At 68.1% G+C, this 230686-nt stretch carries 197 protein-coding genes, 1 tRNA gene, 3 pseudogenes and 2 riboswitches (2 of these 203 running past the window's edge); of the genes and pseudogenes, 68 read left to right on the top strand and 133 right to left on the bottom strand.

Features of this window, described 5'->3' with window-relative positions:
* Both JI752_RS11630 and JI752_RS11625 read left to right on the top strand, forming a co-directional pair.
* A protein-coding gene (locus JI752_RS11630; RefSeq protein ID WP_254200564.1) for a nitrate reductase cytochrome c-type subunit crosses the window boundary here: on the top strand, window positions 1-192 show its final stretch. It extends 420 nt beyond the left edge of the window; the window shows 192 of its 612 coding nt (coding positions 421-612); the start codon falls outside the window, past its left edge; its stop codon occupies window positions 190-192.
* Window positions 192-788, top strand: coding sequence for a NapC/NirT family cytochrome c (locus JI752_RS11625; RefSeq protein ID WP_216964010.1), 597 nt, complete (start codon window positions 192-194; stop codon window positions 786-788). Before JI752_RS11630 ends, JI752_RS11625 begins: the two co-directional genes overlap by 1 nt.
* Before the next feature lie 289 nt (window positions 789-1077).
* Here JI752_RS11625 and JI752_RS11620 read toward each other — a convergent pair whose 3' ends face one another.
* Window positions 1078-1590 carry an O-acetyl-ADP-ribose deacetylase gene (locus JI752_RS11620; protein ID WP_216964008.1) on the bottom strand — a complete coding sequence of 171 codons (513 nt, stop codon included), beginning with the start codon at window positions 1588-1590 and terminating at the stop codon, window positions 1078-1080.
* Window positions 1591-1737: 147 nt separating this feature from the next.
* Entirely contained in the window at window positions 1738-2694 is a 957-nt protein-coding gene (gene cysK, locus JI752_RS11615; protein ID WP_216964006.1) for a cysteine synthase A, read from the bottom strand.
* A 361-nt stretch (window positions 2695-3055) separates the two neighbouring features.
* Between cysK and JI752_RS11610 the strand changes: the two genes are divergently transcribed.
* The 4 genes from JI752_RS11610 (at window position 3056) to JI752_RS11595 (ending at window position 9044) form a co-directional block, all read left to right on the top strand.
* Complete coding sequence (locus JI752_RS11610) at window positions 3056-4105, top strand: efflux RND transporter periplasmic adaptor subunit (RefSeq protein ID WP_254200707.1); 1050 nt, start codon at window positions 3056-3058, stop codon at window positions 4103-4105.
* Window positions 4106-4121: 16 nt separating this feature from the next.
* On the top strand, window positions 4122-7262 hold the full coding sequence (locus JI752_RS11605; protein ID WP_216964002.1) for an efflux RND transporter permease subunit: 3141 nt from the start codon (window positions 4122-4124) through the stop codon (window positions 7260-7262).
* A gap of 251 nt (window positions 7263-7513) precedes the next feature.
* Complete coding sequence (locus JI752_RS11600) at window positions 7514-8083, top strand: GNAT family protein (RefSeq protein ID WP_216964000.1); 570 nt, start codon at window positions 7514-7516, stop codon at window positions 8081-8083.
* Window positions 8073-9044 (top strand): TrmH family RNA methyltransferase, encoded by a 972-nt coding sequence (locus JI752_RS11595; protein ID WP_216963998.1) that lies wholly within the window; start codon window positions 8073-8075, stop codon window positions 9042-9044. The genes JI752_RS11600 and JI752_RS11595 overlap by 11 nt, the downstream gene beginning before the upstream one ends.
* 173 nt (window positions 9045-9217) lie before the next feature.
* On the opposite strand, the gene JI752_RS11590 is transcribed toward JI752_RS11595, so the two are convergent.
* The 6 genes from JI752_RS11590 to JI752_RS19450 form a co-directional block, all read right to left on the bottom strand.
* Complete coding sequence (locus JI752_RS11590; protein WP_254200561.1) at window positions 9218-10108, bottom strand: sensor histidine kinase; 891 nt, start codon at window positions 10106-10108, stop codon at window positions 9218-9220.
* Window positions 10109-10202: 94 nt separating this feature from the next.
* Window positions 10203-11375: a methyl-accepting chemotaxis protein gene (locus JI752_RS11585; protein ID WP_216963994.1), complete on the bottom strand. Its 1173-nt coding sequence runs from the start codon at window positions 11373-11375 to the stop codon at window positions 10203-10205.
* A gap of 317 nt (window positions 11376-11692) precedes the next feature.
* The gene (locus tag JI752_RS11580) at window positions 11693-12754 is read right to left on the bottom strand and encodes a chemotaxis response regulator protein-glutamate methylesterase (RefSeq protein WP_216963992.1); all 1062 of its coding nucleotides are present in this window, start codon (window positions 12752-12754) and stop codon (window positions 11693-11695) included.
* Entirely contained in the window at window positions 12754-13356 is a 603-nt protein-coding gene (gene cheD, locus JI752_RS11575; RefSeq protein WP_216963990.1) for a chemoreceptor glutamine deamidase CheD, read from the bottom strand. Before cheD ends, JI752_RS11580 begins: the two co-directional genes overlap by 1 nt.
* Complete coding sequence (locus JI752_RS11570) at window positions 13356-14201, bottom strand: CheR family methyltransferase (protein WP_216963989.1); 846 nt, start codon at window positions 14199-14201, stop codon at window positions 13356-13358. The genes cheD and JI752_RS11570 overlap by 1 nt, the downstream gene beginning before the upstream one ends.
* A gap of 168 nt (window positions 14202-14369) precedes the next feature.
* Complete coding sequence (locus JI752_RS19450) at window positions 14370-17054, bottom strand: methyl-accepting chemotaxis protein (protein WP_305799301.1); 2685 nt, start codon at window positions 17052-17054, stop codon at window positions 14370-14372.
* Window positions 17055-17213: 159 nt separating this feature from the next.
* Between JI752_RS19450 and JI752_RS11560 the strand changes: the two genes are divergently transcribed.
* Window positions 17214-17525 (top strand): energy transducer TonB, encoded by a 312-nt coding sequence (locus JI752_RS11560; protein WP_216963986.1) that lies wholly within the window; start codon window positions 17214-17216, stop codon window positions 17523-17525.
* A 577-nt stretch (window positions 17526-18102) separates the two neighbouring features.
* Window positions 18103-19215 carry an NAD(P)-dependent alcohol dehydrogenase gene (locus JI752_RS11555; protein WP_216963984.1) on the top strand — a complete coding sequence of 371 codons (1113 nt, stop codon included), beginning with the start codon at window positions 18103-18105 and terminating at the stop codon, window positions 19213-19215.
* 13 nt (window positions 19216-19228) lie between these two features.
* Here JI752_RS11555 and JI752_RS11550 read toward each other — a convergent pair whose 3' ends face one another.
* The 56 genes and pseudogenes from JI752_RS11550 to JI752_RS11275 all read right to left on the bottom strand — a co-directional run bounded on the left by JI752_RS11550 (window position 19229) and on the right by JI752_RS11275 (window position 78270).
* Complete coding sequence (locus JI752_RS11550; RefSeq protein ID WP_216963981.1) at window positions 19229-19669, bottom strand: hypothetical protein; 441 nt, start codon at window positions 19667-19669, stop codon at window positions 19229-19231.
* 142 nt (window positions 19670-19811) lie between these two features.
* Window positions 19812-22064 (bottom strand): methyl-accepting chemotaxis protein, encoded by a 2253-nt coding sequence (locus JI752_RS11545; protein WP_216963978.1) that lies wholly within the window; start codon window positions 22062-22064, stop codon window positions 19812-19814.
* 253 nt (window positions 22065-22317) lie between these two features.
* Complete coding sequence (locus JI752_RS11540) at window positions 22318-24213, bottom strand: methyl-accepting chemotaxis protein (RefSeq protein ID WP_216963975.1); 1896 nt, start codon at window positions 24211-24213, stop codon at window positions 22318-22320.
* Window positions 24214-24439: 226 nt separating this feature from the next.
* A complete protein-coding gene (locus tag JI752_RS11535; protein WP_216963972.1) occupies window positions 24440-24925 on the bottom strand; it encodes a chemotaxis protein CheW in 486 nt (161 codons plus the stop codon).
* Window positions 24926-25097: 172 nt separating this feature from the next.
* The gene (locus JI752_RS11530; RefSeq protein WP_216963968.1) at window positions 25098-27071 is read right to left on the bottom strand and encodes a chemotaxis protein CheW; all 1974 of its coding nucleotides are present in this window, start codon (window positions 27069-27071) and stop codon (window positions 25098-25100) included.
* A 48-nt stretch (window positions 27072-27119) separates the two neighbouring features.
* The gene (locus JI752_RS11525; RefSeq protein WP_137834142.1) at window positions 27120-27485 is read right to left on the bottom strand and encodes a response regulator; all 366 of its coding nucleotides are present in this window, start codon (window positions 27483-27485) and stop codon (window positions 27120-27122) included.
* A 52-nt stretch (window positions 27486-27537) separates the two neighbouring features.
* Window positions 27538-27822, bottom strand: coding sequence for an STAS domain-containing protein (locus tag JI752_RS11520; RefSeq protein ID WP_216963966.1), 285 nt, complete (start codon window positions 27820-27822; stop codon window positions 27538-27540).
* A 407-nt stretch (window positions 27823-28229) separates the two neighbouring features.
* Window positions 28230-29237: a chemotaxis protein CheW gene (locus JI752_RS11515; protein WP_216963963.1), complete on the bottom strand. Its 1008-nt coding sequence runs from the start codon at window positions 29235-29237 to the stop codon at window positions 28230-28232.
* Between the two features lie 132 nt (window positions 29238-29369).
* Window positions 29370-30149: a ParA family protein gene (locus tag JI752_RS11510; RefSeq protein ID WP_216963960.1), complete on the bottom strand. Its 780-nt coding sequence runs from the start codon at window positions 30147-30149 to the stop codon at window positions 29370-29372.
* Window positions 30149-31255, bottom strand: a complete 1107-nt coding sequence (motD, locus tag JI752_RS11505; protein WP_216963957.1) for a flagellar motor protein MotD — start codon at window positions 31253-31255, stop codon at window positions 30149-30151. Before motD ends, JI752_RS11510 begins: the two co-directional genes overlap by 1 nt.
* Window positions 31256-31271: 16 nt before the next feature.
* The gene (locus JI752_RS11500; protein ID WP_216963954.1) at window positions 31272-32012 is read right to left on the bottom strand and encodes a flagellar motor protein; all 741 of its coding nucleotides are present in this window, start codon (window positions 32010-32012) and stop codon (window positions 31272-31274) included.
* A gap of 161 nt (window positions 32013-32173) precedes the next feature.
* Window positions 32174-34000 carry a chemotaxis protein CheA gene (locus JI752_RS11495; RefSeq protein WP_216963951.1) on the bottom strand — a complete coding sequence of 609 codons (1827 nt, stop codon included), beginning with the start codon at window positions 33998-34000 and terminating at the stop codon, window positions 32174-32176.
* 151 nt (window positions 34001-34151) lie between these two features.
* Window positions 34152-34787, bottom strand: a complete 636-nt coding sequence (locus JI752_RS19540) for a protein phosphatase CheZ (RefSeq protein WP_216963948.1) — start codon at window positions 34785-34787, stop codon at window positions 34152-34154.
* Entirely contained in the window at window positions 34784-35176 is a 393-nt protein-coding gene (gene cheY / locus JI752_RS11485; RefSeq protein WP_216963945.1) for a chemotaxis response regulator CheY, read from the bottom strand. The genes JI752_RS19540 and cheY overlap by 4 nt, the downstream gene beginning before the upstream one ends.
* A 225-nt stretch (window positions 35177-35401) precedes the next feature.
* Window positions 35402-36175 carry an RNA polymerase sigma factor FliA gene (locus JI752_RS11480; protein WP_216963943.1) on the bottom strand — a complete coding sequence of 258 codons (774 nt, stop codon included), beginning with the start codon at window positions 36173-36175 and terminating at the stop codon, window positions 35402-35404.
* Window positions 36172-37086, bottom strand: coding sequence for a MinD/ParA family protein (locus tag JI752_RS11475; protein ID WP_216963940.1), 915 nt, complete (start codon window positions 37084-37086; stop codon window positions 36172-36174). Before JI752_RS11475 ends, JI752_RS11480 begins: the two co-directional genes overlap by 4 nt.
* Window positions 37070-39424, bottom strand: coding sequence for a flagellar biosynthesis protein FlhF (gene flhF, locus JI752_RS11470; RefSeq protein ID WP_216963937.1), 2355 nt, complete (start codon window positions 39422-39424; stop codon window positions 37070-37072). The genes JI752_RS11475 and flhF overlap by 17 nt, the downstream gene beginning before the upstream one ends.
* 204 nt (window positions 39425-39628) lie before the next feature.
* Window positions 39629-41695 carry a flagellar biosynthesis protein FlhA gene (gene flhA / locus JI752_RS11465; protein ID WP_254200557.1) on the bottom strand — a complete coding sequence of 689 codons (2067 nt, stop codon included), beginning with the start codon at window positions 41693-41695 and terminating at the stop codon, window positions 39629-39631.
* Window positions 41692-42843, bottom strand: a complete 1152-nt coding sequence (gene flhB / locus JI752_RS11460) for a flagellar biosynthesis protein FlhB (protein ID WP_216963934.1) — start codon at window positions 42841-42843, stop codon at window positions 41692-41694. Before flhB ends, flhA begins: the two co-directional genes overlap by 4 nt.
* A gap of 178 nt (window positions 42844-43021) precedes the next feature.
* Complete coding sequence (fliR, locus tag JI752_RS11455) at window positions 43022-43810, bottom strand: flagellar biosynthetic protein FliR (RefSeq protein WP_216963931.1); 789 nt, start codon at window positions 43808-43810, stop codon at window positions 43022-43024.
* A 323-nt stretch (window positions 43811-44133) separates the two neighbouring features.
* Window positions 44134-44403 (bottom strand): flagellar biosynthetic protein FliQ, encoded by a 270-nt coding sequence (locus JI752_RS11450; RefSeq protein ID WP_216963928.1) that lies wholly within the window; start codon window positions 44401-44403, stop codon window positions 44134-44136.
* 4 nt (window positions 44404-44407) lie between these two features.
* Window positions 44408-45253 carry a flagellar type III secretion system pore protein FliP gene (gene fliP / locus JI752_RS11445; protein WP_216963925.1) on the bottom strand — a complete coding sequence of 282 codons (846 nt, stop codon included), beginning with the start codon at window positions 45251-45253 and terminating at the stop codon, window positions 44408-44410.
* A gap of 191 nt (window positions 45254-45444) precedes the next feature.
* On the bottom strand, window positions 45445-45930 hold the full coding sequence (gene fliO / locus JI752_RS11440; RefSeq protein WP_216963923.1) for a flagellar biosynthetic protein FliO: 486 nt from the start codon (window positions 45928-45930) through the stop codon (window positions 45445-45447).
* Between the two features lie 272 nt (window positions 45931-46202).
* Window positions 46203-46532 carry a flagellar motor switch protein FliN gene (gene fliN / locus JI752_RS11435; RefSeq protein WP_216963921.1) on the bottom strand — a complete coding sequence of 110 codons (330 nt, stop codon included), beginning with the start codon at window positions 46530-46532 and terminating at the stop codon, window positions 46203-46205.
* A gap of 5 nt (window positions 46533-46537) precedes the next feature.
* The gene (gene fliM / locus JI752_RS11430; protein ID WP_216963919.1) at window positions 46538-47569 is read right to left on the bottom strand and encodes a flagellar motor switch protein FliM; all 1032 of its coding nucleotides are present in this window, start codon (window positions 47567-47569) and stop codon (window positions 46538-46540) included.
* Between the two features lie 27 nt (window positions 47570-47596).
* Window positions 47597-48094, bottom strand: a complete 498-nt coding sequence (locus JI752_RS11425) for a flagellar basal body-associated FliL family protein (protein ID WP_216963917.1) — start codon at window positions 48092-48094, stop codon at window positions 47597-47599.
* Between the two features lie 418 nt (window positions 48095-48512).
* A complete protein-coding gene (locus JI752_RS11420) occupies window positions 48513-49802 on the bottom strand; it encodes a flagellar hook-length control protein FliK (protein ID WP_216963915.1) in 1290 nt (429 codons plus the stop codon).
* The gene (fliJ, locus tag JI752_RS11415; RefSeq protein WP_216963913.1) at window positions 49802-50266 is read right to left on the bottom strand and encodes a flagellar export protein FliJ; all 465 of its coding nucleotides are present in this window, start codon (window positions 50264-50266) and stop codon (window positions 49802-49804) included. Before fliJ ends, JI752_RS11420 begins: the two co-directional genes overlap by 1 nt.
* The gene (fliI, locus tag JI752_RS11410) at window positions 50263-51663 is read right to left on the bottom strand and encodes a flagellar protein export ATPase FliI (RefSeq protein ID WP_216963911.1); all 1401 of its coding nucleotides are present in this window, start codon (window positions 51661-51663) and stop codon (window positions 50263-50265) included. Before fliI ends, fliJ begins: the two co-directional genes overlap by 4 nt.
* 169 nt (window positions 51664-51832) lie before the next feature.
* Entirely contained in the window at window positions 51833-52435 is a 603-nt protein-coding gene (locus JI752_RS11405; RefSeq protein ID WP_216964324.1) for a FliH/SctL family protein, read from the bottom strand.
* A 26-nt stretch (window positions 52436-52461) separates the two neighbouring features.
* Window positions 52462-53448, bottom strand: a complete 987-nt coding sequence (fliG, locus tag JI752_RS11400; RefSeq protein WP_216964322.1) for a flagellar motor switch protein FliG — start codon at window positions 53446-53448, stop codon at window positions 52462-52464.
* Window positions 53449-53458: 10 nt separating this feature from the next.
* Entirely contained in the window at window positions 53459-55147 is a 1689-nt protein-coding gene (fliF, locus tag JI752_RS11395; protein WP_216963909.1) for a flagellar basal-body MS-ring/collar protein FliF, read from the bottom strand.
* A gap of 151 nt (window positions 55148-55298) precedes the next feature.
* The gene (fliE, locus tag JI752_RS11390) at window positions 55299-55658 is read right to left on the bottom strand and encodes a flagellar hook-basal body complex protein FliE (protein ID WP_216963907.1); all 360 of its coding nucleotides are present in this window, start codon (window positions 55656-55658) and stop codon (window positions 55299-55301) included.
* Between the two features lie 605 nt (window positions 55659-56263).
* Window positions 56264-56410: a hypothetical protein gene (locus JI752_RS11385; protein WP_216963905.1), complete on the bottom strand. Its 147-nt coding sequence runs from the start codon at window positions 56408-56410 to the stop codon at window positions 56264-56266.
* A 272-nt stretch (window positions 56411-56682) separates the two neighbouring features.
* Complete coding sequence (locus JI752_RS11380; RefSeq protein ID WP_216963903.1) at window positions 56683-58155, bottom strand: sigma-54 dependent transcriptional regulator; 1473 nt, start codon at window positions 58153-58155, stop codon at window positions 56683-56685.
* Window positions 58152-58535, bottom strand: a complete 384-nt coding sequence (locus tag JI752_RS11375) for a response regulator transcription factor (protein ID WP_216963901.1) — start codon at window positions 58533-58535, stop codon at window positions 58152-58154. The genes JI752_RS11380 and JI752_RS11375 overlap by 4 nt, the downstream gene beginning before the upstream one ends.
* A gap of 2 nt (window positions 58536-58537) precedes the next feature.
* The gene (rpoN, locus tag JI752_RS11370; protein WP_216963898.1) at window positions 58538-59926 is read right to left on the bottom strand and encodes an RNA polymerase factor sigma-54; all 1389 of its coding nucleotides are present in this window, start codon (window positions 59924-59926) and stop codon (window positions 58538-58540) included.
* A gap of 332 nt (window positions 59927-60258) precedes the next feature.
* Complete coding sequence (locus JI752_RS11365) at window positions 60259-60462, bottom strand: hypothetical protein (protein WP_216963895.1); 204 nt, start codon at window positions 60460-60462, stop codon at window positions 60259-60261.
* Between the two features lie 541 nt (window positions 60463-61003).
* Window positions 61004-61633 carry a response regulator transcription factor gene (locus tag JI752_RS11360; protein WP_216964320.1) on the bottom strand — a complete coding sequence of 210 codons (630 nt, stop codon included), beginning with the start codon at window positions 61631-61633 and terminating at the stop codon, window positions 61004-61006.
* Window positions 61634-61867: 234 nt separating this feature from the next.
* Complete coding sequence (locus tag JI752_RS11355) at window positions 61868-62428, bottom strand: PilZ domain-containing protein (protein WP_216963892.1); 561 nt, start codon at window positions 62426-62428, stop codon at window positions 61868-61870.
* Window positions 62425-62715, bottom strand: a complete 291-nt coding sequence (locus JI752_RS11350) for a hypothetical protein (protein WP_216963889.1) — start codon at window positions 62713-62715, stop codon at window positions 62425-62427. Before JI752_RS11350 ends, JI752_RS11355 begins: the two co-directional genes overlap by 4 nt.
* Window positions 62712-63107 carry a flagellar export chaperone FliS gene (gene fliS / locus JI752_RS11345; RefSeq protein WP_216963886.1) on the bottom strand — a complete coding sequence of 132 codons (396 nt, stop codon included), beginning with the start codon at window positions 63105-63107 and terminating at the stop codon, window positions 62712-62714. The genes JI752_RS11350 and fliS overlap by 4 nt, the downstream gene beginning before the upstream one ends.
* Before the next feature lie 29 nt (window positions 63108-63136).
* Entirely contained in the window at window positions 63137-64465 is a 1329-nt protein-coding gene (gene fliD / locus JI752_RS11340; RefSeq protein ID WP_216963883.1) for a flagellar filament capping protein FliD, read from the bottom strand.
* Between the two features lie 169 nt (window positions 64466-64634).
* Entirely contained in the window at window positions 64635-65825 is a 1191-nt protein-coding gene (locus JI752_RS11335; protein ID WP_216963881.1) for a flagellin, read from the bottom strand.
* 375 nt (window positions 65826-66200) lie between these two features.
* Entirely contained in the window at window positions 66201-67403 is a 1203-nt protein-coding gene (gene flgL, locus JI752_RS11330; protein ID WP_216963878.1) for a flagellar hook-associated protein FlgL, read from the bottom strand.
* Entirely contained in the window at window positions 67400-69280 is a 1881-nt protein-coding gene (gene flgK, locus JI752_RS11325) for a flagellar hook-associated protein FlgK (RefSeq protein ID WP_216963874.1), read from the bottom strand. Before flgK ends, flgL begins: the two co-directional genes overlap by 4 nt.
* A gap of 17 nt (window positions 69281-69297) precedes the next feature.
* A pseudogene (gene flgJ / locus JI752_RS11320) lies at window positions 69298-70176 on the bottom strand (flagellar assembly peptidoglycan hydrolase FlgJ); the annotation flags it as partial.
* Window positions 70177-70473: 297 nt separating this feature from the next.
* On the bottom strand, window positions 70474-71580 hold the full coding sequence (locus JI752_RS11315) for a flagellar basal body P-ring protein FlgI (RefSeq protein ID WP_305799320.1): 1107 nt from the start codon (window positions 71578-71580) through the stop codon (window positions 70474-70476).
* 243 nt (window positions 71581-71823) lie between these two features.
* On the bottom strand, window positions 71824-72522 hold the full coding sequence (gene flgH / locus JI752_RS11310; protein ID WP_216963868.1) for a flagellar basal body L-ring protein FlgH: 699 nt from the start codon (window positions 72520-72522) through the stop codon (window positions 71824-71826).
* An 8-nt stretch (window positions 72523-72530) separates the two neighbouring features.
* Complete coding sequence (gene flgG / locus JI752_RS11305; protein ID WP_216963865.1) at window positions 72531-73316, bottom strand: flagellar basal-body rod protein FlgG; 786 nt, start codon at window positions 73314-73316, stop codon at window positions 72531-72533.
* 112 nt (window positions 73317-73428) lie between these two features.
* On the bottom strand, window positions 73429-74172 hold the full coding sequence (locus JI752_RS11300; protein ID WP_216963862.1) for a flagellar basal body rod protein FlgF: 744 nt from the start codon (window positions 74170-74172) through the stop codon (window positions 73429-73431).
* Between the two features lie 32 nt (window positions 74173-74204).
* Entirely contained in the window at window positions 74205-75428 is a 1224-nt protein-coding gene (gene flgE, locus JI752_RS11295) for a flagellar hook protein FlgE (protein ID WP_216963859.1), read from the bottom strand.
* 67 nt (window positions 75429-75495) lie between these two features.
* Window positions 75496-76158 carry a flagellar hook capping FlgD N-terminal domain-containing protein gene (locus JI752_RS11290; protein ID WP_216963856.1) on the bottom strand — a complete coding sequence of 221 codons (663 nt, stop codon included), beginning with the start codon at window positions 76156-76158 and terminating at the stop codon, window positions 75496-75498.
* Between the two features lie 268 nt (window positions 76159-76426).
* Complete coding sequence (gene flgC, locus JI752_RS11285) at window positions 76427-76834, bottom strand: flagellar basal body rod protein FlgC (protein WP_137834186.1); 408 nt, start codon at window positions 76832-76834, stop codon at window positions 76427-76429.
* 26 nt (window positions 76835-76860) lie between these two features.
* Window positions 76861-77220, bottom strand: coding sequence for a flagellar basal body rod protein FlgB (gene flgB / locus JI752_RS11280; protein WP_216963853.1), 360 nt, complete (start codon window positions 77218-77220; stop codon window positions 76861-76863).
* A gap of 123 nt (window positions 77221-77343) precedes the next feature.
* Window positions 77344-78270 (bottom strand): chemotaxis protein CheV, encoded by a 927-nt coding sequence (locus JI752_RS11275; protein ID WP_216963850.1) that lies wholly within the window; start codon window positions 78268-78270, stop codon window positions 77344-77346.
* A 277-nt stretch (window positions 78271-78547) separates the two neighbouring features.
* Here JI752_RS11275 and flgA point away from each other — a divergent pair, with 277 nt between their 5' ends.
* The 9 genes from flgA to JI752_RS11230 all read left to right on the top strand — a co-directional run bounded on the left by flgA (window position 78548) and on the right by JI752_RS11230 (window position 91535).
* On the top strand, window positions 78548-79201 hold the full coding sequence (flgA, locus tag JI752_RS11270; protein WP_216963847.1) for a flagellar basal body P-ring formation chaperone FlgA: 654 nt from the start codon (window positions 78548-78550) through the stop codon (window positions 79199-79201).
* Between the two features lie 88 nt (window positions 79202-79289).
* Window positions 79290-79607, top strand: coding sequence for a flagellar biosynthesis anti-sigma factor FlgM (gene flgM, locus JI752_RS11265; protein WP_216963844.1), 318 nt, complete (start codon window positions 79290-79292; stop codon window positions 79605-79607).
* A 13-nt stretch (window positions 79608-79620) separates the two neighbouring features.
* Window positions 79621-79983, top strand: coding sequence for a flagellar protein FlgN (locus tag JI752_RS11260; RefSeq protein ID WP_216963842.1), 363 nt, complete (start codon window positions 79621-79623; stop codon window positions 79981-79983).
* 163 nt (window positions 79984-80146) lie between these two features.
* Window positions 80147-81403: an ATP-binding protein gene (locus JI752_RS11255; protein WP_345777343.1), complete on the top strand. Its 1257-nt coding sequence runs from the start codon at window positions 80147-80149 to the stop codon at window positions 81401-81403.
* Between the two features lie 810 nt (window positions 81404-82213).
* Entirely contained in the window at window positions 82214-85375 is a 3162-nt protein-coding gene (locus JI752_RS11250) for a TonB-dependent receptor (protein WP_216963839.1), read from the top strand.
* Window positions 85376-85558: 183 nt separating this feature from the next.
* Entirely contained in the window at window positions 85559-86299 is a 741-nt protein-coding gene (locus JI752_RS11245) for a SapC family protein (RefSeq protein ID WP_216963836.1), read from the top strand.
* A complete protein-coding gene (locus JI752_RS11240) occupies window positions 86299-87345 on the top strand; it encodes a cupin-like domain-containing protein (RefSeq protein ID WP_216963833.1) in 1047 nt (348 codons plus the stop codon). Before JI752_RS11245 ends, JI752_RS11240 begins: the two co-directional genes overlap by 1 nt.
* A 46-nt stretch (window positions 87346-87391) precedes the next feature.
* Window positions 87392-88909, top strand: a complete 1518-nt coding sequence (locus JI752_RS11235) for a tryptophan halogenase family protein (RefSeq protein WP_216963830.1) — start codon at window positions 87392-87394, stop codon at window positions 88907-88909.
* A 106-nt stretch (window positions 88910-89015) separates the two neighbouring features.
* The gene (locus JI752_RS11230; RefSeq protein WP_216964314.1) at window positions 89016-91535 is read left to right on the top strand and encodes an exo 1,3/1,4-beta-D-glucan glucohydrolase; all 2520 of its coding nucleotides are present in this window, start codon (window positions 89016-89018) and stop codon (window positions 91533-91535) included.
* A 63-nt stretch (window positions 91536-91598) separates the two neighbouring features.
* On the opposite strand, the gene JI752_RS11225 is transcribed toward JI752_RS11230, so the two are convergent.
* From JI752_RS11225 to JI752_RS11190, 8 genes are all read right to left on the bottom strand, one after another.
* Window positions 91599-92273: a DUF2306 domain-containing protein gene (locus JI752_RS11225; RefSeq protein WP_216963827.1), complete on the bottom strand. Its 675-nt coding sequence runs from the start codon at window positions 92271-92273 to the stop codon at window positions 91599-91601.
* Window positions 92274-92305: 32 nt separating this feature from the next.
* Window positions 92306-92524, bottom strand: a complete 219-nt coding sequence (locus JI752_RS11220; protein WP_216963824.1) for a helix-turn-helix transcriptional regulator — start codon at window positions 92522-92524, stop codon at window positions 92306-92308.
* A gap of 1 nt (window position 92525) precedes the next feature.
* Entirely contained in the window at window positions 92526-93047 is a 522-nt protein-coding gene (locus JI752_RS19445; protein ID WP_216963822.1) for a DUF2975 domain-containing protein, read from the bottom strand.
* 378 nt (window positions 93048-93425) lie between these two features.
* Complete coding sequence (locus JI752_RS11210) at window positions 93426-95159, bottom strand: EAL domain-containing protein (protein WP_216963819.1); 1734 nt, start codon at window positions 95157-95159, stop codon at window positions 93426-93428.
* Between the two features lie 5 nt (window positions 95160-95164).
* Entirely contained in the window at window positions 95165-96577 is a 1413-nt protein-coding gene (locus tag JI752_RS11205) for a M28 family peptidase (protein ID WP_216964312.1), read from the bottom strand.
* 265 nt (window positions 96578-96842) lie between these two features.
* Window positions 96843-97244 carry a large-conductance mechanosensitive channel protein MscL gene (gene mscL / locus JI752_RS11200; RefSeq protein ID WP_216963817.1) on the bottom strand — a complete coding sequence of 134 codons (402 nt, stop codon included), beginning with the start codon at window positions 97242-97244 and terminating at the stop codon, window positions 96843-96845.
* A 66-nt stretch (window positions 97245-97310) separates the two neighbouring features.
* Window positions 97311-98021 (bottom strand): fumarylacetoacetate hydrolase family protein, encoded by a 711-nt coding sequence (locus JI752_RS11195; protein ID WP_216963814.1) that lies wholly within the window; start codon window positions 98019-98021, stop codon window positions 97311-97313.
* Window positions 98022-98025: 4 nt separating this feature from the next.
* On the bottom strand, window positions 98026-98346 hold the full coding sequence (locus JI752_RS11190) for a hypothetical protein (RefSeq protein ID WP_216963811.1): 321 nt from the start codon (window positions 98344-98346) through the stop codon (window positions 98026-98028).
* 60 nt (window positions 98347-98406) lie between these two features.
* Here JI752_RS11190 and JI752_RS11185 point away from each other — a divergent pair, with 60 nt between their 5' ends.
* Window positions 98407-98799 carry a Rieske (2Fe-2S) protein gene (locus JI752_RS11185; protein ID WP_216963808.1) on the top strand — a complete coding sequence of 131 codons (393 nt, stop codon included), beginning with the start codon at window positions 98407-98409 and terminating at the stop codon, window positions 98797-98799.
* Between the two features lie 91 nt (window positions 98800-98890).
* Window positions 98891-99277 (top strand): MAPEG family protein, encoded by a 387-nt coding sequence (locus tag JI752_RS11180; RefSeq protein ID WP_216963805.1) that lies wholly within the window; start codon window positions 98891-98893, stop codon window positions 99275-99277.
* A gap of 388 nt (window positions 99278-99665) precedes the next feature.
* Here JI752_RS11180 and JI752_RS11175 read toward each other — a convergent pair whose 3' ends face one another.
* The 4 genes from JI752_RS11175 to thiS form a co-directional block, all read right to left on the bottom strand.
* Complete coding sequence (locus JI752_RS11175) at window positions 99666-101510, bottom strand: SLC13 family permease (protein WP_216963802.1); 1845 nt, start codon at window positions 101508-101510, stop codon at window positions 99666-99668.
* A 118-nt stretch (window positions 101511-101628) separates the two neighbouring features.
* Window positions 101629-102366 (bottom strand): tRNA (guanosine(46)-N7)-methyltransferase TrmB, encoded by a 738-nt coding sequence (gene trmB / locus JI752_RS11170; RefSeq protein WP_216963799.1) that lies wholly within the window; start codon window positions 102364-102366, stop codon window positions 101629-101631.
* Complete coding sequence (locus tag JI752_RS11165) at window positions 102366-103172, bottom strand: thiazole synthase (RefSeq protein WP_216963796.1); 807 nt, start codon at window positions 103170-103172, stop codon at window positions 102366-102368. The genes trmB and JI752_RS11165 overlap by 1 nt, the downstream gene beginning before the upstream one ends.
* A 226-nt stretch (window positions 103173-103398) precedes the next feature.
* A complete protein-coding gene (gene thiS / locus JI752_RS11160) occupies window positions 103399-103599 on the bottom strand; it encodes a sulfur carrier protein ThiS (RefSeq protein ID WP_216963781.1) in 201 nt (66 codons plus the stop codon).
* A 150-nt stretch (window positions 103600-103749) separates the two neighbouring features.
* On the opposite strand from thiS, the gene JI752_RS11155 reads away from it, so the two are divergent.
* The 6 genes from JI752_RS11155 to JI752_RS11130 all read left to right on the top strand — a co-directional run bounded on the left by JI752_RS11155 (window position 103750) and on the right by JI752_RS11130 (window position 109711).
* Complete coding sequence (locus JI752_RS11155; protein WP_216963778.1) at window positions 103750-105576, top strand: autotransporter domain-containing protein; 1827 nt, start codon at window positions 103750-103752, stop codon at window positions 105574-105576.
* A 97-nt stretch (window positions 105577-105673) separates the two neighbouring features.
* Window positions 105674-105747: transfer RNA gene (locus JI752_RS11150), tRNA-Gly, on the top strand.
* Window positions 105720-106349, top strand: a complete 630-nt coding sequence (locus JI752_RS19535; RefSeq protein WP_342315998.1) for a RimK/LysX family protein — start codon at window positions 105720-105722, stop codon at window positions 106347-106349. Before JI752_RS11150 ends, JI752_RS19535 begins: the two co-directional genes overlap by 28 nt.
* Window positions 106346-107251, top strand: a complete 906-nt coding sequence (rimK, locus tag JI752_RS11140; RefSeq protein WP_216963775.1) for a 30S ribosomal protein S6--L-glutamate ligase — start codon at window positions 106346-106348, stop codon at window positions 107249-107251. The genes JI752_RS19535 and rimK overlap by 4 nt, the downstream gene beginning before the upstream one ends.
* Before the next feature lie 428 nt (window positions 107252-107679).
* Window positions 107680-108360: a response regulator transcription factor gene (locus tag JI752_RS11135; RefSeq protein ID WP_137834210.1), complete on the top strand. Its 681-nt coding sequence runs from the start codon at window positions 107680-107682 to the stop codon at window positions 108358-108360.
* A gap of 4 nt (window positions 108361-108364) precedes the next feature.
* Window positions 108365-109711 (top strand): HAMP domain-containing sensor histidine kinase, encoded by a 1347-nt coding sequence (locus tag JI752_RS11130; RefSeq protein ID WP_216963772.1) that lies wholly within the window; start codon window positions 108365-108367, stop codon window positions 109709-109711.
* Window positions 109712-109783: 72 nt separating this feature from the next.
* Here JI752_RS11130 and JI752_RS11125 read toward each other — a convergent pair whose 3' ends face one another.
* The 6 genes from JI752_RS11125 to metK form a co-directional block, all read right to left on the bottom strand.
* The gene (locus tag JI752_RS11125; RefSeq protein ID WP_216963769.1) at window positions 109784-110695 is read right to left on the bottom strand and encodes a branched-chain amino acid transaminase; all 912 of its coding nucleotides are present in this window, start codon (window positions 110693-110695) and stop codon (window positions 109784-109786) included.
* Between the two features lie 85 nt (window positions 110696-110780).
* The gene (locus JI752_RS11120) at window positions 110781-111374 is read right to left on the bottom strand and encodes a hypothetical protein (protein ID WP_216963766.1); all 594 of its coding nucleotides are present in this window, start codon (window positions 111372-111374) and stop codon (window positions 110781-110783) included.
* Window positions 111375-111451: 77 nt separating this feature from the next.
* Complete coding sequence (locus tag JI752_RS11115) at window positions 111452-112027, bottom strand: hypothetical protein (RefSeq protein ID WP_216963763.1); 576 nt, start codon at window positions 112025-112027, stop codon at window positions 111452-111454.
* A 75-nt stretch (window positions 112028-112102) separates the two neighbouring features.
* Entirely contained in the window at window positions 112103-112933 is an 831-nt protein-coding gene (gene metF, locus JI752_RS11110; RefSeq protein ID WP_216963760.1) for a methylenetetrahydrofolate reductase [NAD(P)H], read from the bottom strand.
* Between the two features lie 140 nt (window positions 112934-113073).
* Window positions 113074-114519, bottom strand: coding sequence for an adenosylhomocysteinase (ahcY, locus tag JI752_RS11105; protein ID WP_216963757.1), 1446 nt, complete (start codon window positions 114517-114519; stop codon window positions 113074-113076).
* A gap of 74 nt (window positions 114520-114593) precedes the next feature.
* Window positions 114594-114670, bottom strand: a riboswitch (S-adenosyl-L-homocysteine riboswitch).
* 145 nt (window positions 114671-114815) lie between these two features.
* Window positions 114816-116036 (bottom strand): methionine adenosyltransferase, encoded by a 1221-nt coding sequence (metK, locus tag JI752_RS11100; RefSeq protein ID WP_216963754.1) that lies wholly within the window; start codon window positions 116034-116036, stop codon window positions 114816-114818.
* A 277-nt stretch (window positions 116037-116313) separates the two neighbouring features.
* On the opposite strand from metK, the gene JI752_RS11095 reads away from it, so the two are divergent.
* From JI752_RS11095 to JI752_RS11085, 3 genes are read left to right on the top strand one after another with little or no spacing between them, the layout of a single operon-like run.
* Complete coding sequence (locus tag JI752_RS11095; RefSeq protein WP_216963751.1) at window positions 116314-118065, top strand: GNAT family N-acyltransferase; 1752 nt, start codon at window positions 116314-116316, stop codon at window positions 118063-118065.
* Window positions 118062-118889: a UDP-2,3-diacylglucosamine diphosphatase gene (locus JI752_RS11090; RefSeq protein WP_216963749.1), complete on the top strand. Its 828-nt coding sequence runs from the start codon at window positions 118062-118064 to the stop codon at window positions 118887-118889. The genes JI752_RS11095 and JI752_RS11090 overlap by 4 nt, the downstream gene beginning before the upstream one ends.
* A 47-nt stretch (window positions 118890-118936) precedes the next feature.
* Window positions 118937-120001, top strand: coding sequence for a metal-dependent hydrolase (locus tag JI752_RS11085; RefSeq protein WP_216963746.1), 1065 nt, complete (start codon window positions 118937-118939; stop codon window positions 119999-120001).
* Between the two features lie 184 nt (window positions 120002-120185).
* On the opposite strand, the gene JI752_RS11080 is transcribed toward JI752_RS11085, so the two are convergent.
* From JI752_RS11080 to JI752_RS11040, 9 genes are all read right to left on the bottom strand, one after another.
* On the bottom strand, window positions 120186-120506 hold the full coding sequence (locus tag JI752_RS11080; RefSeq protein WP_216963742.1) for a hypothetical protein: 321 nt from the start codon (window positions 120504-120506) through the stop codon (window positions 120186-120188).
* 230 nt (window positions 120507-120736) lie between these two features.
* Window positions 120737-121573 carry a class I SAM-dependent methyltransferase gene (locus JI752_RS11075; RefSeq protein ID WP_216963739.1) on the bottom strand — a complete coding sequence of 279 codons (837 nt, stop codon included), beginning with the start codon at window positions 121571-121573 and terminating at the stop codon, window positions 120737-120739.
* A gap of 211 nt (window positions 121574-121784) precedes the next feature.
* The gene (gene dusB / locus JI752_RS11070; RefSeq protein WP_216963735.1) at window positions 121785-122795 is read right to left on the bottom strand and encodes a tRNA dihydrouridine synthase DusB; all 1011 of its coding nucleotides are present in this window, start codon (window positions 122793-122795) and stop codon (window positions 121785-121787) included.
* Window positions 122796-122833: 38 nt separating this feature from the next.
* Entirely contained in the window at window positions 122834-123922 is a 1089-nt protein-coding gene (locus tag JI752_RS11065; protein ID WP_216963731.1) for a PepSY-associated TM helix domain-containing protein, read from the bottom strand.
* 9 nt (window positions 123923-123931) lie between these two features.
* Window positions 123932-126115 carry a TonB-dependent receptor gene (locus JI752_RS11060; RefSeq protein ID WP_216963728.1) on the bottom strand — a complete coding sequence of 728 codons (2184 nt, stop codon included), beginning with the start codon at window positions 126113-126115 and terminating at the stop codon, window positions 123932-123934.
* A 118-nt stretch (window positions 126116-126233) separates the two neighbouring features.
* Window positions 126234-127241 (bottom strand): ribokinase, encoded by a 1008-nt coding sequence (locus tag JI752_RS11055; protein ID WP_216963725.1) that lies wholly within the window; start codon window positions 127239-127241, stop codon window positions 126234-126236.
* 78 nt (window positions 127242-127319) lie between these two features.
* Window positions 127320-128618 (bottom strand): nucleoside transporter C-terminal domain-containing protein, encoded by a 1299-nt coding sequence (locus tag JI752_RS11050; protein ID WP_216963721.1) that lies wholly within the window; start codon window positions 128616-128618, stop codon window positions 127320-127322.
* Between the two features lie 193 nt (window positions 128619-128811).
* Window positions 128812-129882 carry a GGDEF domain-containing protein gene (locus tag JI752_RS11045; protein ID WP_216963718.1) on the bottom strand — a complete coding sequence of 357 codons (1071 nt, stop codon included), beginning with the start codon at window positions 129880-129882 and terminating at the stop codon, window positions 128812-128814.
* Window positions 129883-130025: 143 nt separating this feature from the next.
* Complete coding sequence (locus JI752_RS11040) at window positions 130026-130604, bottom strand: TMEM165/GDT1 family protein (protein WP_254200552.1); 579 nt, start codon at window positions 130602-130604, stop codon at window positions 130026-130028.
* Between the two features lie 317 nt (window positions 130605-130921).
* On the opposite strand from JI752_RS11040, the gene JI752_RS11035 reads away from it, so the two are divergent.
* The 4 genes from JI752_RS11035 (at window position 130922) to JI752_RS11020 (ending at window position 135671) form a co-directional block, all read left to right on the top strand.
* Window positions 130922-131890, top strand: coding sequence for an aldo/keto reductase (locus tag JI752_RS11035; RefSeq protein WP_216963716.1), 969 nt, complete (start codon window positions 130922-130924; stop codon window positions 131888-131890).
* 79 nt (window positions 131891-131969) lie between these two features.
* On the top strand, window positions 131970-132194 hold the full coding sequence (locus JI752_RS11030) for a hemin uptake protein HemP (RefSeq protein ID WP_216963713.1): 225 nt from the start codon (window positions 131970-131972) through the stop codon (window positions 132192-132194).
* Between the two features lie 184 nt (window positions 132195-132378).
* A complete protein-coding gene (locus JI752_RS11025; protein WP_216963710.1) occupies window positions 132379-134673 on the top strand; it encodes a TonB-dependent hemoglobin/transferrin/lactoferrin family receptor in 2295 nt (764 codons plus the stop codon).
* Between the two features lie 50 nt (window positions 134674-134723).
* Window positions 134724-135671, top strand: coding sequence for a DUF6607 family protein (locus JI752_RS11020; RefSeq protein WP_216963707.1), 948 nt, complete (start codon window positions 134724-134726; stop codon window positions 135669-135671).
* A 158-nt stretch (window positions 135672-135829) separates the two neighbouring features.
* Here JI752_RS11020 and JI752_RS11015 read toward each other — a convergent pair whose 3' ends face one another.
* From JI752_RS11015 to JI752_RS11005, 3 genes are read right to left on the bottom strand one after another with little or no spacing between them, the layout of a single operon-like run.
* The gene (locus JI752_RS11015) at window positions 135830-136957 is read right to left on the bottom strand and encodes a PDZ domain-containing protein (RefSeq protein ID WP_216963704.1); all 1128 of its coding nucleotides are present in this window, start codon (window positions 136955-136957) and stop codon (window positions 135830-135832) included.
* Between the two features lie 29 nt (window positions 136958-136986).
* Complete coding sequence (locus JI752_RS11010) at window positions 136987-137748, bottom strand: hypothetical protein (protein WP_216963702.1); 762 nt, start codon at window positions 137746-137748, stop codon at window positions 136987-136989.
* Complete coding sequence (locus tag JI752_RS11005) at window positions 137741-138352, bottom strand: sigma-70 family RNA polymerase sigma factor (protein WP_342315985.1); 612 nt, start codon at window positions 138350-138352, stop codon at window positions 137741-137743. The genes JI752_RS11010 and JI752_RS11005 overlap by 8 nt, the downstream gene beginning before the upstream one ends.
* A gap of 131 nt (window positions 138353-138483) precedes the next feature.
* Here JI752_RS11005 and JI752_RS11000 point away from each other — a divergent pair, with 131 nt between their 5' ends.
* The 7 genes from JI752_RS11000 (at window position 138484) to JI752_RS10970 (ending at window position 144187) form a co-directional block, all read left to right on the top strand.
* The gene (locus JI752_RS11000; protein ID WP_216963696.1) at window positions 138484-139443 is read left to right on the top strand and encodes an SPFH domain-containing protein; all 960 of its coding nucleotides are present in this window, start codon (window positions 138484-138486) and stop codon (window positions 139441-139443) included.
* Between the two features lie 3 nt (window positions 139444-139446).
* Window positions 139447-139887, top strand: a complete 441-nt coding sequence (locus tag JI752_RS10995) for an NfeD family protein (RefSeq protein WP_216963693.1) — start codon at window positions 139447-139449, stop codon at window positions 139885-139887.
* Window positions 139887-140402 carry a hypothetical protein gene (locus tag JI752_RS10990; RefSeq protein ID WP_216963690.1) on the top strand — a complete coding sequence of 172 codons (516 nt, stop codon included), beginning with the start codon at window positions 139887-139889 and terminating at the stop codon, window positions 140400-140402. The genes JI752_RS10995 and JI752_RS10990 overlap by 1 nt, the downstream gene beginning before the upstream one ends.
* Before the next feature lie 100 nt (window positions 140403-140502).
* The gene (gcvT, locus tag JI752_RS10985) at window positions 140503-141624 is read left to right on the top strand and encodes a glycine cleavage system aminomethyltransferase GcvT (RefSeq protein WP_216963687.1); all 1122 of its coding nucleotides are present in this window, start codon (window positions 140503-140505) and stop codon (window positions 141622-141624) included.
* Between the two features lie 5 nt (window positions 141625-141629).
* On the top strand, window positions 141630-142265 hold the full coding sequence (locus JI752_RS10980) for a 2-hydroxychromene-2-carboxylate isomerase (protein ID WP_216963684.1): 636 nt from the start codon (window positions 141630-141632) through the stop codon (window positions 142263-142265).
* A 100-nt stretch (window positions 142266-142365) separates the two neighbouring features.
* The gene (gene gcvH, locus JI752_RS10975; RefSeq protein WP_216963682.1) at window positions 142366-142761 is read left to right on the top strand and encodes a glycine cleavage system protein GcvH; all 396 of its coding nucleotides are present in this window, start codon (window positions 142366-142368) and stop codon (window positions 142759-142761) included.
* A gap of 976 nt (window positions 142762-143737) precedes the next feature.
* Window positions 143738-144187 (top strand): hypothetical protein, encoded by a 450-nt coding sequence (locus tag JI752_RS10970; protein WP_216963679.1) that lies wholly within the window; start codon window positions 143738-143740, stop codon window positions 144185-144187.
* A 518-nt stretch (window positions 144188-144705) separates the two neighbouring features.
* Here JI752_RS10970 and JI752_RS10965 read toward each other — a convergent pair.
* Window positions 144706-145986 (bottom strand): annotated as a pseudogene (locus JI752_RS10965) (serine hydrolase domain-containing protein); the annotation flags it as partial.
* A gap of 188 nt (window positions 145987-146174) precedes the next feature.
* On the bottom strand, window positions 146175-147755 hold the full coding sequence (locus tag JI752_RS10960) for a choline dehydrogenase (RefSeq protein ID WP_216963673.1): 1581 nt from the start codon (window positions 147753-147755) through the stop codon (window positions 146175-146177).
* A gap of 163 nt (window positions 147756-147918) precedes the next feature.
* Between JI752_RS10960 and JI752_RS10955 the strand changes: the two genes are divergently transcribed.
* From JI752_RS10955 to JI752_RS10945, 3 genes are all read left to right on the top strand, one after another.
* The gene (locus tag JI752_RS10955) at window positions 147919-149253 is read left to right on the top strand and encodes an MFS transporter (RefSeq protein ID WP_216963670.1); all 1335 of its coding nucleotides are present in this window, start codon (window positions 147919-147921) and stop codon (window positions 149251-149253) included.
* A 67-nt stretch (window positions 149254-149320) separates the two neighbouring features.
* Window positions 149321-150451, top strand: a complete 1131-nt coding sequence (locus tag JI752_RS10950) for an NAD-dependent epimerase/dehydratase family protein (protein WP_254200549.1) — start codon at window positions 149321-149323, stop codon at window positions 150449-150451.
* A 325-nt stretch (window positions 150452-150776) separates the two neighbouring features.
* The gene (locus tag JI752_RS10945) at window positions 150777-151130 is read left to right on the top strand and encodes a DUF1304 domain-containing protein (RefSeq protein WP_216963667.1); all 354 of its coding nucleotides are present in this window, start codon (window positions 150777-150779) and stop codon (window positions 151128-151130) included.
* 12 nt (window positions 151131-151142) lie between these two features.
* Here the strand turns inward: JI752_RS10945 and JI752_RS10940 are convergent, their stop codons facing one another.
* A complete protein-coding gene (locus JI752_RS10940; protein WP_216963663.1) occupies window positions 151143-151607 on the bottom strand; it encodes a hotdog fold domain-containing protein in 465 nt (154 codons plus the stop codon).
* 65 nt (window positions 151608-151672) lie between these two features.
* Window positions 151673-154141, bottom strand: a complete 2469-nt coding sequence (locus JI752_RS10935; RefSeq protein WP_216963660.1) for an acyl-CoA dehydrogenase — start codon at window positions 154139-154141, stop codon at window positions 151673-151675.
* A 244-nt stretch (window positions 154142-154385) separates the two neighbouring features.
* Between JI752_RS10935 and JI752_RS10930 the strand changes: the two genes are divergently transcribed.
* The 8 genes from JI752_RS10930 to JI752_RS10895 all read left to right on the top strand — a co-directional run bounded on the left by JI752_RS10930 (window position 154386) and on the right by JI752_RS10895 (window position 162294).
* Window positions 154386-155051, top strand: a complete 666-nt coding sequence (locus JI752_RS10930) for a TetR/AcrR family transcriptional regulator (protein ID WP_216963657.1) — start codon at window positions 154386-154388, stop codon at window positions 155049-155051.
* Between the two features lie 60 nt (window positions 155052-155111).
* Window positions 155112-156908 (top strand): phosphoenolpyruvate carboxykinase (GTP), encoded by a 1797-nt coding sequence (locus JI752_RS10925; protein ID WP_345777349.1) that lies wholly within the window; start codon window positions 155112-155114, stop codon window positions 156906-156908.
* A 7-nt stretch (window positions 156909-156915) separates the two neighbouring features.
* Complete coding sequence (locus JI752_RS10920; protein ID WP_216963652.1) at window positions 156916-157500, top strand: 2OG-Fe(II) oxygenase; 585 nt, start codon at window positions 156916-156918, stop codon at window positions 157498-157500.
* A 19-nt stretch (window positions 157501-157519) separates the two neighbouring features.
* A complete protein-coding gene (locus tag JI752_RS10915; protein WP_216963649.1) occupies window positions 157520-158551 on the top strand; it encodes a hypothetical protein in 1032 nt (343 codons plus the stop codon).
* Window positions 158548-160143, top strand: a complete 1596-nt coding sequence (locus JI752_RS10910) for a sulfotransferase (RefSeq protein ID WP_216963646.1) — start codon at window positions 158548-158550, stop codon at window positions 160141-160143. The genes JI752_RS10915 and JI752_RS10910 overlap by 4 nt, the downstream gene beginning before the upstream one ends.
* A gap of 32 nt (window positions 160144-160175) precedes the next feature.
* Window positions 160176-160772, top strand: coding sequence for a sigma-70 family RNA polymerase sigma factor (locus JI752_RS10905; protein WP_216963643.1), 597 nt, complete (start codon window positions 160176-160178; stop codon window positions 160770-160772).
* Window positions 160769-161305: a hypothetical protein gene (locus JI752_RS10900; protein ID WP_216963640.1), complete on the top strand. Its 537-nt coding sequence runs from the start codon at window positions 160769-160771 to the stop codon at window positions 161303-161305. Before JI752_RS10905 ends, JI752_RS10900 begins: the two co-directional genes overlap by 4 nt.
* Window positions 161306-161379: 74 nt before the next feature.
* On the top strand, window positions 161380-162294 hold the full coding sequence (locus JI752_RS10895) for a DUF4097 family beta strand repeat-containing protein (RefSeq protein ID WP_216963637.1): 915 nt from the start codon (window positions 161380-161382) through the stop codon (window positions 162292-162294).
* A gap of 525 nt (window positions 162295-162819) precedes the next feature.
* On the opposite strand, the gene JI752_RS10890 is transcribed toward JI752_RS10895, so the two are convergent.
* The 6 genes from JI752_RS10890 to JI752_RS10865 form a co-directional block, all read right to left on the bottom strand.
* Window positions 162820-163479 carry a TIGR02466 family protein gene (locus tag JI752_RS10890; protein WP_216963634.1) on the bottom strand — a complete coding sequence of 220 codons (660 nt, stop codon included), beginning with the start codon at window positions 163477-163479 and terminating at the stop codon, window positions 162820-162822.
* 96 nt (window positions 163480-163575) lie between these two features.
* Window positions 163576-166620: a TonB-dependent receptor gene (locus JI752_RS10885; protein WP_216963631.1), complete on the bottom strand. Its 3045-nt coding sequence runs from the start codon at window positions 166618-166620 to the stop codon at window positions 163576-163578.
* Between the two features lie 243 nt (window positions 166621-166863).
* Complete coding sequence (locus tag JI752_RS10880; RefSeq protein ID WP_216963628.1) at window positions 166864-169884, bottom strand: TonB-dependent receptor; 3021 nt, start codon at window positions 169882-169884, stop codon at window positions 166864-166866.
* A 280-nt stretch (window positions 169885-170164) separates the two neighbouring features.
* Window positions 170165-173176, bottom strand: coding sequence for a TonB-dependent receptor (locus JI752_RS10875; RefSeq protein WP_216963625.1), 3012 nt, complete (start codon window positions 173174-173176; stop codon window positions 170165-170167).
* Between the two features lie 287 nt (window positions 173177-173463).
* Complete coding sequence (locus JI752_RS10870) at window positions 173464-174285, bottom strand: hypothetical protein (RefSeq protein ID WP_216964305.1); 822 nt, start codon at window positions 174283-174285, stop codon at window positions 173464-173466.
* 141 nt (window positions 174286-174426) lie between these two features.
* A complete protein-coding gene (locus JI752_RS10865; protein WP_216963622.1) occupies window positions 174427-175347 on the bottom strand; it encodes an Hsp33 family molecular chaperone HslO in 921 nt (306 codons plus the stop codon).
* A gap of 105 nt (window positions 175348-175452) precedes the next feature.
* Between JI752_RS10865 and mtgA the strand changes: the two genes are divergently transcribed.
* The 3 genes from mtgA to JI752_RS10850 all read left to right on the top strand — a co-directional run bounded on the left by mtgA (window position 175453) and on the right by JI752_RS10850 (window position 177758).
* Complete coding sequence (gene mtgA, locus JI752_RS10860; RefSeq protein WP_216964303.1) at window positions 175453-176205, top strand: monofunctional biosynthetic peptidoglycan transglycosylase; 753 nt, start codon at window positions 175453-175455, stop codon at window positions 176203-176205.
* A gap of 29 nt (window positions 176206-176234) precedes the next feature.
* Window positions 176235-177251 carry a glycosyltransferase family 2 protein gene (locus JI752_RS10855; RefSeq protein WP_216963619.1) on the top strand — a complete coding sequence of 339 codons (1017 nt, stop codon included), beginning with the start codon at window positions 176235-176237 and terminating at the stop codon, window positions 177249-177251.
* A 78-nt stretch (window positions 177252-177329) separates the two neighbouring features.
* The gene (locus JI752_RS10850; RefSeq protein ID WP_216963616.1) at window positions 177330-177758 is read left to right on the top strand and encodes a CBS domain-containing protein; all 429 of its coding nucleotides are present in this window, start codon (window positions 177330-177332) and stop codon (window positions 177756-177758) included.
* Between the two features lie 9 nt (window positions 177759-177767).
* Here the strand turns inward: JI752_RS10850 and JI752_RS10845 are convergent, their stop codons facing one another.
* On the bottom strand, window positions 177768-179657 hold the full coding sequence (locus tag JI752_RS10845) for an AsmA family protein (RefSeq protein ID WP_216963614.1): 1890 nt from the start codon (window positions 179655-179657) through the stop codon (window positions 177768-177770).
* 218 nt (window positions 179658-179875) lie between these two features.
* Complete coding sequence (locus JI752_RS10840) at window positions 179876-180577, bottom strand: hemolysin III family protein (RefSeq protein WP_216963610.1); 702 nt, start codon at window positions 180575-180577, stop codon at window positions 179876-179878.
* 152 nt (window positions 180578-180729) lie between these two features.
* Between JI752_RS10840 and JI752_RS10835 the strand changes: the two genes are divergently transcribed.
* Together JI752_RS10835 and JI752_RS10830 are read left to right on the top strand one after the other, a co-directional pair.
* Window positions 180730-181353: a sulfotransferase family 2 domain-containing protein gene (locus JI752_RS10835; RefSeq protein WP_216963607.1), complete on the top strand. Its 624-nt coding sequence runs from the start codon at window positions 180730-180732 to the stop codon at window positions 181351-181353.
* 2 nt (window positions 181354-181355) lie between these two features.
* Complete coding sequence (locus JI752_RS10830; protein ID WP_216963602.1) at window positions 181356-181988, top strand: aspartyl/asparaginyl beta-hydroxylase domain-containing protein; 633 nt, start codon at window positions 181356-181358, stop codon at window positions 181986-181988.
* Between the two features lie 345 nt (window positions 181989-182333).
* On the opposite strand, the gene JI752_RS10825 is transcribed toward JI752_RS10830, so the two are convergent.
* Both JI752_RS10825 and JI752_RS10820 read right to left on the bottom strand, forming a co-directional pair.
* Entirely contained in the window at window positions 182334-182603 is a 270-nt protein-coding gene (locus tag JI752_RS10825) for a DUF1294 domain-containing protein (protein WP_216963599.1), read from the bottom strand.
* Entirely contained in the window at window positions 182603-184207 is a 1605-nt protein-coding gene (locus JI752_RS10820) for a peptide chain release factor 3 (RefSeq protein WP_216963596.1), read from the bottom strand. Before JI752_RS10820 ends, JI752_RS10825 begins: the two co-directional genes overlap by 1 nt.
* A gap of 316 nt (window positions 184208-184523) precedes the next feature.
* Here JI752_RS10820 and JI752_RS10815 point away from each other — a divergent pair, with 316 nt between their 5' ends.
* On the top strand, window positions 184524-185606 hold the full coding sequence (locus tag JI752_RS10815; RefSeq protein ID WP_342315965.1) for an HDOD domain-containing protein: 1083 nt from the start codon (window positions 184524-184526) through the stop codon (window positions 185604-185606).
* 394 nt (window positions 185607-186000) lie between these two features.
* Here JI752_RS10815 and JI752_RS10810 read toward each other — a convergent pair whose 3' ends face one another.
* Window positions 186001-186918, bottom strand: coding sequence for a M23 family metallopeptidase (locus tag JI752_RS10810; protein ID WP_254200545.1), 918 nt, complete (start codon window positions 186916-186918; stop codon window positions 186001-186003).
* Between the two features lie 4 nt (window positions 186919-186922).
* Window positions 186923-188029 carry a phytase gene (locus JI752_RS10805; RefSeq protein ID WP_216963590.1) on the bottom strand — a complete coding sequence of 369 codons (1107 nt, stop codon included), beginning with the start codon at window positions 188027-188029 and terminating at the stop codon, window positions 186923-186925.
* Window positions 188030-188148: 119 nt separating this feature from the next.
* A riboswitch (SAM riboswitch) is annotated at window positions 188149-188275 on the top strand.
* 68 nt (window positions 188276-188343) lie between these two features.
* Here JI752_RS10805 and JI752_RS10800 point away from each other — a divergent pair.
* The 4 genes from JI752_RS10800 to JI752_RS10785 all read left to right on the top strand — a co-directional run bounded on the left by JI752_RS10800 (window position 188344) and on the right by JI752_RS10785 (window position 192452).
* Window positions 188344-189408 (top strand): homoserine O-succinyltransferase, encoded by a 1065-nt coding sequence (locus JI752_RS10800; RefSeq protein WP_216963587.1) that lies wholly within the window; start codon window positions 188344-188346, stop codon window positions 189406-189408.
* The gene (locus tag JI752_RS10795) at window positions 189405-190598 is read left to right on the top strand and encodes an O-succinylhomoserine (thiol)-lyase (RefSeq protein WP_216963584.1); all 1194 of its coding nucleotides are present in this window, start codon (window positions 189405-189407) and stop codon (window positions 190596-190598) included. Before JI752_RS10800 ends, JI752_RS10795 begins: the two co-directional genes overlap by 4 nt.
* The gene (locus JI752_RS10790) at window positions 190595-191683 is read left to right on the top strand and encodes a homoserine dehydrogenase (protein WP_216963580.1); all 1089 of its coding nucleotides are present in this window, start codon (window positions 190595-190597) and stop codon (window positions 191681-191683) included. The genes JI752_RS10795 and JI752_RS10790 overlap by 4 nt, the downstream gene beginning before the upstream one ends.
* Before the next feature lie 451 nt (window positions 191684-192134).
* Window positions 192135-192452 (top strand): helix-turn-helix domain-containing protein, encoded by a 318-nt coding sequence (locus tag JI752_RS10785; protein WP_216963578.1) that lies wholly within the window; start codon window positions 192135-192137, stop codon window positions 192450-192452.
* A gap of 115 nt (window positions 192453-192567) precedes the next feature.
* Here the strand turns inward: JI752_RS10785 and JI752_RS19530 are convergent, their stop codons facing one another.
* From JI752_RS19530 to JI752_RS10745, 8 genes are all read right to left on the bottom strand, one after another.
* Window positions 192568-194580, bottom strand: a complete 2013-nt coding sequence (locus JI752_RS19530; RefSeq protein WP_216964299.1) for a glycosyl hydrolase family 18 protein — start codon at window positions 194578-194580, stop codon at window positions 192568-192570.
* A 127-nt stretch (window positions 194581-194707) separates the two neighbouring features.
* Entirely contained in the window at window positions 194708-194914 is a 207-nt protein-coding gene (locus tag JI752_RS10775; RefSeq protein WP_216963576.1) for a hypothetical protein, read from the bottom strand.
* A gap of 166 nt (window positions 194915-195080) precedes the next feature.
* The gene (locus JI752_RS10770; protein ID WP_216963574.1) at window positions 195081-196355 is read right to left on the bottom strand and encodes a cytochrome c; all 1275 of its coding nucleotides are present in this window, start codon (window positions 196353-196355) and stop codon (window positions 195081-195083) included.
* Entirely contained in the window at window positions 196352-196912 is a 561-nt protein-coding gene (locus JI752_RS10765) for a (2Fe-2S)-binding protein (RefSeq protein ID WP_216963572.1), read from the bottom strand. The genes JI752_RS10770 and JI752_RS10765 overlap by 4 nt, the downstream gene beginning before the upstream one ends.
* Window positions 196909-199740 carry a molybdopterin cofactor-binding domain-containing protein gene (locus tag JI752_RS10760; protein ID WP_216963570.1) on the bottom strand — a complete coding sequence of 944 codons (2832 nt, stop codon included), beginning with the start codon at window positions 199738-199740 and terminating at the stop codon, window positions 196909-196911. Before JI752_RS10760 ends, JI752_RS10765 begins: the two co-directional genes overlap by 4 nt.
* 94 nt (window positions 199741-199834) lie before the next feature.
* Window positions 199835-202231, bottom strand: coding sequence for an EAL domain-containing protein (locus tag JI752_RS10755; RefSeq protein WP_216963568.1), 2397 nt, complete (start codon window positions 202229-202231; stop codon window positions 199835-199837).
* Between the two features lie 427 nt (window positions 202232-202658).
* Window positions 202659-202928 carry a hypothetical protein gene (locus JI752_RS10750; RefSeq protein WP_216963566.1) on the bottom strand — a complete coding sequence of 90 codons (270 nt, stop codon included), beginning with the start codon at window positions 202926-202928 and terminating at the stop codon, window positions 202659-202661.
* Between the two features lie 584 nt (window positions 202929-203512).
* Entirely contained in the window at window positions 203513-204910 is a 1398-nt protein-coding gene (locus tag JI752_RS10745; RefSeq protein ID WP_216964297.1) for an L-serine ammonia-lyase, read from the bottom strand.
* Window positions 204911-205025: 115 nt separating this feature from the next.
* Between JI752_RS10745 and JI752_RS10740 the strand changes: the two genes are divergently transcribed.
* On the top strand, window positions 205026-205271 hold the full coding sequence (locus JI752_RS10740; RefSeq protein WP_342315958.1) for a glutaredoxin family protein: 246 nt from the start codon (window positions 205026-205028) through the stop codon (window positions 205269-205271).
* A 151-nt stretch (window positions 205272-205422) separates the two neighbouring features.
* Here JI752_RS10740 and JI752_RS10735 read toward each other — a convergent pair whose 3' ends face one another.
* Genes JI752_RS10735 through JI752_RS10725 form a run of 3 tightly spaced genes read right to left on the bottom strand, consistent with a single transcriptional unit; the run spans window position 205423 to window position 207301 of the window.
* Window positions 205423-205977: a YceI family protein gene (locus JI752_RS10735; protein ID WP_216963562.1), complete on the bottom strand. Its 555-nt coding sequence runs from the start codon at window positions 205975-205977 to the stop codon at window positions 205423-205425.
* A complete protein-coding gene (locus JI752_RS10730; protein ID WP_216963560.1) occupies window positions 205977-206570 on the bottom strand; it encodes a cytochrome b in 594 nt (197 codons plus the stop codon). The genes JI752_RS10735 and JI752_RS10730 overlap by 1 nt, the downstream gene beginning before the upstream one ends.
* Window positions 206567-207301: a YceI family protein gene (locus tag JI752_RS10725; RefSeq protein WP_216963558.1), complete on the bottom strand. Its 735-nt coding sequence runs from the start codon at window positions 207299-207301 to the stop codon at window positions 206567-206569. Before JI752_RS10725 ends, JI752_RS10730 begins: the two co-directional genes overlap by 4 nt.
* Window positions 207302-207526: 225 nt before the next feature.
* Between JI752_RS10725 and JI752_RS10720 the strand changes: the two genes are divergently transcribed.
* The 3 genes from JI752_RS10720 to JI752_RS10710 all read left to right on the top strand — a co-directional run bounded on the left by JI752_RS10720 (window position 207527) and on the right by JI752_RS10710 (window position 215443).
* The gene (locus JI752_RS10720) at window positions 207527-211009 is read left to right on the top strand and encodes a hybrid sensor histidine kinase/response regulator (RefSeq protein WP_254200543.1); all 3483 of its coding nucleotides are present in this window, start codon (window positions 207527-207529) and stop codon (window positions 211007-211009) included.
* Window positions 211010-211153: 144 nt separating this feature from the next.
* On the top strand, window positions 211154-214684 hold the full coding sequence (locus tag JI752_RS10715; RefSeq protein WP_216963554.1) for a hybrid sensor histidine kinase/response regulator: 3531 nt from the start codon (window positions 211154-211156) through the stop codon (window positions 214682-214684).
* Between the two features lie 612 nt (window positions 214685-215296).
* Entirely contained in the window at window positions 215297-215443 is a 147-nt protein-coding gene (locus tag JI752_RS10710; RefSeq protein ID WP_216963552.1) for a hypothetical protein, read from the top strand.
* Between the two features lie 79 nt (window positions 215444-215522).
* Here JI752_RS10710 and hemE read toward each other — a convergent pair whose 3' ends face one another.
* The 5 genes and pseudogenes from hemE to JI752_RS10685 form a co-directional block, all read right to left on the bottom strand.
* Complete coding sequence (gene hemE / locus JI752_RS10705; protein WP_216963550.1) at window positions 215523-216593, bottom strand: uroporphyrinogen decarboxylase; 1071 nt, start codon at window positions 216591-216593, stop codon at window positions 215523-215525.
* Between the two features lie 124 nt (window positions 216594-216717).
* On the bottom strand, window positions 216718-216972 hold the full coding sequence (locus tag JI752_RS10700; protein ID WP_216963547.1) for a WGR domain-containing protein: 255 nt from the start codon (window positions 216970-216972) through the stop codon (window positions 216718-216720).
* A gap of 95 nt (window positions 216973-217067) precedes the next feature.
* The gene (gene aroB, locus JI752_RS10695) at window positions 217068-218174 is read right to left on the bottom strand and encodes a 3-dehydroquinate synthase (protein WP_216963545.1); all 1107 of its coding nucleotides are present in this window, start codon (window positions 218172-218174) and stop codon (window positions 217068-217070) included.
* Between the two features lie 131 nt (window positions 218175-218305).
* Window positions 218306-218788 (bottom strand): annotated as a pseudogene (locus tag JI752_RS10690) (shikimate kinase); the annotation flags it as partial.
* Between the two features lie 59 nt (window positions 218789-218847).
* Window positions 218848-219654 carry a kinase gene (locus JI752_RS10685; protein ID WP_216963540.1) on the bottom strand — a complete coding sequence of 269 codons (807 nt, stop codon included), beginning with the start codon at window positions 219652-219654 and terminating at the stop codon, window positions 218848-218850.
* 17 nt (window positions 219655-219671) lie between these two features.
* Between JI752_RS10685 and pdxH the strand changes: the two genes are divergently transcribed.
* Window positions 219672-220274 (top strand): pyridoxamine 5'-phosphate oxidase, encoded by a 603-nt coding sequence (gene pdxH / locus JI752_RS10680; RefSeq protein ID WP_216963537.1) that lies wholly within the window; start codon window positions 219672-219674, stop codon window positions 220272-220274.
* 103 nt (window positions 220275-220377) lie between these two features.
* A complete protein-coding gene (locus JI752_RS10675; RefSeq protein WP_345777342.1) occupies window positions 220378-221178 on the top strand; it encodes a cobalamin-binding protein in 801 nt (266 codons plus the stop codon).
* Window positions 221179-221419: 241 nt separating this feature from the next.
* Here JI752_RS10675 and JI752_RS10670 read toward each other — a convergent pair whose 3' ends face one another.
* The 3 genes from JI752_RS10670 to JI752_RS10660 are packed head-to-tail and all read right to left on the bottom strand — an operon-like array spanning window position 221420 to window position 223477.
* A complete protein-coding gene (locus tag JI752_RS10670) occupies window positions 221420-221896 on the bottom strand; it encodes a DUF4426 domain-containing protein (RefSeq protein ID WP_216963535.1) in 477 nt (158 codons plus the stop codon).
* A gap of 13 nt (window positions 221897-221909) precedes the next feature.
* Window positions 221910-222761 carry a pyrroline-5-carboxylate reductase gene (gene proC, locus JI752_RS10665; RefSeq protein WP_216964293.1) on the bottom strand — a complete coding sequence of 284 codons (852 nt, stop codon included), beginning with the start codon at window positions 222759-222761 and terminating at the stop codon, window positions 221910-221912.
* Window positions 222762-222817: 56 nt separating this feature from the next.
* Window positions 222818-223477 carry a YggS family pyridoxal phosphate-dependent enzyme gene (locus JI752_RS10660; protein WP_216964291.1) on the bottom strand — a complete coding sequence of 220 codons (660 nt, stop codon included), beginning with the start codon at window positions 223475-223477 and terminating at the stop codon, window positions 222818-222820.
* 147 nt (window positions 223478-223624) lie between these two features.
* On the opposite strand from JI752_RS10660, the gene JI752_RS10655 reads away from it, so the two are divergent.
* Entirely contained in the window at window positions 223625-224662 is a 1038-nt protein-coding gene (locus JI752_RS10655) for a type IV pilus twitching motility protein PilT (protein WP_216963531.1), read from the top strand.
* A 130-nt stretch (window positions 224663-224792) separates the two neighbouring features.
* Complete coding sequence (locus JI752_RS10650) at window positions 224793-225962, top strand: PilT/PilU family type 4a pilus ATPase (RefSeq protein WP_216963529.1); 1170 nt, start codon at window positions 224793-224795, stop codon at window positions 225960-225962.
* Between the two features lie 61 nt (window positions 225963-226023).
* Here JI752_RS10650 and JI752_RS10645 read toward each other — a convergent pair whose 3' ends face one another.
* From JI752_RS10645 to JI752_RS10630, 4 genes are all read right to left on the bottom strand, one after another.
* Window positions 226024-227475, bottom strand: a complete 1452-nt coding sequence (locus JI752_RS10645) for a DUF1254 domain-containing protein (RefSeq protein ID WP_216963526.1) — start codon at window positions 227473-227475, stop codon at window positions 226024-226026.
* 40 nt (window positions 227476-227515) lie between these two features.
* Entirely contained in the window at window positions 227516-228628 is a 1113-nt protein-coding gene (locus JI752_RS10640; protein WP_216963523.1) for a DUF1254 domain-containing protein, read from the bottom strand.
* Between the two features lie 68 nt (window positions 228629-228696).
* Entirely contained in the window at window positions 228697-229266 is a 570-nt protein-coding gene (locus JI752_RS10635) for a DNA-3-methyladenine glycosylase I (protein ID WP_216963509.1), read from the bottom strand.
* 162 nt (window positions 229267-229428) lie between these two features.
* Window positions 229429-230686: the 3' portion of a Zn-dependent hydrolase gene (locus JI752_RS10630; RefSeq protein ID WP_216963506.1), read on the bottom strand. 443 nt of this gene lie beyond the right edge of the window; the window shows 1258 of its 1701 coding nt (coding positions 444-1701); its start codon lies beyond the right edge, outside the window; the stop codon is at window positions 229429-229431.

Below are 230686 nucleotides of genomic sequence, written 5' to 3'. Positions count from 1 at the left end.
ACGCACTACATGGACCGCGACGACCAGTTCCTCGCGTCGATTTCTCCGCGCCGCTACTTCTGCAACCAGTGCCACGTGGTGCAGACCGATGCACCGTTGCTGGTCGGCAACAAGTTCCAGGACATCGACGCGGTGCTGGCGGCCGCCGAGGCGGGCACGTCGACCGCCGAAGCGGCGGAGAGGACGCAGTGATGCGTCGCCTGTGGGAGTGGCTCCAACCGTACTGGCTCACGCTGCGACGGCCCAGCGTGCACTACAGCCTGGGCTTCCTGGTCGCGGCGGGATTCCTGGCGGGCATCTTCTTCTGGGGCGGGTTCAACACCGCGCTGGAGGCGACGAATACGGAGAAGTTCTGCACCAGCTGCCATGAGATGCACGACAACGTGTTCCAGGAGCTGAAGACGACCATCCACTACAGCAATCGCTCCGGCGTGCGCGCGACATGCCCGGACTGCCACGTCCCGCACCAGTGGACGGACAAGATCGCTCGCAAGATGCAGGCGTCGAAGGAGGTCTGGGGAAAGATCTTCGGCACGATCAACACGCGCGAGAAGTTCGTCGATCACCGCCTCGAACTGGCGATGCACGAATGGTCGCGCCTGAAGGCGAACGATTCGCTGGAGTGCCGCAACTGCCACGACTACGAGTCGATGGACCTCACGCGACAGGGATCGCGCGCGGCGCAGATCCACAAGCGCTGGCTGTTCACGCGCGAGAAGACGTGCATCGATTGCCACAAGGGCGTGGCGCATCAGTTGCCCGACATGGCGGGGGTGCCGCAGGGGTGAGGCGGCGCGCTTGCGAAGCGAAGCTTCGCGCACCGGCTCACGACCGGCCATGGATTGATCGGGCAGGGCGATCCGAAGCCGGCGGCGTGACGCCACGGACGGCAGCCATAACCTCATCGAAGTCATCGCCTCGGCGGCACAGCCGCGAAGGCGCGACGCCATGGATTGCAGCGACGACCCCGTCGAAGCCCGTACCTTCGTGACGCGGCGAGCTCGCCGCTTCGCGGCATCGCAACCCCTCCCCAACCCTCCCCTGCAAGCAGGGAGGGAGGCAAGTTGGGAGGCAAGATCAAGCCAACGCGCGACGATAAAGATCCGCCATCGCCGCACCGAAGCAGGCGAAGGTCACCCGCCGGTCGCCGACATCCACCCACGCCCGCGCCGCGGCGACGGCGATCGGCACCGCCCGTTCCGGCGGATAGCCGTAGACACCGCAGCTGATCGCCGGAAACGCGATGGACGCGAGGCCATGCTCGTCGGCCAATCGAAATGAAGCCCGGTAGCAGGCCGCAAGCCGCTCAGGTTCGCCCGAATCGCCACCGCGCCATACCGGCCCGACCGTGTGGATCACGAACCGCGCGGGCAACCGATGCCCGCCCGTGATACGCGCCTCGCCGGTCGGACAGCGCACACCGGGTCGCACTTCCGGCAACGCCCGGCATTCGCCGAGCAGCCCGGGCCCCGCCGCGCGATGGATCGCACCGTCCACACCGCCACCGCCGAGCAAGGTCTCGTTGGCGGCGTTGACGATGGCGTCAACGTCGAGCGTGGTGATGTCGGCCTGGATGACGTCGATGGGCATGGGCGCAGTCGGGGCTCGGGAGGTGTCATTCGCAATGGCCGTCATCCCGGCGAATGACGGGACCCAGGCTGCCACGCGCCCGGCCATGACGAGCAGACGGGCAACGGCTCCGGGTCGCGGAACCCGGAGCACCCTGCGAACCGACCGCTACTTCAACGACGCCAGCCACTCGTCGTCGGAGCCCTCGTTGACGCCCTCGAAGAGGAACGTCGACAGATAACGCTCGCCGGTGTCGGGCAGCATCGCCAGGATCACCGCGCCTTCGTCCGCGTTACGCGCCACTTCCAGCGCCGCGGCGGCCGTGGCGCCGGCCGAAATGCCGACGAAGATGCCTTCCTCCACGGCGAGGCGACGCGCGGTGTCGCGCGCGGTGACGTCGTCGATCGGCAGGATCGCGTCGGCGACATCGCGATTGAGCACCTCCGGCACGAAGTCCGGCGTCCAGCCCTGGATCTTGTGCGGCTGCCATTCCTTGCCGGCCAGCAGCGATGCGCCCGCCGGTTCGCAGGTGGTCACGCGCACTTCGGGCCTGGCGACGCGCAGCACTTCGCCCACACCGGTCAGCGTGCCGCCCGTGCCCCAGCCGGTGACGAAATGATCGAGCCGGCGACCGGCGAAATCGCGCAGGATTTCCGCCGCCGTGGTCTGCCGGTGATAGGCGGGATTGGCCGGGTTGGTGAACTGCCGCGCGAGGAACCAACCGTGCTTGTCGGCCAGTTCCTGCGCACGCCGCACCATGCCGCTGCCGCGTTCGGCGGCGGGGGTGAGGATCAGCTTGGCGCCGTAGGCGCGCATCAGCTTGCGGCGCTCCATCGAGAACGAATCGCTCATCACCGCGACGAACTTGTAGCCGCGCGCCGCGCAGACCATCGCCAGCGCGACGCCGGTATTGCCCGAGGTGGCTTCGATCACCGTATCGCCCGGCTTGAGCTGGCCGCGCGCTTCGGCGTCCAGAATGATCGCCAACGCAAGGCGGTCCTTGACCGAGCCACCGGGATTGAAGGCTTCGACCTTGACGTAAAGCGTCACGTTCGACGGTGCGAGGCGGTGCAGTCGGACCACCGGGGTGCGGCCGATGGTGTCGAGGATGCTGTCATGGATCATGGGACGACTCCTGGGCGCTGAAGGGCGTGGGCGGGGAAGTCGGGCGGCGGCAGGGCCCTCAGGGCCGGGTCGCGGCGCAGGTCGCGGGCATGCACGAGACCGTCACCGGAGAGTGCCACAGTCGGGCTTCAAATCCAGTTCGGACGGCACCCGCGGGGCGAACCGGCCATCCGGGACGGTATTCACCTTCTGACCCCTGGCCCCGCTGTGCGTAATGTGTTGTCAACCAATGGGCCACGCAGGCGTTGATACTCGACCGCTAGAATCCACCGGTTTAGGCAAACGCCGTCCCACTGTAGAGAGCCGCATGCGACCTGGTTTCAGATTCTGCTCCCGCGCCATTCGCGCCAGTATCGTGCTGATGCTCGCCGGTGCGGTCACCGCCTGCGGCAGCAACGGAGCCGAGGCGCGCAGGGACGGCGGCGATCGCCCGATCCCGGTGACGACGCAGCAGGTCCGCATGCAGCCCTTCAGCGACACGGTGCTGGCGCTGGGCAACGTGAAAGCGCGCGAATCCATCACCGTCACCGCCAAGGTCAGCGAGACGGTGGAGAAGGTGCATTTCGAAAGCGGCGACGTGGTGGCCGCGGGCGCGCCGCTGGTCACGCTCACCGGTCGCCAGCAGCAGGCTGCGTTCGAGCAGGCGCAAGCCACCGCGAACGAAGCCGACAAGCTCTACCAGCGCCAGACCGAACTGGCCGGCCAGCAGCTCATCGCGCGCTCGCAGCTCGATACCCAGCGCGCCATCCGCGACGCCGCCCGCGCACGCATGGCGCAGATGCGCGCCGACATCGGCGACCGCGTGATCCGCGCGCCGTTCGGCGGCGTGCTCGGCATCCGCCAGGTCAGCCCGGGCGCGCTGGTCACGCCGGGCACGGCCATCGCCACGCTCGACGACACGGCCCGCGTCTACGTCGACTTCCCGGTGCCGGAGGCCCTGCTCGCCGTGCTCGCCGTCGGCCAGAAGGTCAGCGGCACCAGCGCGGCCTATCCGGGCCGGGCGTTCGAAGGCCAGGTCAGCACGATCGATGCCCGCATCGACGAGTCCACCCGCTCGGTGGTGGTGCGCGGCGACTTCGCCAATCCCGACCGCGCGCTGCGCCCGGGCATGCTGGTGCAGATCACGCTCTCGCGCCCGGAACGCCAGGCGCTGCTGGTGCCGGAAATCTCCATCGTGCAGGTCGGCAGCGATTCGTTCGTCTACCGCGTCAAGCCCGATTCGTCGGTCGAACGCGTGGACGTGAAGGTCGGCAGCCGCCGCGAGGGGCTGGCCGAAGTCACCCAGGGACTCAATGTCGGCGACCGCATCGTGGTCGACGGCACGGGCAAGCTGCGCGCGGGCGCACGCATCGTCGACGCCAAGGGCGACCAGCCGCCGGCAGGCGAGGTCGGCTCGGCGAAGGCCGGCTGACGCCGGAGGTCATGCCATGAACCTGTCCGATCTCTCGATCCGCCGTCCCGTGTTCGCCACGGTGATGAGCCTGCTCATCATCGTGCTGGGCGTGATGGCCTTCTCGCGCCTGACCCTGCGCGAACTGCCCGCGATCGACCCGCCCATCGTCTCGGTGGACGTGAACTACCCCGGCGCCTCGGCGGCGGTGGTGGAAACGCGCATCACCCAGATCCTGGAAGACGCGCTGGCCGGCATCGAGGGCATCGAGACGATCGAATCGCGCAGCGTCAACGGCCGCGCGTCGATCAGCATCGAGTTCACGCTCTCGCGCGAGATCGAGGCCGCCGCCAACGACGTGCGCGACGCGGTGAGCCGCGTCACCAACCGCCTGCCGGAAGAGGCCGATCCGCCGCAGGTCGAAAAGGTCGAGGCCGACGCCGATCCGATCCTGTGGCTCAACATGAGCTCCACGCGCATGGACACGCTGCAGCTGTCCGACTACGCGGAGCGCTACGTGGTCGACCGCCTGTCCTCGGTGGACGGCGTGGCGCAGGTGCGCATCGGCGGCCAGCAGCGCTATGCGATGCGCATCTGGCTGGACCGCGACGCGTTGGCTGCGCGCGGCATCACCGTCAACGACGTGGAAAGCGCACTGGAAGCGGAGAACGTCGAACTTCCCGCCGGCCGCATCGAATCCAATGCGCGCGATTTCACCCTGCGCGTGGCGCGCAGCTACCAGAAGCCGGAAGACTTCGCGCAGATCCCGCTGGGCAAGGGCACCGACGGTTACATCGTGCGGCTGGGCGATGTGTCGCGCATCGAACTGGCCTCCGCCGAGCGCCGCGCGTACTACCGCAGCAACGGCGAGCCCAACGTCGGACTGGGCATCGTCAAGACCTCCACGGCGAACTCGCTCGACGTCGCGCGCGCGGCCCGCGCCGCGGCCGAGCAGATCCAGAAGACGCTGCCCGAAGGCACCAAGATCTTCGTCGCCTTCGACACCACGGTGTTCATCGAATCGGCCGTGGAGCGCGTGTACCACACGCTGGTCGAAGCGATCGTGCTGGTGCTGCTCGTGATCTGGCTGTTCCTGGGCAGCTTCCGCGCCGCGATCATTCCGGCGGTGACAGTGCCGGTGTGTTTGATCGCAGCGTTCATTCCGCTGTACCTGTTCGGTTTCTCGATCAACCTGCTCACGCTGCTGGCGCTGGTGTTGTGCATCGGCCTGGTGGTGGACGATGCGATCGTCGTGCTGGAGAACATCCAGCGCCGTGTTGACCTGGGCGAACCGCGCCTGGTCGCGGCCAAGCGCGGCACGCAGCAGGTGGCGTTCGCGGTGATCGCCACCACGGCGGTGCTGGTGGCGGTGTTCCTGCCGGTGGGCTTCATGCAGGGCAACACCGGGCGCCTGTTCCGCGAGTTGTCGGTGGCACTGGCCGGCGCGGTCGCGATTTCCGCCTTCGTCGCGCTGACGCTGACGCCGATGATGTCCTCCAAGCTGGTGCGTCCGCACAGCCAGGAGAAGTCGAACTTCGTCAACCGCTGGGTCAACGCGCGGCTGGCCGGCATCGGCAAGCGCTATGGCAGCCTGCTGTCGCGCACGACCAATCGCACGCCGTTGCAGTTGCTCCTGATCGTCGGCGGCGTGATGGTCGGCACGATCATCGTCAGCGCGCTGCTGCTCAAGCTGGTGCCGTCGGAACTCGCGCCGGCCGAAGACCGCGGTTCGTTCCAGATCACCATCCAGGGCCCTGAAGGCGCCGGCTTCGACTACACCGTCGGCCAGGTGCAGCAGGTCGAAAAGATCGTCGCCGCGCACACCGGCAAGGGCCAGGTGATCCAGCGCTACAACCCGCGCGTTCCGGGCGGTTTCGGCGCCAGCGAGGAAATGCACACCGGCCGCATCGCGGTATTCCTGCAGGACTGGAAGGACCGCGACGTCGCCACCGCGCAGGTCGCCGATTCGCTGCGCGGCGAACTGGGCAAGCTGCCCGGCGTGCGCGCGATGCCGCAGGTCTCCGGCGGCCTGGTGCGCACGCGCGGCCAGCCGATCAACATCGTGCTGGGCGGGCCGGAGTACGCGGAACTCGCGCAGTGGCGCGACAAGCTGATCGCGAAGATGGAATCCAACCCGGGCTTCTTCTCGGTCGATTCGGACTACAAGGAAACGCGCCCGCAGATGCGCGTGGAGATCGACCGCCAGCGCGCCGCCGACCTGGGCGTGCCGGTGACCGACATCGGCCACGCGCTGGAAACCATGATGGGCAGCCGCCGCGTCACCACCTTCGTGCAGAACGGCGAGGAGTACGACGTGATCGTGCAGTCCGACCGCGAACTGCGCGCCTCGCCGGCGGACCTCGCCGCGATCCAGGTGCGTGCGCGCGACGGTGCGCTGATTCCGCTGTCGAACCTGGTGACGCTGCGCGAGCTGGCCGAGCCGGGCAGCCTCAACCGCTTCAACCGCCTGCGTGCGATCACCATCAGCGCCGGTCTCACGCCGGGCTATCCGCTGGGCGAGGCGATCAAGTGGCTGGAGGACAGCGTCCGCACCGAGCTGCCCGAACACGCGCAGATCGACTGGAAGGGCGAATCGCGCGAGTACATCCAGGCCGGCGGCGCGGTGCTGCTGACCTTCACCCTGGCGTTGCTCGTCGTGTACCTCGTGCTCGCCGCGCAGTTCGAGAGCTTCATCCATCCGTTCGTGATCATGCTGACGGTGCCGCTGGGCGTGCTCGGCGCACTCATTGGCCTGGCGGTCACCGGCGGAACGCTCAATCTGTTCAGTCAGATCGGCATCGTGATGCTGGTGGGCCTGGCGGCGAAGAACGGCATCCTGATCGTGGAATTCGCCAATCAGTTGCGCGATGAAGGACGCAGCATCCGCGAGGCGATCGTCGAAGCCTCGACGGTGCGCCTGCGCCCGATCCTGATGACCTCCATCGCGACGGTGGTCGGCGCGATTCCGCTGGTGCTGGCCGGCGGTCCGGGCTCGGCCAGCCGCGCGACGATCGGCATCGTGGTGATCTTCGGCGTGTCGTTCTCCACGCTGCTGTCGCTGTTCGTGGTGCCGGCGTTCTACGTGCTGCTGGCCCGCTACACGCGTTCGCCCGAGGCGGTGGCGCAGGAGCTGGAGAAGCTGGAAGCGAGCACGCCGTCGGTGGGTGGGCACGCGTAAAGGGCCTGGAGCGCCGGCCGCAAGGATTGGAAGAGGCCGGCGCGTTTCACCGTTCGTCCTGAGCGTAGCGGCGTAGCCGCGAAGTCGAAGGGCGGGCGGGCCGGATGCGTCCCCACCCGTCCATCCTTCGACTCCGGCGCTTCGCGCCTACGCTCAGGACGAACGGTGGGCCGTGGGCGCCACGTATTGGCGAATGCCACCCTGAACACCCCATTTCGGTTTCCCGCGCCCCGCCCGGTTACCCTGTGCGCATGCCCCCCGCCCTGCCGCGCTTCCACGCCGAATCCCTGCGCCTGTCCGGCGACGGCTTCGTCCTGCGCGCGTGGCACCGGGATGACCTGGACGCCCTGCTGCGCCACGCCGACGACGCACGCGTCGTGCGCGGACTCAGCAGCCGTTTCCCGCACCCGTACACGCGCCAGGACGGCGAGCGTTTCCTCGCCGGCGACGTGGTCGACCTGAGCGATCCCGTCTTCGCCATCGAAGTCGATGGCGAAGCTTGCGGCGGCATCGGTGCGCGTCCCGGCGATGCCGAGCGTGGTCATGCGGCGGAGCTGGGTTACTGGCTCGGCCACGCGCGCTGGGGCAGGGGGTTGATGACGCGCGTCGTCGCGCTCTACGTGCCGTGGCTGATGCGGACGCTGTCGCTGTACCGCGTGCAGGCGACGGTGCTGCCGTCCAACGAAGCATCCGCCCGCGTGCTGCTGAAGAACGGCTTCGCCGAAGAAGGCCTGGCCCGCTGCGCCCTGTTGAAGAACGGCGAACCGCACGACATGCGCGTGTTCGCGAAAGTACGAAGGAGTCTGTCCGATGCGCCATGATCCGCCCAACCGTCCGCCGCGCGGCCCGCGCACACCGGGCGACGCACCGTGGGGGCGTGCGAACGTGCGCAGCCGCGACGAACGCTTCGCCGATCGCACCGCGCAGACACAGCACGAGCGAGGCGCCGCCACGCACCGCGCCGCGCACGCCAAATCCCACGTCGAACACCACGACCACGATCACGGCGATGAACACGCCGCGCATCCCGGGCGCGAACGTCGCACCGCCGAGCTTCGTCTCTACGGATTGAACGCCATCCACGCGGTGTTCTCGCGCCGCCCGCAGGCAATCCGCAAGCTGTACCTGGCCGAAGCGCGCATTCCCGCGTTGCAGCCGCTGCTGAAATGGTGCGTCGCCAACCGCGTGGGTTATCGCGTGGTGGACGAACTGGACCTGCACAAGCTGGCCGCCAGCAGCCACCACGAAGGCGTCGTCGCCGACGTGCTGCGCGAAGAACCCCTGTCGCTGTCGACCTGGCTGCGCGATCTGCCGGCCGGTCCGCAGTGCGCGATCTGGCTGGACGGCGTCGGCAATCCGCACAACTTCGGCGCGATCCTGCGCTCGGCCGCGCACTTCGGCGTGTCGGCGATCCTGCTGCCGAAGCATTCGAACCTGTCGCTCTCCGGCGCCGCCGCGCGCGTGGCCGAGGGCGGCGCCGAAGCGGTCCCGCTGGTGCGCCTGGGCCGCGAGGACAACGCCATCGCCCAGCTGCGCAGTGCCGGCTTCACGCTGGCCGCGACGGTGGTGAAGGGCGGCAACGACGTGTTCGCCGCACCGTTGCAGGCGCGCACGGTGTACGTGCTCGGCGCGGAAGGCGAGGGCATGGACCGCGAACTCGCGGCGGCGTGCGACCTGCGCCTGTCGATTCCCGGCACGGGGCTGGTGGAAAGCCTCAACGTGGCGGCGGCGGCGGCGGTGTTGCTGGCGGCGTGGAAAGCGAAAGCGCCGAATCGCCAGTAACGGCGAGATTGCGTTGATCGACGTCATCCCCGCGAAGGCGGGGATCCAACGTTGCATGCATCACGTTCGACGGATGGCGTGATGCGCCTGGCAGATGGATTCCCGCTTTCGCGGGAATGACGGCTTATTGCGGCACGGCGCACGGCGCTGCGTGGCTACACGTAGCCCGAGCGCTACCCGGCTACCCGCATCGGCAACGTCGCCCGAATGCACGTCCCCGCACCCGGCACCGTTTCGATATCGAACGTGCCGCCCAGGTGTGTCGCCCGTTCGCGCATGGCGATCAGGCCGAGCCCGTGCACGCTGTCCGGATCGAAGCCGCGGCCGTCGTCGATGATCGACAGCAGGATCTCCTCGCCGCGCGGCGCCAGGATCACCGTCACCTGGCTCGCACCGGAATGACGCAGCACGTTCGTCAGCGCTTCCTGCGCGATGCGGAAGCAGGCCAGTTCGACGGCGGGATCGGGGCGTTCGGGCAGCGGCGTGAGGTCCAGTTCCAGCATCGGCGAACCGCTGCGGAACAGCCGCTCGCACTGCCAGCGCAGCGCGGCCACCAGACCCAGTGCGTCCAGCTGCGGTGGGCGCAGCAGGATGGAGATGTCGCGCAGCTTGGCGATGGTCGAATCGGCGATGACGACGATTTCCTCGACGATCTCGCGACGGCCCGCCTCGTCCTCGCCCTCGATCGAGGTCGCCGACATCTTCATCGCCGAGATCGCCTGGCCGATGTCGTCGTGCAGCTCGCGCGAGAGCGTGCGGCGCTCCTTTTCCTGTACGTCGATCAGGCGCCCGGTCAGGGCATGCAGCTCCTGTTGCTGGCGATGCAGATGCGTGGCGAGCTCCTCTTCGCGCGCATCCGAACAGGTACGCCGCAGCATCAGGAACAGCAGCACGGCGACCAGCGGCAACGACAGGGCATTGGCGATCCAGTGCGCGGCGTCACCGAACCAGCGACGCAACTCCACGGCCAGCGCAGGGGCCACCAGCGCCATCCACGCCACCGCCAGCGCAGCCATCGCCACGCAGAGCAGGAAGCCGCCGCGCCCACGCAAACGGGCGCGCAAGCCTGCGCGCCCGTTGGGCGGATCCTGCGCGAGGGGGCCGTCGGGCCCCGCCGGAGGCGATGGAGGGATCGCGTTCATCCCGTCATGCAGTGGTTCAGAAGAGTTCGACGCTACCAGCATCCATGGACTGCTGCATCACCGCCTTGTGGGGCGGGCGCTCCCACTCGGTGCGCATCTGGGCGATGCGCTGGCCCAGCTGGCCCAGGGCCTGGCGCACTTCGGCATCGGCGCGGTCGGCGCGATGCAGGAGCTGGTGCAGGGCGGTGGCCTCGCGGTTGATCGCGCTCAGGCGATCCAGGTGCGTGGTGGCCGCACCCAGGGCCTGCGTGGCGATGTCTTCGAACTGCAGCGAACGCACGGCCTCGGCGACGGAGCCGTCGATCGAGCGGCCGCAGTCGGCGATCTCGCGCATGCCGTTGCCCAGGCCGCGGTTGATGCCGTCCACGCGTTCCAGCATCGCGGCGGCTTCGGCGCGGGCGCCGCGCGAGCGGTCCATGTCGCGCGAGGCCATCGTGCTGACGGTGTCGCGGACGCGGGCGATGGAATCCTTGGAGCTGTGCGCGAGCTTGCGGATCTGTTCGTTGAACGCGGTGGAGCGCTCGGACAGGTTGCGCACTTCGTCGGCGACGACCGCGAAGCCGCGACCCGCCTCGCCGGCGCGCGCCGCTTCAATGGCCGCGTTGAGCGCGAGCAGGTTGGTCTGGTCGGCGATCGACTTCACGTCCTCCAGCAGCGCGAAGATGCCGTCCAGGTGCTCGGCCATCGCGTCGATGTGGGTGACGGTGGTGGTGCTCTGGCCGCTCACGGCTTCCAGTGCTTCCACCAGTTGCTCCATCTGCTGGCTGGCCTGCAGGGCGAAGCGCGAAACGTCCACGCCGCCGTGCTCGCCGTCGGTGCGGTCGATGATGCGCGAGACCACTTCGCCCTGTTCGCGCGACTTGCGGTTGACCGCTTCGAAGCTCATGCCCAGCTTGGCGACCGATTCGCGGATCAGCGTGCGCGTGCGGTCGATCTCGCCGCGCGAGCCCTGCACTTCGGAATTCACGAAGTTGCGCAGGTCGTCGAGCAGGCGCGTCTGTTCGCGCAGCATCGCCGTGTCGTTGTGGCTGGGCCGCTGCATGGTCCAGGCGAAGCCCAGCCACGCCAGCGTCATGGCGACCAGCGCGCCCCACTGCACGCCGGGCGGCCATTCCAGCGCTTGCGCGGCGATCAGCAGGGAAGTGAGCACCAGCGGTGCTGCAAGGCGAATCAGTACACGGGAATCCATCTTCGATCTCACCGAATGGGGCAAGTTAGATAACGGCTGTGGCGGCTGGTGCTTTAGTAGGGAAACGCCTTACCTTGCGGCGCGACGATGGTGTGACGCAGTGCGTGTTTCTGGCTTGCGGTGAAGGCATCCCACGATTTGCCGGAACCCCGGATTCCGTTCGTCCTGAGCGTAGCGGCGTAGCCGCGAAGTCGAAGGATGAGCGGACCGGTGCAGGGGGCGCTTAGGCTTCGTTGCATTGGCCCATTCATCCTTCGACTTCGGCGCGTCGCGCCTGCGCTCAGGACGAACGGGGGTGAAGGTCCGGGTTCCGCCGCTCAATCGTGCGCCGTCCCCGCCAACAACCGCTCCGCCACGCGCGACAGCGGCACCGTCTCCTCCGCCGCGCCCAGCGCAACCGCCGCGCCGGGCATGCCCCAGACCACGCTGGTCGCCTCGTCCTGCGCCAGCGTCGCCGCACCGGCCTTGCGCAGCGCAAGCAGGCCGCGCGCGCCGTCATCGCCCATGCCCGTGAGCAGCGCCGCGCTGGCATTGCTGCCGACGTGCTCGGCCACCGATTCGAACAACGCATCCACGCTGGGACGGTGGCGACGCACCGGATCGTCGTCGCCGAGCCGGCAATGCCAGCGCGCACCGCTGCGGTAGACACGCAGGTGGCGTCCACCCGGCGCGACATAAGCGTGGCCCGGCAGCAGTTCCTGGTCGCGCTCCACGTGCACCACCGTCATGCGACTGTGCCGATCCAGGCGGTCGGCGAAGGGCGCGCTGAATGCGCCCGGGATGTGCTGCGCGATCACCGTCGCCGGTGCGTCGGCCGGCATCTGCGCCATCACTTCGCGGATGGCCTCGGTGCCGCCGGTGGACGCGCCGATGGCGATCAACCGATGCGTGGTCCGATAGGCCACGGCCGGCGTAGCGGGGTCGTTGGCCGCGCGCGGCAACGGCGCGATCACGCGCGCCTTCGCGGCCTGCTTGACCTTATCGATCAGCAGACCGGCGTACTCGGTCAGGCCGCGCGCGATGTCGAGCTTGGGCTTGGCGATGAAATCCACCGCGCCCAGCGACAGTGCATCCAGCGTCACCTGCGCGCCGCGCTCGGTCAGCGTGGAGACCATCACCACCGGCATCGGCCGCAGGCGCATGAGGTTGCGCAGGAACGTGAGCCCGTCCATGCGCGGCATCTCGACATCGAGCGTGAGCACGTCCGGGTTGAGCTGCTTGATCTTGTCGCGCGCGATGTACGGATCGGCCGCGGCGCCGACGACCTGGATGGCGGGGTCTTCCTCCAGCAGTTGGGTCATCAGCTGGCGCACCAGCGCCGAGTCGTCGACGACGAGCACCTTGATGGGCGCCTTGCCCGGGTTGCGGCGCGCATCCATCAGAACAGCTCCACGCTGCCGCTGGCGACCGGCTCGCGGGCGAGGCGGCCGTAGTACGCGCGCTCGGCATCGACGATGACGTCGTTGCGCGCCGACGGCAGTCGCTTGACCAGCGTGCGCCCGGTCTGCGCGAAGAAGCAGACCTTGCGCGGATGGATGTCGCCCAGGTCCTGCGCGATGACGGGGATGTGCTCGGCCGCAAGGTATTCCAGCACGAAGCAGGCGTTGCGCGTGCCGATGGGATCGCTGTAGAAGCCGCTGAGCACGTTGCCGCCGCCGAACACCTTGGCCTGCAATCGCGAGCGCCGCGCGCCGCGCTTGAGCAGGTCGTTGATGAGCAGTTCCATCGCGTGCGCGCCGTAGCGCGAGGACACGGACTCCGCTTCGCCGCCGGGCAGCATGAAGTGGTTCATGCCGCCGACCTGCAGCATCGGGTCGTACAGACACGCGGCCACGCACGATCCCAGCAGCGTGACCAGCGCGATCGGCCGGTCGGTGACGCGGTAGTCGGACGGCAGCAGCTTGATCGCTTCGGTCTGCAGCACCGGGTCGAAGTAGCTGCCCGGTTCGATCGCGGCGCGGGTGGTCAAGGCGGCGCTCATCATTTGAGTCCTGCGACGGGTCGGTAGGTCGTGCGGCCGCAGGAGGTGATCAGGTCGTGGGCATGGCCGAAGCTTTCCGAATGCCCGGCGAACAGCAGGCCGCCCGGCGCGATCAGCGGTGCCATGCGTTGCAGCACCTGGTACTGCGTGGCCTTGTCGAAATAGATCATGACGTTGCGGCAGAACACGGCGTCGAAGCCGCCCTTCAGGCCGTAGTCGTCGTCGAGCAGGTTGAGCGGGCGGAACTCGATCAGCGCCTGCAGTTCGGGCTTCACGCGGCACATGCCGGCGTTGGCGCCGTTGCCGCGCTGGAAGAACTGGCGCCGGCGCTGCAGCGACAGGGCGTTGATGCGTTCCACCGGGTACACGCCGCGCGCCGCGGTCTGCAGCACGTGGGTGTCGATGTCGGTGGCCAGGATGCGCACCGGCGGCGTCATCGTGCCGAAGGCTTCGCAGGCGGTGATCGCCAGCGTGTACGGCTCCTCGCCGGTGGAGGCGGCATTGCACCAGATCCGCTGGCCGCCGGTGCCGCGCGAGCGCAGCAGGTCGGCGAGCATGTCGAAGTGGTGCGCCTCGCGGAAAAACGAGGTGAGGTTGGTGGTGAGGGCGTTGATGAAGCCCTGCAGTTCCGCGTCCGGGTCGGCTTCGACGAAATCGAGGTAGTCGCCGAAGCGGTCCATGTCCAGCGCCCGCACGCGACGCGCCAGTCGGCTGTAGACCATGTCGCGCTTGTGCGGATGCAGGTGGATGCCGGCGTACTCGCGGATCATCCGGCAGACGCGGCGGAAGTCGCGGTCGTCGAAGGTGAATTCGCGGTCGTCGGAGGTGCGCGGCGAAGGACGCATGGGGGGCTCGGGGGTTGCTGCATTCGTAGCCCGGGTAAGCGAAGCGCACCCGGGGCTCTTTGCCTGGATCGATGCACCGGGCGGTGAGGCACCCCGGGTGCGGCCTTCGGCCTTACCCGGGCTACGTCACTGCACGCAGGGGAGGAGCGAGAGCGCTACGGCGCTACGTCAGAACTCCTGCCAATCACCATCCGCGCTGTTCGCCGCCGCGCTCGCGCGCACCTTGCGGGCGGCGGGCTTGGCGGGTGCGACGGCCGGCTTGGCGCGGCTGGACTTGGCGGCCGGCATGTCGACCACGGTCGCCTGCGCGACGCGTGCGGCCTGCGCCGAGTGCGCGACGCGGAACACCGCCACCGTCTGCACCAGCTGCTCGGACTGCTGCTCCAGGCTGCGCGCGGCGGCAGAGGCCTGCTCGACCAGCGCCGCGTTCTGCTGCGTGCCTTCGTCCATCTGCGTGATGGCGTTGTTGACCTGCTCGATGCCCGAGCTCTGCTCCTGCGACGCGGCGGAGATGTCGGCGATGATGTCGGTGACCTTCTTCACGCTGGTCACGATCTCGCCCATCGTGCGGCCGGCCTGGTCGACCAGCTGGCTGCCTTCCTCGACCTTCGTCACCGAGTCGTTGATGAGCTGCTTGATCTCCTTGGCCGCGTTCGCCGAACGCTGCGCGAGCGAGCGCACTTCGCTGGCGACCACCGCGAAACCGCGGCCCTGTTCGCCGGCACGCGCGGCTTCCACCGCAGCGTTGAGCGCCAGGATGTTGGTCTGGAACGCGATGCCGTCGATCACGCCGATGATGTCGGAGATCTTCTTCGACGACTGGTTGATGGCGTTCATCGTGTTGACGACTTCGCCCACCACCGTGCCGCCCTGGCCGGCGACTTCCGCCGCGCTCTGCGCCAGCTGGTTGGCCTGGCGCGCGTTGTCGGCGTTCTGGCGGACCGTGCTGGTCAGCTCTTCCATCGACGATGCGGTTTCTTCCAGCGACGCGGCCTGCTGCTCCGTGCGCTGCGACAGGTCGTTGTTGCCGGCGGCGATTTCCGCCGCGGCGCTGCTGATCGCGTCCGAACCCTGGCGGATCTGGCCGACGATCTGCGCGAGCTGGTCGACGGTGCGGTTGGCGTCGTTGGCCAGGCGGCCGAACTGGCCCGGCAGTTCCACTTCGACGCGGCGGTTGAGGTCGCCATCGGCGACGGCCGACAGCAGCGTGCCCACTTCGTGCAGGCCTTCCTCGGCGGTGCCCATCAGCTCGTTGAGGCTCTGCACCACGTCGTGGTAGACGAACTCGAAGCGCGAGGCGTCGCCGCGGCGGCTGAAGTCACCGGCGACGGCGGCGTCGACCAGCGTCTTGATCTCGGCGTTGATCGCGTTCATGCCGCTCTTGACCGAATCCACGGCGTCGGTGATGCGCGCCTTCTGGCCCGGCAGGCGGTCCATGTCGTGCGACAGGTCGCCGCGTGCGTAGGAGGCGACGATCTCGATGGCGCGCGTGTTCACCTGGATGTGCGAGTCCACCAGCGTGTTCACTTCACCGGCCATCTGGCCGTAGGCTCCCGGGAAGTCGTCGCTGCGCAGGCGGCGGTCGATCTCGCCGGCCTGATGCGATTCGAACAGGTCGCGCTGCGCGCCGGCGAAGTTGCGCAGGGTGTTGATCGCGCGGTCCAGGCTGCGCGCGATGTCGCGCACTTCGTCGCGGCTGTCCACGCGCACGGCGTCCGGGAATTCACCGCGGGCGAGCAGCTCGGAGGCGTCCTGCACTTCCTTCAGCGCGTTGCGCGTGCTGCGGCTGAAGCCCAGGAACAGGTACGCCGCGATCGCCAGGATCAGGATGCAGGCGCCCAGCGTCAGCGCGGTGCGGCGCTCCAGGCGGGCGATCTCGGACGAGGCGGCGTGGTCGAGCGAGGTGTTCGATGCCGACAGCGCGGCGGCGAGCGCCAGGCGCGTGGCTTCGGTGCGCGCGGCCATGATCTTGACCGCGAGCGACGGCGTCTCGGCGTCGAGGATGTGCTTCTGGATGTCGGCGTTCTGCTTGGCCACCGCGTCCAGCGCCTTGCGGAACGGCGTGCCCATGGAGGCGGCGAGCGAGGGCATTTCCTCTTCGGCGTCCTTCAGTTCGATTTCCGAACGCGTGCGCACGTAGTCCTGCATGTTGCGCGAGACGGCCAGGCCGGTGCGGTCGTCGACCCAGATCGCGCCGTCGCCCAGCACGCGCAGCGCGGTGGCGCTCTGCTGCTGGGTGTATTCGGCGAGCGTGGGCACCCACACGGTGGCGGCGCGGCCCATGTAGAGGACGGCGGCGTTCTGCGCCTGCGCCAGGCCGGTTTCGTCGGCGATCAGGCCGTGCACTTCACCGAGCTTGCGCACGGCGGCGGCGTGTTCGGCGGCGGCGGCGGCGGCATCGGCGTGGGTTTCGGCTTTCGCCTTGTCCCAGGCGGCCTGCGCGTCCTTCAGCGCGGCCGGCACGGCCGACGCGGTCAGGGTGTTGCCCTGCCAGGCGTTGAGCGCGTCGAGTTCGCGGCCGATGTGGGCGGCGGACTCCTGCAGCATCTGGTCGCTGACGGCGTCCTTGGCGAACTTGCGCACGATCAGCTGCTCGTGCTGCTGGATGCCCAGCATCGCGCGGTGCAGGTGGCCCAGGCCGACGACGGCGTCGCGCTGCTGCGTGGCGGCGTGCACTTCGGCGTTGGAACGCACGACGATGATGCCGGCCAGCACGCCGCAGGTGAGCATGAAGGCGGCGCCGATCACCATGGCCTTCTGGTTGAAGCGCAGGCTCGACATCAGGCGGGTGGCCGGAGCCAGGAAGCGGTCCAGCGCGGTGGCGGACGGCCGGTTGGAAGCAAGGGTGGACATGGTGCCTCTCGTGCGGAACGGACCTTCTGGTCGACACCTGTGGCATCGGCCCCGCACGGCGAAACTTTAATGAACGAGCGTTCAGAACCGGGACCTAAAGAAACCGCGCGGGCGGCCGATGTCCGGGGTGTCGCCCGACACATTCCCAAGGAGCCTCCCATGCGCCGTCACCTCATTACTGCCGCCGGTCTTGCCGTGCTGGCCCTGTCCTTCGCTGCCCCGGCCTCGGCCGATCTCAAGCCGATCAAGCGCGTCGAGCCGCAGTACCCGGCCGAAGCCGCGCGCGCCGGCACGCAGGGCTTCGTCGAAGTCGAATTCACCGTCGACGAAGGCGGCAAGGTCGCCAGCGTCTCCGTCGTCAACGCCAAGCCGGCCCGCGTGTTCGAGCAGTCGGCCGTGCGCGCCGTGAAGCAGTGGGAGTTCGCTCCGGGCGGCGGCAAGGGCAAGGTCCGCCTGGACTTCTCGCTGTAAGCCAGTGCGGTAAACGCATCCGACATTGCTGGTTGGAGGGAAGGCGCGCCGGAGACGGCGCGTTTTCTTTGTGCCGGCAATCAGGTCCGCCCCGCTTCGAGCGGAAGGATTGCCCGTCACCGTCGTCCTGAGCGTAGGCCGAAGGCCGAAGTCGAAGGACGAGCGGGCCGGGGCGCGTGACATCCCGCTCACCCTTCGACTTCGCTTCGCTACGCTCAGGGCGAACGGTGGTGGGTACGTCCGCACGGTGGGTCTCGGATGGGACCTCAGTCAGGTCCGCCCCGCTTCGAGCGGAAGGATTGCCCCTCACCGTTCGTCCTGAGCTTAGGCCGAAGGCCGAAGTCGAAGGACGAGCGGGGCGGGGCGCGTGACATCCCGCTCACCCTTCGACTTCGCTTCGCTACGCTCAGGGCGAACGGTGAGGGGTACGACCGCACGGAGGGGCGGGGCGTAGGGGCAGCTGAAACCACGGTTCCCCGGAAAGCACGCAGGCCGTGCCACAAGGCCGCCGGATCCGCCGCGCGCCGTTATGGACTATGGCCGCTGTCCGCGACCGCAGCTCCGGGGAGGGCACGCCATGAAGCTCAAACGCCTGTTCGCATGGACGCTTGGCGTTCTCGTCGTCGGCGCAGGCGCCGCCTTCGCGGTCGGCTGGTTCACCTCGACCAACAGCTGCTACACCGATCCGCCCGTCTCGCCGCGCGACCCGATGAAGGCCGTCATCCGTTGCGACTACGGCACCGCCGAACGGCTGGAAATCGTCAACATCGAAAAGCCCGTGCCCGCCGACGACGAAGTGCTGGTCAAGGTGCGCACGGCCGCGGTGAATCCGCTGGACTGGCACTACCTGCGCGGCACTCCGTACCTGATGCGCCTGGGCACCGGCCTGCGCCGGCCGAAGGAGATCCGCATGGGCGTGGACTTCGCCGGCACGGTGATGACGGTCGGGCGCAACGTCACGCGCTTCAAGCCGGGAGACGCTGTCTTCGGCGGGCGCACCGGCGCCTTCGCCGAGTACGTCACGGTGAAGCAGGATCGCGCGATCGCGCTCAAGCCGGCCAATCTCTCCTTCGACCAGGCCGGCGGCGTCGCCATCGCGGCGACCACGGCGCTGCAGGGGCTGCGCGACGGCGGCAGGCTCAAGGCCGGCGATCGCGTGCTGATCAACGGCGCCTCCGGCGGCGTGGGCACCTTCGCCGTGCAGATCGCGCGCACCATGGACGCGCAGGTCACCGGCGTGTGCAGCACGCGCAACGTGGCGATGGTGCGCGGCCTCGGCGCGCAGGAAGTGGTGGACTACAAGCGCGCCGACTACACGCAGGGTCCGGCGCGCTTCGACGTGATCCTCGACAACGTCGGCAACCGCACGCTGGCGGAAAACCGGCGCGTGCTCGTTCCCGACGGGCGCTACGTGCTCATCGGCGGCGGTGGTCCGGACGACGGCCGCTGGATCGGGCCGATGCTCAAGCCGCTGGGCGCGATGGTGACGTCCTGGTTCGTCGATCAGCACCTGGGCATGGTGCTGGCCGAGCTCTCGCAGCAGGACATGAACGTGCTGCGCGGGCTGATGGAAAGCGGGGCCGTCACGCCGGTCGTCGACCGGCGTTATCCGTTGCGCGAGATCGCCGACGCGGTCCGCTACGTGGAGAGCGGACGCGCGCGCGGCAAGGTGGTGATCGTGATGGAGTGAGCGCGCGCGCCGCTCAGAAGCGGTGCGCGGCCGCGCATGCGGCGACGTGGTTGTAGTCGCTGGACATGCAGCGGTAGAACGCCTGCTTCTCGCCGCTCGCGCCTGCGCAGTCCTGCGGCGTGACTTCCGCGAGCGCGGCGCGCAGCTTGGTCGACATGGCGTCGAAGTCGGCGCGTTTCATGTAGCCGGCATCGGCGTTCTTCTGCCCGACCTCGAGCATCGTTTCCAGGCCGTAGCGCGCGTTGCCGACGGCCTTGTCGCAGGACAGCTCGACGCCGTCCTCCTGCACCTGCATCAACCCCTTGGCGATGCCTTCGACGGCCTGCTGCGTTTCCGGCGGAAGCGTCTTGACCTCTTCGCCATGCGCGATGCCGGTGAAGGCCAGCGCGATGAGCGAGGTCGCCAACGATGCGCGGACCGCGTTCGCGGTGGTGTGCTTGCGGGTGTTCCCCATTCCTTCGCCCCTGTGGTGTGGCATTGCGCCGAGGGGGGAGCTTAGCGGGGTGGAAGGCCGTTGTGAGCGCTGTTGCTCCCTCCCCTGCTTGCAGGGGAGGGGCCAAGATCCGCAGGGGAGGAGTGAAGTGGAGCAGGGTTCCTCAGAACTCCTGCCAATCCGTCCCGCCATTAGCCGCCTTCGCACGAGGCGCCCGCGATGCCGCAGCCGAACGCACCGCACGCACCGGCTTGGCTGCACGCACCGGCGCCACATCGATCACCTGCGCCCGCACCGCTGCCGCCGCTTGCGCCAGGCGGAACACCGCCACTGTTTCCACCAACTGCTCGGACTGCTGCTCCAGGCTGCGCGCGGCGGCCGAGGCCTGCTCCACCATCGCCGGATTCTGTTGCGTGCCTTCGTCCATCTGCGTGATGGCGTGGTTGACCTGCTCGATGCCCGCGCTCTGCTCCTGCGAGGCCGCGGAGATGTCGGCGATGATGTCGGTGACCTTCTTCACGCTGGTGACGATGTCCTCCATCGTCCGGCCCGCCTGGTCCACCAGCTGCGTGCCCTGCTGCACTTCCACCACCGAATCGATGATGAGCTGCTTGATCTCCTTGGCCGCGTTGGCCGAGCGCTGCGCAAGCGAGCGCACCTCGCCGGCGACCACGGCGAAGCCGCGGCCTTGTTCGCCCGCGCGCGCCGCTTCCACCGCGGCGTTGAGCGCGAGGATGTTGGTCTGGAAGGCGATGCCGTCGATCACGCCGATGATGTCGCCGATGCGGCGCGAGGATTCGTTGATGGCGCTCATCGTGAGCACCACCTTCTCGACGATCGCGCCGCCTTCGCCCGCGACGTTGGCTGCGGTGCGCGCCAGCTGGTCCGCCTGGCGTGCGTTGTCGGCGTTCTGGCGCACGGTGGAGGTGAGCTCCTCCATCGACGAAGCGGTTTCCTCCAGCGACGCCGCCTGCTGCTCGGTGCGGTGCGAAAGATCGTTGTTGCCGGCGGCGATTTCGGCCGCGGCGCTGCTGATGGCATCGGAGCCTTCGCGGATCTGGCCGACGATCTCGGCCAGGCGGTCGACCGTTTCGTTGGCATCGTCCGCCATGCGTGCGAACACGCCGCGATATTCGCCGCGCATCTTCTGGTCCAGGTCGCCGCGTGCCATGCCCTGGAGCAGCGTGGACAACGCGGAGAGGTTGCCGTCGGCGGTGGACATCAGGCGATTGAGGGTGTCCACCATCGCGCGGAAATCGTGCTCGAAGCGTTCCGCATCCCCGCGCGCGGCGAAATCGCCGTCGGCGGCGGCCAGGGCCAGGCGCTGGATCTCGCCGTTGATCGCCTGCAGGTTCGCTTTCACCGAGTCCATGGTGCGCGTGAGCACGGCCTTCTCGCCGGGCAGGCGGTCCATGTCCTGCGTCAGGTCGCCCACGGCGTAACGCTCCATGATCCGCAGCGCGCGCTCGATCGCGTCGATGTGCGATGCGACCAGGCCGTTGGTCTCGCGCACCATGCGGCCGTAGGCACCGGGGAAGGCGCTGTCGTCGATGCGGAATCCGATCTGGCCTTCGTCATGGCGACGCGCCATCTCGCCCTGCGCGGCAGAGTAGTCCTCCAGGCGCTGGCGCATGCGCTGCAGTGCGCCAAGGAGCTGGCCGACTTCGTCGCGCTGGTCGGTGCGGATGTCCACGTCGAAGCGGCCTTCGGCCATCGCCTGCGCGGCCTGCGTGGCGCGTCGCACCGAGGCGGCGATGCTGCGCGAGATCAGCAGGCACAACGCGACCGCCGCCGCCAGTGCAAGCAGCGCGGCCAGCAGCAGCGTGCCGGCGAAGCGCCACGCGCGCGCGGCGATGTCGTCGGTGTACTCGCCGCTGCCGATCACCCAGCCCCAGCGCGGCAGCAGTGCGACGTAGGAGATTTTCATCACCGGGCCTTCGACGCCGGGCTTGGGCCACATGTAGTCGACGTAGCCGCCGCCTGCGCGCGCCACCTTCACCATCTCAACGAAGATGCGCTTGTCGTCGGCGCTGATGAAATCGGTGAGGTCCTTGCCGTCGAGCTTGGTCTGGTGCGGATGCATCAGCATGCGCGGATGCTCGTCGTTGACCCACAGGTAATCGGTGCCGTCCTTGCTGCGCAGGCTGGAGACGACCTTCAGCGCTTCGCGACGCGCGACGTCCTCTGGCAGCTTGCCGGCCTGCGCCAGATCGGCGTACCGCTGCACGACGGCGAGTGCGGCACCGACGCGCGTCTGCAGTCGCGCGCGCTCGTCGGCGATCTGGCCGTGGTAGTTGCGTTCAACGGCGATGCCGGTGATCGCGATCAGGCCGAGCACGAGCACGGCGATCATCCACGCGAAACGCGCGCGCAGGGACAGGGAGGAGAAACGGAACAGCGAGGAGTCGTTCGACATGCGGGCACCGCGGCAGGGGAATCGACGCGGGAGCGCGTCTTGCCCGTGTTATCGGCGGCGCGCGGTGTTGGTGCAGGTCGGAAACGCCGTTGAAGTCAGGTTTTTTAGCTGAACAGGCAAAGTGGGGTGTGTCGGTTAAGAAGCACGCGCTTTGCGCGACCCCTCTTCCGCCCTTCGGGTACCTTCTCAGCTCTGCACTCCCTTCGGTCGCCGCAAGGGGAGAAGGAAACCCACGCAGCGGAAGGCAATGCGATCAATCGTTCGCCGGCACCCGCTCCGACGTGAGTTCCCGCAGCGAACACGCAGCCGAAGCACCCCGCCGCACCATCGCAGCCCCTTCATTGGGCGCCGTCATCCGCCGCGCGTCGCCCGTCGACAACCGGAACGCCGACACCGTTTCCATCAGCTGCCCAACCTGCTCATCCATGCTGCGCGCCGCGGCCGAAGCTTCCTCCACCAGCGCCGCGTTCTGCTGCGTGCTCTCGTCCATCTGCGCGATGGCCTGGTTGATCTGCTCGATCCCCGCGCTCTGCTCCAGCGTGGCCGCGCTGATCTGCGAGAGCATCGCGCCGACGCGCTGCACGCTGCCGACGATTTCATCCATCGTGCGTCCTGCGCCCTGCACCAGCCGCGTGCCGGCGCCGACGCGTTCCACCGAATCGCCGATCAGGTGCTTGATCTCCTTGGCCGCACTGGCCGAGCGCTGCGCGAGCGAACGCACTTCGCTGGCGACCACGGCGAAGCCGCGGCCCTGTTCGCCCGCACGCGCGGCTTCCACCGCGGCGTTCAGCGCCAGGATGTTGGTCTGGAAGGCGATGCCGTCGATCACGCCAATGATGTCGGCGATCTTCTTCGACGATTCGCTGATGCGCGCCATCGTGTCCACGACCTCGTGCACCGCATCGCCACCGCGCACGGCGATGGCGCTGGCGTCGATCGCCAGCTGGTTCGCCTGGCGCGCGTTCTCGGCGGTGTGGCGCACGGTGCTGGTGAGTTCGTCCATCGACGAGGCGGTTTCCTCCAGCGAGGCCGCCTGCGATTCGGTGCGCTGCGACAGGTCGTTGTTGCCGGCGGCGATCTCGCGCGCACCCACGCCGATGGTGTCGGCGGCGACCTGGATCTGGCCGATGATGCCCGCCATCGCATCCACCAGCGCATTGATGCCGTGGCACAGATCGGCCACCGATCCGGTCTTGCCCGCCGTATCGATGCGCCGGGTCAGATCGCCCGACTGTGCGGCGCCCACCACGTCCCGGGTCTGCGCCACGGCGTGCTGCAAGGCCTGCGTGTCGCGCACCTGCGCGGTGATGTCGGTGGCGTACTTGACCACTTTGAACGGCTTGCCGTTCATGTCGAAGATCGGGTTGTACGAGGCCTGGATCCACACCTCGCGCCCGCCTTTGCCCAGGCGACGGTACACGCCCGCGTCGTACTCGCCGCGGCCGAGCTTGGCCCAGAAATCGCGGTACTGCGCGCTGTTGCGGTAGGTGTCCTCGGCGAACATCGAATGGTGCCGGCCGACGACCTCGTCCAGCGTGTAGCCCATGGTCGCCAGGAAGTTGTCGTTCGCCGACAGAATGCGTCCGGTGAGATCGAACTCGATCACCGCCTGCGCCTTGCTGATCGCCGCCAGTTGTCCGGCGAAGTCCGCCGCCTGCATCTTCTGCGCGGTGATGTCGGTGGCGAACTTCACCACTTTGCGCGGTCGGCCGAGGCTGTCGAACACGGGGTTGTAGGACGCCTGGATCCAGACCTCGCGCCCGCCCTTGCCGATGCGGCGGTACTGGCCGGCGTCGAACTCGCCGCGCCCGAGCTTGGCCCAGAACTCCCGGTACTCCGCGCCCTGCGCGTAGTCGGATTCGACGAACATGCGGTGGTGGCGGCCCTGGATCTCGTCGAGGCGATAGCCCAGCGTGTGCAGGAAGTTCTCGTTGGCGTGCACGATGGTGCCGTCGAGGTCGAACTCGATCACCGCCTGCACGCGGTCGATGGCCTTGATGCGGCCTTCCAGTTCGGCGATGCGCGCGCCGTCGGCGGGCGAGGGCGCGTGCGGGGGCGCGAAGAGCGAAACGAGACGGCGCCAGAGCGAAGGCGCGACGGACGTGGAGCGGTCGGCCGTGACAGGCCGGATCCCTGCAACAGTGATCATGTGATCCTCGATGTCCTTGCTAAACAAATCGAACGCGCCATGGATCCCACACGGCGCTGGGTACTGCGTTGATTTGTGGACTCACGAAAGATCGCCCGTGGGAGACGGCGGCCTTGGGTGCGACTACAACGCGGCTGGCTTGGCGGATTCGCTCCGCCTGGCGTGCGTGGGGGCGTTGTTTTTGTTGTATGGAACGAGGTGCAGGGGGAGCGGGTGGAACGGAAACTCAGGCGGCGTCGGCGTGGGCCACCAGGCCCATCTCGGTGCTGGTCATCAGGCGCTCGATCTCCAGCAGGATCAGCATGCGTTCGCCGTGCGTGCCGATGCCGGTGATGAACTGGCGGTCGATGGTGGCGCCGATTTCCGGCACCGGGCGAATCTGCTCGGCTTCCAGGCGCACCACGTCGGAGACGCTGTCCACCACCATGCCCACCACGCGGTCGGCGACGTTGAGCACGATCATCACCGTGAGCGCGTTGTATTCGGCCTTGGCGAGGCGGAATTTGAGGCGCATGTCGATGACCGGCACGATGGTGCCGCGCAGGTTGATCACGCCCTTGATGTAGTCCGGCGCGTCGGGCAGGCGGGTGACGGTGTCGTAGCCGCGGATTTCCTGCACTTTCAGGATCTCCACGCCGTATTCCTCTTCGCCCAGGGCGAAGGTGAGGTATTCGTCGGCGGATTCGGTGGGGGTGTTGCGGTCCTGGCTCATGTCGGTGTCTCTCTGGTTTCGTAGCCCGGGTAAGCGGAGCGCACCGCGCCCCCAGGCAACTCGTTCGTGGCTGCGATGAACGCGCCGCAGCGCGTTACACCAGTGAATTGCGTCTTGCCTTTGGATCGGTCACGGCGCCCCGGGTGCGGCCTTCGGCCTTACCCGGGCTACTTCAAGCCGCGTGGGCCAAGCGCTGGGATTGCGACAGCCCGCCCACATCGACGATCAGTGCGACGCGACCGTCGCCCAGGATCGTCGCGCCGGAGATGCCCTGCACGCGGCGGTAGTTGGCTTCGATGTTCTTCACCACCACCTGCTGCTGGCCGAGCAGTTCGTCGACTTCCAGCGCCAGGCGCTTGCCGTCGGCTTCCACCACCACCGCGATCGGCGCGCCCACGCGCGAATCGCCGGACAGGCCGTACTGCGAAGCCAGGTCGAGCAGCGGCAGGTAGTCCTCGCGAACCCGCAGCACGCGCGCCTCGCCGGCGATGGTGCGCACGTCGCCGTCGGCGGGCTGCAGCGATTCGATGACCGCGTTCAGCGGCAGGATGAAGACTTCGCCGCCGACCGCGACGGTCATGCCGTCCAGGATCGCCAGCGTCAGCGGCAGGCGGATCGACACGGTGGTGCCGACGCCCTTCTTCGAACGGATCTCGACCTGGCCGCCGAGTGCGGCGATGTTCTTCTTCACCACGTCCATGCCGACGCCGCGACCGGACAGGTCGGTGAGCTGTTCGGCCGTGGAGAAACCGGGGTGGAACACCAGGTCCCACACTTGCGCGTCGGTCGGGTTGTCGGCGATGGGCAGGTTGCGTTCGGCGGCCTTGCGCAGGATGCGTTCGCGATCCAGGCCGCGGCCGTCGTCGCTGATCTCGATGACGATGTGGCCGCCCTGGTGCTGCGCGTTGAGACTGATCGTGCCGGTTTCGTCCTTGCCCGCGGCGCGACGGTCGGCCGGCGATTCCAGGCCGTGGTCGATCGAGTTGCGCACCAGGTGCACGAGCGGATCGACGATCTTCTCGATCACGCCCTTGTCCAGTTCGGTGGCTTCACCGCTGGTGCGCAGGCGCACCTTCTTGTCCAGGCGCGCGGCGAGGTCGCGGACCATGCGCGGGAAGCGGCTGAAGGCGAACTCCACCGGCAGCATGCGCACGCCCATCACCGCTTCCTGCAGGTCGCGGGTGTTGCGGTCGAGTTGTTCCAGGCCGGACAGCAGCAGCTCGTTGGCGACCGGGTCCAGCTGTGCGGAGCGCTGGCGCAGCATCGCCTGGGTGATGACGAGTTCACCGACGAGGTTGATCAGCGCGTCGACCTTGTTCACCGCGACGCGGATCGAGGTGTCGCCTTCGTTCGCGCTGCCCTTGCGCGCATCGCTGCGCGTGTCGATCGCGACGACGTTGTCGGGCGCGTCCGGCAGCGGCGCCGGTGCGGGCGCGACGGCGGACGTCATGGGAATGGCTTCGATCGCCAGCTCGCACTGGTCTTCGACCCAGGCGAAGGCATCGTCGATGGCGCTGCGCGGCACGCTGCCGGGCAGCATCAGGTCCCACGCCAGGTAGGCTTCGAACGGATCGAGATCGGAGAACTTCGGCAGCGCGTTGTCGAGCGCGGTGACGCCCAGCTTGCCGTGGCCGGCCAGCTCGCGCAGGATGCGCAGCGGGTCGTTGCCGCTGAGGAACATCGACGGCGCCGGCTTGAAGCCAATGCGCCATTCGGCGATTTCCGGCTCCTTCGTTTCGGCCTTCGCGTTCGATGCGGCGACTTCGCGGCCCATCATCTTCGCCAGGCCATCGTGCGCGCGCTTGAGGCCCACCGCGTCGATCGGATCGCCGTGTTCGGCCGCACCCAGCAGGCCGCGCAGCGAATCGCCGGCGACCAGCAGCGCGCCGATCGCGCCGGCGTCGAGCTGTCGGCGTCCGCTGCGCGCTTCGTCCAGCAGCGTCTCCAACTGGTGCGTCAGTTCACTGATGGCGGTGAAGCCGAAGGTCGCCGCGCCGCCCTTGATCGAATGCGCGGCGCGGAAGACGACATTGATGGTTTCGCCATCCGCGGATCCGGATTCCATCGCGAGCAGGCCCGCTTCCATGGCATCCAGGTTTTCGCGGCTTTCCTCGAAGAACGCGGCGTGGAAGCGGGTGATGTCCATCGTGGCGGTTCTGCCTTCAGTGCGCTGACTGGAACGTGTGGAAGGCGATTAGCCCAGGACCTTGCGGACGGTGGCGAGCAGCTGTTCGGGGTCGAACGGCTTGACCAGCCAGCCGGTCGCGCCGGCGGCCTTGCCTTCGGCCTTCTTGTCGCCGCCGGATTCGGTGGTGAGCATCAGCAGCGGCGTGAAGCGGTAGTCGGGCAGCTGGCGCAGCTGGCGGATGAGTTCGATGCCGTCCATGCGCGGCATGTTCACGTCGGTCACCACGGCGTCGAAGCGCTGGGTGCGGGCGACGTCGAGCGCGGCCTGGCCGTCTTCGGCCTCGCGCACGTTGAAGCCGCCGCCGGTCAGCGCGAAGGCGACCATCTGCCGCATGGAGGTGGAGTCGTCGACGATCAGCAGGTTCTTGGACATCGTGGCCGGCTTCTGGTTGTTGTTCGGATGGATGGGAAATGCGGGGATGGCGTCAGGCGGCCGACGCGGCGTCGACGCCCAGGCTCTTGGCGAGCGCAAGCTGGCGCGCGGCGTCGGCCAGCACCTGGGAGGCGCCGGTGACGACGGTGGCGTGGCCCAGCGCGGCGCGTTCGCGCACGAAGGCATGCAGCATCTGCAGGCCGGCCGTGTGCACGCGTTCGACGGCGTCGCCGGCGAGCGACAGCGGTTCGGCGTCCTCCAGGTGCGGGCGCAGCGTGGCCTGCAGGTCGGCGACGTGTTCGATACCGAGGTCGGAGGGAAGCGGCAATGCGTTCATGGCGATCGGGTGGCCGTGGTCATTCGAGATGGATAACGGCGCGGGGCGGGAGGACTTGAGGGGCTTTGCCCGTCAGAGCTCCGGGCCCGTCCATCCTTCGACTTCGCTTCGCTACGCTCAGGACGAACGGGGGGAGGAAGCAGGTTGCTTCCGGGGTGGGGCATACCTTTGGCACCGTTCGTCCTGAGCGTAGGGCCGCAGGCCCGAAGTCGAAGGACGCACGGACCGAAAGCATCCGTAGCCCGGGTAAGCGCAGCGCACCCGGGTTGCCGTCTCCGGAACCGTTGCCCCGGGTGCGGCCTTCGGCCTTACCCGGGCTACGGGGACTTCGATTGGATTCACCGCAGCCATCCATGGCGCTACGCTTTCGGCGCCGGGTCGCCCGGCCCAGCCATCCATGGCCTGCCTCACCCGAACAACGCATTCGCATCCAGCAACACCGTAGGCTTCGCCACCACCCGCGCCACGCCCACGATCGCCTTGGACGGCGAAGCCATCAGCGGCGGTTCGATGCGGTCCGGACCCAGCGTCACCACGTCGTCGACGGCCGAGACCAGCGCGCCGATGAGTTCGTTGTCGCGCTCCACCACGACGATGCGTGCGCGCTCGTCGGGGGTCACACGTTCCGTGCCCAGCCACAGCCCCAGGTCGAAGACCGGGACGATGCGGCCGCGCAGGTTCATCGCGCCCAGCACGGACGGCGCCGCGCCGCGCATGGCGACGATGGGCACGGTGCGGCCGACTTCCTGCACGCGCAGCAGTTCGACCGCGTAACTGTCCTCGCCCACGGCCACGCGCAGCCAGCGATGCGTGGTGGTCACCGTCGGCGGCAGGGAGGGCGGCGTGAGCTCGACCGGACGCAGGCCGGTGTGCGCCTGCGCGGCGGCGGGCGCACGCGGGGGCGGTGCCGGTGAGCGGGCCGGCGCGGGCGCCGGTTGCGGGCGCGGTGCCTCGGCGACCACCGGCGGCGGTGCGTCGAAGAGCGGGTCGGCGTCGAGTTCGGCCAGCAGGCCGGGCGGAATCCCGGCCGCTTGCGTTGGCGATGCGTCGGCGAACAGGGGGTCGGAATCGAGTTCGTCCAGCAATCCGGCGGGAATCGCGAACGTCGGTGCGGTTTCCGGCGCAGGCGCCTGGCCGGCGAAGAGCGGATCGGCGTCGAGTTCGTCGAGCAGGCCGGCGGGAATGACAGCCGACGTCGTCGTCGTGTCGTGCGTGCCAGCAGCGAGCGGGCCGGTGAGGAGCGGATCGGCGTCCAGCTCCGCCAGCAGGCCCGCCGGGATCTCCACGTGCGCCATCACCGCTTCGACGGCGTGCGCCATCACCGGCGCATTCGCCGCAGCGGGCACGGGCGCCACCGCGTCGACGGTGAGGTCGAGCAGTTCGTCGAGGTAGGCGTCGATGGCAGTGTGGGTCATGTCGGTCTTCCCGGCCCCGTCATTCCCGCGGAAGCGGGAATCCAGCGCCTTGCTGTTGCGGTACGGATGAAAGTCGCTGCATCCCCGTGTTCGCGGGAATGACGAGCAGTAGTGCAGGTGCCGATGCAAGTCTCACGCCGCTTCCTTGCGCGCATCGCCCGAGGCTTCGGTTTCCAGCAACCACTTCAGCGCACGGCGGTACATGTCGACGCCGCGGCCGTCGGGCGGATCGGCCTTCACCAGCGATGCCGCGTCGCGCAGGCGCGTGTCCATCGGCACGGCGTGCGGCCAGACGCGTTCGCCGTAGCGATCCTGCAATTCGTACAGGCTCTGCACGCCGGTGCGCGTGCGCCGGTCGAACAATGTCGGCAGCACGTGGCGCGGCAGCGGGCGACGGCGCGAGCGTTCGACCATCTCCGCCGTGCGCAGCATGTCGGCCAGGCCATGCAGGGCGAGCGGGTCGGTCTGCGTCGGCACGATCAGGCGATCGGCCGCCGCCAGCGCATTGACCATCAGCAGGCCGAGCGTGGGCGGGCAGTCCATCAGCACGTAGTCGTAGACATCGCGCACCGTGTGCAACGCACGACCGAGCGCCAGGCCCAGTCCGGGCTGCGTCGCGCCGCGCCGTTCCAGCGTGGCCAGCGCCGGTTGCGCGGCGACCAGCTGCAGGTCGGGGATGTGCGTGTAGCGGGCCAGTTCGAGCAGGCCCGAGGCGCTGCCGTTGAACAGGTCGTGGGTGCCGGACGGCGGCGGGTCGGCGGGGACTTCGAATGCGCGCGTCAGCGACGCGTGCGGATCGAGGTCGAGCAGCAGCACGCGGTTTCCCTGCGTGGCTAACCCGCGTGCGAGGCACAGCGACGTCGTCGTCTTGCCGACGCCACCTTTCTGGTTGGCGATTGCCCAGGCGCGCATCAGCCCGCTCCCGGTGAGGTGGAGGAATGTTTGGCCGCCGCGGCGGCACGTGCGGTGTCGGCGGCGATGCCGTCGTTGCCGGCGGCGTGCGCGCGTGCGGCGGCGGTGGCCGCGCCCGGTGCGCTGGGCGCCGTCGTCGAGCGCGAAGGCGTCGAAGACGCGGCGGGAAACAAATCGGCGTCGACGGCCGGCGCGGTGGTTTCGTCCTGCATCGCGATCGTCGCCGGCGTGCGGTCTTCCAGTGCGTCCGGGCCCTGCGGATTGGCCAGGATCACCAGCAGCACGCGGCGGTTCGCGTTGCGGCCCTGCGGCGTGGCGTTGTCGGCGACCGGCTGGAATTCACCGTAGCCGACCACCGCCAGACGGCTGGGCGAAATGCCGTCCTGCGCCATCACGTGGACGATGCTGGCCGCGCGCGCGGACGACAGTTCCCAGTTGGACGGGAACTGCGACGTCGCGATCGGCACGTTGTCGGTGTAACCCTCCACGCGCATCGCGTTGGGTTCCTCGCGCAGCACGGCGGAAATGCGCCGCACGGTGTCCACGGCCTGCGGATTGGGCACGGCCACGCCGCTGGCGAAGAGGATGTCGCTCTGGATCTCGACTTCCAGGAAGTTGTAGCTGCGCCGCACGGTGACCAGCTTCTGCTTCACCAGTTCCGACAGCGCGTCCTGGATGCGGCGGCCGATCGAATGCAGCTGCTGTTCGCCCTGTTCGCGCGATTCTTCCAGCGCGACCTGCTGCGCCGCGCCGGCCTTGCCGCCGAAGGTCGGCATGTCCAGCACCTGGCGCATGCGCGGCGCGGCGATGGGCGTGGACGAGGACGGGCCGGACTTGGAACCGGGCGTCACCAGCGACGGCCGGTCGAAGGCCGAACCGCGCAGCTGGTGCATGCCCAGCTGGATCGGCGTGACGGTGCGCGGCGGTCCGCCGAACGCGGAGGAGAGCGCATCGGCGAGCACGCGGTACTTGCCCTCGTTGATCGAGGAGATCGCGTACATCACCACGAAGAACGCCAGCAGCAGCGTGATCAGATCGCCGTACGGGATCGCCCACGCTTCGTGGTTCATGTGTTCTTCGTGATGCTGCTTGCGGCGGCCGGCCATGGGTGCGAAGGCTCCGTCAGACCACGAAGCCGTTGAGCCGCGCTTCGATGTTGCGCGGGTTCTCGCCCTGGGCGATGGCGATGAGGCCTTCGATGATCATCTCGCGCTCGTCGGCCTGCTGGTTGATCAGCCCCTTCAGCTTGGCCGCCATCGGCAGCAGCATCAGGTTCGCCAGGCCGATGCCGTAGATCGTCGCGGTGAACGCGGCGGCGATGCCGTGGCCGAGCTTGCTCGGGTCGGCGAGGTTCTTCATCACCGCCATCAGGCCCAGCACCGCGCCGATGATGCCCAGCGTCGGCGAGTAGATGCCGGCGCCCTCGAACACCTTGGCCGCGGCGAGGTCGCGCTGCGACTGGCCGTGCAGTTCGATCTCCAGCATCTGCCGGATCGATTCGGGCTCCACGCCGTCCACCACCATCTGCAGGCCCTTGCGCACGAACGGGTCTTCCTGCGCCTGCACTTCGGCTTCCAGGCCCAGCAGGCCCTGGCGGCGCGCGACGGTGCTCCATTCCACGATGCGCGCGATCATCGCCGGCCGATCCTGTGCGGGCGGATTGAATACCCAGCGCACGATCGCCAGTGCACGCTTGAACGTCGCCATCGGCGTCTGCACGAGGATGGCCGCGATGGTGCCCAGGATCACGATGACGAACGCCGCCGGCGACCACAGGCCCGAGAGGCCCGCGCCCTTGAGGATGCTGCCGCCGATGAGGGCGACCAGCGCAAGTACGACACCGATGAGGCTGAGTCTGTCCATCGTGGGGAAACGTCCGTGGAGGTTGAGCTGTCATTCCCGCGAAGGCGGGAATCCATGGTTCCGACGCGGCAACCTCGACGGGAGGCGTGCAACGTTTGCGAGTTGGATCCCCGCCTTCGCGGGGATGACGGCATGGGGTTTTGCTCGGAGCTTCGTTGTTCTTAACGGTCCCTCGCCGCGCTACTTGAGCCGCGCAGCCCGGTTCTGAGCAGTGCGTCCACATCCAGGATCAGCGCCATGCGGCCGTCGCCGACCAGGCTGGCGCCGGCGTAACCGGCCAGGCCGCGCAGCGTGCGGGGCAGGGCCTTGATGACCACTTCCTCGCGGCCGCGCACGCGGTCCACGGTCAGGCAGAAGCGTTGCTCGCCGGACTGCAGCACCACGCAGGTCGTGGCCGCGGCCGGGTCGGGCGCCAGGCCCAGCCAGGCGCGCAGGTCGATCAGCGGCAGCGGCTGGTCGCGCAGGTCGAGCATGCTCTGGCCGTCCACCCAGATCGCCTCCACGCGCTCGTGCGCCAGCACTTCGACCACGCGCACCAGCGGCAGCGCGTAGACGTCGCCTTCCAGTTCCACCAGCAGCGTGGGCAGGATCGCCAGCGTCAGCGGTACGCGGATCACGAAGCGCGTGCCGCGGCCGACTTCGGAATGGATCTGCACCTGACCGGACAGTTCGCGGATCTTGGACTGCACCACGTCCATGCCGACGCCGCGCCCGGACAGGTCGCTGACTTCGCTGCGCGTGGAGAAGCCGGCCATGAAGATCAGGTTGAGGCATTCGTCCGACGACAGCCGCGCGGCGGCGTCGGGGTCGATCAGGCCTTTCTTGACGGCGCTGCGGCGGATCTTTTCCGGGTCGATGCCGGCGCCGTCGTCGCTGACTTCGATGGAGACGTGGTCGCCTTCCTGCTGCGCGGACAGGCGCACGCGGCCCTGTTCGTTCTTGCCCGATGCGCGGCGCGTGTCCGGCGCTTCGATGCCGTGGTCGATCGCGTTGCGCACCAGGTGCACCAGCGGATCGGCGAGGGCTTCGACGAGGTTGCGGTCCAGTTCGGTCTCGGCGCCGACGATGTCCAGCTCCACCGACTTGGACACCTGTCGCGCGACGTCGCGTGCGAGCTTGGGAAAGCGTGCGAACACGCGGCCCACCGGCTGCATGCGCACCATCATCACCGAGGACTGCAGGCGCGAGGTGGCGACGTCCAGCGCGGTCACGGCGCGATCGAGGTCCTCGTCGCGCAGGCGCGGGCGGATGGTCTTGAGGCGGTTGCGCGCGAGCACGAGTTCGCCGACCAGGTCGACCATCGCGTCGAGGCGACGCACGTCGACGCGGACGGTGGGGTCTTCGGCGGCTTTGGGTTGTGCGTTGGATTTCGCGGCGCCTTTGGCCCCTCCCCCTGCTTGCAGAGGGAGGTTGGGAGGCGGGAGTGAGGGCGCGTCAGCGCCCGAGCTCGCCGCGCTGCGGCTTTGCGACCCCTCCCCAACCCTTCCCTGCGAGCCGGGGAGGGAGTTCGCGCTGGAGCCGTGCAGCGAATCCAGCAGCGCTTCGAACTCGTCCTCGTCGATGTCGCCGTTCGCCGATGCCGGCTTCGCGGTGCTCATGGCGATGCCCTTGGCGCCGTCGCGCAGCGACTTCAGCAGCGCCGGCGGTGCGTGTTCGGGTTCCTCGCCGGCCGACACGGCCGCGAGCATGTCCACCAGCAGGTCCAGCGACTGCTGCGTGTCGTCGAACGCCGCCGCGTCCATCGGCACCGTGCCGTCACGCGCGACGTTGAGGCGATCCTCCACCGCGTGGCAGATGTGCACCATCGGCACGAAGTCGAGGAAGCCCGCGCCGCCCTTGATGGTGTGGAAACCGCGGAAGACGGTGTTGAGGCAGTTGCGGTCGGTCGGCGCGTGTTCCAGCGCGACCATCTGCTCGCCCAGCTGGTCGAGGATCTCGCGCGCTTCGATCAGGAAGTCGGCCGCGATGTCGTCGGCGATGGCGTTCATCGGCGAATCCTCGAAAGCAGTTCGTCATTCCCGCGCAGGCGGGTAGCCCGGGTAAGCGAAGCGCACCCGGGATCGAGCGTGACGGCACCCCGGGTGCGGCCTGCGGCCTTACCCGGGCTACGGCTCGGCATGAACGTCGGGCGAACCATCGTTACAACCCCAGCGAAGACAGCAGTTCGTTCGCGTCGTCCTGCGTCGCCGGTGCGGGATCCACGCCCGCCACCGACGGGCCGAAGCCGCGCGAGTTGTGATTGAGGTGCAACGGCGTGTCGCCGGTGTCGACGACTTCGCCCAGGCCCGCGTGCACCGCGCGCACCAGCACCACGACGCGGCGGATGATCTGCCCGGTCAGGTCCTGGTACCCCTGCGCAGCGGTCATTTCCGACATGCGCGAGCGGATCGCGGCGATGGTCGCGGCCTGTTCCTCGGCGGCGGCATCCGGCAGCGTGCCCAGCAGCACGCCGCATTCCTGGATCAGGTCGAGCGTGCGATGGCTGGCGTCCTCGCTCACGTGCACCACGTGTTCCAGGCGCGCGCAGGCTTCCGGCAGGGAACCGCTCGTCGACGACGCGCCGCTGCTTTCGCCCAGCGCGCTTTCCAGTTCGCGCGCGAGCTTGGCCAGGCCCTGCACCAGCGGCTGGCTGCGCCACTGGATCAGCGCGTCGACATTGCTGCGCCAGCCGGCGAGGTCGTCGTGCTCCAGCGCCCACAGCGCCGCGTGCAGGCGCGCGATGACGGCCTGGCGGTCCTGCGTGATGACCACCTCGGAGCCGGGCGCCTCGATCACGCGGCCGCTCCCAGGCGCTCGAACACCTTGGCGAGCTTGTCTTCCAGCGTCGCGGCGGTGAAGGGCTTGATGACGTAACCGTTCACGCCGGCCTGTGCGGCTTCGATGATCTGCTCGCGCTTGGCTTCGGCGGTGACCATCAGCACCGGGATCTTCGCCAGCGCGGCGTCGGCGCGGATCGCCTTGAGCAGGTCGATGCCCGGCATGCCCGGCATGTTCCAGTCGGTGACGACCAGGTCGTACGACGCTTTCTTCAGTTCGATCAGCGCGGTGCTGCCGTCGTCGGCCTCGGCGGTGTTGTGGAAGCCCAGGTCGTTGAGCAGGTTCTTGACGATGCGGCGCATGGTCGAGAAGTCGTCGACGATGAGGATGCGGATGTTCTTGTCCATGTGGGCTTGGCTCTGGTGCAGAAGGAAAGTCGGGAACAGCGTCAATGCGTGATGGTGATCAGCCCGTTGCTCCTTCGACTTCGGCGCTGCGCGCCTACGCTCAGGACGAACGGTGAAACGATCCCGTTCGTCCTGAGCGTAGGGCCGAAGGCCCGAAGTCGAAGGATGAACGGGCCGGTCGCGCCGGAGTCATTCGGCACAGGTGCGCAACTGTCGAAGGCGAACTCAATACCCATGCTCGTCCTCATCGTCCTCATGCGTGCCGCGCCACTCGCCCAGACGCGCGCGCAGGCGCAACATCGCCTGGCCGTGGATCTGGCAGACGCGCGATTCGCTCACGCTCAGCACCGCGCCGATCTCGCGCAGGTTCAGCTCCTGCTCGTAGTACAGCGACAGCACCAGCTGTTCGCGTTCGGGCAGGTTGGCGATCGCGCCGCCGAGGGCTTCGCGGAACGCGCCGTGTTCGAACTCGCGCGCCGGCGTCGCGCCGCCGTGCGTGGCCAGGTGCGGCTCGCCCTCGTGTTCGTCCAGGTGCGCTTCCAGGCTGATGAGCTGGCCGCGCGCGGCGTCCTCGAGCATGCGGTGGTATTCGTCCAGCGAAACCTCGAGCGCGCTGGCCACTTCCTGCGAGGTCGCGGCGCGGCCGGTGCGCTGTTCGACTTCGCGCGTGGCGGCGACGACATCGCGGTAACGGCGATGCACCGAGCGCGGCACCCAGTCGCCACGGCGGATCTCGTCGATCATCGCGCCGCGGATGCGGATGGAGGCATACGTTTCGAACGCCGCGCCTTGATCCGCCTGGAAATTGCGGGCCGCGTCGATCAGGCCGAGCATGCCGGCCTGGATGAGGTCGTCGATCTCCACGCTCGCCGGCAATCGCGCGGCCAGGTGGTGGGCGATGCGGCGCACGAGTTCGCCGTGCTTCTCGACGACCTCGGTCGCGTTGGCGTTGTCGGTGGCGCGCTGGGTGGCCTTGTACTGTGCGGCGGCGGCGTTCATGCGACGGCGCTCCGTAATGGATCGTTGTGGCTGGCCGCACTGGCGCCCGCGCTGTGCGCGACGAGGCGTTCCATGAAGAATTCGACGCCGCCGCGCGGACCGGCCGGCGACTGCCAGCTGTTCGCGCGCCGTGCGATGTCGCGGAAGGCCAGCGCCGAAGGACAACCCGGGAAGGCTTCCACGACGGCTTCCTGGCGCTGGATCGCGCGGCGCAGCCATTCGTCGCGCGGAATCGCGCCGAGGTAGTGCAGCGTCACGTCGAGGAAGCGCGCGCTGACGCGCTCGAGCTTCTCGAACAGCTGCTTGCCTTCGATGGCGTTGTTGACCTGGTTGGCCAGCACCTGCACGCGGGTCACGCCGCGCTCGCGGCTGAGCACCTTGATCAGCGCGTAGGCGTCGGTGACCGAGGCCGGTTCGTCGCAGACCACCACCACCACGTCCTGCGCGGCCTGGCAGAAGGTGAGCACGCTGTCGGAGATGCCGGCGGCGTTGTCCACCACCATCGCGTCCAGCGGCAGGTCGAGCTGGCAGAAGGCGTTCACCAGGCCGATGTGCTGCTGCGGCAGCAGTTCGGTCATGTGGCGCTTGCCCGACGCCGCCGGAACCACCCACAAACCGCGCGGGCCTTCCAGCAGGGTGTCCTGCAATTCGCAGCGACCGGCGAAGACGTCGGCCAGCGTGAACTGCGGCGACAGGCCGAGCATCACGTCGACGTTGGCAAGGCCCAGGTCGGTGTCCAGCAGCAGCGTGCGCTGGCCGGCGTGGACCAGGGCCATGGCGAGGTTCACCGAGACGGAGGTCTTGCCGACACCGCCCTTGCCGCTGGCCACGGCGATGACGCGCACCGGGGCGCGCGCGCCGGACACGGGCGCACTGGACGCGGGTGCATTGAGATCAGCTGGCGATGGCATGGCGGTCCTCGGTGGGGAGGGTCACAGGACGGGCGTCGAGAGACCCGAGGGGGTTATCGGCAGCACGTCGCACTTTCTCGAGGGTCAAAACGAGACGGCGTGCGTCCGCGGCGGCAATGTCGGTCGGGACCTGCTGGCCGTCGGTGGTGTAGGCCAGGCTCAGGCCGTGCTGGACCAGCACCGACAGGGGCGAACCCAGGCGGCCGGTCTCGTCCAGCTTGGTCAGCACCACGCCTTCCGGTGAGGCCGGGCGGTAGCGGCGCACCACTTCGCCCAGGTCATGGGCATTCGTGTTGGCCGGCAGCACGAGCAGGCTGCGCACGCGCTTGGCCGCGCGCAGCCACAGGATCTGGCCGAGCAGGGCGCGGTCGCGCAGGCCGTGGCCGGCGGTGTCGACCAGCACCAGCGGGTAGTCGGCGAGCTGGTCGAGGGCGTCGTTCAGCGCTTCCGGGCCGTTGGCCTCGCACACCGTCACGCCCAGTCGGCGGCCGAGGATGTGCAGCTGCTCCGTCGCGCCGGGGCGCTCGGTGTCGGTGGTGACCAGGGCGACGTCGCGGGCCCGGTGGCGCTGGGCGAAACGCGCGGCGAGCTTGGCGGCGGTGGTCGTCTTGCCGGCGCCGGTCGGGCCGACCAGGGCGATCACGCCGCCGTCGTCGATGGGTTCGTGGCGGGCGACGGAGATCGCGCGCGCCAGTTCTTCCAGCATCGGCTCGCGCACCTGCGCCGGGTCGAGGCGGGCGTCGATGCGGCCGGCGATCGTCTGCGCCAGATTCTCGTCGCAGCCGTAGCTCATCAGCAGGTCGAACGCCGCCGCGCGCGCCGGCGAACCGCGCAGGCGTTCGACGGTGAGCTGGCCGAACTCGCGCTCGATCATCGCGCGCATCGTCGCCAGTTCGTCGCGCATGGCGAGCATGGACGGGTCGCGTGCGTCGGCGACGGCGTGGAGGTGGGGCGCAGCGGCGGGCGTTTGAGGCGCGAGCGCTTGAGCCCCTCTCCTCTCGGAGTGAGAGGGCGCTGCTTGCGAACCACTGGTTCGCGCGCCATCGAACGCCCAAACGCTGTGCGTTTGGGCTTGGGGGTCGGGGTGAGGGGCAACGGAGTGATTCGTCAACAGATCGACGTAGGAGGCAGAACCCTTGAAGGCAGTGCCATCGGCGAGGTGGTCCTGATTGCGCCCCTCACCCTCGATCCCTCTCCCGTCGGGAGAGGGAAGCAAAGCGTCATCGCTCCACAGATCCGCAAGGCTGCGGTATTCGTGCGAGATCGGCTCGCTGGGCTGCGTCGCCCGCGCCCCTTCAAGCGCGGCGACATCGGCCGATAGAGAGGGAGCAGCGTCACCGATTCCGACCGCAGCCGTGGGCGCGACGTGTGTCGGGTCGGTGACGCTGTCCCTTGTTGCTTCCTGCACCGGCGCATCGTGCGATGTGCTGGTGCCGGCGGGTGCGGCCTGCGCGAACGCCGCCGCTGCCGCCTCGAACTTCTCCCCCTGCGGGATCAGCGCGGCCATCATCGCGTCGAAGCGCGAGGTGTCGGGCTTGGGGCGCGCGTCGGCCACCTGCGTCTCGACCTTCGGCGCGCGCGGCGCGGTTTCCACGCGCGTGCCGTCGCCGATGGCGAACACGGCGCGGCCGCGGATCGGGGATTCGGCGATCTTCGCGCGTGCCTTGTCGGAGAGCGCGACGACGGCGGGTTCTTCGTCTTCGATTTCGATGCGCTGCATTTCCACGCGCTCCATTTCGACGGTGGACTCGGCCGACGGCGCGGTCCAGGCGGGCTTGCCCTTCACCGGCTTGGTGAGCAGTGCGGCGAGCGAGGACATGCGCGAGCTTTTTTGCTCCTCCCCCTCCTTGGCGGGGGAGGTTGGGAGGGAGTAGTGAGGCGCGTCAGCGCCGAGCTCGCCGCGATGCGTCGCGACTCCAAGCTCGCCGCTGCGCGGCTTCGCGACCCCTCCCCAACTGTCCCGGCCTTCGGGCATAACCCGAAGGCGTTCGTCGGGACGCGCGCCAGTGGCGCGCAGACGTCCCTCCTCACCCCCTGCACGCAGGGGAGGTGGAGCTTCGTTCGAGGCATTCGACATCGACTTCGTCATCGGCACCACCGCCGCCACCGTCGCCGGCGTGCTCGGCGAGGCCACCGGCGCGGGCGCGGCGGGCAGCGACGGCAACGCGGCGCGCAGGGCCTGCTGCGCCAGGGATTCGTCGTAGTCGGTGGCCGAGACGATCTCGATGCCGTCCTCGACCGGACGGTTCGACAGGATCACCGCATCGGGCCCCTGTTCGTCGCGCACCATGCGCAGCGCGGTGCGCATGTCGGGGGCGATGAAACGTTTGATTCGCATGGTTTAACAGCCGGGATTCGGGATTCGGGATTCGGGATTGGGTGAAGCGGGGATTCGTGATTCGAGATTCGGTAAAGCCGGGATTCGTGATTCGAGATTCGGGATTCGCAAAAGCGGAGGGGCGACCGGCGAATCATTGAAGTGGGCGTGAGTCATGCTTTTGCTCCTACGAATCCCCAATCCCGAACTCCCAATCCCGGCTTTTCACCCCACCGACCCCACCAACCGCAACCGCTTGTCCTCCGGCACTTCGCCGTAGGCCAGCACGGTCAGCGCGGGGACGCTGTGCCGCACGAGCCGGGCGATCGCGGAACGGATCCCACCGGGAACCAGCAGCACCGCGGGTTCGCCGCGGCCTTCCTGGCGGGTGACGCACTCGCTGAGGTTCTGATGCAGACGCTCGGCGAGTCCGGGTTCCAGCGCGGCGCCCTGGCCGCTGACGGAGTCCTGCAATACCCGTTCCAAAGCCGGCGCCAAGGTATAGACGGGCAGTTCGGCGCCCAGTCCGTTGAGTTCCTGGACGATGAATCGGCCCAGCGCGGTGCGCACGGCGGCCGTCAGCAGCGCCGGGTCCTGCGTGTGCGCGCCGTGTTCCAGCAACGCTTCGACGATCTGCCGCAGCTGCCGCACCGGCACGCGTTCGGCCAATAGCGACTGCAGCACGCGCACCACGGTCGACAGCGGCAGCAGCTTCGGCGTCAGGTCTTCGACCAGGCGCGGCGAGGCGCGGCCCAGCGTGGCCAGCAGCTGCTGCACTTCCTCGTGGCCGAGCAGTTCGGCGGCGCGTTCGCGCACCAGGTGCGAGAGGTGCGTGGCGACCACGGTGGCCGCATCGACCACCGTGTAGCCCAGCGATTCGGCCTGCGCGCGCTGGCCCGGCTGGATCCACACCGCGTCCAGTCCGAACGCCGGGTCCTTGCCGGGAATGCCTTCGAGCTTGCCGAACACGTGGCCCGGGTCGAGCGCGAGGTGGCGGTCGGGGTGGATCTCGCCGCTGGCGATCGGCACGCCATGCACGAGCACGCGGTACAGGCCCGGCGCCAGTTCGAGGTTGTCGCGCACGTGCACGGCGGGAATCAGGAAACCCAGGTCCTGCGTCAATTTGCGGCGCACGCCCTTCAGGCGCGCCAGCAGTTCGCCGCCCTGGTTCTTGTCGACCAGCGCGATCAGGCGATAACCCACTTCCAGGCCCAGCGGCTCGACCGGACGCAGTTCGTCCCAGCTCAGTTCCGGCTGCGCGGCGGCGGCCGCGGTGGCCAGCTCGCCTTCGATCACGTCCGTCGGCGGCGCCAGCGAGCGCTTGTGCAGCCGCCATGCCGCGTATCCCAGCATCGCCGCCAGGATCAGGAACGGCACGTTCGGCATGCCCGGCACGATGCCGACCAGCGCCATCAGCGCCGCCGCCACGGCCAGCGCACGCGGGTGCAGCACCTGCGTGGTGACCGCCGCGCCCATTTCCTGTTCGCGCGTGGCGCGCGTGACCAGCATGGCGACCGCGGTGGAGATCAGCAGCGCCGGCAGCTGCGCGACCAGGCCGTCGCCGATCGCCAGCAACACGTACGTGGTGCCTGCGTCCTTGAACGTCATCTCGTGCTGGAGCACGCCGATCAGCACGCCGCCGATGATGTTGATCGCCAGGATCAGCAGGCCGGCGATGGCGTCGCCGCGCACGAACTTGCTGGCGCCGTCCATCGAACCGTAGAAGTCGGCTTCCGCGCGCACTTCCTCGCGGCGCATCTTCGCGTCTTCGCGGGTGAGCAGGCCGGCGTTGAGGTCGGCGTCGATCGCCATCTGCTTGCCGGGCAGGGCGTCGAGGATGAAGCGCGCCGACACTTCCGAGATGCGCCCGGCGCCCTTGGTGACGACGACGAAGTTGACGATGGTCAGGATCGCGAACACCACGATGCCGACCGCGAAGCTGCCGCCGATGACGAACTGGCCGAAGGATTCGATCACGTGGCCCGCCGCCGCCGGGCCCTGGTGGCCGTGCAGCAGCACCACGCGGGTGGAGGCGACGTTCAGCGCCAGGCGCAGCAGCGTGACCAGCAGCAGCACGCTGGGGAAGATCGAGAACTCCAGCGGCCGCTTGACGTACACCACCGCCAGCAGCACCACCAGCGACATGGCGATGTTGACGGTGAACAGCGCGTCCAGCACCAGCGGCGAGAGCGGCACGATGACCATGGCGAGCATCGCCAGCACGATCACCGGCGTCGCCAGGCCGCTCTTCACGGCGTGGCCCATGTTGGCGACAGAGAACTGACTGCTCATGCCGTCGGCTTTCCGTCATCGGCTGCGCCATCGGCCAGCACGGAGTCCACGGAGACATCGCCCAGGCTCGGCATCGGCCCGTGCGCGGGGTGCCAGCGCTTGAGCTGGTAGACGTAGGACAACACCTGCGCGACGGCCGCGTAGAGCTTCACCGGGATCTCCTGGTCGATCTGCGCATGCCGATACAAGGCGCGTGCCAGAGGCGGTGCCTCGACGATGCTGACCCGGTGCTTGCCGGCCACGTCGCGGATGGCCAGCGCCATCTCGTCCACGCCCTTGGCGACGACCTTGGGCGCGCGCATCTTGCCGGCCTCGTACTTGAGCGCGACGGCGAAGTGGGTCGGGTTGGTGACGATCACGTCGGCGGTCGGCACCGCTTCCATCATCTGGCGGCGCGACAGCTGCGCGGCGATCTGGCGCACACGCGCCTTCACTTCCGGATTGCCTTCGCTTTCCTTGTATTCGTCGCGCAGTTCCTGCTTGCTCATCTTGAGCTTGTTGCGGTACTGGAAGTGCTGCCAGGGCACGTCGATCAGCGCCAGTACGCCGAGTGCGCCGACCATCGCCAGCACCGCCTTGGTGATCAACGACAGGCCCACGCCGACGGCTTCATTCAGCGGCATCTTCGCCATGTCGATCAGGTGGGTGAACGCGCCGTACACCACCATGCCGCCGAGGCCGCCGATGAGCAGCACGCGCAGGACCGAGCGCACCAGCTCGGCGAGACTTTCCTTTCCGTACATGCGCTTGAGGCCTGCCATCGGGCTCATGCGCGCGAAATCCGGGGCGAGCGACTTCGACGCGAAGCGCAATCCGCCCATCACCGCCGGCGCGATGAAGCATGCGGCCAGCGCGGCCAGCAGGATGGGCAGCATCGGCTTGACCAGGCCGAGCAGCAGCAGCGCGGCGTGCGTGAGGAGGCGGTCGTGCTGGCCGAGCATCGCCGGATCGAGGGTGAGCGCTTCGCGCAGCCAGTCCTGCGACGCGGTGCCGATGCTGGAGCCGGTCGCGACCAGCGCCATCGCCGCGCAGCCGAGCACCGCCACGTTGCCCAATTCGCGCGATCGCGGAACGTCGCCGCGTTCGCGCGCTTCGCGCAATCGTTTTTCTGATGGCTGTTCGGTTTTGTCTTCCTGGTCTTCGGACATCGGCGTTCATTCCCTCGGCCAGCCGATCCCTGCAGCGAGCGTGCCAAACGCCTTCTTCGCCTGCGTAGCCCGGGTAAGCGAAGCGCACTCGGGGTGGCGTCCGGCAACTGGCACGCGGCCAGTCCCCGGGTGCGCTGCGCTTACCCGGGCTCCAGGGGCTGCAAGCAGGGGAGGGGGTTCAAGCCGTCAGCGCCCGCGCCGCGTTGAACGCTTCATCGAACAAGCGCTCCACCGGTCCCTGCAGCTCCCGTGCCAGAAGCATCAGCAGCACCAGCCCGACCAGCAGCGCCACCGGCAGGCCCAGCTGCACGGGGTTGAGCTGCGGCGCCGCGCGCGCCAGCACGCCGAAGGCGAGGTTCACCGCCAGCAGCGCGACGATCACCGGCAGCGCCAGCAGCAGCCCGGCCTGTAACGCGGTGGAGAAGAACGTCGGCACCACCGACAGGAACTGCTGCACGTCCACCAGCGGCGTGCCCAGCGGCAGTGCGTGGTAGCTGTCCAGCAGCAGCTTCACCAGCGCCAGGTGGCCGTCGAAGGTGAAGAACAGCAGGCCGAACACGAGGTAGAACCACTGCGCCAGCACCGGCGAGGACGCACCGCTGAGCGGGTCGGCCATCGTCGCGAACGACAGGCCCATGCCCTGCGACACCAGTTCGCCGGCGAACTGCCCGGCCTCGAAGGCCAGGCGCAGGATCGTGCCGATGGCGATGCCGACGGCGAATTCGCGCAGCACGGTGAGGACTGTCATCGCATCCACGCCGGCCGCGGGCGGCGTCGGCAGCAGCGCCGACAACGCGCCGGAAATCGCCAGCGTCACCATGAGTCGCGCGCGCATCGGCATGCTGCGACCGCCCAGCATCGGCATCGCCTGCATCGCCGCACCGATGCGGATGGCATGCCACAGCACGGTGCCGAGCATGCCGAACAGGTTGAGGCCGTCGATGACGGTGGCGGTGGTGGGTTCCATCAGGCCGCCTGCATTCGACGACGGAAGGGCGCCAAGGTATTCCCCGTTCGTCCTGAGCGTAGGGCCGCAGGCCCGAAGTCGAAGGACGAGCGGGCATCACGCGCCAGTGGAGCCGCCTGCATCCCGTCCATCCTTCGACTTCGGCGCTTCGCGCCTACGCTCAGGACGAACGGTGAAAGGTGGGCGATGTCTGCTTGCACGATGCTTCCTTCTCTCTCACTGCCATCCATGGCGGGACGCGATTGGCTTCGGATCGCCCGGCCCGGCCATCCATGGCCGGTCGTTCGGCAGGCCACGCGGCAGTGCGGCGTAAACGGCCGGCCTCACCCCACCAAGTGCGGAATCCGATGAAACAGATCCGCCGTGAACGCCACCATCTTCCCGAGCAGGAAGTGCCCGGTGAGCGCCAGCGTCGCCACCAGCGCGATGGCCTTCACGACGAAGCCGATCGTGGGTTCGTTGATCTGCGTGGCGGCCTGCACGATGCCGACGACCACGCCGACGACGAGCACGGCGATGAGCGGCGGCGCGCCCAGCACCAGCGCCATCTGCAGGCCGCGGCCGATTTCGGTGAGGGCGGTTTCCGGCGTCATGACGTCACGCCACGTTGAAGCTGGCGGCGAGCGAACCGACCACCAGCACCCAGCCGTCCACCAGCACGAACAGCAGGATCTTGAACGGCGCCGAGATCAGCATCGGCGAGAGCATCATCATGCCCATCGACATCAGCACGCTCGCCACGACCAGGTCGATGATCACGAACGGGATGTAGATCAGGAACGCGATCTCGAACGCGGTCTTCAACTCGCTGGTGAGGAACGACGCGGCCAGCACGCTGAAGGGCACGTCCTGCGGCGTCGCGTACGGGCCGCTGTTGGACAACCCGGCGAACGTCATGAGGTCGGTCTCGCGGATCTGCGCGAGCATGAAACCGCGGAACGGCTCGGACGCGGCGGTCCATGCGCTGCGGAAATCCATCTGGTCGTTGAGGTAGGGCGCGATGCCGGCGGCCCAGGCCTGGTCGAACACCGGCGTCATCACCATCGCGGTGAGGAACAACGCCAGCGCCATCAGCACCTGGTTGCTCGGCGTCTGCCCGGTGCCCAGTGCCTGTCGAAGCAGGCCCAGCACGATGATGATGCGCGTGAACGCGGTCAGTCCCAGCAACGCCGCCGGCAGCAGCGTGATGCCGGTCATCAGCAGCAGCACCTGCATCGGCATGCTGACCGGTTCGCCGCCGATCTTGCCGACCGTGACCGAGGGCAACGGCTTGTTCAACGCGGCCAGCGCGGGCGACGCCGGCGCCGGCGCGGACTGGGCCTGCGTGGAAACCGGCGTGGGCAGCGCCTGTGCGTGGACGGGCAGGAAGGCCGGCGCGATGAAGAGCAGCGCCAGGGCGAGGGACAGGGCGATGGCGATGCGGCGGACGAGTTCCGACGTCATCCCGGTGGAGTGGTGCCTCTCCGTCACCCCAACGCAACGGGCATATCCCGTCATCCCAGCGAAAGCTGGGATCCATTTTGCTTTTGCTCTTGGGTTCGATTTCACGGCAGGAAGATCAACATGGGTTCCAGCTTTCGCTGGAACGACGGTGGAGGGCTGCCGGCTTCCGTGAACGCGTGGCGCCACGGCGCTCACGGCTTCTTCCCGAAATGCTGCGCCAGCAACTGCGCGAACGGACTGACGGCATTCCCCTGCGAAGGCTGTGCCAGAGGCAGCGGTTCGGCCAGTGTGTGCAGCGTCGTCATGCCGTTCTGGCCGACGCCCAGCAGCAGCTGCGTGTTTCCGACTTCCACCACGACCACGCGATCGCGCGGCCCCAGCGCCAGCGAACCGACGACGCGCAGCGCGTTGGTGTTGGATGCACGGCCCACGCCCGGCATGCGACGCGCGAGCCAGCCCAGGCCGAGGATCAGCGACACCACCAGGATCAATGCGAACACCGCGCCGCCGATGCCGGGGCCGTCGGCGGGCTTGGCGAAGGCTTGCGGTTTGGCGGGGTGCGCGACGGTGGCGGTGTGCTGCGCGTTGGCCGCTCCCCCTGCTTTTGCTCCCCCTGCTTGCAGGGGGTGAGGAGGGACGGCTTGCGCGCCATTGGCGCGCGTCCCGACGAACGCCATCGGGCCATCGCCCGATGGCTGCGGGCTGGGAGGGGGTAGCGAGGCGCCTTGCGCCGAGCCTTCCTGTGACACGTTCGCCGCAAGCGGCTCACACCCCTCCCCAACCCTCCCCTGCAAGCAGGGGAGGGAGTTCACGGGCGCACCCGACGAAACGACAGCCGCATCATTTCCGATCGCAACCATCGCGCGGTCGCCGAGCCCCTCTCCCGCTCGCGGGAGAGGGGTTCGGGTGAGGGCAGACGCAGCGGCTGCGTCGACAGTACCCGCAGCGATCATCGCAGCCTCTTGATCCGCTCGGCCGGGCTGACCACGTCGGTCAGACGCACGCCGAAACGATCGTTGACGACGACCACTTCGCCCTGCGCGATCAGCGTGCCGTTGACGTACAGATCCAGCGGTTCGCCGGCGGCGCGCTCCAGTTCGACCACCGAACCCTGATTGAGCTGCAGCAGGTTGCGGATCGGAATGCGCGCGCGGCCGACCTCGAGCGACAGCGTGACCGGCACGTCGAGGATCACGTCCAGGTTGAGGTCGCTGGCGATGCCGCCATCAGCGGTGAGCGGATCGAAAGCGGCGCGTGCGGCGGAGTCGTTGCTGGTCATCGGCGTCAGGCCTGGGTGAGCGCGGCGTGGACCGCGATGGAGTCGGGATTGGTGGGGTCGAACACCGGCTTCTCGCGTACGGCGTGCACGGTGTTGACCTTGATGGCGTTGCGGCCGTTGTGCGTGCCGAACTCGCCGGAGAACAACGGCATCTGCTCGACCTTCAGCGTCGCCGTGCGCGGGATTTCCAGCGGAATCACGTCGCCCACGCGCAGCCGGCACAGCTCGCGCAGGCTGATCGAGCGCTGCGCCAGCACGCTGGACAGTTCGATCTCGGCGTCGTGCAGCTGCGAGCGCAGCGCGACCGTCCAGCTTTCGTCGCGTTCGATGCGGTCGCTCTGCACGCCGGCGTCCAGCGCCTCTCGGATCGGTTCGAGCATCGCGTACGGCAGCGACACATGGAATTCGCCGCCGCCGCCGTCCAGCTCGACGTGGAAGCGGCACACCACGATGTATTCGCGCGGGCTGATGATGTTGGCGAAGTGCGGATTGACCTCGGAATTGAGGTATTCGAACTCCACCGGCATCACCGGCGCCCACGCGTCCACCAGGTCGGCGAAGGTCTGCTTGAGCAGCAGCTGGATCACGCGCATCTCGGTGGGCGTGAACTCGCGGCCTTCGATGCGCGTGTGGTACTTGCCCGAGCCGCCGAAGAAGTTGTCCACCACGGTGAACACCAGGCGCGGTTCGAACATCACCAGCGCGGTGCCGCGCAGCGGCTTCATCTTCACCAGGTTGAGGTTGGTCGGCACCTGCAGCGAATGCATGTACTCGCCGAAGCGGATCAGGTCGATGCCGCGCACCGACAGGTCGGCCGAGCGGCGCAGCAGGTTGAACAGGCCGATGCGCCACGTGCGCGCGAAGCGCTCGTTGATCATCTCCAGCGTCGGCAGCTTGCCGCGGACGATGCGGTCCTGGCTGGCGAAGTCGTAACTGCGCGCTTCGCCCGGAACCGGCGGCGGCTCGGTCTCGACCGCGCCGGAATCCACGCCGTGCAGGAGGGCGTCGATTTCGTCCTGTGACAGCAGGTCGCTCATCATCGGATCAGGCTCTCGTGAAGGCCGTTACTGCGTGACCAGGCTGGTGAAGAACACCGCCTCGACCTTGTCGGGCGCGCGTTCGGCGCGGAGCACGCCGCGAACTTCGGCCAGGGCCTGTTCCTGCAGGCGCTCCTTGGCCGAGCGCTGCGCGAGCTGCGCGGCGGTGTGCTGGCCGAACAGCAACAGCAGGCGGTTGCGGATGGCGGGGGTGTGCAGTTCCAGCGCGGCGCCGGTGGCTTCATCGCGCGTCATGACCTGGACGTCGGCCTGCAGGTAGCGCACCGCGCCGGTGTCGGCGAGGTTGACCACGAAGGCCGGTTCGAGGGCGTAGTAGCGGGCCGGCGCACGCGTCGCGGCGGCGGCCGGTTCGGCGGCGTGGGCCTGCGCGCCGCGTCCTTGCAGGAACCACCACGCGCCGGCGCCGGCGATGCCGATCACCAGCAGCACGATCAGAATCCACAGCGCGAGGTTGTTGCTGCGCGGCGGGATCGGAGGAGCGGCGTGGGCGGAGGGCTTGGACATGCGCGGAACTCGGCGATGGGGAATGCCGGTGCCGTGCAAGGGGTGTGCCGTGGGTTGGAAGTGGGAGCGGTGGCGGCTGCTCGATTCCTCCCGTCATCCCGGCGAAGGCCGGGACCCAGGCCCGGAGCGTTCAGGGCCCTCTCATTGCCGACGCCCCGCCTCACCGTCATTCCAGCGAAAGCTGGAATCCATTTGCGCTGTTCCAGGCCTCGCCGGCAAAGCTGAAGATCAAGATGGATTCCAGCTTCCGCTGGAATGACGAGACGGAGCGGACGACGTGACAGCCTGGGTCCCGGCCTTCGCCGGGATGACGGTGGAGGTGGGACGGTAGCGATGAAAACCGCCCGCCCCGGCGCGTCGGTCTTTTGACGGACGTCCCGCGCCAGACTCCCGTCAGTGCCCGAGGGCGCTCAATCGGTCACGCGTACTCATCCAGCAACCCGCGCGAGGCGCGCACCGCCGGGCCGGGCGTCGAGCCGGCATGGGCCGCGCTGTCGGCACCGTCGCCGCCGAGGGGGCCGGGTTGGCCGTTCGCGGGCGCCTGCTGCCCCGGCTGCCGCTGGCCGACATCCGCATGCCCCAGCTGCAAGCCCTGCTGCCCGAGCATGTCGCGCAGGCGCGGCAGGCTCGACTCCAGCGCGTGCCGGACCTCGGCCTGGGCGCTGTTGAATTCCGCGTTGACGCGATTGCCGTCCAGCTGCAGGCGCACGTCGATCGTGCCCAGATGATCCGGCGTGACGCGGATTTCCGCGTGGCCGATCTTCTGGTCGGCCAGCCACGCGATGCGCGAACCGAAGCCGTCCTCGAAGCCCTTGTCGACGCCCAGCGGCTGGTTCGCCATGACCGCGGCGACCGTGGCGCGCGACAGCGGATGCGTCGTGGCGTTCGAAACCGACAGCGGCGGCGTCGCGGCCGTGTCGCCGACCTCGCCGATCGCGCCCGTGTCGAAGGTCGCGTCGGGCGCGTTCGCGTCGCCGTCGGCGGAGACCGCGGCGCCCATCGCCACGGCGAAGGCGGCCGTGGCGTCGCCTTCGGCCGGCGTCGCGGGCGTCGTCGCCGGCAATGCGGTGGGAAGCGTCGGCAGCGTCGGCTTCGCGGCGGTCGCGCCCTGCGCGCCGGTGGCGGCGTTATCCGGGGCGGTCGGCGCCAGCGCGGCCGGCAATGCATCCGTCGTCGCCGTGGGCGCGGCGGCGGTCGCGCCGGCGAGGCCGTTCAGCAGCGCCAGCAGTTGCTCGGGCAGCGCGGGTGCGGCGGCATCGTTCGCCGCAGGCGTCGGCGACGCTTCGGCCGTTGCGGTGGCAGTGGCGTCGTCGTGGGCGGGCGCGCTCGCTTCGCCGCCCTGCGTGTCGGACGTTTCGGCGCTGCGTGGTTCGCGCGGCGCGTCGTCCCTCGCTTCAGCGCGCACGTTGTCGCGCGGCTTGGCTTCGGTCGCTTTCGAATCGTTCTGCGACGCGTCCTGCGACGGACGCGAAGGGCCGGAGTCGCGCGGCCGTTGGGCGCCGTCCGCGCGACTGGACTCCGGCGTTCGGGACGCAGGCGAAGGCGACGACGATCGGGAATCCGATCGCGCGCCCTGCGCCTGCAACATCTGGTCGAACCCGCTGGACGCACCGGCGTCGTCCTGCGTCGTGGACGAAGCGCCGCCATTGCGCGTGCCGTTGGCGCCGGCCGCGCGCTGGCCGGCGAGCAGGGCGGAGAACGTCTGCATCACTCGGTCGCTCCGTCGCTGGCGTTGCCACTTGCGTTGGCATGCACGCTGCGGCGCGCGCCGAGATCGTCCAGCTCGCGCTGCACGCGCTGCTCGGCCACGCGCGATTCCTGCGCGCGGTAGCTTCCCGCCAACTGCTCCATCACCTTGGCGTCGCGGCTGGCGAGCATCAAGCGCGCGCGTTCGACGTCGCGGTTCTGGCGGCTGCTGTCGACGATGCGGCTTTGCTGATCCACCGCCGTTTCGAGCTTGGCGCGGAAGGCGATGCGGTTGGCCAGCAACGCCGGTGCGATGGTCGCGTCGTTCGGCGTGACGGCGTATTCCTCGGCGTAGCGGCGCAGCGCGTCCAGGCGCTGTTCCTGCTCGGCCAACTGGCGGTCGCGGTCGGCGACTTCGCGGGCGGCGGCGTCCTGGCGCTGCTGCATCAGGTTCAGCAGGGGATCGAGGCGTTGCGAACGGGTCATGCGGTCTCCGTCGTCGCGGTGGCGACTGTGGGTTCACGAACATCGTCAAGAAGGCGGGCGAGGGCATCGCGGCTGGCCTGCACGTCGGCGGCCTCGCTCACGTCCTGTCCCAGGAAATTCAGGATCGCCGGCCAGCGCGCCAGCGCTTCGTCGACGACCGGATCGTTGCCGCGCTGGTAGGCGCCGATGGCGATCAGGTCGCGCTGTGCGTTGTAGGCGGCCATCAGCCGCTTGAGCTTGCGGATGCGCTCGCGCCACGGGGCGTCGGTGATGTCCTGCATCACGCGGCTCACCGAGACTTCCACGTCGATGGCCGGGTATTGGCCCGCGTCGGCGATGCGGCGCGTGAGCACGATGTGGCCGTCGAGGATTGCGCGCGCGGCATCGGCGATCGGTTCCTGCTGATCGTCGCCTTCGGTGAGCACGGTGTAGAACGCGGTGATCGAGCCGCGCCCGTCGGCGCCGTTGCCCGCGCGTTCCACCAGCGCCGGAAGTTTCGCGAACACGCTGGGCGGGTAGCCGCGCGTGGTCGGCGGTTCGCCCACCGACAAGCCGATCTCGCGCTGCGCGTGCGCGTAGCGGGTGAGCGAGTCCATCAGCAGCAAGACGTGCAGGCCCTGATCGCGGTACCACTCGGCGATGGCCGTCGCGCGCAACGCGCCGTGCAGACGCGCCAGCGGCGGGCGGTCGGCGGGTGCGGCAACGACGACGGCGCGACGCAGGCCTTCCTCGCCCAGCGTGGCTTCGACGAAATCGCGCACTTCGCGGCCGCGTTCGCCGATCAGGCCCACGACGATGACGTCGGCGGCGGTGAAGCGGGTCATCATGCCCAGCAGCGTGGACTTGCCGACGCCGGAACCGGCGAACAGGCCCACGCGCTGGCCGCGGCCGATGGGCAGCAATGAATTGATGGCGCGCACGCCGACGTCGAGCGAACGCGTGATCGGTTCGCGCATCAGCGGATTGACGGATTTGCCGGCCAGGCCGACCCAGTGTTCGGCGCGTATCGGGCCGCGGCCGTCGAGCGGCACGCCGTCGCTGTCGATCACGCGGCCGAGCAGGCCTTCGCCGACGGCGACTTCGCCGCGCTGACGGCTGGGCACCACGCGTGCGTTCGGCAGCAGGCCTTCCAGGTGCGCGCTGGGCATGAGGAAGGTGCGGTCGCCGGAGAAGCCGACGACTTCCGCATCGACCCACACGCCGCCGTGCGTTTCCACGCGGCAGCGCGAGCCGAGCGGTGCGCTGCAGCCCGACGCTTCGAGCGTGAGGCCGACGGCGCGGCGCAGCACGCCTTCGCGCGCCAGGCCCATCGATTGCGGTTTGGGCGCGGCGGCGTCCAGGCGCGAGGCCAGGCGCAGGTTGCGGGCGTCGAGCCAGTGGGAGGCGGGGGTGGTCATGCGGAAGCTCCCTGCGCTGTGTCTCCCTCCCCTGCGTGCAGGGGAGGGTGGGGGAGGGGTTGCGAAGCCGCAACGCGGCGAGCTCGGCGCTGGCGCGCCTCGAACCCCCTCCCAACCTCCCCCTGCAAGCAGGGGGAGGGGCAGAAGCTTGATGGGAGGGACGTTGCCATCATCGCGCCACCCCATGCACCGCAATCGTGCTCTCCAGCACCGCCTGCAAGCGCGCCGCCATCGTGCCGTCGATGCGCACGCCGTCGCTGTGCACGCGCAGTTCGCCGCGCGCCAGCGTGCTGTCGTTGGTCAGGCGCACGCCGTCCAGGCCGGCCAGGTGCGGATACAGCACGCCCATGTCGTCCGGGTGCAGGCGCAGTTCGACTTCGCGCTGGCTGCTGCCGACGGCGTCGAGCGCTTCGCGCACCAGGTCGGCCAGCAGCGAAGGATCGGCGGTGTACGCCGGGCCCAGCAGCGAACCGGCGACGCGCACGGCCAGTTCGGCCAGCGCTTCGGAAACTTCATCGTCCAGTCGCGAGAGCGGGCGCGTGAAGCCGTCGAGGATGCCTTCGATCTGCGCGACGAGCCGACGCACTTCGGCCTGCCCCGTCGCGAAGCCTTCCGCGTGTCCGCGCGCCAGGCCGTCGGCGTAGCCCTGGTCGTGCGCTGCCTGCTCGATGGCCTGCAACTGCTCCACGCTGGGCGGCGGCGGCAGTTCGACCACCGGCTCGACGGGTGGCGCGTCCAGGCCGGGCGCGGTCCAGCGCACGGCGCCGGCCATTTCGGTGTTCCAGGCCGCCGTCAGGCTCATACGAACGCCTCGGCCTTGGCCGCCAGCTGGATCGTGCCGGCGTCGGCCATCTTGCGGACCATCGCGAGGATTTCCTTCTGCGCCGCTTCGACTTCCGCCAGCCGCACCGGGCCGCGCGCTTCCATGTCTTCCACGAGGATTTCCGCCGCGCGCTGCGACATGTTGGAGGTGATCTTCTCGCGCACCTTTGCTTCGGCGCCGCGAAGGGCGACGGCGAGCTTGTCGTTGGGCACTTCGCGCAACAGCGCCTGCATGGCGCGGTCGTCGATCTCGGCCAGGTTGTCGAACACGAACATCAGGTCGCGGATGCGCACGCCCAGTTCGTTGTCGATCTCGCCGATGGTGCCCAGGATCATCTCGTCCTGGCCGGAGTCCATGAAGTTGAGGATGTTGGCCGCCACCTTCACGCCGCCGACGGACGAGGACTTCAGGTTCTGCGCGCCGGCGAACTGGCGGGCCATCACGTCGTTGAGTTCATTGAGTGCGTTGGGCGGAATGCCGTCGAGCGTGGCGATGCGCAGCAGCACGTCGGCGCGCACGCGGTCGGGCAGACACTTGAGCGCGTCGGCGGCCTGGTCGCTTTCCAGGTGCGCCATCACGATCGCGATGATCTGCGGGTGTTCGTTGCGCACCAGGTCGGCGATCGCGCGCGGCTCCATCCACTTGAGCGTGTCCAGGCCGGAGGTGTTGCGGCCCAGCAGGATGCGGTCGATCAGGCTGCTCGCGCGTTCCTCGCCCAGCGCCTGCACCAGCACGGCGCGCACGTATTCGTCGGCGCCCGAACCCAGACCGCTGGGCTGGGCGAGGGTCTCGACGAACTGGTCGATCACCTTGCCCACGGATTCGCGCGAGACGCCGCTGACCGAAGTCATGGCGACGCCGAGCTTCTGCACTTCCTTGGCGCTCATGTGCTTGAGCACTTCGGCGGCCTGCTGCTCGCCGAGCGAGAGCAGGACGACGGCGGCGCGCTGTACGCCTGTCAGGCCGGTCGTGTCAGGCATCGGATTCCACCCAGTCGCGTACCACTTGTGCCACGCGCTTGGAGTCGGTGCTGACCGCCGTGCGTGCCACTTCCAGTTTGTCGTCGAAGGTCATCGCACCCGGCGGCAGCGCGGCCGGTGCGGCGTCGGTCGGCGCCGACAGCGAAACGGCCACGTCCTCGTCGTCCGGCAGGACGGTGGCGGTGGTGATCTGCTGCGGCTTGGCCATCGCCTTGCCGCCCATCAACTGGCGAAACAGCGGGCGCAGGACGGTGACGATCAACACCAGCACCACCAGGCCGCCGACGGCGATGCGCAGGAATTCCATCGCACGCGGATGTTCCCACAGCGGCGGCTGGTCGGATTCGCCGGTGTCGGTGATGTCGCGCGCGAACGGCGCGTTGACCACCGACACCGCGTCGCCGCGCTGGGAATCGAAACCCACCGCCTGCTGCACCAGCGACTCGATGCGCTTGAGTTCGGGATCGGTGAGCGCGCGCAGCGCCGGCTTTCCGTCCTTGCCCGCGGCGGCGGGGACGTTGTCCACCAGCACTGCGGCGGTGACGCGGCGCACACGGCCCGGGCCCTGGCGGGTGTGGGTGAGCGTGCGATCGATTTCGTAATTGCGAACTGAGCTGCGCGAGGACGGCCCGTTCGATGCGGTCTGCTGCTGTTGCTGCGCGACGGCGGCGGCATTGGGTTGCGCGGCGTTGTTGGCGGCGTTGGCCTGCGCCGGCGCGGCGGGCGTGTTGCTCACGCTGCCGGGAATGCCCTGCGGTGCCGTGTTGCCGCCACCGGCCGAGGATTCCGACAACTGCTCGCTGCGCACCATCGGCTGCTGCGGGCCGTAGATCTCGCGCGCTTCCTCGGTCTGGGCGAAGTCCATGTCGACGCTGACCTGTGCGCTGACGCGGCCGCTGCCGGTCATCGGCTCCAGCAGTTCGTGGATGCGCTGGACGTAGGTGGCTTCCAGGCGATGCTGCTGGTCGAACTGCTTGGCGCTGATGGCCGCGTCCGAATCCGGATCGACGTTGGACAGCATGCGGCCGTACTGGTCGACCACCGTGACGCGGTCCGGCGGAAGCCCGGGAATGCTGGACGCGACCAGGTGCACGATCGCATCGACCTGGCCTTGCTCGAGCGCGGATCCGTTGTGCAGTTGCAGGACCACCGAGGCGCTCGCCGGTTCCTTCTGCCGCGTGAACGCGCTCGGCTTGGGCATCGCCAGGTGCACGCGCGCTTCGCGCACGGGGCGCAGGTTGGCGATGGTGCGTGCCAGTTCGGATTCCAGCGCGTGCTGGTAGCGCGCGTTCTCGATGAACTGGCTGGTGCCGAACCCCTGGTCGCCCTTGATGGCGTCGAAGCCCGAATCGGTCTTCGCCGGCAACCCGGCCGCGGCGAGCGCGAGCTTGGCCTGGCCGAGCTGTTCCTGCGGGACGGACAGCGCGCCGGAACCGGGATCGATGCGGAACGGAATCTGCGAAGTGGCGAGCAGCTCGGAGGCCTCGCTGGTCGACTTCGCGTCCAGGCCCGCGTACACCGGCACGTAGTCCGGCTTCTGCGACCAGAAGAAGAGCCAAAGGCCCAGCGCGATGACCGACGCCACCAGCGCGAACAGACCCAGCTGCCGCACCACCGGGATGTCCTGCAGCCCGCGCAGTTCGCGCAGCTTGTTCTGGTTGGGGAGGGTGATGACGGCCATGTTGCTTGTCCGGGATTCGTGATTCGGGATTAGGGATTCGTAAAAGCGGAGGTGTCAGTTCTGGAAGTCTTCTGGCTCATGTGCATTGCTCTTGCGAATCCCGAATCCCGAATCCCGAATCCCGAATCCCGAATCCCGAATCCCGGTTTCATCACACCGGCATGTTCATCACGTCCTGATACGCCTGCACCAGCCGGTTGCGCACTTCCACCGTGGCGCGGAAGGCGACCTGCGACTGCTGCATGGCGACCATCACGCGCGCCAGGTCGGCGCGCGGATCGCCCAGTTCGAACGCTTGCTGCAATGCGCCGCTGGTGTTCTGCGCGCGGCTGACGCTGTCGATGGCATGGCTGAGCGTCTGCTGGAATCCCGGCGCGCCCTGCGCCGCCCCGGCCGCCCCCGGTGCCAGCGCCGACGGGGCGATGGCATTGCCCGGCGCGGCGTCCGGCCCGCGCATGCGCATTTCGTGCGCGCGGATCTGGGACATGATTGAGGAGATCGCATCGGTCATGGTTCGTGCCGTGCCGCGTGGGGTTCTGCCAGGTACAGGCAAGCGGCGTGCCACGGATTCATGAACGGGTTTCTGGCGCGGGGTGCGGGGTGGGTGTCGGGTCGCTGGCGCGACGGAACCAGTCGCCGTCTCGATGACGAAGGCCGTGATCCGTTCGGCCGTCGCGGTTGCCGCCGTTCTTGATCGTCATCCCGGCGAAGGCCGGGACCCAGGCCCGTAACGCGCGGGCACTCCTTCTTTGGGCAATCCACCTCATCGTCATCCCGGCGAAGGCCTGTCCTGAGCTGGTCGAAGGGCCGGGATCCAGGCCGGCAGCACATGGGCACTCCGATAACGGCGAACCCGGTCACCGTCATTCCAGCGAAAGCTGGAATCCATTTTGATTTGGCTTTCTTAGGCTTCTCAATGAAGGAGCAATAGCAAGGCTTCCGATCGGCTGCGCCGCTCGGGTCACTTTTCTTTGCTTGCCCAAAGAAAAGTAACCAAAAGAAAGGGCAGTGGGCCCAGATCAATCCCACGACCGGAGGAAGCAAGGGCGCGTTCGCGATTCGCCATCCATGGCTCAGCGCTCACCGCCGCACATCCATGTGCGGCGCCCTTCGGGGCTAGTGACCTGAAAGGCTGTTCGACAGCAACAGCAACAGCAACAGCAACAGAAGTATCAGCAGCAACAGCAACAGCAACAACAGCAACAACAGCAACAGCAAATCCACCGTCATCCCGGCGAAGGCCGGGATCCAGGCCCGCAGCATCCGGGCACTCCCTCTGCGGTAAACCACTTCACCGTCATTCCCGCGAAGGCGGGAATCCAGGGACTTTCCACGCTTGCCGGCTGCCTATGAACAGCAACAGCAACATGGATTCCAGCTTTCGCTGGAATGACGTGATACGTCGGACAACGTGACAGCCTGGATCCCGGCCTTCGCCGGGATGACGGCTTCGGAGACGCTTTCCCGAATCCCGAATCCCGAATCCCGACCCCAACAAAGCGAGCGCTAACATCCCCCGCCCGCAAAAGGCCCGCTCAGAACCCCGATACCAGCTCCATCGTGTCGCGCTCGATCCCGTACTTGCGCAGCTTCTCCACCAGCGTCGTGCGGCGCAGGCCGAGCAGCGGGGCGGCGTGGGCGACGACGCCGCCGGTCTGGGCCAGGGCGGCGCGGATCAGGTCGAGTTCGATGTTGGCGATGTGGCCGCGCAGGTCGATGCCCTGCGGCGGCAGCGTTGTGGTCGGGGACAGCGTGGACGGGTCCGGCGTCGCGTCGGCTTCGCGCAGCAGGGCCATCACCGGCGCGGGCTCCTCGGCGGGAATGCTGTCGATCGCCGCCAGTGTTTCGGCCGGCAGCTGGCAGCGGTAACGCGCCGGAAGATCGTCGGCGCGCACCAGGCCGCCCGGATGCAGCACCGACAGACGTTCCAGCAGGTTGCTCAGCTCGCGCACATTGCCCGGCCATGCGTACTGCTGGAGCATCGCGATCGCGTCACCCGCCAGGCTGACGCGGCCGCGGCCGCCGTCGGAGAGCTGGCGCGTGATCGCGCCGATCAGATCCGGCAGGTCGGCGGCGCGTTCGCGCAGCGACGGCATTTCGATGGGGAACACGTTGAGGCGGTAGAACAGGTCCTCGCGGAACTTGCCCTGCGCGATGTGCGCTTCCAGGTTGCGGTGCGTGGCGGCGATGACGCGCACGTTGCACTTCATCGTGCTGGTGCCGCCGACGCGCTCGAAGCAGCGTTCCTGCAGCACGCGCAGCAGCTTCACCTGCATCGCCATCGGCATGTCGCCGATTTCGTCCAGCAGCAGCGTGCCGCCTTCGGCCATCTCGAAGCGGCCCTTGCGCTGCGTCAGCGCGCCGGTGAAGGCGCCTTTCTCGTGGCCGAACAGTTCGCTTTCCAGCAGGTCCGGCGGGATCGCGCCGCAGTTGATCGCGACGAACGGCTTGTCGCGACGCGGCGAGCGCGCGTGGATGGCGCGCGCGGCGACCTCCTTGCCGGTGCCGGATTCGCCGAGGATCAACACGGTGGTGTCGAAGGCGGCGACCTGGTCGATCATGCGGTTCAAGCGCAGCACGGCGGCGCTGCGGCCGGTCGGGCCGACCTGCGGGATCTCGCGGCGCGCGTCGTCGTCCAGTCGCTTGAGGCTGGCGCGACGCAGCACGTCCTGCAATTGGGTGCGTCGGATTGGATAGTCCAGCGCCCACACCTGATCCGGATGCACCTGCGCACGCCACGCGGCGTTGTCGTCGTGGCAGGGCAGTTCCAGCACCGGCGGGTGCATCGGCTGCGCGCCGATCCATGCGGCGAAACGCTCCCAGGCTTCGCCGTCGCCGATGTCGCCGGCGATGACCGCGACCCAGTCGGTGGCGCGCGCGCGCTCGAGGTTGATCTCGCTCGCATCGGCCGCGATGCGGGGAGTGAAGTCCATGAACTCCAGCAGCGTGGCGACGCGTTCGGCGCGCACCATGTCGTTGTCGATCAGGAGGATTCGCGATTCGCTCATGGCGTGTCTTCCGTGGCAAGGCGCTCCAGCAGCGGGAGCACGTCCTGTATGTAGGCCAGCTTGCTGACGAAGGCATCGGCGCCGGCGCGCAGGGCGTGCTCGCGGTGCTCGGTGTCGTCGAAATGGCTGGCGATGACGATGTAGGGCAGCGGCTCGTCTTGCGCCTTGATCAGGCGCGCGGCCTGCAGGCCGCCCATCTCCGGCATCGCCATGTCCATCAGCACCACGTCGGGACGCAGCGTCTCGCACTGGGTGATGGCTTCGATGCCGTTGCCGGCGGTGCCGATGACGTTCGCCCACGGTTGGCGGCGCAGGTGGCGGATCGCCGCGCTGATGAAGCCGGGGTGGTCGTCGACGATGAGGATTCGAAGTTCACGCATGATCAGCCTGCCTTTGCCATTGCGACGGCCGGGCGGCGGCGCTGGCGCGCCGGCGCGATGGCCAGCTGGTCACGGTACTTGGCAACGGTGCGTCGCGCCACGCGCACGCCCTGGCGGGCGAGCAGGCCGGCGATGGTGTCGTCGGCCAGCGGGGCGTGCACGGGCTCGTCGTCGATCAGGCGCTTGACCATCGCCTTGACCGCGCTGCCGGACACGTCCGCGCCGTCCAGGCGCACCGCGAACAGGCGCTTGAGTTCCAGCGTGCCGCGCGGCGTCTGCAGGTACTTGCCGGTGGTGATGCGCGAGACGGTGGATTCGTGCATGCCGATGGCGTCGGCGACCTCGCGCAGCGTCAGCGGCGCGATGGCCTCGTCGCCGCGTTCCAGATACGCGCGCTGGCGTTCGACCAGCACCTGCGTGGTGCGCACCAGGGTGTCGTTGCGCATCGCCACGCCGCGCACCAGCCAGCGGGCTTCGTCGAGCAGGCCGCGCAGCGCGGACACGTCGCCGGGCGCATCGGCCAGGGCGCGTTCGCAATGCGAGGCGATGCGCACGCGCGGCGTGGAACGCTGGTTGAGCGCGACATGCCAGCGGCCGTCGGCGCGCCAGGCGACGACGTCGGGAATGACGACGTCGCGATCGCTAGCCGGCGCGTCCTCGATGGGATGCGCGCGCAGCGTGAGGATCAGCGTGATGGCGTCGCGCACGGCGTTGGTGTCGGCCTGCAGCGCCTTGGCGAGTGCGGCTTCGTCGTGCATCGCCAGCAGGTCGACGTGGTCGCGCAGAATGCGCGACGCCAGCGTGCGTCCGGCCGATTCGGGCAGCATCGACAGCTGCGCGCGCAGGCACTCACCGGCATCGCACGACGCCACGCCGGGCCATTCGCCGTGCAGCAGGCGCTGGCGGACGATTTCAAGTTCGCTGGCATCGACATTGCAGGTGCTGGCACCGAGCAGGTGCAGTTCGTCGAGCGGGGCTTCCAGGTAGCCGCGGTCGTCGCACTGGTCCAGCCACCAGGCGGCCAGTTCGAGATCGCGCGCGTTCCACTGCAGGGACAGCGACTTCAGCAGGCGCAGGCGCGGATCGCTCGACTCCCCGTCGGCGATGCGCGCGGCCGAGTCGTCGTCGAAATCGCCGCCGGCGCTGCCGCCGGAGACGAACGAGGGTTCGGGCAGTTCGTCCCATGCCGCGGTTTCCAGCTGCGCATCGACGGTGGCGTCGACGCCCTCGTCCTCGGCCTCGTCCTGTTCCAGCAGCGGATTGCGCTCCAGCGCCTGGCGAAGCTCGAGTTCGAGCTGCGGCGCGGTGAGCTGCAGGAGGCGGATCGATTGCAGAAGTTGCGGCGTCAGGTTGACGCCCAGCCCGAGCTTCGGGCTCATCACGGCTTTCACGGTTGTGTCCCCATCCGCCGGAGCCGGCGGCCACGGAAGTCATCGTGATGTGAAGGTGACGGGAAACTAATCGGGGCGAGCCCGGACATACGCCGGGGAATACCTGTAGGCGTGTCGGGGTAACCCTGACATTGCGACGTGTTTCCGGCTGGCCGTGTGCGGATGCGTCATGCAGTGACGCGATGGGGCACGCGTGCATCCGTCACTGTTGGGGTTTGTGACGATCCGTTGGCGCGGGGAGGCGGGGGCGGGTGGAGGGTTGCAAGGGGCGGGCCAGAATGGGGGTTGGCGCGATACGAGGGGCGCTTCGATGACGGCGGGCCCTGTCCCCGTCATTCCAGCGAAAGCTGGAATCCATTTTGATTTGGCTTTCTCAGGCTTCTCAAAGAAGGAGCAACAACAAAGCTTCCGATCGGCTGCGCCGCTCGGGTCACTTTTCTTTGCTTGCCCAAAGAAAAGTAACCAAAAGAAAGGGCCTTCCTTGACACCCCAATCCCACGACCGGAAGGAGCAAGGGCGCGTTCGCGATTCGCCATCCATGGCTCAGCGCTCACCGCCGCACATCCATGTGCGGCGCCCTTCGGGGCTAGGGACCTGAAAGGCTGTTCGACAGCAACAGCAACAGCAACAGCAACAGCAACAGCAACAGCAACAGCAAATTCACCGTCATCCCGGCGAAGGCCGGGATCCAGGCCCGCAGCATCCGGGCACTCCCTCTGTGGTGAACCACCCCACCGTCATTCCCGCGAAGGCGGGGTCTTTCGGGCCGCCGAATGGCGGCACCCTCCATGTATCCGATCCACTCCGGCCTTCGAAAGGCTTGATGCGTGCGAGCCTGGATCCCCGCCTTCGCGGGGATGACGACTTGTGGGTGGGGAGGCTCCGGGCCTGGGATTCTCGCCTTCGCGGGGATGACGGTTTCGGTTAGGTCTTGGCCGAGACGGGTAACCGCAGTCCGTTCGCCCGGATGACGACATGCCTAGCCCCTCTCCCGCTTGCGGGAGAGGGGTTGGGGTGAGGGCAGGCGAAGCGGGAACGCGCGCGGACGCAACGCGATCAGGCGTGAGGAGTCAGACGTCAGGCACTGGGCCGATCATGCAACCGCATCGCCATGCGCAGCAGTTCGATCGCGTTGCGGCAGCCGAGGGTGGCCATGATGCGGGCGCGGTGGGTCTCCACCGTCTTGACGCTGATGCCCAGGTCGGCGGCGATCTGCTTGCTGGTGCGGCCTGCGCCGAGGGCAGCCAGGATCTCGCGCTGGCGCGGCGGCAGGGAGTCGATGCCTTCCTCGCTGCGGGGACGCGCGAACAACTGCGGCGCGGAGACCTGCGGGCTCAGATAGGTGCGGCCGGCCGCGGCGGCGCGGATGGCGATTTCCAGCTCGGCCGGCGCGGCTTCCTTGACGACGAATCCGCTGGCGCCACGCGACAGGGCCTCGCGCACGTGGGTGGGGTCGTCGTGCATCGACATCACCACCACCCGGCAGGTGGGGTGGTCGCGGCGCAGTTCGACCAGGGCCTCGAAACCGCTGCGGCCCGGCATGGACAGGTCGAGCAGGACGATGTCGGGCTGGTGCTGGCGTGAGCCGACGACGGCCTGGTCCGCGTTGGCGGCCTCCGCTACGACTTCGATATCCGCGAACGATTCCAGCAGGCGACGAAGGCCCGCACGGACCAGCGTGTGGTCATCGCAGATCAGTACACGCAACAGCCCCGAGCCCAACTTCCGTTCCCCAAAGCATCCAGCTTCCGTTCGGGGCACCTTAGCGGAGGTGACGCGGAGGGACCATTCGTTCACGCAAGGAATGTGACGGGCCCGACAAATGTTCCACCGTGCGCCGGGGTACCGGACGGGGTGGTATGGGGTGGTCCGCGGTTTGCCCTCACCCCAAACCCTCTCCCGTGAACGGGAGAGGGGCTCGAGTCTGCGGGCTCTGTGGCCTCAGCGCTGGCGGCGGGTTTCCGCCACCTGGCGGCGGTGGAGCAGGAACAGGTGCCGCTCCAGCGCCTCGGCCAGTGAGGCCGGCAATGCGTCGAAGGCGACCCAGGCGTGGCGGCCGTCGCTGGCCAGCACACGGGCGGGCAGCTCGATGCAGTCCGGCAGCCAGTCGGCCGGTTGCACGCGCAGCACGCCGCGGGCGCCGGGCTGGATGGCGATGGCATCGCCGTGCACGTCGATGCGCGCGCCGCGCGTGGACCAGCGCAGCAGCGCGGTCGGCGGAACGTCGCCGCGATCGCGCAGCATCGCGCCGACCAGGCCCAGCAGCAGGTCCACCTTCGCTTCCACGCGTTGCAGGGCGGCGGAGGGTTCGGCGTCGGCATCGGCGTCGTCGCCGCGCACCCGTTCGCTCAGGGCGAGCGAAGCCAGCAGCATTTCCGCGCGCGCGGCGCTGCCGTGCGCGGAGGCCGGGTCCAGGCCTCCGGGCAGGAACGCCGCCGGGCGGCGGTCTTCGTGCGCGAGCACGCCGTCGAAGAGTGCGACGTCGGCGTCCTGCGGCGTCATCCGGCCAGGGTCCGGTAGGCGAGGGCGCCGCGACGCTCGCGGCCCATGCGGGCAAGGATCGCGGCGGTTTCGTCGCGCACCACGCTCAGGTCGTGCAGCAGCGCGGTCTGGCGCTCCAGCAGTTCGCGCCACGGCGCGGCGGAGGTTTTCGTCAGGTCCACCGATTCCAGCGCCTGGCGCAGTTCGCGGTCGTGTTCGGCCAGCAGCTCGAACGCGCGCTCCCAGTGCTCGGCATGCATCGCCGCGCGCACTTCGGATTCGGGCAGGACGGGAACGGCGACGCTCACGGCGTCTTCGGCGCGATGGCGAGCCAGGCCGACTCGATGTCGCCCAGCAGCGCGTCCACTTCGCCCAGCGCGCCGGCGTCGTTGTCGGCGTTGGCCGACAGCAGGCGCTGCTGCGCGTAGTCGTACAGCGACTGCAGACCCGCGGCGATCTCACCGCCGGCTTCCAGGTTGAGCGCGCCGTTGAGGCCGGTGATCAGGCCGCTGGCATCGCTGATGGCCTTGGCCTTGCGCGGGATGTCGCCGCGTTCCAGGCAGGCGCCGGCCAGGCGGATGCGATCGCGCGCGCCGGAGAGCATCAGCGCGACGAGGCGGTGCGGGTCGGCTTCGAGCACGGCGGCGCTGACGCCGGTGCTGCGGTACTGGTTGGCGTAGTTGCGGTGGCTGCCGAGCATGGTGGATCTCCGGGGTGACGTCGGCTGGATTACAGCGAACCGAGTTGCTGGGCCAGGAAGCCGCTGCTGCCCTGCAACTGCGTGACCATCTGCTCCATCGCGGTGAACTGCGCGGTGTAGCGGGTCTTCAGCGATTCCATGCGGCGGTCCAGGTCTTCGTATTGCGTGTTGTAGGTCTTCAGGCGCGCGTTGAGGCTGTCGCTGCGCGAATCGAACAGGCCGTTGTCTTCCAGCACCGAGCCGAGCATGTCTTCGAGCTTGGCGCCGTAGCCCTCCTCGCCGCCGAACAGGCGCGACAGCGCGCCCGGATCCTCGGCCAGCGCCTTGGTCATGTCGGCGGTGTTGAGCGTCAGCGTGCCGTCGGTGTTGATCTTCACGCCCAGGTCCTTGAGCGCAACCACATTTTCGCTGGCCATCGTGCGCAGCTGCGCCTGCAGGCCGCGCACCATGCTGTCGCCGGTGAGCGCCGAACTGGTCTTGGTCTCGGCGTTGTACGCGGTGACGGACTTGGTCAGCCCGATCGCCGTGTTGTAGGCGCTGATGAAGGACTGGAGCGTCGTCTTGAGCGCGGCGTCGTCGGTGGAGACCTTGAGCGTGAACGTCTCGTGCGGCTTGGCTTCCTTCAGCGTCAGCGTGACGCCGGGCAGCAGGTCGGTGATGTTGTTGCTGCTGGAGGTGCGCTCCATGCCGTCGACGACCACCTTGGCGTCGGCGGCCTTGACGGTCTCGGTCATCGAGGTCTGCACGCCGGGGTCGTAGACCAGCGCGGAAAGCCCGCCGTCGCCACCGGTGGTGGTGATGCGCAGCTTGCCTTCGGTGCCCGTGTCGTTGGCCGTCAGCACCAGGTGCTGGCCATCGTCGGCGTTGACCAGGCTGGCGCTCACGCCCTTGCCCGCAGCGGCGGCGTTGATCGCGCTGCGGATGTCGGCCATCGTGTTGCGGCCTTCCTTGATCTCGACTTCGATCTTCTCGTCGCCGGCCTCGATGATGAGCTTGCCGGTGCCGATCTTCGTCTCGGCCGGTTTGCCGGCCGAGGTCAGCTTGTGCGCCGTGGCCAGGCTGACCACTTCGATGTCGTACTCGCCCACCGCCGCCGACGTCGCGGCGGTGGCGGTGAAGCCGGCCTTCTCGGGCACGTTGGTGATGCGCGCGTTGGTGCCGTCTTCCTTGCGCAACTTGTCCAGCGCGGTCTTCAGGCCGGAGAAGGCGCCCTTGAGCGCGCCGATGGCCGAAAGCTGGGTCTTGGCGGCGGTTTCGCCGCGGGCGATGCGGTTCTCGACAGGCGCGCGTTCGGCCGCGACCAGTTGCGAGACCAGCGAAGGAATATCGATGCCCGAGCCGAGCGTGGAAATGGCCATGACCGCTTACCTTCCGCGTGAACCGTGGGCCGCGATGCGCGGCGTGGAACGGGGCGAACGATGAGCGGTCATGGCAACTCCTTGCGGAAAAGAACCGGCGGGATGCGTTCGCGCGCATCCCGCCAGGGTGCCATCGGGACGCGGATCTCGCGCCCCGTCTGGCGGTGGATCAGCCCAGCAGGCTGAGGACGTTCTGCGGTACGGCGTTGGCCTGCGCGAGCATCGCGGTGCCGGCCTGCTGCAGGATCTGCGTGCGGGTCAGCTCGGCGGTTTCCTTCGCGTAGTCGGCGTCGCGGATGCGGCTGCGCGAAGCGGTCAGGTTCTCGCTCGTCGCCTGCAGGTTGGCGATGGTCGAGGTGAAGCGGTTCTGGATCGCACCCATGTCGGCGCGGGCCGAGTTCACGCCGGTCAGCGACTTGTCGACGATCTCCAGCGCACGCTGGGCGCCGTCGAAGCTGGTGATGTCCAGGTCCGAGGCGTGGACGCGAGAGAAGGTGGTGTTGTCGGTCAGGTCGATGACGACGTCATCGGCGGCCACGACGCCCACATCGTCCAGGCCCGTGGTCTCGATGTTGGTGTCGGCCTTGATCGCGGTCAGCACGACGCCGTCGCCGGTGTCGTTGAGCTTGGCGTACACGCCGGTCTGGTCCATCTTCGAGTTGACGGCCGAAGCGGTGGCCTTGGCGATGTCGCCGGCCGTGGCATCGGCGGCCACGCTGATGTCGCCGACGTCGACGCCGTTGACGGTGGCGCCGGTGACGAGCAGCTTGCTGGCGTCGTTCGGGTCGGCCGTCAGGTCGCCCGGGACGATCGCGGCGCCGGCGATGTCGGCGGCGAACACCGTGCTGCCCAGTTCCTTCGACTGCGCATTGACGATGCTGTTGATGCCGATCGTCTGGCCGGAGTTGGCGCCGACCTGGAACAGCGCGCCGGCGAAGGAGCCGTCGAGCAGCTTGGTGCCGTTGAAGTTGGTCTGGTTGGCGACGCGGTCGATTTCGGCGACCAGCTGCGTGACTTCGGCGTTCAGCGCGTCACGGTCGGACTGCGAGTTGGTGGCGTTGGCCGACTGCACGGCCAGTTCGCGAACGCGCTGCAGGTTGTTGCCGATCTCGACCATCGCGCCTTCGGCCGACTGGGCCAGCGAGATGCCGTCGTTGGCGTTGCGCACGGCGACGTCGAGACCGCGGATCTGGGTGCTGAAGCGCTCGGAGATTGCGAGACCGGCGGCGTCGTCCTTCGCGCTGTTGATGCGCAGGCCCGACGACAGACGCTGGATGGTGGTGCCGAGGCTGGCGCTGTTGGTGCCCAGGTTGCGCTGGGCATTGAGCGACATCACGTTGCTGTTGATGACTTGTGCCATGGTGATTCTCCGTAGGTTTCGGTTAGGGCACCGGCGAAGCACTTCGCCGGCCGGCAAGACCGCAGTGGTTGGTCGGTGTTGCCGGCCCTTGCCGCTGCTGACCTAGATATCGGTGCCCCTGGGGAAACCTTTAGCTCCTGGTTGACACAAGCGGGGATTCGGGAGTCGAGATTCGGGATTCGTGGGGGGAATCACGGTTTGACCCTTGACGACTGCCCCGGCGCTGGGCGGCGGGAGCCGCTTCGAGCCGCTGCCTCCTCACCGTCATTCCCGCGAAAGCGGGAATCCAGCGACTTGAGGCGTCATGAAGGCACTGGATTCCCGCTTTCGCGGGAATGACGAACAAGGCCGACACGCTCTCTTGCGAATCACGAACTACCGCATCAAATCGAACAACGAACTCGACTGCAGCCGCATGAAGGCCTGCTGCGCCGCCTGCAACGCGGTGCTTTCCAGCTGGAAGCGGCTGATCGCTTCGGCGTAGTCCAGGTCGCGGATGCCCGACAGCGTGGTTTCCAGCGTCACCGATTGCGCTTCGCGCAGTTCGGCGGCGCTGTCCATCGCGGCCAGCTGCGCACCGCCGGTGGCGCGGCCGTCGATGAAATGGTCCTGCGCCGTCGCCGCGTCGCGCAGCGAGGCCTGCAACGCGTTCTGCTGCGCGGCGCGCTGCACGGGCGTGTCGTCGGGAAGTTCGAGCGCGCCGACGAGGTCGTCGATCATGCCGAACACATCCTGGTTTCCGGCCGGGCCGATGCTGAAGCTGTCGCCCGCCGCCGGCGCGCCGTCGATGCGCAGGTTGAGGCCGCCGACGCTGATGCCTTCGCCGCTTTCATACGTGCCGGTGCCGACGACGGCGCCGCCTGCATCGCGCAATTCGTATGCGTCCGGCGCGGTGAACACCACGCTGTAACGGCCGCCGTTCCAGCCAGCGGTGGCGTCCAGGCCGAATTCCATCAGCACGCCGCTGCCGGTGTTGGTCGTGGCGGCCGCGCCGTCGATGCGGCCGTCGCCGGTCTTGATGCGCATGAACAACTCGCTGCCCGGAAGCGTGTCGGACACGAACTGGTCCGGCGCGATCTCGACCTGGCGCTGGCGCTGGTCGCCGGTGTAGCCGACATTGCCGCCGTTGACCACGAACGGCGCGTGGTCGTCGGCGGTGCCGCCGAACAGATAGCGGCCGCTGCCGTCCTGGCTGTTGGCCAGGCCGATCATTTCCTGGCGGATCACCTTCAGCTCGGCGGTGATCGCCTTCTTGTCGTCGCTCGACAGGCTGGCGTTGTTGGCCTGGATGGTGAGCTCGCGCACGCGCGCCAGGCGTTCGCCCGCCTGCGCGAGCACGCTTTCCTGAAGATTGAGTCGATTGCCGAGCAGGTTGGCGTTCTGGCCGAAACGTTCCAGTTCGGCGTTGGCGCGGTCCAGCGACACGGCCGTGCCGGCCGCGACCGGATCGTCCTTCGCGGTCACCAGGCGCTCGCCCTTGGCGAGCTGCTGCTGCGTGTGCGCCAGGCTGGCCTGCTTGGACAGCATCGTGCTCAGTTGCAGCGAGTACGCGCCGGCGGTGGAGATACGCGTGTTCATCGGCTCACCGCGCTGATCAGGGACTGGAACATGCTGTCGGCGGTGGAGATGACCTGCGCCGCCGCCTGGTAGGCCTGCTGGAACCGCATCATGTTGGCCGCCTCTTCGTCGATGTTGACGCCGGAGATGGAATCGCGCGCCGCCTGCGCCTGGTCGTGCAGCACCTGCTGCGCCTCGGCGGCGTAATCGGCCTGGCGCGCGGCCGAACCGATCTGCGTGGTCAGCCCGCCGATGGCGTTGTTGAGCGAGACGGTGCCGTTGCCCAGCGCCTTCGCATCGTCCAGGTTGCCCAGCAGGATCGCGTTGCCGTTGTCGCTGGAACCGGCGCCCGTGCTGCCCACGCTGAAGCGGTCGCCCGCGACGGGCACGCCGTCGAGCGTGAGGCTCCAGCCGTTGGCGTTGATCGGCTGGCCCGGCGTGTAGGTGAAGGGACCGGCGCCGTTGACGGTGTACTGCGTGCCGTCGATGAATTCGATGTCCGCCGGCGTGAGCAGGTTGGCGTTGGTCGAATCGGTGACCTTCACGCCGCTGATCTTGCCGGTGCCGACGTTGTCCAGTTCCGCCTTCGCCTTCACCGGCGTGGCCGCGGCGATGCGATTGGGATCGTCGATCGCGACGCCGATGCCGCCCGCCGCGCCCGCCGTGGGTTGCAGCAGGAAACGGTCGCCCGTGCCCGGCGTGCCGCCGACGACCAGTTCCACGCCGTCGACGACGAGCGGATCGGCGGCGGTGCCCGTGCCGGTGAGCGGCACGTTGGCGCCCGTGTCGGCGCGCGTGGCGCTCCATGCGGTGCCGTCGAATTTCAGCACGACGTTCTGCGCGTCGAGCTTGGACAGATCGCCCACGCTGGCGGTGAGCGAGGCGTTGCCGGTGTTGCCGGCATGGCCACTCGTGCGCGGCGCGGGAATGTTGAAGAAGTCCGTGCCCATCTGGCCGTTGAGGTCCATGCCGGCGCGGTGCTGCTTGTTGAACGTTTCGGCCAGGCCGACCGCGATCTTGCCCAGCTCGGCCTGCGCCGGATCGAGCACGTCGCTGCGGAAATCCATCAAGCCGCCGATCTTGCCGCCCAGCGCGGTGTCGTTGAGGCGGATCTGCTGGCCGTTGCTTTCCAGCGCGAGTTGCAGGCGCTCGGGCTGGTAAGGGTCGGTGATGGTGGTCAGCTTCGCCGACGTGTTGCCCACGACCAGCGCCTGGCCGCCCGCGGTGAACACGTTGAGCGAGCCGTCGCCCTGCGCGACCGCGGTGCCGCCGGTGAACCCGACCATCTGCGAGACGAGGCGGTCGCGCTGGTCGAGCAGGTCGTTGGAGACGTGGTTCGGGTTGGAGGAAATCTCGCCGTTGAGGCGCGCGATTTCCGCGCCGATGCGGTTCACTTCCTCGGCGCTGCTGCGCAGGCCGCTGTTGACTTCGTTGCCCATCGAATCGAGCTGCGAATTGAGCTGCTTGAAGCGCGAGGCCAGCGCGTTCGCATCCGACAGCACTTCCTGGCGCGCGGCCGAGGACGAGGCGTTGCTGCTCAGGCCGGTGGTGGCGTCGAAGAAGTTCGACCACACGCCGGAAAGGCCGGTCGCCTTGTCGGAAATCAGGCTGTCCACGCGCGAGGCCATCGCCGACAGTTGCTGCAGGCGCGACAGTTCGCCGCCGCTGTCGAGCAGTCGCGTGGTCGCCAGCTGGTCGGCGATGCGGCGCACATCGGCCACCTTCACGCCGTTGCCGACGTAGCCGTAGCCCATGTCGGTGGGCGAGCGCGTGGCCAGGTCGACGCGCTGGCGCGAATAGCCTTCTGTCGCGACGTTGGCGACGTTGTGGCTCACGGTCGCGAGCGCGCGCTGGAACGCGATCAGCGCGCCGGAACCGGTGGAGAGGATATTGGCCATGGGTCAGCGTCCTGGGGTCATCCGCGCGTCGAACCGGCGTCGAGCGAGGCGAGCGCGCGGTTGAGCGTGGCGCCTTCCGCGATCGCGTTGATCTTCGCGGCGTAGGCGGGGTCGGTGGCGTAGCCGGCGCTTTGCAGCGCCTGCGCGAACTGCCGCGTATCGGTGCCGGCTGCGCGCGCCTGCGCATAGCGCGGGTTGTTGAGCAGGCGTGCGTAGTCGCTGAAGCTGTCGCCGACCGAGCCGTAGGCGCGGAAGTCCGCGCGCTCGCTCGTGCGCACGCCGTCGACGTATTCGTGCGTGTTCGCGCTGGCGCGTTCGCCGCCCCAGCGCGAGCCGGCCTTGATGCCGAACAGGTTGTGCGAGGTGGCGCCGCCTTCGCGGTTCGCCAGGCGCCGGCCCCAACCGGTTTCCAGCGCGGCCTGCGCGACCAGCGCCTTGGGCGAGACGCCCAGTTCCTGCGCGGTGCGCTGCGCATGCGGCCACACCGAACGCACGAAGGCTTCCGGGCTGGAGCAGTCGAGCTTGGCGTTGGGGTCGCATTCGACCGGCGGTGTTTCCACGCGCGGCAAGGCGGGTGCGGCCACGCCCTGCAGCGACACGCCACCGCTGCTGGGCGTGAGCGAAAGCGACATGCCCGTCGCCGTCGGATCGATCGGAAAACCGCCTTCGGGCGTGACGACGCCGGGGTTCTGCGCGGCGCCCGTGCTGCGCTGGAGCTGCTGCACGATCATCGGCGCCAGGCCCAGTCCGCGGCCTTTGGCCAGCTCGCGCGAAAGCTGCTGGTCGTACATGTCGCGGTAGGTGGAGTTGTCGCCCATCAGCGGGTCGCCGAAGCTGGCGCTGCGCATCGACTTGACCAGCATCTGCGCGAACTGGGCTTCCAGCTGCTGCGCCGCGTGTTCCAGGCGCGAGCGGTCGACGCGCGGGGTTTCCGTGCTCGACAGCGGCTGGGCGGTGGCGGGGCGCAGGTGCATGGTGGGGTCAAGGCAAGAGCTGTGCCTGCGCGCGATGCTGTAGCCCGGGTAAGGCGAAGCCGCACCCGGGGTGACGCGCCCAAACCACAAACAAGTCGCACGTTACCGGTGCAACGCGCTGCGGCGCGTTCATCGCCGCCACGACTGAGTTGTCTGTGGGGCGCGGTGCGCTTCGCTTACCCGGGCTACAAAGGCCGTGCTGTCGACGATTGGATGGCACTAGATCACCTCCAGCTCCGCGCGCAGCGCCCCGGCGCGCTTGAGCGCTTCCAGGATCGCCACGATGTCGCCCGGTGCGGCGCCGACGGCGTTCACCGCGCGCACGATCTGCTCCAGCGACGTGCCGCCCTGGAACAGGAACATGCGGCCGCCGTCCTGGCTGGCTTCGACCGAGGACTGCGGCGTGACCACGGTGTCGCCGCGGCCGAATTCGTTGGGCTGGCTGACCTGCGTGTTCTCGGTGATCGACACCGTCAGCGAGCCGTGCGACACCGCCGCCGGCAGCACGCTGACCTGGCCGCCCATCACCACGGTGCCGGTGCGCGAATTGACGATGACCTTGGCCGCCGCCGCGCCGGGGCTCACGTCCAGCGATTCCAGTCGCGCCAGGAAACCGACGCGGTCGCCGTCGTTGGGCGGCATCACTTCGATGGTGACCGCGTCCACCGCGCGCGCGCGGCCGTTGCCGAACGCGGCGTTGACGGCGGTGACGATGCGCGAGGCGGTGGTGAAGTCGGCCTCGTGCAGGTTCAGCGTGACGTTGCCCGCCGCCGGCGCGCCGGCCACCGCGCGTTCGACGATCGCGCCGTTGGGAATGCGTCCGCCGTTGGGCGCGTTGACCGAAATGCGCGAGCCGTCCTTGCCGGACGCGCCGAAGCCCGACACCACCAGGCTGCCCTGCGCGATCGCGTAGACTTGGCCGTCGGCGCCCTTCAACGGCGCCATCAGCAGGCTGCCGCCGCGCAGCGAACCGGCGTTGCCGATGGACGAGACGGTGACGTCGATCGGCTGGCCCGGCTTGGCGAAGGGCGGCAGTTCGGCCTGGATGGCGACGGCGGCGACGTTCTTGAGCTGCGGGTTCACGCCCGGCGGAATGCTGACGCCGAGCTGGTCGAGCATCGTCTTCAGGCTCTGCACGGTGAAGGGCGTCTGGCTGGTGCGGTCGCCGCTGCCATCCAGTCCGACGACGAGGCCGTAACCCACCAGCGGATTGCCGCGAACGCCAGCCACTTGCGCGAGGTCCTTGATGCGTTCGGCGTGGGCGGGCAGGGCGGTGGCGACGGCGAGCAGCGCGAACGTCGACGCGTACGCCATCGAAACCGTCATCCCGGCGAAGGCCGGGATCCAGGCCCGCACGCCGTCACCCTTGTCACCGGCATTCCAGCGAAAGCTGGAATCCATTTTGATTCTCGCGATGCGGGCAGACAGCGCGCAGCAACCGCGCAGCGTTGTACGGCAAAAGCGGTTCAACCCTTTCCCTTCGTTGCCCCTCACCCCAACCCCTCTCCCGGAGGGAGAGGGGCTCAAAGCCTGCGACGAGGAGGAAATACGAATGTTCATACGCCCTCCTCAGTACGGGTAGACAGCGGAATTGAAGAACCGACCCAGCCAGCCCATCGCGTTGGAACGCGCCAGCGTGCCGCGCCCGCCATAGACGATGCGCGCATCGCCGACGCGGTCGGACGAAATGCGGTTGTCGGGACCGATATCGGCGGTGCGCACGATTCCTTGAACCTGGATCAGCTCGTCGCCCTGGTTCAGGCGCACCTGCTTCTCGCCGCGCACCAGCAGGTTGCCGTTGCCCAGGTTCTGCACGACGGTCGCGGTGACCGAACCGTTGAGGCGGTTGCTCTGCGTGCTGTTGCCGGCGCCCTTGAAGTCGCGCGAGCCTTCCACCGACGCTTCCAGGATCGCGTTGCCCTTGTAGGTGATCGGCACGCCGGCGATGGTCGGCGCGGCCATCTCGATGCCCGATTCCTTGCTCACCGACGTGTTGGCCTGTGCACGCGCGCTGGTGTTTTCCACCAGCACGATGGTGACCAGGTCGCCCACGTCGCGCGCCTTGTTGTCCTGGAACAGGTTCAGGCCGCGACCGCCGTAGATGGAGCCTTCGCTGGAAGGCGCGACCGGCGCGACGACCGCGGCGGGCGGTGCGACCATCGGTTCGAACGGACGCACGTCGCCGACGACGGCGGCACAGCCGGACAGCGCAAGCGTCGCGCCGGCCACGGCGGCTCGAAGCAGGGTGATTCGCACGAGAGCGTTCACGACGCGCCTCACAGGTTGTTGTTGAGGAAGCCGAGCATCGAGTCGGTGGTCGAGATCGCCTTGGCGTTGGTCTCGTACGCGCGCTGGGTCTCGATCATCGACACCAGCTCTTCCACGACGTTGACGTTGGAGCCTTCCAACTGCCCCTGCGCGAGCTGGCCGGCACCGTTGGTGCCGGGCGCGCCGGTCTGCGCCGGGCCGCTGGCGCCGGTTTCGACGAAGAGGTTGCCGCCGATGGCCTGCAGGCCCGAGGGGTTCACGAAATCCGCCAGCGTCAGCGCACCGACCTGCACGTCTTCGGCCTGGCCCTGCACCTTCACCGAAACGGTGCCGTCGGCGCCGATGGTCACGCTCTGCGTGCCTTCGGGAAACTGGATGCCCGGCTGCACCGGATAACCGGAGCTGGTCACCAGTTCGCCTTGCGGGCTGCGCTTGAAGCTGCCGTCGCGCGTGTAGGCGGTGCTGCCGTCGGGCATCAGCACTTCGAAGAAGCCGCGACCGTCTATGGCCACGTCCAGCGCGCCGCCGGTGACGGCCAGGTTGCCCTGCGAGAACTCCTTCGCCGTCGCCGCCACGCGCACACCGGTGCCGGTGGACAGGCCGGTGGGCGACTGCGTCTGTTCGGACGTCGCGCCGCCGGGCTGGCGGATGGTCTGGTACAGCAGGTCCTGGAACTCCGCGCGGTCGCGCTTGAAGCCCGTCGTGTTGACGTTGGACAGATTGTTCGAGATCACCGCCATACGCGTCTGCTGCGCGTCGAGGCCGGTCTTGGCGATCCATAGAGCCTGGGTCATGGCGGTTGTCTCCTGGGGAATGTGTGTAGCCCGGGTAAGGCCGAAGGCCGCACCCGGGGTGCCTCACCGGGCCCCGGGTGCGCTGCGCTTACCCGGGCTACGGCGGTTCGTCTCAGCGCGTCGACAACAACGAATTGGCGCTGCGCGCGTTCTCATCCACGCTCTGCAAGACGCGTACCTGCATCTCGAAGGCGCGTGCGGTCTGGATCATCTGCACCAGCATCGAGGTCGCCTCGACGTTGCTGTTCTCCACCGCGCCGGAGGTGAGCACGTCGCCGGCCGCGGGCGGCGGCGGCTGGCCGTTGGCGGCGCGCATCAGGCCGTCGTCGCCGCGCACCAGGTCGGCGGTGCGCGACTGCACCACGCCCAGGCGGCCGGCTTCGGCGATGGTGGAAGCGGGCTGGCCCTGCGGGACGATCGAGATCGTGCCGTCGCTGGCGATGTCCATCGACTGGAACGGCGGTACCGTGACCGGCGCGCCATCGCTTCCCAGCACCGGCCGGCCGTTGCTGGTCAGCAGGCCGTTGGCATTCATCTGCAGATTGCCGGCGCGCGTGTAGGCCACGCCGCCCTGCGCGTCCTGCACGGTGAGCCAGCGATCCTGGTTGAGCGCCACGTCGAGCGTGTTGCCGGTGTTGAGGATCGCCCCGTGCGTGCCGCTGACGCCGTAGGTCTGCGCGGCGGCGGCCACGCGCGAGGCGTGGCCGTTGCCGGTGACGGGCGCGGCGGTGGAACCGGCGAGCGTCGCCTGGAAGCCCACCGTGTTCGCGTTCGCCAGGTTGTGCGACACCGCCGACTGCGTCTTCAGCGACGTGCTGGCGCCGGTCATGGCGATGTAGAGCGCGCGATCGGTCATGGCACGGACCTCCTATCTCATCGCGTCCGCGCTTAGCGGATGTTGATGATCGTCTGGGTGACCTGGTCCTGCGTCGAGATCATCTGCGCGTTGGCCTGGAAGTTGCGCTGCGCGGTGATCATGTTGACCAGCTGTTCGGTGAGATCGACCGTGGACGCTTCCAGCGCGCCGGACTGCAGCACGCCGAAGTCCGCCGTGTCCGGCGCGCCGGTGCGCGGGTCGCCGGAGGCGTAGGTTTCGGCCCACACGTTGTTGCCCTGCGGCGCCAGGCCCTGCGGATTGGTGAAGGTGGTCAGCGCGATCTGGCCCAGCGCCTGGTCGGCACCGTTGGAGTAACGCGCGTAAACCACGCCGGTGGGGTCGATGTCGATCTCGTTGAGTTTGCCGGCCGGGTAACCGTCCGGGTCGATCTCGCGCAGCGCGAACGCCGAGCCGTACTGCGCCGAACCGCCCAGGTTGAGCGTCAGGTTCATGACGCCCGCGCCGGTGGTCGGCGTGAACGGCGCCATCGGGATCTGGCCGTTGGCCGGCGCGATCAGCGCGCCGGAGCCGTTGAACTGCAGCGTCGTCGGCGCGCCCACGGCGGTGCCGTCGATGTAGTTGTAGACCTGCCATTCGTTGGCGTTGGCGGTCTTCACGAAATACGAGGTCTGCGTGTGGCCGACGCCCAGCGAGTCGTACACCGTCGCGCCGCCCGTGGAATGGCTGTAGGTGTTGGTGTCGGTCGGATCGAACGGCACGACCGTCGGCGCGGTGGCGTTGCCGGGCAGCGTCACCTGCATGTCGACGTTGGTGGAGGCCTGCGGCGGGCTGGTGGTGGTGAGCAGTTGCAGGTCGACGAGGCGGCCCACGTCGAAACCGTTTCCGTTGGCGTTGGGCGCGAACACCTGCAGGCGCTTGCCGTCGGGCGTGCCGATGAAGCCGTTGGGATCGGGCTGGAAGTTGCCGGCGCGGCTGTACACGCGCGCGCCGTTGTCGTTGAGGACGAAGAAGCCCTCGCCGTCGATCGCCACGTCCATGCCGCGACCGGTCGGGTCGATGTTGCCCTGCGAGAACTGCTGCGCGACGTTGCTCAGCTTCACGCCCGAACCGATGGCGTTGCGCGACAGGCCGTAGGACGTGGACGAGAACAGGTCGGCGAACTCGGCGCGCGACTCCTTGAAGCCGGTCGTGTTGACGTTGGCGATGTTGTTCGCCGTGACGTTGAGGTCGGCGTTGGCGGCGTTGATGCCGGACAGCGAAGTGTTGAAACCCATGAGGTGTTCTCCGGAGAGAGGAAGCGTCCGTCCCGCGAGCGGGAAGGATGTCGGTGTGGGATCGGAATCAGCGGATGCGCAGCACGTAGTCCATGGGCGCGGTGCCCAGTCCGGCCAGGTCGAGGAACACGCCGTCGCTGCCGACGGTGACGCTGTCCACGCGCGCCTCGACGTAGGTGCTCAGGTCCTTCTTCGTCTCGCCCGAGCCGTAGCTGGCGGTGACGCCGTAGGTGCCGGCGGGAAGACGCTTGCCGTCCGCGTCCTTGCCGTCCCATTCGAAGGAGACTTCGCCGGCCTTCTCGGCCTGCACGGTGAACTTGCGCACGCTCTGGCCGTTGGCGTCGGTGATCTCGAAGGTGACCGTGCCCGAGTCGGGCGCGGCGACCACGCCGTTGACGTTGCCTTCCGCGCCCAGCGACATCTTCGCCGAGGGCACCAGCACGTTGCGGCCGACGAGCGAAGCGCCGCGCAGCATCTGGTCGGTGGCGAGCGAGGAACTGAAACCGTCCATCGACGATTGCAGTCCCTGGATGCCCTGCACGGTGGAGAACTGCGCCAGCTGTCCGAGGAACTCGCTGTTCTGCATCGGGTTCAGCGGGTCCTGGTGCTGCAGCTGTTCGGTCATCAGGCGCAGGAAATCGGCCTGGCCGAGCGAATCGGCTTTCTTCTTCGTGTCGCTGCCGGTGGCGTTGGTGCCGAGGCTGGTGGCGAAGTCGGAGATGGAGGTCATGGGAGTCTCGAAGTTCCAGCAAGTTCGTAGCCCGGGTAAGGCCGAAGGTCGCACCCGGGACGGTTGGCGCAAATCCCGGGTGCGCTGCGCTTACCCGGGCTACTGGACTGACTGACTCCCTCCCCTGCGTGCAGGGGAGGGTTGGGGAGGGGTTGCGAGGCCGCATCGCGGCGAGCTCGGCGCTGGCGCGCCTCACGCCCCCCTCCCAACCTCCCCCTGCATGCAGGGGGAGGGGCAGGAAGACGGAGGTGGCTACGCGCGCTCACCATCAACGCCCCATGTTCAACGTCGACAACGCCAGTTCCTTGGCGCTGTTGAACACCTCGACGTTGGCCTGGTAGCTGCGCGAGGCGGAAATGAGATCGACCATCTGCGCCACCGGGTCCACCGCCGGCGCATACACGTAGCCCTGCGCGTCGGCGAGCGGATGGCCGGGTTCGTAGCGCTTGAGCGGTGCGTCGTTGCTTTCGCGCACTTCCACGACGTTGACGCCGGCCAGCGCCGGATCGCCCGGCACGCCTTCGGCGCGGAACACCGGCTGCTTGGCGCGATAGACCGCGTCGGGATTGCCGGCGACGGAATCGGCGTTGGCGAGGTTGGAGGCGATGGTCGACAGTCGCACCGACTGTGCGTTCATCGCCGAACCGGCGACGTCGAAGATGGGCAGGTTGCTCATGCGTCGTCTCCTTATTGGCCGGCGGCTTATTGGCCGGTAATCGCGGTGAGCATGCCGCGCACCTTGGATTCGACGAACGTCAGCGAGGCGCGGTACTCCAGCGCCGCCTGCGCGAACAGCGCGTGCTCGCGCTCGCCGTCGACGGTGTTGCCGTCGACGCTGGGCTGGCCGGACGGTCTTTCGTAGCGCGCGCCTTGCGCGGCCGCGCCGATGGCGTCGGCATTGGCGGCGTTGGGCTGCAACGCCGAGCGCAGGGCCGTGGTGAAGTCCAGGTCCTGTGCCTTGAAGTCGGGCGTGTCGGCGTTGGCCAGGTTGGCCGACAGCAACTGCAGCCGCTGCTCTCGCAGGGCCAGCGCGGTGCCGTGGATGCCAAGGAAGTCGGACATGACGCCTCCGGGGTCGGGTTCCCGGAGGGAGAGGCAAGGGCTGTGCCAGAGGGCGTCGGGATTGGGGATTCGAAAAGGCGCGACGCCTTTGCTTCTCCGAATCCCTGATCCCCAATCCCGGCTCTACGACAACGAATTCACCCGCGCCGTAACCCGCTGCGCCAGCTCGTGTTCCGAATACTTCGGCACGAAGTCGTCCGCGCCCACGCGCTCCACCATCGCCTGGTTGAACACGCCCGACAGCGAGGTGTGCAACAGCACGAACAGCCCGCGCAGGGCCGGATCGCGTCGGATTTCCGTCGTGAGGGTGTAGCCGTCCATGGCCGGCATCTCGATGTCGGAGATGACCATGGCGTAGCGCTCGTGCGGGACCACGCCGCCCTGGGCCAGCGTTTGCAGGTGCTCCAGCGCCTGGCGGCCGTCCGACAGCAGCGTCGCGCCCAGGCCCAGTTGTTCGAGCACGAGGCGGATCTGGTTGCGCGCCACGCGCGAGTCGTCCACCACCAGCACTTCGCGCGGCGCGGTGGGGCTGGTGGCGGCGAGCGGGGCGATCTGGTCGGCGTCGCTGGCGCGCGGCGCGGACTCGGCCAGCACGCTTTCCACGTCGATCAGCTGGATCAGCTCGCCGTGGTGGCGGGTGACGCCGGTGAGGTAATGCTGCTCGGCGCCGTGCTCCGGCGGCGGGTGGATGTCCTCCACCGCGATGTTGACGATGCGCTCCACCGCCGACACCAGGAAGCCCTGGACGGAACGGTTGAACTCGGTGACGACCAGGTACTTGGGTTCGACCGACGAGGCGTCGCCGTGGCCGATCGCACGCGCCAGGTCCAGCACCGGGATGCTGCGACCGCGCACGTCGGCCGCGCCGCTGAAGGCGCGCGGCAGCTGGGGCAGGGTGAACAGCGGCGGGCGCGTCAGGACCTCCTGCACCTTGAATACGTTCACGCCAAAAAGCTGACGCGTGCCCAGGCGGAACAGCAGCAGCGCCAGCCGGTTGTGGCCGGCCAGGCGGGTGCGTTGGTCGATGCGGTCGAGCAGGTCCTGACTCATGGTCGGGTTGTCGGCAGGGTGGGGCGGGACTTGAGCGCGATCCCTCTCCCTGGCCGCCTGCGGCGGCCTGTCCCTCTCCCGCAAGGGGAGAGGGACGACGTGCGGGCGACGACGCGTTTGCTGTCGCTGTTGCTGCTCCCTTCTCCCCTTGCGGGAGAAGGTGCCCGAAGGGCGGAAGAGGGGGCGCCTGCGCCCACACCGCATGCACTCGCCCTGCATCACCCGCGCCACGGCACAAATCCTGCAAGCCCACCACGAACCCGCTTCGGAGCCCCCCGTGCGCGCCACCTACATCGCCATGCTGACGCTCGCGCTGTGGCAGCCGCAGGCGCGGGCGACTGCGTTCCAGTCGCCCGACTCCATCCGCACCGCCGCCATCGCCGCGCTCGGAGCCAACACCCAGGCCGAGGCCGCCGTCGACTCGCAACTGCGCATGCCCGCCTGCACGCAGCCGCTTGCGACCACCGTCGCCGGGCCGGCTTCAGTCGCCGTGCGCTGCGCCGATACCCCGGGCTGGCAGGTCTACGTTCCGGTGAAGGTGCGACGCGAGGCCGACGTGGTCGTCCTTTCCCGGCCCGTGCGCGGGGACGAACCGATCGGGCCGCAACACCTTGCGGTGCAGCGGCGCGAACTCGGGGCCAACGCCGGAGCGGTCGTCACCGACCCGGGCGCCGTCATCGGCAAGCGCCTGCGCAAGGCGATGCCGGCCGGTGCGGTGCTCGGCCAGGACGACGTGGGCGGTGAGGACGCGCTCAAGCGCGGCGATCCGGTCACCCTGGTCTCGCGCGTCGGCGGCATGGAAGTGCGCATGGGCGGGCGGGCGCTCGGAGCAGGGCGGGTGGGGTCGACCGTCTCGGTCGAGAACACCGCCTCGCGCCGTATCATCCGGGGCCGACTGGTCGGTCCCGGGCTTGTAGAGGTCAATTTGTGACGGCTCCTGCAAACCTGTCAGGTTTTCCCCTCAAGTCCGTCCGCGGGCGGCCGTTATCCAGTTCGAACACGTTCTCCAGGAGTCAGCCATGACCCACAAGATCGACGGTGCCATGTCACCCGCGCTGCGCCAGGTGGAAGCCGCGGCCAGCACGTCCGTGCAGTCCCGCGCCGGGGCCGACCGCGGCCAGCCGGTGGGCGCGACCGCCGCGTCCGACCAGATTCGCCTGACCGGCGATGCCACGAACCTGCAGGCGCTGGAGCGCGAGCTCGGCTCGGCGCCGGCCGGCATCGACGTGGCCAAGGTCAACGCGATCCGCGCCTCGCTCGCCGACGGCAGCTACAAGGTCGACGCGCAGGCCGTCGCCGACCGCATGCTCTCGCTCGAGAACGCGCTGTCCAAGTGAAAGGCGCCGGGCGATGAGCGAAGCCTCGACGATCGGATCCAGCCTGGGCTCGGGCCCGCTGGAAGCGCTGGAACACGCGCTGCACGAGGAGCGCCGCGCGCTGCTCGAACACGACGTGGATGCGCTGCTGCGTTCGACCCAGGCCAAGCTGGTCGCGCTGCGGGCCGCCGAGGCCGCAGGCGCGAGCGGCGCTGATGCGCAGCGCGTGCTCGCGCTGAGCGAGCTCAACCAGGCCAACGGAGCGCTGCTGGCGCGCCGTCGCCGCGAAGTGAACTGGTCCCTGCGGCACCTCGGCCGACTCGACGCCGACACCGTATACGACGCCAGCGGGCAGTCCGGCGCGAAGGCGCAGAGCCGTCTGAACGTATCGGTCTGACCGGCGTTGCCAGGTCGGCCGCCGGATCAGGAATGAAGGTCGACCGAAATCTGTCATTGCCAGGTCGTGTCTTGCCATACACTCCCTTCCACTTCCTTGCCCGCGCCCCGGCGCGGACCATGTGGATTGATTGAGCCGGCCTGACGAGCGGCCTCGGAGTGGGATGAGCGAGCACACGATGGAAAGTACGGGCGACAGCATCTGGAGCGAGGACATGCTCTGGGCGGTCGCGATGTCCGACCTGGCGGTCTTCCTGCTCGACAGCGACGGATGCCTGCTGCACAGCAACGACGCCGGCCGCGTGCTGGCGATGCGCCTGCATCCCGACGATCCCCGTCCCGATCCGGCGATGCTGCTGGACTACATCCCGGAACAGGGCTGGCAGATCGCCGTGCGCGACGGCCGCTGGATCGGCGAAGTCCCCACCGCGTTGCCGGGCCTGGTGCTGGAGATCAAGGCCTTCGCCGGGCGCGATCGCGGCCGCTGCCGCCGCTTCGCGGTGATGAGCGACATCTCCGTGCGTTCGGCGCGCGAAGGCGAACTGCGCCGCCGCCACGACGAACTGCAATCCACCTACGACCGCCTCGCCAGTGCGCAGGAACAACTGCTGCAATCGGAGAAGATGGCCTCCATCGGCCAACTCGCCGCGGGCGTCGCGCACGAGATCAACAACCCCATCGGCTACGTGCATTCCAACCTGGGCACGTTGCAGGAATACGTCGGCGCGCTGCTCGCGCTGCTGGACGGTTACGCCGACGCGTTGCAGTCCGACGATCCCACCGCGAGCCGCCCGCTGCTCAAGCGCCTGAGCGAACGCCTGGATGTGGACTTCATTACCGGCGACCTGCCCAAGCTGCTGGAGGAATCGCGCGAAGGCATCGAGCGCGTGACCAAGATCGTGCAGGACCTCAAGGAGTTCTCGCACGTCGAACGCGATGAGCCGATGCGTCCGTCGGACTTGCGCAAGGGCCTGGAATCCACGCTCAACATCGTCTGGAACGACCTCAAGTACAAGGCGAAGGTCGACAAGCATTACGACGAAGTGCCGCTGGTGGAGTGTTATCTGTCGGAGATCAACCAGGTCTTCATGAACCTGCTGATCAACGCCGGCCAGGCGATCAACGATCGCGGCCTGATCACGCTGGCGATGGGCACCGAAGGCGACGAAGTGTGGGTCAGCGTGGCCGACGACGGCGTCGGCATTCCCGAGGATGCGGTGCAGCGCATCTTCGATCCGTTCTACACGACCAAGCCGATCGGCCGCGGCACGGGACTGGGGCTGGCGATCGCGTACCGCATCGTCGCCAAGCACCACGGTCGCATCGAAGTGCACAGCCGCCCTGGGGCAGGCAGCAACTTCCGCGTGTTCTTGCCGATCTCGCAACCGGTGCTGTCGCGTCCGCGCGCGAACGCGAAGTAGCGCGGCGCACGCGGTCCCGCCCCGTAACGTGCGGGCACTCCCTCTCGGCCAAACCACCCTCAACGTCATTCCCGCGAAGGCGGGAATCCAGGGACTTTTCACGCTCTAACGTTCTGCTCCCAGCGACAAAAAGCCATCGCTTCTGTCGTTCAAGCGCAACCGGTAATGCATGGAACGTCCCTGGAGAGTGCCGCCGTTCGGCGGCCCAACAGCCCCGCCTTCGCGGGAATGACGGTGACAGGGGTTCACTGCACGCCCATGCGCCATCGGCCTGGGGCCAGCCTTTGCCCGCTTTCCGGGCGAGCCTCCCGCTTGCCGCTTCCGCCCTCCGATCACGTTCGAGCGTGCTAACGCTACCAATCGGCGCGTCCGTTCCTCATTTGCCGCGTCTGGTTTCTGATGAAACTTCTTGAGCAGAAGGAGGTTTGTTGCACTGCACGGTGACAAACTCGGCACAGTTTGCTTAATTTGCGTTAAGGCTTTGTGGTAGCGCTACCACTGTGACGCAATTGTCACTGCATGACGAAGTAGGAAATTCGTTACGCCTGCACGGGATCTTCAACCGTAAAAATAACGTTGGACCACGCGTTACGTTGCAACGGACGGTTCGTCGAACGTCCGGCTTTGGAGTTGGCAGGCGCGGCCTGCGGGGTGCCCTGGGGAGGGGCGATACATCCATCGATCGAAGTAGAGGGCAGACCACATGATTTGGTTTCGGTCCCACGCAGTAACGGCGTCCTGGAAGCAGTCGGCCACCATCGTGCCGCGCGAGGACATCAGCGGTTTTGCAACGTTCGGGAGGGTCGGCCAATGAGCCTGCGATCGAAGCGGTTCAAGCGTACGGCGATGTTCACCTTCGTCGGCGGCGTGCTCGTCATCAATCCAGTTTTCGCGCAGGACACGCAGGCGCAGCAGGCGCCCGTCGCGCAGCAGCGCCAGTCCGACGAAGCCACGACGCTCGACTCGGTCGTCGTCACCGGCCTGCGCAACAGCCTCAACCAGTCGATGGAACTCAAGCGCGAGTCGGCCGGCGTCGTCGATGCGATCAGCTCCGAGGACATCGGCAAGTTCCCCGACACCAACCTCGCCGAATCCCTGCAGCGCATCACGGGTATTTCGATCGAGCGTCGCGATGGTGAAGGCGCACAGGTCACCGCGCGTGGCTTCGGCCCGCAGTTCAACATGGTGACCCTCAACGGCCGCACCATTCCGGGCGCGGATGCGTTCGGTGCACCGGGCCAGGTGCCGATCGGCGGCATCGACGGCGGCACGCGTGCGTTCAACTTCGCGCAGCTCGCCTCGGAAGCCATCGACACGCTGGTCGTCTACAAGACCGGTCGTGCCAACATCTCTTCCGGCGGCATCGGCGCGACGATCGACATCCAGACCGATCGTCCGTTCGCGCACAGCGGCCTGGTCGCCAGTGCGGGCGCCAAGGCGGTGTACGACGAATCGCAGCCGTTCGACAGCGACATCACGCCGGAAGTCTCCGGCATCTTCAGCTACACCAACGACGACAAGACCTGGGGCGTCGGTCTGTCGGCCAGCTACCAGAAGCGCCACGGCGGTTCGGTGCAGTCCACCGAGAACGCATGGAACATGCAGCGCTGGACGGGTACCGACCCGGCCTTGCGTCCTGACGCGGTGCTGGTCAACGCGCCGGCGATCGGCCAGCTCTACGGCATGCCGAACGACCTGCGCTATGCCTTCGCCGACTTCGAACGCGAGCGCATCAACGGCCAGGCGGTGCTGCAGTTCGCACCGACCGACGCGTTGCAGTTCACCCTGGACTACACGTACTCCAGCAACGAGATCACCGAAGACCGCGGCGAGCAGACCATCTGGCTGCAGCGCGCCAACAGCTTCTCGCACCTGACCTTCGACACCAACGAAGCGGTCGCCACGCCGGTGTACCTGCGTGACATCGTCGGCACGAAGGACTTCGGCTACGAGCAGCAGCGCCAGGAACAGGAATACAAGCTCGATTCGCTCGGCTTCAACGCCAAGTGGGACGTGACCGAGCGGTTCCGCATGAGCTTCGACGGTCACAACACGACCTCGAAGAGCCTGCCGAACGATCCGACCACCGGTGGCAGCTCGACGTTCTTCTCCATCGCCGGCACCAACAACTGCACCGTGGGTCCGTACTGCGGCGGCAACTGGGCGCAGGAGCTGTGGTTCAACAACGGTCTGCCGATCGGCGCGCGCACCTGGTTCGCCAACCCGGCCGCGGCCGCGTCGAACACCGGCGGCGTCGTCAATCCGGACTTCCCGGTCGAGCAGATCGGTTCGCAGGTGCTGCGCATCAACTACCAGCGCCAGGAAACCGAAATCACGCAGGGCCGCATCGACGGCGAATACAACTTCGACGAAGGGCGCCTGCAGTTCGGTGTGGATTCCTCGCGCACGGAGATGACCCGCAAGCAGGCCACCGAAGCCTATTCGACCCTGGGCGACTGGGGCGTGGCGAACACCGGCAACGAGCCGGGGCTGGCCGAGCTCCTGCGGCCGGTGGACATCGTCGGCATGTTCGACGACTTCAGCGCGCCGGGTGCGGCACGCGGTGCGTGGCGCGGCAATGCCACGGCGGGTGCGTTGTGGGCCGGTGATTTCTACGGTGCCACCACGCGCTACAACCCGCAGCTGGCGGCCGACAACAAGATCAAGGAAGACACCGACGCGGCCTACGCCCAGATCGAACTGGACGGCACGCTCGGCGGCATGACGACCAACACGCGCATCGGTGTGCGTTACGAGAAGACCTACCTGACCTCGACCTCGCAGGTCGCAACGCCCAGCGCCATCCAGTGGCAGGCGAACAACGACTTCCGCATCCTGCGTTCGGACGACCAGCAGCCCTTCAGCGAGACGCACAGCTACGACTACGTCCTGCCGAACCTGGACTTCAGCATCGACATCACGGACGAGATCAAGGGCCGTGCGTCGTTCAGCAAGACCATTGCGCGTGCGCCGTACAACAACCTCTACGCGGGCCCGACGCCGAACCAGCCCACCGGTTCGATCCTGATCAACCCGTCCACCCGCGCCGGCGGCGACGCGCAGAACCCCGCGCTGGATCCGCTGGAATCGGACAACCTCGACCTTGCGATCGAGTGGTACTTCGCCGACGCCAGCTTCGTCTCGGTGACGTTCTGGAACAAGGACGTGAAGAACTTCATCGGCACCTCGGTGGTGCGTGAGCCGCTGTACGGACTCACCGACCCGACGTCCGGCCCCGACGCGCAGGCCGCGCTCGCGTTCCTGACCGGCGCGCAGTGCGCGGCGCAGGTCACGGCCGCAGGCGGCGACCTCGCGCAGGCGTGCTCGGCCAACGACACCGCGCTGTTCACCGCGGTGGCGATGCTGCGCAATGCCGGCGCCACGGGCGGCCTGGCCGCGTACGACGGTTCCTCGGCGCAGACGCTGGCGATGGAGAATGCCTACGACCTGGTGGGCGAGGCCGACGATCCGCTGTACGAGTTCGACGTCAACCGTCCGGTCAACCAGAACAGCGCCAACCTGCACGGTTGGGAAATGGGCGGCCAGTACTTCTTCGGCGAGTCGGGCTTCGGCATCTACGCCAACTACACGCTGGTGGACGGTGACGTCGCATTCGACAACACGGTGATCGAACGCGACCAGTTCGCGCTGCTCGGCCTGAGCGACACGGCCAACGTGATGTTCATGTACGAGAAGTTCGGCTGGTCCGTGCGCCTGGCATGGAACTGGCGCGACGAGTACCTGATCGCGGCGAACCAGAACGGTTCCAACCGCAATCCGTACTACGTCGAGGAGTACGAGCAGTGGGATCTGGGCGTGAACTACACGCTCAACGACAACTGGCAGTTCGGCCTGGAAGCGATCAACCTGACCGGCGAGGACGTGCGTTGGCACGGCCGCTCCGAGAAGCAGATCATCAAGCTGGTCGACCAGAGCCCGCGCTACATGCTGGGTGTCCGCTACAGGTTCTAAGGTTCGCGCCTTCCCTCCCGGGTGTCGCGACAGGGTTGGACCGCTGCCAGCGCAGCGGTCCGCCCTCCTGCCGGGAACGCGTCAATGGGCCATCCGTCGGCTGGTGTGATGGAGGCCTCGCAGGGGTTTCCCAAACGGGCCGGATGGGTGCATAAATCAGGCGAACCTCTCCGTCGCAATCTCATGGCCCGATACGAACTGCTCAACAACATCACGCACAAGGATCTGCGCGTCGTCACGCGGTTCGGCCGCGAGTTCGGCGACGACACCGGCATGGTCGTGGCATTCCCGACCGAATTCGCCGAACTGCAACGCGAATACCCGATCTTCTTCCGCAAGGATCCGGCCGGCGACGACTGGCAGGCCGTGGCGCTGCTCGGCCTGGAGGCGAAGGAAAACCTGTTCCTGCAGGGCGAACGCTGGAACGCCGCCTACCTGCCCGGCGCGGTGGCGAAGGGGCCGTTCCTGATCGGCTTCCAGGAGCGCCGCGTGGACGGCGAGCTGCGCCGCGAGCCGGTCATCCATGTCGACATGGACCACCCGCGCGTCGCCACGGGCGAAGGCGAGGCGGTGTTCCTGCCGCACGGCGGCAACAGCGCGTACCTGGACCACATCTCCTCCGTGCTGCGCGGCATCCGCGATGGCGTGGATGCGGGCAAGGCGATGTTCGCCGCGTTCGACGCGCTCGGCCTGATCCAGCCGGTCGCGCTGGAACTGCAACTGGACGAGCAGCATCGCGTCAGCCTGGCCGGACTGCACGGCATCGACCGCGAGCGGCTTGCCGCGCTCGACGCCGATGCATTGCACGGACTGCATCGCGCCGGCTATCTGGAAGGCGCGTACCTGGTGCTCGCCTCGATGCACAACCTGCGTCGCCTGATGGCGGAAAAGCAACGCCGCCTGCAACAGGCGGGGAATGCCTGATGGGCGACGTGGCCGTCGACGCGGGCGCCAAGGTCATCGGGCGGATCCGGGAGATCGACGGCCTGCGCGCGGACGCGCTGCCCATCGACGAACTGCTCGCCTCCGGCAAGCCCGCGGTGCTGCGCGGCATCGCGCGCGACTGGGGGCTGGTGAAGGAAGGCGCGCCTTCGATGACGGCGGCGATGGATTACCTGCGCCGCTTCGACAACGGCCAGCCGGTCACCTATTCCTGGGGCGCGCCCGAAGTGAAGGGGCGTCCGTTCTACAACGACGATTTCACCGATCTGAATTGCGAGGTCCGCCGCAGCGCACTGGCGCAGGTGCTCGACGAGATCGCCGCGCATGCCGGCGATGCCGCACCGCCCACGTACTACGTCGCCTCGCTGCTCGTGGACACGCGCCTGCCGGGCCTGCGCCAGACGAACGACCTCAACCTGGCCGCGCATAACATCGACGCGCCGCCGAGCATCTGGATCGGCAACCGCGTCACCGCCTCGTGCCATTACGACGCACTCAACAACATCGCGGTGTGTGCGGTGGGGCGCCGCCGTTTCACGCTGTTCCCGCCGGAGCAGGTGCACAACTTGTATCCGGGTCCGCTGGAGCCGACGCCGGGCGGGCAGGCGGTGAGCGTGGTGGACTTCGACGCACCGGACTTCCAGCGTTATCCGCGCTTCCGCGACGCGCTCGCGGCGGGGCAGAGCGCCGTGCTGGAACCGGGCGACGCGATCTTCATTCCCAGCCTGTGGTGGCATCACGTGCAGGGGCTGGAAGCATTCAACGTGCTGGTGAACTACTGGTGGAGCAGCGTTCCTGCGTACGTGCCCACGCCGATGCACGCGCTGTACCACGCGATGTGGACGATCCGCGACCGCCCCGAGCGCGAGAAGCAGGCCTGGCGCGAGATCTTCGATTACTACGTGTTCGGCCCGGGCGAACGCGCCGGCGAGCATCTTCCGCCCGCCGCGCGCAACACGCTCGGTGCGGTGGACGAAACGCTTGCGCGGCAGTTGCGCGCGATGCTGATCGCCAAACTCAATCGTTAGTGCCGGCGCGTCCGGTGGCTTGCCGAAGTTGACGGGAGATAACGCAATGGAAAAGAGCAGAGTGCGGAAGGTAGTGATCGCCGGCGGCGGCACCGCGGGCTGGCTCGCGGCGATGGCGCTCACGCACCAGTTCCGCGATCTGCTGGAGGTGGTGCTGATCGAGTCGGAGCAGATCGGAACCGTCGGCGTCGGCGAATCGACGGTGCCGCCGATCCGCAATTTCCATCGCTTCGTGCAGATCGACGAGCAGGAGTTCCTGCGCGAGGTCGCGGGCACGTTCAAGCTGTCGATCTCCTTCGAGAACTGGATCCGCCCGGGCGTGCGCTACATCCACCCCTTCGGCATCACCGGGCAGAGCACGCTGGTGTGCGGCTTCCACCATTTCTGGCTGGAGAGCCTGAAGCGCGGCATGAAGTCCGAGCTGGGCGATTTCTGCCTGGAAACCGTCGCCTCGCGCGTGGACCGCTTCGCGCTGCCGCCGACGCCGCAGGTCAATTACGCCTATCACCTCGACGCAGGCCTGTATGCGCGCTTCCTGCGCCGCAAGGCGGAGGGCTACGGCCTCAAGCGACTGGAAGGCAAGATCCGCGAAGTGCGGCAGAACGGCGAATCCGGTTTCGTCGAAGCCCTCGTGCTGGAAGACGGGCAGGTTGTCGAAGGCGATTTCTTCATCGACTGCACGGGCTTCCGCGGGCTGCTGATCGAACAGACGCTCAAGACCGGCTACGAGGACTGGAACCAGTGGCTGCCGTGCGATCGCGCGGTGGCGGTGCAGACCGAGCCGCTCGGCGGGCCCGTGCCGTACACGCGTGCCATCGCGCACCAGGCCGGCTGGCGTTGGCACATCCCGTTGCAGCATCGCGTCGGCACCGGCTGGGTGTTCTCCAGCCGCCACATGTCCGACGACGAGGCGACGGCGAGCCTGCTGCGCGATGCGGTGGCCAAGCCCATCCGCGATCCGTGGCTGGTGCCGTTCCGTTCCGGCCGTCGCTTGAAGGCGTGGAACAAGAACGTGGTTTCGCTCGGCCTGGCCAGCGGTTTCATCGAGCCGCTGGAATCGACCAGCATCCACCTGGCGATGACGGCGATCGTGCGGCTGATCGAGGACTTCCCGTTCGAGGGCATCCCGCAGTCGATGGTGGAGGTCTACAACAACACCAGCCGCATCGAGATGGAGCACGTTCGCGACTTCATCATCCTGCACTACCACGCCAACCAGCGCGACGAGCCGATGTGGCAGCAGTGCCGGCAGATGGATGTGCCCGATTCGCTCTCCATCCGCCTGCGCGCCTGGCGCGAACGCGCGCATGCGTGGCAGGGCGCGAACGAACTGTTCCGTGTGGATTCGTGGACGCACGTCATGCTCGGCCAGGGCATCGTGCCGGAGCAGCATCATCCGCTGGCCCGGGCGTTGCCCGACGAGCAGTTCGAGCGCTTCTTCTCGCAGATCCGCCGGCCCATCGACGAGGCCGTCGCGAAGTTCCCAACGCAGCAGGAATTCATCGACCGCTACTGCAAGGCCGCGCCGGAAGTCTGGGGCGCGCGCCGGCCCGTGCAGGCATGAGCGGACCCGCGGGCCGTGCGCGGCCCGCTCCAACCAACTCGAACGCATAGAGGAGTCGAACGCGGTGAACGGACGCAACGTGAGACGGATCGGCGGTGGCCTGTTGATGACGGCGCTCGTGCTGGCATTGGCGGCATGCAAGGGCGATGAGAAGAAGGACGCGAGCGCGACGGCGCAGGCCGAGCAATCGCCCTGGCCCGAAGTGAAATGGCCGTTTCCGGAAGATCCTGCGCTGGAGAAGCGCATCAGCGATCTGATGGCGACGATGACGGTGGAGGAGAAGGTCGGCCAGCTCGTGCAGGGCGACATCAGCAGCATCAAGCCGGAGGACCTGCGCAAGTACCGGCTGGGCTCGGTCCTCGCCGGCGGCAATTCCGACCCGGACGGCCAGTACAACGCCACGCCCGCGCAGTGGCTCGCGCTCGCCGACGCGTTCTACGAAGCGTCCATGGACACTTCCGGCGGCGGCAAGGCGATTCCGGTGGTCTTCGGCATCGACGCCGTGCACGGTCAGAGCAACATCGTCGGCGCGACGTTGTTCCCGCACAACATCGGCCTGGGCGCCACGCGCAATCCGGAACTGCTGCGCCGCATCGGCGAGATCACCGCGCTGGAGACGCGCGCCACCGGCATGGAGTGGGCGTTCGCGCCGACCGTCGCGGTGCCGCAGGACGATCGCTGGGGCCGCTCGTACGAAGGCTATTCCGAATCGCCCGATGTCGTGGCCAGCTTCGCCGGCGCGATGGTGGAGGGCCTGCAGGGCAAGGTCGGCACGAAGGAGTTCCTCGACGGGCGGCACGTCATTTCGTCCGTGAAGCATTTCCTCGGCGACGGCGGCACCGCCAACGGCGAAGACCAGGGCGACACGCAGCTCAGCGAAGCCGAACTGGTGCGCATCCACGCGGCGAGCTATCCGCCGGCGATCGCGGCCGGCGCGCAATCCGTCATGGCCTCGTTCAACAGCGTCAACGGCGTGAAGATGCACGGCAACAAGTCGCTGCTCACCGACGCGCTGAAGGGGCGGATGAATTTCGGCGGCTTCGTCGTGGGCGACTGGAACGGCCACGGCCAGGTCGAAGGCTGCACCATCACCGACTGCCCGGCGACGATCAACGCCGGCCTCGACATGGCGATGGCGCCCGACAGCTGGAAGGGCTTCTACGAAACCACGCTCGCCGCAGTGAAGGCCGGCAAGATTTCGCAGGAGCGGCTCGACGATGCAGTGCGCCGCATCCTGCGCGTGAAGTACCGGCTGGGCCTGTTCGAGGCCGGCAAGCCGTCGCAGCGTGCGGTGGGCGGCAAGTTCGAGCTGCTCGGTGCGCCCGAGCATCGCGCCGTCGCGCGCCAGGCCGTGCGCGAATCGCTGGTGCTGCTGAAGAACCAGGATCGCGTGCTGCCGCTGCAGCCCAACCAGCGCATCCTCGTCGCCGGCGACGGCGCCGACGACGTGGGCAAGCAGGCCGGCGGTTGGACGCTCAGCTGGCAGGGCACCGGCAACAAGCGCGCCGACTTCCCCAACGCCGACTCGATCTTCGAAGGCATCGCGCAGCAGGCCAAGGCGGCCGGCGGCGAAGCGGTGCTGTCGGTCGATGGCAGCTTCACGCAGAAGCCGGACGTGGCGATCGTGGTGTTCGGCGAGGATCCGTACGCGGAGTTCCAGGGCGACATCCCGAACCTGCTCTTCCGCCCGGGCAACGACGAACACCTCAAGCTGATGCAGCGCCTCAAGGCCGCCGGCATCCCGGTGGTGTCGGTGTTCCTCAGCGGCCGTCCGTTGTGGATGAACCGCGAGATCAACGCGTCCGATGCCTTCGTCGCAGCGTGGCTGCCGGGCTCGGAAGGCGGCGGCATCGCCGACGTCCTGCTGCGCAAGCCCGATGGCAGCGTGCAGCACGACTTCAAGGGCAAGCTCAGCTTCAGCTGGCCGCGCGACGCCGCGCAGGTCGCCAACAACGTCGGGCAGAAGGACTACAACCCGCAGTTCGCCTTCGGCTTCGGCCTGACTTATTCGGACGACGGCAACCTCGCCGCGCTGCCGGAGGAGTCGGGCGTGAAGGCCGGGCAGACGGAAGCGGGCACGTTCTACGGGCGCGGATCGCTCGCCGACGGCATCGTGCTGCGCTTGTCGAATGCGGCCGGACAGAAGCTCGACGTGACGACCGTGCCGGCAAAGCTGCCAGACGGCAGCCTGGAAGTCACCGCCGTCGACCACGAAGCGCAGGAAGACGCGCGGCGCTTCACGTGGTCGGGCAAGCCGGCAGCGACGGTATCGCTCGTTTCCTCAACGCCGCGCAGCCTCATGCGCGAGGCCAACGGCGACGTGATGCTGGTGCTGACGGTGCGTCCGGACAAGACGCCGGCGGGCGACGTCTCCATTGGCGTGACCTGCGGCGAAGGCTGCAAGCCGGCGAGCCTGCCGATCCGCGCGGCGCTGTCGAAGTTGCCGGCGGGGCAGTGGACTCGCTTCGGTGTCCTGCTGAAGTGCTTCGGCACGGCCGGCGCGGATCTGCGCAAGCTGGACTCGGTCATGACGCTGGAAAGCGCCGGTGCGTTGCAGCTGTCGATCTCGCGCATCGAGCTGGGTGCGTTGAACGAAGCGCAGCAAACGCTGGACTGCGCGCACTGAGCATGACGGGCGCCGCGCTTCGCGGCGCCCGGTCGTCGCCCCCGCGCGTGCGGGGGCGATGCACTAGCCGGAGGTTGCGCGCATCGCCGGAAGCCGACGCGATCGCCGCACGCGCACGAGCCAGAACAGCAGCACGCCGAACGGCGCCACCGCCAGCACGATCAGCACGGGCGAGCCGCGCACGGCCTGCGGCATCACGTCCTGCTGGCCGAGGAAGAACGAGCCGGTGGCGATGAACAGTGCAAAACACATCCGGCCCAGGTGGCGCGTGATGCGCTGCGTCGGCGACAGTGCGCCGCGCAGGACGAAGCGCAGGTCGAACAGCCCCGCGCACAGGCACAGCGAGCCCAGCACGAAGAGACCGACCGGGCCCGGTGGCGCGGGATTCGGTACGGGAGCGCGCGCCGCGGCGACGGCACCGGCGAGTATCGCCAGCCCCAGCAGCAGCCCGCCCGCACACGCGATGCGTTCCGGCCAGCCCGGCGCGCCGCGGCGGTGCGCCGCCATCCATGCGGTGACGACGAAGTAGCACACCATCAGCCCGCCGACGGACGATTCCGGCGGCGTCTTGCGCGGCGACAGCACCGCCGCGGTGATGCCGAGCACGAGCATCGCCACGCAGAACCCGCGCCCGACCGCCATGTGCGTGGTGCCGCCCTTGCGCGCCGCCACCGCCACCGTGCCGGCGGCCAGTGCGGTCAGGCCGGCGGCAATGTGGAGCCAGGTGATCGCATTCATCGCGAATCTCCTCGTCGCGTGGATGGGCGCAGCTAGTCGCCGGGTGCGTCGGCGCGGAACTCCAGCAGGTCGCCGGGCTGGCAATCCAGTGCGATGCAGATCGCCTCCAGCGTCGCGAATCGCATGCCGCGCGCCTTGCCGGTCTTGAGGATCGACAGGTTGGCCAGAGTGATGCCGACCTTGCCGGACAGCTCGGTGAGCGTCATGCGGCGGTCGTGCAGCACTTCGTCGAGTTTCACGAAGATGGCCATGTCAGATCATCGTTCCCAGGTCGTCGCGCAGCTGCGTGCCTTCCTCGAACACCCGCGCCAGCACGAACAGCAGCACCACCGCGAGCCAGCCGGTGAGCGAGAACTTCCACTCGATGTTCGAGCCCGCGGCGTTGATCAACGCCGCCATCACGCCGAAGGCCAGGTCGAGCAGCTGGGTGACGAGCACGCACCAGGCGATGGTCTTCAGCCGCACGGCGTTCTCCGGCACGAACGGATCGCCGGCGCCGACGGTGCCGACCACGTCCAGCAGCCGCGAGAGCGAGACGTGGACGGCGGCGACCATCGGCAGCGCGAGCAGCATCCAGGTCCGGAGCACCGGAAGCAGCCACGACGGGTCGATGCTCGCGGGCCGCTTGCTGAAGAACTCGAAGAAGGTCGAGGCGAACGGGAAGGTGGCCACGAAGGCGACGACCAGCCCGATGCCCGTGGCGAGGTTCAGCACTCGCATGAGGATGAGCAGGAAGCGCGACGCGCCGAGCGCGGCGGACGGGGTCTGGACCACGGTGGCTCTCCCGGACGTTTATTGCCGGACGATATCTCACTTATCGTTTAACGGCAATGTATATATTTTGAAACGATATGCGGGCCGCATCCAAGACTTCGTGCCTGAGTCCCGGCCTTCACCGGGATGACGGCACCTGAGCCCCTCTCCCGGCGGGAGAGGGTTGGGGTGAGGGGCGGCGGAGTGGTGGCGGTGAAGTCTCGCGATCACCGTTTCGTACCGCTGCGCCTAACGCAGGGCGCAGAGCCAAATGGATCCCAGCTTTCGCGGGATGACGAGATGTGGGCGGAGACGGCGAGGGCCTGGGTCCCGGCCTTCGCCGGGATGACGGGATGGCCTGACGGATCGCGTCTGCCCGGATCGATCGCTTCCGCCGGCTCAGTAGACCGACTCGCCCGCCGCCCGCCGCTCATGCGCGCGGAACGCATCGAGGATGTGCTCGCGCAGTTCCTCGTCGTTCCACGGCTTGGTGAGGAAGCGGTAGATCGCGCCGCGGTTGATCGCCTCGGTGATCGTCGCCAGGTCCGTGTAGCCCGACAGCACCATGCGGATGGTGTCCGGGTACAGGTCGCGCACGCGGGTGAGGAACTCGGTGCCGCTCATGTCGGCCATGCGCTGGTCGGAGAGGATCACCTGCGCGGAGTTGCTAGCCAGCAGATCGAACGCTTCGCGCGTGCTGCTGGCGGTGAGGATCTGGTAACCGTCGCGACGGAACAGGCGCACCAGAGAGCGCAGCACGTTTTCTTCGTCGTCGAGCAGCAGCAGCGTGCGTTCCGGCCGCGTCGCCGCGAACGCGCCCGGCAGCAGGAAGCGCTTGCGCACCATTTCGCCCAACTGGTCCGCCGGTTGCGACGGACTGAACAGATAGCCCTGGAAGAAATCGCAATGGTTGCGGCGCAGGAAGCCCAGTTCGGCCTCGCTCTCCACGCCCTTGGCGATTACCTTCATGCCCAACTGGTGACCCATCGCGATAATGCCGCGCACGATCGCCGCGCTGCGCGGGTCGCTGGCGACGTTGCGGATGAAGCTGCGATCGATCTTGATGCGGTCCAGCGGGTATTGGCCGAGCGCGGCGAAGCTGAGCCCGCCCAGGCCGAAGTCCTGCACCGTCAGCGTCGCGCCCATCGCGCGCAGGCCGGCGAGTGTGTCGTGCACGCGATGGCTGTCGGTGACCAGCACGCTTTCGGGAATCTCGAACTCGAGCGCATTGCCCGGCAAACCGTAGCGATGCAGCAGCCCGCCGATGCGGTCCAGGCAATCGCGCTGCACCAGCAGCGGGCCGGACAGGTGCACCGACATCGACAGGTAATCCAGCCCCTCCGCGCGCCACTGCGCGAGCTGCGAAATCGCCGATTCCACCACCCACGCGCCCAGGCGCGCGGACAAACCCACGCGGTTGATCGGCTCCAGGAACTGGCTCGGTCGCAACAGTCCGCGTTCGGTCTGCCAGCGCAGCAGCGCGGCGAAACCGGTGACGCCGCCGTCGTGCGCGGCGACCTGCGGCTGGTAGTAGAGGCGGAATTCGCCGCGATCGAGCGCTTCGACGAAACGCTGCGCGAAGCCGTCGTTCGGCGCGGCGCGATCCACCGCCGCCGAATACAGGCCGACGTTGTTCAGACCGTCCTGCTTGACGCGACGCAGCGCTTCTTCCGCCTTCGACAACAGCGTGGCGGCATTGGGCGCGTGGTCGGGGAACACGGCGATGCCGATGGAGAGCGTCACCGGCAACGTGTACGGCGGGATCGACAGCGGCGTCTCGAAGGCGTCGCGCAGGCGTTCGGCCAGGCCGCCGCCGTCGAGCTCGCCGTCGCGGTAGCCGATGCCGATGACGAACTCGTCGCTGGTCAGGCGCCAGATCCAGCCTTCGCGCGGCACGGCGCGGCGAAGGCGCTGGGCGATGGCGGCCAGCGCCTGATCGCCCGTCGTCGTGCCCATGTTGGTGTTGATCGACCGGAACATGTCCACGTCGATGTGCAGCAGCGCGATGCGGCGCTTGGTCGCACCGGCGACCGCGATGGCGGTCGCCAGGCTGGGGCCGTTCGCGCCGAGGCGATGCAGTCCCGTGATCGGGTCTACCGCGGTATCAACCTGTTCGTCGTACCGCTGGGCCACTTCATTTACTTCTTGTCGGACGGGGGAGTCGCTGGCTTGCTGCCGAAATCGCCGTCCGCCGAGGCCGCCAGATAAGCGAACACCGCGTAGGCCGCGACGTTCTGCGCCAGCGCCTGCGGGTCGATTTTATCGAACGTGTCGTCCGGGGTGTGGTGAAAATCGAAGTAGTCCGTTCCATCCTGCGCAAGTCGCGCCCAGGCCACGCCGTTCGCGGCCGAGGGACCGATGTCCGGGCCCGCGCCGCCCTGACCGGGCGTGTACTCGATCCCCAGCGGCTCCAGCGCCTGCGCGATCTGCGCGTCGGCGGCCTTGGCGTATTCAGGCGCGGAGCTGGAATAGGCGTAGATGCGGCCGGCGCCGAAGTCGCTTTCGGCGGCGATCTGGTGCCGGGCGACATCGCTGGCATGCGCGACCGCATAGGCCTTGCCGCCGTGCAGGCCCTGTTCCTCGTTGGAGAAGGCGACCACGCGGATCGTGCGGGCGGGGTGCTGCTTGAGATCGCCGATGAGCTTGGCGGCGGCCATGGTCAGGCCGACGCCCGCGCCGTCGTCGATGGCGCCGGTGCCCAGGTCCCACGAATCCAGGTGGCCGCCGATCAGCACGACCTCGTCGGGCTTCTTGCTGCCGCGGATCTCGCCGATGACGTTCTGCGAGGTGTAGGTGCCGTCCCAGCCGCAGTCCAGCGCGACGCGCACGGTCACCGGCTTGCCGAGTGCCAGCAGGCGGGCGAGCTGGTCGGCGTCGGGCACCGCGAGCGCCGCGGACGGAATCGGCGTGAGGCCTTCGTCGAAGCGGGTGATGCCGGTGTGCGGGTTGCGGTGCGAGTCGGTGCCGGCCGAGCGCATCAGGTAGGCGCTGGCGCCGGCGCGGATCGCCGCCGACGGGCCCTTGCTGCGCACGCGCGAGCCCGGGCCGTAGCCGGCGCCGTCGCGGGCGCGTTCCATCTTGTAGTCGACGAAGGCGATCTTGCCGGCGAGCGAACCGGCCGGCGCGGCTTCCAGCGCGGCCAGGTCGGCGAAGCGCACGACCTGCGCTTCGACCGTGCCCGCCGGGCTTCCACCGAGCGCGGTCAGGTGCAGCGGCTGTCGGTTGGCGCCGACGACCTGCGCCGACTCGCTGCGGCGTTCCCACTTCGGGAAGGTGACCGGCTCGGTCCAGACCTTGTCGAAGCCCAGTTCCTTGAACTTGGCCACCGCCCACGCGACGGCGCGCGCGTCGGCTTCGCTGCCGGCCAGGCGCGGGCCGACTTCGGTGGTCAGCGATTCGGTGATGCGGTAGCCCAGATCGCTCTTCAGCGCCGTCTCGCGCAGTTGCGCGGCGGTGGCGATGGCGTTGTCGGGGATGCGCGTCTCGCGCTGCGCGGCGTGGCCACCGGCGGTGGCAGCGAACAGACAGGTGGCGATCGCCACCGACAGCATTGCGCGCATCAAACAGCTCCCCTGGGTGAGTCGAAAACGGACGAAACGCCGAGGGTAGCAAGTCGCCGCGCGGGGGCAGGGTGTCGGTAGTCACGCGACGGTGCGCGAAAATTTGCCGGGTGTGGCCGAAGCCGGTTGGGCGCGGGTGACGCGGCTCGTGCTGTCATTCCGTGAGGCCCGTCGCCGCCCAGAACAACGTCATCCCGGCCTTCGCCGGGACGACGGCTCCGTGGCGTGCCTGGCAGAGCGTCGGCGCAGTTGCGCCTTACTTCTTCAGCGAATCGCGGATCTCGCGCAGCAGCAGCACGTCTTCCGGCGTCGCCGGTGCGGCAGCGGGCGTGCGCACGCGGTTGTAGGCCTTCAGGAACAGGAAGATCACCAGCGCGATCAGCGTGAAGTCGATGATCGTCTGGATGAACATGCCGTAGCGGATCGCCAGCTCGGCGGCGACTTCCTTGCCGGCCGAATCCAGCTGGGCCGACTTGATGACGTATTTCCAGTCGCTGACGCTCACGCCCTTGGTGAACGCGCCGATCGCGGGCATCACGATGCCGTCCACCAGCGCCGTCACGATCTTGCCGAAGGCCGCACCGATCACCACACCGACGGCGAGATCGACGACGTTGCCGCGCGAGATGAATTCCTTGAACTCGGTCATCAGGCCCATGGCGTTGCGGTCTCCTGGGTTGATTGGATGGAACCGGGGCCGGCCCGGTGCCGCCGACTATACCGCTCAGGCGGCGACGATCCGGCCCGAATGCTCGGCGATGCCCTCGAGCACCGCATGGAACCGGTCGCCCGGCTGCAGCGGCCCGACGCCCGCCGGCGTGCCCATGAAGATCAGGTCGCCGGCACGCAGGGCGTACAGCTTCGACAGCTCGTGCAGGATGTCGGGCACGGTCCAGATGAGGTCGGCAAGCGAGCCGTTCTGTTTCGTCTCGCCGTTGATGGTGAGGCTGAGCGTGCGCTCGCCCAGTTCGCCGACCTCGGAGGCGGGAACGATCGCGCTGATCGGCGCGGCATGGTCGAACGCCTTGCCGGTATCCCACGGCAGGCCCTTGGCCTTGGCGGCGCCCTGCAGGTCGCGGCGGGTCAGGTCGAGCCCAACGGCGTAACCGTAGACCAGACGCTGCGCATCGGCCGGATCGAGCACGCCGGGCGGCGCATCCTGGCCCAGCGCGACGACGAGTTCGACTTCGTGGTGCAGGTCGTTCGTGCCCGGCGGATACGGCACGTCGCTTTGCAGCGCGATGGCGTCGGCGGGCTTGAGGAAGAACACCGGCGTGCCGCGATCGGCGCGCGAGGCCGGAACGGCCGCGCCCATTTCGCGGGCGTGGTCGGCGAAGTTGCGGCCGACGCAATAAATGCGGTGTACGGGGAAGGTCTGGTCCGTGCCACGGACCGGGACGCGCGGTTGCGGCAAGGCCGCGATCACGTCGCCCATACGCTTAGAGCGACGTGTGCGAGCGGGGGCGCGATTCCAGCTCCGGCTGGCCCACCACGCGGAACTCGCCTTCGACGATGCGCACATCGGCCGCGTTGCGGGCCAGGCGCTTGCCGCGCTGCTTCCACAGCTTGTAGAGCATGCCGGCGGCGATCATCGCAGCGCCCAGCGCCACCGAGAACGCCACGAGCACCGCCAGCACGCCGAGGCCTACGACGCCGAGCGCGAAGCGCAGCACGCGGTGGCGCGGCTTGCGCGGCTCGAAGGCCGAACGCACGCGCGAATGGAAGTGGGAAGTACCGAAGCGGAAGGTCTGGGCGAACATCGGATTGCGTCGTGACACAATGCGGCAACAAGCGCCGGGGAGGCGAGTATCGGGCCAGCCATGAGCGATGGTGTGAGAACTTCGTTAAGCATTTCGAACGAAGGGGCCGCCCCGGCGGACCCGCTCGTAACGCTGGAACGCTTGCCCGACGGGGCTTTCGCCGAGGTCGAGGCGACCCTCGACGGCGATGCCGAATCCCTCATTCTGTATCGTGATGGCGATCACGTTAGGGCTTGGTTGAACATCTGCCCTCACGCCGGGCGTCGCCTCGACTGGGCGCCGGGCCAGTTCCTCAAGAGCAAGGACGGCTTCCTCGTCTGCGCCGCGCACGGGGCGAGCTTCGAACTGGCCGGCGGCGAGTGCGTGGCCGGGCCGTGCCGCGGGGAGTCGCTGCGGGCGGTGGAGGTGGTCGTATGCGAAGGGGCGGTGTGGTTGGGAGGCAGCGCGCGCTGACGCGTGGGCACGGCTTGCGGCCACGACAATCGCGATCCCAACCTGATTGCAAAGCGAAGGGGAATTCGTGCCGCACTCACTGATCGTTCCCATGGCGGCGCACGTGGCGTGGGCCGCATTCCTTTACGTACTGCTGACCGTTGCGCGGGCCCCGGCCGTCTGGGGTATCGGCCGTCGCGCCGATGGCAGCAATCCGTGGTCGAAGATCGAGCCGCGGATCAGCGCGAATCTGTCGAACCAGTTCGAGTGGCCGCTGTTCTTCCACGTCGCCTGTTTGTTGCTGATCCTCTCCAACGACATCAGCCCCGTGACTCAGGTGCTGGCGTGGATCTTCGTCGCCGGCCGCGTGCTGCACAGCCTGGTGCAGATCCCGACCGCCAACGTGCGCCTGCGTGGCCTGGTGTTCACCGTCAATTTCCTTGCGGTGCTCGGGCTGTGGGCGGTGGTGGTGGCGAAGGCGTTCGGCCTCATCGGGTGAGCGGAACTGATCCGCTTCGCGATCTCGCCATAAGATGTCATGCGAAGAGCGGTGCGTCGCCGCATCGCAATGCAGCCTGCTCTAGCTGTTGATTCAAGGCTGCGTGGGCGGGGACCCAAGTTCCCGACTCATCACGCCTTGCCGCAGCAGAGAGTTGGATGGTGCCGCCATTCGGCGGCCCAAAAGACCCTGCCTTCGCGGGAATGACGGTGATGCCGGCGTGGGTGTGCCCGTGCGTTACGGGCCTGGGTCCCGGCCTTCGCCGGGATGACGGATCTGGGAAGCTCTTCCCGATTCCCGATTCCCGATTCCCGATTCCCGATTCCCGATTCCCGATTCCCGATTCCCGATTCCCGATTCCCGATTCCCGATTCCCGATTCCCGCCCGTCAATACATCAAATTGACCATTGCCACGATCACCACCGTATAGATCAGCGACAGCGGCCCGCCGATCTTCCACAGCTCCTTGCCGGTGTAGCCGGCGGGGCCGGTGATCATCGAGATCACGGGGTTCGAGGCAGTCATGAAGTTGTTGGAGGCCGACAGCGCGACGATCAGCGCGAACGCGGTCGGGTTGCCGCCGGCGGCGAGCGCGAGGTTGATCGCCAGTGGAACGGTCACGATCGTCGCGCCGACATGACTTATCACCAACGAGAACAAGGTGGTGAACAGCGCCACCATGATCTCCAGCAGCCACACCGGCGTTCCCGTAGGTAGTCGCTCGATCGTGTGGCCGGCCACCCACGCCGCCGCGCCGCTGGAATCCATCGCCCAGCCCAATGGAATCAGGCAGGCCATCAGGAAGACGGTCTTCCAGTTGATCGCCGCGTACGCCTCGTCGATGTGGATCACGCCGGCGATGAGCATGCCGGCCACGCCGGTCATCAGCGCGATCGACACCGGCAGGCGCGAGGACAACGCCAGCAGCATCGAGATGGCGAAGATCGCCATGGCGATCTTGAACTTGTGCGGACGCTGCTCGCCCTTGGGGTAGTCGGTGACGACGACCAGGTCCTTGCTCGCGGCGGCTTCGTGCAGGTCGGTCCAGATGCTGTGGAAGACCAGCATGTCGCCGGCGCGCAGGTTCACGTCGCGCACGTTCTCGCGCAGCACGGTCTTGTCGCGGTTGATCGCCAGCAGGCTCAGGCCCATCTGCTTGCGCAGTTGCAGGTCGCGGCCGTTCTTGCCGATGAATTTCGACGTGGCCGGCACCACCGCTTCGGAAATGCCCGCGCGGCTGGGATTGAACAGGTCGCCGAAATTGCGCAGGCGCGAGGACAGCCGCAGGAAATGGTTCTGCGCGAAGTCGCTGACCTGCTGCTTCGGGCCCATCGCGCCGAGCACGCTGCCGACCCAGATGCGCGTGTCGGCCGGCGGCGCCAGGCGGGCCTCGCCGTCGCTCTTGAGCGCCAGCAGCAGCGGTGCGCCGTGCAGCGCTTCGGCCTCGCCCAGCGACATGCCGACCAGCGGGCTGTCGGCGGTGACGGTGAGTTCGTACACGTCGCCGTCGATGCCGTAGGCCTTGGCGAAATAGCTCTGCGTGCGCGCGGGCGTGGCGCCCTTGCTGACGTCCTCTTCCTTGCGCAGCGACTTGTCGCCGAAGAAGTGGAAGTAGGCCAGCGAGGCGGCGAGCAGCGCCAGGCCGATCGGCAGCGGCGCGAACATCTTCAGCGGTTCCAGCGTCGCCGCACCCGAGGGCAGGTTGCTGTTGGCCGCCATCAACAAGTCGTTGAGCAGGATCAGCGGCGAGTTGCCGACCATCGTCAGCGCACCGCCCATGATGATGGCGGCGGCGATCGGCAGCAGCAGGCGCGGCAGCGCCAGCCCCGTGCGCGAGGAAATCCGCGCGGCGACGGGCATGTAGAGCGCCATCACCGAGGGGTTCTGCATGATCGAGGAGTTGATGCCGGCCACGGCGGTGGTGAGCAGCAACAGCCGTTGTTCCATGCCCTTCGCGCGGCGCAGCAACCAGCCGGCCAGGCGGTTCAGCGCGCCGGTGCGGTCCAGGCCGGCGCCGAGGATCATCGTCGCCACGATGCTGATGACGGCGTTACCGGAGAAGCCGTTGAACAGCTCGTCCGGCTCGACCAGGCCCGACAGGCCCAGCAGCACCAGCACGACCAGCGCGACGACGTCGGCGCGGATGCGTTCGAACAGGAACATCACCATCGTGAAGCCCACCAGCCCGAGCACGAGCTTCATGTCGGTGGTGAGCTGCAGCGCGGTGTCCATCAGGCGCGGGAGTCGGGATTCGGGATTTGGGATTCGCGAAGGCAGGCGTGCGCGCCTGCAACGCTGCTGGTCGAAACAAGGCTACGGTGGCGGGCTGTATCCAATCTCGAATCCCGAATCACGAATCCCGGCGCTTGTCGTACAGCAGGTCCCACACGCCGTGGCCTAGCTTCTGGCCGCGGGTTTCGAAGTGGGTCTGCGGCCGCCACTGCGGCCGCTCGACGCTGCCGCGCGGGCCGGCGCGATTGACAAGGCCCGGCGTGGCATCGAGTACGTCCCACATCTGTTCCGCATAGTCCTGCCAATCGGTGGCGAGGTGCAAGCGGCCATCGGCGGCCAGCTTGGTCACGAGCAACGCCGCGAACTCCGGCTGCACCAGGCGCCGCTTGTTGTGGCGCTTCTTGTGCCACGGGTCGGGGAAGTAGATGCGGATTTCGTCGAGCGAGCCGTCGGCGATCTCGTTGCGCAGCACTTCCACCGCGTCGTGGTGGTACAGGCGGACGTGGTCGGCCTCGTCCTGCGCGAGTGCATTGAGCAGCCGGCCAACGCCGGGCGCATGCACTTCGATGCCGATGAGGTCGCGTTCGTGGTCGTTCTGGGCCGCGTAGCGCAGGGCCTCGCCGTTGCCGAAGCCGATCTCCAGCACGCGCTTGGCATGACGGCCGAAGGCGGCGTCGAGGTCGCGCAGGGTGCCGGTGTAATCCAGTCCGTAGCGCGGCCACAGCGTGTCGAACGCGCGTTGCTGCGCTTCGGTGAAACGGCCCTGGCGCAGCACGAAGCTGCGGACCTGTCGGCGGCCTTCTTCGAGCGTGAAGGGTTTGGGCGGGAGCTTGCCCTTGGGTGGGGTGTCGCTCATCAGCCGATGAGCCCGTCGATCGGGCTCGAGGCGGAGGCGAAACGCTTGCGCGGGATGCGTCCGGCCTTGAACGCGGCGCGGCCGGCCTCGACCGCCAGCCGCATCGCATGGGCCATCAGCACCGGATCCTTCGCGCCGGCGATGGCGGTGTTCATCAGCACGCCGTCGCAGCCCAGTTCCATCGCGATGGCCGCATCGGACGCGGTGCCCACGCCGGCGTCGACGATGATCGGCACCTTGGCGTTCTCGACGATCTCCAGCAGGTTGTACTTGTTCTGCACGCCCAGGCCCGAGCCGATCGGTGCGGCCAGCGGCATCACCGCGACGCAGCCGATCTCTTCCAGGCGCTTGGCCAGGATCGGATCGTCGGAGGTGTAGACCATCACGTCGAAGCCGTCCTTCACCAGCAGCTCGGCGGCGGCCAGCGTCTGCACGACGTCGGGGTAGAGCGTCTTCTGGTCGCCGAGCACTTCCAGCTTCACCAGCGAATGGCCGTCGAGCAGTTCGCGCGCCAGGCGGCACGTGCGCACGGCGTCGTCGGCGGTGTAGCAGCCGGCCGTGTTGGGCAGAATCGTGAACTGCTGCGGCGGCAGCACGTCGAGCAGGTTCGGCTCGCCGGGGTTCTGGCCGATGTTGGTGCGGCGGATGGCGACGGTGACGATCTGCGCGCCGGCAGCGTCGGTGGCCTGGCGGGTCTGTTCGAGGTCGACGAACTTGCCGGTCCCGGTGAGCAGGCGCGAGGCGTAGGCCTTGCCGGCGATCACCAGCGGATCGGCGGGAAACAGGGGGGAGAGCGGAGCGGTCATCGCGCTAGTTTAGCAGTGGGTTCGACTCCCTCCCCTTGCTGGGGAGGGTTGGGGCGGGGAGCGAAGGCGCGTCGCGGCGAGCTTGGCGCTGGTGTGCTCAAGGTTTCGATGAACGAGTCGTGTGCCTTCCATGGCGCCGCGCCGCGGGCTTCGGAACAGCCCGGCCCGGCCATCGATGGCCGGGCATTCGGTCACGCGCGAGCCAGTGGCTCGCAAGCGCGTGGCCTCACCCCCCACCCAACGCATGCACGATCTCGACGCGATCGCCGTCCGCAAGCGCATGCTCGGCGTGCCGACCGCGCGGGATGATTTCACCGTTGACCTCCACCGCGACGCGGCGCTCGCCCAGCCCTTCGGCCTTCACGAGCTCGAGCACGGTGGTCTGCGCCGCGATAGCGCGCGGCTCGCCGTTCAAAAGAATCTGCATTGGCGTATTGTCGCCGCCGTCGCCACGGGCGGCCAGTCGGCATGGTTTTTGACGCAGTGCGGCGTGAGTGCGCCGTCAACGCGTGGTTCGATTCGGCCATCCGCGGGCGTATGTACCCGGACCACCGCCAGAACATCCAAAGGAACCCCGATGATGACACCCGTCCGCTCCGTGCTCGCCGCCGCCCTCGCGTTGGCGACCGCGCCGGCCTTTGCGCAGGATTATTCGCAGACCGTGTTTTTCGGTGACAGCCTCACCGACGCGGGCTATTTCCGTCCGGCGCTGGTGGCGCAGGCCGGGGCTTCGGCGGCGATCCTGGGCCGCTTCACCACCAACCCGGGCCTGGTCTGGTCGGAACACGTGGCCACCGAGCTGGGCACCAACGGCGCCGCCTTCAACCAGGGCGGCACCAACTACGCCATCGGTGGCGCCATGGTCAGCACCGATCGCGCGGGCCTGACGCCGCAGCTGCCGACGCTGTCGCTGCGTTCGCAGATCAGCCGGTACCTCACCGCCAATGGCGGTGCTGCCGATCCCAATGCGCTGTACACGGTGTGGGGCGGCGCGAACGACCTGTTCGCCGCGGCCGCCGCGCCTGCCCAGGCGCAGGCGATCGTCGGCGCCGCCGTCACCGGACAGGTCGCCAACGTGATGACGCTGCAGAACGCCGGCGCGCAGTACATCCTCGTGCCGAACGTGCCGGACCTGGGCATCACCCCGCAGTTCCGCGCGCAGGGCGCGGCCGGCGCTGCGGCGGGTACGGCGCTGGCGACGGGCTACAACAACGGCCTGTATAGCGGCCTGGCCTCGGCGGGAGCGCGCTTCATCCCGGTCGACACGTTCAGCCTGCTGCGCGAGATCGTCGCCAACCCGGCGCCGTACGGCATCACCAACACCACCGGAACGGCCTGCAATCCGCAGGTGACGGCGCAGTCGATCACCTGCAACCCCGGCACGTACGCCACGCCGAACGCGCCGGACACCTACGTCTTCGCCGACGGCGTGCATCCCACCACGAAGGCCCATGAAATCCTGGCCGACTACGCGCTGTCGTTGCTCGACGCGCCGCGCCAGCTCGCCGTGCTGCCGCATTCCGAAGCGATGGTCGGTCGCGCCCGCGCCGATCGCGTCGGCGCGCAGGCCGCCTCGCGTCCGGATGTGGACGGCATGCGCTGGTGGGCCGACGTGCGCGGCGATTCGCAGCGCTACGGCCATGGCGACAACTACGACGGCTTCGGCCCGACGCTGAGCGTCGGCCTCGACTGGGCGAACGGCGGCCTCGTGTACGGTGGCTTCGCCGGCTACGGCCAGCAGAAGATGGACTGGGGCCTCAACCGCGGCGGGTGGGACCAGGACGATGCCAGCCTCGGCGGCTACCTGGGCTGGACCGGCGGCGCGGCGTGGGTGAACGGCCAGGTCAGTTACACCTGGGTGTCGTATGACATCGATCGTCGCGTGAACCTGGGCCCGACCTCGCGCGTGCACAGCGGCTCGCCCGACGGCACCAACCTGACCGCTGCGATCAACGCCGGCTGGAACTTCGGCGACGGCGCGTTCAAGCACGGCCCGGTCGTGCAGTTGCTCTCGCAGACGATCGAAGTCGATGCCTACGACGAGAACAGCACCGAGGCGACCGCGCTGTCGTTCGGCAAGCAGGAGTTCGACTCACTGATCGGCAGCGTCGGCTGGCAGGTCAACTACGCGCTCAACGACCACCTGCAGCCCTACGCCAAGCTCACCTATGACCACGAGTTCGAGGACAGCGCCGACGAGGCCACCGCCTCGCTGCGCTCGCTGCCGGGCGTGGGCTCCTACGCCGTGCCCGGTCTGTCGTACGACCAGGATTACGGCACGCTGCTGATGGGCGCTCGCACGCAGCTGTTCGGTCTGCAGACCGACATCGGCGCAAGCCTCACCGTCGCCCAGAAGGGCGGCAACGACGCCACGCTGTTCGTCAGCTTCGGCGGCGGTTTCTGAGGCCGGCACCCGCCTGAACCGGCACGCGGCGCCCGGGACTGTTTCACCGGGCGCCGCGTTGCCAAGCCTCCACGCGGCGGCATAGACTTCAGCGCGTGCGGGTGTAGTTCAATGGTAGAACTGCAGCTTCCCAAGCTGCTAGCGTGGGTTCGATTCCCATCACCCGCTCCAAACAATTGCGACGGCGGCCTGCTTTACAGTGGCCGCCGTTTTTGTCTTTCAGGCAACGTCCTGGAGGCGCGATGGCAAGCAAGATCGTGCTCGGTTGGCGTGAGTGGGCAGCCCTGCCGGACCTGGGCATCGGGCGGCTTCGCGCGAAGGTCGACAGCGGCGCGCGCAGTTCGGCGCTGCACGTGGATTCGCAGTGGAAGTTCTTCGAGGGCGGCGGGCCGTGGGTGGGCTTCTGCCTGAGTCCCGGCCACGGCGCCGGCATGATCGAGGCCGCCGCGCCCATCTTCGATGAGCGCGAGGTCACCGATTCGGGCGGCCACTGCACGCGCCGGGTGTTCGTTCGCACCACGCTGGCGCTGGCGGGCGTCCAGCGCGAGATTGAAATCAACCTGTCGGATCGCCGCGGAATGCTGTTCCCGATGCTGCTGGGGCGCACCGCGCTGGCCCGCAGGTTCACGGTCGATCCGGGCCGCTCCTTCCTGCACGGACGGCAGGGGCATCGCGGATCGGACGAACCGCTCGAACGTTCGCGTTCCGTCGCGTCGACGGCTGAGCCGCCGTTTTCCCTTCCCCCACAACCACCTCACCGCCGACCTTCATGAAACTGGCGATCCTTTCGCGCAACAGCAAGCTCTACTCGACACGCCGGCTGGTGGAGGCCTCCCGCGAGCAGGGGCACAGCGTGCGCGTGCTCGACCCGCTGCGCTGCTACATGCGCATCGCCAGCGACGGATTCAGCATGCGCTACAAGGGCAAGCCGATTTCGGGTTACCAGGCCGTGATCCCGCGCATCGGTGCTTCCATCACACGCTACGGCTCGGCGGTGCTGCGTCAGTTCGAGCTGATGGGCACGCTGACGCCGAATTCCTCCGACGCGGTCCTGCGGGCGCGCGACAAGCTGCGCTGCCACCAGTTGCTGGCGGCCGAGCACATCGGCCTGCCGACCACGGTGTTCGGCGACAACCCCGACGACACGCACGATCTGCTGTCCATGCTCGGCGCGCCGCCGCACGTCATCAAGCTCAACGAGGGCACGCAGGGCGCGGGCGTGATGCTGACCGAGAAGCTGTCCGCCTCGCAGGGCGTGATCGAAGCGCTGCGGGGCCTGTACGCCAATTTCCTCGTCCAGGAGTTCATCGAGGAGGCGCGCGGCGCCGACCTGCGTTGCTTCGTCGTCGGCGGTCGCGTTGTCGCTGCGATGAAGCGTCAGGCGCCGAAGGGCGACTTCCGCTCCAACCTGCATCGTGGCGGCACCGCAAAAGGCGTGCGCGCGAGTGCCGCGGAAGAAGATGTAGCAATCCGCGCATCGCGCGTGCTCGGCCTGGGTATCGCCGGCGTCGATCTGATCCGTTCGAAACGCGGTCCGCTGGTGCTCGAAGTCAACGCATCGCCGGGGCTGGAAGGGATCGAGGACGCCAGCGGAGTGGACGTGGCAGGGGAGATCGTCACCTACCTCGCCGAACGGGTCCGGCGAAAAGCCCTGAAACGGGCCGCCGCACGGTGAATTTGGCGTTCGCTGGGGATGTCTGCACGATCGGCGAAGTTAGCTGATCCTGCGATCTTCACACGGCCTTTTCATGGATGAATAACGAATATTTAACGGTGGTTTTTAACGACCGTTTAATCGAAATCAGCGTAGCCTGTGTCTACCGCAGCACTGCCGCTCTTCCAAGTCAGCAATCTGGTCGATGCAGGTTACGGTAATCGGGGCAATACCTTTTTGGCCCAGGCACGGTGGCCCCGTGTCTGGGCCTTTGTTTGGCTGAAGTTTGGCGTCGGACGTGCGCGAGCGCGTCTGCACGCGGTGATCGGCGCACTTCGGTGGCTCTGGCAGAATCGTTAAGCTCTCCCTCGACGGGCGAAGCCGCATTCATGCCGTGCGGAACCACGGCGGCACCGGCCGGTCGAATGTCCATCATCTAGGAAGGTCACATGCGCATTCTCGTCATCGAAGACAACCAGGACATCGCCGCCAATCTCGGGGACTTCCTCGAAGACCGCGGCCATACCGTCGATTTCGCGGCCGATGGCGTCACCGGCCTGCACCTGGCGGTGGTCCATGACTTCGACGCCATCGTGCTCGACCTCAACCTTCCAGGGCTGGACGGTCTGGAGGTCTGCCGCAAGCTGCGCAACGAAGCGCGCAAGCAGACGCCGGTGCTGATGCTGACCGCGCGCGATTCGTTGGAGAACAAGCTGGCTGGCTTCGACTCCGGCGCCGACGACTACCTCATCAAGCCCTTCGCGCTGCAGGAAGTCGAGGTGCGCCTGAACGCGCTCTCGCGCCGCGGTCGCGGTGTGCAGACGCGCGTGCTCAACGTCGCCGATCTGGAATACAACCTCGACACGCTGGAAGTGCGTCGTCAGGCCAAGCTGCTGCAACTCAACCCGACTGCGCTGAAGATCCTGCAGGCGCTGATGGAGGCTTCGCCGGCGGTGGTCACGCGCCAGGAACTGGAAACGCGCGTGTGGGGCGAGGAACTGCCGGATTCGGACAGCCTGCGCGTGCACATCCACGGCCTGCGCGCGGTGGTCGACAAGCCCTTCGATGTCCCGCTGATCCAGACGCGCCATGGCATCGGTTACCGCATCGCCGCGCCAGACAACGGCTGACCGGATGGCCCAGGCCGGCGATCCCGCGCCCGCACGCAGGCGCACGCGTTTCCGGCGGCAGCTGCGCAGCCGCATCATCCTTGCCTTCGTGCTGCTGGGCTTCGGCCTCACGGCCATGTTCGCCTGGGCGACCAACTGGACGCGCAACCGCGTGGAGAACCAGCTGGTCGAGGATGTGATGAACCGGAACATCGAGCAGGCCGCGCGCCAGTTCGAGCTGGATCCGGACAACTCGCAGTTCGCGGTCGACCAGATCAGGGCGTACGTGTATCCGATCGAGAAGATCGACTCGGTGCGGGTGAACTGGCCGGAGTGGTACGAACTGCGCGACGGCATCTATGGCATGACCGGCGTCGCCAACGGCGAACCGTTCGCGTACAAGCTGGCGGTGCGCAAGACGCCGAAGGCGTGGTTCTTCCTCGCCTACGACATGTCGCAGGCCACGCGCGGCGAGGCGCAGTTCCAGCGGGCGATCTGGGCGGCGGTCTTCATCTTCACGCTGCTGTCGCTGCTGGTGGGGTGGTGGTCGGCCTCGCGCGTGATGAGCCCGGTGACGGAACTGGCCAACCGGCTGAAGCAGTCCGGACGCAGCGCGGAGCCGGAAGGCCTTGCCTCGCATTTCCCGGACGACGAAGTGGGCCAGCTCGCCGAGGCATTGGACGACTACGCCGAGCGCCTGACCGAAGTGGTGCAGCGCGACCGCGAATTCAACGCGGACGTGAGCCATGAGCTGCGCACGCCATTGGCGGTGATCAAGGGTGCGGTGGAGCTGCTGCTCTCGCGGCCGGACGTGGACGAGAAGACGCGCAACCGCCTGCTGCGCATCCAGCGCGCCGAACAGCAGTGCACCGACCTCATCAGCGCGCTGCTGCTGCTTTCGCGCAACGAACGTGGGCACGGCGCCACCGACGTGGCGCGCGTCGCCGAGCAACTGCTCGACGCGCATCGCGCGCAGCTGGGTGGCAAGCCGCTGGAGCTGCGCGTGGAAGGCGAGCCGAGCCTGCTCGTCGATGCGCCCGAAGCGGCGGTGTCGGTGGCGCTGGGCAACCTCGTCGGCAACGCGGTGAAGTACAGCACCGAGGGCGAGGTGATCGTGCGCATCGGCCGGCGTTCGGTGGACGTGGTCGACTCCGGTCCGGGCCTGAGCGAGGAGGATGCAGCCAAGCTGTTCCAGCGTGGATATCGCGGAACGCACGCGGGGCATTCGCAAGGCGGCGGCATCGGTCTGTCGATCGTGCGGCGTCTTTGTGCGCTGTACGCGTGGGATGTGCAGGTGCGACCCGGTGGCGACCGGGGCGTGGTGGCGACGTTGACGTTCGATGCGCCGTTGATTTCGATTCCGGCGGTGTAACGTCGCGACCGGCATCCGGTAAACGAAGAAGGCGCCTCACGGCGCCTTCTTCATTTCGATGGAGTGGAAGCGTTACAGCGGCTCCAGCCACCCGTACTTGTCGTGCGTGCGGCCGTCGAACAGGCCGAAGAACAACTCCTGGATCTGACGCGTCACCGGCCCCGGCTTTCCGGTGCCGACCTGGCGGCCGTCGACCGAGCGGATCGGCGTGATTTCCGCCGCCGTGCCGCACATGAAAAGCTCGTCGCACAGGTACAGGTATTCGCGCGGCAGGTCGCGTTCGACCACTTCCAGGCCGGCGTCGCGGGCCAGGGTGATGATCGTGTTGCGGGTGATGCCGTTGAGCAACGCGGCGCTGACCGGCGTGGTGTGCAGCGCGCCGTTGAAGACCAGGAACAGGTTCTCGCCCGCGCCTTCCGACAGCAGGCCGGTGGAGGCCAGCGCGATGCCTTCGCCGAAGCCCAGGCGGCGCGCTTCACGCGCGACCAGCTGGCCGGAGAGGTAGTTGCCGCCGGCCTTGGCGCCGGCCGGAATGGTGTTCGGCGCGAAGCGCTGCCAGCTCGACACGCAGGCGTCGATGCCCTGGTCGACCACGCTCGCGCCCAGGTACTGGCCCATCTTCCAGGTCGCCACCGCGACGTCGGTCGGCGTGTCGGCCGACAGGCCGAAGCCGCCCAGGCCGCGGTACGCGACCGGGCGCAGGTAATCGGTGGTGTTGTCGTTGGCCTTGATCACTTCGCGGCACGCGGCGTTGATCTGCTCCAGCGTGTACGGGATCGCCATGTCGTAGATCTTGGCGGAGGCGTACAGGCGCGTGTTGTGGTCGGTGAGGCGGAAGATCACCGGGCCGTTCGGCGTCTGGTAGCTGCGGATGCCCTCGAAGACGGACGAGCCGTAATGCAGCGCGTGCGACATCACGTGCGTGGTGGCCTCGGCCCAGCGCTTGATCGCGCCGTTGTGCCAGATCCAGTCGGGGTATTGCATCGGCGGCATCCGTCAGGGGGAAACCGCTATTGTGCCTCGCTCCCGGCCCGCGTCCCAAACGGCGGGCCTTGCCGGCCCGGGCGCTTCAGCCCTTGATCCACCAGCAGCCGAAGTGCTTCTGCAGGCCGAAAACGGTGCGTACGGCCGCGATTCCGCCGAGCTGCGTCTGCTCCACGCGCACGGCGATCGGCGTGCGCGGCGGTTTGGCAGCGGGCGCGGGTTCGGCCACAGGCGCGTCCTCGAAGGCCGGGTAGGGCGCGGGCTCCGCCGCGGGCGGCGCCTCTTCGGGCATCACCGGCACGATGTCCACCACCGGTCGCTGCACGATGGCATCCAGCCGCTCCATCACGTTGTACGCGCTGCTGCCCGACATTCCCGCCCAGTGATAGACGCCCGCGAGACGGTTCGCGTCATGGGCGTCGAAGGCGCCGTTCATCTCGAACAGCAGGTCGTCGATGTTGCGGGCGCAACCACCGCCGCGCTTCTTCTCGACCGTGGCGCCATCCGCCGCTCGCGGCTGCGCCTGCTCCACGCCGCCGAACGCCTCGCAGCCGCGATCGGTAAAGACGCTCTGACCGTCGGGCGTGACGCAGTGCCGGACCTGCGCCTGCGTCGTCCCGCACCAGGCGAGCACGCCGAACAGGCACAGCGCGAACAACGAACGGATCAGGACGGGCATCGGCGCAGACTAGCGGGGCCGGCGAGGGCAGGACAGTGCGTGGATCGCAGTCCCGCGCGGGCACGCGTGGCGAGGCTTCAGAAGCGCACGAAATAGCAACCGGCGTAACGCTCCACGCCGACTTCCATCACTCGCTCGGGCTGGGTGAAGGTCAGCTGCATCGCCCCGGCGCCGGTGCCGGCCAGGCCGGGCCAGAAGCTGGCATCGATCAGCGACTGGCGCATCAGCTGCTGCAACCGGTTCATCACCGCGTGCGCCTGGCGGTGACGCAGGCCCGGCCAGTGCACGCTCTCCGCCAGACGGTTCACATCGCCCATCGCGAAAGACGCCAGCAGGTCCATCGACAGCTGCCCGGGACTGCGCGCGCAACCGGCCTGTGGCGCGCGCCGCGTGCGGATCGCCGAGCCCAAAGCGCGGGCGCGCGACGTATCGGAATTGAACACCGCATCGTCCATCGCGATGCGGTTGAGCAGGTCGGCCGACATCGGCGACGGCTTCGCGTCGAAGGCCGTGCAGGCGCTGTCGGTGTAGACGGCTTCACCGTCCGAAGTCTGGCAGCGGTGGATGGCGCCGGCAGCGTGCGCGGGGGCAAACGCACACGACCACGCGAGCAGCAGGCTCGATGCCACCACCGCGAATCGCGGCGCATTCATGTTTCGGCCCGGGGGGAGCGGGAGCGCTCATCGTCTCCCCCGTGCCGTCAATGCCGCGTGTGAGATCGCGTGCTTTCAGCGCATGCGCGCGAGCACGGCCAGCGTCGGTTTGGTGAGGTTCAGCGTGTAGAAGTGGAGGCCGGGCGCGCCGCCTTCGATCAGTCGATGGCACATGTCGGCGACGAAATCCGCGGCGAACTCGCGAATGGAGTCGACGTCGTCACCGAAGGCCTGCATGCGCTTGCCGATCCACCGCGGGATTTCCGCGCCGCACGCATCGGAGAAGCGCTTGAGCTGCGAGAAGTTCGAGATCGGCATGATGCCCGGCACGATCGGCACGTTCACGCCGAGCTTGCGTGCATCGTCGACGAAGCGGAAATACGCGTCGGCGTTGTAGAAGTACTGCGTGATCGCGCCGTCGGCGCCGGCGTCGATCTTCCCCTTGAAATGGCGCAGGTCGGCGAGCGCGTCGTCGGACTGCGGATGGCATTCCGGATAGCAGCCCACTTCGATGTGGAAATAGCCGTCGTGCTCCTTGCGGATGAATTCCACCAGCTCCGTCGCGTAGCGGAAGTCGCCGGTGTGGCCCATGCCGGAAGGCAGGTCGCCGCGCAGCGCGACGATGCGGCGGCAGCCCATCGCCTTGTAGCGTTCGAGCAACTCACCCAGTTCCGCGCGCGTGCCACCGACGCAGGACAGGTGCGGGGCGGCATCGAGCCCGTGTTCCTTGTGCAGGCGTTCCACCGTCTCGGGCGTATAGCTCAGCGTCGAGCCGCCGGCACCGAAGGTGCACGAGACGTACTGCGGCTTCTCCAACTTCAACTTCGCCGCGGTCTTGTCCAGCTGCGCGCGCTGCTCGTCGGTCTTGGGCGGGTAGAACTCGAAGCTGATCGGAGGCGTGGGCATGCGGGCCGCTCGCGTGAGGTTGAGGGAATTCTATCTCTTCATCGCGATGAATTGAACGTGCTTTCGGGCCGCGGCCGCCCCAAAGAAAAACGGGCGCCGAAGCGCCCGCTTTTCGTGCGGCGTGATGCGACTTGCGTCGATCAGTAGCGGTAATGGTCCGGCTTGTACGGGCCTTCCACCGCGACGCCGAGGTACGCGGCCTGGTCGGCCGTCAGCGTCGTCAGCTTCACGCCGATCTTTTCCAGGTGCAGGCGCGCGACTTCCTCGTCCAGCTTCTTCGGCAAGATGTAGACCTTGGCCTCGTAGCTGTCCTTGTTCGCCCACAGGTCGATCTGCGCCAGCGTCTGGTTGGAGAACGAGTTCGACATCACGAAGCTCGGGTGGCCCGTGGCGCAGCCCAGGTTCACCAGGCGGCCTTCGGCCAGCAGGAAGATCGCGTTACCGTTCTTGAAGGTGTACTTGTCGACCTGCGGCTTGATGTTCAGGCGAACCGCGCCCGACGCATTGAGCTTGTCGACCTGGATCTCATTGTCGAAGTGGCCGATGTTGCAGACGATGGCCTGGTCCTTCATCTGCGACATGTGCTCGAGCGTCAGCACGTCCTTGTTGCCGGTGGTGGTGACGTAGATGTCGCCACGGCCCAGCGTCGACTCGACGGTGTTGACCTCGAAGCCTTCCATCGCCGCCTGCAGGGCGTTGATCGGATCGATCTCGGTGACGACCACGCGCGCACCGTAGGCACGCAGCGAGTGCGCCGAACCCTTGCCGACGTCGCCGTAACCGCACACGACGGCGACCTTGCCGGCCAGCATCACGTCCATCGCGCGCTTGAGGCCGTCGGCCAGCGACTCGCGGCAGCCGTACAGGTTGTCGAACTTGCTCTTGGTGACCGAGTCGTTGACGTTGATCGCCGGCACCAGCAGCGAGCCGGCTTCGGCCAACTGGTACAGGCGGTGCACGCCGGTGGTGGTCTCTTCCGAGACGCCCTTCCAGTCGCGCACGACGGTGTGCCAGAAGCCCGGACGCTCGGCGTGCACCTTCTTCAGCAGGTCCTTGATGACCTGTTCTTCGTGGTTGCCCGACGCGGTGTTGACCCAGTCGCTGCCGTTTTCGAGCTCGTAGCCCTTGTGGATCAGCAGCGTCACGTCGCCGCCGTCATCGACCACCAGCTGCGGACCGAGGTACTTGTCGGTGCCGTTGCCCGGGAAGGTCAGCGCGGCCAGCGTGCAGTCCCAATACTCTTCCAGCGACTCGCCCTTCCACGCGAACACCGGCGTGCCCGACTGGGCGATCGCCGCGGCGGCGTGGTCCTGCGTCGAGAAGATGTTGCACGACGCCCAGCGCACGTCGGCGCCCAGGTCGCGCAGCGTCTCGATCAGCACGGCCGTCTGGATGGTCATGTGCAGCGAGCCCGTCACGCGCACGCCCTTGAGCGACTGCGCGGCGGCGTACTTCTTGCGGATGGACATCAGGCCCGGCATCTCGTGCTCGGCGATGTCGATCTCCTTGCGGCCCCAATCGGCCAGGGAGATGTCGGCGACCTTGTAGTCGCCTTCGGTGGAGAAGGTCTTGATTTGCGCGTTCATCGATTGCTCCGGTTTCGTCCCGCTCGTCCGCCGTGCGGAGGAGGGTTGGGGTGAGGGCGGCCGTGTGCGGCTCGCCAAACCGGGCGCCGTTGTTCTGGAACTCCCGCCGAGCCTGATTCCGAATGCCGGACTTGCAGCGCCCCTCGGTGGGAGCCGGCATTCTAGCCGTTGGGGGCTGGTCGTGGATGAACTCGACCGGCCCCGACAGCCGTCCTGCCGGACAACGAAACGGGCCGACGAGCGGCCCGTTTCGTGTGGTGTCGCGACCCACGCTCGCGCGCGGCGCCGCGTACCGCTTACTTCAGCTTGGCGTCGGCGCGCAGGGCGTCGGCGCGGTCGGTCTTCTCCCACGAGAAGGCCGTGGCGGTCTGCTTCTTGCCGGCGCCGTCGACGTACGACACTTCCTTCGGCTTGCGGCCGAAGTGGCCGTAGGCGGCCGTGTCCTGGTACACCGGGTGGATCAGGTCGAGCATCTTCACGATGCCGTACGGACGCAGGTCGAAGTGCTTGCGGATCAGCTTCTCGATCTTCTCGTCGCTGATCTTGCCGGTGCCGAAGGTGGTGACCGAGATCGAGGTCGGCTCGGCCACGCCGATGGCGTAGGAGACCTGCACTTCGCAACGGTCGGCCAGGCCGGCGGCGACGATGTTCTTGGCGACGTAGCGCGCGGCGTAGGCGGCCGAGCGGTCGACCTTCGACGGATCCTTGCCCGAGAACGCACCACCGCCGTGGCGGGCCATGCCGCCGTAGCTGTCGACGATGATCTTGCGGCCGGTCAGGCCGCAGTCGCCCACCGGGCCGCCGATCACGAAGATGCCCGTCGGGTTGATGTGGATCTTGTTCTTCGGCAGCGACTCGAGCCACTTCTTCGGCAGCACGGGCTTGAGGACGTGCTCGTACACGCCTTCCACCAGGTCCTTCTGCTTGATGCCCGGGTCATGCTGCGTGGACAGCACGACGGCGTCGAGGCCCGCGACGTTGTGGTTGGCGTCGTAGCGCAGCGTGACCTGCGACTTCGCGTCCGGACGCAGCCACGGCAGCGGCGAGTTCTTCTTCTTGCGGATCTTGGCCTGCTGCTCGACCAGACGGTGCGAGTAGTAGATCGGGGCCGGCATGAATTCCGGCGCCTCGTTGCAGGCGTAGCCGAACATCAGGCCCTGGTCGCCCGCGCCCTGTTCTTCCGGCTTCTTGCGATCAACGCCGGCGGCGATGTCCGGCGACTGCTTGCCCAGCATGTTGATGATGGCGCAGGTGTGGCCGTCGAAGCCGACGTCGGAATTGTCGTAGCCGATCTCGTTGATCACGCGGCGCGCCAGCGACTCGATGTCGACCCACGCGGTCGTGGTGACCTCGCCGGCGACGATCGCCGCGCCGGTCTTCACCATCGTCTCGCAGGCGACGCGCGCGCGCTTGTCCTGCGCCAGGATGGCGTCGAGGACGGCGTCGGAAATCTGGTCCGCGATCTTGTCCGGATGGCCTTCGGAGACGGATTCAGAGGTGAACAGGTAGCTGGACATCGAGGTCAATATCCCTTGATTCGGATGAAAGGATGGCCGGGCATGATACAGGGTCGTGCCGGTCGGCGCATTGTGCGCCAAGGAGATGTTGCGAACAGGTTAAGCGGGACGCCCATTTCTGCGCTCCCGGCCGGCTCCGGAGGCTGACCCGTCGACGTGCGCACCGCGCCGGAACGGGGGGCTTGTCACCGTTCTGACCCGGAACCGCCATGCCGCTGTCGCCAGTCGCGCCCAACCTTCCCCGGCGAAAGCCCCGCCGGGGCGACCGCCGCGACGCATGCCACTCGAACGCCGCCTGCAAGAACGCTTTCCGCACTGGTTCCGGGGACGGCGTGCCAGCGTCGCGCGGCCGTTGCTGCGCACGATCGGCCGCTGGTCCCGTTTCGACCAGGTCGAGGACTTCCTGCACGCCAACGGGCACCTGCGCGAGTTCGCCTTCGTCGGCGCCGCGCTGGACCACCTGCAGGCGCGCTACACCTGTGAACCGGGCGAGCTCGAGCGCATCCCCGCCAAGGGGCGGCTGCTGATCGTCGCCAACCACCCCTCCGGCGCGCTCGATGCGCTGGCCCTGCTGGACGCAGTGGGGCGCGTGCGGCGCGACGTGCGCATCGTCGCCAACGATTTGCTGTCCGCGCTGGATCCTCTGTCCGGCCTGTTGCTGCCGGTGCGCATCCTCGGGGGGCGGCCCAGTGCGCAGAGCCTGGAGGCCATCGACGACGCCCTGCGTGCCGACCAGTGCGTGATCGTGTTTCCCGCCGGCGAAGTGGCGCGGCTCGGCCTGCGCGGCGTCACCGATGGCCGCTGGCGCCGTGGCTTCCTGCGCTTCGCCCGCGCCAGTGGTGCACCGGTGCTGCCGGTGCGCATCGAGGCGCGCAATTCGGCGCTGTTCTACGGTGCCTCGGCGCTGTTCAAGCCGGCCGGCACGGCGCTGCTGGCGAGGGAGATGTTCGCCCGCCGCGCGCACCGCATCGCACTGCGCATCGGTACGCCGCTGCAGTTGTCCCCCGTCGGCGATCCGCAGCGTTTGCTGCGCGATGTGCGCCGGGAGCTGTTCTCGCTCGGTCGTCGCCGGCCCGACGGGCACGCGACGAAGCGCGCCGACACGCCGCCTGCACCGTTGCTCGCGCCGCTGATCGAACCGCTCGATCCCGTGCGGGTGCGCGACGGCGTGGAGGCGATGACGCTGCTCGGCCGCACCTTCGACGGAAAGCAGATCCGCGTGGGTCGGCTCGCCGCCGGCTCGGCGCTGTTGCAGGAAATCGGCCGTCTGCGTGAGCTCACGTTCCGCGCCGTGGGCGAGGGCACCGGCCAGCGGCTGGACGTGGACGTCTACGACAGCGGTTACGAGCACATCGTGCTGTGGGATGCGGAGCCGATGAAGATCGCCGGCGCCTACCGCATCGCGCGCGGCGCCAGCGTGCTGGCCGAGCGTGGGCTGGCCGGGTTCTACACGGCCTCGCTGTTCCAGTACGCCGACGACGCAGTGCCGCGCATCGCGCAGGGCATGGAGCTGGGGCGAAGCTTCGTCGCGCCGGATTACTGGGGCAGCCGCAGCATCGATTACCTGTGGCAGGGCATCGGCGCCTATCTGGCGAAGCATCCGAACGTGCGTTACCTGTTCGGGCCGGTGTCGATCAGCGCGGCGCTGCCGGCCGCGGCACGCGAGCAGATCGTCGCGTACTACGCCCGCTATTACGGCAGCGAAGCCGGCAGCGCGGTGTCGCGCCAGCCATTCGTGTACCGGGCCGCGCCGCCGCAGTTCGGCGAGGTCGACGCCGCCACGGCGTTCCGCGTGCTCAAGGCCAACCTGGACGCACTCGGCGCCACGCTGCCGATGCTCTACAAGCAATACACCGATCTTTGCGAACCCGGCGGCGCGCGTTTCCTGGCCTTCGGCGTGGACCCCGCTTTCAGCGACGCCGTCGATGGCCTGATCGAAGTGGACCTGGATCGCCTGCGACCGAAGAAGCGCGAGCGCTACCTCGGCGTCGCGCCCGCAACCTCCACGTGCCCGGAGACCGCCGGATGACGTCGATGCCGACCGCGCTGCCGCCGCGCCGACGCGCGGTCTTCGTGTCCGACGTCCACCTGGGGTCCAAACATTGCCACGCGGCCGAGCTGGCGGATTTCCTTTCCGGGTTGCGCTGCGATCGCCTGTACCTGGTCGGCGACATCGTCGACCTGTGGTGGATGGCGCAGCGGCGCGCGCGCTGGGATGCCGCGCACAATCGCGTGGTGGAGGCCCTGCACGCGTTGCGTCGTGCCGGTACGGAGATCGTCTACGTGCCGGGCAACCACGACCGTCCGATCCGCCGCTTCTGCGGCCTTGCCTTGCCGCGCATGAGCGTGCGTCGTCGCGCGATCCACGTCACCGCTGACGGACGCCGCCTGCTCGTCACGCACGGCGACGATTACGACGGCATCACCCACTTCGGCGGATTGCAGGAGCAGTTCGGCGACTGGCTGTACTACCGCATCCTCACCGGCAACCAGTGGCTAAACCGGGTTCGTCGACTCGCGGGTCGTCGTTACTGGTCCTTGTCGGAATTCCTCAAGCGCCGCAGCGGCGCGGCCGAGCGCTACATCGAACGCTTCGTCACCGCCGGATTGGACGATGCGCGGCGGCGTGGGCTGGACGGCATCATCTGCGGCCACATCCATCGCGCATCACTGGTGCAACGCGACGGCCTGATCTACGCCAACGACGGCGACTGGGTCGAAAGCCTCAGCGCGCTGGTCGAAGAACCCGACGGCACGCTGCGGCTGCTGTCGCACGCCGGCGAAACCCTTGCATACGTCGAACCGCGCCGGCCCGAGCCGGTGCCGCGGACCGAACGGCCGCAGGCGGCCTGAGCGTCCGCCCGTCATCGCGCGCACGCGATGACGGTTAGCATTGGCGCATGGACTCCTTCACCCAGATCGTTCTCGGCGCGGCCGTCGCCGCCGCCATCGCGCCGCCGCAGCATCGCCGCGCCGCACTGCTCGCAGGCGCCGCACTCGGTACGCTGCCCGACCTCGACGTCCTGCCGATCAACCTGATCACCGACGATCCGGTCGCGCGCATGACCTGGCATCGCAGCTTCAGCCATTCGCTGATCGTGCTGGCGTTTGTGGCGTGGGCACTGTGGGCCTGGTTCCGTTCGCGAGGCGGGCGCGTCGCGCAGTCGCCGAGGCGCTGGTTCTGGGCGATGCAGGGCGCGTTGCTGACGCACCCGTTGCTGGACGCCTTCACCGTGTACGGCACGCAGTTGCTATGGCCGCTGCCGTTCCAGCCGGTGATGTGGTCGAGCGTGTTCATCATCGACCCGCTCTACACGGTGTGGTTGCTGGCGGGCTGCCTGATCGCGTGGTTCGCTCGCGAGAAGCGCATCGCCCAGCCTGCGCTGATCGTCGGACTGGCCTTGAGCTCGCTGTACCTGGGCGCATCGTTGTTGGCCAAGCAGCAAGTGGAGCGGGCCGCCGGAGAAGCCCTGGCCGCGCGCGGCCTGGAGCATGCGCCGCGTTTTTCCGTGCCAATGCCGTTCAACATACTGCTGTGGCGCGTGGTCGCGATGACACCGGAGGGATTCGTCGAAGGCGAGCGCTCCCTGGTGGCCGACCACGGGCCCATTCGCTTTCGCGATCACCCCTCGGACGTGGCCGCGCTGTCGCAGGTGCAGTCGTTTTCCGCCGTGCAGCGATTGCTGTGGTTCAACCGTGGCTTCATGAAGGCGCAGGCGCACGACGACCGGCTGGTGCTGTCGGACCTGCGGATGGGCGCGGAGCCCGATTACAGCTTCCGTTTCGCGGTGGCGAAGCGTGAAGGGGACAAGTGGCGCGAGATTGCGCCGCAGCAGCTGCAATGGCCGTGGGAGGCGGGGCGTCGCCTCGGCGCGATGTGGCAGCGCATCTGGCATGCCCCCGAGGACGCAACTACGGCAAACGCGCAGACGCCGCCACCGGGGACGGACGCGACGACGCATTGAGGGTGGGATCGGCAAGGCGAGCGTGAGAGTGGCAACGGCCGCTGGCAGGGCCGCGTGGCGTGCATCACGCGGCCCCTCAGACCGTGGTTGACCTGTTCACCCTGACACCTTGGCTGGTCGGAAGAGAGGAACGGTACGGGACGTTCCGCTCGCGTATCACGAGCCGGATGCGCCCCGGCCGGCGTTACAGCGCGTTGCGATTCGACAGCTGCTTGCGATCAAGCTGCACGATGTACTCGTTGCCCTGCGTATCACGCAGTGCCACGGCTTCACCTTCCATCAGACGCTGGTAGTTCTCCTTGCCGATCGCGGTGACGAACTTCTGCAGCGAGCGGTCGTACGTGTACGGATACTCGGCGAATGCGGTGCGGTTGCCGAGGATCATCTGCACCTTGCGTTCGGTCAGCCCGGTAACCTTCGACAGGTCGCCTACCGGATCTTCGGCGGCCCATGCCGGGGCCGATACCGCCATTGCCAACGCGATGAATGCAATCTTGGCTTTCATGAGTGGCCTCCTGGTCCGCCGGAGCGCTGCGGTGGAACCGCAGAGGGGACGCCCCGACGGTGTCAGCGTCCATCATGCGAAGGCGAATTACATCGGCCGAAGGGGAGTGTTACTTTCGGCCTGCACCGTTCGTCGTCAGCGCGATGCGTGCACATGAAGATGAAGGTTTCATGCGAAAGCGAACGTGTATTGCGCCTTCACCTTCCTCACGGGAATCGCGCACGCATGGCTCAATACACTACGGCGCGAGCCTGCACGAAGGCATAGAAGAACACCGCGTTCGGATCGTTCTGCACCTGATGCAGTTCGCGACGCATGCCCTCCACCACGTCCGGCGTGACCTTCCCGGCGGCGATCAGTTGCTCGGCCGCCGACAGCAGAAGTTCCTCCCAGAAAGCGATCATGGTCTTGCGGCGCGCAGGTTCGCGGTTGTCGAAGTAGAAGGTCTTCACCTGCGTGGTCACGTCACGGAAACCGCCGGCCAGCAGCAGGTTGCCCAGCTTGGCGCCAACGAACGGATCGCCGCCGCTGTCGTACTGGAAATCGTTGAAGGCCATCCAGTAGCGCCACACGTTGGGCGAGTACGGATCGAGCAGGAAGGAGGAGTTCATCACCTCGGTGATGTACACCGGCGATCCCGGCGCCAGTACGCGGCGCACCTCGTTGAGCACACGCGAGGGCGAAGGCACGTGTTCCAGCACCCAGCACAGGAACGCGCCGTCGAAACTGCGCGGCTCGAAGGGCAGGTTGGTGGCGTCGGCGCGGTGGAGCTCGTAGCGGCCCTCGATCCACGGCATCGCGCCGAGATTCGCGCGAGCGGCGGCGAGTTGCGCTTCGTTGAGGTCGACGCAGGTCACCTGCAGGTCCGGGAACCGGCGCAGCAGGATTTCCGTCTGCGCACCGACGCCGCTGCCGACCTCCAGCAGGCGTCGTGCGCCGCTGTAGTCGATGTCGTGGAAGATCGTCGATTCGGCGAGTCTGGCCTGCTTCACCAGGCGTGCCTGTTCGGTCGCCGAGAAGCCGTGCAGGTAGGGGAAGTCGGAGCAGGACGACGAATTGGAGGACATGGCGGCACCTGAACGGCATCGGATGCCGGAATGCTCGCATGGGGGAGGTTAAACGGGACGCAAAGTGCATGAACTTCGCCGCCGTGCCCGTCCGATGGCAGTCATTCGCTCGAAGGCGGGGATCCAAGTGTCCGAACCGATTCCGTCGTCCGCAAAAGTTCATACGCGGAAACATGGGCTCCCGTCTTCGCGGGAATGACGGCTTGAAACCTTACGCGGCGACGCCCAGCGGCTGCACACCCGCGATCAGCGCATCGAAGTAATCGCGGGTCAACTGCGACTGTGCTTCCGCCGTCTCCGCACGATTCACCACGGCGCGGAACGCGGCATTCTCCGGGCGGTCCTTGGCGTACCAGCCCAGGTGCTTGCGCGCGATGCGCAAGCCGGACACCTCGCCGTAGAACGCGTGCAGGTGCGCCAGGTGGCCGAGCAGCACGTCGCGCACTTCCGCAAGCGTGGGTTCGGCCAGTGTTTCACCGTGTTCGAGGTAGTGCGCGATCTCGCGGAAGATCCACGGCCGTCCCTGCGCCGCGCGTCCGATCAGCACCGCGTCGCAGCCGGTGTAGGCGAGCACTTGCGCGGCCTTGTGCGGGGAGTCGATGTCGCCGTTGGCGAAGACGGGAATCGTCAGCGCGGCCTTCACCTCGGCGATGGTGTCGTACTCGGCCATGCCGGTGTACTGCTGGTCGCGCGTGCGGCCATGCACGGCCAATGCGGCGATGCCGGCGTTCTGCGCGATGCGCGCGATCTGCAACGCGTTGCGCTGGTCGGCGGCCCAGCCGGTGCGGATCTTCAACGTCACCGGCACGTCCACGGCGTTCACGACGGCCTCGAGGATGCGCGCCACCAGCTCCGGTTCGCGCATCAGCGCCGAGCCCGCCCAGGCATTGCAGACCTTCTTCGCCGGGCAGCCCATGTTGATGTCGACGATCTGCGCGCCGTGATCGACGTTGTAGCGAGCGGCCTCGGCCATCACCTCCGGCACCGTGCCGGCGATCTGCACGCTGATCGGCGCCGGTTCGCCGTCGTGGTCCATGCGGTGGCGCGACTTGGCGGTCTTCCAGAAGCGCGGGTCGGACGTGGTCATCTCGGACACGCACAGCCCCGCGCCCATCTGCTTGCACAGGATGCGGAACGGTTTGTCGGTCACGCCCGCCATCGGCGCGAGCACGACGCGCGGGGCGACCTCGTGGGGACCGATGCGGAAGGAGAGGGCGGACATGCCGCCATTGTAGCGGCCGGCCGTGCGGGCCCGGCGGGTCAGCGTTTCCCGCGGCGGCGGCGCCAGAACAGGAAACCCGTGACCAGCAGGAACATCGGCAACAGGCCGATGAACGCGGTCGCCCACTTCATCGCCGACCCGCCGACGGCGCCGACGTGCAGCGGATAGAACGCCTGGCTCATGCGCATGCCGAGCTTGTGCGTGGTCGCATCGAAGGACTGTACGACGCGGCCGTCGCGCGACAGCGACACCGTGCTGCGCCCGACGGGATGCCACTCACCGTTCGCCTGTGCGCGGAACGAGACCACGCCTTCGTCGGGATCCGGCACCGAGACGCGCGCCAGTCGGGCATCGGGAAGCACGGCGCGTGCCTGTGCGATCGCCTTGGTCCAGTCGATCGGCGCGGTGTTCGCAGGCAGCTCGGGCTCCTTCACGTTCTTGCCGCCGAACGTGGCGGTGAGCGCTTTCTGGAACGCCTTCGAGTACACCATGCCCACGCCGGTCACCGTCGCCAGCAGGAGCAGTGGAAGCAGGATCACGCCGCTGCTGCGGTGCCACGTCAGCCAGCGTCGAACGGGCGGGCCGGCATGCATCTTCAACTGCGCCAGGTAGCGCCCGCCTTTCGGCCACCACAGGTAGAGGCCGATCAGGATCATCGCCAGCGAGATCACGCCGATGACACCCCACACTTCGCGACCGGTCTTGCCGCCCAGCAGATCGACGTGCCACTCGTGCAGCCACAGCAGCACGTCGTCGTGATGGCTGCGGTAGAGCAGCAGCGCGCCGTCTTCCGGCGCGAAGTACTGGCGGTGTCCGTCCTGGAAATACGCCTGCCAGACCGGCAACTCCTCGCGCGGAAGGTCGAGCGAGCGCATGCCTTCCGGCGCCCAGCGTTCGATGAGTTGCGCCAGCACGCGGCCGTCGGCGACGGGTGCGTGCTGGGCGAGCTGGGGATGTTGCAGCTTCAGCAGGTCGACATGGAACACCAGTACCGTGCCCGCAAGCGAGGCGAGCGCGAACACCAGGCCCGCGGTGAGCCCGGCCCACAGGTGCAGCCGCGACAGCACCGCACGCACGCGCCGCCTGGGCGGCGCGGACGTGGCGGGACGGGTCACGGCGGTGTCCATGGCGTCCGATTAGAACCGATGCGCCCAGCCCACCGTGAGCACGCGGCCGCGACCGGCGGTGTAGGTGTCCAGTCGCTGCGTGGCGAGGTTGCGCTGGTAGGTCGTCTGCGAGTTGTAGGTGATGTACTGCTCGCCGAACAGGTTCTCGATGCCGACGTTCAACGCGCCGACCGGCAACTGGAAGCGCGCCTGCAGATCGACCGTGGTGTAGCCCTCGAAGTCGTCCGGCAGCGTCTGGCCGCGAAGGTCGAAGTCGCGGTCGAACGCATGGCTGGCCTGAAGGCGGGTGGACATCGCCGGCGTCCAGGTCTGTTCCCAGAACATCGTCGTCCGGTCGGGGCTCACGTTGATGCCGGGCAGGTCGCTGTCGACGCGGTCGTCGCCGTTGCTGTCGTAGCGGCCGTCGGTCTGCGCGTAGGCCAGGCCCACGCGCGTGGCGTCGGTGAAGCGGTAGGCGACGCTGCCTTCGAAGCCTTCGATCTCCGTGCGCTCGCGCACGACGTTATAGGTCTGCGTGGCATTGTCGAACGCCAGGCGCGAACCCAGGTCGGAGTCCGACCGGTACACGGCCAGGTGCGCCAGCCAGCGACCGTCGTCGTAATCCAGGCCGATTTCCTGGTTGTCGGCGATGACCGGCTGCAGGTCGACCAAGTTGTCCACGCGCTGGTTCGGCTGTGTGATGGCACGCAGCACGCGGCCGATGTCGGCGACGGTGTAACCCTCCGAGTACGAGGCGTAAAGCTTCAGCGTATCGGTCGCTTCCCAGACGGCGCCCACGTTCGGCAGGGTCTCGCTGGTTTCCGGCGAGCCGCCGGTGACGAAATAGCGGCGGCCGTGGATGCCGGGCGTCAGGCGCTGGTCGGGAATGGTGTAGTAATCGTCCACTTCGAGCTTGCCGCGTTCGTGGCGCAGACCGCCGGCGAGCATCACCGAATCGGTGAGCCACCACTCCAGCTGCACGAACGGCGACCACGACTCGTACTTGGTTTCCGGAACCCAGTCGATGCCGGCGACGACCAGCTCCTGCGAGGTGGTGTCACGGCCCACGTCCAGGCCGACGGTGGCGCGCAGGCGCAACCCGAACAGGTCGCCGCGCGACCAGCTGAACTTGCCGCCGAGCTTCTCGGAGAGGTTCTGCGACTGATCGAACCAGTCCGGATCGCGGCCGTCACCCCAGAAGTCGCCCCAGTAACTCCCGCCGTACAGGGCTTCGAAATCCACCCAGTACAGCTGCGCCTGCAGGTAGCCGCCGGCGAGGGACTTGTCGGTGTAGTCCAGCGAGACGGACGTGGAACGGTTGCGCGGACCTTCGCCCTCGCTGCCGCCGCGCGCCGACGTCGAAGGCACGCACGGAACCCGCGGGCCGGTGGGGCAGATCACGGCGTTGACGGAGTGGTAGTTGTTGTCGCCCTGCAGGTCGTAGCGGTTGGCACTGAGCTGCAGGCGATGCTCGTCGTCGAAGTTCCATCCGGCCTTGGCGAAGAGGTTGTAGCTCTCCGAGTCCATCAGGTCGCCCTGCACGTCGTTCACGGCGATGGAGCGCCCGTCGCCGTCGTAGTACAGGCCTTCGCTGGCGTAGGACGCGCCACCGACGAAGTCGAACGCGCCGCGGCGCGTGCCCAGCAGGTACGAGGCGCGGTAGCCCGTGCTGTCGCTTTCGTGCGGCAGCGCGGTGCTGGCGGCGACGGAGACGTCCTGGAACGTCTCGCCGTCCTGGCGTGGCGCGCGCTTGGTGATGATGTTGATGATGCCGCCCGAAGCGCCCAGGCCCTGCAGCGCGTTGGCGCCGTGGATGACCTCGATGCGCTCGATCATCGACGGATCGATGGTGTGGCCATCGCGGCCGCCCTCGCGCAGCGGCGTGGATTGTGGCACGCCGTCGACCAGGTACAGCGGCTTGCGGCCGCGCAGCGTCTCGCCGCTGTTGGTCAGCTTCTGGCGCGACGGTGCGAACGACGGGATCAGGTTGGCCAGCACCTGCGAGATGTCCTGCGTCAGTGCGAGCTGTTGTTGCAGCTGCGCCTGGTCGATCACGGTGATCGTATTGGGCAGCGCGGCCTCGGAATCGGGGATTCGGCTGGTGCTGGCGGAGACGGTGACGCGATCGATGTCGGTGGCCTCATCGGCGGCGTGGGCAACGGGCGCGACAAGGGCAGCCAGCAGCGCGCTGGCGAGAAGGTGGCGACGGGGCATGGGGCGTGGGAGCGATGGATTCAGCGCCCCATGTTAATGCGAATCATTCGTGTTTGATAGCCTGCCCCTCCGGGGGCGGCTTTCCAGCCTTATTCCGACGCGGGCAATCGCGCGGAATTCAGCCGAAGCGCGCCCGCACGTCCGCATCGCGGGGCATGGATGCGGCGGCGCCTGCGCGTTCGGTCGAGAGCGCGGCGTAGCGGTTGGCGTAGTGCAGGTGGTCCGCGAATGCAGCGTCCGGATGGCGCGCCCACGATGCCGACAGGGCGCCGTTGAATGCGTCACCGGCGCCAGTGGTGTCGAGCGGTTGCACCTTGGCGGCGGCGACGCGGTAGTGCGATTGCGCATCGCGGTGCATTGCGGTGTCGGCGTGGGAAACGAAACAGCCTGCCGCGCCCAGCGTCACCACGACGGTGCCGTGCGGCAGCAGGCGGCGGCACCAGCCGTGCAGGGTTTCGTCGTCCTGCGAAGCAAGCGTGGTCGCATCCACGCGCTCGCCGGCATGGCGCAGCAACTGCGCGCAGAATTCGGTTTCGTTCGGCGTTACCACATCCGCCAGTGCGAGCAGCGACGCCGGGACATCCGCGTCGGCCGGCGCCGGATTGAGCACCGTGCGCGCGCCGGCCGCGCGCGCAGCGCGGAACGCGGCTTCGATCGCGTGCAGCGGGGACTCCAGCTGTGCCAGCAGGACCTGCGCGCCGGCGATTCGATTTCGTTGTTCTTCAACGAACGCCACCGAAAGCTCCGCGTTTGCGCCCGGGCCGATCACGATGGAGTTTCGCCCGGCGCCATCGACATAGATTCCGGCGGTGCCGGTGGGTGCCTCGCTGTTGTGCGCCCGCAGGTCCAGACCGTCGGCCTGTGCGAGCGCGCGGGCGAGCTGGCCGCCGAGGTCGTCGCCGAGCGCGCACACGAACGTCGTCGCCGCGCCCGCGCGCACCGCCGCGGTGGCCTGGTTGAAGCCCTTGCCGCCGGGGCCGGTGTGGTAGTGGCCGCTGAGCGTTTCGCCCGGCCGCGGCAGCGCCGCGACCGTCCACACGTGGTCGACGTTGAACGAACCTACGACGACGACTATGGCGCCGTGATTCGCGATTCGGGATTCGGGATTCGCAGGAGCAGGTGTCATCGCTTCATCTGTCGATAGTGGCGGCCGACCCGGATTTCGCTTTGCGAATCACGAATCCCTAATCCCGAATCCCGGCTTTCAGCTACCGAACCAGGTCAGCACGCCGGCGATCGTCGCGGTCATGAACGTCGCGATCGAACCGCCCAGCACTGCGCGCAAGCCGAAGCGCGCCAGGTCCTGGCGACGCTCCGGCGCGAGTCCGCCGATGCCGCCGATCTGGATCGCGATCGAGCTGAAGTTGGCGAAGCCGCACAGCGCGTAGGTGGCGATGAGTCGACCCTGGTCGGTCAGCGTGACGCCGGCGACCTTGCCGTTGACGATGTCGGCCAGTTGCAGGTACGCCACGAACTCATTGATGACGACCTTCTGGCCGATCAGGCTGCCCACGGTGGACGCGTCCTGCCACGGCGTGCCGATCACCCAGGCCAGCGGCGCGAGCACATAGCCGAAGATCGTCGCCAGGTCGAACGGCTTGCCGATCGCGGCGGAGATGCCGGTGACGTCGCCGATCCAGGTCAGCGGCCAGTTGACCAGCGCGATCAGCGCGATGAAGGCCAGCAGCATCGCACCGATGTTCAGCGCCAGGCGCAGGCCGTCGCCGGCACCGGCCGCGGCGGCGTCGATGATGTTGGCGGTGTTCTTCTCCACTTCCATCTTCACCGTGCCGCGCGTCAGCGGTTCGCCGGTTTCGGGCACGAGGATCTTGGCGATGACCAGCGTCGCGGGTGCGGCCATGATCGAGGCCGCCAGCAGGTGCTTGGCGTAGAACGCCTGCTGCTCCGGATCGCCACCGCCCAGCATGCCCACGTACGCGGCGAGCACGCCGCCGGCGATGTGCGCCATGCCGCCGATCATCATCGTGATCAGCTCCGACTCGGTCATCTTCGGGATGTACGGACGCACCGTCAGCGGCGCCTCGGTCTGGCCGATGAAGACGCTGGCGCAGACGCTGGTGGTTTCCGCACCGGACACGCGCATCACCTTGGTGATCACCCACGCCATGCCGCGCACGACCGCCTGCATCACGCCCAGGTGGTAGAGCACGCCCATCAGCGCGGCGAAGAAGATGATTGTCGGCAGCACCTGGAAGGCGAAGATGAAGCCGTAGGTGTTCACGTCCATCAGGCTGCCGAAGATGAACTTCGAGCCTTCGCCGACGAAGCTGAGCACCTTCACGAAGCCGTGGCCGATGGCGTCGAAGACATCCTTGCCGCCCGGCACCAGCAGCACGAGCGCCGCGAAGGCGACCTGCAGGCTCACGCCGGTGACGACGAGCTTCCAGTCCACGCGACGCTTGTTGTTCGAGAACAGCCACGCGATGCCGATGAGCACCGCAAGACCAAACAGGCCAAAGGCCACCCGGGTAATGGCTTCCACTCAGTTCTCCCCATGCAACCGGCGGCCGGCAGCGAGTCGTTGTCGTTCAGGAATGATGCGGCCCTGAGCCCTCGAGGGGGGCGGGTCATGGCTGCGGCGGCGCGTAGTTTACGACGCCGCCGGGACCGCGGGCGGTGGGCCGTGCCAGAGGGGCTCGCCCGCTTCGGGGGTACGAAAACAGCGCGATGCGCGGTCAGGTATCCCGCGCCACGACCCGGTTTCGGCCCTGCAGCTTGGCCTGCTGGAGGCGGCCGTCGGCCCGGCGCAACAGACGCGAGAGGTCCGAGCCCTCGTGCGGGAAGCCGGCCAGGCCGGCGCTGAAGCTCAGTGCCACATTGTCCGCTCCGCGCTCGGGCTCGAACGGCCGCTCGCCCAGGGCGCGGCGGATCGCGTCCACGCGCTCCCAGGCCGTCCCGATCGGCTTGCGCAGCAGCAGGACGAACTCCTCGCCGCCGATGCGCACCAGCCATTCGCCCGGCTCGGCCAGCTCGCGCAGCACGGCGACGACGTGGCGCAGGGCGCGGTCGCCGGCGTGGTGGCCGTGGGCGTCGTTGATACGCTTGAAATGGTCCAGGTCGATCAACGCCAGGGTCAGGCTGTCGCCGTCGTGGCGCACGCTGTCGAACAGGCGCGGCACGCGGTACATCAGCCACGTGCGGTTGGGCAGGCGGGTCAGACCGTCGGTGCCGGACATCTCCACCAGCCGCTGCATCCGGTAGACGACCATCGCCGTGATCAGGGTGAAGATCACCAGCAGCAGCATGCGCTGCAACTGGCTGGCCACGGTGATCGCGCCGTAGTCGCTGGAAATGAGCTGCTCCGGGGAACTGGCCGAAGCGAACACCCACAGCACCAGCAGGCTGTACTGGCCGATCGCCAGCGCGCCGGCGAACAGGGCGATGCGGCCGTCGCTGCGCGGCGCGGTCAGCACGATCGCCACCACGTAGCCGCACCAGGCGGTGAGGTTGTTCACGCCGGCGGGCAGGTGGTCGGAGGCGAGCAGAAGCAGCAGCACCGTCGTGGCGGTGACGTCGAACGCCGACGACGCGAACGGCAGCCAGCGGAACAACCGCCGCCGCCGCGCCAGCGCCAGCCACAGGTGGGCGAAGATGTTGATCACGATCGCGCCGCCCAGGCCGACCATGGTGTCCTTCACGCTGCCGCCGCCGAGCGCGTTTGCCACCGGCAGGACCAGCAGCATCGCGGCGATGACCACGCGCAGGCGCGCGACCATCAGCTCGCCGCCGGCGCCGATCTCGAGCATGATTTCGTCCGGCCTCGCCAATAGCGCGGCGATGACATCGCGGACCCTTCCGCCGGTTCCGAGCATCCACTCCCCCGATCGCGTGGCCCTAGCGGTGCCGCGCCGAGCATAGCGCGGCACCGTGGCGTGGCGCAGGCCGGATGTCAGGCGATGCCGCGGAATGCGGCCCACGCCGCCAGGGCGAGGAACACCACCGCCGCCGTGTAGCGCGCCGCCTTCAACGGCAGGCGGTCGGCCAGCTTGCTGCCCAGCAGCACCACCGGCACGTTAGCCAGCAGCATGCCGACCGTCGTGCCGACCACCACTTCCCACAGGGGCTGGTACTTCGCGGCCAGCAGAACGGTGGCGACCTGGGTCTTGTCGCCGATCTCAGCCAGGAAGAAGGCGAACGTCGTCGCCACGAATGCGCCGCGCGCGGGCAGCGATTCCTCGCCCTCGTCCAGCTTGTCCGGCTTGAGCGTCCACAGCGCCACGGCGAAGAAGCTGATGGCGACCACCCAGCGCAGCACCTCCGGCGTCAGCCATTGCGCCACCAGCGTGCCAAACCAGCCGGCCAGCGCGTGATTGAGCAGGGTCGCCACGAGAATCCCCGCGATGATCGGCAGCGGCTTGCGGAAGCGAGCGGCAAGCAGCAAGGCGAGGAGCTGGGTTTTGTCGCCGATTTCGGCGAGCGCGACGGTGCCCGCCGAAATGGCGGCCGACATGAGCGGAAAGTGATCCATGGGGACTCCGAGGTCGGGCTTTCGCGTGGACGCGAAAGGCAGCCGTCACGCGGCCCGACCCGGCTTTCGCCAGTTGCTCGCATGACGCCTGCCTTCGGTCTTGCCCGTGGTCGCTCGCCGCGCGTCGGAACGCCGGCTGGCTGCCGCTCCTGCGCCATGGCCGGTGGGCCAAGTGTGTTGACGCAGATCCCCGCGAGGCCGGCGGGCCGGATCGCGGATGGGCTACTCCCCGGAGGAGGAAGTGCGCGCATTGTACCGACCGGAAGGCCACGGGGGCAGGGCTAAACTGAACCGGACTGTCCTTCCGGAGTTCCCCCATGCAATACCGCCGCCTCGGCTCGTCCGGCCTGCAGCTGTCGGCCCTTTCCTTCGGTGCCTGGCTGACCTTCGGCGCCCAGATCGGGCGCTCCACCGCGCGTGAACTCATCGCCGCGGCCTGGGACAACGGCATCAACTTCTTCGACAACGCCGAGACCTACGCCAACGGCGAGGCCGAGAAGGTGATGGGCGACGTGATCGCCGACCTGCGCCTGCCGCGCGACGGCTTCTGCGTCTCCAGCAAGGTCTTCTTCGGTTCGGCCAACGAGCCCGGGCCGACCCAGCGCGGCCTCTCGCGCAAGCACGTGACCGATGCCTGCCACGCCGCGCTCAAGCGCCTGCGCGTGGAGTGCCTGGACCTCTATTACTGCCACCGCCCCGATCCCGATACGCCGATCGAAGAGACCGTGGGCGCGATGGACGTGCTGATCCGCCAGGGCAAGGTCCTGTATTGGGGCACTTCGGAATGGACGGCGGCGCAGATCCGCGAGGCGCACAAGATCGCCCGCGCCAACCACTGGTATGCGCCGACGATGGAGCAGCCGCAGTACAACCTGCTGCACCGCGAGCGTGTCGAGCTGGAGTACGCGCCCCTCTACGCCGAGTACGGCCTGGGCACGACGATCTGGTCGCCGCTGGCCTCGGGCCTGCTGACCGGCAAGTACAACGCAGGCGTACCGACGGAGGCGCGTCTGGGGCGCGAAGGCCTGGGCTGGTTGCAGCGCACGGTGCTGGGAGGCGAGGGCGAGCGCGTGGAACGTGCACGGCGCTTCGTCGCGATCGCGCAGGAGCTCGGCCTCGCGCCGGCGCCGTTGGCGATCGCCTGGTGCCTGCGCAATCCGCATGTTTCCAGCGTGATCCTCGGGGCCAGCCGACCGGAACAGCTGATCCAGAACCTGGAGGCGCTGGAACTGGCCGATCGTTTGTCGGAAGGCGACTGGCAGCGGGTGGAGGCCGCGACCGGGTGAAACAAAATCGCGGCCGGGTCTGTTGACTCATAAATGAGAATCATTATCATCATCGGCGAGCCCTGAACGAGCCACGCCCATGTCGATGCGTCCCACGCTGCTGCAGCTCAAGCCCCGTACCGAACGCCTGACGCCGCCCATCGCCGCGGTCGCGCCGGGTGCGCCCGTCGCGTTGCCGTTGGCCAGCGGCCTCGTCGAAAGCGATGACCTGCTGCGGGGCGGTCGCGAAGTGCTGATCCGCCACGGCGGCGAGGTCTACCGCCTGCGCCATACGCGCAACGACAAGCTGATCCTCACCAAGTAATCCTTCCCTGATCGACGGCGGCCGTTCTCTCCCGGCCGCCTCGGTCGACCTCCATGGCGCGGCGATCTTGGGGAAGGTCGCCGCGCACGGCCGCATCCGGCGGCCGCACTCTCAACTTCACGAAGGCAAGCCCGCCCGCCGGCAACGGCTGCCAGCCGCCTCGGAAACCACTCCGAGCACGCGCATGCACCCTGTCCGCAACACCCTGGCACTGGCCCTCCTGCTTGCCATTCCCGCCGTCGCGTCCGCCGCCGATGCCACGCCCGACGGCAGCGATCCATCGCTGGTCACCGCTGCCGCGGCGGCCGCCGCCGCGAACGAATTCGACCGCATCGTCGTCACCGCCACGCTGACCGAGCGCGCGCTGGACGACGTCCCGAACGTAGTCACCGCGATCAATCGCGACGAAATGGACCGCCACCTGGTCCGCGACCTGCGCGACCTGTTCCGCTACGAGCCCGGCATCACCGTCTCCGGCGGTTCGGGCCGCTTCGGCGGGCTGGGCGACATCCGCATCCGCGGCCTGGGCGGCAATCGCGTGCGTATCGAAACCGACGGCATTTCGGTGCCGGACGCGTTCTCGATCGGCAGCTTCTCCAACGCCAACCGCAACTTCGTCGACCTGGACACGCTCAAGGCGGTCGAAGTCGTGCGCGGGCCGGGCAGTGCGCTGTACGGCTCCGACGCTCTGGGCGGCGTCGTCTCCTTCGTGACCAAGGATCCGTCGGACTACCTGGCGGACGGCAAGGACGCCTACTTCGGTCTGAAGCTGGGCTACTTCGGCGAAGACAACGGGCTGTTCGGCGGTGCGACGGCGGCCTTCGGCGGCGATCGCTGGTCGGGTCTGGTCGCGGTCGGCCATCACCAAGGCCAGGAGCGCGAGAACATGGGCGAGAACCGCAGCCGCGGTACCACGCGCACCGCGCCCAATCCGCAGGATTACGACGGCCGCAGCCTGCTCACCAAGCTGGTGTTCGCGCCGAGCGAGAACCAGCGCCTCAAGCTCACCGTCGAAGGCAACGAAGACAACGTCGACACCGACGTGCTCAACGCGCTGGGCGACTCCGCGACGATCCCGGGCACGCCGCCGTCGGTGCGCGTGACCTCGCAGACCGGCGACGACAAGCAGACGCGTGCCCGCGTCGCGTTCGCGCACGAAGTCGATGCGCTCGACGCGGGCATCGCCGATTCCCTGCAATGGCAGATCTACCGCCAGGACAGCGAGACCACGCAGCGCACCCGCGAGGAACGCGCCACGCTGCGGGCCGGCGTCGCGATCAACCCGGTGCTGCGCGAGCGCGAGTTCAACTTCGACCAACGCCTGACCGGCCTGGACGCGGTGTTGCACAAGGCGGTCGAGACCGGCACGGTGGACCACGAATTCACCTACGGCGTCGAGCTGACCCGCACCGAGTTCAAGCAGAAGCGCGATGGCCGCGCGACCAACCTGCTCACCGGCACCGTCACCAACGTGATCTCGCCCGACACCTTCCCGGTGCGCGACTTCCCGGTGAGCGACACCACGCAGGCGGCGCTGTTCGTGCAGGATGAAATGTCCTTCGCCGACGGCGCGTTCCGCCTGATTCCGGCCGTGCGCGTGGACTATTACAAGCTGGAGCCGAAGATCGACACGATCTTCGCGCAGGACAACCCGGGCGTGCAGGTCGCCGACCTGAGCGAAACCAGCGTGTCGCCCAAGCTCGGCGCAGTGTGGCATTTCAGCCAGGACTGGTCGCTGTTCGGCGGCTACCAGCATGGTTTCCGCGCGCCGCCTTATAGCGACGTCAACCTGGGCTTCACCAACCTGCAGTTCGGCTACACGGCGATTCCGAATCCGGACCTCAAGCCGGAAAAGAGCAATGGCGTCGAACTGGGCCTGCGCTTCTCCAACGACGCCGTGTACGCGGAAGTGTCGGGCTACTACAACCGCTACGACGATTTCATCGAGTCGTCCGTGCAGGTGAGCGCGCCGCCGCAGACGCCGCTGATCGTGTTTCAGTCGCAGAACATCGAGGACGCGGAGATCTACGGCATCGAAGCGCGCGCCGGCGTGGACCTGGGTGCGTTCAGCGATGCACTGGCCGGCTGGTCGATCCGCGGCGCCGCCGCGTGGTCGAAGGGCGAGGACCGCACGACGAACGATCCACTGCCGTCGATCGACCCGCTGCGTGCGACGCTGGGCTTGGCCTACGACGCCGAAGTTTGGGGCGTCGAACTCGCCGGTCGCTTCGCCGGACGCAAGGACGAACTGCCGGCGGCGAACCAGTTCGAGATCCCGGGCTACGGCGTGTTCGACCTGCTCGCGCACTGGAATTTCGCGCCGGGCGCGGTGTTCAACGCGGGCGTCTTCAACCTCGCCGACCGCAAGTACTGGGACGCGGGCGACGTGCCGAACGGCACGCTCGCGTCGAGCGCCGTACTTGATCGCTACACCAGCCCGGGCCGCAACGTCGGCGTCAGCCTGGCGGTGAGCTGGTGAAGCTCCCGTCGGTCCTCTCTATCCATTTCTTCCGTGACATCGAGCCAGCCATGAACCTTCGCACGCTCGCCCTTCCGTTGGGCTTCCTCGCCGCCGTCGTCTCGCCGGCGTCCTTCGCCGATACCACGCGTGACCACGCGTCCATCCTCGCCATGCAGGGTGAATACATCGTCGATTTCGCCTTCGACGAAACCGTCCTGCTGGTGCCGGGCTACGAACGCCATCCGGCGATGCGCAGCGGCGGCAACGAGGTCGTGATCGTGGTGCAGGACTCGCCCGACAAGATCGTGTTGCAACACATCCTGGTGGACGGGAAGAGCGGCCACGTGACCAAGCACTGGCGCCAGGACTGGACGTATGAAGCGCCGACGCGCTTCGAGTTCAGCGCCGACCAGACCTGGCAGGTGCGGGCGATCCCGGCCGCGCTCTCGAAGGGCGCGTGGACGCAGTGCGTGTACGAGGTCAGCGACGCACCGCGCTACTGCGGCACGGGCAAATGGACCTACGACAACAACGTGCCGACCTGGACCAGCGACCTGAGCTGGCGCCCGCTGCCGCGTCGCGAGTACACGCAGCGCCACGACTACAACGCCATCAGCGCGGTCAATCGCCACACGCTGACGCCGGGCGGCTGGACGCACGAGCAGTTCAACACCAAGGTGCTGCGCAAGCCCGACGGCACGCAGGTGGAACTGGCGCGCGAGTTCGGCTTCAACGACTACCAGAAGACGACGGAAGTCGACTTCAAGCCCGCCTACACCTACTGGAACGCCACGAAGGATTTCTGGGCGAAGGTGCGCACGCGTTGGGATCGATTCCTCGCCCAGCCGCCGGGCGTGCACCTGAAGACCAAGATCGACGGCATGGCGATGATCATCCCGTTGTTCGAGCAGGCCGGCTCGCTCGAGAAGGGCAAGAAGGTGCGCGATGCGCAGATCGATGCGGTGTTCGACAAGTGGGTCGAGCGCGCGCCGGTCGAGGCGGCGGCGCAGCGTTGATTGAGCTGTAGGTTCCACCTGCCGCAGTCGCTCCCTCCCAAGCGTGCAGGGGAGGGATGAAGCGCGCCGCGCGGTGCCTTGCCACGTCGCCGCGCTGCCCGCATTCGTCCCAGCCCCTCTTCCGGCGACGGAGGAGGGGCTTTTTTACTTGCGCCAGTTCAGAACGATCGCACGACCACGACGGACGGCTCCGGAGGCTCCGGTGCCCGTGGCGCCGCAGGCGGCGACGGAGGCGTCATCGCCTGAGGCGGCTTCGGCGCGGTCGGCGGCGCGGGTAACGCGGGCACGGCCGGAACGGCAGGCGGCTTCGGCGCCGCGGGCGGGAGCGGCGGCACCGGTGGACGCGGGATGCGCAGCATCGCCGTCTTCGGCACCGTGATCTGCGTGGTGGCGCTCTTGCGGTCGCGCAGGTAAGTCACGCCGACGCGACTGTCGGCGGGCTTGCCGCGCAGCGCGGCCATGGCTTCGCGCGGCGAATTGACCGGCTTGTTGTCGATGCGCTGGATCACGTCGCCCGCTTGCAGTCCGGCCAGCTCCGGGCCGGTGCTCAACACCAGCACGCCGCGATCGGTGCCGAAGTAGCGGCCCAGCTGCGCGTCCACCGTCGCCAGGTTCAGGCCGTTCCAGCGGAAGGCTTCGGTGAGCGCGGGCAGGCGGCAGTCGTCGTCGCCCGGGTCGCAGTCCAGGCGGATGAGTTCGTTGCGCACCTGCGGGGCGACGATCGCCATCGGCCGGGCGAGCGGGTTGCCGTCGGCGTCGCGCGTGACCAGCAGGCGATCGCCGATCTGCGGTGTGGCGCGCGCGGTCGCGGCGCGGCCATCGCGCGTGTAGGCCAGCGCGATCGGCGATTTCACGTCCAGCGTGCGCAGTTGCGCGCGGGCCTGCTCCAGGCGTGCGTCGGCGTCCTTCTGGTCCAGGTTCTTGCCGTTGATGGCGGTGAGCACGTCGCCGCTTCGCAGTCCGGCCTTGGCGGCGGCGCTGTCCGGCGTGACGGCGGCGATGCGCACGCCGGCCTTCGGCTCGGGCGAGAGCACCACGCCCAGCACCGGCTGGCGCGCGAAGCGCTTTTCGAACTCACGCTCGAACTGCACGCGGTCGAACTTGATGTTCTCGCGCGAAAGTTCGGCATAGCGCTGCGCGGCGCGATTGAGTTCGGTGCGCGCGTTCTCCAGTTCGCGCGCCTTGTCGGCGTCGGATTTGCTGGTTTGCGCGCCGGCGCCCGCGCAGGCCAGGAGCAGTCCGATCGTTGCGGCCAGCAGCGTCGGTGTGGTGCGGATGGGAATCATGGGTTCGGTCCTGCGGGGTAAGTGGGGAGTCAGTCGACGCTGACCAGCGCGCCGTCGTAGCGCTCGCCGCTGGCGAAGAGCCAGCGCTGCGTGGTTTCGATGCCCGCCAGTTCGCGCATCGTCGCCACGCGCGCCTGCCACAGCGCAGCGCGATCGGCGTCGGCCAGACCGGGCTGCGAGAGCGAGGCATCGATGCGACCGATGCGGCGGTCGAACTCGACCGCCAGCGCCGCGCCGTTGGCCGATGCGACGCGGTCGTCGCGCGCCAGCGCCAGCAGCGTTTCGAGCTGCGCGGATTCGGACTGCAATGCGGCGATGCCGGCGCGCAGCTCGGCGGCTTGCGCGTCCGGTGCGGGGGAAGGCGGTGTCGTCGCGGCGATGCGTGGTGCGGTGTCCGGAGCGGCTGGCTTCGTCGAAGCGGCTGCGCCGTCGTCGCGCGACGGAGCCTGCGTGGGTTCGGTCGTCGTCGCCACGCGCGTCTCGGGTCGCTTCGACGTGGCGATGGGCGGGCGTGAAGTGTCCACCGGCGCGCGCTTGTGCGCGGCGATGGGCGCGTCGCCCGGCGCGACGGCGTCGTCGGAATGGCGCAGCGCCGGAACCAGCGCGATCGCGCCGATCGCAGCGGCGGCCAGCCACACCGGCCAATGCCTGCGGCGCTGCGTGTGCGCGACGGGCGCATCCAGCGCCTGCTGCAATCGCTGCCAGCCACCGTCCGGCGGCGTTTCCACCGGCAATGCGGCGAAGGCGCCGCTCCAGTCGGCGGGCGGGGTGGTGCGTTCGGTGTCAGGCATGGGCCTTCTCCGGTTCGAGCAGATCGCGCAGGCGGCGGCTGCCGCGCGCGAGTTGGGATTTCGAGAAGCTCGGCGTGCGCTGCATCAGCGCGGCGATCTCCTCGTGCGTGTAACCCTCGGCGTGGTACAGCCACAGCACGCTTCGGGTGGTGTCGGGCAGCCGTGCCAACGCGCGGCCCAGCGCGGCGGCATCGGCGGCCGCTGCGGGCAGTGGTGCCGGATCGACGACGAAGTCGTCGTCTTCCAGCGCGACGTCATGCACGTGGCGACGCTGGCTGCGCAGGCGCATCAACGCCTCGTTCACGGCGATCTGGCGGACCCAGCCCCAGAACGGGCTGGCGCCTTCGCCGTGGCCGCCGCGGAAATCGCCGATCCGGCCGAACACCTTGAGCATGGTTTCCTGCAGCACGTCCGCCGCCTCCTCGTGACCATCCGGCCCCTTGCCGCCGCCGAGCATGCGCAGCGCCAGGTTGAACACCGGGCGCTCGAAGCGGCGGTAGATCTGTTCGAATGCCGCCCGCTCGCCGGCCCGCACGCGCGCCAGCAGCGCCTCCGGGACATCGATGGCGAAGCTGCTGCGGGGCGCGTCGGTCGTTGGTGTCACGGGCGGAGACAAGGGCTCGGGGCCTGCGTTCGATGGCATGTCATTCCCAAGGATGCGGGGACCGGGAAAATCGTCGCAGCGGCCTGCTCAGGTCCCTGCGCCTATACTCGGGCCATCAGAAGGAGGGGATCATGAGCCTGAGTGCAGTACTGAGCGTCGTCCTGCTGTTCGCCGGTGTCGTCCTGGTGCTCAAGGCGGTCCGGATGGTGCCGCAGGGGTATGAATGGACGGTGGAGCGCTTCGGCCGCTACACCCACACCATGGACCCGGGGCTGCACTTCCTGATCCCGATCGTCTACGGCGTCGGCCGCAAGATCAACATGATGGAGCAGGTGATGGAGGTCCCCAGCCAGGACGTCATCACCAAGGACAACGCCGTGGTGAAGGTGGACGGCATCGTCTACTTCCAGGTGCTCGACGCGGCCAAGGCCGCCTACGAGGTCGCGCAGCTGGAGGTCGCCATCCTCAACCTGGTGATGACCAACATCCGCACCGCCATCGGTTCGCTGGACCTGGACGAATCGTTGTCCAAGCGCGACGAGATCAACGCCAAGGTGCTGGTGGCCGTGGACCAGGCCACGCATCCGTGGGGCCTGAAGGTCAACCGCATCGAGCTCAAGGACATCCAGCCGCCGCGCGACCTGGTGGATTCCATGGCGCGGCAGATGAAGGCCGAGCGCGAGAAGCGCGCCAACATCCTGGAGGCCGAGGGCCACCGGCAGGCGGAGATCCTGCGTGCCGAGGGCGAGAAGCAGGGAGCGATCCTCGCCGCCGAAGGCAAGCGCGAAGCCGCCTTCCGCGAGGCCGAGGCCCGCGAGCGTCTGGCCGAAGCCGAAGCCAAGGCGACGCAGCTGGTGTCGGATGCGATCGCCGCCGGCAACGTCAGCGCCATCAACTACTTCGTCGCGCAGAAGTACATCGAGGCGTTCAAGGCGCTGGCCGAGGCGCCGAACCAGAAGTTCGTGATGATGCCGATGGAGTCGGCGGGCGTGATCGGCTCGCTGGCCGGCATCGCCGAACTGGCGAAGGAAGCGATGGACCGCAAGCCTGTGATTGCCACGCCGCCGCCGTCGCCGCGGACGGGAGGCTGACCGATGCAGTGGGACTGGCAGACGGTGACCTGGGCGGTGGTGGCGCTGCTGCTGTTCGCCGCCGAAGCGATGGCGCCGGGAGCGTTCATGCTGTGGCTCGGCTTCGCCGCAGCGGCGGTGTTCGCGATCGTGCTGCTGGTGCCGGGCGTGCCGGTGCTGGCGCAAGTGACGGCGTTCGTAGTGCTCAGCTTCGTCTCCATCCAGGTGTACCGCACGTGGTTTCGCGGCCGGGAACCCCGCAGCGACCAGCCCAACTTGAACCGTCGCGCGCAGGCGCTGGTCGGACGCGTCGTGCCGCTGGAGCTGGCCATCGTCAACGGTCACGGTCGCGTGCAGATCGCCGATGCGTACTGGGACGTGAGCGGCCCGGAACTTCCCGCCGGTACCGTCGTGCGCATCATCGCCACGCGCGGCATGACGCTCATGGTCGAGCCCGCGCAGTGATGCGCCTGTACACCGCGTGCCTGCTGCTGGCCGGCCTGTGCGCCGGTGGCGGTACATGGGCAGGCGGGCATCCGATGATGATCGGCAAGGTGGTGCCGCCCTATCCGGAAGGGTACCGATCCAACACCGGCAGCTGCGTGGGCACGGGCACCGGCATCGACCAGCTCTGCACGCGCAGCATCGTCACCCTGGACGATGCCGAAGACCGCACGGTGCAGCTGCTTGCCGCGCAGTTCGTCGACCGGGTGGGCGACGAGCCGCGCTGGCGCATCACCGACGCCCTGCCGTACCCCGCGCTGCGCCGCGATGAACTGGTCGCCATCGCTACCTGCCAGCGCGACGGCGTGGACGACACCAGCGTGGTCGCGATCATCGACACCGGCGCGGCGGGTGCCTCCGAACTGGACATGCTCCCGGCCGCGCGCTGGGCGATGCGGCTGGACCGCGCCTCGGGCAAGTTCCTGCGTGTGCAGCCCTCGCGCGTGCGCTGCTACAACGAAGGCTCCAGCGAGTAGCGCCGCGTCCATGCGCCGGCGTAGGTGAATGCGGGAAAGCCCCGCGCCGGCCGTTCTGGGATAATCGCGGGCTCGCTCCCGCACACAGGTTCCCAGCGCCATGACCCAGAAGACGATCCTCAACCAGACCCACCGCGACCTCGGCGCCAAGATGGTCGACTTCGGTGGCTGGGACATGCCGATCCATTACGGCTCGCAGATCGAGGAACACCACCAGGTGCGCCGCGACGCGGGCATGTTCGACGTCAGCCACATGACCGTGGTCGACCTGCGCGGCGCGAAGGTGCGCGACTTCCTGCGTCGTCTGGTCGCCAATTCGGTGGACAAGCTCAAGGTGCCGGGCAAGGCGCTGTACACCTGCATGCTCAACCCGCAGGGCGGCGTGATCGACGACCTCATCATCTATTACCGCGCGGAGGACTTCTTCCGCCTGGTCGTCAACGCCGCCACCCGCGACAAGGACCTGGCGTGGATCACCGAGCAGGCCGAGGCGTTCGACGTGAAGGTCACCGAGCGCCCCGACTTCGGCATGATCGCGGTGCAGGGCCCCAGCGCGCGCGAGAAGGTGCTCGGCCTGCTGCGCGAAGAGGACCGCGCTGCGGTCGGCAAGCTCGGCAAGTTCGTCGCCGCCGAGGCGAAGACGACGGGCGGCATCGACGTGTTCGTCGCACGCACCGGCTATACGGGCGAGGACGGTTTCGAAGTGGTCGTGCCCGAAGCGCAGACCGTCGCTTTCTGGAACGCACTGCTGGAAGCCGGCGTGAAGCCCGCCGGCCTGGGTGCACGTGACACGCTGCGCCTGGAGGCGGGCATGAACCTCTATGGGCAGGACATGGACGATTCGGTCTCGCCGTACGAAGCCGCGCTGGCCTGGACCGTGGCCCTGGACGACCAAGCTGATGGAAAGCCGCGCGACTTCATCGGCCGCGACGTGCTGGAGAAGCAGAAGGCGGCCGGCGCGCCGCGTCAGATGATCGCGCTGGTGATGGACGAGAAGGGCGTGCTGCGCCACGGCCAGAAGGTGCTCACCGACAACGGCGACGGCGAGATCCTCTCCGGCACGTTCTCGCCGACGCTGGGCAAGGCGATCGCCTTCGCGCGCGTGCCGGCCGGCACGCCTGGCAACGTGCGCGTCGACATCCGCGGCAAGGAAGTCCCGGTGCGCGTGGTGAAGTTCCCGTTCGTGCGCGACGGCCAGCCGCAGGAAGGCGTGCTGGGCTGATCGCCGTGGTCGCGCGCGTCGTCGAGTACTACTTCAGCCTGATCTCGCCGTATGCCTGGCTCGGGCATGCGGCGGTGCTGGCGGTGGCACGCGAGACGGGCGCGACCCTGCACTACCGGCCGGTGCGCATCTTCGAACTGTTCGATGCCAACGGCGGCCTGCCGCTGGGCAAGCGCGCACCGGCGCGGCAGCGTTACCGCCTGATCGAACTGCAGCGCTGGCGCGAACAGCGCGGCCTGCCGCTCAACCTGTCGCCGGCGTTCTTCCCGGTCGACATCGCCCTGGCGGACGGCTGTGCGATCGCGCTGGTCGAGGCGGGACACGATCCCTCCGGCTACATGGACGCGGCGTTCCGCGCGCTGTGGTCGGAGGATCGCGACCTCGCCGATCCCCAGGTCGTTGCTGCGTTGCTCCAGGCACAGGGCTTCGATGCGCGGGTCGTGATGGAGCAGGCCGCGACCGACGCCGTCGCCGAGCGGTACGCCGCCAACACGCGCGCGGCGATCGCGGCGGACCTGCCGGGACTGCCGGGTTACGTCCTCGACGGCGAACCGTTCTGGGGCCAGGACCGCGTCGATGCGCTGCGCGATGCGCTCGTGCATCCGCGTGCGCCGTACCGCCCGTCCGTCGAGCCACGCTGACCGCGATCCGCTACCCTGTCGCGGTCCGGGTCGGCGCCGTTAAACTAGGCGCCGACATCCGGTGTTCCGCCGCCCCCGCAAACGTTTCGAGGCTCCCGTCATGAGTGAAATTCCCGGCGATCTGAAGTTCATGAAGTCCCATGAGTGGGTCCGTATCGATGGTGACGGCAAGGCCACCGTCGGCATCTCCGACCACGCACAGGGCCTGCTCGGCGACCTGGTGTACGTCGAACTGCCGAACGTCGGCGACCGCGTGGAAGCGGGCACCGGCTGCGCCGTCGTGGAGTCGGTGAAGGCCGCCTCCGACGTCTACGCACCCGTGTCGGGCAAGGTCGTGGCGGTCAACGCCGCGCTGACCGACAAGCCGGAAACCATCAACGAGGACGCCTACGGCGAAGGCTGGATCTTCACCGTGGAGATCGAGGACGCCGATCAGCTCAACGAGCTGCTGGCGCCGGACGACTACGCCGAGCTGCTCGAAGAAGAAGATCACTGACGTCACCGCCGCGCGATCCTTCGCGCGACGCACGCGACACCCGGACCGGCCGCCCTGTGCGGCCGGTTCTTTTTTTGCGGTGAGCGCGCGTTGCGGGAAGTGACGGTCGGGTGAGTTTCAGGCGTTGCGCGCGTGCATCCGAGCTTCGACGCCGATCGAAACGCGACGTCCGCCAAGCATCCAAGCGCGACGTCCGATGCCAGCGACAGGGTGCGCCATCGCGCTCACTCGCCACCGTCGAAGGCATCGTCGAGTGGCCCGACGCGACCTGCACGAGCATCTCGAAGCCGTCATCGGGTTCGCGCACTTTCGCGCAAATCGGCTTGTGCGACGCGAAACCGGGCGGTCGTCGGTGATTTTTTTTCGGGTGCCTTCGCGACCCCCGAAAACGGTTCGCCGCCTCCGTCGTGCATGTGCGCGAGTTTTGCGTCGTCGCTGCGAGCGTTTTCGCAAACCCCTAAAAAAAAGCCATTTGTGAAATGCATGAGTGCGCACGACGGGTTCGATGGTCCTCGTCGCCGTCGTCAGCTGCACCGCTTCGACTGCCGTCCATGGCGATGCCGCACCGACGGCGTTGAAAAAAATTTGGGCGAAGTTGTTGACAGTCCGAAAAAGCGTGATTAGGTTTCGCCCAGCAGACGTCTCCTGCGGAAGAGAGTGAGTACAGACAACGCGACAACTCGCGGCACAAAACGAACCTCCGACCGGGCAGTCGACACGGTGGAAGCAGGGTTCGTTTCCCCCGCGAAAACGCGCACCGTGCACACGCAGGCCAGGCACTCCATCCAACCCGGTCCGCTTAGCGCGCGCCGGGTTTTTGTTTGCCCGCACTCGCGGGCGGTACCGAATCCGTACCGGCGCGCCCGCGCGTCGGCGGCTGCTCGCGGGTCCGACTCCCGCGGCTCTGGTTCTACTGGGCGATAGACCTGCAAGACCACTGATCAATGCTGATCAACCACTGACGAGGAGCCATACCATGGCCATGAAGAAAGCTGCGAAGAAAAAGACCGCCGCCAAGAAGGCGACCAAGAAGGTAGCCAAGAAGGCTGGCGCCAAGAAGACCGTGAAGAAGGCCGCCAAGAAGGCTGCCAAGCGTCCGGCCAAGAAGGTCGCGAAGAAGGCCGCCAAGAAGTCCGTCCGCAAGACGGCTAAGAAGGCCACGCGCAAGACCGCCGCCAAGAAGACCGCGAAGAAGGCCGCCAAGAAGGTTGCCAAGCGTCCGGCGAAGAAGGCTGCGAAGAAGACCGCCAAGAAGGCCACCAAGAAGGTTGCCAAGAAGGCCGCCAAGAAGACGGCTAAGAAGGCTGGCAAGAAGGCCACCAAGAAGGCTGCCCCGAAGAAGGCCGCCCGCAAGTCGAGCCGCAAGAAGACCGCCAAGAAGGCGTCCGTGACGGCGATGCCGGCTACCCCGGCTCCGATGATCTAAGAAAGCCCCGAAGACCGTAATCGAGCTCTCTCCCCGCAGCCCAGGCGGGGGGAGAGTTTTTTTTTGTGGCCTCGAAAGGCGACAGGCGCCACGGGAATGCGGTGCGGCGGTATCCCGTCCTCGACGGAGGGGAGCAGGGTGCGCGGAGCGATGGCCCCGGATGGATGCGACTCGGCACTGGCGGCATCGGATGAGCCCGCCGCTTCGTCTGCGTCAGAAACTCAGCAGCTCACTGCGACACCTGCGGCATCGCTGCACGGGAGGATGGCGCGGTGCGTTGCCCGGATCTCTTGCGGTAAGCGGCGCGCGACGACCCGCCACGCGCGACGCGGGCGGGCCCGCCGCCGATCTCAAGCATCGATGAATGCCCGCCCGTCGAACCGGCGAGCGATGACGCCGCAGGGCGTCGGATCAGCCGCTCAGTGCGGCGCGGCGGTCGAAGCCGATGCGTGCGTGCCCGGCGCGTTCGGTGCGTTGGGCGAGGCGTCGTCGCTGGACTCGGCGGCGTAGAGCGTCGGGTCGATGTCGTCGTCCAGCCACTGGCCGGCGGGCAGGCCGAGCGCGTTGTCGAGGATGGTCGGCAGCAGGCCGGAGGGCAGCGAGCTTTCGCTGTTCCACATGATCGCCACGCCGAAGTCGAGCTCCGGCACCATCGCAATCAGGCCGCGATAGCCCTGCACGGCGCCGCCGTGGAAGACCACGCGGTGCCCGGCATAGTCATAGGAGCGCCAGCCCAATGCGTAGCCGGCGCTGGTGAGGCGGCTGCGGCGCCAGGACGAACCGCGGATCTCGCTCGGCGTGCTCACCAGCGGTTGATGCAGCGTGGCCAGCAGCGGCGCGGGCAGCACGTCCGGGCGATGGCCGGTGTGGGCGAGCAGGTACTGCGCCATGTCGCTGGCGCTGGCGTTGACGCCCGCGGCCGGCAGCACCTGGTAGTAGGTCGTCTTGGGCATCATCGACACCCAGCCGCCGCGGCCGCGCACATGCGGACGCGCCCAGCTAGGGCTGGCCTGGATGCCTTCCAGGCCCAGGCTCGCGTCGTTCATGCCCAGCGGCTTGAAGATGCGGCGCTGCACTTCCTGCGCATAGAAGTCGCCGGTGGCGGCGAAGACCATATCGCCGACCAGGCTGAAGGCGACGTTCTGGTAGCTGTAGCAGGTGCCCGGTGCGCACTGCAGCGGCGCATAGGCGAGCTTCTGCGTCAGCGTGCGGTAATCGGTGTACTGCTCCAGGTCGCGGTCGAACGCGTTGTGCGTGAGCCCGACGCGGTGGCTGAGCAGGTCGGCCACGGTGAGCTGCTGCGAGGCGAGCGGATCGCTCAGGCGGAACGTGGGCAGGTAGTCGACCAGCTTGCTGTCCCAGCGCAGCGAACCGTCGTTGACGAGCAGGCCGGTCATCGTGCCGGCGAAGCTCTTGGACAGCGAGGCCAGGCGGAAGACGGTGTGCGAATCGACCGGCGTGGCATGGCTGGTATCGGTGATGCCATAGCCGCGCGCGCTGAGGATGCGGCCGTCGTGCACCATCGCCATCGCCAGGCCCGGTACACGCTGGTTGGCGACCAGCTGCTGCGCCATCGATTCGAATTGACGTACGTCGAAAGCGGCGGGAAGCGGTACGGCCGGCGGCAGGTTCGCGGGACGCGCGACGGTCGTGGCCACGGTGTTCTGGACACGCGCCGCATTCGTCATGCCGTTGTGCTGCGGAGTCTGCGCAGTGGAGCCGAGCGTGAGCGGCAGCAGCAGGGCAATGGCACACGCCCGGGGCAGGGCGCGCGAAGGCTTTTTCACGTTGCTATTCATGGCCTTCGCCCCTGCTTCACAGTACGCGGGGATCATAGCGCCTATCTAAGGGGGTGGCGCAACAGTCCCGACCACGGCCCTGATTTTGCAGGCTTTAGTGCGGTCCATCGCAGTTCGCGAGGCGCTCTTTTTCCCGTTCACTTTTGTCGATGCGCGAGTCTGCGGGCGGCCTGCGCGGCGGTGCGGCGTCACGCTGCGCGGATGAGCTCGGCGGCGCGCTCGGCGATCATCATCGTCGGGGCGTTGGTGTTGCCGCCGATCAGCGTCGGCATGACCGACGCGTCGACCACGCGCAGGCCCTCGACGCCGCGAACACGCAGTTGCGGATCGACCACCGACAGCGCGTCCTCGCCCATGCGGCAGGTGCCGACCGGGTGGTAGATGGTCTCGGCCTTGGCGCGGATGAACTCGACCAGCTCCGCATCGGTGAGGTCGTTGCGTGCGGGGAAGATCGGCGCGCCGCGATACGCATCGAACGCGGGCTGCGCGAGCAGTTCGCGCGAGAGCTTTGCGCATTCGACCATCATCTTCAGATCGAAGCCTTCGGCATCGCTGAGGTAGTTCGCTTCGATGCGCACCTGGTCGCCGGCATGCCCGCTGGCCAGCGTGATCCGGCCTCGGCTGCGTGGGCGCAGGAAGCACGCGTGCACGGTGTAGCCGTCGCCGGACAGGCGGTGGCGGCCGTGGTCGTCGAGCATGGCCGGCACGAAGTGCAGCTGGATGTCCGGGCGTTCGTCCGGCGCCAGGCGCGAACGCACGAATCCGCCGGCCTCGGCGATGTTGCTGCTGCCGATGCCGCTGTGGCCGCGCAGGTAGTAGTCGAAGGCGATGCGCGCATCGCTGAGGCGGTCGTAGGTGATGGGCTGCGTGCAGTGCTGGAGCGTGCAGATGTCCAGATGGTCCTGCAGGTTCTCGCCCACCTGCGGTGCGTCGACGACGACCTGCAGGCCGTGGCGTCGCAACTGCATCGCCGGCCCGATGCCCGACAGCATCAGCAGCTGCGGCGAGTTGAGCGCGCCGCCGCACAGCAGCACTTCGCGCGCGGCGGCTTCGTGGAAGGCGCGGCCCTTCGCGGTGTACACCACGCCGTTGGCGCGGCCGTGCTGGAAGGTGACGCGGCTGGCCGTCGCGCCGGTGACGATGGTCAGGTTGCGACGACCGCGCACGGGATCGAGGTAGGCGACGGCGGCCGAGCAGCGCGCGCCGTCCTTCTGCGTGACCTGGTACAGGCCGAAGCCGTCCTGTCGCGGGCCGTTGAAGTCGTTGTTGCGCACGAAGCCCGCCTGCCGGCCGGCTTCGATGAAAGCGTGCGACAGCGGATTGCTGTGCCGCAGGTCGGACACATACAGCGGGCCTTCGTCGCCGTGCAGCGCGTCGGGTCCGCGCGCGTTGTGCTCGCTGCGGCGGAAGTAGGGCAGCACCGACGCCCAGTCCCAGCCGCTCGCGCCGTGCGCGGCCCACTCGTCGTAATCGGCCGGCACGCCGCGCGTGTAGCACATGGCGTTGATCGAACTGGAACCGCCCAGCACCTTGCCGCGCGGCCACCACAGCGTGCGGTTGTCGAGCTCGCGCTCCGGCGCGGTGTGGTAGTCCCAGTTGACCCGGCGGTTGTTGACCAGCTTGGCCAGGCCGGCGGGCATGTGGATGAAGGGGTGGTTGTCGCGCGGGCCGGCTTCGAGCAGCAGCACCTTGACGTCGGGGTCCGCGGACAGTCGGTTGGCGAGCACGCAGCCGGCGGAGCCGGCACCGATGATGATGTAGTCGTACACGTTTGCCTTGCGCCCCAATCGGTGTGTCGGTCTGCCTGCCAGCGGCCGGCCGACCGTAAGCGCCGCCATTAGAGCAAATGCTCCCAGGGGCGGCAGGCGCGCGATGGCGGGGCCGGGCACGGCGGTTACACTGCCGCCACCTCTCCCCCGGAGCCGCAGTGCGATGACGCAGGGCCACGACGACCGCGAGCCGTCCGCCGTGCCGGCCCGCCGCATCCGGGGCGGGGAGTGGCCGGCGGTGGCGCTTTCGTTCGCCTACTTCTTCTGTGTCCTGGCGGCCTACTACGTGATCCGGCCGGTGCGCGAGCAGCTCTCCGCCGCGGTCGGCTCGACCCAGCTGCCCTGGTTCTACGGCGCCACCTTCCTGGCCACGCTGGCCCTCACGCCGATCTTCGCCGGCCTGATCGCGCGCTACTCGCGGCGCGTCGTCGTGCCGCTGGTGTACCTGTTCTTCATCGCCTGCCTGTTCGCCTTCGTCCCGCTGTTCGCCCAGCCCGATCTGCTGAGCCCGCGCGCGCTGGGCACGGTGTTCTTCGTCTGGGTGAGCGTGTTCAACCTGTTCGTGGTGTCGGTGTTCTGGATCTTCATGTCCGACATCTGGACCAGCGAGCAGGCCAAGCGCCTGTTTCCGATCATCGCGGTGGCCGGCACCTGCGGCGCGCTGGCGGGGCCGACGATCACCGCCACGCTGGTCAACATCATCGGCGTCGCGCCGCTGCTGCTGGTGTCGGCCTCGCTGCTGGGCGTGGCGGTGGTGTGCATCGTGCTGCTCGGCCGCTGGGCGCGCACGCACGGCGAGCGCCGCTTCGAGACCGGGCAGGAAGCGCCGATCGGCGGCAGCATGTGGGACGGCCTGCGTCAGGTGTTCTCCGATCCCTTCATGCGCGGCATGGCGATCCTGCTGCTGCTGGCCGACGGCATCGGCACCGTGAACTACGCGCTGGTGGCGGACTATTCGGGGGCGACCTTCGCCGACGCGGTGTCGCGCACCGCCTTCGCCGCGAAGGTGGACCAGGCCGCCAACGCGCTGACCGTGATCACCCAGCTCACGCTCACGCGCTGGCTGCTGCCGCGCAAGGGACCGGGCGCGGTGATCATGGTGTGGGCCGTGGTGAGCATGCTCGCGCTGTCGCTGGTGGTGTTGGCGACCGATCCGCATGCGCCGATGGTCTTCGGCCTGCCGGCGGTAGCGGTCGCGCTGATCATCAGTCGCGGCCTGGCTTACGGAATGGCCGAACCGGCGCGTCACAGCCTCTACGCGCGCGTCCCGCGCAACGTCCGCTACAAGGGCCAGAACGCGGTGGACACGGCGGTGTGGCGCTTCGGCGATACCGCGATCGCGCTGAGCATGAACGCCCTGCGCGCGGTGGGCGTGACCACCGCCGGGTTCGCCGGCATCAGCGCGATGGCCGCCTTCGCGGCCGCGACCATCGGCTGGCGCCTGTCGCGTCGCGTGGAAGAAACGCCGCCCGCCGCGACGCAAGCCGCCACGCCATGACCTTCGGCGGATGGCGACGTGCGCCGGCCGGCGCACGCTGCCCCGACTCCGCATCCGAAGGATCGACATGACGCATCGCCGCGACGTCCTGAAGGCCGGCCTCGCCGGCGCCGCATGGATGGCCCTTCCCGCGTTCGCCCGCGAAAAGCCCGCCAAGCCGATGCGCATCCTCGTGCTCGGCGGCACCGGCTTCCTCGGCCCGCACTTCGTCGATGCCGCGCGTGCGCGCGGTCATGCGCTCACGCTGTTCAATCGCGGCAAGACCAATCCGACCAAGTTCGCCGGGACCAAGGGCGTCGAAATACTGCACGGCGACCGCAAGACCGACCTGACCGCGCTGGAGGGCGCGCAGCGCTGGGACGCGGTGCTCGACACTTCGGCCTACATTCCCGCCGACGTCACGCGCTCGGCGACGCTGCTGGCGCCGCGCGTGGACCAGTACGTGATCATCTCGTCCATCTCCGTCTATGCGAACAACGACAAGATCGGAGAGGACGAATCCGGCCCGCTCGCGCAGCTTGCCGATCCCAACGTCACCGAGGTCACCGGCGCCACCTACGGCGGCCTCAAGGCGGCGTGCGAGAAGGCCGCCGAAGCGGCGATGCCGGGCCGCACGACGGTGGTTCGCCCGGGCCTCATCGTCGGCCCCGGCGACACCACCGATCGCTTCACCTACTGGCCGGCGCGCGCCGATCGCGGCGGCGAGATCCTCGGACCCGGCAGCGCGAGCGATCCCACGCAGTTCATCGACGTGCGCGATCTCGCCGCGTTCCTGCTGCACCTGATCGAACAGCGCCGCTTCGAAACGTTCAACGCCGACGCGCCCGCCGGCAAGCTCACGATGGGCGGCCTGCTCGACACCTGCCGCACCGTCGCCGGCGAGCTGGGCGCACCGAAGTCCACGGTCACCTGGGTGCCGGCGGATTTCCTGGAAGCGAACAAGGCGTCGGCGTGGCAGGACCTGCCGGCGTGGATTCCGCCGACCGGCGAGTACGCCGGCTTCGGCCGTCGCAGTTCGGCGAAGGCGCAGGCGGCGGGGCTGACCTACCGCCCCTTGCGCGACACCGTGCACGACACGCTCGTGTGGTGGCGCGCACAGCCGGCCGAACGCCGCGCCAAGCCCAAGGCCGGCCTCACGCCGCAGCGCGAGGCGGAACTGCTGGCGGCGTGGCACGCGAAGGAAAAGGGCGGCGGCTGAGGCGCAGCCAGCGCTGGAAGACCAGTCGCGTACCAAGAGGCCGATATCGCGCCGGAAAGCGTGGATGGCACAGCCGAAAGGCCGGCGCCCACCCGAAAGGCCGGCAGCACACCCGATGCCGTCATCCCGGCGAAGGCCGGGATCCAGGCCGTCACGTTGTCAGACGCTGTCGCGTCACTCCAGTCACCCAAACCCCTCTTCCGTCGGAATAAGGGCGGTGACTCCGACGCTGTTTGCACTCACCGAATCCATGCGACGCTGCGAGCCTGGCTCCCGGTCTTCGCCGGGATGACGTCTGCGTTACGCCGCCTGTTGGAGAACCCGAATGTCCATGCTCGCGCTGGTGCTGATCGCGATCGTCGCCCTGCTGCACCTGTACTTCCTGGTGCTGGAGATGTTCCTGTGGACGAAACCGCTGGGCCGCAAGGTGTTCCGGATGTCGCCGGAAAAGGCCGAGGCGACGAAGGTGCTTGCCGCCAATCAGGGCCTCTACAACGGATTCCTCGTCGCCGGGCTGGTGTGGGCGATCGTCGCCCAGCGCGCCGATGTGGCGACTTTCTTCCTGGCGTGCGTGATCGTCGCCGGCGTGTACGGCGCGGCGACGGTCAACAAGCGCATCTTCTACGTGCAGGCACTGCCGGCGATCGTGGCGTTGGCCGTGGTGTGGTTCGCCCGCTAGGAGCCGCGGCTTTCACCGTCGCGGCGACACCCACATCATGATCGACGCGCGGAACACTGCTTCGCCCGCGTCGTTGCTCACCAGCACCGTGACCGGCAGGTCGTAGCCGTTCGTCGACTCGACGAGCGCCACATCGGGCGTGGCGACGCCGTGCATCGTGCCGGTGGCCTTCTTCAGATACTCGACCGTCATGCCCTTGGGAATCCAGCGCATCGACGGCGGCAGCGAAGCGTCGGTCATCACGCCGGCAGCGAGTTCGGCCAGATTGCACAGCGCGATCGCGTGCACGGTGCCGATGTGGTTGTGGACGCGGCGACGGTCGCGGATGCGCACTTCGCAGCGGCCCGGCTCCAGCGAAACGATGCGCGGCGCGATGGTGCCGAAGTAGGGCGCCTTGAAGCACACCGCGCGCGAGAACAGCCAGTGGCCCGCGGGCCAGCGCGTGATCCTGCGGTAGAGCTGGAGCAATGGCGTCATGGCGAAGTCCGCATAAGACGACGGCGGGACAAGCCCGCCGTCGTGGATGTGAATCCCGCGTCGCGTCAGGCCGCGTAGCGGCTGTCGTGCGTCGCGTCGTGGTGGCCGGCGGCACGCAGCTCGTCCGGAGCGAAGTCGTCCACGCTGATCGTGTCGATCGTCAGCTCGCGCAGCTCTTCCAGCTGGCGGCGTTCGTCGGCGGTGATCCAGCCTTCGCGCACGCCCTCGTCGAGCTGCGTGGCGAAGTCGTGCGCCTCGATGCCCTTCTGCTTGAGCGCCTTGAGGAACTTGCGCTCCACCGGCTCGGCGAGAACTGCCTTCTGCAAATAGCTGGCGATGCGGCCGCCCGGGTTGTTCGCGGTCGGCGTGAGGAACACGCCCTTGCCCAGACGATCGCGCGCTTCGTTCGGCGACATCAGCAAAGACGCGACCTTGTGGCCCAGGCGATCGCTCGGGTACTGCGCGCGACGGCCCAGCGGGAACACCAGCGCCCACAGCAGCCAGCCGATCGGACGGATCGGGAAGTTGCGCAGCGCGCCGGAGAACGCCTTTTCGATCTTGAAGGTGGCGTTGTGGATCGACCAGGCCAGCAGCGGCTGGTCGGTGACCGGACGGCCTTCGTCCTCGTAGCGCTTGAGCAGCGCGCTGGCGATGTACAGGTTGCTGAGCACGTCGCCCAGGCGGCCCGACAGCGATTCCTTGAACTTCAGCTTGCCGCCCAGCAGCAGCATCGAGGTGTCGGCGCACAGCGCCAGCGCCGCCGAGTAGCGGTTGAGCTTGCGGTAGTAGCGGCGCGTGTAGGCATCGCCCGGCGCCTTGCCGACTCGCGCCGAGGTCAGGCCGAACCAGAACGAGCGCACGGCGTTGGAGATCGCGAAGCCGATGTGCCCGAACAGGTTGCGGTCGAACTCGCGCAGGCGTTCTTCCGGATCGGGCAACGTCGCCGCCTTCATTTCCTTCAGCACCCACGGATGGCACAGGATCGCGCCCTGGCCGAAGATCATCAGCGAGCGCGTCATGATGTTCGCGCCTTCCACCGTGATCATGATCGGCGCGGCCTGCCAGTTGCGGCCGGCGAAGTTGCGCGGGCCCAGGATGATGCCCTTGCCGCCGATGATGTCCATGACGTCGCGGGCGACTTCGCGGCCCATTTCGGTGCAGTGGTACTTGGAGATGGTCGAAGGCACCGCCGGCAGTTCGCCACGGGCCACCGCGGCGGCCGAGGCTTCGGCCAGCGCGCTGATGGTGTAGGCGTTGCCGCCGATGCGGGCGAGCGCTTCTTCCACGCCTTCGAAGCGGCCGACCGACAGGCCGAACTGCTTGCGAATGCGCGCGTAAGCACCGGTCACCACGGCGCCGAACTTCGTGCCGCCCGAGGCGGTGGACGGCAGCGTGATCGAACGGCCGATGGACAGGCACTCCACCAGCATCTGCCAACCCTTGCCGGCGTAGGCTTCGCCGCCGATCAGCTGGCTCAGCGGAATGAAGACGTCCTTGCCGCGGATCGGGCCGTTCTGGAACGGGCTGTTGAGCGGCATCGCGCGGCGGCCGATCTCCACGCCCGCCGTGTCGCGCGGCAGCAGCGCCAGGGTGATGCCGATGTCCTGCTTGTCGCCGATCAGGCCGTCCGGGTCGTACATGCGGAAGGCCAGGCCGATCAGCGTCGCCACCGGGGCGAGGGTGATGTAGCGCTTGTCGAAGGTCAGTTTCACGCCGACCACGCGCGCGCCGTTCCACTCGCCCATGCAGACGATGCCGTAGTCGGGGATCGACGTGGCGTCCGAACCGGCCCACGGGCCGGTCAGGCCGAAGCAGGGCACTTCGCGGCCATCGGCCAGGCGCGGGAGGTAGTGATCCTTCTGCTCCTGCGTGCCGTAGTGCATCAGCAGTTCGGCCGGGCCGAGCGAGTTCGGCACGCCGACGGTGGAGGAGACCACCGAGGAGATCGAAGCCAGCTTCTGGATCACCTTGTGGTTGCCCAGCGCGGTGAAGCCCAGGCCGCCGTACTCCTTCGGCACGATCATGCCGAAGAATTTGTTCTTCTTGATGTACTCCCACAGGTCCGGCGAGAGATCGGCGTCGACGTGGGTGATCTTCCAGTCGTCGACCATCTTGCACAGCTCTTCGACCGGGCCGTCGAGGAAGGCCTGCTCATCCGGACGCAGCGTCGGCTTGGGCTGGTTGGCGAGCACATCCCAGTCCGGCTTGCCGGAGAACAGCTGGCCTTCCCAACCCACGGTGCCGGCTTCCAGCGCGACGCGCTCGGTTTCCGACAGCGGCGGCAGGATCTTCGTGTAGAAGCCCAGCAGCGGCTTGGTGATGAACGGCAGGCGGATCTGCGGCACCAGGAGCGGCACCGCGATGATCGCGGTGACCAGCGCGGCCACCACGGTCGCCGTGCCACTGGCGCCCAGCAGCCAGCAGGCGACCAGGGCGGTGGCGGTCAGCGCCGCCCACACCGGCAGGCGCAGGCGGTGGTAAGCACAGATGGCGCCCACCAGCAGGAAGGCAATAAAAGGAATGGCGATGCTCATGACGGCGCTCCAGCAGCGGTGCGGCAGTGTCCAGTTGATGGATATGTTGGGTCGGGTTGCGTCGATGCGCAGGGGCCTTTTATGGAAACAAGGCGTTCAAGCGCGCGCATCAAACGCTTGCCATACGGCCGAGTATGGTAATATCCCATCCTTGCTGTCAACCGACCGTCTTCATGCCTTCTTTCGGCCATCTTGACGGGGCGCATACTGTTACCGCCACTGCCGTATGGTTAAACTTGCCGCCATGAGCTCGAACGCGCAGACCAAGCAGGAAGGAGCCGGGCAGGACCGCACCGGTGACCGCGGAGCCCAGGAGCGTGCGGGCCAGGATCGCCCCGCCGCGCCCGAGCGCACCGGGCGCCTGAGTGCCGACGACTGGGCCCAGGCCGCGCTCGACCTGATCGCCGAGCAGGGCGTCGCCGCCGTCGCGGTCGAACCGCTCGCCCGTCGCCTGGGCGTGACCAAGGGCAGCTTCTACTGGCACTTCCCCTCGCGCGATGCCCTGCTGGTGGCCGCGCTGGAGCGCTGGGAGAAGGTCGAGCAGGAAACCGTCTTCGGCCAGCTCGAACCCATCTCCGACCCGCGCGAACGCCTGCGTGCGTTGTTCACCCTGGTCGCGCACGAGTTCAAATCGCACGTCATCTATTCCGAGCTGCTCAAGGCGCTCGACCACCCGGCAGTCCAGCCGGTCATCGGCCGCGTCTCCGAGCGCCGGCTCGAATACCTCGTCGCATCGTTCCGCCAGGCCGGGCTCAGCCGCACCGACGCCCAGCACCGCGCGCGCCTGCTGTATGCCGCCTACGTGGGCTTCCTGCAGCTGAACCTGCAACTGCACCAGGCGCGCATGCAGCACGATGAATTCGAGGCCTATGTCGAGCACATGATGGCCACGCTGATTCCATCAGCATGATCCGTCAGCCTAATTTTCAATAACGCCGGCCCCCGCTGGAGGATGTTGTCCGTGAATGCCATTTCCCATGACGTCGCCAAACCTGTCATCGCCCCGGGAAGCGACGGCAGCAAGCTTGCCGCCCTCAACGCCTGGGTCGCAGAAGTCGCCGCGCTGACCAAGCCCGACGCGATCCACTGGTGCGACGGCAGCGACGCCGAGAACGCCGCGCTCATCGCGCAGATGCAGCGTGATGGCACGCTGGTCAAGCTCAACGAGCAGACGCATCCGGGCAGCTACCTGCACCGCTCGCATCCGGACGACGTCGCACGCGTCGAGCACCTGACCTTCGTGTGCACGAGCAAACAGGACGACGCCGGCCCGAACAACCACTGGATGTCGCCGGCCGACGGCCACAAGAAGATGGACGCGCTCTTCGACGGCTGCATGAAGGGCCGCACGATGTACGTGATCCCGTACTGCATGGGCCCGATCGACTCCCCGCTGTCGCGTTGCGGCGTGGAAATCACCGACAGCCCGTACGTGGTCGCCAACATGCGCATCATGACGCGCATGGGCGCACCGGCCCTGGCGCGCATCGAGCGCGAAGGCAGCTTCGTGCGCGGCCTGCATTCCATCGGCGAGCTCGATCCGGAACGCCGCTTCATCATGCATTTCCCGGAAGAACTGACGATCAAGTCGTTCGGCTCCGGCTACGGCGGCAACGCGCTGCTGGGCAAGAAGTGCCATGCGCTGCGCATCGCCTCGCACCAGGCCAAGTCGGAAGGCTGGCTGGCCGAGCACATGCTGATCCTGGGCCTGGAGAATCCGCAGGGCGAGACGCACTACGTCGCCGCCGCGTTCCCCTCGGCCTGCGGCAAGACGAACCTGGCGATGCTGATTCCGCCGGAAGGCTATCGCGCCGACGGCTGGAAGGTCTGGACGGTCGGCGACGACATCTGCTGGATGCGCCCGGGTGCCGATGGCCGCCTGTACGCGATCAACCCGGAAGCCGGTTTCTTCGGCGTCGCGCCGGGCACGTCGAAGAAGTCGAACCCGAACGCGCTCGCCTCGATCCAGAAGAACACCATCTTCACCAACGTCGGCGTCACCGCCGACAACCAGCCGTGGTGGGAAGGCCTCGACGACGGCCAGCAGCCGGTGACCGACTGGCGCGGCAACGCGTTCGACGCCGCCAAGGGCCCGGCCGCGCATCCGAATTCGCGCTTCACCGTGAGCGCGAAGCAGTGCCCGAGCTATTCGACCGAAGCCGAAAGCGCCGCCGGCGTGCCGATCAGCGCGATCGTGTTCGGCGGTCGTCGTCCGTCGCTGGTGCCGCTGGTGTTCGAAGCGCGCGACTGGACGCACGGCGTGCTGGTCGGCGCCGCGATGGGTTCGGAAACCACCGCCGCCGCCACCGGCGCGGTCGGCGTGATGCGCCGCGACCCGATGGCGATGAAGCCCTTCTGCGGCTACAACTTCGCCGACTACTTCAGCCACTGGCTGTCGTTCGACAAGGCCGACGCGAAGCTGCCGAAGATCTTCCACGTCAACTGGTTCCGCAAGGGCGATGACGGTTCGTTCCTGTGGCCGGGCTTCGGCGAGAACCTGCGCGTGCTGGAGTGGATGATCCAGCGCGTGAAGGGCGAGGCCGGTTCGGTGGAGACGCCGATCGGTCATCTGCCGAAGAACGACGAGATCAACCTGGAAGGCGTCGCCCTGACCGACGAAGCGCGCGCGAAGCTGTTCGGCTTCGAACGCGAAGGCTGGCAGGCGGAGTTCGCCAGCATCGGCGAGTACCTGGACGAGTACGGCCCGCGCATGCCGCAGGCGCTGAAGGACGAGCAGCAGCGCATCGCCAAGGCGCTTTCGAACTGAGGACTGCATGACAACGAACCCCGCCGCGCTCGCGGCCAGTCGTGAACTCGTGATCGACGGCCGCCCGCTGCGGGTGTTCGACGGCCATCTGCCGAACGTCGGCGACTACGTGCGCGGCCTGGAACGGGCCGCGTACACGCGCACCGAGATCGCCCGCCCGGAAACGGCCGAGCATCGGCACTGGGCCACCGAAGTGAAGCTCGAAGCGCTGGTGCAGCAGCCGATCTTCGACATCACGGCCCGCGCGGTGCTGGGCTTCACCACGCGCGAGTTCGGCTACCGGCCGTACCGCGCGTACACCAACGTCGCCAGCTTCGGCGACATGCTCTTCAGCCACACCGACTGCCTGCCCGAGCAGCACGATCTCACCGCGCTGTGGTACCTGTGCGAGCAGTGGGACCTGGAGTGGGGTGGGGAGACGATGTTCTTCGACGCGCAGGACGAAGTGGCCTGCGCCGTGCAGCCGCGTCCCGGACGGCTGGTGATCTTCGACGGCGCGATCAAGCACGTCGGCCGCCCGCCGAACCGCATCTGCTACGCGCCGCGCTACACGTTCGCGATCAAGTTCGAGCGCCAGCGCGTCCCGGGCTGACGTCGTGCCCGACGCCGCGATGCCTCCGTCGCCCGAATCCGCGCCGTCGTCCGCCCTCGCGGACGCCCGCTGGTTTCCGGTCGACCTGCACGTGCCGGAGCGGCGTTTCACGTTCGCAACGCTGGATGTCGATGCGCTGGAGCGTTCGACCTTCCTGGACACGCGCCTCGACGCCGGCCTCGACGATGCGACGCCTGTGGGCGCGGATGCCGCGGCTTCCGTCGCCGCGCCGCCGCGACCGCCGGCCTGGCTGTTCCACACCTCTTTCTGCGGCTCGACCCTGCTCGCCCGCGCGCTGCATGTCCCGCCGCACCAGGTCGCGCTGAAGGAGCCACTGGTGCTGCGTCGCCTCGGTGACGCGCGCCATGCCGGCTGGTCCACCGGCGAGCTCTCCGCGACGACGGCCCGGCTGCTGTCGCGCCCCTGGAGCGACGGCGGCGGCGTGCTCATCAAGGCCACGCACGCCGCGCTCAACATCGCCGGTGAACTGCTCGATGCCACGCCCGGCAGCCGCGCCGTGCTGTTGACCTCGTCGCTCGAGGACTTCCTGATCTCCAACCTCAAGAAACCCGCCGACACGTGGGCGAAAGTGCCCGAGCTGGCCGAACGCGCACTGCGCGCCGGCTCGCTGCACACGCGCTTGCCGGCGCAGGCATTGCAGCCGCCGGACCTGCTCTGCGCGGTTGCGTTGCAATGGGCGGCGCAGCGCGATCTCATCGCACGCCTGGCCGCGCAGTACGGCGACCGCGCGCGCCTGCTCGACTTCACGACGCTCGCGGCCGACCCGGTCGGCGTGCCGGTCGCGTGCTCGCGCTGGTGGCGGCTGCCCGCGCCGGCCGAGGTGGTGCGCGCACGGGCCGACGAGGTCGCGCGCCGCAACGCCAAGGCGGTGTCGGTGGAATACAGCGCCGATCGGCGCGCACACGAAGCGCGACTGGTGCACGATCACCATCGTGGGGAGCTCGCGCGCGCACGCGCCTGGGCCGAACGGTTTGTAATGCCTGCGTTGCATGACGAACGGGCGATGACGCCGCCGGAGGAATGGACGTGAACGTGGCATCGCTGTGGCAGCAGGGCGAAACCTATGCGAAGCAGGGGCAGTGGGCGGCGGCGCTCAAGGCCTACGACGGCGTGCTCGAACGCGATCCCAAGCACGTCATGGCCATGCTGCGCGCCTCGCGCATGGCGCTTTCGCTGGGACGCTACCGCGACGCGCGCGAGTACGCGGTGCGCGCGCTTGCCGCCAGGCCGCAGGGCGACGAGCCGGTGTTGAACCTCGCCCGCGCGCTGCGTTTGTTCAACGAGCCGGCGCTGCTGATGGAATGCATCGAGCATTCGCGCTGGCAGGAACGCCGCTCGGCGCAGTGGCTCACCGAAATGGCCATGCTGATCAGCACCAGCGGCGAGAACGACCTGGCGATGCAGCTGCTCGACGTCGCCGTGCAGCGCGATCCCAAGCATCCGCCGACGCGCTACTTCCGCGGCGTCGTGCGCATGTTCTTCGGCCAGATGGACGAGGCCGAGCAGGAACTGGAGCAGTGCATCGCGCTGCTGCCGACTTACGCGCAGGCGCACTGGGTGCTCTCGCGCCTGCGCAAGCAGACGCCGGAGAACAACCACGTCGCGCGCATGAAGGCGCTGATCCCGCGCGTGCCCGCCGGCAGCGAGAGCCGCGTGTACCTCGCCTACGCGGTGCACAACGAAGCGCACGACCTGGGCGACTTCGACGAATCGTGGCAGGCACTGGAGCATGCGTGCCGCACCAAGCGCATGCTCACGCCGCACGACCGGCTCGATGCGCGGCGCATGTTCGAAGGACTGGCGAAGACCTGCGACGCGGACTTCGTTGCCGCAGGCCAGGCGCACGCCGATGCGCCCGCGCCGTACCGGCCGGTGTTCGTGGTCGGCATGCACCGCTCGGGCAGCACGCTGCTGGAGCAGTTGCTGGGCGGCCATCCCGATGTCACCGACGGCGGCGAGACGTACTCGTTCACCTCGCAGATGCGCTACTTCGCCGACCACCGCAACAAGGGCGTGGTCGATGCGGAGCTGGTCAAGCGCGCGCCCAACGTCGACTACGCCGCGCTCGGGCAACGCTTCCTCGAACACACCGCGCGCCGCGCACGGGGCCGTGCGGTGCTGACCGAGAAACTGCCGTCGAATTTCCTCAACCTGGGCTTCATCGCCCGGGCGCTGCCGCACGCGCGCATCCTGCACATGGTGCGCGACCCGGTGGACACGTGCTTCTCGAACCTGCGCACGATGTTCTCCGACGTGAACACCTTCTCCTACGACCAGCGCGAGCTGGCCGAGTGGTATGGCCAGTACCGCGGCCTGATGGCGCATTGGCATGCGGTGATGCCCGGTCGCATCCTCGATGTGCACTACGACGAGCTCGTCGCCGACCCGGAGGCCGTGATGCGCGGTGTGCTCGAGTTCTGCGGCCTGCCCTGGAACGAATCGGCGACCACGCTGGACCGCGCCGGCGCCGTGGCCACCGCGAGCAGCCCGCAGATGCGCGGGGGCATCATCAAGAACCGCAAGGCTGCCTGGGCGCCTTACGCGGACAAGCTGGGGCCGCTCCTGGAAGGGCTCGCGCCCTGGCGGGAGCCGCAGGACACCATTCAGAACCCCGGCCCTTAAACCCGCGCGCGGTTCGGCGCATCACAAGGGACATGCTGACCGTCGTGACCGAAAGCCTGACCGATGCCCCCACCGCCCCGGACGATCCGGGCGAGGAGCGCAGCCTGGTGGCCGCGGCTGCCCGCGGCGAGGTGCGGGCCTTCGAGGCGCTGTACCGCCGCCACGCCGGCCGCGTCCACGGCGTCATCGCCCGCCTGGTCGGGGCGCACGGCGCCCGCGCCGAGGACCTGACGCAGGAAGCTTTCGTCCGCGCGTGGCAGGCGCTGCCGGCGTTCCGCTTCGAGTCGGCGTTCTCGACCTGGCTGCACCGCCTGGCCGTGAACACCGCGCTGATGGAGCTGCGCAGCCGGCGCAGCCGCCCGCAGGACGAGGGCGATTCGGACGAGGAGGTGTTCGACCTGATCGGCAGCGCCGACTCGGCCGGGCATGTCACCGCGCTGTCCATGGACCTGGAACGCGCCGTCGCCAGCCTGCCGCCGCGCGCCCGCGCGGTGCTGGTCCTGTACGACGTGGAAGGCTGGAAGCATGAGGAGATCGCCGCCGAACTCGGCATGGCGGTCGGCAGTTCGAAAGCGCAATTGCACCGCGCGCGCACCCTGTTGCGCGACCGGTTGGAGGCCCACGCATGAACACCCCCAACGCCAACGAAGACACCCGCCGCGACGATCTTCCCGATGCACTGCGCTGGCAGTTGCGCGCGATGCGCCGCGACGAACCGCCCGCCCGCGACCTGTGGCCGGACATCGCCCAGCGCCTGCAGCAGTCGCCGCAGCAGGCGGCCCGACCGCAGCGCCCGCGCTGGCTCGCGCCGGTGGCGATGGCCGCCACGATGGTGATGGCCGTCGGCATGGTCGGCGTATGGCGAGCCGGAACCGATCACCCGGCCAACCCCGGCACGCCGGTCGCGACCGACGCCCGCCAGGCGACGCTGGTGCAGCTCGAGGCCCAGGGCATGACCCGCCAGTACCAGGCCGCGATGATCGAAGTCGGCCCGGGCCGGCCGCCGGTCGAACTGCAGCCGGCCTTCGACGAACTCGACCGCAACGCCACGCTGATCCTCGACGCGCTGGCGCAGAACCCCGACTCGCGCCTGCTGCTGGAGCAGCTGCGCCGGACCTACGCACGCCGCCTCGCACTTGCGCAGCGCGTCGCCTACGCCTGATGGTGAATGCCCCGATGTCCCGACCCTCTGCCGCTTCGTCCCAAGAACCGAAGAACGCTTCCCGGAGAATCTCCATGACCCGCGCCCACCTCCAACGCCTCGCATTCGGCCTGGCCCTGCTGACGGCGCACAGCGCCTTCGCCGCCACGCCGATCAACGAGACGCGCCCGCTGGATCCGCGCGGACGCATCGAGATCGAGAACGTCAAAGGCAGCGTGGTCGTGCGCGCCTGGGACAAGTCCGAAGTGAAGATCGAAGGCAGCCTCGGCGCGGGCGTGGAACGCCTGGAAGTCGAAGGCGACCGCGAGCACCTCAACGTGCGCGTGAAGTACCCCAACCGCGGCGGCATGGGCATGTTCGGCAGCGACAAGAGCGAGCCGACGGACCTGATCCTGACGGTGCCGATCCGCGCGGACCTGGACATCGACGTGGTCTCGGCCGACGTCAACATCGAGGGCGTGGCATCCAACGAACTGTCCGTCGACACGGTCAGCGGTGAAGTCACCGTCGCCGCCGCGCCGCGCGAGGCCGATTTCGACAGCGTCAGCGGCGACCTGCAGCTCACGATCAACTCCAGCCGCGTCAGCGCCGAGACCGTCAGCGGCGACCTCAACCTGCGCGGTCGCCTGGACGGCGAAGTGCGCGTGGAAACCGTCTCCGGCCGCATCGACGTGAGCACGCTGCAAAGCCGCGTGCAGAAGCTGTCGGGCTCCACGGTGTCGGGCGACATCAACATCCACACCGCGCTGGCGAGCAACGGCCGCATCTCGCTGGAAACGGTGAGCGGCGACCTCGACCTGACCCTGCCGAGGAACCTGTCGGCGAACGTGCGCGGCGAGAGCTTCAGCGGCGATCTCGCGGCGCCGGGCGCTCAGATCATCCGGCCCAAGCACGGCCCGGGTTCCAGCTTCGACCACCGTTACGGCAGCGGCGACGGCGACATCACGATCGAGAGTTTCTCCGGAGATGCGACGCTGCGCTTGGAGTGAGGCGCGGAGCGCCTGCAAGCGACACACCGCAGGGCCGCCGCAAGGCGGCCCTTTTTCTTTGAGGCCTTCTACCGTGCGAGCCCCTCTCCCGCATGCGGGAGAGGGGTTGGGGTGAGGGCAGGCGATGGGTGCGCCCCCGCTTTTCTCTCACTCGCCCCCTACACCGGACACCCGAAGCCGTCATTCCCGCGAAGGCGGGAATCCAAGTTTCCGAATCCTCACGCATTGGAAAGGCATCACGCGATGCGAGCCTCGCTCGCCGGCTGGCGCGGTCGCGCCGGGTACTCCGCACGCCGAGCGCCAAGCTCGGGCGTCCGAGCAAAAAGCCCCGCACGCCGAGCTCCGAGCTCGGCCATCCGAGCAAAAAGCCCCACACGCCGAGCGCCAAGCTCGGCCATCCGAGCAAAAAGCCCCGCGCGCCGAGCTTAACGCTCGGGCCATCGGAGCAAAACGCTCCGTCCGCCGCGTTCAATCCCAGCCATCGCACCGCACCACCGCGCGTTCGAAGCCGCGCGCCGCGCGCCCTCAGCCTTCCTTCATCCCGAACCAGCAGTTGAACGCGATGGTGATGCGTTCATCGTCGCCATAGAACGGCAGCACTTCATGTTGCAGCCACGACGGGAACAGCACGAGCTGCCCCGCCTGGAACCGGATGCTGTACGTGCCATGGTGATACGGCGCACGCAAGCGCTGGTTGCCCGCGTCCATGAAGTAGTTGCTGTAGTGATGCGGATTGTGGAATCGAAGCACGCCCGACTCGGGCCGATCTGGCGGCGTGGTGCCCGGGTCGACGCAGTACACGCCCGACCACGACGCCATCGGGTGCGTATGCATGATCGTGAACCCGCCGTGCCGGGTCACATGGAACCAGGTGTGCGAGAAGATCTGCAGCCGCTGCATTTCCTGCGCGGTGTAGCCATTGAGATCGGCGATCGCGCGGCCGAGCGTGGCCCAGCAGAACTGCCGCAGCTGCTGCACGCAGGCCTCGGGCCAGGCGAACAGGTTGAAGTCGCTCTCGAACACCCCGTGCTGCTGTTTCAGCGACGGATTCGGATTGGCGTACCGGTCGCCCTGCGCTTCGCGCGAGAGGATCAGCGCGCGCAGTTGCGCATTGAGGCCGGACGCATCGGGCAGCATGTCCTGCGCCAGCGGGACCGCGAAGACGGGGTTGATCTCGAAGGGCATGCGGAACCGGACAGACGGGCAGCGATGTCCGCAGTGTAGCCAAAAACGCTACGGCCTCATGCGAGGCCGTAGCGGTCGTGCAAGCGACACACCCGCTCAGAACTTCTGCGAATAGCGGAAGTAGAAGAAGCGGCCGGGCAGGTCGTACTGCGGGTCGAACGAGTTGGCGAACGAGGTGAAGGCGATGGGCGGGTTCTTGTCGAAGAGGTTGTTGATGCCCACCGTGACCTTCGCGTTCCACGGCGCATTCCAGTACACGCTGGCGTCGTGGAAGGTCGAGGCGCCGATGTGGTGCTCGTTCGCGGCGATCGACGTGAAGCTGTCGCCGCCGGCCGGGCCGTCCCAGATGCCGTTGCCGTTGCTGTCGGTCGGCACGCTGCGGGTGCGGCCGGTCGTGGTGCACAACCAGGCGTAGCCGTAGTCCTCGAAGGCCTGGCAGGGCTCGTTCTGCGACGAGTAGTAGCGCACGTTCCAGGTCGCGCCCCAGTCGCCCTTCTCCCAACGCGCCGCCAGGTTGGAGCGGATGCGCCAGTAGTTGAGCAGGTTCGGGCCGTCGTACTCGCCCACCAGGTTGCCGCCTTCGTTGGCCGCCATCTCCGCGCCGATTGCCGGCTCGGTGAAGATGTCCTCGCCGTAACGGCCGTCGCCGTCGTTGTCGTTGAGGAACTCGGACAGGTAGGTCGTGTCCCAGGTGAAGCTGAACTTGCCCCAGGAGTTCTCGGGCAGACGGTAGCTCACCGTCATGTCCCAACCCTCGACCTTGGTGCCGCCGATGTTCACCGTGGTGTTGAGCAGCGACAGGATCTCGCCGCCCGGCTGGCGGCTGTAGAGATCGCAGGTCGCGCCGGTGCCGCCGGAGTCGATGCACTGCTGGATGATGTTGGCGCCGCCGACGGTGGTGATCGCGTCCTCGATCTTGATCTTCCACCAGTCCAGCGAAACGTCCAGGCCCTCGACGAAGCTCGGGCTGTAGACGAAGCCGGCGGTGGTCGACTCGGCCTTTTCCGGCTGCAGGTTCGGGTTGCCGCCGACGGTGATGCGGATCTGCGTGTTGTTCTGCGCATAACCGCCGTCGGGCACGCCTTCAGCGCGGCAGCGGGCCTGCGCGGGCGGCGTCTGGTTGCCGAAGTTGACCTGGTTGCAGGGATCGCTGAGCTGCGGGAACGAGTCGGCCTGGCCGGCGAACAGTTCGGCGATGGACGGTGCGCGGAAGCCTTCGGACCAGTTGCCGCGGATCAGCAGGTCGTCGATCGGCTTCCAGCGGAAACCGAACTTGCTGTTGAGCGTGTCGCCGAAGTTGCTGTAGTCCGAGTAACGCGTGGCCACCGAGAAGTCGAGCAGCTTGGCGCCCGGCAGGTCCGCGAGCAGCGGAATCGCCAGTTCCAGGTACGCCTCGTCCACGTCGTAGCCGCCGTTGGTGGCGGTGCGCGCGTTGCCGGTGGTGTTGCCGGAATTGATCAGCGCATCCGGCGAGTCGTAGCCGTCCTCGGTGCGGTGTTCGACACCGACCGAGAAGCCGAGCGGACCGCCGGGCAGATCGAACAGATCACCGCCGATGTTGGCGTAGTAGGTCTTCTGCGTGTAGCTGTACTCGTCGTGCGCGACGAAGGTCGTGTAGTCGAGCATGTCCTGCGTGATGCTGCCCGCGCCACCGAGCAGGTTCATCGGCACGCATCCGGCGATCGGATTGGCTGCCGTGCCGCAGGTCGGCACGCCTTCAGCGTCGACGAACGACGGCCCCAGCGCGTTGCCCAGCGAGATCACGTTGAACAGGCCGTTGGTGGTGTTGTTGGCCTTGTTGCGCCCGTAGAAGTAGCCGGCTTCCCAGTCGTAGTACTTCTCGGCGAAGTTCAGCGTGCCTTCGAAGCCCGCGTTCATCGCGAAAGTGCGCACGTCCTGGCTGAAACGGCGACCGCCGGTTTCAACCGCACGACGCTGCACCCAGTCGATGTCTTCGCCGAACGGGTTGTAGATGCTGTCGGCGCTGATGACCACGTTGCCGGCGTTGGTGCCGGCGACCGGCACGCCCAGCGTGATGGGCATCGCCGCCAATAGCTGTTCGGACTGGCGTTCGTTGTAGGTCAGCGTGGTCTTGAAGCGGATGTCGTCGGTGATTTCCACCGAGGCATTGCCGAACACCGAGCGGCGTTCCTGCGGGGTGAGCAGGTAGTTGTCCGGCGCGAAGTTGTAGATGTCGGCACCGGTGAAGTTGCGCCATGCCGTGCTCGCCGCGCCGCGGTCATAGGTGAAGCTGCCGGGGGAATTCGGTGTGCCCGTGCTGCCCGGCGTCGCGTTGGGACGGCAGCGCGTGGCCGAATCCGGATCGTCCGGGTCGGTGAAGCACTCGCCGAAGCGCACGCTGAAGTTGCCGTCGGGTGTGGTGGAGCTGCCGCCCAGCGCTGCGCCGGTGGTGTAGATCGGCTCCTTGGAGATGTAGCGGTCGCCCGCCATCACCGGGTCTTCCTTGACGTAACCGAAGCCGAGCATCGCGGCGAAGCGGTCGGACGTCGTGCCGATGGTGAAGTCGTAGGACTGGCGGAAGCCGTCGCCCTTGTCGTACTGGCCGATGTAGGCGTTGGCTTCGGCGCCCTCGAAGTTCTGGCGCAGGATCACGTTGACAACGCCGGCGATGGCGTCGGAACCGTAGATCGCCGAGGCGCCGTCCTTCAGCACTTCGATGCGTTCCACCGCGGCGGTCGGAATCGAGTTGAGGTCGACCTGGCCACCCAGGCCGGTGCCGGATGCACCGCCGACCCAGCGACGGCCGTTGACCAGCACCAGAGTGCGGTTCGCACCGAGGTTGCGCAGGCTGACGCCGGTGTCGCCGTTGCCGCCGTTGTTGAACGTCGTGTTGAGCGTGGAACCGTTGGCGGTGATGTTCTGGATCACATCGCCGACGGAGGTGAGGCCCTGTGCGGCGATGTCGTCGCGACTGAGCGAGAAGATCGGCTGCGAAGTCTCGATGTCCGCGCGCTTGATGCGCGAACCGGTGACTTCGATGCGATCGAGGGTGGTGGCTTCCTGGTCGGGGGCGGGGGCGGGGTCCTGGGCATGTGCGGTACCCATGCCGACTGCGGTTGTCGTGCCCAGGGCGAGCGTCATGCTAATGGCGTCCCGGAGCTTTGTTGTCTTCAAGATCATCGCTCTCTCCAAGTCGGTCTCAGTTTGTTCCCATGGGAACCCCGCCGGCGGAGCAAAAAACCACGCCAAGTCCGGCAAGGTCGGGCCGATGGTAGACCCGCCGAGCCAATACTTAAAGTGTTGTTAATCTTCAACATTCTGAACGGCCGTCGTTTCATTTCTGCAACGGCCACAAACAACTACGGCCCCTTTCGGGGCCGTAGAAGTAACGCAAGTGCCATTCGTACGGGACGAATGTACCGATCAGAACTTCTGCGAGTAGCGGAAGTAGAAGAACTGGCCGGGGACTTCGTACTGCGGGTCGAACGAGTTCGCGAAGGTCGTCGCCGAGATCGGCGGATTCTTGTCGAACAGGTTGTTGATGCCGACCGTGATGCGCGCATTCCACGGCGCATTCCAGTACGCGCTCACGTCGTGGTACGTCGTGGAGCCGATGTGGTGCTCGGCCGACGCCACCGGGGTGATCGCGTCGCCACCGGCCGTGCCGTCCCAAACGCCGTTGCCGTTGCTGTCCGTCGGCAGGCCCGTGGTGCGGGTGTGGTCGGTGCACAGGAACGAGTAACCGTAGTCCTCGAAGTTCTGGCACGGCTCGCTCTGCGACGAGTAGTAGCGGACGTTCCAGGTCGCACCCCAGTCGCCCATCTCCCAACGCGTGGCCAGGTTCGAGCGGATGCGCCAGTAGTTCAACTGGTTCGGACCGTCGTACTCGCCGACCAGGTTGCCGCCTTCGTCGAAGAAGAACGGAGCGCCGATGGCCGGAACCTGGAGGTTGTCCTCACCGTAGACACCGTTACCGTTGATGTCGTTCTCGTAGCTCGACATGTAGGTGGTGTCCCACGTGAAGCTGAACTTGCCCCACGCGGTTTCCGGCAGGCGGTAGCTCACCGTCAGGTCGTAACCTTCCACCTTCGTGCCGCCGATGTTGGTGGTGGTGTCGAGCAGGTCGATGATCTGGCCACCCGGTTCACGGCTGTACAGAGAGCACGCCGGGCTGGTGCCGCCCGAGTCAAGGCACTGCTGGATGATGTTGGCGCCGCCGATCGTGGTGATGGCGTCCTCGATCTTGATCTGCCACCAGTCCAGCGAGACGTCCAGGCCTTCCACGTAGTTCGGGCTGTACACGAAGCCCAGCGTGTAGGACTCGGACTTCTCCGGCTGCAGTTCCGGGTTGCCGCCGACCGTGATGCGGATCTGCGGGTTGTTCTGCACGTAGCCGTTGGCCGGAACGCCTTCACGCACGCACTGTGCCTGCGCCGCCGGGATCTGGTCGGCGAAGTTGTTCACGTTGCAGGGGTCGGCGAGCTGCGGGAACGAGTCGGCCTGGCCGGCGAACAGCTCGGCGATGGACGGCGCGCGGAAGCCTTCCGACCAGTTACCACGAACCAGCAGGTCGTCGATCGGCTTCCAGCGGAAACCGAACTTGCTGTTGAGCGTGTCGCCGAAGTTCGAGTAATCCGAGTAGCGCGTGGCCAGCGAGAAGTCGAGCAGCTTGGCGCCCGGCAGGTCGGCCAGCACCGGGATCGCCAGTTCGAGGTAGGCCTCGTCCAGGTCGTAGCCACCGGCGGTCGCGGTGCGCGCGTTGCCCGTGGTGTTGCCCGAGTTGATCAGCGCGTCCGGCGAGTCGTAGCCGTCTTCGGTGCGGTGTTCCAGACCGAAGGAGAAGCCCAGCGGGCCGCCCGGCAGCGAGAACAGATCGCCGCTGATGTTGGCGTAGTAGCTCTTCTGCGTGTAGCTGTACTCGTCGTGCGCGGTGAACGTCGCGAAGTCCAGCATGTCCTGCGTGATCGTGCCCGGAGCGCCGAGGATGTTCATCGGCACGCAGCCGGTGACGATCGCGCCCGGCGCGCCGCACTTGATCACGCCATCGGTGTCGCGGAACGACGGGCCCAGGGCCTGGCGCAGCGCGATGACGTTGAACAGGCCGAAGGTGGTGTTGTTGGCCTTGTTCTCACCGCGGAAGTAACCGGCTTCCCAGTCGAAGTACTTCTCGGCGAAGTTCAGCGTGCCTTCCAGGCCGGCCGACATCGCGAAGGTACGCACGTCCTGGTTGAACGAACGACCGCCGGTCTCGACGGCGCGACGCTGGATCCAGTCGACTTCCTGACCGATGCCGCCGTTTTCCGGACGGTTGTAGAAGTTCGTCGCGCTGACGCGGATGTCGGAAGCGTTGGTGCCCGGAGCCGCGCGACCCAGCACGACCGGCATCGCCGCGAGCAGCTGCTCGGAGACGCGCTGGTTGTAGGTGATCGTCGACTTGAAGCGGACTTCATCGGTGATGTCGGCGGTGGCGCTACCGAACACCGAACGGCGCTCCTGCGGCGTCAGCAGGTAGTTGTCCGGCGCGAAGTTGTAGATGTCGGCCGGCACCGAACGCGGACGCCAGTTGGCGCCGCTCTGGCCGTTGTTGTACGTGAACGAACCCACCTGGCCGTTCGGCAGGCAGCGCAGCAGCGGGCCGAGCGGGTTGGTCGCCGTCGGTGCGCCGCGGCAGGCGTTGTTGGTGACGCTGTAGTTGCCGTTCGGCGAGGTCGAGCTGCCGAAGGCATTGCCGGTACCGACGATCGGCTCCTTGGAGATATCGCGATCGCCGGCCATGACCGGCTCTTCCTTGACGTAACCGAAGCCCAGCATGGCCGAGAAGCGGTCGGAGGTCGTGCCGATGGTGAAGTCGTAGCCCTGGCGGAAGCCGTCGCCCTTGTCGAACTGGCCGATGTAAGCGTTGGCTTCGGCGCCTTCGAAGTTCTGGCGCAGGATCACGTTCACGACGCCGGCGATGGCGTCGGAGCCGTAGATCGTCGAGGCGCCGTCCTTCAGCACTTCGATGCGCTCGACCGCGGCGGTCGGGATGGTGTTGAGGTCGACCGCGCCGCCGAGGCCCGTGCCACCGACCCAACGACGGCCGTTGACCAGCACCAGGGTGCGGTTGGAGCCCAGGCCGCGAAGGCTGACGCGGGTTTCGCCGTTACCGCCGTTGTTGAACGTGCTGTTGAGCGTGGAGCCGTTGGCGGTGATGTTCTGGATCACGTCGCCGACCGAGGTCAGGCCCTGCGAGGAGATGTCCTCGCGGCTCAGCGAGAAGATCGGCTGGGACGTTTCGATGTCGGCGCGCTTGATGCGCGAACCGGTCACCTCGATGCGATCGAGGGTGGTCGGCTGCTGCGAGCTTTCCTGGGCCACGGCGATGCCGGTGCCGGCAGCGGCGGTGCTGCCCACCGCGAGCGCGAAGGTAATCGCGTCGCGAAGCTGGGTGGTCTTCAAGGTCATCTCTCTCTCCGTAAAGCAGGGTGGTACTTCCCATGGGGCCCGCCGGCGGTGTCAAAGAAGACGCCAAAAACGGCAAGGCTTAACCGGATCGTAACCGCGCCATCAGAAAAGTGAAAGACGTGTTAACGACCAGTTATCGGCCAGTGACGGCAAAGTTTGAACATACGAAACCCTGAATGGGCGTATGGAGGGAGAGGCCGGCCGGTCCGGCAGGGGCCGTCGACGGGCCAAAAAAAAGCGGCCCCTTTCGGGGCCGCTCGAGTTGCTCCGCGTGAGCGGATCAGAAGCGCTGCTGGTACTTCATGTAGATGAAACGACCGATGTCGAACTGGCCCTGGTAGGACACGTTCGCGTTCGGCTGGCTGTACACCACCGGACCCTGGTGATCAAACACGTTGTTCGCACCCAGGGCGACGGTCGCGTTCCACGGCGCCTTCCAGCGGAATTCCAGATCGTGGAAGGTGTTGGAGCCGATCTCGTTGATCGCACGGGCCTGCGCCGGCACCGGGTTCGCCACGGCGAAGTCCGGGTTCGAGCACTCATCCGGGAACAGCGTGGCCGACAAGCAGGTTTCCTTCATGCCCGAGTAGTAGCGCATGCCCCACGTCGCGCCCCACGAACCCAGATCCCAGCTCAGGCTCGTGTTCGAACGAACGCGGAAGGTGCCCACGAAGCCCGGCGAGGTCGCGTAGCCAACCAGCTGCTGCGCCTTGGTGGCCGGGTTGGTGTCGGTCTTGATCTCGTCGCTCGTGGTGTAGGTCGTCTGCCACGAGAAGTTGAAGTTACCGAAACCTTCCGTCGTCAGGCGGTAGCCCAGGTCCATGTCCCAACCTTCGGCCTCGCGGTAACCCGCGTTGATGCTGGCGAATGCAAGGTTGTTGACGTAGCCCTGTGCCGCGTCACGAGTGAACAGTGCGCAACGGGTCGGATCGTTCTGGATGTAGCAGTCGTTGAGGATCTGCGTCGGCGAGTCGGCAACGATCGTGTCGTCGATGCGGATCTTCCACCAGTCGAGGCTGACGTTGAAGCCTTCGATGAAGCCCGGGCTCCACACCAGACCCAGCGTCTTGGACTCGGACGTTTCCGGGATCAGGTTCGGGTTGGAACCCGAGAAGAACGGAACCGGAGTCTGGGCGTTCGGCGCCGTGGCGGCGTTGAAGCCCTGCGCGAGCTGACGATAGGTGGCCGGGTTCGGAACGCCCGGGACGCCCGCGCCGCCGGCGCACGCCGTACGGACCGCCGCGTTCGTACGCGCCGTGCCGAAGTTCGTATCGCACGGGTCGGTGAAGAACGAGAACGTCTGCGAGCCGCCGCCGTACAGGTCGGCGATCGTCGGCGCACGGAAGCCTTCAGCGTAGGTACCGCGGAACAGCAGCGAATCGATCGGCTTCCACTTGAAACCGAACTTGCTGTTGAGCGTGTCGCCGAAGGTGTCGTAGTCCGAGTAGCGGGTGGCAAGGCTGAAGCTCAGCTCCTGCGCGCCCGGCAGGTCGGCCAGGACCGGCAGGAACAACTCGGCGTAGATTTCGTCGACGGTGTAGCTGCCCTGGGTCGGACCGCTGGCCAGCGTCGTCGAGTTGCCGGTCACTGCCTGCGCGTCGGGGATGAAGCGACCCTGCTCCTTGCGGTTTTCAACGCCGACCGCCACGCCCAGGTCACCACCCGGCAGCGTCGCGAGCGAGCCGCTGATGTTGGCCGAGTACACGGTGGTTTCGGTTTCGCCGCTGGAGTTCAGGCGCTGGAACAGCCAGTCCTGCAGAGCCTGGTTGCCGGTGAGACCACCTTCGCCAACCTGACCGTACGGGATGAACGGGTTCCATGCGACGCAGCCCGGGATGACCACGCGCTCAACGGCCGGCGTGCTCGGATCGTCCGGCAGCAAGCAGACGACGCTGCCGTCGGCCTGACGCTCGGAACGACCGGTCGACTGCTTGGCGCGGTCGACGTTGAGGTTGCCGTAGTTTTCCTGATGGACCTTGTTGTTGTTGTAGAGGTAGTTGACGTCCCAGTCGAAGATGCGCTCGGCGACGTCGAAGCTGCCTTCAAGGGCCGCGGAGAAGCGCCAGGTGGTCGACGACGGAGCGTCGACGCGCGGCACTTCCCAGGTACGGCGGGTGAAGTTGATGTCACGCGGGGTGGCATAACCGTGCTGCGTGCCGACCGGGTTGTAGTAGCTGAAGCGCGACATCTTGAAGCCGCCCGGAATCAGGCCGGCCGACGCGCTCTGGAACGGATAGCCCGCGACCTGACGCTCGGCGTCGCGGTCGGTGTACAGCATGTCGCCGCGGAAACGGACGTTCTCGGTGATGTCGAAGATGCCGTTGACGAACAGCGAGCGGCTCTCCAGCGGCGTGCGCAGGTGCGTCTGCTGGTTCGTGTTGCTCTTGTCGAGCACCGAACCGTTCGGATCAGCAGCCGTTGCGCCGGTGTTGGAGTTCTGCGTGTGGTAGTTGGCGAGGCTGCGCCAATCCGCACCCGGGTTCAGAACGAGCGTGCCGACGCCGCCCGGGTTCGCTGCACCCGGCGCATCCGTGATCTGGCCCCACTGCGAAGCGGTGGTCCAGCCGCGGGTCGGATGCTTGTAGCTCTGCGGGTACGCGCTGTACTCGCGATCCTTGGCGAAGACTTCCTCTTCCTTGCGGTATTCGACGGCGGCCGTGATCGAACCGCGATCACCGGTGAAGCCGAGGATGCCCGAAGCGCGGGTCGTCTCGCCGTCGCCTTCGCTGTACTGACCGTAGTACGCGTCGACCGTGGCGCCTTCGAAGTTCGAACGGGTGATGATGTTCACCACGCCGGCGATCGCGTCGGAGCCGTAGATCGAGGAAGCGCCGTCCTTCAGGACTTCGACGCGCTCGACGGCGACCGTCGGGATCAGCGAAACGTCCTGCAGGCCCGAGGTGCTGATGCCCAGGCGCTTGCCGTTGACCAGGATCAGCGTGCGCTGGGTACCCAGGTTGCGCATGCTGATGAACTGGCCGCCGACGTTTTCACCGGCCGACAGCGGCGAAGCGCGGCTGATGGCCGGGGCGCCGACGGCGGAAATGTTCTGCAGGATGTCGGCGACCGACTGGAAGCCCTGGTTTTCGATGTCCGCGCGGGTGATGGTCAGGACCGGTGCTTCGGTCTCGATATCAACCTGACGAATGCGCGAACCGGTCACCTCGATGCGATCGAGGGTGGTCGTCGTCTGCTGCTGTTCCTGAGCCATGGCCGTACCGGCCAGGGCGGTGGTGCCGACCGCGAGCGAGTAAACAATCGCGTCGCGGAGCGGGGTGGTCTTCAAGTTCATCTCTCTCTCCAAACGTGAGTCGATGGATCCCATGGGACCTAACCGACGGCGTCAAAGAAGACGCCAAAAACGGCAAGGCAACCCGATCCTAACCACGTTCGAAGAGAAGTGAAAGTGTCGTTAATGCACAGTTTCGAACTTGTGAAGGCCGTACGCGGGTGTATCGACCCCGGCAGGGGGCTGGAAGGCAAGAGATGTGCCCAAACGAAGGCGCCGCTCACGAGAACCCCGCGAGCGGTCTTTGGATTCAAGGAGTTAAATCCGCGGCTGGCGCGGACGGCGGATCGTCAGAGATCCTGCTCGTAACGGACATAGGGAACGGTGCCCTCGTCCTTGTCGCCGTTTTCGGGGGCGAACGGGTTGCGGCCGCGGGTCACGACGTTCTCCGCGCCCACCGTGAGCTGGCCGCTCCACGGCGTGCGCCAGGTCAGACCGACGCCGAGGCCTTCCCACTGGCCCGGCTCGCCGGGGGTGTCGACCACGCGGCCGACGATGTTTGCGCTGAAGTTGCCGACGCCAGCGCCGACCGTGAGGCTCTTGGTGTTCCAGCGATCGGCCAGGGCGGGCACTTCGCCGGCCGGGATCAGCTTCGCGCGTGCCCAGGTGCCGCCGATGGACACCGTGGCCTCGCGGCCGATGTTCTTCTGGCCGTACACGGTGAGCGTGTTCTGGTCGACCTTGCTGAACTTCGAGTTGGGGCTCAGCCAGGCGGGTAGGGTGTCGCGACCCGTGCCGAGCGCCAGGCCGACCTTGCCACCCGCGCGACTCAGGCTGGCACCGAGGGTGCCTTGGCGCGTGCCGGAATGGTCGTCGTCCTCGTCCATCGAGGCGAGCATGCAGTGATTGGCGAGGTTGCCGATTGCACCGGCCAGTCCGGTCTTGCGATCGCAGACCAGGCCGAGGGTGTCGCCGGCTTCCAGGCCGAACGCAGCGTCGAGGGTATTGCTGCCCACGCGCCAGCGGGCGCCTGCCACCGGGGTGCCGGTGGGCTCGAGCTGCAGGAGGTATTCGAGCTTGCCGCTGGTCTGGTTCCAGACCGGGAGGTAGGTCGTCTCCGGGGTGCGCCTGGCCTGCGCATGGACGCCCGACACCACGCCCAGGGCGAGCATCAGGGTCAATGGCAGTCGAAGCAGGCGCGTGTTCATGGTCTTGTACGACCGGGTAAACCCGGCGGAGTTCCCCTCTCTTGAGGACCGCGACTATAGACCGTTTATGTTTATTTAACAATTCCCCGAGTGACGTCGGAGGTGCTACTGCAGCCTTTCAGGGGCCGCCATCTCCGTTGTCGCCACGGCAAACAAGCTAGCGATTTCCTCCGCATCGAAACGGTAACTCTGTCCGCAAAACTCGCAACGGATCTGGGCGGCGCCACCGGCCGCCTCCACCGCTGCCTCCGCCTCGGCGGCCCCGAGGGAGACGAGCATCGATTCCACCCGTTCCCGGGAGCAGGAGCAGGCAAAGCGGAGCGGTTTGCGTCCCAGGACCTGGACCCCGTCCTCATGGAACAGGCGGGTCAGCAGGTCCTCCGCCGACCATTCCAGCAGTTCGCGCGTGGTGAGCGTGTCGAATAGGGCGCCCACACGCGACCAGCCGTCGTCATCCCCATGATCCGACGGAAGCTTCTGCAGCATCAGTCCCGCCACCTGCCGTTCGTCGGCGGCCAGCAGCAGGCGGGTCGGCAGCTGCTCGGACTGGCGGAAGTAATCCTCGAAGGCCTCCGTCAGCGAGTCCGATTCCAGCGCCACCAGGCCCTGGTAGCGCATGGGCTCGCGGCCGTCGATGGACGGGTTCTCGATGGTGATGGCGAGCACTGCGTCGGGACCCAGTTCGCGCAGGTCGCGCGAGACCGTTTGGGCGTGCTCGTCCACCTGTGCGATGCCGCGCAGCGTGCCCGCCGCGGTGCATTCGGCGAAGAGGGTGCGCAGCGCGCCGTGCCCGCGCAACTGCACCGAGAGGCGACCGTCGACCTTGGCGTGGCCGGTGAACAGTGCCGCGGCGGCGGCGGCTTCGCCTAGCAGCTCGGCGGCGGCCTGCGGGTACTCGGCGCGACTGCGGATCTGGTCCCAGGTGTCCTGCAGGTGCACGCGCACCCCGCGCACCCCTGCGCCTTGGATGAGAAAACGGGTCAACTGGTCGCGGTCGCCGGCGGGCGCGGTCGAGGTATCGGTCATGCGGAGGACTCGTGCGGTCTGCGCGCGTGATTGGAATAATGCGCGCGATCGTGTGAAAAGGGATGGACGAACACAAATGGGGATGGAGCAACGCCCGTGCAAGGCATGAACGTGCGCGAAGAAGACAGGCCCGACGGGTCCAAGACGGTACCGCCGCGCCGACGCCGGCGCTGGCTGCGGTGGCTGATCGCGTTGCCGTTCGCCCTGCTGCTGTTGAGCGTGGTGCAGGTGGCGACGCTGCGTTTCGTCGATCCGGCCTTCAGCGCGTTCATGCTGTCCCGTCAGCTGGAGGCATGGAGCGAAGGCGACTGGCGCTTCCGCATCGCCCACGACTGGCGTGACCTGGACGAGATCTCGCCCCATGTGCCGCTGGCGGTCGTGGCCTCGGAGGACCAGAACTTCGCCGACCACTTCGGCTTCGATCTCAAGGCCATCGAAAAGGCGCGCAAGAACAACGAACGCGGCCGCAGGGTGCGCGGCGGCAGCACGATCAGCCAGCAGACCGCCAAGAACCTGTTCCTGTGGAGCGGACGAAGCTGGGTGCGCAAGGGCATCGAGGCCTGGTACACGGTGCTGATCGAAGCGCTGTGGCCCAAGCACCGCATCATCGAGGTGTACGTCAACATCGCCGAGTTCGGCGACGGCGTGTACGGCGCGCAGGCCGCGGCCCGCACCTACTTCGGCAAGGATGCCGACCGCCTCGGGCCGGCCGAGGCCGCGCGCATGGCCGCGGTCTTGCCGAGCCCGCGCCGCTACAGCATCAGCCGGCCCGGTCCGTACGTGCAGCGGCGATCGCAGGCCATCCAGCGGCAGATGCGCTACATGGGCGGCACCGAGTACCTCCAGCGGATCGAGTAGGCGCCGCGAGACCCGGCTACCATTGCCCCATGACCTGCAACCGCCTCACCGTCGTCATCGCCGCCTTCAACGAGGCCGACAGCCTGCCGTTGCTGCATCCGCGCATCCGCGCGGTGGTCGACGCGCTCGCGCACGAGGAAGGCATCGACGGACAGGTGCTCTACATCGACGACGGAAGCACCGATGCGACCTGGCCGCTGATGCAGCAGCTCGCGGCCGCAGACCGTCGCGTCGCACTGCTGCGGCTGTCGCGCAATTTCGGCAAGGAGCTCGCCCTCACCGCTGGGCTGGACCGCGTGGAGGAAGGCGCCGCGCTGATCCTGGATGCCGACGGGCAGGACCCGCCGGAGCTCATCCCGCAGTTCATCGCGAAGTGGCGCGAAGGCTACGACGACGTCCACGGCACCCGCATGGAGCGCGAAGGCGAGGGCTGGCTCAAGCGTTCCACGGCGCACGCGTTCTACCGCTTGATCGGCCGTCTGTCGAAGACGCCGATTCCGGCCGACACCGGCGATTTCCGCCTGCTGTCGCCGCGCGCGCTGGAGGGGCTGCGTCAGCTGCGCGAACGTCATCGGTTCATGAAGGGCCTGTTCGGCTGGGTCGGCTACAACCGCATCTCCATTCCGTATCACCGCGATCCGCGCGTGGCCGGACGCAGCAAGTTCAATTTCTGGAGGCTGTGGAACCTCGCGCTGGAAGGCATCACCAGCTTCTCCACCGCGCCGCTGCGACTGGCGACGTACATGGGCCTGCTGACGGCGATGGTCGCCTTCCTCTACGGCGTGTGGATCATCGTCAAGGCGATGCTGCTCGGAGATCCCGTGGCGGGCTGGCCGACGATGATGTCGGTGATCCTGTTCCTCGGCGGCGTGCAGCTGATCGCGCTGGGCGTGATCGGCGAGTACCTGGGGCGCCTGTACGACGAATCCAAGCAGCGTCCGCTCTACCTGGTGGACACCTGGCAGCCCGCACGCCCGGCGCGCCCGGCCGAGGCGCCGAACGAGGGCGATCGCGTGCAGCGCCTGCACGGATCCAGGGTGGATTGACGCTCGTCCGTCTTCGCATGCGTTGACGTCGCCCTGGAGTATGCTCGGCCGCAAGCCCCCTGGCGGAAGGAGACGGCCATGCGCACCGTGCGGCAATTGCTCGAAGCCAAAGCGCCGGAAGTGTTCGCGATCGGCCCGGACGCACCGGTGATCGACGCGATCAGGTTGATGGCCGAAAAGCACATTGGCGCCGTACTGGTGCTGGATGCAGGACGACTGGTGGGCATCCTGTCCGAGCGCGACTATGCGCGGAAGATCGTGCTGCAGGGACGCTCTTCGGCCGACACGCCCGTGCGCACCATCATGACCGGCCAGGTCATCAGCATCGGCCTGGACGACACCACCGACCGCTGCATGCAGATCGTCACCGACCGCCGCATCCGTCATCTGCCGGTCGTGCACAACGGGCAGGTGCTGGGCGTGGTGTCCATCGGCGATCTGGTGAAGGCGGTGATCGAAGACCAGCAGGTCGAACTGGACCAGTTGCAGCGCTACATCGCCAGCTGAGTCAGCGGCTCATTTGGCGTAACGACCGCCGCAGCCCGAGTCCTCGCCCGGGCCCAGTTCCAGCGTCGCCAGCAGCGCGGCCGGCGGTGTGATCGTCCCAAGCGTGAGCGCGATCGCGCCGCGCAACCCCACGCCCGCCAGATCCGGATGCACCTTGGGCTGCTTGAACGTGCCATCCACGCGCAGCGGCGTGCGGAAGGTGAGCAGGCTGCGGTCCTTCGGGCGCGGGCGGATGGTGAGATCAAGCGTTTCATCGCGCAGGTTCACCGTGCCCGAGCCGATGAGGATGGTGTCGGTCGTATCGAACGCCAGCGAGCGCGCCGTCATCAGTCCGTTGTCCACGCCGAAGTCCGCGAACGCGCAGCGCACCGGAATCTGCCGGTCGCCGCCGAGCTTGAACTTGATGATCTCCGCCAGGTCGATGCCGGCCATTTCCATCAGCAGGTTGCTGATGCGCCCCCGACCCATGCCGACGGAGATGTTGCCGTCACTGCTGCCCAGCATCGCCGCGATGGAATTGCCTGTGCCTTCGATGCCGACATCGCCGCTGATCTTGCCGATCGCGTTCTGCGCAAGTTCCACCTTGGGCAGCAGCTTGGAGAGATTGAGCCCGGCGAGCTTCGCATCGGCGCGGGTGCGGATCGTGTCGGTGCGCGCGTCCATGCGGATGCGCGAACGGATGTCGCCGTCGGCCACGCCGAAGTTCAGCGGATCCAGTTTCAAAAGCCCGCCTTCCAGCAGCAGGTGCGCGTCCATGTCGTCCAGCGGCAGGCTGGGCGCGTTGATCCGCACCGCGCGCAGGCGCACGTCGGCGTCCATCGCGCGCAGCTTGTCGAGCTCGTACGGCGTGTGCGGAAGCAGGCGCGCGCTGGCCTGTTCCTGCGCGGCCTTCGCGCTCTGCTCGGCATTGGCCGTCTCGCCGCGGCCGCTCTGCGGCGCGCCACCGACGAAGCCGGCCAGGTCGTCGAAGTCCAGGCGCTGCGAGGTGAGGTTGGCGCGCAGATAGGGACGCTTGCCGCCGGTCGTCACGCTGGCGTCGCCGTGCATGTCGCTGTCGCCGATGCGGCCGTCGAAGTTGCGGTAGTGCCACACGTTGCCTTCGCGGCTGAAACGTCCGTCGAGCGTGTACGGCGGCGTGTGCGGGATGGCCAGTCCCAGCAGCGGATACAGGTCGGCGAGGTCGCGACCGGACAGTTTCATCTGCAGGTCGAAACCGCGCAGCCGCAGAGGATCCAGCAGCGTGCCACGCGCATGCGCGTGGGTCGGGCCCGCGGAGGCGCGCACGTCGATCCGGTACGGCGCCTCGCGATCGCGCAACAGCAACGGCGAAGCGGCCGTGCCCTCCAGCACGAACTTGTTGTTCTGCCACAGCCCTCCGCCGATGACCGACACCGGCGCGGACGCACCCCGCGTGCGCGCGCCCTGGCTGCTCACGCCGATGCGGATGTCGGTGCGCTTGGGCGCGTCGAGGAACTGCAGGAAGCCACGCTGGATGTCGACGCGGCGGAACTGCACGTTGGTCTCGCTGCTCTGGTCGCCGAACACCCAGTTGCCGTCGCCGCCCTTGGGGTTGGTCTCCAGCAGCAGGCGCGGGCGGTCCAGGCGGATCAGCGGCAACAGCACCTGCCGGCGCAACAGCGGGCGCAGCGCGATGCCGATTTCCGCACGATCGGCCGAGGCCATCACGGGTTCGCGCGCCCACGAGGCGTTGCCGAAACGCACGCGTTCGCCCGACACCACCGGTGTCCAACTCAGGTCGACGTCGAGGTTGCCGTCGATGTGGAACTCGCGGCCGGTGCGCGCCTCGACCTGGCGCTCCAGCGGGCCTTTGAACCAATTCCAGTCCCAGATGGCGATAAGAATGGCGAGCAGCGCCGCGACGATCGCCAGCGCCGTCATCACCGGATGGCGATGCGGCCATGCGCGGCCGGCGTCCGCACCGCCAGACCCCGCGTTTCGAGGACCGCGCCAGCGCATGCCGTCATCTGCACGCGACGCAGTGCGCGCGTGCCGTTGTCATGAAAGGAGATAGCAAAGCGTTCACCGCAGATCCGCCTGGATACCGCCCCACCATCGGCGGCGCGCGGTCAAGCGAAAGTGAACGCGTTGTGCGCAGTTCAGCTCGGCAGGATGCTGCCCGGCGTGACCACCTGCGCCATCACGGCGACGTAATGGCACACGCTGCCGGCCACCACGAACAGGTGCCAGATCGCGTGCGAATAGGGCAGCGATGGCCGGTGATAGAACACCGTGCCCAGCGTGTAGAACACGCCGCCGCCGAACAGCCATCCGATGGTCCAGCCGTCCAGCGCCCCCAGCAGCGGCTTGATCGCCACGATCACCAGCCAGCCCATCGCGATGTAGATGCCGGTGGAAAGCAGCTTGAAACGACCCGTGAAGAACAGCTTGAACACCACTCCGGCCAGGGCCAGCGTCCAGATCGCCGCGAACAGCCCCCAGCCCCACGGCCCGCGCAGGCCGATCAGCGTGAAGGGAGTGTAGGTGCCGGCGATCAGCAGATAGATCGCGCAGTGATCGAAGACCTTCAGCCGCGCCTTGGCGACCGGGTGCTGGATCGCGTGGTAGAGCGTGGAGGCGAGGTAGAGCAGGAGCAGGCAGATGCCGAAGACGATCGCCCCCGCCAGTTGCCAGCCATCGCCGTACAGGGCGGCCAATGTAATGAGGACGGCACCACCGGCGAGCGCGGCGGTCGCGCCCAGGCCGTGGGTCAGGGCATTGACGAATTCCTCGCGCACCGAATGCAGGTCGTGCGGCGCAACGGACGCGGAACCGTCGTGGACGGATCGGGCGGGGGGCATGGTGCGAGCATCCTAGCGCACGCTGGAGCAAATGCTCGGGATCGCTGGCCGAGACAAAGGCGAGGCTGTGACGCCGGCCTCAGGACGCGCCCGGCAGCCTCTATGATGCCGGCACTGCCTTGCCCGTCCGCCTCATCCCGAACCCGGCCCCGATGATCATTTCGCACCAGCACCGCTTCGTCTTCGCCGCCATTCCCAAGACCGGCACGCATTCGGTGCGCCAGGCATTGCGCGAACACCTCAGCGAGGAGGACCTGGAGCAGGTCGGCCTGTTCGTGAACAAGCGGTTTCCGTTCGAGGAGCTGGCAGCCATCAAGCACGGCCACATCACGCTGGCCCAGATACGCCCGTTCCTCGGCGAGGAACCCTTCGCCTCGTATTTCAAGTTCGCGTTCGTGCGCAATCCCTTCGACCGCTTCGTCTCCTACTGCGCGTTCATGACGCGCGCCGACGGGGCGTTCCTGAAGAACCCGCAGCAGGTGATGCGTTACATCCTGTTCCAGGCGCGTCCGATGCAGCACATCCTGTTCCAGCCGCAGCACACGTTCGTCACCGACGAGGACGGCACGATGCTGGCCGATCACGTCGGGCGCGTGGAAGACATGCAGGCGTCCTACGACGCGATCTGCGAGCGGCTGGGCCTGCCGTCCGCGACGCTGGGGCAGGTCAACAGTTCGCGCCGCGGCGGTTACCGGGACTACTATGACCAGGCGCTGATCGACGGCGTCGCCGAGCTTTACCGGCGCGACCTGGAACTGTTCGGATACGAGTTCTGACCATGACCGCCACTGCCGCCTTCTCGCCTGCCGACGTCCAGCCGAACCCGCGCAAGACCACTTCGGTGCGCCGGCTCGGCCATGTCGACATCGCGCGTCTGCGCGAGGCGGTGCTCGCCATTCCCGAAGCGACCTGGGACGCGGAGAACGCCGACAAGCCCAACCGTTTCGAAGCGCTGGACCGTACGCGCCACATCGTGTTCCGCTTCGTCAGCGATTTCCAGGATTGGCGCAAGCATTACGAGCGCCCGCTGTGGGCGTCATGGCGCGAATTGCTCGAACCGGTGTTGGCGCAGGCCGTCGCGCCTTACGGTTATGCGCGCGGCGAATTCCCGCGCGTGATGCTCGCGCGCATGGCGCCGGGAGGCGTGATCAAGCCGCACCGGGATGCGAATCCCGCGGCGAAGTGGCCGCACAAGATCCATGTGCCGCTGCTCACCAACGAGAAGGTGGTGTTCTTCATCGACGGCACCGGCTATCACTTCATCGAAGGCGAAGCGGTGGAGGTCAGCAACATGGCCGTGCACGCGGTGGAAAACAACGGCGACGCCGATCGCATCCACCTGATCTTCGAGTACTTCGACGCCGATCAGCCGACGCCGCCGTGGGTGGGGAAGTTGCCGGCGCGGAAGTGATCGGGCGAGTGCGGGGCCGGACTGGCCGTGGTCGGTCCTCGCAAAGATGGACGACTCTCTCAACCCGTCATCCCGGTGTAGGCCGGGACCCAGGCTCGTTGCGCATGGCGCAGCGCGCGGGCACTTCCCATCGGGCAATCCATCTCACGTCATTCCCGCGAAAGCGGGGTCTTTGGGGTCGCCGTAGGGCGGCACTCTCCAGGGACTTTCCGCGCTTGCCCCGTTGCCTCGTGAGCAACTGCAGAAAAATGGATTCCAGCTTTCGCTGGAATGACGTGATGTGTCGGAGGACGTGCAGCCTGGGTCCCGGCCTACGCCGGGATGACGGAGTTACTGATCTGCGATCTACGGATTGCGCGTTAACAGCACCAGCATCACCACCACCTGCGCCGTGACGATCAGCATCATCGCCCGTCGGAACGACGGCTTGGCCGTCTTGTGCCGGAACAGCCTCATCGCGAACAACGCGCCCGGCGAGCCGCCGAGCAGCGCCAGCGCGAGCAGCCAGCGTTCCGGAACACGCCGGCGCTTGCCGCCGGCGATCGCCTTGTCGTAGCCGTACACCAGCACGGTGGCGAGGTTGAGCACCAGCCACCACGCCAGCCATGCGGGCATCAGTCGAACGCCGCCGCGTGCGCGTGCTCGCGCGTGGCGAGGAACTTCACGTCCGGGGCGCGCTCCTGCGCCAGCTGCAGGTTCACGCGGGTCGGCGCGAGGTAGACCAGCTCACCGGCGGCGTCGACCGCGAGGTTCATCGCGTTCTTGTCGCGGAACTCTTCGAGCTTCTTCTCGTTGTCGCAGCGGATCCAGCGCGCCGTGGCGACGCTGACCTGCTCGAAGCTCGCGTCCACGCCGTATTCGTCCTTCAGGCGATAAGCGACGACGTCGAACTGCAGCACACCCACCGCACCCAGGATCAGGTCGTTGCTCATCAGCGGACGGAAGAACTGCGTGGCGCCTTCCTCCGACAACTGCGCCAGGCCCTTCTGCAACTGCTTCAGCTTGAGGGGATCGCGCAGGCGCGCACGGCGGAAGAGCTCCGGTGCGAAGTTCGGGATGCCGGTGAAGCTCAGCGCCTCGCCCTCGGTGAAGCTGTCGCCGATGGAGATCGTGCCGTGGTTGTGGATGCCGATGACATCGCCCGGCCACGCGCTCTCGGCGATCTCGCGGTCGCTCGCCATGAAGGTCAGCGCGTTGGCGAGCTTCACTTCCTTGCCGCTGCGCACGTGGAAGGCCTTCATGCCGGCGCTGAACTGGCCCGAGCACACGCGCATGAACGCCACGCGGTCGCGATGCTGCGGGTCCATGTTGGCCTGGATCTTGAAGACGAAGCCGGTGAGCTTGGGCTCGTACGACGCCACTTCGCGCGAGGTGGTCGCGCGCGGGCGCGGCGAGGGTGCGTGCTCGACGAAGAAGTCCAGCAGCAGCTGCACGCCGAAATTGTTCACGGCCGAACCGAAGAACACCGGCGTCTGCTCGCCCGACAGGTATTTGGCGACATCGAACGGGTGCGAGGCGCCTTCCACCAGCTCCAGTTCTTCGCGCAGCTCCTGCAGCATCTGCGCGCCGATGCGAGCTTCAAGCGCCGGGTCGTCGATGGACGCGAAGATGGTCGAGTCCTGGCGCGTGAAGTTGCGGCCTTGTTCGTACAGGTGCACCTCGCCGGTGACCAGGTGGACCACGCCCTTCAGGCGCTGGCCCATGCCGATCGGCCAGGTGATCGGCGCGCACTGGATGCCCAGCACGCTCTCCACCTCGTCGAGCAGGTCGATCGGGTTCTTGCCCTCGCGATCGAGCTTGTTGATGAAGGTCATGATCGGCGTGTCGCGCAGGCGGCACACCTCCATCAGCTTGATCGTGCGTTCTTCCACGCCCTTGGCCACGTCGATGACCATGAGCGCGGAGTCCACCGCGGTGAGCACGCGGTAGGTGTCCTCGCCGAAGTCGGCGTGGCCGGGCGTGTCGAGGAGGTTGACGATGCGCCCCTCGTAGGGGAACTGCATCACCGAGCTGGTCACCGAGATGCCGCGCTCCTTTTCCAGCGCCATCCAGTCGGACGTCGCATGGCGCGCGGCCTTGCGGCCCTTGACCGAGCCGGCCATCTGGATCGCACCGCCGAACAGCAGCAGCTTTTCGGTGAGCGTGGTCTTGCCCGCGTCGGGGTGCGAAATGATCGCGAACGTGCGGCGGCGGGCGGCTTCGAGGGAAACGTCGGACATGGAAACGGCGGGCGCGGACGGGCCGGACGGCGGTCCGCGCATCGGAAGTCGGGAAGGGCGGGAAGTATACGGGCTGGCGGCGGTTCCCTTGCCCGGCGTGGAGGGCAAGGCCGGGGGACTAAGCCGCACCGGCTCGGGAGCCGGACGGTGGCGGTACCGCCTTCATGCCGTCCTGCGGGTCTCCGGGTTCGCCAGGGGCGGGGCGGGCAAAGTGTGCGCTACCTCTCATTTCCGTATTTGCCCATTCAGCCGACCCTAAAGCTCGGCCCCACTGCGCCGCTACCCGTCTTGGATATCCGTAATGCCGGGGGTTGCAGTGCGCATCGTGATCGTGGGTGAGGACGCCGGCCGCGCCGGCGAATTCGAGGAATCGCTGAGCTATTTCGATCTGGGCTGGGACGTGCAGTGGCTGGCCGAACCGGACGCCGCGCTGTCGTCGGGCGAGCCGATCGACGTGTTCCTGTGCGGATTGCGCCTGGGCGCCGTGCCGGGCCCGGTGCTGCTGAGCCAGGTCGCCGCGCTGCATCCGCAGGCGGTGCGCATCCTGCTGCTGGACCCGGAAGAGGACAGCGGCTCGATGCAGGGCCTGGACTGCGCCCACCGGCTGCTGTCGCGCCCGCTCGACGCGGGCGAGCTGATCGAGGCCGTGGACAGCGTGGCCGAGCTGCGCCAGGTGCTGGGCAGCGAGGAACTGAAGCAGGCCGTAGGTCGGGTCGGCTCGCTGCCGCCGCCGCCGCGCCTGTACCTGGAACTGAGCCGCCTGCTGCGCGATCCGGATGCGAGTAACGCGGCGATTGCGCAGATGCTTTCGCAAGATCCGGCGATCGTCGCCAAGGTGCTGCGCCTGTGCAATTCGGCGTACTTCTCCGGCGGTCGCGAGATCACCGACATCCGCGCCGCGGTCACGCGCCTGGGCCACCAGACGCTGCTGCGCCTGGTGCTGGCGAGCGAAGCGTTCGGACCGACGCAACTGGCGGGCAAGGAGCGCGAGGCGATCCAGGACCGTGCGCTGCGCACCTCGCGACTGGCGCGTCGCCTGCTGGCCGGGCCGAGTGCGGAACTCGCCGCCACGGCGGGCCTGCTGGCGGAAGTGGGCAAGCTGTTGCCGGGCGTGTCCGACGGATCGGAAGGTTCGACCGGCCCGCATTACGCGGAAGCCGGTGCCTACCTGCTGGGCCTGTGGGGCCTGCCGATGCCGATCGTCGAAGGCGTGGCGTTCCAGCACCGCCCGGGCCGCCTGAAGGCCAGCGGTTTCTGGGTCGCCGGCGCGGTGCACGTGGCCTCGACGCTGGTCGCCGGGAGGCCGGTGGACGAGGGCTATCTGCGCAACGTCAACGTGATCGATCGTTTGCCGCAGTGGCGCGACATGGTGGAGCCGGCGGCGGCGCAGGCGGCCTGATCGCCCAAGAGTCCTGTCATCCCGTCGAAGGTCGGGATCCAGGCCTGTAGCGTGCGGGCACTCCGATGGCGGTGAACGCTGTCACCGTCATCCCGGTGAAGGCCGGGCCCCGGGCCCGTAACGCGCGGGCACTCCGACGGCGGTGAGCCCTGTCACCGTCATCCCAGCGAAAGCTGGGATCCATGTTGACTTGGCTTTGGCCCGCCTCCCAAAGAAGGAGCAATAGCCAAGCTTCCGATCGGCTGCGAGCAAATTCAAACGGATTCCAGCTTTCGCTGGAATGACGCGATGTGTGTGTGCGCGTGACAGCCTGGATTCCGGTCTTCGCCGGATGACGGTTCTGTGCGTGGTCTGCTTAGGCGACAAGTCGCTTCGCCGGTATCACCGCCCGCCTTCAACCCCCCGATATCCGCAACGGCCCCTGCGGTCCGATCATGCGGAACGGGATCGACTCCAGCTTCATCCCGCGGTTCACCTGCACGGCGAAATGCAGGTGCGGGCCGGTGGTGAAACCGGTGTTGCCCGACAGGCCGATCTGCTGGCCGGCGCGCACGCGCTGGCCCACGCGCACCAGTGCGCCTTCGGATTTCAGGTGCGCGTACAGCGTCATCGTGCCGTCCTCGTGGAGGATGCGCACGAAGTTCGCGCGGCCGCCGTAGCGTTCCAGGTTGAGCCCGGCCTTGTCGAAATCCGATTCCACCTGCATCACCACGCCCTCGCGCGCGGCCAGCACGGGCGTGCCGATGTCGGCGGCGAAATCCACCGCATAGCGGTTCTGCTCGTCGCGGTGGCTGAAATGCCCGCCGTAGCCCTGGTCGATGCGGAACTGCGCCTGCTGCAGCGGCAGCAAGTAGTCGACGTCGCGCGGGCGCGCGGACGGGTCGCCGGGCAGGCTGTCCATCTGCAGCTCGAAATCGAACCCGCGGTCCGGATCGGCCGAACTGAGCACCGCCACCAGCGCGCTGCTTCTGGCCGCCACCGTCGCCCGCGCGGGCAGCACCGGGCTGCCGATCACGTTGTCGCTGCGGCTGAAATCCAGTTGCACCTGCACCGGGCCGGAGAGCCGGTTGTCGGCGAACGCGAGGAAACGCTCGCCGTCGTTCTCGATGCGCAGCTGCGCGATCGCGCTGGGTTCGCCTTCGACCGGGATCGTCCTCACCTGCGACGGCGGCGCGTTGGGAACGTGGTCGCCGTAGTGCGTGACGCCGCTGCGGTCGGTCCAGCGGTAGATCTTCGCCGCGCCCGCGCCGAAGGCCATCAGCAGCGCGGCGCCGCCGATGATCCAGACCGCCTGGCGGGACGCGCGCCTCATCGCATCACGGTGCGCAGGTGGGCGAAAGCTGCAGAACGCGTGCGACCTCCGCCAGGTCGAACGCGGTGACCGACTTGTCGTCGTGCACCGCGAACAGCGCGCCGCTCGGGAAGGTCTTCGTCGAAGCCGCGTGCAACGCGACGCCGTCGGTGTGCGCGGTGGTCTCGCCCTCGAAGCTGCCGCGCGGTTCCAGCGTGGCACGGTCGAACAGGTGGAAGATCGTCAGCGGTGCGAGCTGGTCCACCGCGATCCAGTAGCCGCTGCCGTCGGCGCAGCTCCATAGCGCGACGCCCTCGGCTTCGGCACCGAAGCTGTCCTGCGGCAGGCTGCGGCCGGTGTACTTGCCGCTGAAGCTGTACTCGCGCAGCGTGGATTCGTGGCGGCGATCCTCGTCGGCGATCAGCAGCCGGTCGTTGCCCGGATCGCCCGCGATCGATTCGACCATGCGCAGCCCCGCTTCCTGCGTGGTGTCGCCGAAAGAGCCCGCGTAGGTCGAGCGCAGGCGCCCGGCCTGGTCGAACTGCACGCGGAAGCGGCGCACGCGCTGGTCGAGTTCCGCCAGCGGCGGCACTTCGTCGAATTTCTTGCCGTACATGAAGCTGTCGGTGATGTAGACCTCCAGCTCGCCCGGCTCGGTCTCGGTCAGCCAGATGCCGTAGGGGCTGCGCAGTTGTTTGTCGCCGAAGCTGCCCACCGGCTTGAAATCGGGCAGGGACAACACCTGCACGCGGTGGTTGTCGCGCTCCACCACGAATGCGTAGTCGCCATAGACGGCGATGCCGTTGGGGCGATTGAACTCGCCGGGCTTGGCGCCCTCACCGCCGACGTCGCGCAGGCGCTGGCCGCTGTCGGCGTCGAACACGACCAGACGGTGCGTGGACTTGGCGGTGGCGATCAGCCACGTCGCGCCGTCCTCGGCGGTCCAGGTGGCCAGGGAGTCGAGCTCGTCCTGCGCGCTTTCGGGCGAGACGTAGCGCTCCAGCACCGTGCGCGGTTCGGGCGTGGCGACCTGTGCCGTGGCGGGCGGCGGCGCGACCGGGCGGGTGGTGGAGCAGGCGGTGATGAGGGTCGCCAGTGCGAGGGCGACGGAGACGAAAAGGCGGGGAGTCATGGAGCCGAAGTGTATGCAAGCCGCCTTCACATCGGGAGGCGGATACGTGACCGAAATAATAAATCGCTATATGCGGATGAAGCGATTGACACCGCCCCCGGACGGGGGCAGACTGCGGCCATCCATCGAGACCGGCAGAGGGACAGGCCCTTTGAAGCCGGGGCAACCCAACTCACGCAGCAATGCGGGGCGAAGGTGCCAATTCCTGCGACGAGGCGCTTTCCAGCGCCGGTCGGAAGATGGTTGCAACACGCACCCAAGCGGTGCGTGTGCGACTCGCAGGCTCGATGGCCCCTTCGTTCAAGGATGCCGCCATGAGCTTCGCCCCCACCGCCCTCCAGTTCGATTCCGCCGCCGCCACGGTCGACCGCGTCGAAGTCCTCGATGCCATCGCCCACGCCGCTTCGCAGGTGCATGCCGTGCCTGCGCTGCGTGGCGAATGCACGGTCGAACTCGACCTTCGCCATGCCGGTCGCCGCACCGTCGCGCTGCGTTACGAAATCCTCGGCGACCGCACGCTGCCGGCGGTGTTCGTGGCCGGCGGGATCTCCGCGCACCGCCACCTCGCCGCGAGCGCCGCGTTCGCCGAGCAGGGCTGGTGGGAGCAGCAGGTCGGCACAGGCAAGGCGCTGGATCCGCGCGAGCAGTGCCTGGTGGCTTTCGATTGGCTCGGCGCCGACGGCACGCTCGACGCGCCGCTGGACCCGTCCGACCAGGCCGACGCGATCAGCGCGCTGCTCGACACGCTGCGCATCGCGCGCCTGCAGGCCTTCGTCGGCTGCTCCTACGGCGCGATGGTCGGCCTGCAGTTCGCCGCGCGCCACGGTGATCGCCTGGGCCAGCTCATCGCGATCAGCGGCGTGCATCGCGCCCATCCGTATGCAAGCGCCTGGCGCGCGCTGCAGCGCCGCGCCGTCGCGCTGGGCGCGCTGCAGTGCGACGAGACGCACGGCCTCGCGCTGGCGCGCCAGTTCGCGATCCTGAGCTACCGCACGCCGGAAGAGTTCGCCGCGCGCTTCGAAGCCGCGCAGGTGAGCGAAGGCCGCGTGCGCGTGGGTGCGGAGGATTACCTCGACCACTGCGGCGCTTCCTATGTGCAGCGCACTTCGCCCACCGCGTACCTGCGCCTGTCCGAATCCATCGACCTGCAGGACGTGGACCCGACCACCATCCGCCTGCCGGTGACCGTCGTCGCCGTCGCCGAGGATCGCCTGGTGCCGCTGTCGGACGCCTACGACCTGGTCGAACGCCTGCGCGGCGAAACGCGCCTGCGCGTGGTGCGTTCGTTGTACGGCCACGACGCCTTCCTGAAGGAGGAGGCCGAGATCGGCGCGATCCTCGGCGAAGCCCTCGACGACGTGCTGGAGGTGGCGGCATGAGCATCACGCGCAACCGCTGTACCGCCGCCGTCCGCGCCGGCATCGACCGCGATACTGCCTTCGGCGCGGTGACGCCGCCGATCGTGCTGTCGTCCAACTTCAGCTTCGCCGGCTTCAACGAGAAGCGGCAGTACGACTACACGCGCAGCGGCAACCCCACGCGCGACCTGCTCGGCGAAGCGCTGGCCGAACTGGAAGGCGGCGCCGGCGGCGTCGTCACCGCCACGGGCATGGGCGCCATCACGCTGCTGCTGCACGCGCTGCTCAAGCCGGGCGATCGCCTGGTGGTGCCGCACGACGGCTACGGCGGCAGCTGGCGCTTGTTCAATGCGCTGGCGAAGAAGGGCGCATTCGAACTCATCACCGCCGACCTCACCGACCCGCGCGCGCTGACCGAAGCGCTGGCGAGCAATCCGACGGTGGTGTGGATCGAAACGCCGTCCAACCCGCTGCTGCGCATCACCGATCTGCGCTTCGTGATCGAAGCCGCGCAGGCCAAGGGCGCGCTGACGGTGGTGGACAACACCTTCCTCTCACCCGCATTGCAGCAGCCGCTGGCGTTCGGCGCGGATTTCGTCGTGCACTCCACGACCAAGTACATCAACGGACACAGCGACGTCGTCGGCGGCGCGGTGGTCGCGCGCGATGCCGAACAGCACCAGAAGCTGGTGTGGTGGGCCAACGCGCTGGGCCTCACCGGCTCGCCGTTCGACAGCTTCCTCACCCTGCGCGGCCTGCGCACGCTCGACGCGCGCCTGCGCGTGCACCAGGAGAACACGCAGGCGCTGGTGTCGCTGCTGGACGCGCATCCGGCGGTGCTCACCGTGCATTACCCGGGACTGGAATCGCACCCCGGCCACGCGCTTGCGGCGCGCCAGCAGGAAGGTTTCGGCGCGATGTTGAGCGTGGAGCTGGACGGCGGCGTGGACGCCGTGCGCGCGTTCCTCGATGGGCTGCAGTGCTTCACGCTGGCCGAATCGTTGGGTGGCGTGGAAAGCCTGGTCGCGCATCCGGCGACGATGACGCACGCGGCGATGTCCGCCGAAGCGCGCGAGGCCGCCGGTATCGGCGATGGTCTGCTGCGCCTGTCGGTCGGCATCGAGCACGTGGACGATCTGGTGGCCGACATCGCCGCCGCGCTGGAACGCGCCGAGCAGGCCGTCGCGATCGCCGAGCGTGTGAAACGATGAGCCTGGCTGCGCTGGGCGTCGCGCGCGATCTCGCCGCGCAGCGCTCACCCGCGCGCGTCGCGCTGCTGGGCACCGGCACGGTCGGCAGCGCGGTGATGGCGCGACTGGCCTCCTGGCAGGGCGCGACGCTGGGCGAGCGCCTGGCGCTGGTGCATGTGGCCAACTCGCGCGTCGGCACGAGCGATCGTGCGGGCCTCGCACCGGATGAAGCGGCGCGGCGGCTGGCGCTCGCGCCGCAGGACAGTTCGCTCGAAGCCGTCGACGCCGTGTTGCGCGGCGACGGTCCGCGCGTGGTGATCGACGCGACGGCCAGCGAAGCCGTCGCCGAGCGTCATGCGCACTGGCTGGCGCAGGGCATCCACGTCGCCACCGCGTGCAAGATCGGGCAGGGCACCTCGTTGTCCCGCTGGCGTGCGATTCGCGCAGCGGCGGCGATCGGCGATGCCGGTTATGGCGACAGCGCGACCGTCGGTGCGGGCTTGCCGTTGTTGCGCAGCCTGCGCGAGCTGCAGGCGGGCGGCGATCGCATCCATTCGATCGCCGGTGTGCTGTCGGGCTCGCTGGCGTGGCTGTTCAATCACTACGACGGCATGCGGCCGTTCTCCGTGCTGGTGCGGCAGGCGCGCGATGCCGGCTACACCGAACCGGATCCGCGCGATGACCTCTCCGGTGAAGACGTGCGCCGCAAGCTGCTGATCCTCGCGCGCACGGCCGGAGTGGAGCTGGAGGCGGCGGACGTGCAGGTCGCCTCGCTGGTACCGCCGGAACTGGCGATCCTTTCGAAGGACGCCCTCGATGCGGCGCTCCCCGCCCTCGACGCGTCGCTGCGCGAGCGTTACGCACAGGCGTACAAGCGCGGCGAGCGGCTGCGTTTCATCGCGCGTTTGCAGGACGGACGCGCGAGCGTGGGGTTGGAATCGCTGCCGGCGGATCATCCGCTGGCGGGCGGGGCCGGCACCGACAATCGCGTGGCGATCTGGTCGGATCGCTATGCGGTGCAGCCGCTGGTGATCCAGGGGCCGGGTGCCGGTGCGGAGGTCACGGCGGCGGGGTTGCTGGACGATGTGCTGCGGATGACGCGCTGAGGGTGCACCCTCCCAACCGTCATCCCGGCGAAGGCCGGGATCCAGGCTCGTTGTGTTTGGGCACTCCCTCTGTGGCAAACCATCCACCGTCATTCCCGCGAAGGCGGGGTCTTTTGGGCCGCCGCATGGCGGCACTCTCCAGGGACGTTTCATGCTTTCCCGGTGCCTTTCAGCAGCAACATCAAAATGGATTCCAGCTTCCGCTGGAATGACGTGATGCGTCGGAAGGCATGGCAGCCTGGATCCCGGCCTTCGCCGGGATGACGTGAAGGATCGATGACGTGATGTAGCGGACTGCACGTATTGGGTCGCACATATCGACCTCCACATATCACCCCGCGCAACGCACTCCTGCCTCGCCCGTTCACGAACAAGCCAGACGTTTGGCCCATGCCCGCGCGCGGAAGGCTGGCTAGGATCGGTCGCAGCTTCAGGCTGCGGTGCGCCCTCGATGGATCGACCGACTACGCCCGAACCCCACACGCGCTGGCGCCTGGACGAGGCAGGCTGGTCGCTGTTGTGTCCCGATGGCCACGCGGTCGCGCTCACCCGCACCGAGCGCCGCGTGCTCGCCAGGCTGCTGCTCACGCCCGGGCAACTGGTGACGCGCGAGGACCTTGTCGTGTCGCTGACGGACGGCGAGTTCGACTCGCACCGGCTCGATTCGCTGGTGTATCGGCTGCGCCGCAAGGTCGCCGATGGGTGCGAGTTGCCGTTGCCGCTGGATGCCATCCACGGCGAGGGCTACGTGTTCGACGACACCCGCTGAGCGCAACGCGCCGCGCGGCGCATTGGGCGCGCTTCAGAAAAAAGGCGCCGATCCTGCGATCGGCGCCGAGGGGCAAACCCGTTGTCGGGTCTGGAGAGTGCGTTGTCCCGGCCGCTTACTTCAGGCCGTTGTTGATCGTGTTGACCAGCGTGCCGGCCGCGTCGTCGCCGCTGAATTCCCAGAAGAACGCGCCGCCGAGGTTCTGCGCCTTCACGTAGCTCATCTTCTCGGTGACCATCGCCGGCGTGTCGTAGCTCCAGAACGTGTTGCCGTCGTACTTCCACGTGGCGCGCGCGTTCGCGTCGGTGTAGATCGTGCCCGGGCGGTCCTTCAGGACCTTGTAGTCCTCGTTGCCCGCTTCATACGTGCCGGGCGCGGCGGAACCGGTCTGGTACAGGCCGTTGTTTACGTTGGCCACACCCGTCCAGCCGCGGCCGTAGAAGCCGATGCCGAGGTTGAGCTTGGACGCCGGCACACCGCGCGTCAGGAACGCTTCCATCGCATCGTTGCTGTTGTAGAACTTCTGGTCGCCCGTGCGCGGATCGTTGGGCGAGTCGAACAGCGGCGAGTGATGGTTGGTGCGCGAATCCCACGTGCCGTGGAAGTCGTACGTCATCACGTTGATGTAATCCAGGTACTGGCTGTACGTGCCCGGATCGGTGACGCGCACCTTGTCCACGCCCGCACCGGCAGCGATGGTCAGCAACAGGCCCGGGCGCACCGCGTTGAGCTGGCGGCGGAACTCGGCCAGCAGTGCGGTGAAGTTGGCGCTTTCCTCCGGCGTGCCGCAGGTCAGGCCGCAGGCGGACGGGTATTCCCAGTCCAGGTCGATGCCGTCGAACACGCCCGCCGCCGCCGCCGTGCCACCCGCACCGTCGGTAACGGGCAGGTTGCCGCGGATGTAGGCGTCGATGCACGAGGACACGAACGCCACGCGGTTCTCCGGACGCGCCGCGCTGGCGAAACCGCGTGACCAGGTCCATCCGCCCAGCGAGATCAGCACCTTGAGGTTCGGATACTTCGCCTTGAGCTGCTTGAGCTGGTTCCAGTTGCCGCGCAGCGGCTGGTCCCAGGTGTCGGCCGCGCCGCTCACGCTTTCACCCGCGCCGAAGGCCTTGGTGTAGTCGGCGAATGCATCGCCGCCCACGCCGGTGGCTTCGTTGGTCGGCTGGACCACGCCCACTTCGCAGCGGTTGTTGCGCACGTTGCCGAAGGCATAGTTGATGTGCGTGATCTTCGACGCCGAACCGCTGGTGTCGATGTTCTTCACGCGGTAGTTGCGGGCGTAGATGCCCCACTGCGCGAAGTAGCCGATCACGCGCTTGTTGCCGCCACCGCCGCCTTCGAGCGTCTTGGCGCTGACCACGCCGCTCTGCGCCGAAGCGTTGGACGGATTGGCCGCATCGCGCGCACGCACGGTGTAGCTGTAGGTCGTGTTCGCCGCCAGGCCGGTGTTGGTGTAGCTGGTCGTGGTCGGCGAGGCGATCAGCGTGCCGCCGCGGTACACGTCGTAGCCGGCGACGCCCGCACCGCCGGCGTTGTCGGTCGAGGCGTTCCAGCTCAGCGCGATGCTGCTGGACGACAGCGCCGTCGCGGCCAGTCCCGTCGGCACGCTCGGTGGCGTGGTGTCGGTCGGCGGATTGACGGTGGTGACGGTGATCGTCGCCGCAGCCGTCGTCGTCGTGGCGCCCTGGTTGTCGGTGGCCTTCGCGGTGAAGCTGTGGCTGCCGGCGGTGGCATTACTCCACGTCACCGCGTACGGCGAGGTGGTGTCCACGCCCAGCGAGACCGTGCCCCTGAAGAACTCCACGCTCGCCACGCTGCCGTCGCTGTCGCTTGCATTGGCGGTGACGGCGATGCTGCTGCCGGCGTTGTAGCTGGCGCCGTTGCTGGGCGAGGTCAGCGTCACGCTCGGCGGCTGGTTGGTGCCGCCCGTGCCGCAGGCGCCCAGGTCCGTGTACCAGCCGCAGGTGGGACAGTGCGTCGGCGGCGCGTTCCAGATCTGGATGTTCGCCTGGTACAGGCGGTTCTGATACACCAGCTTGTCGCCGGGGTTGTAGATGGTGGACTGGTTCCACGCCGGTATCGCGGCGCAGGAAACCGTCTGCGCGTGCACCGTGGGAATCATGACCGTCAACGCCAACACCGTCGAAAGCGCCAACGCGACCGGTCTTGCGGCATTCCTGCTTGCGTCTTTCACGAGCTTCCCTCCCATTGACCGCCACACACATGCCGGACCCGGAACGGGCCGGCGCCTAGTCCTTGTCGGTGCTGCCGGAGCGGTGCGACGCGGGGCGTCGCACGCGGTGCGCGTGTCGAATGCGGCCGTACTGGCGGTTCGGATCCGACACGCTCACCTCCGGCGAGTAGGCGACCTGGGCCGACGGCTTCGTGCCGAGTGGGGAGGCCGGGTCGATGGGTGACAACGTTGTCAGCGTGATCGGCGTTAAACCGTGATCCATCCCGCAATTTCTGCCGACGCATCGGGCTTTGCCGACGGACGCGAACGCCGGTCACACCGATTAAGGCCGGGCATCACAGGGGTTTAACGAATGTCTTGCAGACATTCGAGCGGGCCGGATCGGACAGGCCGTATGTCGAGTGGACTCGCCCGGCTTGCCGCCGGCTTCAGTGCGAGTCCGCCTCGCGCAGCTCCCGCACCGCCGAGGCATCGACGACCGCGTCCTGCCCGCCGTAACGCTGGCGCATCCACGTGGCGAGCGACGCGATCTGTGCGTCGTCCAGTTCCTCGCCGAACGCCGGCATGTCCTGCATCCGCGCGATGCCGGGCAGGTCGTGCACGGGCAGGCCGTCGAGCATGGCGACGATGAGGTTGTGCGGATTGGCTTCGCGCACGCTGCTGTTGGCGCGAAGGTCGGGGGCGACGTTCGGCACGCCTTCGCCGTCGCGGCCGTGGCAGCCGGCGCAGAGGTCGAAGTAGGTGCGTCGCGCAGGCGCGTCGTCGGTCGCGGCCGCTACGGCGAACGGCGTCGGCGCGGGCGCGCGATCGCCGAGCAGGTAAGTGACGATCGCCTCGACATCGGCCGGTGCCAGCCGGCTCGTCGACAGGTTCACCACCTTGAGCATCTCGTCCGACGCCACCGCGCGCGGGCTCACGCCGGTGGACAGGTACTGGTGCAGCGTCGCCGCGTCCCAGCCGCGCGCGGCGAGGCCCGCGGGCGTGATGTCCGGCACGGCGAAGCGGCCGAAGTCGGCGTTGCCGTGCAGCGTGCGGTCGACCTTGAGCTGGCCGAGCACGCCGCGTGGCGTGTGGCATTCGCCGCAGTGGCCGAGCGTGTCGACGAGGTAGCGGCCGCGCTGCCATTGCGCGGAGTCGCCCTGCGATGAAGCCGGGATGTCGCGCCGCGCGAACAGCAGCTTCCAGCCGTGCAGGAAGGTGCGGATGTTCGCGGGGAAGTTCACGTCGTTGCGCGCGTTGGCCACGTTCACCGCGGGCCGGTTCATCAGGTACGCATACATCGCGTCGCTGTCCTCGCGCGCCATGCGGCGGTAGGACACGTACGGCATCGCCGGGTAGAGCGGATGGCCGTCGCGCGCCTTGCCCTTCGTCAACGCGTCGAAGAAATCATCGGCCGTGTAGCGGCCGATGCCGTGTTCGGGATCGGGCGTGATGTTGGTGCCGTGCAGCGTGCCGAACGCCGATGCCAGCGGCACGCCGCCGGCGAAGGGCGCGCCGTTGTCGGCGGTGTGGCAGGCGGCGCAATCGGCGGCGAGCACGAGAGTGCGGCCACGCTCGAGCTGTTCCGCGGTCGCGGCGGCCTTCTGCACCGGGCCGCGCGAATGCCACCAGCGCGACACCGCCGTCGCTGCGGCGATCAACAGCACGGCGAGCACGATCAGCGCGAGCAACTTGAGCGCCACATGCGCGAAGGACCGGTTCATGGCGCGTCCTCCCGCACCAGGCCGGGCGTCTTCAACACCAGTTCCTTCACCGCCTCGAAGTAGCGCACGTAACCCGTGCAACGGCACAGGTGCGGGTCGAGCGCTTCCAGGATCGTCGCCTCCACGCGCGCCTTCGCCACCGGCGCCTTCGCCAGCTTCTCCAGCAGGACCGTCGCCGCGTTGACGAAGCCGGGCGTGCAATAGCCGCACTGGAAGCTGAAGTGATCGAGGAAGGTTTGCTGCACCGGCGAGAGTTCCACGATGCGACCGGACTCATCGCGTCGCGCATGGCCTTCAACGGTGCGGATAGGCTTGTCGGCGAAGTAGTGCGCGCCGGTGATGCAACTGCGCATCTCGCGCGGGCCGTGCGCGTCGTCGACGATCACCGTGCACGCGCGGCATTCGCCCTGCCCGCAGGCGAAACGCGTGCCGGTGAGGCCGAGGTACTCGTGCAGGACATCGACCAGCATCATGTCCTCGGGCACGTCGATCGGCCCGTGCGAACGGCCGTTGACCTTCAGCGTGAGCGGGCGCGTGCGGGCGGGGAGGGTGCTCATGTCGCCTGCTCCAGTGCGGCGCGCACCTTCTCCGGCGTGACCGGGAGTTCGCGGAAACGATGGCCCGTCGCATGCGCGAGGGCGTTCACGATGGCGGGGACGACGGCGATCATCACCACTTCGGCCATGCCCTTGGGCGGGTCGGTGTCCGACAGCGGCGGCAGCACCTCGCCGCTCTGCGACCAGACGGCGACGTCGCGCGCGCGCGGCAGCGTGTAGCGGTTGAAGTTCCAGGTGCCGTTGCCGGGGCCGTCCTCGTACAACGGCAGGTATTCGTGCAGCGCGTGGCCGATGCCCATCGCCAGCCCGCCCTGCAACTGGCCGGAAACCAGCTGCGGCACGATCGCGTTGCCGCACTCCAGAACCGAATGGTGGTTGAGCAGTTCGACGCGGCCGTTGCCGGTGTCCACGGCGACCTCGGCGAGGGTGCCGATCGCGCTGTAGTACACGACGCCGGCGTTGTTGCGCTGCGTGGGCGGGTAGTGCGCGCGCGTGCGTTCGATCATGCGATAGCCGTTGGCGGTGGGGGTGCCCTTGCCGGCGCCGCTGCCGTCGCCCCAGCGCAGCGCGATGCCGTCCAGCGGCAGTCGCGCGTCGTCGCCGTCGAGCGGGAACTCCGCCTCCGCCCACTGCCAGCGATTGAACGTGTGCACGATCGCGCCCGTCGCCAGGCCCATCTCGTAAGCCGTGGTCACCAGCGACGCCAGCGGCAGCGGCGTCATGCCGCCGGCGGTGAGCTTGCCGTCGATCCAGCGTGCGTCTTCGCGACGCACGATGAGCGGCGCGAGCTGGCCGCCGCCGAACCCGCGTCCCCAGATCGCCAATGCCGCCGGCCACAGCCCCTGCGTGAACAGCAGTCGCGCCGCTTCGCGCGTGGCATGGCTGAAGAAGTAAGCGGAATTGCTCGCGCTGCTCGGGCTGACGCGGTTGGGCGTCCAGCGCGGATCGCCGACGTGGCGGTCCTGTTCGGCCTGCGCCATCAGCCACGGGTCGCCGGTTTCGATCATCGGCAGTTCGGGCCACTCGCTCTCGCCCGTGCGGACTTCGTCGGCCGGCCGGCCGAGCCAGCCAATGCACACCGCCGCCTGGCTCGTCGCCATGCCGGTGCCCATTTCAACGCCGATGTGGCGCAGCAGCAGGCGGCCGTCCTTCGACAGGGACACTTCGGCGAATGCGGCTTCTGCGCCCGTTCCGAAATCCTTCTGTACGCAACCGAAGCCCACGCCGTAGCGACGACCCGGATGGGCGGCCTCGAAGTCCTTCTTGCGCTGTTCGCGCTCCGTCCACAGCGGATGCGCGCGGCAGCGTGCGAGCACTTCGTCGGCACGCTGCGCGCCGCCGGGAATCGCGCCTTGCGTGTTCTTCATCCCCGAGGTGAAGACGTTGCGCTGGCGAAGTTCGATCGGATCCACGCCCAGCTGCGAGGCGATCTCGTCGACCATCATCTCGGTCGCGCCCATGCTCTGGAGCGTGCCGTAGCCGCGTGCCGATCCTGCATCGAGCGCGCGCGAAGAGATCACCGTGCTCGCCAGGTCGCTGCGCGGGAAGTAGTAGATCGACTGCGCCGCCGTCGCCGCGACCAGGCACACCGACGGCGAGAAGTTCTGGCGCCCGCCGCCGTCGCCGATCATGTCGGCCTGGAACACCTGGAACTTGCCGCTCGCGCGGTCCACCGACATGCGATAGCGCATGCGGAAGCTGTGGCGCTTGAGGCTGGTCTGGAACTGCTCGTAGCGATCGTTCGCCAGCCGCACCGGCCGGCCGTCGCCGTACAGGCCGGCCATCAATGCAATGAACGGAAACGGGTTGTGATCCTTGGAGCCGTAACCGACGGTGTAGCAGGGATGCAGCACGAGGTTGCGCACGCCAAGGCGGCTGTCGGCCAGCATCCGCGCGCCGGCCGCGGCCACTTCCTGCGGCGACTGCGTGGCGCTGACCAGGTGCAGCGTCGCGGTGGCCGCATCGAACCAGGCGTTGCCGTTGTCGGGTTCCAGCGCGGCGGTGTCGATGGATTGCGAGAAGTACTCACGCTCCAGCACCAGCGTGGCGTCGGAAGGATTCGACAGTTCTTCGGCCATGCGCGCGGCGAACGCGGCGCCCTGCGCGTCCAGCGCGCCGTTCGGGTTGGCCTGCGGCCACAGCGGGCGCTTGCGATCGAAGCCGGAAGGAAACAGCGGCGTGTCCTTCAGGCTCGAATACGCGTCGCCATCGAACGCCGTCGCGCCGCCGACGCGCACGTAGCGGAACGCCGCCCACGGCGGGCGATCCAGCGGCCCGGTCTGCGCGCCCCAGCGGACGATGTCGTCGCGGAAGCGCAGCGCGTTCTTGGCGGCGCGGAAACGCGCGAAGTCGTGCCACACCAGCAGCGCCACCGCGTGGCCGAGGTAGGCGGGCGTGCTGCCTTCCGGCAGCAGCATGTCCTGCCCGTAGAACGCGGGGAATGCCACGCCATCGCGTTGCAGGTCGGCGGCGGTGACGATGCGGTCGGGCTTGAGCGCATCGCCGAGCACCGACAGGTCGACGCCGGCATACACGCGGTCGGCGCGCGTGGCGCGCAGCAGCATCGCGTGCGATTGCGTGTCCGGCCAGCCGGGCAGGTCGCGCCCGCGCATGTCGAAGCTGAAGACCTTCTCGCCGGTGACCTTGGCCGTGGCATCGGTGCGGTAGCGGATCGTGCCGTTGCGCGCGTCCCAGGGCAGGGGCCGCAGGCGCTCGCGTTCGAACAACGCCGCCAGCGCGGCGCTTCCCGGCGCGGCGATGTAGACGCCGATGCCGGCGATCACGCTGCTCTTGAGGAAATCCCTGCGACTCAGGCGGGGGGCTGGCATGGGCGGGCGCTCCGGCGGGCGTGGCCGGATGGTACGCGCGGGGGTGCGCAGGCGGGATGAGGGCTCGGCCCCATTCCGCCGCCATCCAGTCGCGTCAGGCCGGCACGGGGCGAGGCATGCGCCGCTCGAACTCCGCCGCCGACATCGGCGCGCCGAACAGGAAGCCCTGCACAAGCGCGCAGTCCACCCCCAACAGCGGCGCGACCTGCGCCTCGCGCTCCACGCCCTCGGCGACGACCTGCATGCCCAGGTTGCGGCCCAGTTCGCACACCGCACGCACGATCGCCAGCCCCTGCGGGTCGCGGTCGATCTGGTCGGTGAAGCTGCGGTCGATCTTGAGCTTGCGCAGCGGGAAGTCGCGCAGGTGGCTCAGGCTGGAATAGCCGGTGCCGAAGTCGTCCAGCGCCATCGCCACGCCCAGTTCGGACAGCGCGACCATCGTGGCGATGCTGGATTGCGGGTCGTGCATGATCTGGCGCTCGGTGATCTCCAGCTCCAGGCTGTCGGCCGGAAAGCCGTGGCGGCGCAGCACGCGGTCGACCGCGTTGCGCAGGCGGGACGCGTCGCGGAACTGCGCGCTGGAGACGTTCACCGCCAGTCGCAGCGGCGGCAGCCCGTTCGCGCGCCACGCGGCGGACTGGCGCACGGCTTCTTCCAGCACCCATTCGCCGAGCGATTCGATCAGACCGTGTTCTTCGGCCACCGGAATGAACGTGGACGGCGTGATGCGGCCGTGGCGCGGATGGTCCCAGTACACCAGCGCTTCGGCGCCGATGATGCGGCGCGTGCGCAGTTCGATCATCGGCTGGTAGAGCAGCACCAGCTGCCCCAGCTCCTGCGCGTTGCGCAGTTCGTTGAGCATGGCGAAGCGGCGCGTCACCGAGGCTTCCATGTCGGGCAGGAAGCGCAGGTGCACGTTCTTGCCGGCGCCCTTGGCCTGGTACATCGCGATGTCGGCGCGCTTGAGCAACTGGTCGTGATCGCGGCCGTGCTCGGGATGGCGCACGCTGCCCAGGCTCAGCGTGACGCCGAGCTGCTCGCCTTCCATCCACATCGGCACGGCGACGCGGCGGATCAGTTCTTCGGCGATGCCCGCATCGCGCGTGGGCGAGCCGCTGGGCAGCAGGACGATGAATTCGTCGCCACCGAAGCGGAACACCTCGCCGCGCTCGCCGACGCCTTCGCGAAGACGGTGCGCGATCTGCGCCAGCACGCGGTCACCGGCGCTGTGGCCTAGCGAATCGTTGATCTCCTTGAAACCGTCCAGGTCGGCGAAGATCAGGCCGAAGCCGTCGGTGCCGGCGCTGGCGAGCGCCTGTTCCATGCGCAGTTCGAACTTGCTGCGGTTCGGCAGGCCGGTAAGCGTGTCGAAATAGGCCAGGCGCGCGATGCGCTCCTCGGCCTGCTTGCGCTCGGTGAGGTCCATGATCGAGGCCACCACGACGCGCCGGCCCTGGACGACGAGCGGGCTCAGGCCGAATTCGACCGGGATTTCGCTGCCATCGCGACGCAGGCAGTGCAGCTCGTGCTCGCCGCCGCTCACATGCAGCTTGCGCTGCACCTGCAGGAAGCGCGCGCGTTCGTCCGGGCAACGGGGCACCAGGCGCGAGGGGATCAGCACCTCGATCGGACGGCCGGCCAGCTCGCCGCGCGTGTAGCCGAGCAGGCGCTCGGCTTCCACGTTCGCCAGCGAAATGCGGCCGTTGGCTTCCACGATGATCATCGCGCCGGGCGCGCCGTCGACGAGCGCGCGGAAGCGCTGCTCGCTGGCATGCAGGTCGCGCTGCGAGCCGATGGTGATGGCCGCCAGGTAGAGCAGGGCGATGCTGACGATCACCAGGCTCAGTTGTTCGCCCGGGACAGCGCCCGGCGATGTCAGGCAGAACGTGCCCGGCCCCACCTGCAGTGCTGCCATGCCCGTGTAATGCGTGCCGCACACGCCCAGCGCCATCAACGCGGCGGCACCGACCTGCACGCCGAAGCTGGGTTCGTTGCCGATCCACGAGAAGCGCGTGAGCAGGTGCAGGGCGACCAGCGACACTGCAAGGGCGACGACGATCGAGGCGATCACCCAGAACGGCGAGTACAGCGCGCCGGGGCTGAAGGTGATCGAGGCCATGCCCAGGTAATGCATGCTGACGATGCCCATCGCCATGAACGCGGCGGCGAGCAGCAATTGCGCGAAGCTGCGCCGGCGCGTGCCGGCCACGTACAGCGCCAGCACGCACGACAGCACGGCGGCGACCAGCGACACGACGGTCATGCGCACGTCGTAGTACATCGGCACGGGCAAGCGGAAGGCCAGCATGCCGGTGAAATGCATCGACCAGATGCCCAGCCCGAAGGCGGCGCCGCCGGCCCACACCCACACCGGCATGGTGCGTCCGGACGCACTGCGCACGCGGCCTGCCAGTTGGACCGCGACGAAGGCCGCGAACCACGCGATGAGAAACGACAGGACGATCGCCCTGAAGTCGTAAGTACCCTGCATGCCGCTCCCCTCCCCAGAGAAGCAGACCTATGGTCTCAATGACCATCGGCAGCGGCCGGGAAAACTTTAGGGGGGATTTCGCACTTTCGTCTGATGGGATTGGGCGAGTGGTGCGGGCGGTGGGTTGGGCGCGGTGGGCGGTAGGGCGGGGCTTGGGAGGGCGCGTGTGGGGGCGCCGCTCGGCACTGTCCGTCATCTTGGCGAAGGCCGGGACCCAAGCCCGTAGCGCACGGGCACTCCCTGTGCGGCGACCCACCGTCATCCCGGCGAAGGCCGGGATCCAGGCCCGCAGCGCGCGGGCACTCCGATGACGGCAAACCTTGTCACCGTCATTCCAGCGAAAGCTGGAATCCATTTTGATTTGGCTTTCTCAGGCTTCTCAAAGAAGGAGCAATAGCAAAGCTTCCGATCGGCTACGCCGCTCGGGTCACTTTTCTTTGCTTGCCCAAAGAAAAGTAACCAAAAGAAAGGGCAGTGGGCCCAGATCAATCCCACGACCGGACAGCGCAAGGGCGCGTTCGCGATTCGCCATCCATGGCTCAGCGCTCACCGCCGCACATCCATGTGCGGCGCCCTTCGGGGCTAGTGACCTGAAAGGCTGTTCGATTGCAACAGCAACAGCAACAGAAATATCAGCAGCAAAAGCAACAGCCACCGTCACCGTCACCGCCACCGCCACCGCCACCGCCACCGCCACCTACCCTCACCGTCATCCCGGCGAAGGCCGGGATCCAGGGCCTCAACGTGCGGGCACTCCCTGCGCGGCAAACCACGTCACCGTCATTCCCGCGTAGGCGGGAATCCAGGGACGTTCCACGCTTTCCCCGTTGGCTATCAACAGCAAGATGGATTCCAGCCTTCGCTGGAATGACGTGAGATGGCGGAAGGCGTGACAGCCTGGATCCCGGCCTTCGCCGGGATGACGTTGCTCGTCATTCCCACGAAGGCGGGGGCTTCTGGGCCGCCGCACGGCGGCACTCTCCAGGATCTTTTCACGCTTGCCCGCTGCCTATGAACAGCAACAGCAAAATGGATTCCAGCTTTCGCTGGAATGACGGGAGGTGTCGGAAGGTGTGACAGCCTGGGTCCCGGCCTTCGCCGGGATGACGTGATACTCCGGATGACGTGATGTTTCGGACGGCGTGACGCATCGAACGGCATGATGTTCTTCCTGGACGGCATGAAGTCCCGATCCCCGCCACCTTCCGCCGCCAAGACGAACCCACAAACAAAACGGGCCGCTGACGCGGCCCGGATCGCATCATTGCACGCACCGAATCCTCAGCACTCGATGACGTTAACCGCCAACCCGCCGCGCGAGGTTTCCTTGTACTTGTCCTGCATGTCGCGGCCGGTGTCGCGCATGGTCTTGATGACCTTGTCGAGCGAGACCTTGTGCTTGCCGTCGCCGCGCATCGCCATGCGGCTGGCGTTGATGGCCTTCACCGCGCCCATCGCATTGCGTTCGATGCACGGGATCTGCACCAGGCCGCCGATCGGGTCGCAGGTCAGGCCCAGGTTGTGTTCCATGCCGATTTCCGCGGCATTCTCGATCTGGCTCGACGTGCCGCCGATGGCCGCCGTCAAACCTGCCGCGGCCATCGAACAGGCCACGCCGACTTCGCCCTGGCAGCCCACTTCCGCGCCGGAAATGCTGGCGTTTTCCTTGTAGAGGATGCCCACCGCCGCGGCCGTCAGCAGGAACGTGCGCACGCCCTGGATGTTCGCGCCCGGGCAGAAGCGATCGTAGTAATGAAGCACCGAGGGAATGATGCCCGCCGCGCCATTGGTCGGCGCCGTGACGACACGGCCACCTGCGGCGTTCTCTTCGTTCACCGCCAGTGCGTAGAGGTTGACCCAATCCAGCGTGGTGAGCGGATCGCGCATCGCCGCTTCCGGACGCGACGACAGTTCCGAATGCAGCGCGGGCGCGCGACGCGACACATGCAGGCCGCCGGGCAGCGTGCCCTTCTCGCGGATGCCGCGCGCCACGCAGGCCTGCATCGCATTCCAGATTTCGTCCAGGCCCGCGTCGATCTGCTCCGGCGTGCGCCACACCTGCTCGTTGGCGTACATCAGTTGGGCGATGCTCAAACCGCTGTCGCGGCTGCGCGCGAGCAGTTCGTCGCCGGAGTGGAACGGGTAGGGCAGGTCGGTGGTGTCGGCGACGATGCGGTCTTCGGCCGCTTCGTCCTGGTTCACCACGAAGCCGCCGCCGACGGAGTAGTAATCGCGCGTGGCGATCACGCCGCCGTCCGCGTCGAACGCGGTGAAGCGCATGCCGTTGGTGTGGAACGGCAGCTTCTGGCGCTTGTTCATGATGAGGTCGTGCTTCTCGTCGAAGCCGATCTCGTGGCGGTCGAACAGGCGGATGCGCTTGCTGGCGCGAATGCGTTCCAGCGCGGCCGGAATGAGGTCCGGGTCGATTTCGTTGGGCAGGTGGCCTTCCAGGCCCATCAGCACGGCCTTGTCGGTGCCGTGGCCGCGGCCGGTGAGGGCGAGCGAGCCGAACACTTCGGCGCGAACGCGCGCGGTGCGCGCCAGTTCGCTGCCGTTGCCGTCGCCGCCTTCCAGCAGCCAGCGCTGGACGAAGCGCGCGGCGGCGCGCATCGGGCCGACGGTGTGGGAGGAGCTCGGCCCGATGCCGATCTTGAAGAGGTCGAAACTGCTGACGGCCACGTACTGCTCCGGGATGAGGACCGCGCGCACGACGTGGGCGGCGGGAATCCCGTTATTCTACGCGCCCCGCGGGCCCCACCCCGCCATACCGTGCCGGATTGCGATGCATGACGCCGTGCCTGCCGTAGCGCCCGCCCTGACGCTGTTCCAGCGTGACGACTGCCATCTGTGCGATCTGGCGCTGGAAGTGCTGGCGCAGGCGCGCGTGCCGGACTTCGAGAGCGTCTTCATCGACGACGACGACGGGCTGGAGGCGCGCTATGGCGTGCGGGTGCCGGTGCTGCGCGATGAGACGCGCGGGACGGAGCTGGACTGGCCGTTCGATGCGGAGCGGCTGGCGGCGTTCCTGATGGGCGATTGAGTCGGGTCAACACGTGATCGCGCAGGCCCGCGGTGACAGCCTGGATTCCGGCATTCGCCGGGATGACGGTTGGAGCGAGCCCGCCGGTGCGATGCGCGCAAACGCGAACGGAGCCTTTCGGCTCCGTTCAGGCGAAACCTGCGGGCAGGCGCTACTTCGCTGGCGCGAACACCACCTTCGTGCTCACCGCCACTTCGTTCGGAATGAGCGCCGTGTCGGCCCAGTCGCCGCCGCCGACGCCGAAATCCAGGCGCTTCACGGTCGCCTTGCCGGTGAGCACCGGCTGCGCGCCGGGCGTCCAGGTGAACGTCAGCGTCACCGGCTTGCTCGCGCCGCGCAGGGTCAGCGTGCCGTCGGCGGCGTACTGGTTCCCGCCCAGGCTGCGGAACTTCGTCGCCGTGTAGCGCGCCTGCGGGAACTTGGCGATGGCGAAGAAATCATCGCCGCGCAATGCGTCGTCGCGATCGCTGTTGGCGGTGGTGGTGCCGGCCAGCGGGATCACCACGTCCAGCTTGGAGGTCGCCAGCTTCGCCGGGTCGAAACTCAGCTTCGTGGTGAAGCTGGGGAACTTGCCGGTGAAGGTTTCGCCTTCGTACTTCGTGGCGAACGTCAGCGACGAACCACCGGCCTGCACGTAGTCGGCGGCGAAGGCGGGGAAAGCGAACGCGGCGAGCGCGGTCGCGAACAGGACGGGCTTGATCGACATCAATGGATCTCCGAAGCGGGGGGCAGGTCGGCGGGGGCGGGCGCGCGACGACGCGGCAGCATGCGCGTGAGCGTGACGTCGTGCTGGAAAAGGTGGTGGTAGAACGCGGCGGCAGCATGCACGGCGACCAGCGCGATCAGCGCCCAGAACAGCCATTCGTGCGTGTCGCGCATCAGCGGCGCGAGCTCCTGGCTGGGATCGGCGAGCTTGGGCACCTTGAACTGCCAGAACCAGCGCAGCGGGCGCAGGCCGCTCAGCGAGTCGTACAGCCAGCCCGACAACGGCACGGCAAAGGTGAGCGCGTACAGCAGCCAGTGCGTGATCGAAGCAGCGCGTTCCTGCCAGCGCGGCGTGCCTTCCACCGGGCGCGGCGCCCCGGCGACCAGGCGCCACAGCAAGCGCAGCGTCACCAGTGCGAGCACGCTCAGGCCGAAGGATTTGTGCAGGTCGTACACCCAGAAATAACGCGGCGATTTCGGCAGCTCGACCATCACCAGGCCGACCACGCCCAGGCACAGGATCAGCAGCACGATCAGCCAGTGCAGGAACTGGCTGACGGAGCCCCAGCGTTCGGCGGAATTTCTCAGCATCATGGTGTGGGCTCGGGTTCGGTCGTGGGGTCGGTCGACGGTTCCGGTACATCCTGCGATGGCATCGCCTCGGGCTGCGGCGATGGCGACTCGTCCTGCGCGCCATTGCGCGCGCGTTCGGCCTCGGCTTCGATGCGCAGTTCCACCGTGTCGCCGATGACGTTCTTCCATGCGTTCATGCCGAAGTCCGCGCGGTTGAGCGTGGTCGTCGCGGAGAAACCCGCGGTTCGGTGGAACGGCGGCAGCGGATGCCGCTTGAGCGCATTGAGCGTGACGTCCAGGCACACCGGCTTGGTCACGCCGCGCAGGGTGAGATCGCCGCAGACCTTGGCGTGGTCCGCATCGGACGGCTCCACCGAGGTGGAGACGAAATGCGCTTCGGGATGCCGTTTCGTGTCGAGCAGGTTGGCCGCGCGAACGGCGTCGTTCCACTTCGCATCGCCCATGTCCAGGCGCTCCAGCGGCACGCGCACGTCGAGCTTTGCGCTGCGCCAGTCCTCGCGGTCGAACACCAGCGTGCCCGTGCTGCCCGACACCGTGCCCATGGCCTGGGAGAAGCCCGCATGGCTGATCGCGAACAGCACGCGCGTGTGTACGGGATCGAGCGAATACGTCTGCGCTTGCGCGGCGTGCGCGGCCGGTATCGCGGCGGCCGCCACGATGGCCAGCAGTAACCCGGTGCGCGCCGTGCCGGCCGGCCAGACGGGGCGGACGGGCTTGCGGCTTGCGGACATGCGGCGCTCCCGTGTTGACGATGGGCGGGATTCTAGGCGCAGACGGGTGAACGGGGCGGGCGATCGGTGTAACGAACCGTTGCGCTGAGGAAGCTTCGCATGAAATCGCCTTGCCGAGCGTCGGGGTGATCGCTCAGCGTAACGGGCATGAAAAGTACGTCGTGGTGGCGCAGGACCGGATGGATCCTGCTGTTGTGGGCTTCATGGATGATCGATGCGGGGGCCATGTCCACGGTGCCGCGACTGCGTCAATTGACGATCGATGACGGACTGCCTTCCAGTCGGATCCACGGCATCGCCGAGGACCGCACCGGTACCCTGTGGATCGCCACCGGGGACGGGCTGGCCAGTTACGACGGAACGGGCTTTCGCGTGTGGCAGGCGGAAGATGGTCTGCGCGACAACCTGCTGTGGGCCGTGCACGTCGATGCGCGCAACCGCGTGTGGGTGGGGACCGATCGGGCCGGACTGGCGATGCTCGACGTCGACCGCACGCACTTCCGTTTCTACGATCGCAGCAACACGCCATCGATGGGCAGCGATCGCGTGTGGTCCATCGCCTCGACGCCGGACGGCGCCTTGTGGTTCGGCACCTCGCCCGGCGGACTGCATCGCCTGGATGTGCGGGGGCGCGTCGACCGGTTCATGCCCGCCGCCCGTGATGCGGGCAGCCTGCCGGGCGCGGAAGTCGGCCAGCTTGCGGTCAGCGCGAAGGGCGAGCTGTGGGTCGGAACGCTGAGCGGCGCGGCGCGATGGACGGGCACGCGTTTCGAACGCGTTCCCGCCACGGCGTTGAAGTCGCCGCACCTCAACGGACTGACGGTGGAGCCCGACGGCACCGTGTGGTTCGGCACCGACGAAGGCGTTTCCGTGCGCCATCCCGGCGGGACCTACGGCCCGGCACCGACGCAGGATCCTGCGATCCTGCAGCTGCTGCTGCGCGACCGCAGCGGCCTGCGCTGGTTCGACATCCTCAAGGGACTGGGTTTCGAGAACGGCGGAAAGGCCGAGGTGGCTCCGTTGTACAGCCAGGCCTCGCACGGGCTGGTGCGGCCGTCGTGGGTCAGCGCGTTCGAAGATCACGAAGGTGGCCTGTGGTTCGTCAGCTACACGCACGGCCTGTGGTATCTCAATCCGGACTGGCGCCAGTTCGCGGTGTTGACGCGTCGCGTCGGTGATCGCACGACGATGGCGAACGCCCAGGTCAACGGGATCGCGCCCACGGCCGACGGCGGCATGTGGCTGGTGGGCAACGGCGGTTCGCTGGATCGTCTGGATCCCGACACGGGCCACATCCGTCATGTCATCGACGACGACCAGCGCGTGAGCGGCGGCCTGAGCTGGCAGCACGTTCTGCAGGACCGTCGCGGCCAGGTGTGGGTCACCTTCGCGGGCGGCGTGGCACGGATCGATCCGCGCAGCGGGCGCTACGTGCGCTGGCTGTCGAACGATGCGCGCGCGCCGATCCTGGGTTCCCTCAACATTCCCGTGGAAACGCCGGACGGACGCATCTGGCTGATCGACGAACAAGGCTCCGCGCAGGCGCGCGATTACGACGGACGCATCCTTGAGTCTCTGCCGGCCGGCAGTGACGGCGGTTTGCCGCGCGAGATGAGCGTCGCGCAGACCGCGCCGGGGCCGGACGGGGCGCTTTGGGTGGCTGGCTCGCAGGGATTGTTCGCGTGGAATGCGCTGCTGCATCGCTTCGAGCCGGTGCCCGGTGTGGATCGGCGCGAGACGCATGCTTTCGCGTGGAAGGGCAACGACGTCTGGTTGGCCCGCTTCGGCGCGTTGCAGCCCTATCGATGGCAAGGACCGGGACTGATCCCGCTGCCAGGCGGTGTGGACACGCGCCACGGCATGCCGTTGATCGCGGCCGAGGGCATCGTGATCGACGCCGAAGGGATCCTGTGGGTCACCAGCATGCGCGGCCTGATACGCGCCGATCCCGCGCGCCAACGCGTGCGGGTCTACGGCGTGCGCGATGGCCTGCCGAGCCAGGAACTCGCCGAGGCACCCGTTGCGCGCGGTTCCGACGGTTTGATTCTGGTCGGAACACCGGAAGGGCTGGTGATGTTCCAACCCCGGCAGGTGCGGCCGAACGATAACGAGCCGCGCCTCGCGCTCGATACGATCGAAGTGCATCGCGACGGCCGGCGCGTGCGCTTCGATGCGGGCGTGCCGTTCCGCCTGCGCCACGACGATCGCGATCTGCGCATCGTGGCCCGGCTGCTCTCGTTCAACGACGCGCGCCATCATCTGTACCGCTCGCGGCTGGTCGGTTTCGACACCGAATGGGTGAACAACGGCGCGTCGGGAGAGCGCGTGTTCTCGCAGCTTCCACCGGGCCGTTACCGTCTGGAATTCCAGGCACGTGGCGCGGACCAGGTGTGGTCGCAGCCGCAGTCGGTGTCGTTCGCGGTGTCGCCGCCGTGGTGGCAGACGTGGACGGCGACGGCGGGATTCGCGGGATTGGCGTTGCTGGTGGGTTGGTGGACGGCGGATGTGTACCGCCGTCGCCTGAAGCGTCGCCATGCCTGGCAGTGGTCGGAACACGAACGCGAAGTCGCCGAGCAGGCATCGCTGGCCAAGACGCGTTTCCTCGCCACGCTGGGCCACGAAGTGCGCACGCCGATGACCGGCGTGCTGGGCATGAGCGAGCTGCTGATGGACACGCCGCTGGATCAGCAGCAACGCGGTTACGTCGATTCGATCCGCCGCGCCGGCCGCCATCTGCTGCGCCTGGTCAACGACGCGCTCGACCTGGCGCGCATCGAGTCGGGCCGCCTGGAACTGGCCGACGCACCGTTCGACCTGCGCACGGTCGTGGACGAAGCCGCCACGCTGATGGCGCCGCTGGCACGACAGCGCGGGCTGTCGTTCCTGATCACGGTCGATCCGGACGCACCGCGCGGCCTGCGCGGCGATGTGAATCGCGTGTGCCAGATCCTGCTGAATTTGCTGGCGAACGCGATCAAGTTCACCGAGCAGGGATCGGTGTCGCTGCGGGTGTCGGCGTTGTCGCCGCAGGGCGTGCGGTTTGAGATCGCCGACACCGGCCCGGGCCTGAGCGAGGAGCAGCAGGCGTGGCTGTTCCGCCGGTTCGAACAGGCCGAGGGCGCACGCACGGCGGCGCGTTACGGCGGCAGCGGCCTGGGCCTGGCGATCTGCCAGGAACTCACGGCGGAGATGGGCGGCACGATCGGAGTGGAGAGTGCGCCGGGCGAAGGCGCGCGGTTTCTGGTCGAACTGCCGTTGCCGTCGGTGGCGGCGCCGGACGCGCACGACGGTGCCGAAGCGCTGCTGGCCGCGCGCGGTGGGCCGCTGTCGCTGCTGCTGGTGGAAGACGATCCGACGGTGGCGGAGGTGATCTGCGGCCTACTGCGTGCGCAGGGCCATCGCGTGGTGCACGTCGCGCACGCGCTGGCGGCGCTGGCGGAGGCGACGACGGGCGGGTTCGATGCGGCGCTGCTGGACCTGGACCTGCCGGGGATGGACGGCTTCGCGCTGGCGCAGCAGCTGCGCCTGCAGGGCTTCACACGCCCGCTGCTGGGGATCACCGCGCGCGCGGATGCGGAGGTGGAACCGCAGGCGACGGCCGCGGGATTCCAGGGTTTCCTGCGCAAGCCGGTGACGGGCGGGATGCTGGCGGGCTTGCTGGCGAGTGTGCCGGGGCGTCAGGCCCTCACCCCAGCCCCTCTCCCGTAAACGGGAGAGGGGCCAAGTACGAGGGAGTGGGCCAAAAGCCCCTCTCCCGCTTGCGGGAGAGGGGTTGGGGTGAGGGCGGACTTGCGCCGCCGCACGCCTTCGCCGAGCCTAGGCGCGGGGCTCTTACCGTCGGATTCGTCGCACATGCTGGCAAAGGCAATCGCGTGGCTGTGGCTGGCGTGTGCGTGTGCGCTCGCGTTCCCGGCCCGGGCCACCCTGCCGGAAACACCGCGTCCGCGGCAGATCACCGTCGCCGACGGCCTGCCGTCCAACCGCATCAACGGCATCACCCAGGACGCCAACGGCTACCTGTGGATCGCCACCAGTGACGGCCTGGCGCGCTACGACGGCAGCGGCTTCCGCATCTGGCGCACCGAGCAGGGCCTGCGCGACAGCTTCGTCTGGGCAGTTCACGCCGATGCGCGCAATCGCGTCTGGGTGGCGACGGCGCAGGCCGGGCTCGCGGTGCTGGACGCCGAGCGCAAGCACTTCCGCTACTACAACCGCGCCAACACGCCGCAGATGGGCGACGACAACATCTGGGCCGTCACCTCCACGCGCGACGGCGCGGTCTGGTTCGGCACGGCATTCGGTGGCCTGCACCGCATCGCGCCGGACGGCACGGTCACGCGCTTCATGCCCAGGGAAGGCGACGAACGCAGCCTGCCCGATGCCGAAGTCTCGCAGTTGCTGGTCGCGCCCGATGGCGCGCTGTGGGTCGGCACGAAGGGCGGTGTGGCGCGTTGGACCGGACACGATTTCGAACGCGTTCCCAAGGACGCGCTCGCCTCGCCGCTCACCAACGGACTGAGCGCGGAACGCGACGGCACGCTGTGGTTCGCCACGCCGCGCGGTGTGAGCGTGCGCAGGCCCGACGGCCGCTATTCGGCGACGCCGTGGCGCGAAGCGGGCATCGAAGACACCATCCTGCACGTGCTGCTGTGCGATCGCGCCGGCACGTACTGGTTCGACGTGGCCCAGGGCCTGGGGCGCGAGGACGCCGGAAAGATGCGCGTGGTGCCGTTGTACAGCGGCGCCGCGCAGGGCCTGGTGCGGCCGTCGTGGGTCAGCGGCTATGAGGACCGCGAAGGCGGCCTGTGGTTCGCCAGCAGCAGCAACGGCCTTTGGTACCTGCCCGGAACATGGCGCCAGTTCGCCGTGCTGTCGCGGCGGCTCGACGATCCGGCCTCCATCGCCAATGCCAGCGTGCGCGGCATCGCTCCTTCGGCCGACGGCGGCATGTGGCTGGTGGGCACCGGCGGTGTGCTCGATCGCCTGGATCCGGACACCGGTGCGGTCACGCATGTCGCGCGTGATGTCGGCGAAGGCTTCTGGTTGTTCGATGTCGTCGAGGACGACGCGGGCCAGGTCTGGGTGAGCTACCAGAGCGGATTGGCGCGCATCGATCCGGCCACCGCGCAGATCACGCGCTGGAACGAATCCAGCGGCGCCGATTCCCCACTGGTGGGCGAGGCGAAACTCGCACGCACCCGCGATGGCACGCTGTGGACGGTGAGCGAGGAAGGCGCCGTGCAGGCGCGCGACGCACAGGGGCGCGTGCGCCTGGTGTTGAAGGCCGGCGATGCCGGTGGCTTGCCGAAGGGCGTGTTCGTGGAGCAGATCGCGCCCGGTGTGGACGGTGCGCTGTGGGTCGCCGGATCGCAGGGCATCTCGCGCTGGAATGCGCAGGCGCGGCAGTTCGAACCGGTGCCCGGCATTCCCGCCACGCGCGTGCATGGGTTTGCGATCGATGCGAACCGGCGTGTCTGGCTGACGCGGTTCGGCGCCGTGGAAGCCTACGCCCAGGAAGGCGGAACGCTGCGTCGCGAAGTGAAACTGGGCGCGGAGGAAGGCGTACCGCTGCTGGCACCCAGCGGCATCGTCGTCGACGGCGCCGGCGTCGCGTGGCTGGCCACCGTGCGCGGCCTGATGCGCGTGGATCCGGTGCGCCGCGCGACCCGCGTGTACGGCGTGCGCGACGGCTTGCCCAGCCAGGAGTTCGATTCGCTTCCGCGCATGCGCACGCGCGACGGACGCGTGGTGGTCGGCTCGACCGAAGGGCTGGTGATGTTCGATCCCGCCGCCGTGCATCCGGACCTGCAACCGCCGCCGCTGGTGATCGAAAGCGTGGACGTGCGCCGCGGCGAAGCGCGCATCGCGCTCGATCCCTCGCAGTCCGTGCGCATCTCGCCGGGCGATCGCGACCTGCGCATCGTGGCGCGGCTGCTCACGTTCAACGATGCGAGCAATCACACTTACCGTTTCCGCCTCGCCGGCTACGATCCGGGCTGGATCGAAGTGGAGTCCACCGGCGAGCGCGTTTTTTCGCAGCTGCCGCCCGGCGACTACCGGCTCGAAGTGATCGCACGCGGCGCGGACCAGGTGTGGTCGCAGCCGCAGTCGGTGTCGTTCGCGGTGTCGCCGCCATGGTGGCAGACGTGGACGGCGACGGCGGGATTCGCGGGATTGGCGTTGCTGGTGGGTTGGTGGACGGCGGATGTGTACCGCCGTCGCCTGAAGCGTCGCCATGCCTGGCAGTGGTCGGAACACGAACGCGAAGTCGCCGAGCAGGCATCGCTGGCCAAGACGCGTTTCCTCGCCACGCTGGGCCACGAAGTGCGCACGCCGATGACCGGCGTGCTGGGCATGAGCGAGCTGCTGATGGACACGCCGCTGGATCAGCAGCAACGCGGTTACGTCGATTCGATCCGCCGCGCCGGCCGCCATCTGCTGCGCCTGGTCAACGACGCGCTCGACCTGGCGCGCATCGAGTCGGGCCGCCTGGAACTGGCCGACGCACCGTTCGACCTGCGCACGGTCGTGGACGAAGCCGCCACGCTGATGGCGCCGCTGGCACGACAGCGCGGGCTGTCGTTCCTGATCACGGTCGATCCGGACGCGCCGCGCGGCCTGCGCGGCGATGTGAATCGCGTGTGCCAGATCCTGCTGAATTTGCTGGCGAACGCGATCAAGTTCACCGAGCAGGGATCGGTGTCGCTGCGGGTGTCGGCGTTGTCGCCGCAGGGCGTGCGGTTCGAGATCGCCGACACCGGCCCGGGCCTGAGCGAGGAGCAGCAGGCGCGGCTGTTCCGCCGGTTCGAACAGGCCGAGGGCGCACGCACGGCGGCGCGTTACGGCGGCAGCGGCCTGGGCCTGGCGATCTGCCAGGAACTCACGGCGGAGATGGGCGGCACGATCGGAGTGGAGAGTGCGCCGGGCGAAGGCGCGCGGTTCCTGGTCGAACTGCCGTTGCCGTCGGTGGCGGCGCCGGACGCGCACGACGGCGCCGAAGCGCTGCTGGCCGCGCGCGGCGGGCCGCTGTCGCTGCTGCTGGTGGAAGACGATCCGACGGTGGCGGAGGTGATCTACGGCCTGCTGCGTGCGCAGGGCCATCGCGTGGTGCACGTCGCGCACGCGCTGGCGGCGCTGGCGGAGGCGACGACGGGCGGGTTCGATGCGGCGCTGCTGGACCTGGACCTGCCGGGGATGGACGGCTTCGCGCTGGCGCAACAGTTGCGCCTGCAGGGCTTCACGCGCCCGCTGCTGGCGATCACCGCGCGTGCGGATGCGGAAGTGGAACCGCAGGCGACGGCGGCGGGATTCCAGGGTTTCCTGCGCAAGCCGGTGACGGGCGGGATGCTGGCGGGGTTGCTGGCGAGCGTGCCGCGACGCTAACCCGATTCGCCTAACCTCGCCGTTGGACCCCGTCGAAATGACGGACGCAGCCCCCTTTCGAAACCTCCATCGCCATCCGGACTGTGCGTCTGCAGCGGCCAACCTGCGCGACATGATGGCTGCGCTCGCGTGCGGTTCTGGGTTTCGCAGGCGTGTTCCCGCGATATCGCTTTGGCCGCGGCGACGGCATCGCGCTGCAGTGGACGACATTTTCTAAATGATTGCGTGCCGTTGCTTGTGCAATTCATAGCGCAGTCACGCAGTTTGTGGCTGGGCAGGGGAACAAGCACGACCAGAATGCAAGCACCGCATGCGGTGCCGCTGTTTGCGGCGCGATGGCGGCGGCATTCCCGTACGTCATGCGATTCGATCACCGATTCGCTCCTTCGAACGTCCGGCCGCGGCTGTGGAAGTCCACGGTTCCGCCATTACCTGCCGGAGTATCAGAAGAGATGATCCCGAACACCTCCAAGCTGCGCGACGCGATCGTTCTTTCACTTGCGTTGACCACCCCCATTCTCGTCATTCCCACCAACGCGCAGGCGCAGGAAACCTCGCCGTCGGGGCAGGCGGCCACCGACCTCGATGCCGTCACCGTTACGGGTACTCGCTATGGCGGAGTGGACCGTCGGCATCAACAACCTCTTCGACAAGGCGCCGCCGATGGTGGGCAACACGTTGGCAGAGAATGCCAATGCGCCGCGCGGCTACGACCAGGCCGGGCGGTACCTGTTCACCAGCGTCAATCTCAAGTTCTGAGGCAAGCCGTCACGAGGCGGACGGAGCGGGCAGGCTGCGGCCTCGTCGCTCCGTCGCGTCGCGCAGTGGAGCGCGTCTGTCAGCGCGCGCTCAACTCATGCACCGCCTGCACCAGTGCGGCGACGTGGTCCGGGCTCATGTCGGGCGACATGCCGTGGCCGAGGTTGAAAACGTGACCTTCGCGCGAGCCGCCGTTGCCCGCGGCGTAGTCGTCCAGGGCGCGGCCGACTTCGCGGCGGATCGCGTCCGGCTGCGCGTACAGCGTCACCGGATCAAGGTTGCCCTGCAGGGCAACCTTGCCGCCCGTGCGACGCGCGGCATCGCCCAGGCCGACGGTCCAGTCGACGCCGACGCCTTCGGCGCCGGTGGCGGCGAGTTCTTCCAGGTACGCGCCGTTGCCCTTGCCGAACAGGATCAGCGGCGTCTTCTCATCACCGCGCGGCAGCGCCTGCGCGATCTTGTGCAGGTAACGCAGCGAGAACTCGCGGTACATCGACGGCGACAGCACGCCACCCCAGGTGTCGAACACCTGCAGCGCCTGCGCGCCGGCCTGGCGCTGCGCGTCGAGGTAGGCGATGACGGCGTCGGTCACCACGTCCAGCAGGCGGTGCATCGCCGCCGGGTCGTTGAGCGCCAGCGCCTTCACCTTCGAGAAGTTCTCGCTGCCGCCGCCTTCGATCATGTAGCAGGCCAGCGTCCACGGGCTGCCGGAGAAACCGATCAGCGGCACGGCGCCGTCGAGTTCGCGGCGGATCGTGCGCACCGCGTCGGTGACGTAGCGCAGCTCGCGGTCCATGTCGGGCACGGCGAGCCTGGCGATGTCCTCGTGCGTGCGCACCGGGCGCTCGAACTTCGGGCCTTCGCCTTCGACGAAGTACAGGCCCAGGCCCATCGCATCGGGCACGGTCAGGATGTCGGAGAACAGGATCGCCGCGTCCAGCGGAAAGCGGCGCAGCGGCTGCAGCGTCACTTCGCAGGCCAGTTCCGGATTCTTCGCCATGCCCAGGAAGCTGCCGGCCGCGGCGCGGGTGGCGCGGTACTCCGGCAGGTAGCGGCCGGCCTGACGCATCAGCCACACCGGCGTGTGGTCGACGGGCTCGCGCCGCAGGGCGCGCAGGAAACGGTCGTTCTTCAGGGGCGAGGCGGTCATCGGGGATCCTTCGGCGCGGGGCGCGGCTACGGCGCGAGGGCGGCATTATCGCGGTTCGCGCCGCGCGGGGGCGGTGCGGCTGTGCGCACCGGACTGTTGCGGGCGCCCGGCTTTACCGTACGGGCTACTTCGGAGCGTCGGCGCCCTGCACGAACATCAGCTGGAAACCGCGCTTGAGCTGCTGATCGCGGGCGGCTTCCAGCGCGGCCAGGGCGCTGGCCTGGTCGAGGAACTGCTCGCGCCGCAACGTACTGCGTCCGCCGATCTGCCCGCTTTCGCGCACCAGTGTCCAGCCGCCCAGTAGGTCGGGCTGCAGCATCAGTTGCACGAAGCGGGGCGCTTCGCGGCCGTCGGGCCGTTGTTGCAGGAGCAGGCGCATGGTGGGGGATTGTACTTCCCGCTCCCCGGTCGCAGGCCGCCTTCGGCGGGCCGTCCCGCTACCGCAAGGGGAGGGGAAGTCTCACGCGAAGCGCCTCAGCGCGCCCGCAGCACGTCCAGCACGCGTTCGTCCGGCACGCCGGCGCACACCTTGGCCTGCCCCGCGCGCTCCCACAGCACGAAGCGCAGGCCCGCCGCGTCGGCCTTCTTGTCCAGGCGCATGCGCGCGACCAGCGCTTCCGGATCCAGCCCCGCGGGCACCACCGTCGGCAGCCCCAGGCGTTGCAGCAAGGCCTGCAGGCGCGCCGTATCCGACGACGGCGCCCGGCCCAGTGCAGCCGACAGTCGCGCCGCCAGCACCATGCCCACGGCCACCGCCTCGCCATGGTTCAGCGCCGCACTGCCGGCACCGGCATAACCCTGTTCGGCCTCGATCGCATGGCCGAAGGTGTGACCGAAGTTGAGCAGCGCCCGCTCGCCGTGTTCGTACGGATCGCGCGAGACCACTTCGGCCTTGTAACGGCACGAGCGCGCGATCGCCTCCGACAGCGCCGCGTCGTCGCCCGACAGCAGCGCCTGCGCATGCGCTTCCAGCCAGGTCAGGAATTCCGCGTCGAAGATCGCCCCGTACTTCACCACTTCGGCCAGGCCCGCGCGCAGTTCGCGATCGGGCAGGGTACGCAGCGAGGACGTGTCGGCGATCACCGCACGCGGCGCGTGGAAGGCGCCGACGAGGTTCTTGCCGGCGGGCAGGTCCACCGCGGTCTTGCCGCCGACGGAGGAATCCACCATCGCCAGCAGCGTCGTCGGCAGCTGCACCACGTCGATGCCGCGCATCCAGCAGGCCGCGGCGAAGCCGGCCAGGTCGCCCACCACGCCGCCGCCCAGCGCGACCACCGTCGCATCGCGCGTGGCGCCCAGCGTGGCCAGGGCGTCCAGCGCCTGGCAGAAACGCGCCAATGTCTTTTCCTGCTCTCCGGCGGGAATGACGAAGCAGGCGATCTCCAGCGTCGGACGCCCCGCGCGCAGCGTGGCCTCCACGCGGTCGGCGTACAGCGGCGCGACGTTCTCGTCGCTCACGATCAGCGCATGACGACCGCGCAACGCGTGCGCGAACAGCGCCGAATCGCCCATCAGGTTCGGTCCGATGCAGATGTCGTAGCGCGCCTCGCCCTCGACCTTGACCGTGCGCATGGTGCTCATCGTGTTTCCGGATTGGGAGGGGAGGGGACGGTCGCCGGTCCGTCTTCGCATTGTCCCGCCGTGGCGGATGAAGCCCGCGTGTCGGCCGTCCGTTGCCACTGGGCCTCCAGCGCCCGCGTCAGCCATTCGGCGGCGGCGGTGCTGTCGTGGCGGTCGGTGTCGAAGACCAGGTCGGCGACCTCCGCGTACAGCGGCGCACGCCGTGTCGACAGGTCGCGCAGCACCTGCTCGCGGTCGCCGCTGGCGAGCAGCGGGCGGCTGCGGTCGCGCGCCAGCCGCGCCAGCTGCTGCTCAACGCTCACCATCAGGTGCACGACGAAGCCGCGTTCGCGCATGAGGCGGCGGTTGTCGGGATCGAGCACCGCGCCGCCGCCGGTGGACAGCACGATGCCGTCCTCGCCCAGCAGCGTCGCCAGCACCGCGCGCTCGCGGGCGCGGAAACCGGCCTCGCCTTCGATCTCGAAGATGGTGTTGATGCTCGTGCCGGCGATGCGTTCGATCTCGCGGTCGGCATCGACCAGCCGCAACCCGAACTGCTCCGCCACGCGTCGACCGACGCAGGTCTTGCCTGCGCCCATTGGGCCTACGAGAACGAGGTTGGGGGCGGGATTCATGGTTGGATTCTAACCTCGCGATTCCTTGGCGCCATCGCGCAGTGCGGCCGTACGCGCCTTCAATCCAGCGGACGTCGCTGCGCGTCCAGGCGCAGGGTCCAGTCGGCGATGCCCGGCAGCGTGCGCAGCGCCTGCCGGCTCACGCGTTCGAACAGCTGCACGAAGCGCTCCACACGCGGCCGGTCCATCGCGTGCGGGCCTACGCGGCGCGACTGCAACGCCTGCTCCTGTTGCCAGCGCCACTGCGGCACGGTCTCGAACCCCGGCGGCTGCAGGAACAGCAAACGGTCGATGCGCGACCACAGCGATGGGTAATCGCGCCCAAGTGCTTCGTTGCAGTGATGACGCCACACGCCGTCGCGATCCTCGTCGCGTTCGATCGCGTTGATCGGTTCGCGAAGGTCGTCGGGCGATTGCGGCGGCGTGGCCAGGAACCAGCCTTCGAACAGCACCAGGTCGACCGTGTCCACGCGCCGCCAGCGCGACGGAGGCAGGCGCGTATCGGCCAGTTTGTCGAAGCGCGGCAATGGCACCGGCCTGCCTGCGCGCAGGGCATCGAGTGTCGTGCAAGCCAACGCGACATCGTGCGTGCCCGGCGGCCCGCGCGTGGCCAGCAGCGGGTGCACGCGGCGTGCCAGACGCTGGCGTTCGCCACGCCCGAGGTAGACGTCGTCCACCGACAGCACCGCCACGCGTTGCCCGCGCGAACGCGCCAATGCGGCGACCTGCGCGGCCAACGTCGATTTCCCCGAGCCCTGCAGGCCGCAGATGCCGTACACCTTCACCCCGGGCGCAAGCGCGTCGGCGAGCACGCGTTCCACCAGCGGCGCGTCGAATCCGGCGGCGGGGTGCAGACGGGGCGGCATCGGCCCACAATAGCGCAATGGATACCCCCGCCCTGCTCAAAGAAGCCCTCGCCACGTTCGATGTGCTGTTCGACGAAGCACAGCACGCCGGCGAGCCCGACCGCACCGCGATGACGCTCGCCACCGCCAGCCTCGATGCGCGCCCGTCGGCGCGCGTCGTGCTGCTCAAGGCGCACGACGCACGCGGTTTCGTCTTCTACACGCACCTGGACGGCCGCAAGGGTCGCGAACTCCAGTCCAATCCGCACGCGGCGCTGCTGTTCCACTGGCCGCGCGTGCGCAACGGCGTGCAGGTGCGCATCGAAGGGGCGGTGGAAATCGTCAGTGACGCGGAAGCCGACGCGTACTTCGCCTCGCGTCCGCGCGGCAGCCAGCTCGGCGCCTGGGCGTCGAAGCAGTCGGAAACGCTGGAATCGCGCGAGCAGTTCGAGCATCGCCTGGCCCATGCCGAGAGCGAGTTCGAAGGACGCGACGTGCCGCGCCCGCCGCGCTGGACGGGATTGCGCGTGAAGCCGGACGTGATCGAGTTCTGGTACGGCGCCGACTTCCGCCTGCACGAGCGCCAGGCCTACGAGCGCGACATCGCCGGCGAGTGGCATCGCCGGATGCTGTTCCCGTGATCGCGACGCGCGCGATCCAGGTGCGTCCTGCGCAGCCCGCCGACGCCGCGCACTTCTTCGATGAAGCCGAGCGCGTGGTGTGTTTCCGCAAGCAGGTGGCATCGTGACGCACGGACCGCGCCGCATCGTCTGCCTCACCGAAGAGCCGACCGAAACGCTCTACGCGCTGGGCGAGCAGGACCGCATCGTCGGCATCAGCGGTTTCACCGTGCGGCCCGCCGTCGCGCGAAAGGAAAAGCCCAAGGTCAGCGCGTTCACCAGCGCGAAGATCGGCGAGATCCTCAAGTTGAAGCCGGATTTCGTGATCGGGTTTTCCGACATCCAGGCCGAGATCGCCGGCGAACTGATCCGTCATGGCGTGGAAGTGTGGATCAGCAACCATCGCAGCGTGGACGGCATCATCGACTACGTGCGGCGCCTGGGCGCGCTGGTCGGCGCGGCCGATCGCGCGAACGCGTACGCGGACGAGTTGCGGCGCGGGCTCGATGCGATCCAGGCGCAGGCCGCCGCGTTGCCGTGCCGGCCGAAGGTGTATTTCGAGGAATGGGACGAGCCGCTGATCAGCGGCATCCAGTGGGTCGCCGAGCTGGTGCGCATCGCCGGCGGCGACGACATCTTTCCCGAACGCGCGGCCGAGTCGCTGGCGAAGCAGCGCATCCTGGAAGATCCGTCCGAGGTGGTCCGGCGTGCGCCGGACATCGTGCTGGGTTCGTGGTGTGGGAAGAAATTCCGGCCCGAGAAGGTCGCCGCGCGCGAAGGTTGGGACGCGATTCCCGCGGTGCGCGATGGCGAGCTGCACGAGATCAAGTCGCCGATCATCCTGCAACCGGGCCCGGCGGCGCTGACGGATGGCGTGCGGGAGATTGCGCGGGTGATCGCGGCGTGGGGTGCGCGGCGGGGGTGAGGGTCCGCTCCGCCTCGACCGTCATCCCGGCGAGGGCCGGGATCCAGGCTGTCGCGTCATCTGCTGCATTTCGTCATTCCAGCGGAGGCTGGAATCCGTGAGGTGACGTGGTTCACCTGCGAGGGGGGGCGAGCGTTACGGGCCTGGGTCCCGGCCTTCGCCGGGATGACGGCTTCGGAGACGCTTTCCCGATTCCCGATTCCCGATTCCCGATTCCCGATTCCCGATTCCCGGCCTCCCACTACCGCGGATAAAAATCGCGCGTGAACTGCATCTGCGACGTTGCGCCGCCTTCGCGGACCACCGTTGCGTCGAAGCGCACCGTGTCCGGCGGCGAGATGTCGATCGTGCCGACGTAATCCAGCAAGTCGCCGCTGCGCAGCTCGCGCATCTCGATGGGGTGCTGACGTCCGCGCAGGTCGGTGGCAGTGGCGGTGATGCGTGCGGGCAGGGCGGTTTCCTGCGCGTCGCTGCCCTGGCGCACGCCGATCAGCAGCATCACCGTGTTGTCCGCGCGGGCGATGCCGTACTGCGTGGCGATCTGTTCGGACAAGGTGGCGGTGGGAATGGCGCTGGCGCGGATGGTCACGTCGCCGATGCGGCTGACGGCTTCCTGCGAGGCCGCCGCGCTGCCCGACGACGGTGCCGGCGGTGCGTTGCCGCCGCAGGCGACGAGCGTCGCGGCGCACATCAGGGAAAGGGCAAGGGCATGGCGCATGGGGTCGCTCCGTTCAATCGTTGGCGGCGGAGAGCTGGCGGCCGCGCTCGGTCGCGGCGGCAATCGCGCGTGCAACCAGATCGCGGAAACCGCCCGCTTCGAAGGTTTCGATCGCCGCCTGCGTGGTCCCGCCCGGCGAAGTGACGCGCGTGCGAAGCACGTCGGCGGGCTCGTCCTGGCGGGTGAGCATGGTCGCCGCACCGAGCAGCGTCTGTTGCACCAATGCGCGTGCGGCTTCGGGCGGAAGTCCCTGCGCGATGCCGGCGGCCTGCATCGCTTCGGCCAGCAGGAACACATAGGCCGGGCCGCTGCCGGACACCGCGGTGACGGCATCCATCAGGTGTTCGTCTTCGATCCACACCGTCGGGCCGACCGCCTCCAGCAGCGCGCTCGCGCCCGCACGTTGCGCCGCATCCGTCCTGGCATTGGCGAACAGCCCGGTGATGCCGGCGCCGAGCAGCGCGGGCGTGTTCGGCATCGCGCGCACGATCGGCAGTCCGCCGCCCAGCCAACGGTCGAGCTGGCCGGCCGTGATGCCGGCGGCGATGGAAATCACCAGCGGTCGCTGCGATTGCGCCAACCCGGCAAGCGCCGTGCAGACCTCGCGCATGACCTGCGGCTTGACCGCCAGCACCCACACGCCGGCGCCTTCGGCGGCACTGGTCGCATGGTCTGCGCACGCCACGCCGAAGTCGCGCTGGAGGGCGTCGCGCAGGGCCGGCACGGGTTCGGCGACGCGGATCGCGTCGGCAGGACGGCCGCGCGCGACCAGTCCGCCGATGAGGCTGCGGGCCATGTTGCCGCCGCCGATGAAGGCGATGCGGTCGGAAGAAGGCGAGGGGCTGGAGTGGCTCATGCGCGGCAGGATAGCAACCCGTCCGGCCGCGACTGTTGTGGCCGGGGAACCGGTCTGGTTCCCCGTCACGCCGGGTCGGGCGGGTCCTTGCGCGGACGCGCCCCGAACAGCGCCGTGCCAATGCGCACCATCGTCGCGCCCTCGGCGATGGCCACGGCGAAGTCGTCGCTCATGCCCATCGACAGCGTGTCCACGCCCGGATGCCCCGCGCGCAGCGCCTCGAACAGCGCACGGGTGCGGCGAAAGGCGCCGCGGCGCTGTTCGGGGTCGGGGTGCGGAGTGGGGATGACCATCAGCCCGCGCAGGCGCAGCCGCGATTGCGCGGCGATGGCCTGCGCCAGCGCCGGGACATCGTCCGGCTGGCAGCCGTGCTTGCTGGCCTCGTCGTCGATGTTGACCTGGATGAGCACGTTCAGCGGTGCGCGGTCGGTGGCGCGATGGCGGGCGAGCGCCTCCACCAGCTTGGGCCGGTCCACGGTCTGGACCCAGTCGAACTGGGCCGCCGCCTCGCGGGCCTTGTTCGACTGCAGGTGGCCGATCAGGTGCCATTCCAGGCCGCGGTCGGCCAGGGCCGCCTGTTTGGCGGCGGCTTCCTGGACGTAGTTCTCGCCGAAGGCCCGTTGGCCGGCATCGGCCAGTTCCGCGACGGCGGTCGCATCCTGGGTCTTGCTGACTGCGAGCAGGCGCGGCTCTGGCCTGCCGCTGGCATCGGCAGCGTTCTTCAGTTGGAGCAGGATGTCCTCAAGGGCGCGCGCGCGCACGTCTCAGTTCCCGTCGAAAGTGGTGGAAATAAGGCAAGGGGTGAGGGCTATACTGCGGTCCAGGGGTACTTCCGTTCCACCGTTTCACTCCAGCAGTGCAGGGGAGCACGCATGGATATCGCCGAACTTCTGGCGTTCTCAGTCAAGAACAAAGCTTCCGACCTGCACCTGTCCGCCGGCCTGCCGCCCATGATCCGCGTGGACGGCGACGTGCGACGCATCAACATCCCGGCACTGGACCACAAGCAGGTCCACGCGCTGGTGTACGACATCATGTCGGACAAGCAGCGCCGCGACTACGAGGAATTCCTCGAAGTCGACTTCTCGTTCGAGATTCCCGGCCTGGCCCGCTTCCGCGTCAACGCATTCAACCAGAACCGCGGTGCCGGTGCGGTGTTCCGTACGATTCCCTCGGAAGTGCTGTCGCTGGACGACCTGGGCTGCCCGCCGATCTTCCGCGAGCTGATCGACCAGCCGCAGGGCCTGATCCTGGTGACCGGCCCGACGGGTTCGGGCAAGTCGACCACGCTGGCGGCGATGCTCGATCACATCAACAAGAACGAATACGGCCACATCCTCTCCGTCGAGGACCCGATCGAATTCGTCCACACCTCGCAGAAGTGCCTGATCAACCAGCGCGAGGTGCACCGCGACACGCACGGCTTCAACGAAGCGCTGCGCTCGGCACTGCGCGAAGACCCCGACTACATCCTCGTGGGCGAATTGCGCGACCTGGAAACCATCCGCCTGGCGCTGACCGCCGCGGAAACGGGCCACCTGGTGTTCGGCACGCTGCACACCTCCTCGGCCGCCAAGACGGTGGACCGCATCATCGACGTGTTCCCCGCCGGTGAGAAGCCGATGGTGCGCTCGATGCTGTCCGAATCGCTGCGCGCGGTCATCTCGCAGGCGCTGTTGAAGAAGGTCGGCGGCGGTCGTACCGCGGCGTGGGAAATCATGGTCGGCATCCCGGCCATCCGTAACCTGATCCGCGAGGACAAGGTCGCGCAGATGTACTCGGCGATCCAGACCGGCCAGAACTACGGAATGATGACCCTCGACCAGCACCTGCAGGACCTCGTCAAGCGCGGCCTGATCCTGCGTCCGCAGGCGAAGGAATACGCGAAGGACAAGCGGTTGTTCGAGTGATTCCGGGAGTGGGGATTCGGGATTCGGGATTCGTAAAAGCCGTGGAGCGTGATCGGGTCGGGAAGCACGAGCGTTTGCTCCTGCAAATCCCCTACCCCGAATCTCGAATCCCGGCCCAGGGGAGCAATGCATGAACACCAGCACCAACGGCACCGCGTCCGCCGCCACCGGCGGCAGCATCGACTTCACCTCGTTCCTGAAGCTGATGGCGCATCAGAAGGCTTCGGACCTGTTCATCACCGCCGGCATGCCGCCGTCGATGAAGGTCCACGGCAAGATCGCGCCGATCACGCAGAACCCGCTGACGCCGCAGCAGTCGCGCGACATGGTGCTCAACGTGATGAACCCGCAGCAGCGCGAGGAGTTCGAGAAGACGCACGAGTGCAACTTCGCCATCGGCGTGGCCGGTGTCGGCCGCTTCCGCGTGAGCTGCTTCTACCAGCGCAACCAGGTCGGCATGGTCCTGCGTCGCATCGAGACCAAGATCCCGACGGTCGAAGAACTCAACCTGCCGCCGGTGATCAAGACGCTGGCGATGACCAAGCGCGGCATCATCATCTTCGTCGGCGCGACGGGCACGGGTAAGTCGACCTCGCTCGCGGCGATGATCGGCTACCGCAACCTCAATTCGACCGGCCACATCATCACCATCGAAGACCCGATCGAGTTCGTGCACAAGCACGAGGGCTGCATCATCACGCAGCGCGAGGTCGGCATCGACACCGATAGCTGGGAAGCGGCGCTGAAGAACACGCTGCGCCAGGCGCCGGACGTGATCATGATCGGCGAGGTGCGCACGCGCGAGGGCATGGACCACGCCATCGCCTTCGCCGAAACCGGTCACCTGGTGCTGTGCACGCTGCACGCCAACAACGCCAACCAGGCGATGGACCGCATCATCAACTTCTTCCCGGAAGACCGCCGCCAGCAGCTGCTGATGGACTTGTCCTTGAACCTCAAGGGCGTGGTCGCGCAGCAGCTGATCCCGACGCCGGACGGCAAGGGCCGTCGCGTGGCGATGGAAATCCTGCTGGGCACGCCGCTGGTGCAGGACTACATCCGCGACGGCGAGATCCACAAGCTCAAGGAGCTGATGAAGGAATCCGTGCAGCTGGGCATGAAGACCTTCGACCAGGCCCTGTTCGAGCTGTACCAGGCCGGCGAGATCTCTTACGAGGACGCGCTGCGCTACGCCGACTCGCAGAACGAAGTGCGCCTGCGCATCAAGCTCGCCCAGGGTGGCGACGCGAAGACGCTGGCCGCGGGTCTGGACGGCGTGGAAGTGGCGGAAGTGCGCTGAGCCGGACGTTCGCCGGCAGACAAAAAGCCCCGCGATTGCGGGGCTTTTTTGTGGCGCTGCCTCAGCGCGTGGTTTCTAGCGGCGGCCGTGTCCAGGTGCGGTCGATCACCTCGGGCTTGGGGCTGTAATTGCGCAGGATCGCGTAGAACGGGCCGTCCGGTGCGGGCAGCCAGTTCGCTTCCTTGTCCTTGCCGGGCGATGCATGCTGCAGGTACAGCGTGATTCCGCCGTCGGCGTCGCGCTTGAGCGAACCCAGCATCGGTGAGTTGATGAGATACCGGTTCAACGGATTGTCCACCAGCAGCTTGGTCGGGCCGTCGTACATCGTGATCGACCAGAACGCGTTCGTCGGTGGCAGCCCGTCCTTGGGGAAGCGCAGCGCGTAGTCGTGCCTGGAAGCGTCCAGGGGCTGGCCCTTCGCGTCCACCAGATAGCCCTGGTAATCGGCCTCGGACGCCGAATTGCCATAGATGCCCTGCTTGGCACCGGCGAAGCGGTACAACGCGTTGCCCTTGAGGTGCGCGCGCGTACCGAACATGTCGGCGCTGCGCACCTTGTCGGTGCTCATCTGCGTGGCGGCGAAGTTCTCGAACTCCTTGTTCGCATCACCGATGCCATCCAGCAGGGCCTGGCGCATCGCGGGAGACAGCGCGTTTTCGTCGAACGGCTTGCCCGGCACCACGCCGATCTTCGCCAGCCGATCGCGCAACGCGGCCTCGCTGTCGTCCAGCGGCGCATACGGCAGCAGGAAGGAGAGGTAAGAGAAGAAGCCCACGTCGTTGGCCTTGCGCGCGTCGTACGGCGGGAACTGCACCGCCGGCGGCGCGGCCGGGGCGGGCGTGCCGGCGAAGGCGCTCAGCGGCTGCACCTTGTACTGCGATTGCAGGCGTTTGACGTTGTCCAGGTCCTTGGGATCGAACAGCTGCGTGCGGAACAGCGCGTAGGCGAACGGCGTCTCGGAGCGGATCACCTTGTCGACACCCTTGGGCGTTTCGCCTTTCCAGTCGGGGCCTGCGATGAGGAAGTTGCCCGCCTTGCCCTTCGTCAGCGCCTGGTTGATGTAGTCGAAGTTGAACGTGTACAGGTCGATCAGTTGCACGGAGAAATAGCGCTTGTCGCCCATCGCGGGAATCGACAGCACCAGCGGCTCGGCGCGCAGGTCCATCCACAGGAACGAGTACGGCGTGTCCGAATTCGGCGTGATGATCGCCGTGTCCTTGGGCGTGGCGACGTTGGCCGAATGGCCGATCTGGTTCAGCGGTGCATGGAAGTTGGGCCCGCCCTGGTCGAGGGCCTGCTGGTAGAGCGTCTTGTAGTTCTCCACCAGCGGGTAGCCCCAGATGTACGCGTCCTTGGCGATGGCGCGCGCTTCATCGGCGGTGGGTTCACCGGCTGCCGCCGGTGCGCTGGCCGGCGCGCCGGCAGCGGGCTCCGTCGGGGTCTGGCGGTTGCAGGCAACGAGGGCGAGGCACAACGCGGCGCTCGCGAGGAGCGGCATCGTCAGGCGGTTCATCGGACAACTCCCGGGACGTGGTCGGAGGCGAAACGCGCGGTCAGGACGCGGGCACCGCTTCCGGGAATTTCCACTGGCCGTTGAGCACCTCGGCCCGCGGGCGATACAGGCGAACCAGGTAATTCCAGCCCGGTGTGATCGGCAGGCAGTTGGGGACCTGTCCGTCGCAACCGCCGAACTGGATGCGCACGGAACCGTCGTCGGCCTTCTTCGCCGTGAGGTTGTTGAGCGAGTACGCGTTCTGCGGATTCGGGTCGAAGAATCCCTTGGCGTTGTAGACCGTCACCGACCAGAACCCATCCACTGGCACGTCCTTCACGTCGAGGTGGTAGACGGTGGAGCCGTCGTTCTTCGCCGGCACGAAGTTGAGGTAGGTGGCGTCCTTGGCGGGATTGCCGCCCCATGCTGTGGCCAGGCCGATCAGGCGGCGCACCGGATCCACATCCTTCTTGCTGCCGAACATGTTGTTCTTGTCGGGCAGCGTGTCGCCGAGCACGGTCAGCGCGTCGGTGAGTTTTCCAAGGCTCACGGTGTCCCACTTGGGAACGTCGAACGTGCCGGGACCGCCCGGCTGGCTGATCTTCACCGAATCCTGCAACGCGTGCACGGCCTTCAGGTCTTCCGGGTTGTTCGGATCGACCAGGATGCGCAACGCCGCGAGCGCGTAGCGCGTGCCGATATCGGACTTGCGCAACGTGTAGGTGCCCGGCTTGTAGGCAACCATGTGCGTGTACTGGTCTTCATCGAACACCTGCATGGACATGAAACGCTTGCCCGGGTCCGGCAGCGTGATTGTTACGGGCCCCGCGTCCAGGTCGAACACCGCCGGCGAGTAGAGCGTGTCGCGGTTCTGGCGGATGACGATCTGCTTGTCCAGCGGCGAGAGTTCGCGGAAATGGTTGAACTTGCCGAAGCCGTCCTTCACCACGCCTGCGAAGGCGAGGTCGGTGGCGGCGCGGCCGTAGTTGTCGGCCGTGACGGGGACCGAACCGGGCGCGGGCGTCGCCGCCGGTTCGCTGGCCGGCGCTGCGGCCGGCGCGGGTGCCGGTGCGGCGGTATCGGCGGCGGGCGTCGGTGCGGTGGGCGGCTGCTCGCGCTGGCATGCGGCGAGCAGGGTCGAACCGATCAGCAACGCCGGAAGCGAAATGCGCATGGCCGTCCTCCGTGGAAACGAACAGCGGAAATGCGCCCGGCGACGTGGACGGGATGTGAAGGCCTCGCTCAGAGTTTGCGGCGCCAGGCCGGATCCAGCGGCGGCTTGAGCTTGAGGATCGTCTTCTGCGCCGGGCAATCGTCGCGGTGCGCGCCGGGCAGGTAGCCCAGGCTCATCAGGAATTCGTTGGTGATCTCGCCGCCGGTGAAGCGGAAGGTCTTCTTGAACAGCTTGATCCAGCCGGCCTTGTCGCGGCGCTTGCCGGATTCGTCGAGCAGGTGCGCATCGAGCCACTGCGCGAAGCTTCCGTGCGACTTGCGCAACTCGCGGATCACTTGTGCGTTGTGGATCGCCGCATCGACTTTCAGACGGTTGCGGATGATGCCGGCGTCGTTGAGCAGACGCTCGCGATCCTTGTCGCCGTATCGGGCCACCTTGTCGACGTCGAAGCCGTGGTACGCCTTCCGGAATCCGTCGCGCTTGCGCAGCATCGTTTCCCAGCTCAGGCCGGCCTGGTTGATTTCCAGGATCAGGCGCTCGAACAGCACCGCCTCATCGCGTTGCGGGAATCCGTACTCGGTGTCGTGGTACGGGCCGTGGAGCGGGTGGCCGGGGGCGTAGTCGCAGTAGCCGGACATGGCGTTCGGGTTGCCTTCTGGAAGAAATGAGTTGCACCGTTCGCCACGAGCGTAGGCGCCAAGCACCGACGTCGAAGGGTGAACGGGCCGGACACCACGCGGGCCCGTTCGTCCTTCGACTTCGCGCCTGCGGCGCTACGCTCAGGACGAACGGTGGTCGCGTCAGCGCGCTTGCGTGGAGCGATACTCCTGCAGCCCCAGCGTCTCCAAGCCCTGTTCGAAGCGGATGTCCACCGGAATCTTCGCGTCCTTCAACCGCGCAAGGTCCGCCGCCAGTTCCGGCTTGATCACGCCCATCGTCTCGGTCATGCGCTTGGCCTCGGCGTAATCGCCGTCGCCCTGCACGGTGAGCAGCTTGGCGCTGAGCGCGTTCATCGCCTCGCGCATCTTGTCGAAGTCGACGCGGTAGCGGCCGTCGGCGTCGCGAGTGAATGCGCCATGCTCGGCGAAGAAGTTGAAGCGCACCATGTTCGCCTTGCCGTGCGCGTCGCTCGCACCGAAGCGCACCGAACGCAGGATGCCGGCGAGGAAGGTGACGTAGCCGTCCATCAGCTTGCTTTCGTCGAGTTCACCCTGGCGGCTGAGCGCGTCGATCATGTACAGCCCGAGGATGTCGGCCTTGCCTTCCTCGAAGCTGGAGGCGTACTCCTTCAGCGCCTCGTCCACCGTGCCCTTGCCGTCGAGCGTCTTCTTGATGCCCAGGCCGTGCGCGACTTCATGGAACATCACGTCCTCGAAGAACGCATCGAACGTCACGTGCTTGAGCTGGTCCTTGGCGATGAGCTGGTTGGCGATCGGCACCAGGATGGTGTCGAACTTCGCCTTCATCACGTTCTCCAGCTGCAGGCGGCGCGTGCCCTTCTTCAGCTGCACTTCCTCGTCGTTGGGCAGGTTGATCGCGATGGTCTTGCCGCCGACGTTGGCGTTGCCGCCGTAGTAGACGACCTGGTAGGCGTTGAGGTCGGCGTCGGAGCCGGGCATCTCGGCCTTGTACTTCGCGTCCACCGGCAGGCCCTTCTGCAGCGCGGGCAGGAAGCTGGCGAAGCGCGCGAGCTTCTGGCTCCACTCCACGTCCTTGATCAGCACCAGGCCTTCGTAGGCGGCCTTGTAGCCGAACAACTGATCTTCGTACGTCTCGATCGGACCGATGACGATGTCGACCGGATTGGTCTTCATGTCCATCCAGGCCATGTCGCTGGGGCGGAAGTCGTCGCTCAGCAACGCCTCGGCGCGCATGTTCAGGTAGTTCGCGAACGATTTGTCGGCGCTGAGCGCGGCGGCTTCGCGCAGCAGTGCGGCGATGCGCTCCAGGTCCGCCTTGTAGGCGACGTGGTAGGGCACGGTGACGAGCTTGCCGTTCTCGCGGCGCAACAGCGTGTAGTTGGAGGTCTTGTCGGGCAGTTGCGCCGCTTCGAACTCG

The organism is Lysobacter sp. MMG2, assembly GCF_016735495.2.
In the GTDB taxonomy this organism is placed as follows: Bacteria; Pseudomonadota; Gammaproteobacteria; order Xanthomonadales; family Xanthomonadaceae; genus Lysobacter_J.
The sequence above is the reverse complement of the archived record's forward strand: the minus strand, read 5'-3'. Positions and strand labels throughout refer to the sequence as shown.

Bases quoted from the DNA above. Each gene is read 5' to 3' on its own strand.
- JI752_RS11625 (WP_216964010.1), top strand. From the start codon at position 192: ATGCGTCGCCTGTGGGAGTGGCTCCAACCGTACTGGCTCACGCTGCGA.
- JI752_RS10845 (WP_216963614.1), bottom strand. From the start codon at position 179,657: ATGACGGCGCTGGCGATCGTCGCGGCGCTGCTCGCCATTCTTATCGCC.
- JI752_RS11520 (WP_216963966.1), bottom strand. From the start codon at position 27,822: ATGAACGCATTGCCGCTTCCCTCCGACCTCGGTATCGAACACGTCGCC.
- JI752_RS11500 (WP_216963954.1), bottom strand. From the start codon at position 32,012: ATGGACAGACTCAGCCTCATCGGTGTCGTACTTGCGCTGGTCGCCCTC.
- JI752_RS11165 (WP_216963796.1), bottom strand. From the start codon at position 103,172: ATGACCGCTCCGCTCTCCCCCCTGTTTCCCGCCGATCCGCTGGTGATC.
- mscL (WP_216963817.1), bottom strand. From the start codon at position 97,244: ATGGGCCTGATGACCGAGTTCAAGGAATTCATCTCGCGCGGCAACGTC.
- JI752_RS19450 (WP_305799301.1), bottom strand. From the start codon at position 17,054: ATGTCCACCCTTGCTTCCAACCGGCCGTCCGCCACCGCGCTGGACCGC.
- flgC (WP_137834186.1), bottom strand. From the start codon at position 76,834: ATGAGCAACCTGCCCATCTTCGACGTCGCCGGTTCGGCGATGAACGCA.
- JI752_RS10735 (WP_216963562.1), bottom strand. From the start codon at position 205,977: ATGTCGATCAAGCCCGTCCTGTTCGCGACCGCGCTCGCCGCGTTCGCT.
- JI752_RS10720 (WP_254200543.1), top strand. From the start codon at position 207,527: ATGTCCACGGTGCCGCGACTGCGTCAATTGACGATCGATGACGGACTG.
- JI752_RS19530 (WP_216964299.1), bottom strand. From the start codon at position 194,580: ATGATTCCCACGGTGCACGCGCAGACGGTTTCCTGCGCCGCGATACCG.
- JI752_RS10955 (WP_216963670.1), top strand. From the start codon at position 147,919: ATGACGCAGGGCCACGACGACCGCGAGCCGTCCGCCGTGCCGGCCCGC.
- JI752_RS10710 (WP_216963552.1), top strand. From the start codon at position 215,297: ATGGCGGAGTGGACCGTCGGCATCAACAACCTCTTCGACAAGGCGCCG.
- JI752_RS10800 (WP_216963587.1), top strand. From the start codon at position 188,344: ATGAGCTTCGCCCCCACCGCCCTCCAGTTCGATTCCGCCGCCGCCACG.
- JI752_RS11040 (WP_254200552.1), bottom strand. From the start codon at position 130,604: ATGGATCACTTTCCGCTCATGTCGGCCGCCATTTCGGCGGGCACCGTC.
- JI752_RS10920 (WP_216963652.1), top strand. From the start codon at position 156,916: ATGACAACGAACCCCGCCGCGCTCGCGGCCAGTCGTGAACTCGTGATC.
- JI752_RS10770 (WP_216963574.1), bottom strand. From the start codon at position 196,355: ATGAACCGGTCCTTCGCGCATGTGGCGCTCAAGTTGCTCGCGCTGATC.
- JI752_RS11090 (WP_216963749.1), top strand. From the start codon at position 118,062: ATGACGTCGATGCCGACCGCGCTGCCGCCGCGCCGACGCGCGGTCTTC.
- metF (WP_216963760.1), bottom strand. From the start codon at position 112,933: ATGCCCACGCCTCCGATCAGCTTCGAGTTCTACCCGCCCAAGACCGAC.
- JI752_RS10650 (WP_216963529.1), top strand. From the start codon at position 224,793: ATGAACACCAGCACCAACGGCACCGCGTCCGCCGCCACCGGCGGCAGC.
- JI752_RS11255 (WP_345777343.1), top strand. From the start codon at position 80,147: ATGAGCGAGCACACGATGGAAAGTACGGGCGACAGCATCTGGAGCGAG.
- fliO (WP_216963923.1), bottom strand. From the start codon at position 45,930: ATGGCGTTCGTCGGGACGCGCGCCAATGGCGCGCAAGCCGTCCCTCCT.
- JI752_RS10715 (WP_216963554.1), top strand. From the start codon at position 211,154: ATGCTGGCAAAGGCAATCGCGTGGCTGTGGCTGGCGTGTGCGTGTGCG.
- JI752_RS11540 (WP_216963975.1), bottom strand. From the start codon at position 24,213: ATGATCACTGTTGCAGGGATCCGGCCTGTCACGGCCGACCGCTCCACG.
- JI752_RS10900 (WP_216963640.1), top strand. From the start codon at position 160,769: ATGAACACCCCCAACGCCAACGAAGACACCCGCCGCGACGATCTTCCC.
- JI752_RS11420 (WP_216963915.1), bottom strand. From the start codon at position 49,802: ATGCAGACGTTCTCCGCCCTGCTCGCCGGCCAGCGCGCGGCCGGCGCC.
- JI752_RS11195 (WP_216963814.1), bottom strand. From the start codon at position 98,021: ATGGGCGACGTGATCGCGGCCTTGCCGCAACCGCGCGTCCCGGTCCGT.
- JI752_RS10825 (WP_216963599.1), bottom strand. From the start codon at position 182,603: ATGCCCGCATGGCTGGCGTGGTGGCTGGTGCTCAACCTCGCCACCGTG.
- JI752_RS11380 (WP_216963903.1), bottom strand. From the start codon at position 58,155: ATGAGCGAATCGCGAATCCTCCTGATCGACAACGACATGGTGCGCGCC.
- fliF (WP_216963909.1), bottom strand. From the start codon at position 55,147: ATGGCCGTCATCACCCTCCCCAACCAGAACAAGCTGCGCGAACTGCGC.
- ahcY (WP_216963757.1), bottom strand. From the start codon at position 114,519: ATGAACGCGCAAATCAAGACCTTCTCCACCGAAGGCGACTACAAGGTC.
- JI752_RS10795 (WP_216963584.1), top strand. From the start codon at position 189,405: ATGAGCATCACGCGCAACCGCTGTACCGCCGCCGTCCGCGCCGGCATC.
- JI752_RS11000 (WP_216963696.1), top strand. From the start codon at position 138,484: ATGAGCCTGAGTGCAGTACTGAGCGTCGTCCTGCTGTTCGCCGGTGTC.
- JI752_RS11125 (WP_216963769.1), bottom strand. From the start codon at position 110,695: ATGCAATACCCCGACTGGATCTGGCACAACGGCGCGATCAAGCGCTGG.
- flgM (WP_216963844.1), top strand. From the start codon at position 79,290: ATGACCCACAAGATCGACGGTGCCATGTCACCCGCGCTGCGCCAGGTG.
- JI752_RS11495 (WP_216963951.1), bottom strand. From the start codon at position 34,000: ATGAACGCCATCGCCGACGACATCGCGGCCGACTTCCTGATCGAAGCG.
- JI752_RS11130 (WP_216963772.1), top strand. From the start codon at position 108,365: ATGGCCCAGGCCGGCGATCCCGCGCCCGCACGCAGGCGCACGCGTTTC.
- JI752_RS11080 (WP_216963742.1), bottom strand. From the start codon at position 120,506: ATGAAAGCCAAGATTGCATTCATCGCGTTGGCAATGGCGGTATCGGCC.
- JI752_RS10880 (WP_216963628.1), bottom strand. From the start codon at position 169,884: ATGACCTTGAAGACCACCCAGCTTCGCGACGCGATTACCTTCGCGCTC.
- JI752_RS11250 (WP_216963839.1), top strand. From the start codon at position 82,214: ATGAGCCTGCGATCGAAGCGGTTCAAGCGTACGGCGATGTTCACCTTC.
- JI752_RS11060 (WP_216963728.1), bottom strand. From the start codon at position 126,115: ATGCCCCGTCGCCACCTTCTCGCCAGCGCGCTGCTGGCTGCCCTTGTC.
- JI752_RS11570 (WP_216963989.1), bottom strand. From the start codon at position 14,201: ATGCGTCCTTCGCCGCGCACCTCCGACGACCGCGAATTCACCTTCGAC.
- rimK (WP_216963775.1), top strand. From the start codon at position 106,346: ATGAAACTGGCGATCCTTTCGCGCAACAGCAAGCTCTACTCGACACGC.
- mtgA (WP_216964303.1), top strand. From the start codon at position 175,453: ATGAACGTGCGCGAAGAAGACAGGCCCGACGGGTCCAAGACGGTACCG.
- JI752_RS11525 (WP_137834142.1), bottom strand. From the start codon at position 27,485: ATGTCCAAGAACCTGCTGATCGTCGACGACTCCACCTCCATGCGGCAG.
- JI752_RS10805 (WP_216963590.1), bottom strand. From the start codon at position 188,029: ATGACTCCCCGCCTTTTCGTCTCCGTCGCCCTCGCACTGGCGACCCTC.
- cheD (WP_216963990.1), bottom strand. From the start codon at position 13,356: ATGAGCGCCGCCTTGACCACCCGCGCCGCGATCGAACCGGGCAGCTAC.
- JI752_RS11535 (WP_216963972.1), bottom strand. From the start codon at position 24,925: ATGAGCCAGGACCGCAACACCCCCACCGAATCCGCCGACGAATACCTC.
- JI752_RS11115 (WP_216963763.1), bottom strand. From the start codon at position 112,027: ATGAATGCGCCGCGATTCGCGGTGGTGGCATCGAGCCTGCTGCTCGCG.
- JI752_RS11275 (WP_216963850.1), bottom strand. From the start codon at position 78,270: ATGAGTCAGGACCTGCTCGACCGCATCGACCAACGCACCCGCCTGGCC.
- JI752_RS10945 (WP_216963667.1), top strand. From the start codon at position 150,777: ATGTCCATGCTCGCGCTGGTGCTGATCGCGATCGTCGCCCTGCTGCAC.
- JI752_RS10765 (WP_216963572.1), bottom strand. From the start codon at position 196,912: ATGAGCACCCTCCCCGCCCGCACGCGCCCGCTCACGCTGAAGGTCAAC.
- JI752_RS10995 (WP_216963693.1), top strand. From the start codon at position 139,447: ATGCAGTGGGACTGGCAGACGGTGACCTGGGCGGTGGTGGCGCTGCTG.
- JI752_RS10785 (WP_216963578.1), top strand. From the start codon at position 192,135: ATGGATCGACCGACTACGCCCGAACCCCACACGCGCTGGCGCCTGGAC.
- JI752_RS10950 (WP_254200549.1), top strand. From the start codon at position 149,321: ATGACGCATCGCCGCGACGTCCTGAAGGCCGGCCTCGCCGGCGCCGCA.
- JI752_RS11550 (WP_216963981.1), bottom strand. From the start codon at position 19,669: ATGGGGAACACCCGCAAGCACACCACCGCGAACGCGGTCCGCGCATCG.
- flgB (WP_216963853.1), bottom strand. From the start codon at position 77,220: ATGTCCGACTTCCTTGGCATCCACGGCACCGCGCTGGCCCTGCGAGAG.
- flhF (WP_216963937.1), bottom strand. From the start codon at position 39,424: ATGCGAATCAAACGTTTCATCGCCCCCGACATGCGCACCGCGCTGCGC.
- fliE (WP_216963907.1), bottom strand. From the start codon at position 55,658: ATGACCGATGCGATCTCCTCAATCATGTCCCAGATCCGCGCGCACGAA.
- JI752_RS11480 (WP_216963943.1), bottom strand. From the start codon at position 36,175: ATGAACGCCGCCGCCGCACAGTACAAGGCCACCCAGCGCGCCACCGAC.
- JI752_RS11240 (WP_216963833.1), top strand. From the start codon at position 86,299: ATGGGCGACGTGGCCGTCGACGCGGGCGCCAAGGTCATCGGGCGGATC.
- JI752_RS11600 (WP_216964000.1), top strand. From the start codon at position 7,514: ATGCCCCCCGCCCTGCCGCGCTTCCACGCCGAATCCCTGCGCCTGTCC.
- dusB (WP_216963735.1), bottom strand. From the start codon at position 122,795: ATGTCCGCCCTCTCCTTCCGCATCGGTCCCCACGAGGTCGCCCCGCGC.
- JI752_RS11585 (WP_216963994.1), bottom strand. From the start codon at position 11,375: ATGGATTCCCGTGTACTGATTCGCCTTGCAGCACCGCTGGTGCTCACT.
- JI752_RS11030 (WP_216963713.1), top strand. From the start codon at position 131,970: ATGTCGATGCGTCCCACGCTGCTGCAGCTCAAGCCCCGTACCGAACGC.
- JI752_RS11290 (WP_216963856.1), bottom strand. From the start codon at position 76,158: ATGACCTCCATCTCCGACTTCGCCACCAGCCTCGGCACCAACGCCACC.
- fliM (WP_216963919.1), bottom strand. From the start codon at position 47,569: ATGAGCGACCTGCTGTCACAGGACGAAATCGACGCCCTCCTGCACGGC.
- JI752_RS11425 (WP_216963917.1), bottom strand. From the start codon at position 48,094: ATGTCCAAGCCCTCCGCCCACGCCGCTCCTCCGATCCCGCCGCGCAGC.
- JI752_RS11545 (WP_216963978.1), bottom strand. From the start codon at position 22,064: ATGTCGAACGACTCCTCGCTGTTCCGTTTCTCCTCCCTGTCCCTGCGC.
- JI752_RS11015 (WP_216963704.1), bottom strand. From the start codon at position 136,957: ATGATTCCCATCCGCACCACACCGACGCTGCTGGCCGCAACGATCGGA.
- JI752_RS11510 (WP_216963960.1), bottom strand. From the start codon at position 30,149: ATGCGCGCCTGGGCAATCGCCAACCAGAAAGGTGGCGTCGGCAAGACG.
- trmB (WP_216963799.1), bottom strand. From the start codon at position 102,366: ATGAGCGACACCCCACCCAAGGGCAAGCTCCCGCCCAAACCCTTCACG.
- JI752_RS10685 (WP_216963540.1), bottom strand. From the start codon at position 219,654: ATGCCGCCCCGTCTGCACCCCGCCGCCGGATTCGACGCGCCGCTGGTG.
- JI752_RS10855 (WP_216963619.1), top strand. From the start codon at position 176,235: ATGACCTGCAACCGCCTCACCGTCGTCATCGCCGCCTTCAACGAGGCC.
- pdxH (WP_216963537.1), top strand. From the start codon at position 219,672: ATGGATACCCCCGCCCTGCTCAAAGAAGCCCTCGCCACGTTCGATGTG.
- gcvH (WP_216963682.1), top strand. From the start codon at position 142,366: ATGAGTGAAATTCCCGGCGATCTGAAGTTCATGAAGTCCCATGAGTGG.
- JI752_RS10905 (WP_216963643.1), top strand. From the start codon at position 160,176: ATGCTGACCGTCGTGACCGAAAGCCTGACCGATGCCCCCACCGCCCCG.
- JI752_RS11375 (WP_216963901.1), bottom strand. From the start codon at position 58,535: ATGCGTGAACTTCGAATCCTCATCGTCGACGACCACCCCGGCTTCATC.
- JI752_RS11335 (WP_216963881.1), bottom strand. From the start codon at position 65,825: ATGGCACAAGTCATCAACAGCAACGTGATGTCGCTCAATGCCCAGCGC.
- JI752_RS10730 (WP_216963560.1), bottom strand. From the start codon at position 206,570: ATGATGCTGAGAAATTCCGCCGAACGCTGGGGCTCCGTCAGCCAGTTC.
- JI752_RS10935 (WP_216963660.1), bottom strand. From the start codon at position 154,141: ATGAGCATCGCCATTCCTTTTATTGCCTTCCTGCTGGTGGGCGCCATC.
- metK (WP_216963754.1), bottom strand. From the start codon at position 116,036: ATGTCCAGCTACCTGTTCACCTCTGAATCCGTCTCCGAAGGCCATCCG.
- JI752_RS11300 (WP_216963862.1), bottom strand. From the start codon at position 74,172: ATGACCGATCGCGCGCTCTACATCGCCATGACCGGCGCCAGCACGTCG.
- JI752_RS11205 (WP_216964312.1), bottom strand. From the start codon at position 96,577: ATGCTGTCGGTGGCGATCGCCACCTGTCTGTTCGCTGCCACCGCCGGT.
- thiS (WP_216963781.1), bottom strand. From the start codon at position 103,599: ATGCAGATTCTTTTGAACGGCGAGCCGCGCGCTATCGCGGCGCAGACC.
- JI752_RS10850 (WP_216963616.1), top strand. From the start codon at position 177,330: ATGCGCACCGTGCGGCAATTGCTCGAAGCCAAAGCGCCGGAAGTGTTC.
- JI752_RS11580 (WP_216963992.1), bottom strand. From the start codon at position 12,754: ATGGATGCGCGCCGCAACCCGGGCAAGGCGCCCATCAAGGTGCTCGTC.
- JI752_RS10725 (WP_216963558.1), bottom strand. From the start codon at position 207,301: ATGTCCGCAAGCCGCAAGCCCGTCCGCCCCGTCTGGCCGGCCGGCACG.
- JI752_RS10790 (WP_216963580.1), top strand. From the start codon at position 190,595: ATGAGCCTGGCTGCGCTGGGCGTCGCGCGCGATCTCGCCGCGCAGCGC.
- JI752_RS10840 (WP_216963610.1), bottom strand. From the start codon at position 180,577: ATGCCCCCCGCCCGATCCGTCCACGACGGTTCCGCGTCCGTTGCGCCG.
- JI752_RS11120 (WP_216963766.1), bottom strand. From the start codon at position 111,374: ATGCCCGTCCTGATCCGTTCGTTGTTCGCGCTGTGCCTGTTCGGCGTG.
- aroB (WP_216963545.1), bottom strand. From the start codon at position 218,174: ATGAGCACCATGCGCACGGTCAAGGTCGAGGGCGAGGCGCGCTACGAC.
- JI752_RS10700 (WP_216963547.1), bottom strand. From the start codon at position 216,972: ATGCGCCTGCTCCTGCAACAACGGCCCGACGGCCGCGAAGCGCCCCGC.
- JI752_RS10760 (WP_216963570.1), bottom strand. From the start codon at position 199,740: ATGCCAGCCCCCCGCCTGAGTCGCAGGGATTTCCTCAAGAGCAGCGTG.
- fliI (WP_216963911.1), bottom strand. From the start codon at position 51,663: ATGACCACCCCCGCCTCCCACTGGCTCGACGCCCGCAACCTGCGCCTG.
- JI752_RS11595 (WP_216963998.1), top strand. From the start codon at position 8,073: ATGCGCCATGATCCGCCCAACCGTCCGCCGCGCGGCCCGCGCACACCG.
- JI752_RS11610 (WP_254200707.1), top strand. From the start codon at position 3,056: ATGCTCGCCGGTGCGGTCACCGCCTGCGGCAGCAACGGAGCCGAGGCG.
- JI752_RS11260 (WP_216963842.1), top strand. From the start codon at position 79,621: ATGAGCGAAGCCTCGACGATCGGATCCAGCCTGGGCTCGGGCCCGCTG.
- fliP (WP_216963925.1), bottom strand. From the start codon at position 45,253: ATGACGTCGGAACTCGTCCGCCGCATCGCCATCGCCCTGTCCCTCGCC.
- JI752_RS11075 (WP_216963739.1), bottom strand. From the start codon at position 121,573: ATGTCCTCCAATTCGTCGTCCTGCTCCGACTTCCCCTACCTGCACGGC.
- JI752_RS11180 (WP_216963805.1), top strand. From the start codon at position 98,891: ATGGCGGCGCACGTGGCGTGGGCCGCATTCCTTTACGTACTGCTGACC.
- JI752_RS10755 (WP_216963568.1), bottom strand. From the start codon at position 202,231: ATGCAGGGTACTTACGACTTCAGGGCGATCGTCCTGTCGTTTCTCATC.
- fliJ (WP_216963913.1), bottom strand. From the start codon at position 50,266: ATGACCCGTTCGCAACGCCTCGATCCCCTGCTGAACCTGATGCAGCAG.
- JI752_RS10820 (WP_216963596.1), bottom strand. From the start codon at position 184,207: ATGTCCGACGTTTCCCTCGAAGCCGCCCGCCGCCGCACGTTCGCGATC.
- flgG (WP_216963865.1), bottom strand. From the start codon at position 73,316: ATGACCCAGGCTCTATGGATCGCCAAGACCGGCCTCGACGCGCAGCAG.
- hemE (WP_216963550.1), bottom strand. From the start codon at position 216,593: ATGACCGCCTCGCCCCTGAAGAACGACCGTTTCCTGCGCGCCCTGCGG.
- JI752_RS11620 (WP_216964008.1), bottom strand. From the start codon at position 1,590: ATGCCCATCGACGTCATCCAGGCCGACATCACCACGCTCGACGTTGAC.
- JI752_RS11515 (WP_216963963.1), bottom strand. From the start codon at position 29,237: ATGACCCACACTGCCATCGACGCCTACCTCGACGAACTGCTCGACCTC.
- JI752_RS10655 (WP_216963531.1), top strand. From the start codon at position 223,625: ATGGATATCGCCGAACTTCTGGCGTTCTCAGTCAAGAACAAAGCTTCC.
- flhA (WP_254200557.1), bottom strand. From the start codon at position 41,695: ATGAGCAGTCAGTTCTCTGTCGCCAACATGGGCCACGCCGTGAAGAGC.
- JI752_RS10990 (WP_216963690.1), top strand. From the start codon at position 139,887: ATGCGCCTGTACACCGCGTGCCTGCTGCTGGCCGGCCTGTGCGCCGGT.
- JI752_RS11315 (WP_305799320.1), bottom strand. From the start codon at position 71,580: ATGACGGTTTCGATGGCGTACGCGTCGACGTTCGCGCTGCTCGCCGTC.
- JI752_RS11365 (WP_216963895.1), bottom strand. From the start codon at position 60,462: ATGGCGAATCGCGAACGCGCCCTTGCTCCTTCCGGTCGTGGGATTGGG.
- JI752_RS11055 (WP_216963725.1), bottom strand. From the start codon at position 127,241: ATGACACCTGCTCCTGCGAATCCCGAATCCCGAATCGCGAATCACGGC.
- motD (WP_216963957.1), bottom strand. From the start codon at position 31,255: ATGGCCGGCCGCCGCAAGCAGCATCACGAAGAACACATGAACCACGAA.
- JI752_RS11355 (WP_216963892.1), bottom strand. From the start codon at position 62,428: ATGACGCCGCAGGACGCCGACGTCGCACTCTTCGACGGCGTGCTCGCG.
- JI752_RS11095 (WP_216963751.1), top strand. From the start codon at position 116,314: ATGCCACTCGAACGCCGCCTGCAAGAACGCTTTCCGCACTGGTTCCGG.
- JI752_RS11560 (WP_216963986.1), top strand. From the start codon at position 17,214: ATGCGCCGTCACCTCATTACTGCCGCCGGTCTTGCCGTGCTGGCCCTG.
- JI752_RS10875 (WP_216963625.1), bottom strand. From the start codon at position 173,176: ATGAACTTGAAGACCACCCCGCTCCGCGACGCGATTGTTTACTCGCTC.
- flgL (WP_216963878.1), bottom strand. From the start codon at position 67,403: ATGAACACGCGTATCTCCACCGCCGGCGCGTACTCGCTGCAACTGAGC.
- JI752_RS11155 (WP_216963778.1), top strand. From the start codon at position 103,750: ATGATGACACCCGTCCGCTCCGTGCTCGCCGCCGCCCTCGCGTTGGCG.
- JI752_RS10915 (WP_216963649.1), top strand. From the start codon at position 157,520: ATGCCTCCGTCGCCCGAATCCGCGCCGTCGTCCGCCCTCGCGGACGCC.
- JI752_RS11135 (WP_137834210.1), top strand. From the start codon at position 107,680: ATGCGCATTCTCGTCATCGAAGACAACCAGGACATCGCCGCCAATCTC.
- JI752_RS10890 (WP_216963634.1), bottom strand. From the start codon at position 163,479: ATGCCCTTCGAGATCAACCCCGTCTTCGCGGTCCCGCTGGCGCAGGAC.
- cysK (WP_216964006.1), bottom strand. From the start codon at position 2,694: ATGATCCATGACAGCATCCTCGACACCATCGGCCGCACCCCGGTGGTC.
- JI752_RS10970 (WP_216963679.1), top strand. From the start codon at position 143,738: ATGGCCATGAAGAAAGCTGCGAAGAAAAAGACCGCCGCCAAGAAGGCG.
- JI752_RS11605 (WP_216964002.1), top strand. From the start codon at position 4,122: ATGAACCTGTCCGATCTCTCGATCCGCCGTCCCGTGTTCGCCACGGTG.
- flgE (WP_216963859.1), bottom strand. From the start codon at position 75,428: ATGGGTTTCAACACTTCGCTGTCCGGCATCAACGCCGCCAACGCCGAC.
- JI752_RS11555 (WP_216963984.1), top strand. From the start codon at position 18,103: ATGAAGCTCAAACGCCTGTTCGCATGGACGCTTGGCGTTCTCGTCGTC.
- cheY (WP_216963945.1), bottom strand. From the start codon at position 35,176: ATGGACAAGAACATCCGCATCCTCATCGTCGACGACTTCTCGACCATG.
- JI752_RS10930 (WP_216963657.1), top strand. From the start codon at position 154,386: ATGAGCTCGAACGCGCAGACCAAGCAGGAAGGAGCCGGGCAGGACCGC.
- JI752_RS10830 (WP_216963602.1), top strand. From the start codon at position 181,356: ATGACCGCCACTGCCGCCTTCTCGCCTGCCGACGTCCAGCCGAACCCG.
- JI752_RS11175 (WP_216963802.1), bottom strand. From the start codon at position 101,510: ATGGACACCGCGCTGCAGCTCACCACCGACATGAAGCTCGTGCTCGGG.
- JI752_RS11245 (WP_216963836.1), top strand. From the start codon at position 85,559: ATGGCCCGATACGAACTGCTCAACAACATCACGCACAAGGATCTGCGC.
- flhB (WP_216963934.1), bottom strand. From the start codon at position 42,843: ATGTCCGAAGACCAGGAAGACAAAACCGAACAGCCATCAGAAAAACGA.
- JI752_RS10835 (WP_216963607.1), top strand. From the start codon at position 180,730: ATGATCATTTCGCACCAGCACCGCTTCGTCTTCGCCGCCATTCCCAAG.
- JI752_RS10885 (WP_216963631.1), bottom strand. From the start codon at position 166,620: ATGATCTTGAAGACAACAAAGCTCCGGGACGCCATTAGCATGACGCTC.
- JI752_RS10865 (WP_216963622.1), bottom strand. From the start codon at position 175,347: ATGACCGATACCTCGACCGCGCCCGCCGGCGACCGCGACCAGTTGACC.
- JI752_RS10640 (WP_216963523.1), bottom strand. From the start codon at position 228,628: ATGCGCATTTCGCTTCCGGCGTTGCTGATCGGTTCGACCCTGCTCGCC.
- JI752_RS10940 (WP_216963663.1), bottom strand. From the start codon at position 151,607: ATGACGCCATTGCTCCAGCTCTACCGCAGGATCACGCGCTGGCCCGCG.
- JI752_RS10645 (WP_216963526.1), bottom strand. From the start codon at position 227,475: ATGAACCGCCTGACGATGCCGCTCCTCGCGAGCGCCGCGTTGTGCCTC.
- JI752_RS11185 (WP_216963808.1), top strand. From the start codon at position 98,407: ATGAGCGATGGTGTGAGAACTTCGTTAAGCATTTCGAACGAAGGGGCC.
- JI752_RS10810 (WP_254200545.1), bottom strand. From the start codon at position 186,918: ATGAGGCGCGCGTCCCGCCAGGCGGTCTGGATCATCGGCGGCGCCGCG.
- JI752_RS11530 (WP_216963968.1), bottom strand. From the start codon at position 27,071: ATGGACATCACCCGCTTCCACGCCGCGTTCTTCGAGGAAAGCCGCGAA.
- JI752_RS10870 (WP_216964305.1), bottom strand. From the start codon at position 174,285: ATGCTCGCCCTGGGCGTGGTGTCGGGCGTCCATGCGCAGGCCAGGCGC.
- JI752_RS11220 (WP_216963824.1), bottom strand. From the start codon at position 92,524: ATGGCCATCTTCGTGAAACTCGACGAAGTGCTGCACGACCGCCGCATG.
- JI752_RS10895 (WP_216963637.1), top strand. From the start codon at position 161,380: ATGACCCGCGCCCACCTCCAACGCCTCGCATTCGGCCTGGCCCTGCTG.
- JI752_RS11230 (WP_216964314.1), top strand. From the start codon at position 89,016: ATGACGGCGCTCGTGCTGGCATTGGCGGCATGCAAGGGCGATGAGAAG.
- JI752_RS11010 (WP_216963702.1), bottom strand. From the start codon at position 137,748: ATGCCTGACACCGAACGCACCACCCCGCCCGCCGACTGGAGCGGCGCC.
- JI752_RS11385 (WP_216963905.1), bottom strand. From the start codon at position 56,410: ATGCTGCGGGCCTGGATCCCGGCCTTCGCCGGGATGACGGTGGATTTG.
- fliN (WP_216963921.1), bottom strand. From the start codon at position 46,532: ATGACCAGCAACGACTCCGCCGCACGCGCCGCTTTCGATCCGCTCACC.
- JI752_RS10775 (WP_216963576.1), bottom strand. From the start codon at position 194,914: ATGGATCACGGTTTAACGCCGATCACGCTGACAACGTTGTCACCCATC.
- JI752_RS11235 (WP_216963830.1), top strand. From the start codon at position 87,392: ATGGAAAAGAGCAGAGTGCGGAAGGTAGTGATCGCCGGCGGCGGCACC.
- JI752_RS11450 (WP_216963928.1), bottom strand. From the start codon at position 44,403: ATGACGCCGGAAACCGCCCTCACCGAAATCGGCCGCGGCCTGCAGATG.
- JI752_RS11225 (WP_216963827.1), bottom strand. From the start codon at position 92,273: ATGAATGCGATCACCTGGCTCCACATTGCCGCCGGCCTGACCGCACTG.
- JI752_RS11045 (WP_216963718.1), bottom strand. From the start codon at position 129,882: ATGCTCGAGATCGGCGCCGGCGGCGAGCTGATGGTCGCGCGCCTGCGC.
- JI752_RS11085 (WP_216963746.1), top strand. From the start codon at position 118,937: ATGGACTCCTTCACCCAGATCGTTCTCGGCGCGGCCGTCGCCGCCGCC.
- JI752_RS11020 (WP_216963707.1), top strand. From the start codon at position 134,724: ATGAACCTTCGCACGCTCGCCCTTCCGTTGGGCTTCCTCGCCGCCGTC.
- fliD (WP_216963883.1), bottom strand. From the start codon at position 64,465: ATGGCCATTTCCACGCTCGGCTCGGGCATCGATATTCCTTCGCTGGTC.
- JI752_RS11405 (WP_216964324.1), bottom strand. From the start codon at position 52,435: ATGGCCGGCGCCGTGCGCTGGACCGCGCCCGGCCTGGACGCGCCACCC.
- JI752_RS11025 (WP_216963710.1), top strand. From the start codon at position 132,379: ATGCACCCTGTCCGCAACACCCTGGCACTGGCCCTCCTGCTTGCCATT.
- JI752_RS10670 (WP_216963535.1), bottom strand. From the start codon at position 221,896: ATGCGCCATGCCCTTGCCCTTTCCCTGATGTGCGCCGCGACGCTCGTC.
- JI752_RS10635 (WP_216963509.1), bottom strand. From the start codon at position 229,266: ATGTCCGGCTACTGCGACTACGCCCCCGGCCACCCGCTCCACGGCCCG.
- JI752_RS11035 (WP_216963716.1), top strand. From the start codon at position 130,922: ATGCAATACCGCCGCCTCGGCTCGTCCGGCCTGCAGCTGTCGGCCCTT.
- fliR (WP_216963931.1), bottom strand. From the start codon at position 43,810: ATGGAACCCACCACCGCCACCGTCATCGACGGCCTCAACCTGTTCGGC.
- gcvT (WP_216963687.1), top strand. From the start codon at position 140,503: ATGACCCAGAAGACGATCCTCAACCAGACCCACCGCGACCTCGGCGCC.
- flgK (WP_216963874.1), bottom strand. From the start codon at position 69,280: ATGGCCAATATCCTCTCCACCGGTTCCGGCGCGCTGATCGCGTTCCAG.
- JI752_RS11475 (WP_216963940.1), bottom strand. From the start codon at position 37,086: ATGCCATCGCCAGCTGATCTCAATGCACCCGCGTCCAGTGCGCCCGTG.
- fliS (WP_216963886.1), bottom strand. From the start codon at position 63,107: ATGCTCGGCAGCCACCGCAACTACGCCAACCAGTACCGCAGCACCGGC.
- JI752_RS11190 (WP_216963811.1), bottom strand. From the start codon at position 98,346: ATGTTCGCCCAGACCTTCCGCTTCGGTACTTCCCACTTCCATTCGCGC.
- JI752_RS11065 (WP_216963731.1), bottom strand. From the start codon at position 123,922: ATGGACACCGCCGTGACCCGTCCCGCCACGTCCGCGCCGCCCAGGCGG.